Here is a 225,126-nt window from a genome sequence, read left to right as displayed (position 1 = left end):
ATCCGTGGTGCCGGCGCCGATGTCGGGCGGATGCTCGCCACCCTCGTCAATTTCTTCAATCCGAGCCATGTCTTCATCTGTGGCGGCGTCGCCGCCATCGGCCCGGCCTTCCTCGCCTCGATCCGCCAGAGCGTCTATCAGCGCTCGCTGGCGCTTTCGACGCGCCATCTCGCCATCCGGCCGATCCCGCATCCCGATGATGCCGGCATCGTCGGAGCCGGCGTCCTCGGATTTTTGGAGGCGATCTGACGCGACGCAGACGGAGCCGGTCGCAGCCGTCACGTCTTCTCGTCGTCCTTGTTCGTCTTGACGGGTGTGGCGTTCCGGTCGGTCGTCTCGAACAGAGTCGTCTTCGGATAGTGAATCGTGTTGTGGAAGTGCGCGATTTCGGCGCTCATGTTGCGATAGCCGTGCGGCTGGTCGGCGGGGAAGCGGAAAGCGTCCCCGTAGCTGCAGCTCTTCCATTCTCCGGCGATCAAGACCTCCATCGCGCCGCGCGTCACGAAGACATCTTCGACGACGCCCGTATCATGCGGGTTCGACTGGTGAACCTGGCCCGGTTGGAGTGTCATCAAAAACGTCTCGGAGCCGAAGACGGGGTCGAACGGGAAGACGGTGTGAAAGCCGATGCTTCCCCGAAACTGGACGGGGCGCACCTGCGCGGGCGCGAAGGTGCCCGTGGTTTCAATCAGATCCTCGATGAAGGCGGTCAGCGGCAGCTGGAAGCCTTTGGCGAGTTTCCAAAGCGTCGCGATCGTGGGGCTCGATTCCCCGCGCTCGATCTGGCCGAGCATGGCCTTGCTGACGCCGGTGAGCTCGGCCGCCTGCGCCAGGCTGAGGCCCGCACGGCTGCGCGCGGCCTTGAGATTGATGCGGATTTTTTCTTCGGTCATTCACATCGCCTGTTGTGCGCTATAACGCACGGACGTTATAACGTCCGGAACTGGATTGGGCACATTCCTAGCGCGCACGAACTGGAAAGGCGCGGCTACAATGCTGGCGGGACTGAAACTATCGCACATCGTTGCGGGCTGCATTGCCGTCCTTCTCGGCTATACGAGCAGCGTTGCCATCATCTTCCAGGCGATCGACGTCCTGGGCGCCTCGCAGGCGGAGGCCAACAGCTGGATGCTGGCGCTCGGCCTCGGCATGGGGATCAGCGGTCTCATCCTCTCCTTGCGCTACCGGATGCCGATCCTGACCGCCTGGTCCACGCCTGGCGCGGCCCTCCTCGTCATCAGCCTCAACGGCGTGGCGATGAGCGAGGCGATCGGCGCCTTTCTCTTCTGCGGTCTCTTGTTGACCCTGACCGGCATCACCGGCTGGTTTGAAAGATTGTCCCACCTCATTCCCGACACCATCGGCAACGCCCTGCTTGCCGGCATCTTGTTCCAGTTCGGCCTCGGGATCTTTTCCTCCATGGAGGACAATCTGCCCCTCGTGGCGGTGATGTGCGCGACCTATCTCGCCGGCCGACGATGGTTTGGGCGCTTTGCCATTCCCGCCGTGCTCTTCGCGGGGTGCGCCTTCTGTGCCGCGACCGGGGCGTTTCAGGCCGGGGAGGGGATCGATTTTTCTGTCGCTCAGCCGGTCTTCACCATGCCGGCCTTCTCGCTGCCGGTGTTGCTCGGCGTCGGGCTGCCGCTTTTTATCGTCACCATGGCCTCGCAGAACACGCCCGGCATCGTCACGCTGAAAGCCTCGGGATACGAGCCGCCGGTGTCCGCCTGTCTCACCGTCACCGGTCTGACGACGCTCCTTCTGGCACCCTTCGGAGGCTACGCCTTCAATCTCGCCGCCATCACCGCGGCGATCTGCGCCGGGCCGGAGGCCGATGAGAACCCGAAGACCCGCTACAAGGCCGTCGTCGTGACGGGCGTCATCTATTGCGTGGTGGGGCTTCTGGGCGCGGCCGTCATCAGTCTGTTTCTCATCGCCCCAAAAGCCCTGGTGGTGACGGTCGCGGGTCTCGCCTTGCTGAACACGATCGGTGCGAGCCTGAGCGCCGCGCTGGGGCAGCCGGAAAAACGGGAAGCGGCCCTGGTGACGTTTATGACGACCGTCTCGGGCATCACCTTTCTCGGCATCGGCGCGCCGCTCTGGGCGCTGCTTTTCGGGATCGCCACGGGCGTGGTTCTCTCCCCACGCGGCCGGCGGTCCTTTAGGCCGATTTTTGCCCGGCGGTAGGACGCACCGCGCCTGTGTGCACGCGCCCTTCCAGGTCGCGCGGAGGCCGCGCCTGGCGCATCTTACGATCGATGTCGTGAGAGAGAAAACTGGTACGAACGGGTGGATTCGAACCACCGACCTTCGGAGCCACAATCCGACGCTCTAACCAACTGAGCTACGTTCGCATGTCCTGCTGAGGCGGTGCGGACCCTAGTGTTCCGCGCCGGAGATTTCAAGCGCCGGTGGGCCATATCCTGGCGCCCGGGCTTGCGATTCCTCGCCTCTGCGGCACCGCTTAGCCGAGGAGCGGCGCCAAGGGAAGGGGGCGGAGAAGAAACTCCGCCGCGGCGGCGTCGCATGCGGGCTCGGATGGCCTCATCGCGAGGTGTCGCTGCCGCTCTCTCGCGGCTTCCTGCAATGGCATGAATGCCGCCGTTGGAGGCCTCGCCTTGGCAGCCTCCCGGAGCTCGCCGGCGCCTGGTGGGCGTGACCTTCGGCCGATTTTTGGGCCGAGGCGTTATGGTGCGGGCTTTGTCGTGGGGCCGGGCTCGGGCGGCCGCCGGGTCGAACCCGCCTCGCCGCAGCCCCCGGAGATGCGCCCCGGATAGGCGGAGTGCCGGAGACGCGGCCCCTGAAAATGTGCGGGCGCCGGGTAATCCTATTCGGAGCGAAAAATTTGGCGTGAAAAAAAAAGCCCGGCAAAATGCCGGGCTCGTTCATGGTGCGCGCCGCCTCTGCGGGTGGCGTCGCAGATCGTGTCACAGAGGCTTAGTGGCTCGTGACCTTGTCGAGGTTCTTCTTCGCCGCGGTGCGGGCCGGGCGAGACGTGTCCTCGGTGACCTTGGTGAGAAGGTCGCGCATGCCGTTGCCTTGATCCATCAGCGCTTCGAAGCGTGACCGCATGAAGGCGCTCTGAAGCTGGATCGCGTCGGCGAACGAGGTGACGCCGAGCATCTGACGGGCGTGGTCGAACGCCGCATCGGTGTTGGCCTTGGCGTTGTCGAGCGCCTTGAACTGCACCTGCAGGAGACCCTCGCGGGCGTTTTCCACAGTATCTTCCATCACGTCCGTGGACTCTTCTGCAGCGGCTTTGAGGCGGGCGTAATTCTCACGCGCGCTCGCCAAAGAACGCTCCGTCATCGCCCGGAAAGCTTCGGGCATCTGCATCTGCGTCATGCCGAACATTTCCGAGAGCTTCTCGGTGGCGTCCTGAAACGCGCGATCGGCAGTATTGGCCGCATCCTGCGCGGTCGCCGCCGCCTCATCAAAAGCCTTTTCACCAGCCTGATTGAATTCGTGCTCACTGGACATCTAATATCTCCTTCCGCTTCTGCCTGGGTTGCTCCCCCCTCAGGCTTCTGGAGAGTATATAGGGAAAGTTTTGTGCGGCGCAACAAATTATTGCGCTGCAGCATGCGAGGTCCTGCCGGCGGTTGAAGTTTTCAACCGTTAACCATCCTTGAGAAAAACGGACTTTGCGACGCGCTCCAGGCCTGCGATTCTTTTTCAACTCCGGTTACCTATTTTTAACCAAGGCGAGTCGCGGAGATTACGGAAATCATGCAATCGGAGGGCAGGGGCCTGGTGGAGGCGATGGCGGACGAGCGCCTGGCGGTGCTCGTGAGCGACGCGCGTCCTGCCATGTTCTTCCGCCTCGACGACAACCGGCTCGGCTGGCTCAATCCGGCCGCGGCCGAGCGTCTCGGCTGTGGCACTGCCAAAGAAGCGCTCGCCCTTGGCCTCGGATCGGCCGAGCCCTTGAAGCGCGACATTCGCATGCTGGCGAAGACCGCGGGCGAAACGGGCTCCCTCGGGCGGCTGCGTCTCGGGCGTGGCTTCGGCGCCGTTCCGGTCGTCTGCCAGTGCCGGCGCGTGGTGATCGGCGGCGAACGCGGCCTCCTGGCGGTCGCGATCGCAGCAGAGCATGCGCCCAATCCCGCGCAGATGCCGGCTTTCTTCTCCTGCGACAAGGTTGCGGCGCGCCTCCTCGAAGCTTCGGAGCTGCCCTCAGACCGGCGGGGCCGGGCGCTCTCCGGCAAGCCGCAGCTTGTCGCCGCCTGGCCCTATGAGGCGCGGCTCCGCCGGGCGAGCCTCGTCCCGATCGCAAGCGAGACGTGTCTTGCAATCATCGATGTCGAGAGCGATTTCGGACCTGTTCTGGGCGAGGATTCTGCGGGAGCGCTGCCGCAGAGCTCCGATGAGCTCTCGAGGGGCGAGCTCTCAAAGGGCGAGCTCTCAGGGGGAGAAAGCGACGCCAAACCCCTCGAGAAGTCGGAGACGCACGTTCAAGCCACCGAGCTCCCAGCTCCCGACACTCAGGCTTCTGATGTTCAGGCGCCCGATATTCCGGCGCCCGATATTCCAGCGAACGACGACGATCACGACGAGATCGCGGAGATGAGCGACCGCGATGGGCCTGTGTCCGACGATGATGCACCCGATGACGGCGCGCACGCCCATGACGATGAAACGGATCTGACGGAAGCGGTGCGGCGCGCGCTGCCGGCCTGGATTGCCGATCGTCTCACCACCTACGATCCCGAGAAGCATGGTGCCGGCGAGGCGCCCCGGAAAACCTCCGCCTCTGATGAGGACGGGGACGAGGCTGCTGAAGACGCCTCTGCGCCCGACGCTTCGCCCGAAGCGGACGCGGACGACCCGCGGGCGGTTGTCGCTCCCGACCAGGGACCTGACGGGCCGGGTGAAGCTGCCGAAGCCGCTGCAGACCGACTGTCTGAGCAAGAACCCGGCGGCGAAAAGGCGGCCCGGGACGAGACGAGCGAGGAGACCGCGGTCGCGGATGAAGGCGAGGCGCCCGAACCGGAACCCGAGCCAGCGCCGGTTGCCACGCTCACCCGGCCGGTCTCGGTGCGGTTTCTGTGGCAGAGCGATGCCTCGCACCGCATTCTTTTCGTCTCGCAGGGCCTGACCCAGCTCGTCGGCCGCAATTCGGAGGTCGTGGGCGAAACCTGGGACGATGTGGCCGCACGCCTGCGGCTGGATCCGACCGGGCGCGTGGCCAAAGCCTTTCACGCGCGCGATACCTGGAGCGGGCTCACCGCCTGGTGGCCGTCCGAGGCCGGCGACATCCGCATTCCGGCCGAGCTCACCGCACTCCCGGTCTTCGATGCCGACCGGGCGTTTCAGGGGTTCCGCGGTTTTGGCGTTCTGCGCCCGGCCGAGTCCCTGAAGGCGGAAGCCTTCGACTTGCGTTTTCCGGAGGGAGCCGAAATGGATGAGGCGCCAACGGGTCGGCATGAGCGCGAAGGCGAGGCTCCGCCCAACGACAATGTCGTGCCGATCCGCTCAGACGTCGAACGCCTGCCGGAATGGTCGCGCCTGTCGACGCAGGAAAAGCGCGCCTTCGAGACGATCGCCTCCGCGCTCGGCGCCCGTGTGACGGATCTGCAGCCTTCGAGCGGCTCGCCGATCGAAGAGCGCCGCGACGGCCTCAAGGAGCAGCAGCAAGAGGTCCCTGACGAGGCTGAAGCAAGGGCTTCGGAAATCGAGACGTCCGAAGAGGCCGCACCGGCTGAGGGGGCGACCGAGGGGCCGGCCGAGGACGGTGGCGAAGGGCTGGACGACGATTTCGCGCCCCCCGAAGCGAGGCAGGATCCGGAAAGCCTGTCGAACGAAGTGTCCGGGACGGTTCGTGAGGGCGCGGCCGAAGAAACGGTACCCGAAGACACTGCGCCCGAAGACGGGGCGGCCGAAGACACCGGGCCCGTCGAGGCTCCCGTCACGCTGTCCAATGCGGTGCTCTCCTCTAAGGTCGGGGAACTTCAGGCGATCCTCGATACGGCGCTCGATGGCGTCATCGTGCTCGATGCGGAGGGCCGTGTCGAAAGCCTCAACCGCAGCGCCGAAGCGCTTTTCGGCATCGAAGCCGACGCGGTGGTCGGCAATTCCTTCACCGAGCTTTTGGAGGAAGAAAGCCGCGTGGAGGCTGAAGCCTATCTGGAGAGCCTGAGGATGGCGGGCATCAAGAGCCTCCTCAACGAGGGCCGCGAGGTTCTGGGCCGCACCAAGGGCGGGCCGATCCCGCTCTTCATGACGTTTGGCCAGGTGGGGAGCGGCGAGCGCCCCCGCTTCTGCGCGGTTCTGCGCGACATCACGCAGTGGAAGGAGACGGAGACGCGGCTCCAGGAAGCGCGCGCCGAGGCGGAGCGGGCCTCGAGCCAGAAATCCGATTTCCTCGCCCGCATCAGCCATGAGATCCGCACGCCGCTCAACGCCATCATCGGCTTTGCCGAATTGATGGTGGAGGAGCGTTTTGGCCCGATCGAGAACCAGCGCTACCGGGAATATCTGCGCGATATTCGCTCCTCGTCGGAGCATGTCGTCAGCCTCGTCAACGATCTCCTCGACATCGCGCGGGTCGAGGCGGGCAAGCTCGATCTCGATTTCTCCGCCGTCGATCTCAACACGCTGGCGCGTGAGACCGTCTCGCTGATGCAGCCGCAGGCCGGCCGCCATCGGGTGATCATCCGCACGAGCCTGGCGCCCGACCTGCCGTCCGTCGTCGCCGATGCCCGCACGCTGCGCCAGATCCTTTTGAACCTTCTGTCGAATTCGGTGAAATACACGGATGCGGGCGGGCAGGTGATCCTCTCCACCCGGCTGGAGGAGAACGGCGAGGTGGTCTTGCGCATGCGCGACAATGGCGGCGGCATGAGCGAGAGCGAGCTGGCGCGGGCGATGGAGCCGTTCCGCCAGATCATCACCTCGGCGATCGGCACGGGCACTGGCTCCGGTCTCGGTCTGCCGCTGACGAAGGCGCTGGTAGAGGCGAACCGCGCGCAGTTCGTTTTGAAGAGCGCGCGCGGAGAGGGCACGATCGCGGAAGTGGCGTTCCCGGCGACCCGCGTTCTCTTCGAGTAACGCCTCTCTCCCGAAGAGGGCGAGAGGATCGGCTCAAAGCTCAGGCGAGACAGGTCTGTGAGGTCGGCGGCCCGGGCTTGTCGTTTGCGGCGAGCTCGATGCGGTTGCGCCCGGCTTTCTTCGCCAGATAAAGCCCCTGATCGGCGAGAGCCAGAAGCTCTTCCAGGGACTGGCCGTCACGAAGCGCCACGACGCCCCCGCTCATCGTGCTGTTGACGTCGCAGCCGTCGATCTTGCGTCCGACGCGCACCCAGCTTTGCCGGACCCGCTCGGCGAGCGAGAGGGCCGCGGGCGCATCGGCCCCAGGAAAGAGCGCCGCGAATTCCTCGCCGCCCACTCGGCCGAAGAGATCGTTGGCGCGCATGGAGCGCTGCGCTGTCGTGATGAAAGCCTTGAGTGCGTTGTCGCCCATAGCGTGGCCGTAGGTGTCGTTGATCTCTTTGAAGTAGTCGAGATCGAAGAGGGCGACGGCACAGGGCGTGCCGTCTTTCCGACAGCGCTTCAGGGTGCGCTCGGCCCGCTCCAGAAAACCTCGGCGGTTGAGAATGCCGGTGAGCTCGTCCGTCTCCGCCCTCACCCTCTGACAGACCTCGCGCCTTTCCCGCATCGCCGCGGTCACGAAGATCGTACTGCCGAGAATGAAGAGCAGCGCCTCGAATTGCAGCGTCTCGGCGGCCGCGTGAACGGTCGATGGGGCGTCGGAGAGAAACGACAGAACCGGCAACGAAAACACCAGCGCCAAGGCATGCAGGATGCACAATCCGGCAAGCGGCCAGCGGGCCGGTACCGTTGGCTGGGCCGGATGAAAGACCATGCAATATGCGGTTGCGAGAAGATAGGCGCTGCCGACGAAGGCATGGGCGGTGCCGCCCATATGCATGCGGGCCTCGGGGGCGGCGAAGGCCGCAAGAGCGACGAACGCCGGCCCAGCGAAAATGACAAGCGAAGTCACGAGATACGCGCCGTTCATCCGCGTCGAAGCCCAGATCAACGCAGGATGAAACGTCATCATTACAAAGGAGATCGGGTGGAGCAGGCCATGGTCGTAGCAGCGCGCGAGAAGCAGCGAGGCCATGACGAAAGCGACGTTCGCGGCAACCCACCACCAGATGTACTTCGTCTCGGGATAACGGCAGCGCGCGAGAACCAAAAGAATGCCACAGATCGCCGCGCAGAAAGCCGAGACAACGGAGATCGTGGTGAGATCGAGCTGCATGACAGTGGCTTTCGCCTCTATGCCTTTCTTTGGGGCAGGTGCCTGCGTCCTGGATGCTGTTGCCTGCCGATATGGGATAAGCTTCTGAGATAGCCCATGCAGCAAGCCCGAGGGCCCGCGTGGGATGGCCCCCGACGAGGTGCGATTTCGCCCTTCTTGTGTTGAATGATTCCAGACAAACCTTGCCCCTGCCTTGCCTGGTGGCAGGGCGGCAGAAGGCCTATGCCTTAGGTTCTCAACGCGGAGACGAGGTGCAAAGCGCGAGAGCCGCCCATCGCACGAGCGGCGCCCGCCCGCCTCAATAGGCGTATTCGGAGAAGAGCGGCTCGACCGAATTGCCCCAGCGCGTGCGATATTGCGCGAGAAGTTCCTCCGCCGGCGTCCGCTTCAGGGCGAGCGTTTCTTCAAGCGGCGCCAGATATTCCGCCTCGTTGAAGCCGCCGGCGCTCATTTGATTGCGGTGTTTCAGGCCTGTTCGGGAGATGGCGACGGCGCGTTTGGCGATGTCTAGGACGGTCTCGCGACGGAAGGGTGTCGCAAGGCCGGTCTTCGGCACATGGTTGCGCAGCGCTTCTCGTTCGGCCTCGCTCCAGTCGTAAGTGAGAGATTCGGCAGCTGCGAGCGCGTCGTCATCGTAGAGGATGCCCGTCCAGAAGGCCGGCAGGGCGCAGATACGCCGTGTCGGGCCGCCGTCGGCGCCGCGCATTTCAAGAAACGTCTTCAGCCGGACATCGGGGAAAAGCGTCGACAGATGGTTGAGCCAGTCGCCCATCGAGGGGGTGACCTCACCGATGTCGTCGACTTTCGGTTCCTTCAGGAATTGCCGGAAGGTGGTGTGGGTCATGTCGACGTAACGCCCGCCGCGGATGATGAAATACATCGGCACGTCGAGCGCCCAATCGACATAGCGCTCGAAGCCGAAGCCTTTTTCGAACGCGAAAGGCAGGAGACCCGTCCGGTTGCGGTCCGTGTCGCGCCAGATTTCGGCGCGGTAGGAGAGAAAGCCGTTGGGCCGGCCCTCGGTGAACGGAGAATTGGCGAAGAGCGCGGTGGCGATGGGCTGCAGCGCGAGGCCGACGCGCATCTTGCGCACCATGTCGGCTTCCGACGAGAAGTCGAGATTGACCTGGATGGTGGTGGTTCTCAGCATCATGTCGAGACCCTTGCCGCCCACCTTCGGCATGTAATTGGCCATGATCCGGTAGCGCTGCTTGGGCATGATCGGCGTTGCGTCGCGCGACCGTTTCGGGGCCATGCCGATGCCGAGAAAGCCGATGCCGAGGGGTTCCGCCACTTCGCGCACCTGGGCGAGATGTGCGTGCGTTTCCCGGCAGGTGCGATGGATGTTGGGAAGCGGGGCGCCGGAGAGTTCGAACTGGCCACCCGGTTCCAGCGAGATCGCTCCGCCGCCGGTCGGATCGCCAAGCCCGATGATGTTCTCGCCATCGTAGATGGGCTCCCAGCCGAGCAGGGTTTCCATCCCCTTGAGGACCGCCTCGATGCCCTTCTCGCCGTGATAGGGCACCGGCCGGTTGCCGTCGCGGTAGAACGGCACCTTCTCGTGTTCGGTGCCGATCTTCCATTGCTGGCGCGGCTTGACGCCCTTTTCGATCGAGGAGACCAGCTGGTCGCGGTTTTCAATCGGGTTGTCGTTCGCTGTGTCGCGGGCCATCGGATCTTTCTTTGAATGCGGCCGTCAGGCTGTCGGCGGCGCGACCATAGTAAGGCCAAAGGCGCCTTTCAAAGCCTTTTCCGCATGTCGGGCGAGAGCGTGCTTTTGCCAATAGCGAAAGCATTCTAAAGTGAGACGAAGGGGCGCATGACTGCCATGCCAGTCGGGAGTTCGATCATGATCCAGCTGACGTCTCGCTTCATTCTCGGTGCCGCATTGCTCGGCGCGATGCTTGCCGCTCCCGCGGCCGGTGCCGCCGAATCCGATTTCATCGAGCGTTTCGACGGCACCTGGAAAGGTGGCGGCATGGTCATCCGCAACGAACGCTCGGGGCCCACCAACATCAACTGCTCGCTGGCCGGACAAGGCGCGGCCAACAAGATCAGCATAGCCGGCAAGTGCCGCGCCTATGCGATCTTCACCCGCGATGTGCGCGTCAATGTCGCCTACGACCCCGAAAGCGGGCTTTATCGCGGCACCTATCAGGGTTCGAAGGTCGGCACCGCGGTCATGAGCGGCAAGCGCAGCGGCGACACGATCAAGTTCGCGCTCGTCTGGCCGAAGGACGTGATGGGCGACACCGAGGCCGCGATGACCATCACCAACAATGGCGCGGGCGAATTGCGCGTGCTCGTCAACGACAAGGTCGGCGCCGGTGGTCCGGTGCAGCCGGTCACGGATCTCGCCCTCATCGCCAATTGAGCGCTCTCGTCGACAATTCAGTGATGAGGGCGACCGCTTATCGATCTGGTGAGGCCTGGCGCCAGTCGCCGGCCGCGGCCTGAATGAGTGCCAGGGCTGCGACCGCCGCGGTGTCGGCGCGCAGAATGCGCGGTCCGAGCGAGATCGTCAGCGTCTGCGGTCTCGCCGAGATGGCGCTTCGCTCCGCGTCCGAAAACCCGCCTTCCGGCCCGATGAGAAGCGCCAGCCTCTCGCCCTTGAGGGCGGCGAGCGCGGCAAGCGGATCGCCCTCGTGGCGCTCGTCGCAGAAGATCAGCCGGCGGTCGGGTTCCAGCGCTTCGATGGCCTCTGCCAGACCTTTCGCCTCGTCCACCTCCGGCAGATTGAGGATGCCGCATTGTTCGGCGGCTTCCAGCGCGTTGGCGGCGATCCGCGCGGTCTTGACCTGCCGCACCTGGGTGAACTGCGTGATCACCGGCACGAGCCGGCCGACGCCCATCTCCACGGCCTTCTGCGCCAGGTAATCGAGCCGCGCCTGTTTCAGCGGCGCGAAGAGATAGGTGAGATCGCTTTTGGGCGTTTGCGGCCGCGTCTGCTCCTCCACCGTGAGATGGCCCTTTTTCTTGCCGTCCTTGACGACCTTCGAACGCCATTCGCCGTCCTGGCCGTTGAAGAGGAGCACGGGGGCTCCGTTGTCGAGGCGCAGGACGTTCAGGAGATAATTGGCCTGCTCGGGCGAAAGCGAGATCGATCCGCCGGCTTGAAGCGGCTCTTCGACGAAAAGTCGCTTCGTGATGAAATCGTAGGCCATCGTCGCTCTCCCGGCGTTCTTTCTAAAACGCGCTTGAAGCGCGGCTCTCGCTCCGTCAAGACTGCGTCATGCCCGCATCCCCCGTCGAAGTCTCCAACGTCGCCGAATATACGGTCGCCGATCTCGCTTTCGCCCTGAAGCGCACGCTCGAAGAAAATTACGAGCATGTGCGCGTGCGCGGCGAGGTTTCCGGTTACCGTGGCCCGCACGGCTCGGGCCATTGCTATTTCACACTCAAGGATCAAAGCGCCTCTCTCGACGTCGTCGTCTGGCGCACGACCTTCCAGCGGCTGAAGTTCAAGCCGGAGGAAGGCTTGGAGATGGTGGCGACCGGCAAGATCACCACCTATCCGCGCCGCTCCAATTACCAGCTCGTGGTGGAGAGCCTGGAGCCGGCCGGTGCCGGCGCGCTGATGGCGCTCCTCGAGGAGCGCAGGAAGGCGCTCGCCGCCGAAGGGCTTTTCGACGAGGCGAAGAAGCGCCCGCTCCCCTATCTGCCGAAGGTGATCGGCGTCGTCACCTCGCCGACGGGCGCCGTCATCCGCGATATCCTGCATCGTCTCCGCGAGCGCTTTCCGCGCCAGGTCCTCGTCTGGCCGGTGCGCGTTCAAGGCGAGGGCGCGGCCGAGGAAGTGGCGGCGGCCGTGCGCGGCTTCAACCGCATCGAAGACGGAAGTGCGGTTCCGCGCCCGGATCTCTTGATCGTCGCCCGTGGCGGCGGCTCGATCGAGGATCTGTGGGCCTTCAACGAGGAAGTTGCCGTGCGGGCCGTCGCTGAGAGCGGCATTCCGGTGATTTCCGCCGTCGGCCATGAGACAGACTGGACGCTCATCGATCTCGCTTCCGACCGGCGCGCGCCGACGCCGACGGGTGCCGCCGAGATCGCAGTGCCCGTGCGCGCCGAACTCGTCGCCTGCGTCGCCGATTTCACAGCCCGCCAGGAAGGCGCCTGGCAGCGCCTCGCAGCTTCCCTCAGGCGCGATCTGACGGGCGCGGCCCGTGCCATGCCGTCGCTCAACGAGCTCCTCGCTCTGCCGCGCCACCGCCTCGACGAGACAGGCGGGCGTCTGCTGCGCGGGCTCGCCCAGCATCGCCGCTTCAAGGAGCAGGCTTATCTGCGTGTCGGTGCGCGCCTGACCGGCGACAGCCTGCGCGCCGATCTGCGCCGCCGGCGCGAACGGCTTGCCGATCTCGCGGGCCGAATGGATCGCTCGGCGAGCGCCGTGCGCGCTTCGGCGCGGCGCGATCTCGTGCGTGCCGCGCGCCTCCGGCCCGAGACGCTCCAGCGGATGCTGCGGGGGGAGCGGGAGCGGCTCGCGGCGACCGCACGCCACGCGGAGGTGTTTCGCCGCGCAGCCGCGGCGCGACAGGAGAGATACGACAATGCCTGCCGGCTTCTCGAGACGCTCTCCTATAAATCCGTTCTCGGACGCGGCTATGCCGTCATCCATGATGCTTCCGGTCAAACGGTGACGCGGGCCGACGCGATGCGGACGGGCATGTCCTACGAGGTGGAGTTCCAGGATGGGCGCCGCCCGGTCGTCGCCGGCGATGGTGGCACGCCGACGCCTGCGACGGGGAGCCCATCGGAGATCCCGCCGAGCGAGAAGCCGGCGGCAGCGAAGAAACCGGCGAAGGCGAAGCCCGCTCCCAAGGCGCAGGGCAGCCTCTTTTAGGCCGCGATATCGGGGGACACAGGCCGCGTCGCCGGAACCGATCGGCCGCGGCGCCATTTTAGCCGTGAAACGAGCCGCAACGTCCCGCGGCGAACCTCCCGAGACCCATGCGCTTCTTTCTCGTTCTTGTCGTCATCCTTCTCGCCGTCGCCGCCTATTTCATGGTCGACATCCGCCAGACACAGGAAGGCCGGCTGCCTTCCGTGCAGGTCGAAGAAGGCCAGGCGCCAAAGTACGAGTTCAATCTCGGCGGTTTCGAACTCGTCTGGAAACAGGCGACATTCTCTTATCCGACCATTCGCTTCCGCTCTCCGGAAGAGAAGGGGAGCACGCCGGCCTCAGAGCCGGTTTCTGAGCCGACCTCGGAGCCACAGGGCGAGGAGGAGGCACCCGCACAATCTCCTGCGACCTCTCCCGCACCCGCGCCGGAGACGTCCCCGCAGATGAACGCGCCGTCCTCGACCGAGCCGGAGACCGCGCCTCCCGTGCCGGCTCCGTCTGAGACCGCGCCGGAGAATCCTGCGAACGGTTCGGTCGAGCCGCTGCCGGTTCCGGGCGATCTCGATACGGGGCCCGATGCGCGCGCCCCCCGCGACCGCCAGGGCGAACCCGAAAGCTCGGAGTCCGACCGAAATGCCGGCGAGCCGGAGCCCGCCGAAATCATCAATCCCGACGTATCCCGGTAAGACGGAGGCGCTCAGGCGTCTTCGACGATGAGGATGTGGAGGGCGCGCGGCCCGTGGGCGCCGAGAAGCAGGGTCTGTTCGATATCGGCCGAGCGTGAGGGGCCGGTGATGAGATTGACCGTGCGCGGCAGAACGCCGTCGCCGGAGTGTTCCCGCAGGCGGTTCCACAAGGTTTCGTAGTCGCCGACGATGTCGGAAGCGCGCACCACGACGAGATGGTGATCCGGCAGGAAGTTGAGCGTCGTAGGATTGTCGGGCCCCGAGAGCAGGAAGAGCGTCCCGGTCTCCGCCGCCCCGCCGAAAGCGTGGCTGAGACCGACATGATCGCGCCCGTCGGAAGGCCCGTGCTTCACTTCAAGCTGCGGGACCTTGTCCCAGGGAAGATCGGCAAGACGCCGGTCGGCACCCGTCCTGAGATCCGAGGGCAGGTTGCGGCCGCGCAGATATTCCGCGACTGTCTCTGGAAGGTCTGAGGCAGAGGCCACCCGCTCCACAGTGGCGGAGACTTTTTCCGCCATCTTCGCAAAGAGATCGAGGCGCGCCTGCTGGTCGACATGGCCACGGGCCGGCACGGTGTTCGCCGGGTGCTGGCCGAGGCGCTGGGCGACGGTCTCGCGACGCGCTTCTGCCGACTTGCCGGAGGCAAGGCCGCGCCGGATCTTGCCGAGCACGGTTTCGCGCTGGCTCATGATGTCTCTCCCGCCGCCGTCACGAGCGGGCCTTCCACTGATCGATGAAGCTCTTTTTCGCCGGTGCCGGCATGTCGCGATGGCTTGTCCAGCCGCCGGCGAGCGGCAGCGACGAGAAGCGCCCGCGGCGGCGCCCGAAGGGGTGAAGCGCCGTGAGCCCGATGCGGGTGGCGAGCCGGTAGAGTTTCGGGCGTTTGGCGAGAAAGGCCCAGATGCGCAGGCCGTTTCGTTCCGTCGCCGGCTTCAGATGCCGCTCATATTCGCGCTCGCGCCAATGCCGCATCAGTTTCGGCAAGGGGATCTCGACCGGGCAGACGCTCTCGCAGCGCCCGCAGAAGGTCGAGGCATTGGGCAGGTTCGCCGTGTTTTCGAGCCCGAAGAGGCCCGGCGCCAGCACCGCGCCCATCGGGCCCACATAAGTCGCGCCATAAGCGTGGCCGCCGATCGCGTGATAGATCGGGCAATGGTTCATGCAGGCGCCGCAGCGGATGCAGCGCAGCATCTCGCGGAACTCGTTGGCGAGCATTTCGGAGCGGCCATTGTCGAGGAGGATGACATGCGTCTCCTCCGGGCCGTCCTCGTCACCCGGCCGCTTCCGACCGGTGGAGAATGTCGTGTAGACGGAGAGTTCCTGCCCCGTAGCGGAGCGCGCCAGAACGCGCAGCAGCGTCGAGACGTCTTCGAGCGTCGGCACCACCTTCTCGATCGAGGCGAGCACGATATGCACGCGCGGCAGGATCTGGGTGAGGTCGCCATTGCCCTCATTGGTGACGATAATGGAGCTGCCCGTTTCCGCCACCAGGAAATTGGCCCCGGTGATGCCAACATCGGCGGCGAGGAACATGTCGCGCAAGGTGGCGCGCGCCTCCGAGAGCAGCGACACCGGATCGGCGAGATCACGCTTCGGATCGAGATGCGTGTGCACGCGGCGGAAATCGGCTTCCACCTGGTCGCGGTTCACATGCACGGCGGGGGCGATGATGTGGGAAGGCGGCTCGCCGCGCAACTGAATGATGTATTCGCCGAGATCGGTCTCGATCGGCTTGATCTCGCTCTTCTCCAGGAAGGCGTTGAGGCCGATCTCCTCGGAGATCATCGATTTGCCCTTGGTGACGGTCTTGGCGCCGACCCTGCGGCAGATGGAAAGCACCGCCTCGCGGGCGTCCGCCGCCGTCTCCGCCCAATGCACCTCCGCCCCGGCCTGCCGCGCTTTGCCCTCAAACGCCTCCAGATAGAGGTCGAGATGCGCAAGCGTGTGGTCCTTGATGGCGCGCGCTTCATGGCGCAGCGCATCGAATTCCGGCAGGGCGTCGACCGCCTTCTGGCGCTTCTGGATGAAGCCGCGTTCCACATGCCCGAGCGCGCGCTGCAGCTCGACATTGGCGAGCGCGTCGACGGCGTTTTCCTTGAACGCCTGGGAACGAAAAGGTGCGCTCATTCCGCCTCGCCGATCGCCGGGCCGTCGGCCATGCCGGCGAGCACTTCGGCCACATGGCGTGCATGCACATGCTTGCCCTCGCGCTGCAGCTTGCCGGCCATGTTCATGAGGCAGCCGAGATCGCCGGCCACCAGCGTATCGGCTTCGGACCCCGCGATCGCGGCCGTCTTCTTGGTGACGATGGCGTTGGAGATCTCCGGATATTTGACACAGAAGGTGCCGCCGAAGCCGCAGCACACATCGGCGTCCTTGAGCTCGGTAAAGGCGAGGCCGTCGACGGATTTCAACAGCTCACGCGGCTGGTCGCGCACATTGAGTTCGCGCAGGCCCGAGCAGGCGTCGTGATAGGTGACGTTGCCTGCGAATGCCGCCTCGACGTCGCGCAATCCCATGACGTCATAGAGGAAGGCCGTGAGCTCAAAAGTCTTGGCAGAAAGCGCGGTCGCGCGCCGCGCCCAATCGGCGTCGTCGAAGAGCTCGGGATAATGGCGGGCGATCATCGCGGCGCAGGAGCCGGACGGAACGACGACGTAATCGTAATCCTCGAAGGTCGCGATGACCTGTTGGGCGATGGCTGCCGCATCGCCGCGGTCGCCGGAATTGTAGGCGGGCTGGCCGCAGCAGGTCTGGTTCTCCGGGACTTCGACGTGGCAGCCGGATGCCTCGATCAGCTTGATCGCGGCAAACCCGACTTGCGGGCGGAAGAGATCGACGAGGCAGGTGGCGAAGAGACCGACGCGCGGCTTCGAAGCTGTCGTATGTTCGGTGTTTTCTGGCGACAAGCGCTCAATCCTCTGCGGCCGAGCGGTGTGCGTCATGCCCTCGGCTGGCTCCGATGGCTCCAGGTCTGGCGGCAGGGGCCGGTCAGTCGGGAGCCCGAACACGCAACTTAGGTCCGCCGCTGCGGCGAGATCAACAACCTTGTGGCGCAGGCTTCTGGTGTCAGCATGCCGAGCGAACAGGCTTTGCCGAAGTTCCCGCCTGCCAGCCGCTCAAGCCGCCACGAAGAATGGCTGCGGCACGGAAATCTCCGCGAGCGAAAAACGGACCTCGAAAAAAAACCGCCGCCCTTTCGAGCGGCGGGTCGTCATGAAACAGGCGCTTGCGCCCGATTAGCCGTTGGGCGGCGTGTACGTGCTGGCGTCCGGATCCGGCATGCCATCCGTATCGAACGTCTTCAGATAGGCAACCACCGCGTCGATGTCTTCGGGCTTCTTGAGGCCGGCGAAGATCATCTTGGTCTTCGGCACATAAGCGCGCGGGTTCTTCAGGTACTCGTGCAGGGACTTTTCGGTCCAGACGAGGCCGTTCTCGCCGGCGCTCTTCATGGCGTCGGAATAACGGAAGTCAGGCAACGAGCCAGCGACACGTCCGAACAGGTTGTTCTGCTCGGGACCGACGCGGTTTTTGGCGCCTTCACCAACCGAGTGGCAGGCGTGGCACTGCTTGTAGACCTTCTCACCGGCCGCGACGAGGTCGTCCTGAGCATACGCACTGCCCGCGGCAAGGATGGCAGCAACGCCAAGGGCAGCAGCCGAAATCCTAATCATTGGACACTCCTTGTTATGTCAAAGCTTGACTCATTCCAAGGTGGCGGAATGGAGCACAGGGCTTCGCGCCACACAAGGGGGAGGATTTTCTGGTTTGGCAATGCGACATCGCGCTATGGTTGCCTGAGATGAAACGCTGAACGATAATCGGCGGGCCTCGGAAGAAGGCCAAAGACAAAAGAGCAGGGAGGCTCAATGAGTGTGGCGATGCCCGGCCCGAAGGCCGAAATTCTGGCGCGCCGTGAGGAAATCGCCAAGGCGCTTTCGGCCATCGTTCCGGGTGAGGGGGTCATCACGGATCCTGATGGCATGCGGCCGTTTGAGACAGATGGTCTCACCGCCTATCGTCAGCTGCCGATGATTGTCGTCCTGCCGGAGACGGTGGAACAGGTGCAGCGCGTGCTGCGCTATTGTTACGACAATGAGATCCGCGTCGTGCCGCGCGGCTCGGGCACCTCGCTCTCCGGCGGCGCTCTGCCGCTGGCCGACGGCGTCCTTCTCGTTATGTCGAAGTTCAACAAGGTTCTCGACGTCGATTTCGATAACCGCGCGGCGATCGTGCAGCCGGGTGTCACCAATCTCGCCGTCACCCGGGCCGTGGAACATCGCGGCTTCTATTACGCCCCCGACCCGTCCTCACAGATCGCCTGCTCCATCGGGGGCAATGTCGCGGAAAATTCCGGCGGCGTGCATTGCCTGAAATACGGGCTGACCACGAACAATGTGCTCGGGCTGGAGATGGTGCTGATCACCGGCGAGGTCATTCGGCTCGGCGGCAAGCATCTCGACAGCGAAGGCTACGACTTCCTCGGCCTGATGACGGGCTCGGAAGGGCTTCTCGGTGTCGTGACCGAGGTGACGGTTCGAATTCTGCGCTCGCCGGAGACGGCGCGGGCGCTTCTCCTCGGCTTTCCGACGAACGAGGATGCGGGCCGCTGCGTCGGCGACATCATCGGCGCCGGGATCATTCCGGGCGGCATGGAGATGATGGATAGCCTGGCGATCCAGGCGGCGGAAGATTTCGTCCATGCGGGCTATCCCCTCGATGTCGAGGCGCTTCTGATCGTCGAGCTCGACGGCCCGGGCGAGGAGGTGCACGAGCTGATCGAGCGGGTCGAGGCGATCGCGCGCGACAACAATGCCGCCAATATCCGCGTCTCGCAGTCGGAAGAGGAGCGCGCCAATTTCTGGGCGGGACGCAAGGCGGCGTTTCCCGCCGTCGGCCGCATCTCGCCGGATTATTACTGCATGGACGGCACGATCCCGCGCAAAGCCCTGCCGAAGGTTCTGCACCGCATGAAGGAGATGGAGACCGAATTCGGCCTGCGGGTCGCCAATGTCTTCCATGCCGGCGACGGCAATCTCCATCCGCTCATTCTCTATGATGCCAACGATACCGATCAGCTGGAACGGGCCGAGGCGTTCGGCTCGGCGATCCTGAAGCTCTGCGTGGAGGTGGGCGGCGTTCTGACCGGCGAGCACGGCGTCGGCGTGGAAAAGCGCGACCTCATGGGCGAGATGTTCAGCGAGGACGATCTCGCCCAGCAGGAACGGGTGAAATGCGCTTTCGATGCCCGCCAGCTCCTCAATCCCGGCAAGGTGTTCCCGGAACTGCACCAATGCGCCGAGCTCAGCCGCATGCATGTGCATAAGGGCCAGCTTCCTTTCCCCGACATTCCCCGCTTCTGAGATTTTCCCGCCCCATGGCCGAAACGCTTCGCCCCGAGACTGCCGAATCCGTGCTCGATGTCGTCCGCTGGGCGGCCGCCGAACAGGTGCCGCTCGAAATCCTGGGACACGGGTCGAAGCGCGGCATCGGCCGCCCGGTTCAGGCGGAATACACGCTCAATCTCTCAGCTTTGTCCGGCGTCACCCTGTACGAGCCGGACGAGCTCGTCTTTTCCGCCAAGGCCGGCACGCCGCTTGCCGAAATCGAAAAGCTCCTGGCGGATGCCAATCAGGAACTCGCCTTCGAGCCGATGGATTACGGCCCGATTTTCGGGCAGGAGCCCGGGAGGGGAACGCTGGGCGGTGTGCTCGCGGCCAATCTCGCCGGTCCGCGCCGCATCAAGGCGGGCGCCGCGCGCGATCATATTCTCGGGCTGTCGGCCGTCTCGGGCCGCGGTGAGGCCTTCAAGGCGGGCGGGCGCGTGGTCAAGAACGTGACGGGCTATGATCTTTCCAAGGGGCTTGCCGGCTCCTGGGGGACGCTCGCGCTCGTCACCGATCTCACTTTCAAAGTGCTGCCGCGGCCGGAGCGCATCGCCACCGTTCTGGTCCTCGGCCTCTCAGATGAGGCGGCCTGCGCGGCGATGGCCGAAGCCATGGGCTCTTCGCACGAAGTCTCGGGCGCGGCGCATCTGCCGAAAGGGATGGCGCAGGCCTGTGGCCTGTCTTTTGAAAGTTCCGTCACCGCATTCCGGCTGGAGGGCTTTCCCTCCTCCGTCTCTTATCGCAGCGAGGCGCTCAACGGCATGATGCACGACCGCGGCGCGGTGGAGATCCTCGACGTGCCGCAATCGGAAAACTTCTGGCGCGCGATCCGCGACTGCCTGCCCTTTGCCGGCCGCAGCGATCCGCTCTGGCGCGTCAGCGTTGCGCCGCGCGCCGGTGCGGCGCTGATGGCGAGGCTCGCGAACGAGCCGCTCAATTTCTTTTTCGATTGGGCCGGCGGCCGCGTCTGGATCGAGGTCACAAGCGGCGCGGAAGACGCTGCCGAAGGCGCCATCCGGCGGGCCATCAGGGCGGTCGGCGGCGGCCACGCGACGCTGATCCGAGGCTCTGCGGCTTTGCGCACCGGCCTCTCGCCCTTCGAACCGCAGCCGGCCCCGCTCGCCGCCTTGTCGCGGAGGCTGAAAGAGAATTTCGATCCGCAGGGGATATTGAATCCCGGCCGGATGGGGAGCTGACCTTGCAAACCTCCTTCACCCTTCAGCAGCTCGCCGATCCGCGCATCGAGGAAGCCGATGCCATTCTGCGCAAATGCGTGCATTGCGGCTTCTGCCTCGCCACCTGCCCGACCTATGTCGAACTCGGCAACGAGCTCGATAGTCCGCGCGGGCGCATCTATCTCATCAAGGATATGCTGGAGGCGGAGAAGCCGGCGACGGCGGAGGTCGCGCTCCATATCGATCGCTGTCTCTCCTGCTTCTCCTGCATGACGACCTGTCCGTCCGGGGTCGATTACATGCACCTCCTCGATCAGGGGCGGCGGCATATCGAAGAGACCTATCGCAGGCCCTGGCACGACCGGGCGCTGCGGGCGGTTCTGGCGCATGTCATGCCCTATCCGGCGAGGATGCGGGTAGCTCTCGTCACCGCTCGCTATGGCCGGCCCCTGGCGCCGTTGCTCGCCCGCATGGGGCGGCCATTCGACCGGCTTGCCATGATGCTGCGCCTGGCGCCCAAGCGGCTGCCGGCGAAAATCCAGGCATCGGAGACGGGGCATTCCTTTCCGGCCCATGGCGCGAGAAAGGGCCGCGTGGCGCTTTTGACGGGCTGCGCGCAATCGGTGCTCGATCCGGGCATCAACGCCGCCACAATCCGCCTTCTCACCCGCCTCGGCATCGAAGTCGTGCTGCCGAAGGGCGAGGGCTGCTGCGGCGGCCTCGTCCACCATATGGGGCAGGACGAAAAGGCCCTGCCGATGGCGCGTGCCAATATCGACGCCTGGCTGAAAGAGATCGATGGTGAGGGGCTCGATGCCATCCTCGTGACGACCTCGGGCTGCGGCACGACGATTAAGGATTACGCGCATCTCTTGAAGGGGGAGCCCGCCTATCGCGAGAAGGCGGAGCGCGTGTCGGCGCTCGCCCTCGACATCAGCGAATATCTCGCTCGTCTCGATCTGCCCGCACCCCGCCGCCGAACCGGCCTCAAGGTCGCCTACCACGCCGCCTGCTCGCTTCAGCATGGCCAGAAGGTCGTGAAGGAGCCGCGCACGCTCCTGGCGGAGGCGGGATTTGAGGTGCTGGGCATCCCCGAAGGCCATCTCTGCTGCGGCTCGGCCGGCACCTACAACATTCTGGAGCCGGAGATCGCGGCGAGGCTGCGCGACCGCAAGGCGGCGAATATCGAAAGCGTTGCGCCGGAGGTGGTGGCGACCGGCAATATCGGCTGCATCACGCAGATCGGCTCGGCGATGGAGATTCCGGTCCTCCATACCGTCGAACTCCTCGACTGGGCGCATGGTGGCCCGCCGCCGGAAGCCTTTGCCGGGCACGCGCTGGAACCAACGCGGAGCAAAGCCGCTTCGTCTTCTGAAAGGCCGCTTCGCGTCTCCTGAGGACGGTCGCAAGGAGGGCGCAATGACGTTCCACCGAAAAGCCGCGGGCGCCACTCTTGCTCTCGGTCTCGTGCTCGCTATGCCGCTTCTGCCGACAGGGCCGGCCCATGGGCAGAGCGCGCCGACTGAAGCTGAGCCGAGCACGCCGGGCCAGGACATGCCCGCGCCGACGCGTCCCGAACACGCCGTGCCGGAAGCTCTGCCTTCGCCTCACGGCGAGACGAACGATCCCGAGCGGGCGATGAGCCTGCTCATGCGGGTGACCGGCCGCTGGGCGCCGACCGACGAAAGCTGTCAGGCGCAGGACGGCGCCGACGTGCCTTTGCGCATCGAGCGGGGCGGCCTGAAGGATGGAGGCCGCTCCTGCCGGTTCCTCGATCTTAGAAGTCCTTCCGAGGATCGTCTCGACGTGACGGCGGCCTGCGGCGAAGCGGAGAGGGCGGAGAGTTCCGAGGAATTCGGGCTGGAGCTCGATGAGACGGGAGCGCTGACCCTGACGCGTCCCGACGGTGAGACGGCACGCTTTTTCCGCTGTCTCGACGAGGCCTAGCCGCCGCGTCGCCGCGTGTGAGCCCTGCATCCCTCTGCCGGCTGATATGTGCCGCGAAACCAAAGGAAGCCCGGGCCCGTTCCCCGAGTGAATTCCATGAACACTCGACGGAAGGGAGCAAGCATCCTGATGGATCTTCAAATCTCAGATCGTGTCGCGCTGATCACCGGCGCAAGTGGCGGCATCGGCTTTGAAACGGCGCGGCTCCTGGCGGAGGAGGGCGCAAAGCTCGTTCTTTCCGACCTTCGCATCGACGAGCTCGAAGAGGAGGCGAAGCGCCTGCCGACCGACGCCCTGTGCATGGCAGCCGACGTCACCGACCAGGAGGCCGTGGATGCTGTCGCCGCCGCCGGGCGCGAGCGCTTCGGCAGGATCGATATCGTCGTGCATGCCGCAGGCGTGACGGGGGCCAAGGGGGATCCCATCGACATGAGCGATGAGGATTACCGGGAGGCCTGGGACATCGATTTCATGTCGGCGGTGCGCGTGGCGCGGGCGACGTTGCCCGGCATGCGCGAAGCGAAATGGGGGCGCTTCATCTGTGTGACCTCGGAAAACGCCGTGCAGCCCTATTGGGAAGAAGCCACATACAATGCCGCGAAGGCCGCGCTTTCCGCATTCGTCAAGAACATCTCCTATCGGGAAGCGAAGAACGGCATCCTCTGCAACACCGTGGCGCCCGCCTTCATCGAGACGCCGATGACGGATGGGATGATGAAGCAGCGCGCCGAGAAGCTCGGAGTCTCGTTCGAGGAGGCGATCCAGAGCTTCCTCGATGAGGAACGGCCAGGGATCGCTTTGAAACGGCGCGGGCAGGCTTCGGAGGTTGCCGCGGCGATTGCACTTCTTGCCTCCGAGCGCGGCTCCTTCATCAACGGCTCGAACCTGCGCGTCGACGGCGGTTCGGTGCAATCCGTGCAGACGTAAGGGGGCGCTATTCGCTGCGGCTGGCGCTGTCGTGCAGGCGGCCAAGACGCTCTGCGGCCTCCGACAGGCGGCGCGACAGGAGGAGAGCTTCGCTCGAGAGATGCGCAATCTCCGTGCGCAGCATCGCCGCTTCCTGAGCCATCGGATCCTCGTCGGCGGGCGCCACGCCGCGGCCGATCAGAAGCCACATCGGGCTGACGCCGAGGATGCCGGCGAGCATGTTGAGGCGGTTCGCCCGCGGCTCGGCACGATCGTTTTCCCACTGCGACAGCGTCGAGGTTTTGACGCCGAGACGGCGGGCGAGCTGCGCGGTGGAGAGGCCGATGGCGTCACGGGCGCGGACGATGCGGCCGCCGAGCGTGTCGCCGTCATCGGCATCAAAATCGGTCGGGCTGCTTGTCGTTGCGGCTTCCATGCTTAATTCCCCCAGGGACTGGCGCGGTAGAGCATGCCGGGCGGCACACTATTGATCATCTGATCGAACGATCACACGGGGCCTGCGATCGCAACGGGTGCGTAGTCGCAAGGCAGCGCTCGCGTTTTGCCCCGCACTCTCATCGTTTGGAGAAAACATATTGCACGAAGACGGCAAAGAATCCACCGGCCGCATCGTTTCCCGCACCGCGATTTTCCTTGCTGGTGTCGTGGTTCTCTTCGTTTTGTGGAAGGCGACGTCGGCTCTTCTTCTGGTCTTCGCCGGTCTCGTGCTGGCGGCGGCTTTGAGCTTTGCCTCCGACGGCTTGCACCGGCTGACGCGGTTGCCGACGCGCCTTGCGAAGATTTTCATCTATCTGGCGGCGTTCGGGGCGATCTTTGCGGTGATCGGCTGGGGCGGAGCGACGCTCGCGGCACAGGCAAGCGATCTCCTGGCGCGGACCGACAGTTTGATGCGCAATTGGGGCGACCAGCTCTCGCAGCTCGGTTTCAGCTTCATCAAGCCGAACGGCGACGTTCAGCTCTCTGAGATGACGCCGAACCTGAAGGCGATGATGGGCGATGTGGGACGCGTCGTCAGCCTTATGTTCGGCAGCCTCGCCAATGCGCTGATCGTCGTGTTCCTCGGCATTTTCCTGTCCTGGTCGCCGACGACCTATCGCGACGGGGTTTTGCATCTCGTTCCCGTAAAGCGGCGCGAACGTCTTCGCGAGGTGATCGAGGCAGCCGCGGAAAATCTCGGCTGGTGGATGGCTGGCCAGGCGATCAGCATGACGATCATCTTTTCGGCGAGCTGGATCGTGCTGTGGCTGATCGACATGCCCTATGCGTTCCTGCTGGCGTTGCAGGCGGGGCTTCTTGCCTTCATTCCGACGCTCGGTCCAGCGATCGCAGGTGTGGTGATCATCCTGGCCGGCCTGTCGGTTTCGGGGACGATGGCCCTTTGGGGGGTGGGCGCCTACGTCCTGATCCAGGGGCTCGAGAGCAATATCACGCAGCCGCTGGTGCAGCAGCGCACAACGTCGCTGCCGCCGGCGCTGACCCTTTCCACGCAGCTTGTCTTTGCCGCCGTTCTGGGCGGGCTGGGGATGGCGCTCGCCGTGCCTCTCTTGGCCGTCTCCATCGTCTTCGTGCGCGAGCTTTACGTGAAGGACGAGCTCGAAGGCGGAGAACGGCTCGCGGATGATTGACCGGGATCCCGTTTAGTGGCGATCGGGCCGCGCCTGCCTGCGCGCGGTTTGCCGTTCCAAAGCGTGTCTGACGGTGGCAAAAAAAACGCCCCGGTCCGCGGGAAGCGGGCCGGGGCGTTTCGGTGCAGCGTTCGAGGGTAAACGCTTAGCGAACGATAACCTTGGTGCCGACCTTGGCGAGATAGTGCAGCTCGATCACGTCATGGTTCATCATGCGGATGCAGCCGGAGGAGACATTGTGCCCGATCGTCCACGGCTCGTTGGTGCCATGGATGCGGTACATCGTGTCCTTGTTGCCGTCGTAGAGGTAGAGGGCGCGGGCGCCGAGCGGGTTGTCCGGGCCGCCGGGCATGCCGCTGGAATATTCAACGAGCCGCGGCTCGCGCTCGATCATCTCCTTGGGAGGTGTCCAGGTCGGCCAGTCGGCCTTGGCGCCGACATGCACCTCGCCGGTCCAGCCGAAGCCTTCGCGCCCGACGCCGACGCCGTAGCGGATCGCCTCGCCGTTGGGCAGCGTGTAGTAGAGAAACTTGCTCTGGGAATCGATGATGATCGTGCCCGGCGCTTCCGGTCCGTCATAGGCCACAATGTGGCGGCGATACTCAGGCGCCGGCCCACGCTGATGGCTTTGATGCGGCTGAATCGTGACGAGCTGCCGCTGCACGGGATCGAAGTAGCGCAGCGTCTGCGCCTGAGCCGTGACTGGCGCGAGAGTGGCGAGGACCACCGCCAGAGCGGCCGATGAAGCAAGGGTTCGGGCAAGAACGTTGCGCATGAGTGCCTCCGATTTCGCAGCGCGGGGAAGGTGGGGTGCTCCCCGCCGCTGCGTCATTTCGGCACATAAATGCGCGACACATTCGAATCGTTCCATGCGGACGAAAAGTGACGCGAATGCGTCACTTTTGCGCCGATGGACACGTCAAAGGACGATGACTTTCGCCCCCGGCTTTACGCGGTTGTAGAGGTCGATGATGTCGTCGTTGACGAGACGGATGCAGCCTGACGAGACGTTGAGGCCGATCGTCCAGGGCTCGTTGGTGCCGTGGATGCGGTAGAGCGTGTCGCGGCCGCCGTCGAAGAGATAAAGCGCGCGGGCGCCGAGCGGATTGCTCGGACCGCCAGGCATGCCGTTGGCGTATTTCTTCAGGCGCGGCTCGCGGGCGATCATTTCCTGCGGCGGAAACCAGCGTGGCCACTCGCTCTTGCGCGCGACATGCACTTCGCCGTCCCAGCCGAAGCCCTCGCGTCCGACGCCGATGCCGTAGCGCACGGCCCGATTGTGCGACAGGACATAATAGAGAAAGTGCTTGTTGGTATCGATGATGATCGTGCCGGGTGCCTCCCTCGTGGAGAAGCGCACCGTCTGCCGATGATATTTCGCCGGCGGCTTGCGGTTTTTCGAGTAGCGCTGATCGACTTCCACGAAGCCGCCGCTCACGGGATCGAAGAATGTGAGCGCCTGGCCGCTGCCGAAAAGTCCCAAGACGAGAATGGCGATGGCCGGCAGGCCCGCGCGGATCAGTCTACGATGAAACATGCGATCAACCTCTTACTCCTTGCAAACTTTCTAGAAAGCCGGTCACGCGCCCACAAGTCGCGCATGGCGGTGCAACGCACATGCGGTCAGAGGTGTGGCGCATCTGCCATTGTCACACGCCGCTTGCCGCGTGCTCCGAGACAGGCTCGGAGCACCACGGCAGACAGCTCTCTTGTGGGATTTGAGACGAGTGGCCGGGTGCGCTCGGTTAAAGCACGACGACTTCGGTGCCGACGCCGACCTGATTGTAGAGCTCGATCACGTCCTCATTGCGCATGCGGATGCAGCCGGAGGAGACGGCATGGCCGATCGTCCAGGGCTGGTTGGACCCGTGGATGCGGTAAAGCGTCGAGCCGAGATAAAGCGCACGGGCGCCGAGCGGATTGTCCGGGCCACCTTCCATATGGTCGGGCAGACCCGGCTGGCGCGCTTTCATCTCTTCAGGCGGATACCAGGAGGGCCATTCCGCCTTGCGCGTCACCTTGTGGGTGCCGGCCCATTGGAAGCCCGGCCGGCCGACGCCGACGCCATAGCGTTTCGCCTTGCCGCCCGCCTGGACGAGATAGAGGTAGCGATTGTTGGTATCGATGACGATCGTGCCGGGTGCCTGGCTCGTGTCGTAATCGACGATCGTCGGAAGATAGGCGGGGTCGATCGAACGTGCGGCCGGACGGGCCGCAACCTGCGGCGCTGCAGGGGCGACACGTGGTGCATTCACCGGGGTGACGGGGCGCATCTGACGCGGCGCGGGGCGCGCGACGGCGCGCGGCTCCTGGCGCAGATAGACGGGCGTCGGATAGCCTGCGGGATTGGCGCGCGACGGCATCTGCCGTTGCGTCGGGGGCGGCGCGATAAAGCGGGCCGGTTGATTGCGCGAACGATAGACCGCGCGCGGCTGAGGCTGCGGCGCCTGTGGCCCGGCATAGAGGCGGCGCTGCGGCTGCGCATAAAGCTGGCGCTGCGGCTGCGCGTAGTACTGCGCCCGCGGTTGCGGATCGAAGAGAACCTGGAGAAGACCGCGCTTTTCGACGACGACCTGAGGGCGGCGGGAATCGGCGAGCATGATCGGGCGCGCAGCAGCTCCCTGGGCTGGTCCGGCCGCCAATTGCGACAGCCATTCCTGCTGCAATTCGGCTTTGAGCGGCACGGACGGTTTGCCGCCCGACCCGGCCATCGTCGCCTGAGGTGTGAGCGCGCCAAGGCTCAGCACTGCAAGCGTGAGAAGAACCTGCTTCATAGAAACCCTCGTCACCCAGCGTCGCAGTCGGTTGAGATTGCGGCAGTTTTTAAGAGATGCAGACGACGCTAGTGCGAGGCTGACAAATGCGGGTAAACGCCGCCCCGAAACCCGAAATCGCAGTGAATTTCGGGTTGCCGAAGAGGCTTAAGGAAGCGTGAATGGCCTGTGGGGCGCCGACACGACGGCGGAGCGATGATAAGTCATGCGAGACGAGGAGACGAAGGCCTGTGAGCGAAAGTGACGAGACCGGCGAGACGAAGGGCCTGGTGCGCGAGGATGACGGCCAGAGCCGCTGTTTCTGGTGCGCGGGCGATCCTCTCTACCGCGCCTATCACGACCGCGAATGGGGCCGGCCTGTCGAAGACGATATCCGACTTTTCGAAAAGATCTGTCTGGAAGGCTTTCAGGCCGGCCTCTCGTGGCTGACGATCTTGCGGAAGCGCGAGAATTTCCGTGCCGCCTTCGCCGGGTTCGATTTTCGCGAAGTTGCGCGCTTCGGCGAGCCGGAGGTCGAGCGTCTTGTCAAGGATGCCGGCATCATCCGCCATCGCGGCAAGATCGTCTCCACGATCAACAATGCCAAACGGGCGATCGAGATCGTGGAAGAGACGGGCTCTCTCGCGTCGTTCTTCTGGAGTTTCGAACCTCATGAGCACGCAAGGCCCGAACGCCTCGACCATGCGACGCTCGTGAAACTCGCCCACACGGAGGAATCGGCCGCTCTCTCCAAAACGCTGAAGAAGCGCGGCTGGTCGTTTGTCGGGCCGACGACCGTTTATGCGTTCATGCAGGCGATGGGCCTCGTCAACGATCACATCGAAGGCTGTTTCTGCCGCGACGAGGTGGAAGAGGCGCGCCGGGCTTTCACGCGGCCGCTCCCGAAAGGGGCGTAGGACATCCAATCGAAAGGGACGGTGTCTTCCCATTTAGCCGAAAAGCCTAGGCGCCCCGTGTCGAGCCGACGCTGCCCGCCCGGTTGCCGCTCCATCCTGCTTCGGCTAGGAGAAGCCCGGCTCTGATGCCGAAAACCCAAGCGAAACGATCTGAAATGGCCTCCAAGGACAAGAAGAACAGGCTCCCCGCGCGCCTGCCGCGCGGCTTTATCGACCGCGAGGCCGGCGATATCCGCGCGACCGAAGAGATGCTCGCCGCGATCAAGCGCGTCTATGAACGCTATGGCTTCGAGCCGGTCGAGACACCTTTTTTCGAATACACCGAAGCGCTCGGCAAATTCCTGCCCGATCAGGACCGGCCGAACGAAGGTGTGTTCTCGCTGCAGGACGACGACGAGGCCTGGCTGTCGCTGCGCTACGATCTGACGGCGCCGCTCGCCCGCTACGTGGCGGAGAATTACGAGCGGCTGCCGAAACCCTATCGCAGCTATCGCGCCGGCTGGGTGTTCCGCAACGAAAAGCCGGGGCCGGGCCGGTTCCGGCAGTTCATGCAGTTCGACGCCGATACGGTGGGCGCGCCCTCCGTCGCGGCGGATGCGGAAATCTGCATGATGGCCGCCGATGTGATGGAAGCGCTCGGGATCAAACGCGGCGACTATGTCATCAAGGTCAACAACCGCAAAGTTCTCGACGGCGTCATGGAGGCGATCGGCCTCGGCGGCGAGGAGAATGCCGGCCGTCGGCTGACCGTGTTGCGGGCGATCGACAAGCTCGACCGCCTCGGCATCGAAGGCGTGCGCGAGCTTCTAGGCGAAGGCCGCGAGGACGAGAGCGGCGATTTTACGAAGGGCGCTGGTCTCTCGAAGGAGGGGGCCGAAGCGGTCCTGTCGCTGTTTAATCTTATCGGCTCGAACGAGCGCTCAGGAACGAGCAACGCGCCGGTGATCGAGAAGCTGAGAACCTCGACATTTGCCGAAACGCCCGTCTATGCGGAAGGCGTCGGAGAACTCGCCGAAATTGCCGATCTGGTCGAAGCCGCAGGCTATCCGACCGACCGGATCGAAATCGATCCTTCGATCGTCCGCGGCCTGGAATATTACACTGGCCCGGTCTTCGAGGCGCAGCTCACCTTCGAGGTGCCGAATGAAAAAGGCGAAAAGGTCGTCTTCGGCTCCGTCGGTGGTGGCGGACGCTATGACGGGCTCGTCGGCCGCTTCCGCGGCGAGGACGTGCCCTCGACCGGTTTTTCGATCGGTGTGTCGCGCCTCGCCGCGGCCTTGAAGAATCTTGGGAAGCTCGGCTCCGAGGACGAGACCGGACCGGTCGTCGTCACGGTCATGGATAAGTCGCGTCTCGCCGATTATCAGGCGATCACGGCGGAGCTTCGCGCCGGCCTCAACGCCGGTCTCGGCCCTGCCGAGCGGCCGGTCCCGGTCGAAATGTATCTCGGCGGCTCCGGCATGAAGGCGCAGCTCAAATACGCCGACCGCCGCAACGCACCTTGCGCCATCATCGCCGGCTCCGATGAATTCGACAGCGGCCGCCTGCAGGTGAAGGATCTTCTGGAGGGCAAGCGGCAGGCTTCGGCGATCGCAAGCCACGAGGAATACAAGGAAGAGCGGCCGGGCCAGTTCGACGTGGCACGCACCAACCTCGTCGAAGAGGTGAAGGCGCTCCTGAAGCGGCAGCGCGGCGAGGCCTGAGATGGGGGTGACGCCGGCAGGGAAAGGCGCGGGGAGTTTCAGCCGATGAGCCTCTCCTTATGAGTGTCTCCCTATGAGCTTGCGGCCGCTCTTCGAGGGGGCGGGCGGGCGTCTGCTCGACCTGCCGGTGCTGCATGCCGCCGATCCGTTTCTGGAGACGGCGGGCGAGGACATTCGCCGGCGCATGTTCGTGACGGAAGGGCCGAGCGGAGAGCGCCTGGCTCTGCGTCCGGATTTTACCATCCCCGTCTGCCTGCATCATCTGCGCTCCGGCGTTGAGGCGGGGCGCTATTTCTATGAAGGCGTCGTCTTCCGCCGCCACGACCGCGGTTCGGCGGAACGCGCCGAGACCGGGTTCGAGGTGATCGGCGAGGCGGAGCGCGCCAATGTCGACGCCGAGCTCCTGGCCCTTGCCGTCGAAGGGGTCAGGCGCACGGGCCTTGCCGGGATGCGCCTCAGGATTGGCGATATCGGCCTCTTCACCGCACTTCTCGCCGCCCTCGAATTGCCGCAGGCCTGGCGCCAGCGTTTCCGCCGCGCCTTCGGTGCCGACCGCCGCATCGAGGTGCTGATTGCGCGTTTCGAAGAGACGGCTTCGGCGAGTGTGCCTTCAAGGCTCGAACCGGACCTGGAGAAGGCTGCCGGCGATCAGGACCAGGAGGCGTTGACGACGCTTCTTGCCGAGCGCTTCGAGGCGCAGGGCTATCAGGCCTATGCGAGCCGGGCGCCGGAAGAGATCGCCGCGCGCTTTCTGGAACAGCGCGCCCTCTACGAGACGGAGATCGCGCCAGAAAAAGTGGCGGTCCTGAAGGCGTTCCTGGCGATCGAGGCCACGCCGCAGGACTTGCCCGAGCGTCTCGCCGAATTCGGCCGACGTTTCGGCATCGATCTTAAAGAGCCGGGGGCACGTCTCGAACGGCGCATGCAAAAGCTCGAGCGCCGCAGCTCGGGCCTCGAAGTCGTCTTCGAAGCAGGCTTCGGCCGCGCGCTCGATTATTACACCGGCCTCGTCTTCGAGATCCGCGACGCCGCCACGGGACGCACGGCCGCCGGCGGCGGACGCTACGACCGGCTTCTGGAAATGCTCGGCGCCGACCGGCCGATCCCGGCCGCGGGATTTACCATCGATCTCGGCGAGGCGAGAACCTTCGCTGGCGCGCTCGGCAGTGGGCTCGGAGGTGTGTCGTGAGCGAGACCATCACTCTGGCGATCCCCTCCAAGGGCCGGCTGATGGAAGAGACGGAGCGACGTCTGGCGGCGGCCGGCTACAAGGTCGCGCGCATCGGCGGGGCGCGGCGTTACCGTGGCGAGGTCGAAGGCTGTCCGGAAATCGAGATCGCCTTTCTGTCGGCATCGGAGATTTCGCGCGAGCTCGGCCTCGGCCGCGTCCATGTCGGCGTCACCGGGCTCGATCTCATTCAGGAGACGGTGCCGGCCTGGCAGGAGAAGATCGGCCGCATTCTGCCGCTCGGCTTCGGCCATGCTGATGTCGTCATCGCCGTGCCGGAATTGTGGATCGACGTCGCCACGATGGAAGATCTCGACGATGTGGCGGCGGGCTTCCTGCAGCGCCATGGAAGGCGTCTGCGTATCGCCACCAAATACTGGAACCTGACGCAGCGCTTTCTGGAAAGCCACGGCATTGCGCTCTACCGGATCGTTGAAAGCCTCGGGGCCACCGAAGGCGCGCCCGCCGGCGGCATGGCGGATGTCATCGTCGACATCACCTCGACCGGATCGACCTTGAAGGCGAACCACCTGAAGATCTTGGACGACGGCGTCATCCTGCGCTCCGAGGCGTGCCTCGTCATGTCGCGCCGGGCGCCATGGTCGGATGCGACACGCCATGTGGCCGAGAAACTGGTCGATGCCGTTGCGCAAGAGCTTGACCGCAATCCTGCCGCCGAGGTCGACGAGGCCGCCGGAAGCCGGTAACCCTTTGGGAAGGCGTCTTCTTTAGAGTTCGTCCGGTTTCACTCTCAATGACCGGGCGGGCCCGCGATCATGGCTGCCAAGGCCGAAGACGCCGACGACCGGCGCACACGTGCCGTCGCGCTGCAAGGCAAGGTGATGGGCGCGATTGCCATCGCCTGTTCCCTCGGTCTGATCTCCGGCCTCTACGTGCTGTTCAAATCCGACGCTGTGGAAACGTTTCGCAAGATCGATGCGGCGACCGCGAGCTTTCCAGGGGCGTCCGAGAGGCCCCGGCCGAATGGCGACATCTCTGTCTCCGTGCCTCGCGCAGTCGTCACCACGCCTCTCCGCTCGGGCGACGCGGAGGAACGCCGGATTGCGCCAGCGGTCGCGCCGCGTGAGCGGATTCCGGAGCCGGCGGGCAATCCGCTTCCCTCAGACGTGAGCTTGCGCCCGGGGCTTTGAGCCGACGTTTTTGGCGAGCGGCCTTCCGCTGCAAGGCCAAGTGCGAAACGACGGCTTTGTTTCAGGCAAAAAGAAAGGGCGGCCGAAGCCGCCCTTTCCGAAAAGCGAGGGTCGTGGACCTTAGAAGTCCATGCCGCCCATGCCGCCCATACCGCCGCCCGGCATGGCCGGAGCAGCGCCTTCCTTCTTCGGAAGCTCGGCGATCATGGCCTCGGTGGTGACCAGAAGGCCGCCGATCGACGCCGCGTCCTGGAGAGCGGTGCGAACGACCTTGGTCGGGTCGATGATGCCGGCCTGGACGAGGTTCTTGTACTCTTCCATCTGGGCATCGAAGCCCCAATCGGCCTCACCCTTGTCGAGAATGCGGCCAACGACCACGGAAGCATCGACACCGGCGTTCGAGGCAATCTGGCGGATCGGAGCCTCAAGCGCCTTGAGGATGATCTTGATGCCGGCCTGGACGTCCGGATTGTCGGAGCTGAGGCCGGTGACGGCCTGCTTGGCGTGCAGGAGAGCGACGCCGCCGCCCGGAACGATGCCTTCTTCAACCGCCGCACGGGTGGCGTTGAGGGCGTCGTCGACGCGGTCCTTCTTCTCCTTCACCTCGGTCTCGGTCGCACCGCCGACGCGGATGACCGCAACACCGCCGGCGAGCTTCGCCAGGCGTTCCTGCAGCTTCTCGCGGTCGTAATCGGAGGTGGTCTCTTCGATCTGCGCCTTGATCTGGGAAACGCGAGCTTCGATGTTGGCCTTGTCGCCAGCACCGTCGACGATCGTGGTCTCTTCCTTCGTGATCGTCACCTTCTTGGCGGTGCCGAGCTCGTTGAGGGTGATGTTCTCAAGCTTGATGCCGAGATCTTCAGAGATGACCGTGCCGCCCGTGAGCGTCGCGATGTCCTGCAGCATGGCCTTGCGGCGATCGCCGAAGCCAGGCGCCTTGACGGCCGCGACCTTGAGGCCGCCGCGCAGCTTGTTGACGACGAGCGTGGCAAGGGCCTCGCCTTCGACGTCTTCAGCGATGATCAGGAGCGGACGGGAAGACTGAACCACGGCCTCGAGGACCGGCAGCATTGCCTGCAGGTTCGAGAGCTTCTTCTCGTGCAGGAGGATGTACGGATCCTCAAGCTCGGTGACCATCTTCTCGGGGTTGGTGATGAAGTACGGCGAGAGATAGCCGCGGTCGAACTGCATGCCTTCGACGACTTCGAGCTCGGTCTCGAGGCTCTTCGCCTCTTCGACCGTGATGACGCCCTCGTTGCCGACCTTCTGCATCGCCTCGGCGATCATCTGGCCGACTTCCTTGTCGCCATTGGCCGAGATCGTGCCGACCTGCGCGACTTCCGCAGACGTGTCGATCGTCTTGGAGCGGCTCTCGAGATCCTTGATGACCGCGGCGACGGCCATGTCGATGCCGCGCTTCAGGTCCATCGGGTTCATGCCGGCGGCAACCGACTTGGCGCCTTCCTTGACGATGGACTGGGCGAGAACGGTCGCGGTCGTGGTGCCGTCACCGGCGATGTCGTTCGTCTTCGAAGCGACTTCGCGCACCATCTGCGCGCCCATGTTCTCGAACTTGTCGTCAAGCTCGATTTCCTTGGCGACGGTAACGCCGTCCTTGGTGATGCGCGGAGCGCCGAACGACTTCTCGATCACCACATTGCGGCCCTTCGGGCCGAGCGTTACGCGCACGGCGTTGGCGAGAATATCGACGCCACGCAGCATTTTCTCACGCGCATCGGCGGAGAATTTCACGTCCTTGGCTGCCATATTGCGAACCTCTGTTTGTTGAATTGCGGGAAATTAGAAAGCGCGATCGGCGATTAGGCCGCCTGCGCCACACTCTCGCTGTCGATGACGCCCATGATGTCGGACTCCTTCATGATGAGGAGATCTTCGCCATCGATTTTGACTTCCGTGCCGGACCACTTGCCGAACAGGATCCGGTCGCCGACCTTCACGTCGAGGGCCTGCACCTGGCCGTTATCGTCACGCGCGCCAGGGCCGACGGCGATGACTTCGCCTTCCTGCGGCTTCTCCTTGGCGGTGTCCGGAATGATGATGCCACCCTTGGTCTTTTCTTCAGACTCAAGCCGGCGGACCACAACACGGTCATGCAGAGGGCGGAACTTCATGTTTCTTCCTCGCGTCCTTTATGCGGGCGCGCTGCGCCCAATGAGGGGATTTGCTGTTGTTAGCACTCTCTAGGTGTGAGTGCTAAGCGAGCGGGAGATAGGTGCTGGTCTCAGCCTTGTCAACTGGCGAGAACGCATCGAAGCGCGAAAGTTTTCGCCTCAAATCCGGCGGGCATCCGGTGCGGATGTGGGCCAGATCGCGCGTGACGCAGAGGCGCTATGCGGGCCAGAAATCGCGTCTGGCGGAAGGAGCGTCGCCCCCTAGTTAGGGGCCTACCGTGCAATTGCCAAACGGAGATTGAGATATGGCGAAGATTCTCGTGCTTTATTATTCGAGCTGGGGCCACGTGATGCAGATGGCCGAGGCGGTCGCCGAAGGCGCCACGAGCGCCGGCGCCGACGTGACCGTCAAGCGTGTGCCGGAGCTCGTGCCGCAGGAGATCGCGGAAAAGTCCGGTTATCTGCTGGACCAGCCATATCCGGTCGCCGAACCCGGCGAACTCACAGACTACGACGCGGTCATCGTCGGTACGCCGACGCGTTACGGTGTCATGTGCTCGCAGATGAAAAACTTCTGGGACCAGACTGGCGCCTTGTGGGCGTCGGGTGCGCTCGTTGGCAAGGTCGGCGCCGTCTTCACCTCCACCGGCACCCAGCATGGCGGCCAGGAGACGACCATCACCTCCACGCAGGTGATGCTGCTGCACCAGGGCTTCGTCATCGTCGGCCTGCCTTATTCGTTCCAGGGCCTGACGAAGATGGACGAGATCACCGGCGGTTCGCCCTACGGTGCCTCGACCTTGTCCGATGCGGACGGTTCGCGTCAGCCGAGCGCCAACGAGCTGGAAGGTGCGCGCTTCCAGGGCCGTCACGTGGCCGAGATCGCAACCAAGCTTTCCGCGTAATGTCCTGAGTTCAGCTTCTGGACTAACTCTAAACTCACGACTCTTGGCGGGCGGTGAACGGTGCATCGCCTGCCATTTTTCTCGATCAAAACAGAATTGAATAAGATTCTACTTGAATTTGTACGGTTGAACGGATTACGAGCCGGCTCGGGGGAACACCGATGCCGCAAAAAGAGCATCCGATCGTCTTCACGATCTATTCTGGCCTCGTGAGGGTTCGCCTCGGTGATCTGCTGCTGGCGCGCTCGTCCCGGGCAGTTGTCGCGTCTGAGGCGGGCCGACCGGACGCCATCTATATTCCGCGCCACAATGTCCGCATGACCCATATGCAGCGTTCGGAAAGACTCACGACTTGTCCGTATAAGGGTACTGCGAGCTATTACTCGCTCATGACGGAAAAAATGGTCGTGCCGGATATCGCCTGGTCTTACGAGAATGCCTATCCTGCCATCTCACGCATTGCGCATTATCTCGCTTTCGATCCCAAGAAGGTCGAAATCGAGCTGAGCGAATCCTCGGCGGGAGAGCCGGATTCAGAAGCTCTCAAGCCAGGGCCGTAGCTCCACCTCGAAGCTCCATGCGGAGCGTTCCTGGTCGAGGACGCCGAGATAGGCGCGGGCGATCGCATCCGGATCGAGGAGCGATTGCGGTTTGTCCGCAGGTTCGCTGCGGCCCGGCGTGCGGATGGCGCCGTCGATGATGAAATGCGCCACATGAATGTTCTGCGGCTGCAATTCGCGGGCGATGGATTGCGCAAGGCCTCGGAGGGCAAATTTGCCCATGGTGAAGGGCGCCGATTGGGCGAAGCCCTTGACGCTGGCCGAAGCGCCGGTGAAGAAAATGGCGCCGCCACCGGCCTCGATCATCCGCTTCGCCGCCTGCTGCGCGACGAGAAAGGCGCCATAAGCCGTTACCTTGAGAGAGGTCTCGACGTCCTGAGGCCTGAGCTCGACGAGCGGCCCCTTGCTGCGATAGCTCGGATTGAAGAGCACGAAATCGGGCGCCGCGAGATCCCGCTCGACCGCCTGAAAGAGGTCCGCCACCTGGTCTTCCTCGGCGACGTCGCAGCGATAGGCGCGTGCGTCGAGCTCCTTCGCGAGATCCTCATGGCTCGCCATCGAGCGCGAGGCGAGGGCGATCCTGGTGCCGCGTTCGGCAAGACGGCGCGCGACCGCCGCCGACAATCCAGGCCCTGCACCGACGATGAGCGCTGTTTTCGGTGTCATTGCGGGGTCTCCTGGTCGGTTTCGATGATTTCGAGCGGGATAGAAAACCCCGCCGTCTTGGCCTTCTCCGTGTCGTGAAACGTGAACTCGGCCCGATAGTTGCCGGGCTGCAGCGTAGGGACGGGGCAGGACAGAACGACGTTGAAGTCGCGCTTCGGCGCCTTCACGGTAGTTTTGACCGCAAACACCTTCGAGCCTTCGGCGATCACCTGTCCCGTCAGATTGCTGATCGTGAGATCGACATCGAGCGCCACCCGATACGCGCCGTCCTGCGGCACGTAGCTGAAGGCAACCGGTTCGGCATAGACGCGCATCGTCTCGCCGGGCCGGTAGCGGTCGTCGGGACGGGGCACATAATCGCCGAAGCCTTCGGCAGAGCTCACCGCAAGCGCCTTGCGGAAGGCGAGCGGGCCCTCGCGCCAGACGATGTCTGAGGCCTCCTCGAGCAGATCAAGCGCGGCAACCGTCTCGCCCTTTTCAAGCGCTGCGGCGGCTTTCTCGCCGAGAGCGGTGAGGCGCGGATCCTGCGCCAGCGCCGCATTCTGGGCCGAGCCGGTGACAACGGCCGTGACCAGCAGCATCAAGCCCGCACTGTGACGGAGCTCTCTCCAAGACATGACGCCCCCTTTTCTCTGCGAGGCTGAGATTCGCAGAGGGGCTCTGAAGGGGCAAGGGAGGGGAGAGGCGCGGGTGAAAGGCGGAGGAGGAGAGGGCCGGGGCGAAGCCAGATCGCCCCGGCGGAGGTTATGAAAGGAGTATCAGCTCGCTGCCGGCCCGACGGTGATCACCGAAGGAGGCTCGCCATAGACCCGCTTGGCGGCCCGCTGCACGTCCTCGCGCGTCACGGCATTGATGAGCTCGTTGCGCTTGTCGACGTAATCGATGCCGAGATGGTCGAGCTGGATGGCGAGAAGCTGCTTGGCGATCTTGCCGGAGGAATCAAAGCGCAGGGCGTAATTGCCGGTGAGGTAGGACTTCGCATCGGCGAGCTCCTCGTCCGTCGGCCCGTTCTCCGCCATGTCTTTGACTTCCTTCACCATCAAATCGACGGCCTCCTGGGCGGCATCGGCGCGCGTCGCGGCAGCTCCCATCCAGACGCCCGCATGATCGAAGGGCACGAGGCTCGTTCCGACCGAATAGGCCAGTCCGCGCTCCTCGCGGATTTCGCGGTAAAACCTGGAGGAGAAGGTCCCGCCGCCGAGGATGTGGTCGGCGATATAGGCCGGGATGAAATCCGGATCGTCGCGCTTGATGCCGGGTCCGCCGAGGCGGATGGAGGTCTGCGGCACGGGAAGGTCGACATGCGCCGTCTTGCCTGCGGCCGCGGTGAAGTCGGCGATCGGCTTGAGGTCGGCTTTCTCCGGCAGATCGCCGAAGACTTCGTCGAGCCGACCTTTCAGCGTTTCCGCATCGATCGCGCCCACGACGGCGACGACGAGATTGTCGCGCGCGAGGTTCCGCTCGGCGAAGCCTTTGAGGTCGGCGGCCGTCAGCTCTTCCACGCTTTCCTCCGTCCCCTCGCCGTTGCGCGCATAGGGATGGTCGCCGAACAGGGTCTTGGCCCAGGCGCGACGGGCGAGCTCATTCGGATCGGTCTCGTCGCTTCTGAGCTTCGACAGGATCTGCGCCTTGATGCGGGCGACCGGCTCGTCGTCGAAGCGCGGCTCGGTCAAGGCGAGTTTTGTCAGATTGAAAGCCTCGTCGGCATTGGCGGCAAGCGTCTTCATACTCCCGTAAAAAGCGTCGCGGCCGGTGTCGAAGGAGAGCTTGATGTTGAGATTGTCGAGGCGCGTCTGGAACGCCTTGGAATCGAGGTCGCCGGCGCCTTCGTCGAGAAGCCCCGAGGCGAGATTGGCGAGACCGGATTTGTTCTCCGGATCCTGCACCGAGCCGCCGCGGAAGGCGAACTGCATGTTGACGATCGGCACCGTGTCATCTTCGACGAGCCAGGCCGTGATCCCCTTGGGCGAGGTCACTTCCTGGATTTCGATCGCGCGGGCGCGGCTCGGCATGGCAACGGCAAGGCTCATTATGGCTCCGAAGGATAAGGCAAGCGAGAGGGTGCGCAGCATCAGTTCTGCTCCATCGCTGCGGCCGGATCGGCGGTCTCCGGCGCGGGTGGGGCGGCAGGCGTGTTGCCGGGAGCCTCAGACATGTCGGCCTGATGGTCGAGGGCCGGTTTGAGATAGCCGGTCGCGGCTTTCTCGGGATCGAGATAGCGCTGCGCCACCTCCTGCACGTCCTTTGCCGTCACTTTCTGGATGCGCGCCGGCCAGGTCTGAACGTCTTCCAGCGTGCGACCGATCGCGAGCGCCGAGCCGATGATGCGGGCGAGCGATTGCTGGCTGTCCTGCGAATAGACGGCATCGGCGACGACGGAGTTCTTGGCCCGTGTCAGCTCCTCATCGCTCACGCCCTCTTCGGCGAGCTTGCGGATGGAGGCTTCCATATCGGCCTGCAGCGTCTCCAGATCGACACCGTCGCGTGGGATGCCGACGACGATCAGGCGGGAATCGTCGACTGCCGTCGGGCTGTAATAGGCCCCGGCATAGGTCGCGGGTCCGTTGTCGCGCACGAGCTCGTCATAAAAACGGCTCGTCGCGCCGGTGCCGAGAATGTCGGCGAGAACCGAAAGCGCTTCGGCCTCGCCGGGCTTGGCGGTGACAGCCGAGGGAACGGCATAAAACTGCATCAGATTGGGCTCGCGCACCTTCTCGTCGCGCACGGTGATGGTGCGCGGACCGGGCGAGGGCGGCTCGGCCGGACGCGCGGGCCGCGCGCTGTCGGGCTTTGATTCAATCTGACCGTAGGTTTCCTCGGCGAGCTCCTTCACCTCGTCCGGCGTGACGTCGCCGGCGACGACCAGGATCGCATTCGAAGGCGTATAGAACTCATGGTAGAAATCGAGCGCGGTCTTAGCGTTGAGCGCCTTGATCTCGTTCTCCCAGCCGATCGTCGGCCGACCATAGGGATGATTGAGATAGAAGATCCGGTTGAGCGCTTCGTTCATGAGAGAGCCAGGATCGTTGTCGACCCGCATGCGCCGCTCTTCCAGGATGACGTCGCGTTCCGGTGCGACGACCTCGTCGGTGAGGACGAGATTGCTCATCCGGTCCGCTTCGAGCTCCATCACGTCCTTGAGGTGGTCCTTCGAGACGCGCTGGTAATAGGCGGTGTAATCGTTGCTGGTGAAGGCGTTCTCCTCACCGCCGATCTTCGACACATAGGTGGAGAACTCACCCTCCGGGTGCTTCTTCGTTCCTTTGAACATGAGGTGTTCGAGGAAATGCGCGTTACCCGACTGACCGGGCCGCTCGTCGGCGGAACCGACGCGGTACCAGACCATATGCGTGACGACGGGCGCGCGCTTGTCGGGAATGACCACCACGTCCATGCCGTTCTTGAGCGTGAAATGTTCGGCATTGGGGGCGATGCGTGCGACTTGTGGGGTGCTCTGCACCTCGTCGGGTGTCGCATCTTCTGCATAAGCAGGGGCCCGATCGAGGGCAGGGGAAAGGATAAGGCTGACCATGAACGCTCCGACTAGGGTCGGCACTTTGAACGGGAAATGCTTCAAGGTGAAGTCTCCGATTTGGAGTCTCTCGCAACCGGCTGCGGTTTAGGTGCTGGACATAGCCGCACATATAGGGCGGCAGAGATGATGCCCAATGAACATCTCTTCATGTTGGCCACATGTTGGCGGACCGGCCAATTGACGTTCTGCCCGCAAGCCTTTACCCGCGGCTCGTGCCGGTTTTCCGGTCCCAGCATAAATGGGCTCATGCAAGCGGAAGAGATATCAGGTCTGGCTGAGATCGCCGGCGATTACGAGGCGATTTTGTGCGACGTCTGGGGCGTCATCCATAACGGTGTCGCCGCACATCCCGGCGCCGTGGAGGCGCTGTGCCGTTTCCGCGAGAAGGGCGGACGCGTGGCGCTCATCACCAATGCGCCGCGTCCGAACGGTCCGGTCCGCGAGCAGCTTCTGGCGCTCGGCTGCCCCGATGACGCCTATGACGCGATCGTCACCTCCGGCGACGTGACCCGCCAGGCGATCTCCGGTTATGCCAAGAAGGGCGGCATCTGCCATATCGGCCCCGACCGGGATCTGTCGCTCTATGACGGGCTCGACGTGACGTTGGTGGGGCCCGACGAGGCGGTCGCCATCAGCTGCACGGGCCTGTCGGAAGACGACGTCGAAACGCCCGACGATTATCGCCCGCTCCTGGAAAGACTTGCCGGGCGTGGCATTCCGATGGTCTGCGCCAATCCCGACGTCGTTGTTGAACGCGGCGGCACCCTCGTCTGGTGCGCCGGTGCGCTTGCCGAGCTCTATGAAGAACTCGGCTGCGAGGTGATCCTCGTCGGCAAGCCCTTCGCGCCGATGTACGATGCGGCCTTGGCGACCCTCGGCCATCCGTCCCGCGAAAAAGTTCTGGCGATCGGCGACGCCTTCAACACCGATATCCGCGGGGCCAACCAGGCGGGCATCGACTGCTTGATGGTGACGGCCGGCATTCACGCCCATGAATTCGGCCATCCCGAAAAGCCGGATCTCGACAAGGTGCGCAGCCGCCTCATCGAGGAAGAGCGTCATGTCGTGGCGTTCCTGCCGCGCCTCGTCTGGTCCGCCGGCGGTGCAGGCGCGACTTCGTCCGATCCTCTCCGCTGATCTCTCGTCCGATGCCGTCTTCGTCCGTTTCCATTGCGACCTTCGATTGCCTGCCAGACGAATGGCGAAATGCCGTCGTCGCGATCGGCAATTTCGATGGCATGCATCGCGGTCACCAGGCCGTGCTCGCAGCCGCCCAGGCGGAAGCTGAGCATCTCGGCGCGCCCTGCATCCTTCTCACCTTCGAGCCGCATCCGCGCTCCTTCTTCGCGCCCGACAAGCCGCTCTTCCGTCTGACGGAGCCTGTGATGCGGGCAAGTGTCGCCTCCGCCCTCGGCCTCAACGGTGTCGTCGTCGCGCATTTCGATGCGGCCTTCGCCGAAACCTCGGCGGAAGATTTCGTGCGCCGCTTCCTCATCGAGAAGCTTCAGCTGCGCCATGCCGTCACCGGCTATGATTTCCATTTCGGCCATCGTCGCCAGGGCACGCCGGAATTCCTGCAGCGTCAGGGTGTGCTTTCCTCTTTCGGCGTGACCGTCGTCGACAAGCACGGCGATGAAGAAGGGGCCGTCTCATCGAGCCGGATCCGCGCCGCTCTTGAGGAAGGTCGGGTCGAGGAGGCGCGTCAGCTTCTGGGCTGGACCTGGTCAGTGGCGGCGAAAGTTGTCCACGGTGACCGGCGTGGCCGCGATCTGGGCTTTCCGACAGCCAATATGGTCTTGCCGGCTTCCTGCGATCTGCGTCAGGGCATCTATGCGGTGCGCTACACCCGGCCGGATGGTCGGGTGCACGATGGCGTCGCGAGTTTCGGCCGCCGCCCGACCTTCGACGACGGCGCCCCCAAGCTCGAGACGTTCCTGTTCGATTTCGAAGGCGATCTCTATGGCGAGATGGGCCTCGTCTCGCTCGTCGATTGGATCCGCGCCGAGGAGCGCTTCGATTCCATCGAGGCTCTGGTGGCGCAGATGAACGAGGACGCGGCGACCGCGCGCAGGATTTTGGCAAACCACCCCCTCGCAGATTTCGATCGCCGCATCGCCGCGGACTGGCCGCGCATCGAGGGGGAAGCTGAAGCTCTCGGGCTCGCCTGACCCCTATTCGCTGAGCACGTTTCCCTTCAGCGTATCTTCGACGCGTCATAATCCTCGCAATCGGCTGGGCGGTCCTTATGGTGAACCGCTCATATGTCTGCTGCTGCGGAGGTTTGATGATGCGTTTCTGGCATTTGGTCCTCGTGACCGCTTCGCTCCTTCTGGCTCCGCTGGCCGCCGGCGCCGGTCCCGCGGACGCCGGTCCCTCGAGCGATCCGGATCTCTATGAGGCGCAAACGATCGTCACCGGGGAGCGCGAGGAGACGCGGCTTCCGGCGTTCGAGGAGTGCCTTCTGAAGGTTCTCGTCAAAGTCTCCGGCGCGCCCATCGCGCGCGGCGATCCTCGCGTTTCAGAACTCCTCGCGACAGCGCCCTCCTTCGTCCGTGCCTACCGCTATCACGACCGCATGGAAGGAATCCCGCATCACGACGAGCAGGGCTCGCGCGATCGTCCCTATGATCTCACGGTCAGCTTCGATGCGGCGAAGATCGACGCCGCGCTCAACGGCCTTGGCTATGAAGCCTGGCTCGACCGGCCGACGCTTGCTGTTCTGGTCGCGGTTCTCACCGAAGGCCGGCGGTATCTTCTGACGCGCGACGGCAAGCGAGGCATCGATCAGAAGGACGCGCTGGAAGCTGCGGCGCACCAATACGGGCTTGCGATCGTCCTGCCCGCGCAATCCATCCTGGAGGAAAAGGACGCTGTCTCCGTGCCTTCGGGGGAGGGCGAGATGGAAGATCTCCGCCCGTTTGCGAGCGCGCTCGAGACGGAGGTCGCCCTTGGCGGCTCGATCGCCTGGGACGCGACGGCGCTCGGGTGGAAGGCCAAGTGGCATCTCCAAACTGCCGAGGGCGAGACGGCCGACTGGCAGGTCGCTGGCTTGAGCTTCGACGATGCGTTTCGCAATGCCATGGCGGGAGCCGCCGCGATGCTGTCCGGCCATGCCGATGAAGCGGCGGGCCTGGAAAGGAAGTGAACTCCCGCTCCGGCGCAAGCGTCTCCGCCTCTCGTTCTTCCACTGTCGCGCACCGGCTGCGTCAGCGGCTTTTCATCGCCGCGGCTCTCGGTTACAAGCCGCCCCATGCGAGCCGAGATCATAGCCCTTCTGCGAATTAGCCGCCCGGCCTCTGTCTGAGAGGTCGGGAAGCGCATTGCCGGGCCGCGATCGCATTCGATCGACGCGCTTTTTCATAGAATTCTGAGCTCAGGATATGACGATGAGCGACCAAAAAGCCGCCGCGAACGAGGCGGAGCGAGACTATTCGAAGACCCTGTTTCTGCCGAAGACCGACTTCCCCATGCGCGCCGGCCTCCCCAAGAAGGAGCCGGAAATCCTCGCGCGCTGGGAGAAGATGGATCTCTATAAGCGCCAGCGCGAGGAGGCCTCGGGGCGGGAGAAATACGTCCTGCATGACGGCCCTCCCTACGCCAACGGCAACATCCATATCGGCACGGGTCTCAACAAGATCCTGAAGGACGTCATCGTGCGCTCGCGCCAGATGATGGGCTTCGACGCCAATTACGTGCCCGGCTGGGACTGCCACGGCCTGCCGATCGAGTGGAAGGTCGAGGAAAACCTGCGCGCCAAGGGCCAGTCGAAGGATTCCGTCGACAAAGTCGAATTGCGCCGGATGTGCCGCGACTTCGCCACCCACTGGGTCGGCGTCCAGTCCGAGGAGTTTCAGCGGCTCGGCGTCATCGGCGACTTCAAGGATCCGTATCTGACGATGAGCTTCGATGCCGAGGCGGTCATCGCCGAGGAATTGCTGAAGTTCGCCGGCTCCGGTCAGCTTTACCGTGGCTCCAAGCCGGTGATGTGGTCGGTGGTGGAGAAGACGGCGCTCGCCGAGGCCGAGGTCGAGTATCACGATTACGAATCCGACACGATCTGGGTGAAGTTCCCAGTGCTTGGGGACGGGCCGCTTGCCGGCGCTTCCGTCGTCATCTGGACGACGACGCCCTGGACGATGCCCGGCAACCGTGCCGTCGCCTATTCGCCGCGCATCTCTTACGGCCTCTATGAGGTGACGCAGGCGCCGGAAGAGAACTGGGCGAAGGTCGGCGACCGCCTGGTGCTGGCCGACGTTCTGGCGGCCGACGTCTTCAAGAATGCGCGCGTCGAGGCCTATGAGCGCCGCGGCGATGTCGACCCGGCGTCGATCGCGCGCTGCGCCCATCCGTTCCGCGATTCCGGCCTCGGCGGCTATCAGTTCGACGTGCCGATGATGGCCGGCGAGCATGTGACGGAGGATACGGGTACGGGCTTCGTCCACACCGCCCCCGGTCACGGTCGCGAAGACTTTGACGTGTGGATGGAAAAGGCGAGCGAGCTCCGCCGCGAGGGCATCGACACCACGATCCCCTATACGGTCGACGAGAACGGCGCCTTCACACCCGATGCGCCGGGTTTCGAAGGCGTGCGCGTCATCGACGACAAGGGCAAGAAGGGCGACGCCAACAAGGTTGTCATCGAGGCGCTCGTGAAGGCGGGGCGGCTTCTCGCCCGCGGCCGGCTGAAGCACCAGTATCCGCATTCCTGGCGCTCCAAGAAGCCGGTCATCTTCCGCAACACGCCGCAATGGTTCGTCTATATGGATGAGCCGATCGAAGGCAGCGAAACCCTGCGCGCCCGCGCTCTCGAGGCGATCGAGGCGACGCGGTTCTATCCGGCCGCCGGCAAGAACCGCCTCAAGGGCATGATCGAACATCGCCCGGACTGGGTCCTGTCACGTCAGCGCGCCTGGGGCGTGCCGATCGCCGTCTTCGTGAACAAGGAGACGGGTGCCCTGTTGCGCAACGACGAGGTGGATGCCCGCATCGTCTCCGTCTTCCGCGAGGAAGGGGCCGACGCCTGGTTCAAGGACGGCGCAAAAGCACGCTTCCTCGACGGCCTGGTGGAAGATGCCGAGGCCTGGGAGAAGGTCGACGACATTCTCGACGTGTGGTTCGATTCCGGCTCCACCCATGCTTTCGTCCTGCGCAAGCGGGCGGATCTCAAATGGCCGGCGGATGTCTATCTCGAAGGCTCCGACCAGCATCGCGGTTGGTTCCATTCCTCGCTTCTGGAAAGCTGCGGCACCAATGGCCGTGCGCCCTACGACGCCGTGGTGACGCATGGCTTCGTTATGGCCGAGGACGGCCGCAAAATGTCGAAGTCGCTCGGCAATCAGGTGACGCCGCAGCAGGTGATCGAGCAGTCGGGCGCCGACATTCTGCGCCTGTGGGTCGTCTCCTCGGATTATTCGGAGGATCTCAGGATCGGTCCGGAAATCCTGAAGACGAACGCCGATTCCTACCGCAAGCTGCGCAACACCATCCGCTGGATGCTGGGCTCGCTTGCCCATTTCCGCCCGGAGGAGCGGGTTGAACCCGCCGACATGCCGGAGCTGGAGCGGCTCATCCTGTCGGAGCTCGTGCGTCTGGAGAAGACGGTGACGAGCGCCTACGAGGTCTTCGACTTCAAGCGCGCCTTCTTCGCCATCTTCAACTTCATGACCATCGACCTGTCGTCGGAATATTTCGATATCCGCAAGGATGCGCTCTATTGCGATCCGGCGTCGTCGCTGCGCCGCCGCGCGGCGCTGACGGTCATCGACCGGCTCTTCGATGCGCTCGTCAAATGGCTGGCGCCGCTGCTGCCGTTCACGGCGGAGGAGGCCTGGATGGCCCGCTTCGGCGAGGATGCCTGCGTCCATCTCGAACTCTTCCCGCAGATCCCGGCCCAATGGCGCAACGAGGCGCTCGAAGAGCGCTGGGAGCGGATCTGGACGGTGCGTCGCGTCGTCATGGGCGCGCTCGAAGTGGAGCGGCGCGAGAAGCGCATCGGCTCGTCTCTGGAGGCGGCGCCGATCGTCCATATCGCCGACGAGGAGCTGCTTGCGATCTTGAAGGAGATCGATCTCGCCGAGATCGCCATCACCTCGGGTGTCGTCCTTGAACTGGGCGAGGGCCCGGCGGAGGCGTTCCGGCTCGCCGATATTCCAGGCGTCGCCGTCGTCCCGGCGAAGGCGGAAGGGCGCAAATGCGCCCGCTCCTGGAAGATCACGCCCGAGGTCGGCGCCGATCCCGAATATCCCGACATCACGCCGCGCGATGCGGCGGCGATGCGCGAATGGGAAAAGGCACAGGCCGCGTGACGCTGGCACAGCCGATCATTTTGGCGGCGACGGGACTTGGCGTCCCGGCCGCCGCCGAAAACCCGGTTGCCGAAGGCCCGGTTGCTGGAAGGAAGGCCGCATGACGCCCTTCCGTTTCGGCGTTGCCGTTGCCGTGCTCGCGGCCATTCTCGACCAGGCGCACAAGGCCTTCATGCTCGGGCCCTATGCCATTGCCGAGAAGGGGCGCGTGGCGCTGACGCCGTTCCTCGATCTCATCCTCGTCTGGAATCGCGGCGTCAGCTACGGCCTCTTCACGCAGGAAAGCGACATCGGACGTTGGCTGCTCGTCGGTGTCGGATTGATCGGGGCGGCGGTGTTTTTCTACTGGCTGACGAAACTCGACCGGTTTCTGTCCGCGATTTCCGTGGGCCTCATCATCGGTGGGGCGATCGGCAACGTCATCGACCGCCTGCGCTTCGGTGCGGTGGCCGATTTCTTCCTGTTCCATATCGGCAGTTTTCAATGGTACGTCTTCAACCTCGCCGATGTGTGGATCGTCGCGGGGGTGATCGGCATGCTTCTCGCATGGGCGACCGAGCGCCCTGAAAATGCCAAACAAACGTGAAAGGCGGGCTCCTGTCGACGGATAGGGGCCTTATGCTATAAGCCGCGTCCATCTTGGCCGGCAAAGATTCCTGTCGAGCGATGGGGCAAGGGGTAGAGTTGATGGCGAATTCAGCGGCGGAAACCGCAAAGCGGCTCGTGCCGGCATCCATCGCCCTGGCAATGGGCGCGATGCTGCTGGGCGGCTGTCCGGGCAGGACCTACGGCACCGGCGAGGCGCCCGAAATGGCGATCTTTTCCGAAGTGGCTGCCGTCGGCAACCTTGGCGGCAAGGACAAGAAGCCGATCGATTATCGGCCGCGCTCGCCGCTCGTGATGCCGCCGAGCGCCGAGTTGCGGCCACCCGAGCCCGAGGCCGGGGTGCGAACGGCCAATTGGCCGACGGGCCCGCAGCCCAATGCTTCGGCGGTCGCTCTCAACCCGGCTGATCCCGACAACAACATCGCCCGGGACGACATGTCTCCGGAATATGTGTCGAGCCTGAAGCCGCTGAGCGGGATGGCCCGCAAGCGTCAGCCGGGTGAGCGCGAAGACGATGCCGAGATCGGCGTCAAATACGATCTCGTCCGCAACCGTCAGGCCGCCAAGGACGTCAAGGAGAAGATGGCCGAGGCCAAAGGCGTCGGCATCACCGAGCGGCGCTATCTGACGGATCCGCCCGAGGCCTATCGCGAGCCCGCCGAGACCGCTCCGGTCGATCCGGAGGCGACGGGCGGAAAGAAGAAGGGCAACTTCTTCACCCGGATGTTCAAGTAGCGCCATTCCGGCCTCAGCCGCCTTTTCAAACCGGACGGCCTTCGTCAGACTCGCTTTGGATTCGAAAGCGGAAACAGATCTTGGCCGTTCGCGCTCTTCCTGAGCATATCGTCAACCGCATCGCCGCCGGCGAGGTGATCGAGCGTCCTGCGAGCGTCGTCAAAGAGCTCGTGGAGAACGCCATCGACGCCGGTGCGCGGGCCGTCGAGGTGGTAACGAGCGCCGGCGGCAAGAGCCTCATCCGTGTCACCGACGACGGCGAGGGGATGTGCCGCGACGATCTCGTCGCCGCCGTGGATCGTCATTGCACCTCGAAGCTGCCGGACGACGACCTCGCCCACATCACCTCGCTCGGTTTCCGCGGCGAAGCGCTCGCCTCGATCGGCTCTGTCGCAAGGCTCTCGCTCGAAAGCCGGCACAAGAGCGAGGAGCATGGCTGGTCGATCCTCGTCGACGGTGGCCGCAAGGCCGAGCCGGTGCCGGCGGCCCGTGCGGCGGGGACGCAGGTTGAGGTGCGCGAGCTCTTTTTCGCGACACCCGCGCGGCTGAAATTCCTGCGCTCCGACCGCGCGGAGACCTCGGCCGTCACAGATCAGCTGCGCCGTATCGCGCTCGCCCATCCCGACATTCGTTTCACGCTCGCGGGCGGGGACCGCAAGACGCTCGACTGGGCGCCGCGCAAATCGCTGCTGCCGCGCCTTGGCGATATTCTGGGGGAGGAATTCGCCGACAACGCCGTCCCAGTCGCGGCCGAAAAGGAGGGTGTGCGCCTGTCGGGCTTCATTGCCCTTCCGACCTACAACCGCGCCAATTCCCTGTCGCAATTCGTCGTCGTCAACGGCCGCTCTCTGCGCGACCGGCTGCTCGCCGGTGCGATCCGTGCCGCTTATGCCGACGTTCTCGCGCGCGACCGGCATGCGGTTCTGGCGCTCTTCCTGGAGCTGTCTCCGGAAGATCTCGACGTCAACGTGCATCCCGCGAAGGCCGAGGTGCGCTTCCGCGATTCAGGTCTCGTCCGGGGTCTCATCATCCGCGCCGTGCGCGAGGCTCTGGCCGAGCACGGCTTCCGTGCCGCTTCGACCGGCGGGGTGGAGACGCTCGAAGCGCTGCGCCGCTCGTCGGCGCGGCCGCAAGGCTGGTCGGGCGGCGCACAGCGTCCTTTCGGTTATGCGCCGGGCGCCGCACCGGGCTGGCAGGGATGGGCCGCGCCGGATCCGACGGGCGAGTCTGAGGCCGCTTCGCCGATTTTCGCTATGGACGAGGCCGAGCAGCCCGCGACCTTCACCTCGGGCTTTGGCGAAGGGACACAAGCGGCCTTCGTCGATGACCGTCCGAGCGCGGAATTCCGGCAGGTCGAGACAGGCGAGGCCGTGTCCTATCCGCTCGGAGCCGCGCGGGCGCAGATCCACGAGAATTACATCGTCACCCAGACGGAAGACGGTCTCGTCATCGTCGACCAGCACGCCGCCCACGAGCGCATCGTCTATGAGCGTTTGAAAGAGGCACTCGGCGGGCGCCAGGTCCCGCGGCAGATGCTTCTCATCCCTGAAATCGTCGATCTGCCGCATGAGGATGTGGAGCGGCTCGCCGCCCGTGCCGATGAGCTTGCCGAGCTCGGCCTGGTGGTGGAGCCGTTCGGGCCGGGCGCAATCTCCGTCACCGAAACGCCGGCGCTCCTGGGCGAAGTCGATGCGGCATCGCTCGTGCGCGACATCGCCGACGATCTGGCCGAATTCGATGCGTCGACGCGCCTGCGCGAAAAGCTCGACCATGTCGCCGCCACCATGGCCTGTCACGGCTCGGTCAGATCCGGCCGGCGGATGAAGCCCGACGAGATGAACGCGCTTCTCCGCCAGATGGAAAAGACGCCCAATTCCGGCCAGTGCAACCATGGCCGGCCGACCTATGTGGCTCTGAAGCTCTCCGATATCGAGCGGCTGTTCGGCCGGCGCTGAGGGCGCCGTTCAGCCGGACGTCGGAACGCTCTCCGCTGCGTCTGCCGCCTGCAGGAAAATGAGCTGCGTGTCGCTGCTTTCGCGCTTGTCGACGAGCGCAAAACCCTCCGGCAGGGAAATCTCCGCCCGGTCGCTTTCTTCGAGTACGATGAGCGCATCGGGTTTCAGCCAGCCGCCCGCAAGGGCTGCGGCGAGCGCCTGTTCGCCGAGCCCCTTGCCGTAGGGTGGATCGCAGAAGACGAGGTCGAAGGGCGCCATCGTGCCGACGACGCCGAGCCTCGTCGCATCGCGGCGGAAGATGCGGGTCGCACCGGTCAGCGCCAAGGTCTCGATATTCTTGCGAATGAGGCTGCGGCCTTCCACGCCCTGTTCGACGAAAAGCGCGTAGCCGGCGCCGCGGGAAATCGCCTCGAGCCCGAGCGCGCCCGTGCCGGCGAAGAGATCGAGGACGCGGCTGCCCTTGGCCGGCAATCCGTGGCGATGCTCAAGGATGGAGAACAGGCTCTCGCGCAGGCGGTCCGTCGTCGGCCGCACCGCCTGGGTTTTCGGCGCCGCGAGCTGCCGCCCCTTAAGGCTTCCGCCGACGATGCGCATGGCCGCCCCTCTTGTCGCCTGTCTTCGCGTCGGCAGGCCCGGCGCGTCCGGCCCCCCCGTTTCCGGCCCCCATGTTTCCGGGCCCCATGTTTCCGGGCCTTGCGTTGCCAGACTTGGCGGTGTTGGGCCGGCCCTTGCCGAAGGTCTTCTCTGGCGCTCTCTTGTCGTCGCCCTTCCTGTCCCGGCTTTTCTTATCGCTGCGGCCGGTGACGGCGCGCTCGCCGGAGGTGGCCTGCCGCTCGGGATATGGAGTTTTGGCGCCGGAGGAGCGCGGTGACCTCGCCTCGCTCTCGCTCGCGCCTCTGCCGGACTTGGCCGCGCCTCGACGCGGGGCCTGATCAGGGCCCGCTGAAGGCCCGGCGCCGCGTCGGCCGCCTTTGCGGCCCGCGGGCGCGCCGTCCTTGCCGCCCGCCTGCGACTTGTCGCCCGCTGGGTTTGTCGGGCGGGGAGGGGCGGTGAAATCCGCCCCGGAGGCCTCAGCCAGACGCTCGCCGAGCTGGTCGCGCAACGTCCGCCCTGGCACTTCCTTGACGGTGCCGACCGGCAGATCGCCGAGCTGGAACGGACCGTAGGAGACGCGGATGAGGCGGTTCACGACGAGGCCGAGATGTTCGAGCACCCGCTTCACCTCGCGGTTCTTGCCCTCGCGAAGTCCGAGGAGAAGCCAGACATTGTCGCCCTGCTGTCGTTCCAGGACGGCATCGATCGGCCCGTAGAGCATGCCGCCGACGGCGATGCCGCGCTTCAGCCGATCGAGCGTCTCCTGGTCGATGCGGCCATGCGCCCGCACCCGGTAGCGTCTCAGCCAGCCGGTCGACGGGAGCTCCAGCACACGCGCCAGCCCGCCATCGTTGGTGAGAAGGAGAAGACCTTCGGTGTTGATGTCGAGCCGGCCGACGCTCATCACCCGCGGCAGATCGGGCGGCAGGGCGGCGAAGACCGTCGGCCGCCCTTCCGGATCGCGCTGCGTGCACACGAGGCCTTTCGGCTTGTGATAGAGAAAAAGACGGCTTCTTTCGCGCGCCTGCAGCGGCTGGCCGTCGACGACGATCTTGTCGCGCTCGGTGACTGTGATGGCTGGTGTCGTCAAGACCCGGCCGTTGAGGCTGACGCGGCCTGCCGCAATCCAGCTTTCTGCTTCGCGGCGCGAGCATAGCCCGGCGCGCGCCATCACTTTCGCGATGCGCTCGCCCTTGTCCGGCCCGTCTTGCGCTTCTGAGGTTTTCTGCCCACTCATGCGGCAAGCTCTAGCAGAGGCGTCGCGACCAGGCGAGATGAGACGAAGCCCCTTTATGACAGAAGCGCTCGCAGAGGCGGAAGCGGCCGCCGCACGTGGCGAGGTGCCCGTCGGTGCGGTGCTGGTGCGAAACGGCGAAATTATCGCGCGCGCCGGCAATCGCACGCTCGCCGACCGGGATCCGAGTGCGCACGCGGAAATGCTGGTTCTTCGCGCCGGTGCCGCGACGCTGAACTCCGAAAGGCTGACGGGCTGCGACCTCTATGTGACGCTTGAGCCCTGCACCATGTGTGCGGCGGCGATCAGCTTCGCGCGCATTCGACGGCTCTATTATGCCGCGGAGGATGTGAAGGGCGGCGCGGTCGACAACGGTGTGCGCTTCTTCTCTGCGCCGACCTGCCATCATGCGCCCGAGGTCTATTCCGGCATCGCGGAGGGCGCGGCCTCTGAGCTTTTGCGGAGCTTTTTCAAAGACCGGCGCGGGTCTTAGCGCGTTAGTGCGCCAGGCCGATCTCCGCCTGGAGCTTGGAAGCGGCGGGAGCATCGCTGCGCTCGAAGGGCGAATCGATGATGTGTTCGAGGCGCCGCTTCAAATCGTCCTTGAGCGGCTCGTTGAGCGAGATGATCTGCTCGCTCTTCAGGAAGTCGAGGATGAAGAAGCCGTTGATTTCCGGCCTGAACAGGATGTCCGGCCGCCGCCGCTTCAGCTTTTCCGCCTGCACCGACTGCATGGAGATCTGGGCGGCGCCGATGATCGTCTCCAGCAGCCCCGGGACCTTGTCCGGGTCTCCGTTCGGCCCGCCGGCCACGTCGGAGGCGACGATCAGGGATTTGTCGAGACAGAGATCTATGGGCAGCGGATTGACGGCGCCGCCGTCGATCTGGATGCGTCCGTTGATCGACACGGGCTTGAAGACGGAGGGAATTGCGATCGAGGCGGCGATCGCCGGCCGGAGTTCGCCCGTCTCCATCACCGTCTCGCACCAGCCGTAGAAGTCGCAGGAGACGACCTTGAGCGGGATCTTCAGCTCTTCGAAGGTTTCCGGCACCACTTCGATGCCCGGCACGAAGTTCTCCAGCACCCGCAGCGTATCGAACTGCGCCTGCAAGAGGCGGCCCCGGAGGATGTCGCCGAAGCCGATCGGACGCGTCTGCCACAGGCGGGAATAGAGCTCTCGTCTCTGGCCGAAGAATTCGATCGCCCGCTCGCGCATCTCCCGACCGGACAGGCCGCTCGCATAACCCGCGCCAATGATGGCGCCGATCGAGGTGCCTGCGATCAAAGCGGGCTTCAGGCCGAGCTCGTCGAAGACTTCGCAGACGAGAATATGCGCCATGCCGCGGGCGCCGCCCCCGCCGAGCGCCAGACCGATATCGTGATTCAAGCTCATCCTTTAGCTCCCGGGCCTTTTCGCCCGCATCGGCCTCCCGCCTGCCTCTCCTCCCCGGTCTTTTTTCGCTCCAACGGTTCGTGAGGAAGTTATCGTCTTCGTGAACCGTAGAGGCGCTGCATGAAGGTTTTACAACCAACGCGCGACAGCTGTTTTGGTGCCGCTTTTGGTCCTGCGGCCTGCAAAGCCATCATGACGTCTTGTTATTTGGTGCGCCTGAAGAGCACCTGAAAGCGCGTTCAGCCCCGGCGGCTCGCTGCCTCTCCGATGTCGGAACGGCAGAAGCCCTCGGGCCAGTCGATGCGGCCGACGGCTTCATAGGCCCGCTTGCGCGCCTCAGTGAGATCGGCCCCAATTGCGCCGACATTGAGGACGCGCCCGCCGGCGGCAAGAATGTCGTCATCGACGCGACGTGTGCCGGCGTGAAAGACTTTTGCTCCTTCGATCGCCGCGGCTTCCTCCAGCCCCTTGATGATGCTGCCCTTCTCGTAAGGGCCGGGATAGCCCTTGGCGGCCATGACGACGGTGAGCGCCGGCTCCTTGCGCCAGGCGATGGAGGTGCGGTCGAGCGTGCCGGCGACTGCCGCATCGAGAAGCGCCAGGAGATCGCTTTCAAGCCGCATCATCAGAACCTGGCATTCCGGATCACCGAAGCGGACATTGTATTCGATGAGTTTCGGGCCGTCGGCCGTGATCATCAGCCCGGCATAGAGCACGCCGCAGAACGGCATGTCCCGCTTCGCCATCGCGGCAAGCGTCGGCTCGATGATCTCTCGCATCGTTCGCGCCTGGGTGGCGACATCCATCACGGGGGCGGGCGAATAGGCACCCATGCCGCCGGTATTGGGGCCCTCGTCGCCGTCATAGGCGCGCTTGAAATCCTGTGCCGTCGTCAGCGGACGTGCCGTCTTGCCGTCGCACAAGACGAAGAAGCTCGCCTCTTCCCCGACGAGATGCTCTTCGATGACGACCTGGGCGCCGTCCTCCAGAAAGATCGCTTCCACCGCCTTGCGCGCGTCTTCCGGCGTCGTGGCGATGGTAACGCCCTTGCCGGCGGCGAGGCCGTCGGCCTTTACGACGACGGGCAGGGCGTGTTTTTCCACATAGGCGAGCGCGCTTTTGCGGTCGCTGAAGGCCTCGTAGCCAGCGGTCGGGATATTCTCCTGTGCACACAATGCCTTGGTGAAGACCTTCGAGCCTTCGAGCTGTGCTGCCGCCGCACTGGGCCCGAAGGCGCGGATCTTCGCCTCCTTGAGCCGATCGACGAGGCCTGCCACGAGCGGGCCCTCCGGACCGACCACGACGAGGTCGATCGCTTCCTTGCGGCAGAAATCGGCGACGGCGCGGTTGTCTGAAGAATCAAGTGGGACGCATTCCGCGACATTCGCGATGCCGGCATTCCCCGGCGCGGCAAACAATTTGCTCAAGCGCGGCGACGCCGCCAGCGCTCCGGCGAGCGCATGCTCGCGGCCGCCTCCTCCGATCAACAAAACCCGCACGTTTCAAGCCTCCTGAAGCGCTAAACCCCTCGCGCCTTATAGGTCGGGGTGATAAGCCGCAGCAGCCCATTCTTAAAGGGGCTTGACCTTCTCTCCCACTTTCGGTGAGCAAACGTCATGACAGACAATGCCGCACAGGGCGGAGCGCTCCCGGATTCCGTCTCCCGCCATTGGCTCGACCGGTTCGCTCCGGACTGGTTGAAGCCCTACGGACGGCTGGCCCGCTGGGACCGGCCGATCGGCTGGTGGCTGCTTCTGTGGCCGTGCTGGTGGTCGTCCGCGCTCGCATCGATTGCCGATGGCCGCGCGTTCCCCCCGATCTGGCAGCTCATCCTGTTCCTCATCGGCGCCGTCGCCATGCGCGGGGCAGGCTGCACCTACAACGATCTCGTCGACCAGGATATCGATGCCAAGGTAGCGCGCACGCGCGCCCGGCCGATCCCGTCGGGGGCCGTCAGCCTCAAGCGGGCGCTTCTGTTTCTCTTCTTGCAATGCCTGGTTGGGCTTCTCGTCCTCATTCAGTTCAACGCCTTCACCATCGGCCTTGGCTTCGCCTCGCTCGTCTTCGTGGCGGTCTATCCGTTCATGAAGCGGGTCACGAATTGGCCGCAGGTCGTCCTCGGTATCTCGTTTTCCTGGGGTGCGCTCGTCGGCTGGGCGGCGATCTTCGGCTCGCTCGGCTGGGCGCCGGTGCTGCTTTATGCCGCCGCGATTTCCTGGACCGTCGCCTACGACACGATCTACGCGCATCAGGACAAGGAAGACGACGCCTTGATCGGCATCGGCTCGACGGCGCAGTTTTTCGGCGCCCATACGCGCCGGGCTCTCGTCGGCTTCTTTGGGCTCGCTGTGGCGCTGCTTTTAGGCGCGGTGATGCTCGCCGGCGGCGGCTACTTTGCCTATCTCGGGCTCTTGGGCGTTGCTGCGCATTTTGCCTGGCAGGTGGCGACGCTCGACACCGAGGATGCCGACAATTGCCTGCTGCGCTTCCGCTCAAACCGGGATGCCGGGGCCATCATCTTTGCGGGCCTCTGCCTGGACGCGCTGTTCAAGGCTCTTTTCGGCTGACATCAGGGGGCGCCTAACCGGGCCGCCCGGCCGAGGCCGGGCGCAGGTTTTGGAAAGATCTGCCGGTGGCGGGTCAGGTGCGCGCGATCAACTCGTCGCCGTTGATGGGCTCCTGCTCGTCCAACCCGCCGATCCTGCGACGCGCCAGAAAGCGTGGGCGTTTCGTGTTGCGCAGGGGGCGCCGGGTGCGCAGCTTCGAGCGGCCTCCGTCGAGACGCTTCGAGACGTGAACGTCGCCGGCAAAGCTGCTCTTCAAATGCGCGCTCAGGGCGTCACGGAAGGTCTTGGCCTCCTCCAGTGGCAAGGTCTGAGCGAGGGTGAGCGTCAGCCCAGGGTCGTCATGCTCGACGACGATGCAATAGCCCCCGATCTCGCGCACGAGGCGGACGCCGTTGAAGGCGCTGTGGGCGACATCGAGGAGGCAGCGCATGCCAGCGACGGTGCGCTCGACCACGACGCGTTCGCTGGCGAAAAGCGCCACCGCCCGTCCGCCTTCAGCCGTCGTCGCCGCATACCATCCAAAGGTCTCGAAGACGGCGGGCCGCCGCGTTTGGCAACCCGTTGTCTTGTCTTCGACCAGTTTCTGTTCTGTTTGACGCATGTTTTTTTGCCCGGCCTGTTTGGCTCTTTCCTCGGCTTTTGCCGATTTGATAGCCGAGAGGATCGCGCCTCGCATCTGCGGATTGCTTAAAGGGCTTGGTTAAGACTGTGTCTCTGTCTGTGAGGGTAAGCGAACTCTGAACATTGCGCTTTTGCGACGGCGCACGATATGGCAGTGCGATGGATCAATCTGACACTCAAATTCCGGCCGACGAGACGGAGCGCAATCGCGCCGATCGGACGCTTCTGGCAGATGCCGCGCGCCGCGCCGGCACGCTTGCGATGCGCCATTTCCGGCACGATCCGGAGAACTGGAGCAAGGCCGGCGGCTCGCCGGTCTGCGTGGCCGACATGGAGGTCGATGCCTTTCTGCGCGAGGCGCTTCTGGCCGCTCGGCCGGATTATGGTTGGCTTTCCGAAGAGACGGCGGACAATCCGCGCCGGCTCGAATGTCGCAGCGTATTCGTGGTCGATCCGATCGACGGAACCCGAGGTTTCCTAGCCGGCGACCCGCATTGGTGCATTTCGATCGCCGTCGTGCGCGACGGCCGCCCGGGCGCGGCGGTGCTTTTTGCCCCCGCTCTCGATCGCCTGATGACGGCGACGCTGGGCGAGGGGGCGAGCGAAGACGGTGAAAAAATCACGGTGGCGGACCGTCACACTTTGAGCGACTGCGCCATTGCCGGGCCGAATTCTTGGTTCAAAAGCGAGGTCTGGCGCGAGCATTCTGTGAGGCCTTCGCGGTATTTGCCCTCGCTCGCCTGGCGCTTTGCCAACGTGGCTGACGCATCTTTCGATGCGGCCTTCGCGCGCCCTCGGGCACATGACTGGGATCTTGCGGCGTGTGATCTTTTGGTGCACGAAGCCGGTGGCCGGCTGACCGCGTTGGACGGACGGCCGCCCGTCTACAACCGGGCGGAGCTGCGGCATGGAACGCTTGCTGCCGCCAATCCGGGACTGCAGGACAAATTGCTTGCCGTTCTGCGCCGGGTCGAAGAGGAGCGCGCGGCGCGCGCCGGGATCTCTCACTGATCAAGGGCCATATATGACCTCTGAACCTCGCGAAGCGAAAAGCGGACAGCTTCTCCACCTCGTTTTCGGTGGCGAGCTGAGCGATCTACGCGGTCTTCATTTCACCGATCTCGAAGCGCTCGACATCGTCGGCGTCTATCCGAACTACGCCGAGGCCTACAAAGCCTGGAAGGAAAAGGCGCAGATGACGGTGGACAATGCGCATATGCGCTATTTCATCGTGCATCTGCACCGATTGCTCGATCCTGAACATGACCCAAAGCGGTAGTTCCGGCGAAATCAGCCGGGACGGTGGCAGTGATACTCTGACGGTCGAGGACATCTCGGCCTATGCCGTCATGCGGCGGCTTCTGGTCGATATTCTCTGGCCACATCGTCGCGTCCTTTTCGTCGCGCTGATCAGCATGGTTGTCGGCGCAGCGACGTCTGGCGCCGTGCCGTTCCTGATTCAGGTCGTCGCGGACGAGGTGTTCGTCGCCAAGAACGAAATGCTTCTCTATCTGCTGCCGGTGGCGATCATCCTCGTCATGGGCGTGCGCGGCGTTGCCGATTGGACGTCCAAGGTCACCGATGCGTGGCTCGGCAACAAGGTCGTCTCCGAATTGCGCATCCGCATGTTCGAGACGCTGACGAAGGCCGATCTCGCCTGGGTGGAGCGCACGCATTCGGGCCGCTTCGTCTCCGCTTTCGTCAACGACGCCGATATCGTCCAGCGCGCGGCCGCCAAAACCATGACAGCGCTCGTCAAGGATTCGCTGACGGTGCTCTTTCTGACGGCGTCGATGTTCTACATGGACTGGCGACTGGCGCTCCTCGTCTGCGCGGGCATGCCGTTCGCCTATTTGTATCTGACGCGCCAGCGCAAGCGCATTTCCGGCTCCGTGCGGCGCTCGCTCAAGGAAGCGGGCGATCTCGGCAGCATGCTGACGCAGACGCTGCAATCCCTGCGCGTCGTCAAGGCCTATCGCCAGGAGCAGCGCGAGGCCGAGCGCTTCCACGTCATCGTCGACAACATCGTCCGCTATCTGATGAAGACGGCGCGCTCACGTGCTGCCGTTGGCCCGGTCACCGAGACGCTGTCGGGGGTCGGCATCGCCGCCGCGATCTTCTATGGCGGCTGGCAGGGGATTTACGGCAACGTCTCGCTTGGCCACTTCGCCGGCTTTTTGACGGCTGCGATGCTGACCTATCCGCCGATGCGCACTCTGGCCCAGACCCAGGCGCAGCTTTCTGAGGGCGTGACCGCGGCAAGCCGCATCTTTGCCGTGATCGATCATTCCGCGATCGTCGCGGAAAAGCCCGGCGCCAAGCCGCTCAATGTGCGCGAAGCACGCATCCGCTTCGAGCATGTCGACTTTTCCTATGACAACGGCACGCCGGTCCTGCGTGATTTCGACCTGTCGATCGAACCGGGACAGAAAGTCGCTTTGGTCGGACCAAGCGGCGCCGGCAAGAGCACCGTTCTCAATCTCGCCTTGCGCTTTTTCGATCCGAGCGGCGGACGCATTCTCATCGACGGTCAGGATGTTCGCGACGTCACCTTGCCGAGCGTGCGTGGTGCATCTGCGCTCCTGACGCAGGACCCTGTTCTGTTCGACGAGACGATCCGGACCAACATCGCCTATGGATCGGAAGAGGCGTCGCAGGAGCAGATCATCGAAGCCGCCAAAGCTGCGGCGGCGCATGATTTCATTTCCCGTCTTCCGAACGGCTATGAGACGCATGTGGGCGAAGCCGGAGGGCGGTTGTCGGGCGGCGAACGGCAGCGCGTGGCTTTTGCGCGCGCCATGCTGCGCGATGCCCCGATCCTGCTTCTCGACGAGCCGACGAGCGCGCTCGATGCGGAAGCCGAAGCCAAGGTGCAGACCGCTCTCGACGGATTGCTGAAAGGGCGCACGGTTCTGATGATCGCGCATCGCCTGTCGACGGTGAAACGGGCCGATCTCATCTGCGTCATGGTCGAAGGACGCATCGTCGAGCGTGGCAGCCACCACGAGCTGATCGCCAAGAACGGCGCCTATGCGCGCATGTTTCACACGCAGTTCGTTGGCGAGGCACCAGCCTTGGCGGCTGCCGGACGCTGAGCATGCTGAAGACACTTGCGCGGAACCCCAAAGTGTCCCGGTTCGTGGGACGCGCGGCCGGCGCCTATCTGAGATTCGTGCGCCGAACGACGCGTTTTGCGACCGACCCCGCGGAGCCTTATTCCAAGATCGAGGGCAAGCTACCGATCATCGGTGCCTGCTGGCACGGGCAGCATTTCCTGGTGCCGCTGATGCGGCGCGAGGGGCACGACTTCGCCGTGCTCGTCTCCCGCTCTGCCGATGGAGCGATCAACGCCGCCGCGGTCGAGGCGATGGGACTCAAGGTGGTGCGGGGCTCCGGCGGTCGCGACCGTTTGAAGGCCGCCAAGAAGGGCGGCGTCGCAGGATTTCTCGGAATGCTCGATGCTTTGGAGCATGGCCTGTCGGTCGCGCAGACCGCCGATGTGCCGCGGGGCACCCCGAGGCGTTGCGGCGAGGGCGTGGTCAAACTCGCACAGCATTCCGGGCGTCCGATCGTGCCGCTTGGCGTCGCCACGAAGTGGCGCATCGATCTTGGCAGCTGGGACCGGGCCCGCATTCCGCTTCCCTTCGGGCGCGGCGGCTTTGCGCTCGGCGATCCGATCTTCGTTCCCGCAAAGGCGACGCCGGAAGAGTTGGAAGCCCTTCGTCTGTCGGCCGAGGAGGGCTTGAATCAAGTTCTGGCAAAGGCGGAAGAGCTCGCGGGGATCCCCCATGCGTGAAATCGACGGCCCCCCGATGCAGGAAATCGACGGACGTGGTTTCTGGGACCGTGTCGCCTTTGCCGCCTGGCGCAGCGCCGGCCGGCTCGTCGAGCCCGCTGCGGCCCTGCTTCTGCGCGAGCGGGAGCGACGCGGCAAAGAAGAGGGCGAACGGCTGGCGGAGCGCCGCGGCATTCCCGGTCGCAAGCGGCCGGCAGGTCCGCTCGTCTGGGTGCATGCGGCGAGTGTCGGCGAGACGAATGCTGTCCTCGCTCTGATTTCGGCCATTCAGGAGCAGGGGCTCGGCGTCCTTTTGACGACCGGCACGGTGACCTCCGCAAAGATCGCCCGCGCCCGGCTGAAGGGCAACGCCATCCACCAATATGTGCCGCTCGACGTGCCGCGCTATTGCGCCCGCTTCGTCCAGCATTGGCGTCCCGGACTGGCGATCTTCGTGGAATCGGAGCTGTGGCCCGTCGCCATGGACGAGCTGTCGCGGCATGGCGTGCCGCTCGTCGTCGTCAATGGCCGCATGTCTCCGCGCTCTTTCCGCCGGTGGCGGCAGAGCGGCCCGCTCGGACGGTCGATCATGCGGCGCATCTCGCTGTGCCTGGCCCAGACGGGCGATGACGCCGCCCGCTTCAAGGCGCTCGGCATGGACAAGGTCATGGTCAGCGGCAATCTCAAATTCGATGCGCCGGAACCGTCCGCGCCAGCCGCGGAGCTTGCCGCCTTCCGTGAAACCATCAAGGGACGGCCCGTCTTTCTGGGCGCGAGCCTGCATCCGGGAGAGGACGAGCAGGTTCTGGCTGCTGCGGAGAAGCTGCGCGCCGTGCGTCCCGATCTTCTGACGATATTGGCGCCGCGCCACCCGGAACGGGCCCCGGCGCTGGCTGATCTTTGCCGCAATGCGGGACTGACGCCCGCGTTGCGCTCGGCCGGCGATATGCCCGACATGACGAAACCCGTCTTCATCGCCGACACGATCGGCGAGATGGGGCTGTGGTACAGGCTGGCGGACGTGACCTTTCTCGGCGGCACTCTCATCCCGCATGGCGGACAGAACCCGATCGAGCCGGCGAAACTCGCAGTGCCGATCCTGCACGGACCGCATACGGCGAATTTCGCCGAAATCTTCGCGGCGTTGCGCTCGGCCGATGCCGTCGGCGAAGTGAGCGGGGCGGATGATCTCGCCGCCCAGGCCGAAGCGCTGTTCGCCAATCCCGAGCACCGGCGCCAGCGCGTCGATGCGGCCACGCATTGCATCGAAAGCCTGACGGGCGCGCTGGAGCGGAGCCTCGACGCGTTGCGTCCCTATCTGCCGGTAAAACCTGCCGTCGCCCAGGTCGGCGAGGCGCGCTGAGCCATGCATGCGCCGTCCTTTTGGTGGCGGAAGGGCGCAGCTCTCGGCCGGGCGCTCGCCCCGGCAGGCTGGTTATATGGCTGGTTCACGGCCCGGCGGATGCGCCAATCTGGTGAGGCGGCGACATGCCCAGTTCTGTGCGTGGGCAATTTCACCCTCGGCGGTTCCGGCAAGACCCCGCTCTCCCTGGCGCTCGGTCGCCTGGCGATAGAGAAGGGGCATAAGCCCGGATATCTGTCACGCGGTTATGGGGGCTCGACCAAGGGTCCGCTCGCAGTCGATCGCAGCCATCATTCGGCGGACGAGGTGGGCGACGAGCCACTGCTTCTGGCTTCTGTCGCACCGACCGTGGTGGCGCGCGACCGTGTCGCCGGCGCAAGACTTCTCGCAGAAAAAGGTGCGGACCTCGTCATCATGGATGACGGCTTTCAAAATCCGAGCCTTACGAAGACGGTCTCGCTCGTCGTCGTCGATGGGGCGAGGGGAACAGGCAACGGCTTCGTCTTTCCGGCGGGGCCGCTGCGCGCGCCCATGAGGTCGCAGCTTCCGCTCGCCGACTGCGTCTTCATCATGGGCGAAGGCGAGCCGGGCGATGCCATGGCGGCGACGGCCGAAGCGGAAGGCCTGCCGGTCTTCCGCGGCATGCTGCGACCAAGCGGCTGCGGCGCATGGCAGAATGAAAGGTTTCTCGCTTTCGCGGGGATCGGCGCGCCGGAGCGCTTTTTTCGCTCGCTTGAAGACGTGGGGGCCGTGGTTGCGATACGGCAGCCATTTCCCGATCACCACCCCTACAGCGAAGAGGATTGTCGGAGGCTCGTCGCAGACGCCGAGCGCGCCGGCCTGAAGCTCGTGACAACGGAAAAGGACGCCGCGCGTCTCACCGGACAAGGAGGGGCGCGGCAGGCGCTCTATGAGCGGCTCACCGTGTTTCCGGTCGAGGCCGATATTCCCGGAAGGGAAGCTCTGTGGGCCTGGCTCGCCGAGCGCCTCTTCTGAGGCGGCGTGTGTCTGCGGGCTATCCGGCCGCCTTGGCGTCGCGCAGCTCGAGCTCGCGCTTCAAGGACGCCGCCGCATCGGCATAGGGCTCCTGCCGGTCGACGCTCCAATAGCGCAGCTCCGAAAGCGGTATGTGCGTGCCCGTGACGGCACATGTCACGAACGTGCCGGGAACCGTCACCTGGAAATCTCCATCGAGATAGCGGATTTTGGCCTCGCCGCCGGGGCCTATGCCTTCATATCTGTTCATGATCTCTAACTAATGGCTTTTGGACGGGAATTGAAGCCGCATCAGGCCCGCTCGGTTTCACGCGCGGGCGGTGGCGGAACGTGGTCGTCGTCTTCTTCCTCGTCGCGCGCGCGGTGTTTTTCCGGCGGGACGAGAGGTTCGGGCTCGACCTTTTGCGGATGCATCAGGTGACGGCCGGAGGAGAAGTCGCCGCTCCTCTGCCAGGAGAGCCTCTCCGCATCGCGCCGCCGCACATCTTCCAGCGTTGCCTGGACTTCTTCGCGATCGAAGCCGATCGCCATCAGCGCTTCGCCGCCGAAGACGAGACCCGATTCGTAGGTCTCTCGCAGCTCGTAATCGACGCCCTTTTCGATGAGTTCGAGCGTGTGCGCCCGGTCCCAGGCGCGCGCGTAGATCTCCGCCTGGTCGAACTCCGCGACGAGAATGTCGACGATCCGGTTGGTGGTTTCCCGCTGGTCGACGCAGACGCAAATGAGCTTGGCTTCCTCGGCGCCGGCGGCGCGCAACACGTCGATGCGGGTGCCGTCGCCAAAATAGATGCGGAAGCCGAAGCGGGCGGCCTGGCGGATGCGTTCCGCATTCGCCTCGATGATCGTCACATTGACGTTGCGGGCGAGCAGCACCTGACTGACGATCTGTCCGAAGCGGCCGAAGCCGATCACCAGCACCTCGCCGCCGGCTCCCTCGAAATCCTCTTCCATGGCGTCTTCGTCCTCTTCGATGAGGAGGAATTTGCTGAGCCAGAGCGACAGTGGCGTGAGCGCCATGGAGAAGGTGACGATCGCTGCGACGAAGGAGGTCTCGGACGGCCAGAGCGCCCGTGTGGCGGCCGCCGAGGCGAAAAGAACGAAGGCGAATTCACCGGCCTGAGGCAACAGGGTGGCGGTGCGGACCGCATTGTTGTGGCTGGCACCGAAGAGCCGATTGAGACCGTAGAGGATCGCGCCCTTGAGGAGCATGACGATCGGCACGACGAGGAGGATGCGCCACCAGGCCACGAGCACGCTCGACAGATTGATCGACATGCCGACGGCGATGAAGAAAAGGCCGAGAAGGAGCCCGCGAAACGGCTCGATATTGGCCTCCAGCTCGTGGCGAAACGAGGAATCGGCAAGCATCACACCGGCGATGAAGGCGCCCATGGCCATCGACATGCCGGCCATGTCCATGATGGCCGCGGCTGCGAGCACGACCAGAAGTGCCGCGGCGGTCATGATTTCGCGCGCCTTGGTGGCTGCGAGGAGGCGGAACATCGGATTGAGCAGAAAGCGGCCGGCGAGAAGCAGGAGGCCGGTGGCGACAACGAGCTTGATCACCTCCACCAGCCCGCTCGAGGCCGCATTCTCCGTATTGCCCGGCGACATCAGCGGCACCAGAGCCAGAAGCGGCACGATGGCGATGTCCTGAAAGAGCAGGATGGAAAAGCTCTTCTGCCCATAGGGCGTCTTCAGATCGTTCCTTTCCGCCAGATCCTGCATGCCGTAGGCGGTCGACGACATGGCGAGACCGAAGCCGATGATCAACGCCGGCTCCAGGCGCCAGCCGAACAGAAAGAAGCCGAGGCTGAGGACGATGCCGGTGATGCCGACCTGGGCCGCGCCCATGCCGAAAATATCGCGCCGCATCGTCCAGAGCTTCGAGGGCTTGAGCTCGAGGCCGATGATGAACAGAAACATGACGACGCCGAGCTCGGAGACGTGCAGGATCTGTTCCGGCTCGCTGATGAGGCGCGCCAGCGGGCCGATGATGACGCCGGCCGCCAGATAGCCGAGAACGGAGCCGAGGCCGAGACGCTTGGCAAGCGGCACCATCAGCACGGCTGCTCCAAGCAGGATCAGCGGCTCGGCAAAGAGCACAGCATTGGTGGCGCCGGCGGCTTCCGCGACGGCTTCCGCTGTTGAAGCGGCCATTCCAGTCAGCCTCGAAGGATTTGTATGAGACGATACAGTCTTAATGCCGCCGCTTGAAGAGGGCGAAAGTGCAAGAGGGCCAGGACTTGCGGCGGTATCTTAAAAAAAGCCGTGATCGAGGGGCGTCGTTCGCACTGCGGCTTGAGGTGAGCGCACGCATCAACCTCTGTTTCCGCCGCGCGAGGCCGTCGCGCGGCAGGTAGTCGTGTTGCAGGAAGCGCGGCCCGGCATAACGGACCGAGCGAAAGTCCTGGATTAGAGTGCTTCGAGAACTGCAGCTGCCGTCGACTTCTCCGCATCTGACGGCGCGTCTTCGACGTAGATCGATTTCACCACACCATCGTCCACAATGGCGGCAAAGCGTGCGAGCCTTGTCCCGAGGCCCGCGCCCGAGCCGTCGATGGCAAGGCCCGCGGCCTTCGCAAATTCGGCATTCCCATCGGAAAGGAAGGGGATTTTGCCGGTGGCGCCGGTCGTCTCGGACCAGGCCTTGAGCACGAAGGGATCGTTGACGGCGACGAGCGCGATCGTGTCGACGCCGCGCTCCTTGATCGCGTCGTAATGCTCCAAAAAGCCGGGAAGATGCTTGTTCTGGCAGGTCGGCGTGAAGGCGCCGGGCACGCCGAACAGAACGACCTTCTTGCCGGGAAAAATCTCGTCCGTGGTGCGCTTTTCCGGGCCGTTTTCGCCGGAGACGAAGAAGGTGGTCCCTGGGATGCGATCGCCGGCGGAAAGGGTCATGAAGATCTCCTGATGGTAGAAACACGCAAAATCGAGGGGCGCCGCGCTTTTTGCGGGCGGCGTAGCTCCGATTTAGGGCGGCGCCGGGACGTTTGAAGTCGTCAGCGCGAAGAGAGTGTTTCGTTAGGGAAGCTTCATCGACTGCTCGATCGCCTCTCCGCCGGAGACGAGAGTGAAGCGGAGCTCCTTGCCGGACAGGGCCTCAGCCTCCTGCGGGCTCGAAAAGCCCAAGCGGTAGACGAAACTGCCGCCCTCATGCGAGCCAAGCTCAGGAACGGGGAGATAAGCTCCGTCGGGTGCCTCGGCGAAAAGGACGGGCGCTTGCTTTGGCGCGCGTTCAGCCACCACGGGGATCGTCACGTCGCTGCCGTCGCGCTGCGGGCTCTCGATCGCGAGGCCGGCCGCGGGACCCTGCTGCGGCAGTTCGGTGAGAGCCTCTTTGAGGGCGATACGAGAGCGCGGATCGTCCTTTGGCTGCGGATCGATGGTGAGCGTGGCCGCGCCGTCGGCGGGAATGCAGACGTCCTTGCACACGCCGTAGAAGGCCGAGAGTTTGAGGACGACGGGTTTGGCCGGATCGTCCGCCGTCACGAGGACGGGAAGAGCCGCCCGGTCGAAATAGACTGCCGATATGCTGGTGCCGTCGTTATAGCGTTCGGGCGCGGGATAGAGCACCTGGGCGGAGCGCAGGTTCTCGGATCCGGAAAAATCGAAACGCGGGGGAATGCCGACATCGCCGGGGCTGCGCCAATAAGTGTGCCAGCCGGGTTCGAGCTCGATTTCGATCCCCGCCATCACCTCGCCGTCGACGGGCGACGCGATCAGGCGGAGACGAGAGCGCTCCCCCTCCGACCAGTCGGATTGTGCGGCTGTGGCCGGGCCGGCAAAGATGGCGAGGGCCAGGGAGATGATTAGGGGGGTAAGAAGAAAACGTCGCTGCATACGACCACCTTGCATATGACCCAGACGGGCGGCCAATCTCTTCCGCGCTCTTATGGTCATTTCTTGGTGAGGCAAAACCCCGCCGAGCCTGTTCAAGCGCTGCGGCGGTTGCTACCATCCGGGCATGACAACAGCGACGCCGGATAGCGGCTTCTTGGACGGCCAGTTTCTAATCGCGATGCCGACGATGGGCGACAAGCGGTTCGAAAGGACGGTCATCTATCTCTGCGCGCACTCTGATCAGGGCGCGATGGGGATCGTCATCAACAAGCTCGCGCCTGAAATCAATTTCCGCGATCTCCTTGCCCAGCTCGAAATCGGGCATGAAGAGGACGTGGTGGTGGGAGATCCGCGCCATCTCGACGAGATCCGCGTGCATCGCGGCGGTCCCGTCGAAACGGGCCGCGGCTTCGTCCTGCATTCCTGCGATTTTTTCCTCGAAGAAGCGACGCTGCCGATTTCCGACGAAGTCTGCCTGACCGCGACGCTCGATGTGCTGCGGGCAATTGCAGACGGAGAGGGGCCTGCCGAGGCGCTTCTGGCGCTTGGCTATGCAGGCTGGGCGCCGGGACAGCTCGAGCTCGAGATCCAGGCGAATGGCTGGCTGAACGGCCCCGCCGACAGGGCGATCCTCTTCGATGCCGATCTGGAGACGAAATACGATCGCGCTTTGTCGAAGATCGGCGTTGCCCAGGACCGGCTGTCGTCCCTCTCAGGCCACGCCTGATCTCTTTTTAAGCGGAACGCGCCAGCGATTGCTCCGGCTGCTGATTGCGGCGTGCCATCTGGTTTGCCATCTGCGACGACATCGGTCGTCCGTAGAGATATCCCTGCACGTATTCGCAACCGAGCTGCATGAGCTCCAGCGTATCGGATTCCGTCTCCGCCCCCTCCGCCACGACATCCATGCCGAGATCGTGGGCGAGCGTGATGATCGAACGCAGAATGACGGGGCGCGCCGTGGAGCCGTTGTTGGCGACGAAGGACCGGTCGACCTTGATGGTGTCAAAGGGAAAGCGCTGCAGATAGGAGAGCGCCGAATAGCCTGTGCCGAAATCGTCGAGGGCCAGGCTGGCGCCGAGATTGCGGATTTCCTCAAGCATCTTGGCGGCGAATTCGGGGTTCTGCATCACCAGCGATTCGGTGATTTCGAGCTTCAGCGTTTCCGGCGCGACGCCGCTTCGTGCGAGCACCGCCTTGACGTCGTTGATGAGGTCGTAGCGCAGGAGCTGCTGACTTGAGACGTTGACGGAGACGAAAAGCGGCGGACCTTCGCGCAGGACTGTCTGCCAGAGAGCCAGATCGCGCGCTGCGCGCTCCAGCGTGAAGAGACCGAGCTGGACGATGAGACCGCTTTCTTCCGCGACCGGAATGAATTCGCTCGGTGGCACCGAGCCGCGGCGCGGATGCTCCCAGCGCACCAAGGCTTCAAAGCCGGCGATCGTGTTGTCGGAAAGCCGGATGATCGGCTGATAGACGAGCTCGATCTCGCCGCCTTCGAGGGCCGCGGCAAGGTCGGACTGCAGATCGTCGCTGTCGCGCCTCACGATTTCGCCCGGCCGGTAAAGGGAGGTGCGGTCGCCGCCCTGGCGCTTGGCATGGAAGCTTGCCGTCTCGGCATCCTTCAGAGTTTCGGCGGTCGCTGCGCCCTTCGTGGCGATCGCCACGCCGGCCGAGGCGGTGACGCGAATGTCCTGATCGCCGATCGGGATCGCCGCGCGCACGGCGATGCGCAGGGAATCGGCGAATTCCTGCACCACATCCACTTCGCCCGGCGCCCCGAGCAGGATTGCGAAACCGTCGCCGCCGATACGGGCGAGCGTGTCGGCCGGCGACAAAAGCCGGGAGAGGCGGCGGGCGATGGCGAGAAGCACCGAATCGCCGACGGAAATGCCGTTCTCGTCGTTGATGCGCTGGAAGCCGTCGAGGTCGAGATAGATGACCGACGGCATGACTGTTGCCGCGGCTTCCGCGCGCAGGAGCGCCTGTTCGAGCCGGTCGAGGAACAATTGCCGGTTGGGCAGGCCGGTGAGGTTGTCGAAGATCGCGTCGTGCAGGAGACGGTCCTCGGCGGTGCGCGATTCCGTGACGTCCGCCAGCGTGCCGGAACAGCGCATCACCTCGCCGTCGGCACCGACGATCGGGCGTGCCTTGAGATGGAACCACAGGAAACGTCCGTCTGCGGCGCGCATGCGGAAGATCTGGTTGATGCGGCCGCGGCGCTGCACGATCACGGCGTCGAGCACGGCGCGGAAGCGGTCGCGATCGGTCGGATGCAGCGTGCCGAGCCAGTTGCGCGCCGGCCCTTCGAGAGCCCCGCGCTTCAACCCGAGCACGGTTTCGATCTCATGGCCGATCTCGATGCGATCCCGCGCCACGTCCCAGTCCCAGATGGCGTGCCCGGCGCCGACGAGGGCCAACGCCTTCTGCTCCGCATCGCTGACGATGCCCTGGGCAAGGCCGCCGCCGGCAAAGGCGTGCTGCATGATGGTGAAGGCGACCAGCATGACGAGGAGAACAAGGCCGCCGGCAAGGGCGGGCTGGATCGACGGATTGTCGATGCGTCCCGAAACGGCGAGCCAGGCCATGGCAAGCCAGAAGACGAGGATCGTCCAGGACGGCACCAGCATGATGGCGCGGTCGAAGCCTCGGAAGGCCAGATAGACGATGACGGCGAGCCCGAGCATCACAGTGATCGGCAGCGAGATGCGGGCAATGCCGGCGGCCGTCGTCGGATCGATGAGGATGATGCCGAAGAGGGCCGTCAGAACGACGAGCCAGATGCCGGTGAGATGCGCGTAGCGAATGTGCCAGCGGTGCAGGTGCAGATAGGTCGCGAGGAAGACCGTCAGCGCCAAAGACAGGAGCACTTCCGTGGCCGCGCGCCAGGCCTGCAGCGCTTCCGGCCCGAGCCCGAAAACCTTGCCGATGATGCCGAAATCGATGGCGATATAGCCGAAGACGGCCCAGGCCAGGATCGCCGATGCGGGGAACATCGCTGTGCCGCGAACGACGAAGAGGACGGTGAGGAAGAGCGCAAGCAGCGCCGAAATGCCGAGAACGATGCCGCGGTAGAGCGTGAAGGAATTGACGCTCTCCTCATAGGCTTCCGGCTGCCAGAGATGCAGTTCCGTGAGTTTGGGCGAGGAGAGCTGCGCGATGTACGTGACGATGGCGCCTGGATCGAGCGTGATGCGGAAGACATCGGAGCCCGGCTCGTCGAGATGTTCCGGTGCGAAACCTTCCGACGGCGTGACGGCGACGATCCGCACCGAGCCGAGGTCGGGGGTCAGAACACCGGAGCCGACCAGCCGGTAATGCGGGGCGACGAGGAGGCGGTCGATCTGCTCGTCGGAGGTGTTGGCGAGCGCGAAGACGACCCAGTCGGAGCTGCCGCCGTCGTTTTGTGCCCGCACCTCGATGCGGCGGACGATGCCGTCGGCGCCGGCCGCGGTCGAAACCTGCAAGCGGTCCGTATCGCTGGAATAACGTTCGACCGCGTCGGTGAGATCGAGGGTTGCGGCTCCGAGCGGCACCTCGATGGCTTCAAGCGCCGCAGCTGGCCGCACGAGCACGAAAAAGGCCGCCAGGACGAGCAGAATCCTCAGTGGGAAAGGCGATACGCGCAAGCCCTCAAGCCTCATCTTTTCCGGCAAATCGACGTCATCGTCTAACCCTCGTCTGGCTTGCACACAACCTTTGGCCGACAAGGGGTGGTGTTCATCCCCGGCCGGATCAGTCCTCGGCGAGCCGTGCAAAGCGGATATGGTCCTGCCAGCGCCCGGCGATACACACGAGACCGCGGGCAAGACCTTCTCTCTGGAAGCCGCATCTTTCCAGAAGCGTGATCGACGCCCGGTTGTGCGGCAGGCAGGCTGCCTCGAGCCGGTGCAGACGCAGCGGACCGAAAGCGTAGGGAATAATCGCCCGCAAAGCGGCGCTCATATGGCCTTGGCCCGCAAAAGGTTCGCCCATCCAATATCCGATCGTCGCCGACTGGGTCATGCCGCGCGTGACGTTGGACAGGGTGAGGCCGCCGACGAGGACGTTCCCCGACATCCGGAAGATGAAGAAGGGATAGGCCAGATCGTCCCGGATCTCGTTGCGGTATCGCCGGATGCGCCGCCGAAACGACATGCGCGTGAGATCGTCGGAAGGCCAGATCGGCTCCCATGGCGCCAGGAAGGCGCGGCTTTCTTCCCGCAAAGCCGCCCATTCCGCGAAGTCGGCGAATTGTGGCGCACGCAACAACACGCCCTCACCGGTGAGGCTCGGCCCGACTTCGGCGGATGAGACGGAGCGCAGGAACGCCATGGTCGTCGGCCGTTACACCATGCTGCCGCGCAGACGCTTGGTCATGCTCCCGGCATCGGGAAGGTTGCCGACCGGTCCGATCGCAGCGAGCGTCAGCGGCGAGGCCAGCGCATCCTTCGCCATCTCGGCAATGTCGTTCGAGGTGACGCTTTCGAGATCGGCGAGAAGCTCGTCGAGGGCGAGCGGGCGACCGAGGATCATGATCTGGCGGGCGAGCTGCCCGGCACGGGCCGCCGGGCTTTCGAGCGCCATCAGGAGGCCCGCCTTGATCTGGGCGCGACCGCGGGAGATCTCCTCCTCGTTCACGCCGTCGGTGATCCTCAAAAGCTCGTCGAGAATGAGGGCCGAGGCCGCCTTGACGTCCCCCTTCGAGGTGGCGCTGTGAATGCCGAGGACGCCGCTGTCGGCGAAAGCCCAGTGAAAGGCCGAGATCGAATAGCACAAGCCTTCTTCCTCGCGCACACGCTGGAAGAGCCTGGAGGCCATGCCGTCGCCGAGGATGGTGCCGAGCATGCGCGCCGCGAAATAGCGGTCGGAACGCCGCGACGGGGCTTCGAAGCCGAAAATGATCTGCGCTTCCTGCAGACGCCGCTTTTGCCGATGGTCGCCGCCGAGATAGCGCGCCGGCGCAAGCTCGCCGTTGCCGTTCTTTTCGACGTCGCCGAACTTCTCTTTGGCGAGCGCCACCACCTCGTCGTGTTCGATGCCACCGGCGGCCGCAAGAACCAAGGCGTCGCCGCGGTAATGACGGGCGAGATAGGCTTTGAGGTCGTCCGGGGTGATCCGCGTGATCGAGGCTTCCTCACCGAGGATGGTGCGTCCGATTGGTTGATCGGGATAGGCCGCGGCCTGGAAGTAATCGAAGACGAGATCGTCGGGCGTATCCATCACCGCGCCGATCTCCTGCAGGATGACGTGACGCTCGCGCGCCAGTTCCACAGGATCGAAGGTGGAATGGATGACGATGTCGGAGAGGACGTCGATGGCGAGCGGCAGATCCTCGTTGAGCACCCGGGCGTAATAGGCCGTGTGATCGATCGACGTCGCGGCGTTGATCTCCCCGCCGACGGCTTCGATCGCCTCGGCGATGTCGCGTGCGCTCCGCCGCGTCGTCCCCTTGAAGGCCATATGCTCCAGAAGGTGCGAGATGCCGTGCTCGGCCTCGCTTTCCGAGCGTGTGCCGGCATTGACCCAAACGCCGATCGCGGCCGTCTTGAGATGCGGCATGGTTTCGGTGACGACCGTGAGGCCGTTTTCAAGTTTGCTGAGCTGCATGATTATAACGCCTCGACCTGCGCGGCGCGCGAGCGAGATCGTATCTGTCGTTCCACCGCTTCCAATTCTGCCGGCACCACCGTGAAGTGCTCCTTACGCTCCATCAGGCCGGCGAGCCGCTCCGGCAACGCCGGGCGAATGCCGCTGGCCTTTTCCACCGCATCGGGAAATTTCGCCGGATGGGCGGTGGCGAGCGTCACCATCGGTGAGGACGGCCGCAGATGGCGCTCGGCGACGCTGACGGCGACCGCCGTGTGCGGGTCGATGACGAGCCCGGTTTGGGCGTGGACCCGGCGAATGGTGGCCGCCGTTTCCGCTTCGTCGGTCCGTCCTGACGCAAAATCCGTCTTGATGGCGCTCAGACTTTTCTCCTCCAGCGTGAACGAGCCGGATTGCTTCAAGCCATTCATATGCCGCCGTGTTGCCGTGTCGTCGCGCCCTTCGGCGGCGAAGAGAAGACGCTCGAAATTCGAGGAGACCTGAATGTCCATCGACGGGGATGCCGTCGGCACCACGTCGCCCACTTCATAGCGGCCGCTTTCGAGCGTGCGGTGCAGGATGTCGTTGACGTTGGTCGCGATGACAAGCTTGTCGATCGGCAGGCCCATTTGCGCGGCGACGTAGCCTGCAAAAATATTGCCGAAATTGCCGGTCGGCACAGTGAAAGAGACTTTTCGGGCCGGCGCGCCGAGCGCCGTGGCGGCGACGAAATAGTAGACGGTCTGGGCGGCGATGCGGCCCCAGTTGATGGAATTGACGCCCGACAACGACACCTCTTCGCGGAAGCCCTTGTCGGCGAACATGGCTTTGACGAGGGCCTGGGCATCGTCGAAATGGCCCTTGATGGCGATCGCCTGAACGTTGTCCTCCGACAGGGTCGTCATCTGCCGTCGCTGCACCTCAGAAACGCGCCCTTCGGGGAAGAGAACGGCGACATCGACGCGGGCGCGTCCGCGAAAAGCCTCGACTGCCGCGCCGCCGGTATCGCCCGAGGTGGCGCCGACGACGGTCGCGCGCTCACCACGTTCGGCCAGGATATCGTCCATCAGGGCGGCGAGAAACTGCATCGCCACGTCCTTGAAGGCGAGGGTGGGGCCGTGGAAGAGCTCCAGAAGGAAATGGTTGGGCGCGATCTGCACGAGCGGCGTGACCGCCGGGTGCGGAAAACTGCGATAGGCGTCCGCGATGAGAGACTTGAGCTTGGCCTCGCCGATCTCGTCGCCGACGAAACGACGCATGACGGCAAGGGCGATCTCCTGATAGGGGCGCCCCGCGAAGGCTGCGATCTCTGAGGGGGAGAAGGCCGGCCATTCTTCCGGCACGTAGAGGCCGCCATCAGAGGCGAGCCCGGTCAAAACGACGTCACGAAAGCCCAGAGCCGGAGCCTGGCCGCGCGTGGATACATAACGCAAAAGCGTCTCCTCGTTTCCCGACCGAAGTCGGGCACATCATCTCGAACGGCCTTTTTGAGCCATCAAGCCCTTTGCCGCAAGCAGCCGGTGCCCTAAAGCCTCAGGGCATGCTAGTTATATTCGATTGCGACGGCGTCCTGGTCGATTCTGAGATCATCGCCTCGCGCGTCACGGCCCGCCTTCTCGGCGAAGCCGGGATGGAAATCACCCCCGAAGAGGTTTCGCTGCGTTTCGCAGGCCTGACCGCAGATCAGATCTTCGCCGAGGCGGAGGCTGAGCTCGGTAAGAACCTGCCCGACACCATCCGGGCACGTTCGGAAAGTGAACTCGACAACGCCCTGGAGACGGAACTGCAAATGGTCCCGGGGGCGCACGAAATGCTCGACCGGCTCGATGCCGCGCGCTGCATCTGCTCCAATTCGACGTCTGAACGCCTGGAGATGGAGCTTCGCCGCACCGAGCTCTATGACCGCTTTCGCCCGTACATCTATTCGGCGGTCGAGGTGCGCCAGCACCGGCAGAAGCCGGCCCCGGACGTGTTTTTGCACGCAGCCGAGGAGTTCAGCGTCGAACCGGCGGACGTGCTCGTCATCGAGGATTCGGTCCATGGCGTCAGCGGAGCGGTCGCCGCCGGCATGCGCGTGATCGGTTTCACCGGCGCGTCCCACACCTGGCCGGGTCATGCCGAAGCGCTGATGGATGCGGGTGCGACGACGGTCGTCAACCGGCTCCGCGATGTGCCGGCGACGGTTGAAGCGCTCGCAGATTGGAGCCTCGTTTAAGGGCTCTCACATCCGGAGTGTCGTAGTGGCGCAGCCCCTCGTTCTGACGCTGAAACTCGATGATGCCACGTTCGCGCGGCTCGATGCGTTGCGGCGTGCGCATTATCCGCCGGAGCGCAATCAGGTTCCCGCGCATCTGACGCTGTTTCACGCTCTGCCGGGCGAGCGCAAGAGCCTTCTGCGTCCAGTGCTCGAGGAGGCAGCACGGCGACAGCGGAAGATCCCGCTCGCCTTCAAAGGGGTGAAATCCCTCGGCGGCGGCGTTGCGCTTGCCGTCGAAGCGCCGGCCTTGTCGGCGCTGCGGCGCGATCTCGCCGATGAATTTGCGCCCTTCCTGACGGCTCAGGACAGTGCCGGCTTCCGCCCGCATGTCACTCTGCAGAACAAGGTCACGACGGCGGAGGCGGAAACCTTGCGCCGCGAGTTGAACATTGCGCTGCGGCCCTTCGAAGGTCGCGGCGAGGGGCTCATCCTGTGGCGCTATCTCGGCGGGCCGTGGCAGCGCGAGGCCATCTTTCCGTTTCGAGGTTAGGTCGGGCTCCGGCCGGAAACGGGCGATGCGAAAAGCCCCCGGCCAAAGACCGGGGGCAGGATCATTCGTCAGCGTTTGCGGCGATCAGTTGTATGGGCTGTCGCAGCGATGCTTCCGTCCGTCATAGCCCGTATACGTATCCGTCCGCGGATTGTAGGAGCGATAGTGATCGTTGCACCAGGCGACGTGCGAACGCGCATTGGCGTTGCCGCTATTGCCCATCTTGCTGCCGATAATGGCGCCGACAGCGGCAGCAGCCCACCACGGCGTCGAGTAGTAATAGCCGTCATGGTAATGGGTGTAGCCGGGGCGGCGGTGCCGGTAGCGCGGGCCGTGCCGGCGTTTGTCCCAATGGCGCCGGTCGTGGCGCCGATCGACGCGGTGATGCCGCCTGTCGCGCCGGTCCCAACGGTGGTCGCGGCGATCCCACTGCACTTGCTGGATCTGGCTTGAACTCTGATCGGCGATGACGAGGCTCGGAAGCGCCGGCGCCGCGGTCGCGATTGGCGCGGCCGTGAGCGCAAACGTTGCCGCAACGATCGCGCATGTCGCGCGAAGGCTCCTCTTAAACATCCAATTTCTCCTGGCTTATGGGAAAGCCCCCTTCGCGAGCGGAAATCTCGATGTCTGTGAATTTGTTCCTTCGCCGCCGTCATTTTTGCAGGCAAGTCAGGCAGATGCCAGAGTTTGCGCGATTTTGGAAACGAGGCCGGCCCTAAACCTCGCGGCGGGTTCGTTCCGGGTCATGAGCCCGGTGTAGCTCCCAAAGCCGCGCCTATTCTGACGCGATGATCACCTCGGCCTCGGCTTTGGCCTTCTCGCTCGGCTCCACATGAATGGCGATGTGGATGTCGCCGAGCCTGTGCCGGAGCCCATCTTCGATCGCATCGCAGATCTTATGCGCTTCAGCGACCGTCATGGCGCGCGGAACGACGAGATGAAACTCCAGGAACGTCCGCTGGCCGGCGACGCGTGTGCGCAGGTCATGGGCCTGCAGCGAGCCCGCCCCGTGTTCCTGGATGAGCTCCTGGATTTCGGCGCGGATCTCGGCAGGAGCGGCTTCGTCCATGAGGCCGCCGACGGAACCGCGGACGAGATGCCAGCCCGACCACAAGACATTGATCGCGACCAGCGCGGCGAGAAGCGGATCGAGAATGAGATAGCCGGTGAGGCCAGCCGCCAGCACGCCGCCGATGACGCCGACGGAGGTCGCCACATCGGCGAACAGGTGCTTCGCATCCGCGATGAGGGCAGGGGAGCGGAAATGGCGGCCCTGGCGCAAAAGATGCGCCGCCCAGGCGGCGTTGAGGACGCCGGCGAGAGCGTTGACGGCAAGTCCGATCCCGAGATCGTCGAGGACGCGAGGACCGAAAAGAGCCTGCCACGCCTCATTCAGAATGACGAGAGCTGCGCCGATGATGAGGATGCCTTCGGCGACGGCTGAAAAGTACTCCGCCTTATGGTGCCCGAAAGGGTGTCCCGCATCGGGTGGGCGCGCGGCCTGCCGCAGCGCGATGAAGGCTCCGGCGGCTGCGGCGAGGTTTACCAGGCTCTCGAGCGCATCGGAAAAGAGGGCGACGGAGCCCGTCAGCTTCCAGGCGAGAAGCTTCAGCGCAATCCCGGCCAATGCGACGACAATGGAGCCGAGCGCATAGGTCGCCGGTGCAGCCTTCGGCGCAGTCTGCGGCGATGTGTTTGGCACTGCTCGAACCTATTGCCGGCGAAGGCGCTCAAGTAGGGCGCGCGTCGGATAGCCGTCCGCGGGGAGGCCGAAGGCAAGCTGGGCCGCACGCACGCCTGCGCGCGTCTTCTGGCCGAGCCGCCCGTCCGGCGGCCCCGCGTCATAGCCCAGGCGATTGAGACGCGTCTGCACTTCGAGGAGCTCCTTTGAGGACAGCATGGCGGCCGGATTTCCCCGCCGCATCGGCGGTGCTCCGGCGAGGCGCGTGGCGAAATAGGCGGCCGCCAGCGAATAATTCGAGGAATTGTTCCATTCCCAGAAAATGTCGAAGTTGCGATAGGCGAGAAATGCCGGCCCGTCACGCCCCATCGGCAAAACAAGGGCTGCATCCACACGATCTGCGGGCAGGCGATCGCCACCACGGCGCCTCACCCCGTCTCGCGCCCATTCTGAACGGCTGCGGTAACGGCCCCGTCCCGCCTCGTCCCAGGGGACGTTCGGGCCGACCTCCACCTCCTCGAGCCAGGGTGCGTTGGCGCGCCAGCCGAGATGGCGCAGAAACTTCGCCGCCGAGGCGAGCGCGTCGGGCACACTCTTGACGAGATCGCGGCGTCCGTCGCCGTCATAATCGACGCCGAACTTCAGATAGTTCGAGGGCGTGAATTGCACCTGTCCGATCTCGCCCGCCCACGCTCCGCGCATTTCCTCCGGCGTCAGGTCGCCGCGTTCCAGAAGCACGAGGGCTGCGAAGAGTTCTTCACGAAAAAGCTCCGAACGCCGGCAATCATAGGCGAGGGTGGCGAGCGAACGGAGCGAGGAGAACTCCCCCATATAGCCGCCGAAATCCGTCTCAAGGCCCCAGAAGGCTGCAAGCACAGGGCCCTGCACACCGAAATCGCGTTCGATCGCCGCGAAGGTCGAGGCATAGCGGTCGAGCATGGCGCGCCCGCGCGACAGACGGTTCTGCGAGATGAGGCGGTCGGCGAAATCCGTGAAACTCAAAGAAAGGCTCGGCTGACCGCGGTCGCGTGACAGGACTTTGCTGTCGGGGCTCAGCCCCTGGAGCTGCGCAAGGCTTCGCCGCGTCAGCCCCTTCCTGGCGCCTTCCGCGGCGAAGTCCGCGAGCCAGGCGTCAAAACTCTGTCCGTTTCGGCAGGAGGTGTCGGCTGCGCTCTCTTCGGCAGAGAAAACGAGGCAGAGACAGATCAGGAGCGCCAGCGGGAGGACCCGACGCGGTGCGCGGCCGCCGCGGGCGGCTGTGAGGATCGAAAGATTTCGCATGGCGCGATGAGATCATGTCCCTTGTGAAACGGAAACCCCTTCCTGCGGGCAACCGTAAGGCCACCGACGCGTTCCCATTCCACGAACCGTGCGGCAGGCGCTGCCGCTCGCCTGAACAAGGAGAATGCTATGCCGAACGCTCTTTCCCGCAGCTACGCCGAACTCCGCGATACGCTCGGAAAACTCCAGGACAATCTCGAAGAGCGAGGACGTTCGGTCGCCGATACGGGCCATGACGTCACGCGCCGAGCGCGCCGTGCCAATCCGTGGCGACGCCCCGAACCGAATTGGTATGATCGACCCGCGCAATGGTATCATCACGGCACCGATTACGTGCGGGAGCGCCCGGGCGTTGCCGGGCTCGTCGCAGCCGGCGCGGCGCTCGTCCTCGTCGGCGGTGCGATCTACGCCGCGCGCCGCACGAGCCTTTACATCGAAGAGCCCGATTACGACGTCGTCGATCGCAAGAGCGAGTTCGAGGTTCGTGAATACGGCAAGCAGGTGGTAGCGGAGGCCCACGCCACGGGGCGCCGCGACCAGGCCTTGAAGGCCGGCTTCCACAAGCTCGCCGATTACATTTTCGCCCGCCAGCGGCCGGGTAAGAAGATCGCCATGACCGCCCCCGTCGTGCAGGCGCCGGTGGTCGGCGAGAATGGCCGGCGGCGCGGCTGGGCCGTGCGCTTCATCATGCCGGCGAAATGGAATTTGGCGGATCTGCCGAAGCCGGCGCAGGACGATGTGGTCTTGAAGGAGATGTCCCCGCGTCGCGTGGCCGCCGTCAGGTTCTCCGGCCAGATGAACGACCGTCTGGCGCTGGAGAATCTGGAGGCCCTTCGCCTCTTCATCGAAGATCACGGTTTGAAGGCGATCGGCGAGCCGATTTACGCCTATTACAATCCGCCGATGACCCCGGGCTTCATGCGCCGCAACGAGATCATGGTGGAGGTCAGCGAGGCGTGAGGACGGACCTCTCCCGAGGGGCTCGCAGCGAGCCCCCGTCCGTGAAACGAGCGGGGTCCGGCAAGGCCGGGCCCGCTTTGATCTTGGGGGCGGCGCTTTTGGGTCTCGGCCTCGGCGCCTATGCGATCGAGCGCATCATCCCGCGGCGTCCGATGCTGCGCGGGCGCGTGATTTACCGCGACGGCGATTATGAAATTCGCGACTATCCGGCTTTTCACGCCTTGGAGATGTCTCTCTACGGTGGTCGCGAAGACGCGCTTCAGCGAGCCTTCGAACGTCTGAGCGCGGTGGATGGAGACGGGCAGGGGCGGGCCGCGCTTCTCGATCCCGTGATGCAATCCCTGCGTTCAAACGGAGCCGATGGGGACGGTGCCGATTTCGCCCATGGGCGCTGGTCCGTCCGTCTGCCTCTCATTGCGGCACGGGGAGCTGATTGTGGCTTCGAAAGCGCCGATCCGCGCCTGCGGCTCATCTCGGTGCCGGCGCAGCGCGTCGCCGTTCTTCGTTTCTCTTCGACGGAGCCCGCTGCCTTCGGCATCAATCGCGTGATGCTGGAAGATTTTGTGGAGGATGAAGGACTTGAAGCCGAGGGGGCGGTTTTCTACGCCTATTACGGGCTTTCTCATGCCCTTCCTTTCGGCCGTCAGCACGAGGTCATTCTCCCCATTTCCACCTGAGCCGGGGGCACATTGCCCCGAAATCCGGATTCGTGAGCCTTGTCCGAAGCTTAAGCCCGTCCGGAAATCTCCCCATCCGTTCCGCATTGTCGCCCAACTTCTCCGCGAAGCGCGTCTCCGGGAAGAGAGCGGGGCTTTGACCCCGCCCATGCGGCAAAGGGAAAATGATGGGATATATCGGGCGCGCCTTCGAAGGCGCGGCACGGGGTGCGGCTGCGCTTCTGTTTGGTGCAACGCTGCTCGCCGCGGGCCATGCGCATGCGGCGGAGATTTACGAGGGCCAGTTGCCTCAACCGAGGCCGGTTTCGGTGGGCCCTGCGGGCAAGCATGCGGATGCGTCGGAGATGCCGTCAAAGGCGGCGAGCGAATGTCTGGCCAAGGCGCTCTATTTCGAAGCGCGTGGCGAGACCGCCAAGGGACAGCTCGCGGTGGGGCGTGTGATCCTCAACCGGGTCAAGGACCAGCATTATCCCGACACGATCTGTGGCGTGGTCTTTCAGAACGCCGAGAAGCGAAATCGCTGCCAGTTCTCTTTCGCCTGTGACGGCAAGCCCGATCTTGTCGCCGACAAGGAGAGCTGGCGCGAGGTCCGGCGTCGCGCCAAATGGTTGTTGGCGTGCAGGAAGGGCTGCGGCTCCAAGGGCCTCTGGAAAGGGCCTCTCTGGCAGTCCACGCACTATCACGCCGATTACGTGGCGCCCGGCTGGGCGAACCGGCTGAAGCAGACCGGCCAGATCGGCACGCATCTGTTCTATCTGGAGGCGCGTGCCTGAGGCGCGATCAGGGGTAGAGCCGTTGCTTCTGCCAGCCGTTGTCGTGCGGGGTGAACCGAACCCGGTCGTGCAGACGGAAAGCGCCATTATTCCAGAACTCGATCTGGACGGGCACCAGCCGAAAGCCGCTCCAGAAGGGCGGCCGCGGCACCTTGCCGGTGCCGAAGCGGGCGGTCTCGGTCGCCACGGCCTTTTCCAGTGCGAAGCGGCTTTCGAGAGGGCGCGACTGGCGGCTTGCCCAGGCACCGATCCGGCTCATTCGGGGCCGGCTGTCATAATAGGCGTCGGCCTCTTCGTCGGACACGGCCTCGACATTGCCGCGGATGCGGATTTGACGGGCGAGCGACTTCCAGTGGAAACACATCGCCGCCTTGGGATTGGCCGCGAGCTGTTCGCCCTTGCGGCTTTCAAGGTTGGTGTAGAACACGAAACCGCGCTCGTCCCAGCTCTTCAGAAGCACCATGCGCACATCCGGCAGCCCCGTCTCGTCGGCGGTTGCCACGGCGACGGCATTGGGATCGCTCGGCTCCGAAGCGGTCGCCTCGCGCATCCAATCTCCGAAGAGGGAAAAGGGATCACCGTAGGCGGTAAAGTCACCGCTTGTTAACTCTGAGGGGGCATCTTTTCGCGGAAGAGTCATTTTGGTGTCGGTTAATCAGTGTCGCGTATCAGCCCCTACCACGGTGAAGGCCCGCTCCTCCAGAAGCAAACGGTGCTGGCTGCCTTGCTTTCGGTCAGTCTCGCAGGATGCGGCTCCATTACGATACCCTTCGGCGGTCGCGCCGATGAAAGCCCAGCGATCACCACCGGTTCGATCGGACCTGCCGTCGTCGTGCAGGAGCCGCTGCCGGAGGCGTTGTCTTATTCCGATGCCGCACGAATCGGCCAGACGGCCGGGATCGCCGGCATCGACACCCTGCCGAAGGACGGCATCGACTGGATCAACGAGGTCACCGGTTCGGCCGGCAAGGTGCGGCCGCTGTCGCATATCCAGCAAAACGCCACCCGCACCTGTCGCGACATCGAAGCCACGGTGACGAGCGTCGGCGGGGTCCACCGATTCGGCGGCACATTGTGCAAGGACCAGACAAGCGGCGTCGTGCAAATGGAGGCTCTCGCGACCGAGCCGAGTTAGGCGTGCGGGCGACAGTGGCATTTTCAACGTGCCGTTCCCATATTTTGGCCGTACGTTATGCCAAATCGGGAAAGGAGATCCATGCGCGACCCCTATGATGTCTTGGGTCTGTCACGCACGGCGAGCGCCGCCGAGATCAAGCGCGCCTACCGCAAGCTGGCGAAGGCCAACCATCCGGACCACAACGCTGGCGATCCGACGTCGGCCGAGAGGTTCGCCGAGGTCAATGCCGCTTACGAGATCCTAGGGGACCAGGACAAGCGTGAGAAGTTCGACCGCGGCGAGATCGATGCCGAGGGCAAGCCTCGCTTTGCCGGCTTCGAGGGTTTTGCCGGCGGTGGTGCGCAAAATGCTGACTTCGACCCACGCAGTTTTTCCGATATCTTTTCAAGCTTCGGCCGGGGCGGCGGCGGCGGACGTGCGCGCAGCTTCCGGTTTTCCAGCGGAGGCCGCGGGCCTCGCGCCACGCATACGGGCGGGATGGATGAGGAAGACGTGCTGAATTCCATCTTCGGCGCCTTCGGTGGTGCGCAGGGGGCCGGCCCCCAGGCTGGCGCGGGACGGCGGGCAGGCGCTTCGGCGCAGCCGCCGAAAGGCACCGACCTGAAGGCTGAAGTCGCTGTGACGCTGGAAGACCTTGTGGCCGGGAAGAAGCCCACCGTGACGCTGCCCGACGGGCGCGACGTGGCGCTGACCTTGCCGAAAGGCGTGAAGGACGGTCAGGTGATCCGCCTCCGCGGCCAGGGCTATGCCTCTCCGCAGGGCGGGCCTACGGGCGATGCGCGGATCACCGTGCGTTTCGTGCCGCATCCGCGCTTCAAGGTGGACGGCTCAGATCTCAGGACGGACGTCGCCGTTTCGCTGGAGGATGCCGTCCTCGGCGGCAAGGCGACGGTTCCGACTATCGAAGGCAATGTGAGCCTGACTGTGCCGCCGCACACCAGCGGCGGGCGGGTGATGCGGCTCAAAGGCAAAGGCCTTCCGACGTCAACGGGCGGCCGTGGCGATCTTCTCGTCTCCCTCCGCATCACACTGCCGGAGACGCATGATGCGGAGTTGGAAGCGTTGATGAAGAAGTGGCGCGCGACCAAGGCGGAGCGCAAAGCCTCCGCCTGAGTCCTCTTCACGGGATCATCTGAGAGACTCAGCCGACCGGCTTCAGAGAGGCCGGCGGCTGGCTGTCAGCCGGCAGGAAGAAATCCGGCTGCAGAGCCACCGTCGGATCGACCCGGTATTGATCGAAGTCGCTGACGCCTTCTCCGGCCAGAAACGTGTCGTCGATCAGGAAATTCCCGGTGAAGTCACGTGACGGCTTCTGGAAGATGCGCCAGGCCGCGTCCGCCAGGATGTCCGGCTTGCGGGAGGCGCGCATCATCGCGTCTCCTCCGACGACGTTCTTGATAGCCGCCGTGGCGATGGTGGTGCGCGGCCACAGCGCGTTGACCGCGATCCCCTTCGGACGGAATTCGCCGGCAAAGCCCAGAACGCAAAGGCTCATGCCGTATTTCGCCAGCGAATAGGCGACATGCGGTGCGAACCATTTCTCGGTGATGTCGAGCGGCGGCGACAGCATGAGAACGTGCGGGTTCTCCGACTTTTCAAGGTAGGGCAGCGCCGTCTTGGTGACGAGGAAGCTGCCGCGCGTATTGACCTGATGCATCAGGTCGAAGCGGCGCATCTCGGTGTCGGGCGTCTTCGTCAGCTGGATGGCGGAGGCGTTGTTGACGACGATGTCGATGCCGCCGAAGGTCTCGGCCGTCTTCGCCACCGCCTCCTTGACGGCCGCCTCCTCGCGGATGTCGACTTCGAGCGGCAGCGCCTTCCCGCCGGCCTTTTCGATGGCCTCGGCGGCCGTGAAGATCGTGCCTTCGAGTTTCGGATGCGGGCGTGCCGTTTTGGCGGCGACGGCCACATTGGCACCATCGGCCGCGGCCTTGAGGGCGATGGCGAGGCCGATGCCGCGCGAGGCCCCGGTGATGAACAGCGTCTTGCCGGAAAGGCTCATGAGCAGCCGCCTTCGGTCGAAAAAATCCTGGGCATTCGTTTCTCCCTGAAGCTCTTATGAATTGAGAAAAGCGGCGAAGGCGGCCTGCGCCTCCGCGCTTTGCAGCCGCTCCGAAAAGAGAGCGGCCTCCTTGTCGATGCGCGCCATGACGTCCTCGCCATTGCCGCGCAGAAGCCGCCTGGAGGCGAGCATCGCCTGCCGGGGCTTGGCGGCGAGACGGGCTGCTGCCGCAAGAGCCGCCTCTTCGGCGGCACCGTCCGGCACCGTGCGGTTGACGAGACCGGCGATCGCCGCGTCCTCGGCGCTGAAAGATGCCCCCATGACCAGGAGCTCGAAAGCCTTCTGATGACCCATGACGCGCGGTGCGAGCAGGCTCGACGCGGCCTCCGGCACCAGTGCGAGATCAACGAAGGGCGTGCGAAACGTGCTCGGCTCCGACGCGACGACGTAGTCGCAATGCATGAGGAGCGTCGTGCCGATGCCGACGGCGAGGCCGTCGACGCCGGCAATCAGCGGCCGGTCGCTGACGGCAAGCTCTTTCAGAAAATTGAGGATGTCTTCCGCGATCCCCTGACCGCCCGACACGCGCACGAGATCGGCGATGTCGTTGCCGGCGCAGAACGTGCCCGGCTGGCCGAGAAACACGCAGGCCGCGATCTCCTCGTTTTCGGCCGCACCGCGCAGCGCCTTTACCATCTCGTGGTACATGGCGGTCGTCAGCGCGTTCTTCTTCTGCGGCCGGTTGAGCCGAATGATGCGGATGAGACCGTCGCCCTCCGTCGGGCGGTCTTCGATGACGATGTCGCTCATAAATCCTTCCTGCTTCGCCCTGCCGGGCCGGATGTCATTGAGGGGGCTCGTTTCACTGGAAGCTCGCAAGCGTTTCCGCCGGCACCTGGAGAACCGACTGGCCGCCTTCCTTGATCTCCGCCAGCAGCGCCTCGGTCTGCGGACAGAGCCGTTCGCAGAAGCTGCGCGCCGTGGCGATCCTGAGCCGGTCCGCCTCGCTTTCGGTCGGATCGGAGGAGATCGCACCCTGCGCGAGATAGGCGCCGCCGGCCGTCAGGCCGAAGAGCCTGAGATAGGGAGTGGCACCGCACAAGGCGCCTTCCATCCGGCCTTCGGCCATCTCCTGGAGGAGATATTCGCCCGCCGCGCGGCAATGCGCGATCGAGGCGGCCACCCGCTCGCCGATCTTTCCCATCTCGTCGCGGTTTGACGCACGCGCGGCCTCGGCGATCGCGGAGAGTTCCTCAAGATAGGCACGCACGCAGGCGCCGTCCGATTGCGGCAGCTTGCGCGTCAGGAGATCGATCGCCTGGATGCCGTTGGTGCCCTCGTAGATCGGGAAGATGCGAGCATCGCGCAGATGCTGGGCCGCTCCCGTCTCCTCGATATAGCCCATGCCGCCATAGACCTGGATGCCCATGGAGGCGACGTCGACGCCGCAATCGGTGGAAAACGCCTTTGCAATTGGCGTGAGGAGAGACGCGCGCTCGTTCCAGAAGCGCCTGCCATCGCCGTTCGTCTCCGGCCCGGGTGCACCGGCTTCCGCCAGATCGATCGCATGTGCACAGGCATAGCAGATCGCGCGGCTCGCCTGGGTGAGCCCGCGCATGGCGAGGAGCGTGCGGCGGATGTCCGGGTGCTCGACGATGGGGCTCATCTCGCCGTCTTTCGGCGCGTGGGGGGCGCGCCCCTGACGGCGCTCCAACGCATAGGCGGTCGCCTCCTGAAGTGCGCGTTCAGCGACGCCCACGCCCTGGATGCCGACCATGAGACGGGCGTTGTTCATCATCGTGAACATGCAGGCGAGGCCGCGGTTCTCCTCGCCGATGAGATAGCCGACGGCTCCCGGCTCGTCGCCGTAATGGCCGTCGCCGTAGAGCATCGTGCAGGTCGGAGAAGCATTGATGCCGAGCTTGTGCTCGATCCCGGCGCAGAAGACGTCGTTGCGCGCGCCGAGCGAGCCGTCCTCGTTGACGAGATATTTCGGCACCAGGAAGAGAGAGATGCCCTTGGTGCCTGCGGGTGCGTCCGGAAGGCGGGCCAGCACGGTGTGGACGATATTGCCGGCCATATCGTGCTCGCCATAGGTGATGAAGATCTTCTGCCCGAAGAGGCGGTAGGTGCCGTCGTCGCGCCGTTCCGCGCGGCAGCGGAGCGCTCCGAGATCGGAGCCGGCCTGGGGCTCCGTCAGGTTCATCGTGCCGGTCCACTCGCCGGAGACGAGCTTTGCGAGATAGCGCTTTTTGATCTCTTCGGTGGCGTGCAGCTTGAGGGCTTCGACCGCGCCGACGGTCAAAGTCGGGCCGAGCGCGAAGGCCGCACAGGCGGAGTTCCAGATGTCGAAGGCGGCGACCGCGAGCGACACCGGCAGATCCTGCCCGCCGAATTCCTCCGGTCCCGACAGCGCGTTCCAGCCGGCCTCGCACCAGGCGGAATAGGTCTTCGCCCAGCCTTCCGGCAATGTCACGCCGCCGTCGTCGTAGGTCGACGCACGCTGATCGCCGATCTTATTGAGGGGCGCGATCTCGTCGGAAGCGAAACGGCCCGCCTCCTCCAGAATGGCGTCCAGAAGGTCGCCGCTCAGCTCGCCCAGATGGCCGGCCTCGATGGCCGGCGACAGGCCGATGACATGCTTGAGCGTAAAGGCGATCTCGGCAACGGGTGCGCGATACATCAGGCTCCTCCCTGGGGCATTTGTCGGTTTCCCCCTGAACTCGTCTCGTTTGGCTCGACCAATTTTAAAGCTTCGACACGGCGCTGACTTGACGGAGCAGGCAGCGCGCGCGATCCAAATCGGCAGCACCGCCTTATGTGCCGTTGACGTAAGCTGCAATCAAGCGATGGAGTGGAATGTACGCCAAAAGACTGCTCTGGCAGGAAACCGGCAACGACGAGCTTCTTGCCGAGGCAGCGGACATTCTGCGGGCTGGCGGTCTCGTCGCGATTCCGACGGAAACCGTCTACGGGCTGGCGGCGGACGCCACCAATGGCGAGGCAGTGGCGCGGATCTTCGAAGCCAAGGGCAGGCCGCGCTTCAACCCGTTGATCGCGCATGTGGCCGATACCGCGATGGCGGGCCGCTGCGGCGAACTGAAGGGCGATGCGCTCCGTCTGGCGGCGCATTTCTGGCCGGGGCCGCTGACGCTGGTTGTGCCGCTGGCCGTTCCGTCTGGCGGGCCGCTTGCGGGCGAGCCCGTCGTGCATCCGCTGGTGACGGCGGGGCAGAAGAATATTGCTTTGCGGCGCCCGATAGGGCCGACGGCCGAACTCATTGCCCACTTCGGGCGGCCGCTCGCGGCGCCGAGCGCCAATCGCTCTGGGCAATTGAGCCCGACGAGTGCCGACCATGTTCTGGAACAGCTTGGCGATCGAATCGATGCCGTCATCGATGCCGGACCGTGCACGGTAGGGTTGGAATCGACCATCGTTGCAATCAGCGACGAAGGGCCGCGGCTTCTGCGTCCCGGCGGTTTGGCTGCGGAGGCGATCGAAGAGCTTCTCGATCGCAGATTGCGGCGTCTCGCACCCGGCGCGCATGTGGAAGCGCCTGGAATGCTGGCGAGCCATTATGCCCCGCGGGCCGCTCTGCGGTTGAATGCGACGCGCGTCGAAGCCGGCGAGGCGCTGCTCGCTTTCGGGGAAAAGCCCCCGGAAAACGCCGCTGTGGCCGTCGTGAGCCGGAATTTGAGCGTCACCGGCGACCTCGTCGAAGCGGCTTCCAGGCTTTTCTCCGACCTTCATGCGCTCGATGAAAGCGGGGCCGCGGTGATCGCTGTCGCGCCGATCCCCTCGCACGGTCTCGGCGAGGCGATCGCCGACCGTCTGCGCCGCGCGGCGGCGCCACGGCCTGGTCCCGCCTCTTCCGGTTGAGCGGGCGTCATCCAAAATGCTCGTTGCGTCCGATGCAACCTTGGCGGAAATGTTACGCCCCCATGACTTGGCCGCACGGCCCTGCTAGAGCTTGCTGGTGACGACACTTCTCCTTCATCACGCCGACTTCCTCGACCATCTGACCGCGCCGGGACATCCGGAGCGGCCGGATCGCCTCAAAGCGCTGCATGCGGCGCTCGATCACGAGGCGTTTTCCTCGCTCCTGCGCGAAGAGGCTCCGCTCGGGGACAAGGATGTCGCCGCTCTCGCGCATCCGCAGGAATATGTCGACCGCGTGCACCGCGCCATTCCCGAGGTGGGGCTTGCCAGCATCGATGCCGACACCGTCGTGTCGCCCGGCTCGTGGAATGCCTGTCTGCGGGGCATCGGCGCCATCTGCCGCGCCGTCGATGCGGTGGTGTCTCGCGAGGTGAACAATGCCTTCGCCGCGATCCGTCCGCCCGGGCACCATGCGGAAAACGACACTGCCATGGGCTTTTGCGTCTTCAACAACGCCGCCGTGATAGCGCGCTACGCGCAGAAACAGCATGGGCTGGAGCGCGTGGCCATCGTCGATTGGGACGTCCACCACGGCAACGGCACGCAGGACATTTTCTGGTCCGACGCCAGCGTGCTTTATGCCTCCACGCACCAGATGCCGCTTTATCCCGGCACGGGCGCCCGCTCCGAAACCGGCGTCGGCAATATCGTCAACGCCCCCCTTGCCGCGGGAGACGGCAGCGACCATTTTCGCGAGGCCTTCAACGAACGCATCCTGCCTTCGGTGAAGAATTTCGCCCCGGACCTGATCATCATCTCGGCCGGTTTCGACGCCCATCACCGCGATCCTCTGGCTGAGCTCAATCTCGAGCACGAGGATTTCGCCTGGGCGACCGGCAAGCTGATGGATCTGGCCGATGACCATGCCGGCGGCCGGCTCGTCTCGGTGCTGGAGGGCGGATACGATCTGCGCGGTCTGGCGGTCTCCGCCGCCGCCCATATCCGCATGTTGATGAGCGCATGAGGCAGCTTGATGAATGACGACAAGAGCGACGCGATCGAAACGATGTCTTTCGAGACCGCGCTTGCCGAACTCGAGAAGATCGTGACGGACCTGGAGCGCGGCGAGGTGCCGCTGGAGCGCTCGGTGGCGCTTTATGAGCGCGGCGAGAAGCTGAAGAAACGGTGCGAGACGTTGTTGTCGCAGGCGGAAGAGCGGGTGGAGAAGATCCGGGCCGGCAGCGACGGCAATGCGGCCGGCACCGTTCCCCTCGATGCCGAGTAATTGCTGACGCCGCCATTGCTTTTTGCCGCGTCCAGGCGTCGCTTGCGGCGTCTTCCGGTTTGCGCCAAACAGCCCGAATGGCTAAGGTCTGAACTCGTTTTTCCTGCATTCGTAGGATGTCATGTCTGACACTACTCCTCACACGCCGCTTCTGGACCAGGTCAAATCTCCGGAAGATCTTCGCCGCCTGAGCGATCGCGATCTGCGGCAGCTCGCCGATGAATTGCGTCTTGAAATGATCGACGCCGTCTCTGTGACCGGCGGCCATCTCGGGGCGGGCCTCGGCGTCGTAGAGCTCACCGTGGCCATCCACCGCGTCTTCAATACGCCGAGCGACAAGCTGATCTGGGACGTGGGGCATCAATGCTACCCGCATAAGATCCTGACGGGGCGGCGCGACCGTATCCGCACTCTTCGCCAGGGCGGCGGTCTCTCCGGTTTCACCAAGCGGGCGGAATCCGCCTACGATCCGTTCGGCGCCGGGCATTCCTCGACCTCGATCTCCGCCGGCCTCGGCATGGCCGTGGCGCGCGATCTTCAGGATGAGGATTTCAATGTCATCTGCGTGATCGGCGACGGGGCGATGTCGGCCGGCATGGCCTACGAGGCGATGAACCAGGCGGGGCATCTCGGCTCCCGGCTCATCGTCATCCTCAACGACAACGACATGTCGATCGCTCCGCCGAGCGGCGCGATGAGCGCTTATCTCGCGCGTCTCGTCTCCGGTCAGGCCTATCTGTCTCTGCGCGACGCCGCCAAGCAGCTTGCGAAGCGGCTTCCGCTTGCCGATTTGCTGCACGAAAAAGGCCGGCGCGCGGAAGAATATGCGCGTGGTTTCTGGACGGGCGGCACGCTCTTCGAAGAGCTCGGCTTCTATTATGTCGGCCCGATCGACGGTCACAATCTGAACCATCTCCTTCCGGTCCTGCGCAACGTGCGCGACGGGCATAAGGGGCCGGTGCTGGTCCATGTCGTGACCCGCAAGGGCAAGGGATACGGCCCGGCGGAGGCATCCGCCGACAAATATCACGGTGTCTCGCGCTTCAACGTCATCACCGGCGAACAGGCCAAAGGGCTCTCCAACGCCCCGTCCTATACGAAGGTCTTTGCGACGAGTCTCGTGCAGGAGGCCAAGGAAGACGACAAGGTCGTGGCGGTGACGGCGGCGATGCCGGCCGGCACGGGTCTTGATATCTTCCAGTCGGAGTTCCCCGAGCGCACCTTCGATGTCGGCATCGCCGAGCAGCATGCCGTGACGTTCGCGGCCGGGCTCGCAGCCGACGGCATGAAGCCTTTTGCGGCGATCTATTCCACCTTCATGCAGCGCGCCTACGATCAGGTCGTCCACGACGTGGCGATCCAGAACCTGCCCGTGCGTCTCGCCATGGACCGCGCCGGCCTCGTCGGCGCAGACGGGCCGACACATGCCGGCGCTTATGACGTCGCCTATATGTCGTGTCTTCCGAACATGGTGGTGATGGCAGCCGGCGATGAGGCCGAGCTCCGCAACATGGTTCGCACCGCCGTCGCCTATGACGAAGGCCCAATGGCCTTCCGTTATCCGCGCGGCGAGGGACGTGGCGTGGAAATGCCGGAGCGCGGCGAGATCCTCGAGATCGGTCGCGGCCGTATCCTCAAGGAAGGCACCAAGGTTGCGATCTTGTCGCTCGGCGGACGGCTGGTGGAGGCTCTCTCGGCGGCCGAAACGCTGGAGCGCAGCGGTCTTTCGACGACGGTGGCCGATGCCCGCTTCGTCAAGCCGCTCGACACCGATCTCGTGCTGCGGCTGCACCGCGAGCATGAGGTCGTGGTGACGATCGAAGAGGGATCGGATGGCGGCTTCGGCAGCCGTGTGCTCTCCTTCCTCGCCAATGCCGGCAAGCTGGAGGAGGGCGCGCGGATCCGCACCATGACGCTCCCCGACCGCTTCATCGACCACGACAAGCCCGAAGTGATGTACGCGGCCTGCGAGCTCGACGCGAAGGCGATCGTGGCGCGTGTTTTCCACGCGCTTGGCCGCGACGTGCCGGAGGCGGCCCGCGCCTGACGAAAAAGGCCCGGCGCAATGGCCGGGCCGCGATTCTATCCAGAATAGGCGAAACAGGCGCGGCAGAGAGATCGCCGCGCTTTTTTTCGTGCGCCTTACTGCTGGGCCTGCTCGTCGTCGATCACCATGCAGCCGACGCGGCTGCCGGCATCGCCGGATGGCTGGCTGGTGTAATCGTCGGCGCCGGCATGGATCATCAGCGCTGAGCCGTCGTCATCCATCAGCGGCGCGTCACCTTCGTTGAAGCGTACGCGGGTGTTGAAGACGTCGATATTGGTCGCCTGTCCGTCGACGACCTCGAAGTTCGGCATATCGCCGGCATGCATGCCGCCTTCGGTCATGATGCCGTGCTTGGCGTCGGTCGGATTGTAATGGCCGCCGGACTTCTTGAAGTCGGGCGCATCCGAACAATCGCCGGTTTCGTGAAAATGCAGGGCATGCACGCCGGGCTTAAGCGCACCCTCGTTGATGACGACCTGCACGAGCACACCGTTGGGAGTATCCGTCAGATGCGCCTCGCCGATCGTCCCGTCCTTGCCGGTAATCGGTCCGGAGAAGGCGCTGTCTTTTGAGACATCCTGTGCCAGCGCGGGGCTTGCCATGAGTGCGCAGGCGGCGATGGCGAGAAGTCGCATATCGGGTCTCCCTTGAGTTGCTGCTTGCCTGTCCAACACGAGCTTCGACATGAAGTTCCGTAAGGCGTCCGTGCGTGCGGAAAAGACCGAAGCTCCTGGCCGATGTGCCGGCTCCTACGCGCTCCCACCCAGGCTGAACTCGGCGCCGGAGACTTGTGCGGCGACGGCCGCTTTGTCGATGACGGACCAGACGTTCCGGATCCGTCCATTCTCGACTTCGTAGAAGACATTCTCGCTGAACTGCACGCGCTTGCCGTTCACCGGCAGGTCAAACAGTGTTCCGGCCGGCGTGCAGTCGAACCAAAGCCGGCTTGCGATCATCGGTGGTTCGCAAACGAGACGCTCGATTTTGAAATGGAGATCAGGGATCGATCTGTGGTCTTCCATGAGCATGGCCTCGTACCCATGCAGACCGAGCGACCTGCCGTTATGGTGGACATCGCGGCTGACGTAGAGGTGAAGATCCTCCCAATCCTGTCGGTTCAGGCAGTCGATATAGGCGCGGTAAAAGGCGGCAATTTCCTGCAGATCCATGCGCATCCCTCGCGAAACTGGCGCTTTCGCATCTATCTTTGCGCGGTCGGCCGGCAACATATGTCGCTTTCGTCCCGCGGTGAGAGGCGCTCTCGACACAACGCTCCACGCATCGTTGCGAGGCTACGACTTCGCGGTTTTGTGCGTCGCGACCATCGCTTGGCCGAGATGAAGGGGACGATGCGATCTCATATTATGATTTGAATATACATTTATGGGTTGCATTTTAGTTTGCTTCCCTACAGCCAGAAATGAGGGTGCAAGAGCCCGATCTCGCTCCAGACGGCGGCTTTGTGTCCGATAGGCAGCCGCTTCGGAATTTGAGAAGATTCCCGTAATGGGCGAGGTTTCGGATGCGGCTCTGGGTTTCACTGCTGATTGCGTGCATTCTGACTGCGCTTGCAGCGCTTTTCATGATATTCGGCGGCCATCCCGACGAACCCTATACGCTGCTCGCTCATGAGCTTGTGCTCGCTGATATCGTTTTGCATTGAACTCCTCTCGTTTGTCGCCACGCTGGGCTTCGCCAAAGCAGGCGCCAGCTGGCCAGCCGTCATGAGGGCGGCCGGATGAGCGCGCGTCTTCGCCTGGATGAAGCGGTCGTCGCGGCCGGACTTTTGCCGAGCCGCGCCCGTGCCCGCGACGCGATCCGCCGGGGGACGGTGACCGTGAACGGCGAGACGGCGCTGAAGCCCGCAACTCCGGTGACGGCCGATGCGGCCCTGGCGATCGGCGATCCCGCTGCCGCCTATGTGTCGCGAGCGGCCATGAAGCTGAAGGCCGGGCTCGATGCTTTCGTCTTCGAGCCCGAAGGCCTGACGGTCCTCGATCTTGGCGCGTCGACCGGCGGCTTCACGCAGGTTCTTCTGGAAAGAGGCGCAAAGCATGTCGTCGCCATCGATGTCGGCCATGGCCAGATGCATGAAAGCCTTGCGGGCGACCCGCGCGTGCAGCTCGTCGAAGGGGTCAACGCCCGCAATCTCTCAGAGGCGCATCTCGATGGACATTCCGTGCAGGCGATAACCGCCGATCTCTCTTTCATCTCGCTCCGGCTCGCTCTGCCGCCGGCGTTGGAACTCGCCGCGCCCGGGAGCTGGGGCGTCTTTCTGGTCAAGCCGCAATTCGAGCTTGGCCGCGAGGCACTCGGGCGCGGGGGCATCGTCCGCGACCGAAAGGCCGCAGAAGGCGCCGCCGAGGCGCTGAAAGACTGGCTCGAGGGACGGCTCGGCTGGCGCGCGGTGGGGCTTTGTCCGGCGCCCTTCACCGGAGGCGACGGCAACCAGGAATTCTGCCTTGGGGCCTGGCGTGAGTGACATCGTCGACATCGACCGCATCGGCCATCGCGGAGATGGCGTCGCGGAGACGCCGGAAGGACCGCTTTTTGTCCCCTACACGCTCGCGGGCGAGCGCGTGCGCGTCGAGCGCCGCGGCCGGCGGGCCGAAGCCGTCGAGATTGTGGAAGCCGCGCCGGGCCGGGTCACGGCGCCCTGTCCGCATTTCGGCCCGCGTCTCGGCGCGCACCAGGGAGGATGCGGCGGCTGTGCGCTGCAGATGCTGCCGATCGAGGAGACGCGCCTCCTGAAGCGTCGCTTCGTCGTCGACGCGCTCGCCAAGAGCGGCCTTGAGACGGAAATCCGCCCGACCTTCGGCGCGCCGTTTGGCGCCAGGCGTCGTGCCGTCTTCTCGGCGACGCTCGCAGGGCGGAAAATCCTCTTCGGCTTTCATGAACGCGGCTCGCGGCGCATCGTCGATCTGACGACATGCCTCGTCGTCCGTCCGACGATCGTCTCCGCCTTGCCGCTTCTGCGTCGCCTGGCGCAGATCCTCGCCCGCCCCAAACGCGAGCTTCGTCTCACCGTTCTGGAGACGCGGTCCGGGCTCGATATCGCAGGCGAGGGGGCCGGCGCCGTGCCGGCCGCCTCGGCGGCGCGCATCGCCGAGCTTCTGGCGGGACAGGGCGTCGCCCGCCTCGTCGTCGACGGCGATATTTTGTTCCAGCTCGAAGAGCCGCAGCTCGAGGTCGGGGGCGTCAACGTTTCACCTCCGCCCGGTGCCTTCCTTCAGGCCTGCCGCGAGAGCGAAGCGGCGATGGGAAGGCTCGTTGCGGAACATTGCGCGGGCGCAAAGCGTGTCGCCGATCTCTTCTCCGGGCTCGGGACGTTTTCCTTCATCGCCGGCCGCACGGCACGGGTGACGGCCGTCGAGGCCGAAGGAGCGGCGCTTGCCGCACTCGCCAATGCCGTGCGCGGAGCCGAGGGGTTGAAGCCGGTGGAGACGCTCGCCCGCGATCTCTTGCGCTTTCCCTTGGCGCCCAACGAGCTGTCCCGTTTCGACGCCGTCATTCTCGATCCGCCCTGGGATGGGGCTCGGGCGCAGGCGGAAAGCCTTGCCGCTTCGAAGGTCGCACGCATTGCCTTCGTGTCCTGCAATCCGGCCAGCCTCGCGCGCGATCTGCGCATTCTGGTGGATGGCGGTTATCGATTAAAATCAGTGACTCCGATCGACCAATTCGTCTATTCAGCGGAGACGGAAGCAGTCGCTCTCCTGGAACGCGAATAGCGCTCGACTTCCGCGCTCGCGCACCCCATTTCTGTCTCAGGAGAGGTTCATGGCGTCTGTGTCGATAGAGGATTGGACAAGCGGAATGCGCTATGCGGCGACGCAGGGTGCGCGCGTCGCCTGGTACACCGGCCATGGCCTCGTGATGCGCCGCATGGTGCGCCGGATTGCAGCGCGCCATCCCGAGGCGACGCCGCGTGTCGAGCCTCCTTCCACGCCCGTTCCTTCGATGGGAAAGCTGTTGCGGGACGTGGCGGCCCTTCTGGCGCGCGATTATGCCAATGCGCGGGCCGGCCTTTACCCTCTGCCGGGCGGTGAAGAGGCGGATTTCCGCCAGCTCGTCGCGACCTCGCGCGCGTTTTTCGCCGATGTGCCGGAGGTCGCGCGCCGCCGCCGCGAGGGCGCTCACCAGGAGATTGGCGCCACCTTCGAAGGTCGCCGGCCGCGCTATTACATGCAGAACTTCCATTTCCAGAGCGGCGGCTGGATGACCGAGGAATCCGCCCGTCTCTACGATATGCAGGTGGAAGTTCTCTTCTCGGGCGCTGCCGGTGCGATGCGCCGTCAGGCGCTCGTGCCGGTCGCCAACGCTCTGAAGGGCCGCGATCAACGCGCCTGTCTGGCCGCCGACATCGCCTGCGGCACCGGCCGGTTCACGGCGGAGCTGCGTGGGGCCTATCCGCGGTTGCCGCTTTTTGCGACCGATCTGTCGGAATCCTACCTGAACGAGACGCGCCGCCATATCGGCCGCGTGGCGACGCTGAGACCGTCCGTCGCGAAGGCCGAAGCGCTGCCGCTCGCCGATGCGAGCCTCGACGTCGCGACGGCCATCTATCTCTTCCACGAACTGCCGCCGAAGGTGCGCCGCCAGGTGGCGGAAGAGATCGCCCGCGTGATGAAGCCGGGCGGCACCTTCGTTCTGGTCGATTCGCTGCAGACGGGCGACGCGCCGGATTATGACGGGATTCTGGAAGTCTTCCCGCAGCTCTTCCACGAGCCCTATTACCAGGGCTATCTCAAGGAAGATCTGGCGCGCATTTTCGCGCCGCACGGGCTCGTCCTCAAGGAAAGCCGCAACGCCTTCTTTTCCAAGGTCATGGAGTTTCGTAAGGAACGGCCCAGCTGATGCGGCGAGTTTCGATCCTGTTCCTGGCGTTTCTCTGTTTCATCGTCGGCGTCGCCTTCATCGCGACACCGATCCCCCTCGGTGCGCCGCTTTTTGCGCTGTCGCTCGTTTTGATCGTGGCCTCGAGCCGCTCGGCCACCCGTCTCGTCACGGGCGTGCGCATCCGGGCACCGCTTTTCGATCGCTGCGTCGGTTTTCTGGAACGGCGGGCAGGACGGCTGGGGCGCACCCTCAGGAAAACGAGCCCGCGGCGCTATCCCCGCAGGCCCGTCGTCTAAGGCTCAAAACGCCGGCCGATACCTCAGCCGTCGAGAATTTCCGTATCTTCGATTTCGATGCCGAAGCCTTTGAGGCCGACATAATGGCGCTCGCGCGTGGCGAGCAGCCGGATCGAGTGCACGCCGAGATCGCGCAGGATCTGTGCGCCGAGGCCGACTTCCCGCCAGGCTTCCTTGCGGCCTTCCGCCGAAGCGTGGGCCTCGCCGCCCTCGATGTCGCGCATGCGCCGTGACTGCCGTGCGACGCCGACGGAACCGTCGCGCAGATAGACGATGACGCCGCGGCCGCGCCTGGCGAAATCCTGCATCACGTCGTCGAGCATCTTTTTGGTGCCGAAGACGTCGTCGAGGACGGATTCCAGATGCAGGCGCACCGGAATTTCCTTCCCGTCGCGGATATCGCCGAAGACGATCGCGAGATGATCCATGGGATCGAGCGGAGTGACGAAGCTGTAGGCCGTGGCAGGTCCGGCAGGCGTGGAGATCTTTTGTTCGGTGACGCGCTCGATGAGCTTCTCGTTGCGCTGCCGCCAGGCGATGAGGTCGGCAACGGAGACGCGCACGAGATTGTGCTTTTCGGCAAAAGCCCGAACTTCCTCGCCGCGCGCCACGGTGCCATCGTCATTGACGAGCTCGGAGAGGACGCCGACGGGCGGCAGGCCTGCGAGCTTGCAGAGATCGACACAGGCTTCGGTGTGGCCGGAGCGGACGAGAACGCCGCCGTCGCGTGCAAGAAGCGGGAACACATGGCCCGGACGGACGAAATCGGCGGCACCGGTATTGGCATTGGCGAGCGCCCGCACGGTCGCCGTGCGCTCTTCGGCCGAAATGCCGGTGGTGAGGCCGTGACGGAAATCGACGGAAACGGTGAAGGCGGTGTTGAGCGGCGCGTCGTTGGCGCTCACCATCGGATCGAGGCGCAGCCGTTCCGCCATGTCGCGCGGCAGCGGCGCGCAGACGATGCCGCTCGTATGGCGGATGATGAAGGCCATCTTCTCCGCCGTGCAATGAACCGCGGCGACGAAGAGATCGCCTTCGTTCTCGCGGTCGTCGTCATCGGTGACGACGACGATTTCGCCGCGTTCGAAGGCGCGTATCGCCTCCGCGACTTTTCCAACCTGTTCGCTCATATCTATATCTGACTGCCGCTTTGGGCTCTTTGCCTGAGATAATGGTCGGCAAGGACGAGCGCCATCATGGCCTCGCCCACCGGCACAGCACGGATGCCGACACAGGGATCGTGCCGGCCTTTGGTGAAGACGTCGACCTCTTCGCCCGTCGCCGTCACGCTCGGCACCGGCGTCAGGATGGAAGAGGTGGGTTTGACGGCGAAGCGCACGACCACCGGCTGTCCGGTGGAAATGCCGCCCAGAACACCGCCGGCATTGTTGGACAGAAAACGCGGCCGCCCGTCATTGCCGGCGCGCATCGGATCGGCGTTTTCCTCGCCGCGAATGCGCGCCGCTTCGAAACCATTGCCGATTTCGACGCCCTTCACCGCGTTGATCGACATCATCGCCGAAGCAAGATCCTGGTCGAGCTTGCCGTAGATCGGGGCGCCGATGCCCGCCGGCACGCCTTCAGCCACGACCTCCACGATCGCCCCGACCGAGGACCCGGACTTGCGGATCTCGTCGAGATGGGCGGCCCATTTTTCGGCCGCTTCCGCATCGGGCGAGAAGAAGGGATTGTTGGCGGTCTCCGCCCAGTCGAAGCGGTCGCGGTCGATCGCGATGCCGCCGAGCTCGACGAGCGCGCCGCGGATCGACACGTTCGGCAGGATTTTTCGGGCGATCGCTCCGGCTGCGACCCGCATCGCCGTTTCGCGGGCCGAGGACCGGCCCCCGCCGCGATAATCGCGCACACCGTATTTGACGTCGTAGGTGTAATCGGCGTGGCCCGGCCGGTAGCGGTCGCGAATTTCGGAATAATCGCGTGAGCGCTGATCGACGTTTTCGATGAGGAGCGAAATCGGCGTGCCGGTGGTGACGGGCCCACCGGTGCGATCGTCCTCGAAGATGCCGGAGAGGATCTTGACCTGATCCGGTTCCTGGCGCTGCGTCGTGAACCGCGATTGTCCCGGCCGCCGGCGGTCGAGCTCGGCCTGGATTTCCGCTTCCGTGATCGGAATTCCCGGCGGGCAGCCATCGACGACGCAGCCGATCGCTTTGCCGTGGCTTTCGCCCCAGGTGGTGATGCGGAAAAGCTGACCGAAGGAATTGTGAGACATCTGCGCTTCTTGGCGCCCCGGCTGGACAGGGCCGTTTCTAGAAGGTTTTGGCGGCCGATAGAAGGGTCTGCGACCTCAGATTACAAGCGCTTTGCCGTCGAAGATGGCGATGATCCGGTCGTGCGGAATGAAGAATTGCGGCACGGATGAAGATGGCATGCCCGAAAGGAGATGGAGCGCCACCCGTGTGATGCCGCCATGCGCCACGATCACGTGGCGGCCCTGGCGCGTCTTGAACCATTCGCCGAAACGCTCGGCGAGCATGGCGTAGCTCTCGCCCTCCGGAGGCACGTAATTCCATTTGTCACGCTTGCGGGCCGCGACGGCTTCTGGATCGGCCTCGCGAAGCTCTTTGAGCGTGCGCGCCTCCCATGCCCCAAAGCAGACTTCCTTTAGAGGATCGTGCGTGACGAAGGGCTGGTCGGGCCTGCCGGCATTTTCCAGAATGATGCGCATCGTTTCCTGCGCGCGTCCGAGCGGCGAGGCGACGAACTGCCAGTCATGCTCGCCGAGAAGCGAGGGCAGCACCCGGCCGTTGCGCCGTGCCTGTTCGCGGCCGACGGCATTGATCGGAACTTCCCGCGCGCCCTGAAAGCGGCCTTCCAGGTTCCAGTCCGTCTGACCGTGGCGAATGAGCAGAAGGACATCTCTCATAGCCGAGCTCGCAGTCGCAATCCGCCCATGGCACCCTCTTTCATGATATCTCGCCTGAACCGGAAAAGGGCGGCCGGTCGGCCCCCTGTTGAGATGCTGGTTTCGCCGGTTTGTTCCACGACTCGTGTCTGTTCCACAAGCCGCCTAAAGTTCTGTTTGTGCAGATGTCGTCCGGAAATCGCTTCCACAACCTTTTGCAATTCGGTGAGAGTGAAGGAATCGGCAATGAGCTCGAAAATGAGCGGCCGGTATTTCAGCTTGCCGCGCAGGCGCCCGATGGCCGTGGCGAGGATGCGACGGTGGTCGAAGCGCATGGGCCGCCCGAGACGCGGCAGATCTTCCCATAAGGCGGCGCTCTGGCGCCCGTCGCGCCCGGCCTCCGGCACCAGCCCAGCCTCATAGAGCAGTTCGTAGCGCTCCAACACACGCTCCTCGTCCCAGGGGAGGCCATCCCAGCCGAAAGCGATTTTCACCCGCTCCTGGCGCGCAAGCGGCCGATCCGGCCGTTCCGCCGCGGGCGCCATCGCGCACCACCGCTTCAGCAAGGGTTCGATCGCGGCATCGAGAATGGCAGGCCGGCCCTGGCGCCAATCCTCCCAGGGAAAATAGGCGTACCAGGGGTGCCACTGGGCTCCGGATTCCCGCAACGCCGTTTCATCGTCTTCGAGGCGGCGGGTGAGCGCGAGATAGCCGATGGTCATCACATGTGGGCCGATATCGCCGCGCCTTGCATGGCGCCCGCGATCGCCGAATGTGTAAAGCTGCTCCACATAGCCGAGCTTGAGGCGCGTCTGCTCCTCCACCCAGGCGCGGAGCCCGATCTCCATGGTGCGATGCTCGATCGGGTCGAAAGGTCCGAAGGGCAGTCCGTCCTCGCCCTCCGTTTCCCCTGGCCGCACGACGAGGATGAGCGGCGTCAGCCGGTCGACCGCCACGATGGCGGCGTTGAGGCCGACTTCGATGCGCGCGCCGCCCTCGGCCCCCGCTTCGGAGGCGGGAGCGAGCGAATGCTCATTCGTCGATGGCAAGGGAGAAGACATTGCCTTCAAACGCGTTGGCGCCGCGGCCGATCGCTTCGATCGCCGCAATCATGCGTCCGTCCCGCTTCAGATAGGCGTCGGCGAGCGCGACGAGACGGCGGTTGGGGGTCGCCTGCGGCGAACGCTGGCGCAGGCGTCTCGCGACGAGATCTTCGCTCACATCCGGACGCAGGGCGCAAAAGGCGATGAAGGCGCCGGCGGTGGAGCGGCTGATACCCGCCCAGCAATGCACGACGAGCGGCGTCGTCCGATCCCAGGCTTCCACAAAATCGAGAAAGCGCCGGATATGTTCCTGGGCCGGCAGGGTCATGCCCTGCATGGCTTCGGAAATGTCGTTGAAGCCGAGAAAGAGGTGGTTGTCCTGCGGCACGCTTTCCGGGCGCGGCACCTCGGTACCGGCATTGATCAAGGTGGCGATGTGGCGGGCGCCACTTTGTTCGACGGTCGCCGCAAGCTTCGACAGCGGGCAGACGTAGATTTCCGGCATTTTTTCAGGCGGTCCTTGCGCGCGGCAGCGTCTCGGTCAGGGCCTCGATCTCGGCAAAACGGGCCAGGAAGCGGCGCTCTGCTTCGGTGGCGGGCCAGGGATCGAGGAGGTTCTCGTCCGGATTGAGAGACGGATCGCCAAAAAAGCGCCGCGCCTCTTTCTCCTGGAACCCAGCAAGGCGCGTCGCCTCCCAATAGGCAGCCGTTTGATCGGCTTTCTTGATCATGCGGTGAAGCTTCGGCTCGACATCGGCGGCAAGAGCGAAGCGCAGATGGATGGCATGCTGCAGACGCCGCTCCACGCCTTTGTAGTCTTCACCAAGCACAGCCTTGAAGGGCGAGATCATGTCGCCGATGACATATTCCGGCGCGTCGTGGAGGAGAGCGAAAAGACGCTCCTCCGCGGTGATGTCCGCTTTCAACTCGGCCAGCAGAGCCTCCACCAGAAGCGAGTGCTGCGCCACCGAATAGGCATGGTCGCCCCGCGTCTGGCCGTTCCAGCGCGCGACGCGCGCAAGCCCATGCGCGATGTCGCCGAGTTCCACGTCGAGCGGCGATGGGTCGAGAAGATCGAGCCGGCGGCCCGACAGCATCCGCTGCCAGGCGCGCGCAGGCGCGTTTGCCCGGTCAGCCATCGTTCGAAGTCCCGCCGGTCTCTGTTCCAGTCCCCGTGGACGGCCAGGAATAGGTCGCCCATTCGGGCAGTTTCGCCGTCACGGTGATGCGGCCGGCCGAGACGGGGAGATCCTGCTCCAGGGCCTCGGCGAGCCGGTCGAGGCGGACAAGGCCAATGCCTCTGCCATTGGCAGACGAGCCGAAGCGACCGATCGCCCGTTCGCCGGCCATGATCTCAGCGCCGGTTTCCGGCAGGGGACTGTCGTCTTCGACCGCCTCGATCGCAATGATGCGCCGCCGGGCCGTGCCGCGATGCTGCATGCGCGAGACGACCTCTTGCCCGACATAGCAGCCCTTCTGGAAGGACACGCCGTGAAGGCTGTCCATCGCCGCATCGTGGGGAAATGTATCGCCGAAGACGAAATCGATGCCGCCTTCGGGGATGCCGCAGGCGATGCGGTGGGCATGATAGGCGGCAAGATCGGCATCGGCGGAGACACTGTCTGGCGCGGCGACGAAGCGGCGTCCAAGCGCGGCCAGCCTTGGATCCGCCGGCGCCTCGGATGCTGCATCGCCGTCATCCCACGCGGCAAAGACGGCGAGGTCGTCTGCGCGAGACAACTCGACCTTGGCGCGTAGACGGTAAAGCGTCATCCGCTTGACGAAATTTTCCGCCTCTTCGGATCGGAGATCGATCGCGAAACCTTCGTCCCGGCGATGGATGAGAAAGTCGAAGAGAATTTTGCCCTGCGGTGACAGGAGCGCGCCATAGGCGATGCCCGCACTCTCCACCTCGTCCATCGAAGAGGTGACGAGATTGTGCAGGAGGTTGTGCGCGTCCGGCCCTCTCACCAGGACCACGGCTCTGTCGGTCAAACGTGCAAGCGGCATGATCAAATCCTCGACACTCAGCTAAGGCGTATGCGGTGCGGGGGCAATCCTGCTTGCGTTCAAAGCTGGCAATTGGCAAGCAGCGAGCATGGCTCAGAACTTCGATCTTCTCGTCCGTGGCGCGATCCTCATCAACCACGACGGCATTGGCCCGCGCGACATCGGCGTGAAGGGCGGTCGCATCGCCGCTCTCGGCGACCTTTCCGGCGCTGACGCCGGCGAAGTCATCGACGCAACCGGTCTGCACATTCTGCCGGGCGTCATCGATACGCAGGTGCATTTCCGCGAACCGGGCGCCGAACACAAGGAGGATCTGGAAACAGGTTCTCGCGCGGCTGTGCTCGGCGGTGTCACCGCCGTCTTCGAAATGCCCAACACCAAGCCTTTGACGACCTCCGCGGAAATGCTGGCCGACAAGCTTGCCCGGGCGCACGGGCGCATGCATTGCGACCACGCCTTCTGGGTCGGCGGCACCCATGCCAATGCGAAGGATGTGGCCGAGTTGGAGCGTCTGCCGGGCGCGGCCGGCATCAAGGTCTTCATGGGCTCCTCGACCGGCGATCTTCTCGTGGCCGACGACGAGGGCGTCGAAGCGATCTTGAGGAACACACGCCGCCGTGCCGCTTTCCACAGCGAAGACGAGATGCGGCTGAAGGCGCGGCTCGACGAGCGGCGCGAGAACGACCCGTCGAGCCATCCCGTCTGGCGCGATGTCGAGGCGGCGCTTTCGTCCACCCGCAGGCTCGTTGCGATCGCCCGGCGCACCGGCGCGGCGATCCATATCCTGCATGTCTCCACGGCCGAGGAGATGGCCTTTCTCGCCGCGCATAAGGATGTCGCCTCGATCGAGGTGACGCCGCACCATCTGACGCTTTCGGCGGAGGAATATGGCCGTCTCGGCACGCTCTTGCAGATGAACCCGCCGGTGCGCGGGGCGGAACATCGCGCGGCGCTGTGGACCGGTGTGGAAAACGGCACCGCCGATATTCTGGGCTCCGACCATGCCCCGCACACCTTGGAGGAGAAGGCCGCCGTCTATCCGGCCTCGCCCTCGGGTATGCCGGGCGTGCAGACACTTCTGCCGGTTATGCTCGACAATGCGGCGAAGGGACGGCTTTCGCTTCTGCGCTTGATGGACATGACGAGTGCCGGTCCGGCGCGGCTCTTCGGCATTCGCGGCAAGGGCCGCGTCGCGGTGGGCTACGACGCCGATTTGACCCTCGTCGATCTGAAGCGGGAGACGACGATCACCAACGCGTCGATGGGCTCGCGGTCCAACTGGACGCCCTATGACGGCAAGACGATCACGGGTGCCCCGGTCGGAACGATCATCCGCGGCAGGCGGGTGATGTGGGAGGGCGAGATCACCACGGCCTCGATCGGCGAGCCGGTGCGGTTCTGGGCTTCGGCCTGAAGCGTCAGACGAAGCGGGATTGTTTCAAGGCGTTCTTAACTCCGTTGCGTGAGCTTTCTCTGCAAATGCAACGGATCTGCTAAGGAGTGGATAACCACCAGCGGGAGCTCTCGCATTGATTCCTGATCAGGAGATGCCGGCAGGCCGTGTGCGCGGCTTCCTGGCGCTTGCCCGCAATGCCCTTGCCGACAGCGACGAGCGCGCCCGCGCGCGCCGCGCCTCTCTGATCGCCCTTGCCCTGCGCGTTGGGAATGCAGTTCTCGCTTATGGAACTCAGGTCGTTCTGGCGCGCCTGATGGGGCAGTTCGAATACGGTATTTTCGCGTTCACCTGGGTCTGGCTTCTCGTCTTCGGATCCATCAGCACGCTCGGCCTTGGCGATTCGCCGGTGCGCTTTGTCCCGGCGCTGCGCGAGACGGGCAGGCACGATGAACTTCGCGGTTTTCTGCGTTTTGCCGCCATCACCTCGATCGTCACTCCGGTAGTCTTGGCTACGATCTTCCTGCTCGGGATCTCTTTTGCCGGGCCGTGGATCGAAAGCGCCTACGTTTATCCGCTTTTATTGATGGCGGTGGCGATGCCCTTCGGCTGCTTTCAGGCCTATATGGAAAATGTTGGCCGCGCCTATTTCTGGACGATGCCGGCCTTGTTTCCGGTCTACATCCTGCGCCATTCGCTCATTCTTGTTTACATGGTCGCAGCCGTGGCGCTCGGGTTTGAGGCCACAGCCGTCACGGCCTTCGGCTGCACCATTCTCGCGATGGTCACGGCGACCATCTGGCAGACCTACCAGATCTTCGGCCGTCTCAGAAAAACCGTGCCGCCCGGACCGCGCGTCTATCGCCTGAAAGAATGGTTGGTCGGCTCCGCACCTTTTGCCGTCCTGGAAGGCATGTTCCATCTCTTCGCCTATATGGCGGTGCTCGTGCTTTCCTTCTTCGTGAGTCCGGCACAGATCGGCATCTATTTCGCGGCGACGCGCATCGTGCAGGTGGTGGCATTCATCCCCTATGCGGCCTCGGTCGGGTCTGCACATCTTTTCTCTGCGAGCCATGCGGCCGGTGATCAGGCGCGGCTGACGACACTGACGCGCGAAGTGAGTCTCGTGAGCTTCGTGGCCTCGGCGGGTGTCACGATCCTGGTTGTCACCACAGGCGTTTGGCTTCTTCAATTATTCGGTGAGGGGTTCCAGGCGGGTTACGACGTCCTCCTCATCCTCGCGGTTGGCATGGTGGCGCGGGCGATCTTCGGGCCGGCCGAAGATATCCTCAACATGACTGGCTTCAGCCACCTCTCGGCAACGACCTATGTGGTGATGGTGGTGATCAACGGCGTGCTCAACGTCGCCCTGATCATTCCTTTCGGGATCACCGGCGCCGCGATCGCGACGACGCTTGCGCTCACCATCCGCTCCATCTGGCTCGCATGGGCCGTGCGCCAGCGGCTCGGCCTCGATACCAGCATCGTCGGCGCCTGGGCGCTCCTTGCCGAGACGGTCGGGCGTTGGCGCAAAGGCAAAGCGGCGACGCCCGCGCAATAGGGCCGGTGAGGCCCGGTGAGCCCGCTCAGTCGCCCGCCAGGAAGAAATGCCAGCGCCCGTCCGGGCTGATGCCGAGACGGAAGAAGATGTAGGCGCCGTAGGACTGGATATCCTGCCAGTCGCCGGCCGTGATCAGCGTGAAGAGCTGCACCATCTGCTGCGGCGAGAGCCGGTCGAGCGGGTAGCGCGCGAAATACGGCCAGAGATACATCGCATTTGGGCTGTCGCGATCGACATAGAGGAAATCGCTCTCCAGGATTTCCAGCATGATGGCGAGCATTTCCCGGCCTTCCGGATCGCCGGACAGAGATTTCAGATATTCGATCGGGTCGCCGACATTGTCGAAGCCGAAGGCCGGCGCCGGATCCTGCGCCTCGATCAGGGGCCTGAGCCGTTCGATATCGCCGGAGAGCGCCGCCTCGTGCAGCGCTTCCCAGGTCTTGCGCACGGGCTCCGGCATCGCCTGCTCGCCCTTCAGGACATCGAGATATTCCGGCACGGCCTTGCCGGGCTCGGCCGCCGCCTGCGGATCTCGAGGCGCGACCTCTCTCGGCGCTTGGCTCGTCTGACCGTTTTCCGGATCCGGCTCGCCTTCCTCTTCCGATTGGCCCTCGGCCGGTGTGGCGGGTGCCGGTGTCGCCTGATCGTCAGAGGCTGGGGGCGGAGCGTTCTCCGGGGCGGCGCCGTCCTGCGCAAAGGCGGCTGCGCCGAGCCCAAGGCAGAATGCCGTCGCGATCGCGGCAACGCCGCCGAACCGCCGAGCTTTCCGGGCCACGGATCGCTCCGATCGATGGTTTCTCTGTGTCGATGCGGCCAAGGCCCTGACGGCGCCCGCTGCGGCTGTGTCGGTCATCTCGACCAATCCCCCTTTTTGCCCATCGTGAATATCTGCCGGATTCGATGGCGAGAGCGAGGCAGCTCGCAAATTCCGGCAGGACGCCCCGCTGGTTTCCGTCTCCCGGCTGCGGCCTTTACTGCCCGTAGCGGGTGCGGATATCGGAGGCGATCTCCGCGCTTTCCTTCAGATAGCGGGCGATGCTCGCCTCGGCCGCCGGCGTGCAGGTCTCATAGACGGCGTTGTAGGTTTCAAAGCCGTGGTTGAAGCGTCCGACGAGGCGCGCCTTGCGCTCCGGGCCCGGCGCCTCGGCGGCGAGCATCGCCTCCATATCGGCCTTCCAGGCGGGCCCGTCTTCCGCCCCGCAGAGATTGCGCAGGAAATAGAGGGCGCCCAGAAGCTCCGACAGGCGCAGAAGCTTCGGTTCGTAGATCGGAGGCGGCGGTTCGGAGGATTGCTGCGAAACCGCGGCGTCGCCACCTTCCTGCGCAACGGCTTCCCCGACGAAGCCGATGCAAGGCTGGCCGACCCCGAGAGAGGTCAAAATCACGAGGATCAGAAGAAAAGAAAGACGCCGCATCCTTGAGATCATGCGCCGGGGTCTTTCTCGCTTCAAGACGATGCCAGGGCACATGCCCCGTCCTCCTTATGTGCGGCGCCTGCGGCGATGGCGTGTGCGATGAATGCGATCGCGCCGGGCGTGAGAGGCAGCCCTCCGACCTCCTCGAAGGGCACGAAGAGCGCGCGGTCGACGTCGTCACCAGCCGCGGGTTCGCCGCCGCAATGATGGCCGGTGAAGACTTCGAGGCGTTTCGATGGGGTGCCGCCCGTCTCATGGCGTCCGAGCGAGACGAGGGGGCCGGCCGGAAGTCCCGTCTCCTCCATCAGCTCGCGGCGTGCCGCTGCTTCTGCTGTTTCGCCGGGCTCCACATGGCCGCCGGGGAAGCTCCAGATGGCGCTGAAGGGCGGTTTGCTGCGGCGGACCAGGAGGACGGCCGTGCGCTTGAGAAGCACGATGCTCGCGCCATCGACAGGATCGGTGGCCGGTCGTTCTGAACTCGTGCCCGGCTTTGTCATCCGCTCTCCCTTTTGCCGCATGGCGCTGATACACAGAGCCTATGTGCGGACGCTTCGTTCTGGCCATGCCGGCCGACGTCATCAAGGAGCTTTTCAACCTCGCCGTCTTCGACGAGCGTCTCCTGCCGCCCCGCTACAACATCGCCCCGACGCAGCCGATCGTCGTCATCCGCCAGGGCTTCGACGGCGTCGAAGGCGTCCCGATGCGCTGGGGTTTCCTGCCGTCCTGGGTCAAGGACACGACGCGCTTTCCGCTCCTCATCAATGCGCGGGCGGAGGATATCCGCGAAAAGCCGGCATTTCGCAACGCCATTCGCAGGCGCCGCTGCCTCGTCCCGGCCTCTGGGTTCTACGAATGGCAGGCGCGCGGCAAAGGCCCGAAGCAACCCTATTGGATCGCGCCCAAGGCGGCCGGGCCGGTCGCCTTCGCCGGGATCTGGGAAACCTGGATCGGCACGGACGGAAGCGAGATCGACACCGCCGCCATCATCACGGTCGCGGCCGAAGCGCCGCTCGACGAGGTGCATCATCGGCGCCCGGCGATGATCGCGCCGGAGAATTTTGCGCTTTGGCTTTCGGGCGAGGAGACGACCGATGCGGCTTTGTCGATCCTCACCGATCTCGGGGCGGAGGCATTGCACGCGACGCCTGTGTCACGGCGCGTCAACCGTGTCGCTGACGACGATGCGGGCCTGATCGAGCCTGTTTCGGAGGAAGAGGAGGCGCCACCGGCCAAGCCGGTGCAGCAGCGGTTGCTTTAATCGGCTTGTGGCTTTTCCGCCGATGGGATTTCTTTCTGCATGCAGATGCGGTCCTGGGCGTGGAAGCCGAGCGCTTCGTAAAAGCCTTTGGCGACTTCGTTATCGCCGCGGATGAGCAGGTTGAGCTTCCAGATGCCTTTTGCCGCAAGCCATGCCTCGGCCGCCGCCATCATCTCCCGGCCGAAACCCTGGCCACGCCAATCGGGGTCGGTCGCGACGTAATAGACGGCGCCACGATGCCCGTCATGGCCGACCATCACTGAGGCGACGAGGTGCTCGTCCTCAGGCCGGCGTCCGACGAGGATCGTGCTCGCCGGTGCGGCAAGGGCGAAGCGGATATCCTGGCGCGGGTCGTTCCAGGGGCGGGTCAGGCCGGCGCGCTCGAAAAGGGCGACAAGCGCGTCTTCGTCTTTGCCCCCAATATCGCCGCTGTCGAACTCAGCGATCGAAAGCGACGTCACAGCATGCGTCCCGGGTTCAGGATGCCGTTTGGATCGAAGGCCGTCTTGATCCGGCGCATGAGGTCGAGCTCGATCCCGCTTTTGACCTCCGCGAGGAGTTTGCGTTTCAGCCGTCCGATACCGTGCTCGGCGGAGATTGAGCCGGACAGCTCTCCGACGATGCCGTGGACGATCGTATTCACCTCGTCCCAGCGGGCGAGGAATTCTTCACGGTCGGCGCCGACGGGCTGGCTCACATTGTAATGGATGTTGCCGTCGCCGAGATGGCCGAAGGGCAGGGGGCGCGCGCCGGGCACGGCCTCTATGACGGCCGCCGATGCGCGCTTCAAGAATTCGGGGATCTTGGCGACCGGCACGGAGACGTCGTGCTTGATGGAGCCGCCTTCCTTCTTCTGCACTTCGCTCATCGTGTGGCGGATGTGCCAGAATTCGGCCGCCTGCGCGAGGGAGGCTGCCGGGGCGCCATCGAGCACTTCCTCCGCCTCGAACGCGGCTTCGAGCGTCGTCTCCATCAGCTCGCTCGCCTCCGCCTCGCTGCGACCGGAGGAAATCTCGACGAGGCAGTACCATGGATAGGGGGCCTGAAGCGGATCGCGCGTGCCTTCCTGGTGCCGGAGCACGAAGTCGATCCCGAGGCGCGGCATCAGCTCAAAGCCGGTCAGAGCCGAGCCAGCTGTCTGCGAAAACCGGCGAAACAGTGTGAGGGCGGTCTCAGGATCTTCGACCGCGAGAAAGGCGACGGCGCGGCCTTTGGGGGCCGGAAAGAGCCTGAGGGACGCCGCCGTGATGACGCCGAGCGTGCCTTCCGATCCGATGAAAAGCTGTTTCAGATCGTAGCCGGTATTGTCTTTCCTGAGGCGGCGCAGGCCGTTCCAGATGGTGCCGTCGGCCATGACCACCTCAAGGCCGAGAACGAGATCGCGGGTGTTGCCGTAGGCGAGTACGCCCGTGCCGCCGGCATTGGTGGCGATGTTGCCGCCGATGCGACAGGAGCCCTGTGCGCCGAGCGACAGAGGAAAGAACAGACCCGCTTCGCTCGCGGCCTTCTGGATCTCTTCCAAGACGACACCCGCCTCGGCGACGAGGGTTGCTCCGTCCCGGTCGACGTCGCGAATCGCTTTCAGTCTTTCCAGCGTCAGAACGACTTCGCGACCGCTTTCGTCCGGAACCTGAGCCCCTACGAGCCCGGTATTGCCGCCTTGCGGCACGATCGGCACGCCGGTCTCGTTGGCAAAGCGCAGGATGCCTGCGACTTCATCGGGCGACGCCGGCCGGACGACAGCCGCCGGCACGCCGAAATAGAGATCGCGCCATTCCACACAATAAGGCCGTGTTTCCTCAGGCCTGGTGAGGACATGCGTCTCGCCGACGATGGCAGATAGGGCCGAGACGACGGCCTGTTGGGTCGGGGTGTCGTTCATCGCAGCGACATTAGCAGCTGGCGTCAGGAGGTGAAGCCCTGCTTGCGGCACTCAGAATCCCGTGCCATTACGGCACCCTTCATGGGACGCCGGGCGTCGCGAAGGGCAAAGCAAACGGAAGAAATATGACCGCAGCAAACGGCATCATGGCGGGTAAACGCGGACTGATCCTCGGAATCGCCAACAATCGATCCATTGCATGGGGCATCGCCAAGGCAGCGCGCGACGCCGGGGCGCAGCTTGCGCTCACCTATCAGGGCGACGCTCTGAAGAAGCGTGTGGAACCGCTTGCCAAAGAGCTCGACGCGCTGGTGGTCGGCCATTGCGACGTGACGGACGGCGCGACGATGGACGCCGTTTTCGAGACGATCCGCGAAGAATGGGGCGGCCTCGATTTTCTCGTCCATGCGGTTGCCTATTCCGACAAGGATGAACTCGACGGGCGCTACATCGACACGACCGAGGCGAACTTCAACAAGTCGCTCTACGTCTCATGCTATTCGCTGACGGCGCTCGCACAGCGCGCCGAAAAGCTGATGCCGAATGGCGGCTCGATCCTGACGCTCACCTATTACGGCGCCGAAAAGGTGATGCCGCACTACAACGTCATGGGCGTGGCCAAGGCGGCGCTCGAGGCGAGCGTGCGCTATCTGGCCGTCGATCTCGGCCCGTCCGGCATCCGCGTCAACGCGATCTCCGCCGGCCCGATCAAGACGCTGGCTGCCTCCGCCATCGGCGATTTCCGCTACATCTTGAAGTGGAACGAGTACAACGCCCCGCTCCGCCGCACCGTCACACCGGACGATGTCGGCCAGTCGGCGCTTTATCTCCTCTCCGATATGGGACGTGCGGTCACCGGCGAAGTGCATCATGTCGACGCCGGCTATCACGTCGTCGGCATGAAAGCGGTCGACGCGCCGGACATCACGACGGTCCTGAAGGAATAGCCGAAATCGCAATCGCGGCAGGCGTCACGGGCGGATGAGCGCATCCACCCGGTAATGCGCCCGGGCTTTGTGCCAGACAGGCACAAGCTGCCGCTCGAGATTTTTCCGCAAGAATCCGTGCGCGAGAGCCGGATGTACCGCCGCGTCCGAAAAAGGTCGCACATGGTGCACGAGGACGATGCGCCCGCCGCGTGCAAGGCGGGTCGGAAGCTCCGCGGCCAGCCGGCGAAGCGCGGCGTCACTGAGATAATAGGCGACCTCCGAGGCGACGATGAGGTCGAATTCGCCCCTCGGCAGATCGCGCGGCAAAACCGCCTCGCGGAAGCGGACGGAGGCGAGGTCAGCACATTCCCGTCTCGCTTCGGCAAGCGCCGTTGGCGAGGCATCGAGCGCGAGAAGTCGGAGCGTGAGAGGGGCGAGCGCCCGGCTCGTCACACCGATGGCGCAGCCGAGCTCCAGCCCGCGCGCATAAGGCCCGCTGCCGGCCGCAGCGACGAGATCGCGGCGCTTCATTTCTTCAAAGGAGGAGCTTCGATAGCGCCAGGGGTCGATGTCGTGGCGAAATTTCGCTTCAAACCCGTCCGGATCGATTGCGGCGCGCGGCGTCATCGGGACCTCAGTCGCACCGGATGTCGTGGGGAGGTCTCCCCAGGACGAAGCGTTCTTCGGCAAGCGCCTCGCCCACGGCCGTGAGCGCGCCATCGGGATTGGGCTGGCGGAGATAGGTTCTGAGGTCGCGGTCGAGCCGCTCCAGTGGATGCGGCTGCATCAGCCCCGCCGCGCCCACCGCCCGTTCTGCCGTTGAGAGAACGTCCATGGCGAGCTTCTCGATGGCAAGGCGCATGGCATTGGCGGTGGCGATCGCCTGCTCCTGTTCGGCTTCCGCGGGCGTCCCGAGGCAACCACGGCACCAGGCCGCCGCCGCGCGGGCGAACCAGCCGTAGCCGCCCTCGATCGCAAGCGCCATCTCGCCGAGCCGGTGCGCCTGATGAGGGTTATCCGCGCGTCCCGTCCGTATCAGGTGCGCGCGGGCGGCATCGAGAACGGCATGCGCTCCGCCGAGCTGAACGGCAGCAAAGCGGATGGCGCCGGCGGAAAACCAGGGCTGGCGCACATAATCGCCTGGCCGGCCGAGAAACCATTCCGGCGCGACCTCGACACCCGAGAAATCGACGACATGGCTGCCGGAAGCCTTCATGCCGAGCGGCCGCCACCAGCTGCGATCGACAGGCCTCTCATCGACCGGCACGATCAGCATTTGCCGGCCTTCCGGTTCTTCCACCGTGACGATGGCGTGCGAGAGACCATCGACGCCCGAGGCGAAGTTCTTGGCGCCGACCAACGCACCGTCTTCGAGCATGAGCGGCTTGCCCGGCGCGTCCGTGTTCCAGACGCCGAAGATGCGACCGAGCCTCGCCTCTGCCTGGTAATGGCTCTCTTGCGCCTTGGAGCCGAACAGCGCGATGAGCTGCAGGGCGTTCACATGGCCTTCGAAGATGCGCCCGACATTGAGATCGCCGCGCCCGACGGCGGCAAGCAGGTAGAGGAGATCCTCCATCCGCTCCGCCGACAGAAGCGGCCCGGAGAGGAGACCCGCCTCGGCGAGGATGGCGAAACCCTCCGCCGGAAAAGAGCCTGACGCGTCGTGGCGGGCCGCTTCGGCGCCGATTTTGGCTGCGAGTATGCCAAGATCGAGCGGTTCAGACTGATCGGGCGCGCGTTCAGGCCGCGAAGCTGTTTGCAGCATGGTTCAGTCGCTCCTCAAGGTAAGACAGCGCTTCTTCGACCGGCATGGTGCGCGGCGCGTCCGGCTCGTCGCCGGCCAGCCTTTCGATCAGCGCAAGAGGCGGTTCGGCCGCCGAAACCGGCAGGTTGGAAAGCGTCTGCTCCGTCAAAGCGTTCCGCCAGGTGCCGTCGGCAGCTGCGAGATCCCGCAGGCGGCGACGAAGCCGGAAGCGCGCCTCGGCACGTTCCGGCGCTTCCACAAGCAGAGGCCGGTGGGCTTCTTCCTCCTCAAGCCAGGCGGCAATGCAATCGGCCATGCCTCCCTTCGCGCGGCCTTCAAGACGCGCCGAGACGATGACTTCCACGTCCGGCGCATGCCTGAGCCGAGCGCCCTGCGCTCGGGCGCGGCTGACGAGCGCGAGGTCTTCGCGGTGGGGCACAGCGGGGAGACCTCCGAGGTCGCGATAGAGCTCCGTCCGCAGTGCGAGACTGGCGCCCGTATGGTCCGAGTGGCGTGGCCAGGGATCGTAGGGCAGGGGATCGATCAGGGCTGCGAGACGGTCGAGAAGTTCCTGGTAACGGGCGACGAGCCGGGCGCGCCGCATGAAGCCTGGGCCGAGCCTTCGTTCCTCCTCCTCGTCGCCGACGAGGTGGCCGGCGACGATATCGGCACCCTTGCGCAGGGCGATCAGATTGGCGAGCACCCAATCGGGGGCGGGCCTCGCGTCGGCATCGGTCGTCAGGATGACGGTGGCACCGCTGGCTGCGGCCTCTTCCATCGCCATGCGGCGGGCGACGCCGACATGGTTGTCGCTGCCCGTGAGCGTCACTTCGATGAGCCTGAGCGCGATGTGCGGGGCGCTCGCCGCGGCCGCGCGTGCGACGGCGGCCGAGGCGTCCGTACAATTGTTGCAGACGATGACGACGGGCAGACGGTGCCCGCCGGCAAGCCAGGTCTGCCGGGCGAGAGCCCCGATCAGCTGTGGCAGGCGTTCTTCTTCATTGCGGGCGGGAACCGCCACAACCGGGTGGAACGAGGGCAATTTTGGGCCTCACGGAAGACACGACGCCTCCCACAACACATGAGGCCCAATTTGGTTACCGCTCGTTAGCTGGCTAGGCGGCGATATTGATCACAAGCCGGCCGCGCACCTTTCCGGCAAGGAGATCGGACGTTGCCTGCTCGATGTCGGAAAATGCGATTTCGCGTGTGATCGAGGTGAGCTTCTCGCGGTCGAGATCGCTCGCAATCCGCTGCCAGGCGAGTTCGCGGATCGCTTTCGGAGCCATCACCGAATCGATGCCGAGAAGCGACACGCCGCGCAGGATGAAGGGTGCGACAGAAGCCGGGAGATCCATGCCGCCTGCAAGGCCGCAGCAGGCGACGGCCCCGCCGTACTTTGTCTGGGCGAGCACATTGGCGAGCGTCACGGAGCCGACAGCATCGACGCCGCCTACCCAGCGCTCCTTGCCGAGAGGTTTTCCGGGTTCAGAGAGTTCCTTGCGGTCGATGATCTCGGAGGCGCCGAGGCTCTTGAGGTAATCGGCTTCTTCGCTGCGTCCGGTCGAGGCGATCACGTGATAGCCGAGTTTGCCGAGAAGGGCTGTCGCAACGGAGCCGACCCCGCCGGTGGCACCGGTGACGACCACCGGACCGCGATCCGGCGTGATCTGATGGCGTTCAAGGGCAATGACGCACAGCATCGCCGTATAGCCGGCCGTGCCGACCGACATCGCCTCTGCTGCCGAGAGCGTCTCGGGCTGGCGGACGAGCCAGTCGGCCTTCACCCGGGCCATGCCGGCATAGGCGCCGTAATGCGTTTCGCCGAGGCCGAAACCGTTCAGGATCACACGCTCGCCGGGCTTGAAGGCGCCGGTATCGCAGGAGACGACCTCGCCTGCCAGATCGATGCCCGGGATCATCGGCCAGCGCCGGATGACCGGACCCTTGCCGGTGACGGCGAGCGCATCCTTGTAGTTCACAGTCGAATGCGTGACGCGGACGAGCGTGTCGCCTTCCATGAGGTCGTCGGTCGTCAGATCGACATGCGATAGAGACTGCTTCTTGTCTTCGTCCCGATCGATCAGGATGGCTTTGAAGGTTTCGGCCATGGGGGGATCTCCCTTTTGTCGCGGTCACGTTGCGCAGATGAGGCCGCCGCGCAAGGGGACAAGAGGGAGGCAGGTTTTCGCTGTCCGATCAGCTTGCCGTCACGAGGCAAAACGCGGCTCGACCGCCTGCTCGCGGATCGGCCAGTGCACGATGGCCGCAAACAGCCCGAGCGCCACGCCGAGCCACCAGACTTCGTCGTAGGAGCCGGTCTTGTCGTAGAGATAGCCTCCGAGCCAGACGCCGAGGAAGGAACCGATCTGGTGGGACAGGAAGACGATCCCGCCCAAAAGACCGAGATGGCGCGTGCCGAACATGATGGCGACGAGCGCATTGGTGGGCGGCACCGTCGACAGCCACAAGAGTCCGATCACCACGGAGAAGATCACCACCGAAGCGGGGCTGGGCGGCGCCAAGAGGAAGATCGTTATGGCGACTGAGCGCGCGAGATAGATCAGCGCGAGGAAGATCGGCTTCGAGTGGCGCTCGCCGATGGCGCCGGAGGCGATCGAGCCGATGATGTTGAAGAAGCCGATCAGGCTGATCGCGATCACCGCCCAGCGCGGCGACAGGCCGAGATCGGCGATATAGGCCGGAAAATGCGCGGTGATGAAGGCGACCTGGAAGCCGCAGACAAAGAAGCCGCAGAACAAAAGCACGAAGCTGCGGTGGCGCAGCGCCTGGGTGAGGGCTTCGGCGACGCTCTGTTCGGTCTCTCCCGGCTTGAGCTGATGGCGCGGCTGGCCGCGCAGGGGGATCGCGGCAAGTGGAATGAGCGCCATCAAGATGGCGAGGCCGATCAGGGCGTCCGACCAGCCGAGCGTGTCGATCATCGCCTGCGAAATCGGCGCGAAGGCGAACATGCCGAAAGAGCCGGCGGCGGTCGCCAAGCCAAAGACGAAGGAACGCCGTTCCGGCGGCACGCGGCGGGCAAGGGCTGCCATGACGACGCCGAAGGAGCCGGCTGCAACCGCAAGACCGACGAGCACGCCGCCGCCGATATGAAGCCAGAAGGGCGCCGGCGAATAGGCCATGACGACGAGGCCTGCAGCGTAAAGGAGAGCGCTTGCGACGAGCACCCGCGCCGTGCCGAAGCGGTCCGCCATCGCCCCGAAGAAAGGCTGGCCGAGGCCCCAGGCAATGTTCTGGATCGCCATCGCGAGCCCGAAGGTGGTGCGGTCCCAACCCCGGTCCGTGAGGAGCGGGATCTGGAAGAAGCCCATGGCCGAGCGCGGCCCGAAGGTGAGAAGCGCCACCGTGCAACCGCCTACGATGATCGCCCATGGCAGGGCGGCATGTCCGGTGCCGGACACCAGATTGCCTGAGCCGGCAGATTGACCGCGCATCGTCATGAGGCCTATCCCGCAAAGAAAGCGAGGATAGCCTGAGACTTTCCGAGGCGGAAAACGAAAAGACCTTATCTTGCTTTTGAGAGATTCTGAATTGGAGCTGGGATGAACAAAGAGGATATCGCCAAGTCGCTGGCTGCGGCGCGGGTGTCGGGAGAATATGCAGCCGTTGATATTACGGCCATCGATCAGGCCGAGGCTGCGGAAGATATCCTGGCTGCCGCCGGTGTGTTCTATGGCGGGCGCCGGATCGGCTACAAGGTCGGGTCGACGAGCGAGGCGGCGCAGAAGGCGACCGGTGCGCCAGGCCCGTGGTTTGCGCCCATGGTCGAGAGCGATCTCAGCCGCGACGGCACCACGCTCGTTTGGAAGAAGCACTACCGCGGCGTCGAATGCGAATTCGCCTTCCGCATTGGCGAGACCTATCCGGTGTTTGATACCAAGCCCAATCCGGCGAGCCTGCGTCAGGCGGTGGCGGCCTGTCATCTCGCTCTGGAAGTTGCGGGCCGCCGCACCGAAGGCAAAGGCCTCACGCGCTATCCGGCGGTTCTTGCCGATTTCGGCGCCCATTGTGCCTTCGTGTTGGGTCCGCAGGTCAAGGACTGGGAAAACCACGATCTCGCCGAGGTGGCCGTCTCGGGGCTTCGCGACGGCGTCGTCACGAACAAAGGCTCAGGAGCGGCCGTTATGGGTGGGCCGCTCAATTCGCTTCTCTGGCTGACCGAAAGGCTCGCTGAGCGGGGCCTGCAGCTTCAGGAAGGCGATTGGGTGCTGACCGGAACGACCATGGGCATCGTGGTGCCGGAACCCGGCTCCACGGTGACCGGCGATTTCGGTGAACTCGGCAAAGTGAGCGTCAATTTCGCCCGCGAGAGCTGAGCGGAAGAACGCACACGCAAAGAGACCGTTTAGAATCGGGGCTGGCTCTGTCGTCTGTCGGCAGAGCTGCCCAAACGGCTCCCAGAAATCGGGCTCTTAAAAAAATCGGTGGGGCCGGAACGAAGCCGGCGGCACGACGTTGATAGGTTGGATCAGCTCCAGCCGCCGCCATAGGTTCGATAGAAGATGTGGCGGCCGATGCGGTCGGTGCGCTTCATGCTGCTCGCCCACCGGGGCCGGACATAGGTGGCGTGGTAGTGGGTGGAATCGCCCACTTCCTCAAGCCAGGCTTTTCCCTCGGTCACGTCGAGCGCGACCTGTTTGGCGCGCTCATAGGCCGAGGGCGATCGGATTCGGTCGCGAATCCCGTCGCAGGCAAATGAGAATTGGCAGCGATTGCGCCAGTTCTTGTTCTGATAGACGACGCCACAGATCGTGTTCGGATAGGCGGGGTTCTTCACCCGATTGAGAATCACCTGAGCGACGGCGATCTGGCCGAGCTTGCTCTCACCGCGGGCCTCGAAATAGACGCCGCGCGACAGGCACGCTTGCTCTTTTTCGCTTTTGACACTTTCCGGCAGCGTATTGAGCATCCACGCATGCTCAGGCTTGGTGCGGTGGCGACCGCGCATCCAATCCCAAAGAGAGGGCGTCTCCTCCGGTTTCACGCGTGGCGTGCCGAGATCGCCAAGCTGGCCCGTCGCAGGGGCCGAGCCGATGACGGCGTCGAACGGTGCATCGAGACCGTCGCCGGTGGGAGCATAAGCCACGAGCGCTGCGTCAGCGGGGATGCTGTCCCTGCGCGCGAGCATGATGCCGTTGTCCTGCGTGGTCGTCTCGTGCTTCTGCATGAAATGGGAGTAGGCGACCATCAGTCCCGCCATATCCTGATCGGACGCATTGGCGAACGCGACCTTCGGCAGATCCTGGCCGTCGCGCGAAGAGAAGATGTCGTCCATGTTCCAAAGCTGGCCGGCGGCCGGCAGCTTGTCGGATTTGCGCGCAACCGGCGAGCGCGTCATCAAGAGATCGCCCTTGCGGTCGCGATTGACGGTTTCGGTGGTGAGCGGCCCTTCCGGGCTCGGAACGGCGACTTCCGCACCCTTTCCGAGCGCCGGCACCGGGATGGTGCGGGCGTCGCCCATGCCTGATCCCGGAGTGAGGGATGCGTTCTGGATATTGCCGACGGACATCGCTTCAAGACGGGTCTGCCAGCGCTGGTCGGGCAGATCGCCCGAAATCATGGCCGCAGCATCCTGATAGGCAATTGGCGACGTCGCGGCGACCAGGGCGCCCAGACCGAGCAGTCCCGCTGTCGATGCGGAACGCCAAGTCCTTCTTACGCCGCGCCATACTGCCATGAAGAAACCTCTTTGTCGGGCACAAGCGTTTTCGCCGCGCGAATCGCTCGCGTTCCGCTCCCGCCCTCACGAACGAGAAAAACAAATCGCGGTTTACAACCGGTTAATCGGGTCGCTCCACTTGGCGTCCGACCCGTCTGCCCGACGATCCCCCCTTTGCCCAGAGGTCCATCCGACCAGGGCTGCCGTATCGCGGCGGAATGGGGCAAGAAGTTGACAATTCCTTGCCCCAGCCTTGCATGCGGAAAGAAGATTCAGCTTGTTGCTTTTTTGCCAAGGGCCGCCTGGGCGGCGGCGAGCCGTGCAACCGGGACGCGATACGGAGAGCATGAGACGTAGTCGAGACCGGCTTCTTCGCAGAAGCGGATCGAGGCGGGATCGCCGCCATGCTCGCCACAAATGCCGAGTTTGAGATCCGGCTTCGTCACGCGCCCTTCCTTGACGGCGAGCGCAATCAGCGCCCCCACGCCCTCGGTGTCGAGAGTGATGAACGGATCCTTCTCGATCAGCCCGATCTCCTGATAATGGCCGAGGAAGGAGGCCGCATCGTCACGCGAAATGCCGTAGGTCGTCTGCGTCAGATCGTTGGTGCCGAAGGAGAAGAACTGAGCGCTCTGGGCGATCTCCCGCGCCCGAAGGGCGGCGCGCGGCAGCTCGATCATGGTGCCCACCGTATAGGTGATCTTGATCTCGCTTGAGGTGTTCACCTCTTCGGCTGTGCGGTCGATGACCTCTTTCACCTTGTCGAGTTCCGGCAGCATGCCGACGAGCGGCACCATGATCTCCGGGATCACAGGTTCGCCGGTCTGATGGGCGGCATCACGAGCCGCCTCCAGAATGGCGCGGGTCTGCATTTCCGTGATCTCCGGATGCAGGAGCAGGAGCCGGCAGCCGCGGCTGCCGAGCATCGGATTGGCTTCCGTCAATTCGATGATGCGCTCGCGCAGGCGAGACGGTTCCGTGCCGATTGCCGCTGCAACCTCTTCGATCTCCTTTTCGCCCTTCGGCAGGAATTCGTGCAGGGGCGGATCGAGGAGGCGAATGGTCACCGGCAGGCCGCGCATCGTCTTGAAGAGCTCGAAGAAATCGTGGCGCTGCAGCGGCAGAAGCTTGGCGAGCGCGGCCCGCCGCGCCTCCCGGTCTTCCGCGACGATCATCTCGCGCATGGCGACGATGCGGTCGTCCTGGAAGAAGGTATGCTCGGTGCGGCACAGGCCGATGCCTTCGGCCCCGAAATCGCGCGCTGCACGCGCATCTTCCGGCGTTTCGGCATTCGCCCGGACGCCGAGACGGCGGGCCTGATCGGCCCATTTCATCAAGGTGGCGAAGTCGCCGGAGACTTCCGGCTGCAGCATCGCGACGGCACCCTCCATCACCTCGCCGGTGGAGCCGTCGATGGTGATGACGTCGCCTTCCTTATAGACCTTGCCGAGCACCATCATGGTGCCGGCCTTGTGGTCGATCTTGAGCGAGCCGGCGCCGCAGACGCAGGGTTTGCCCATGCCGCGGGCGACGACGGCCGCATGGCTCGTCATGCCGCCGCGCGAGGTCAGGATGCCGCGCGAGGACACCATGCCCTGAATGTCTTCCGGGCTCGTTTCCATGCGCACCAGGATGACCTGATGGCCTTCCTTGGTGAGAAGGTCGGCCTTGTCCGGCGTGAACACGATCTCGCCGCTGGCAGCCCCCGGCGAGGCGGGCAGGCCGCGCGCGATGACGTTGCGTTCAGCCTTGGGATCGAGCGTGGGATGCAAGAGCTGGTCGAGCGATGTCGGCTCGATGCGCATCACCGCCTCTTCCTCGGTGATCAGGCCTTCCTCGGCCATGCCAGTGGCGATCTTGAGGGCGGCATGGGTGGTGCGCTTGCCGTTGCGGGTCTGCAGCATCCACAACGTCCCGCGTTCGATCGTGAACTCCATGTCCTGCATATCGCGGTAATGGCGTTCCAAGCGATCCGCATGCGCGCAGAACTCCTTGAAGGATTCCGGCATCAGCGTTTCGAGCGACGGGGCATCGCTGCCGGCCTGAACACGGGCTTTCTCCGTCAGATATTGGGGGGTGCGGATGCCGGCGACGACATCTTCGCCCTGCGCATTGACGAGGAACTCGCCATAGAGCGCTTTCTCACCCGTCGACGGATCGCGTGTGAACGCCACGCCTGTCGCCGAGGTGTCGCCCATATTGCCGAACACCATGGCCTGCACGTTGACGGCGGTGCCCCAGCTCTCCGGGATGTCGTGCAGTTTGCGATAGGTGATGGCGCGGTTGTTCATCCAGGAGGAGAAAACGGCGCTGATCGCGCCCCAAAGCTGGTCCTGCGGATCCTGCGGGAACGGGCCTTCGTTGACCTCGATGACGAGAGCCTTGAAGCGCTCGATCACCACCTGCCAGTCTTCCGCGGAAAGCTGCGTGTCGCTCTCATAGCCGCGCGCTTCGCGCTCCTGCTCGAGGATTGCCTCGAAATCATGATGTTCGACGCCGAGCACGACGTCGGAATACATCTGAATGAAGCGGCGATAGGAATCGTACGCGAAACGCGGATCGGCACTTTCGGCGAGCGCCTGGACGCTCTCGTCGTTGAGGCCGAGATTGAGGACCGTGTCCATCATGCCCGGCATGGAGCTGCGCGCACCTGAACGCACCGACAGAAGCAGTGGCATCGGAGCGCCGCCGAGCGTCTTGCCCTGCAGCTTTTCAAGCTTCGCCAGCGCTTCGGCGACCTGTTCGTGCAGGCCTTCCGGCATCTGCCGGCCATTGGCGTAGAACCAGTTGCAGGCTTCGGTGGAGATTGTGAAGCCCGGCGGCACCGGCAGGCCGAGATTGGCCATCTCTGCAAGATTGGCGCCTTTGCCACCGAGAAGATTGCGCATGTCGCGCGAGCCCTCGGCGCTTCCGCCGCCGAAGGAATATACCCACTTCGTCATCGTGCCTCCGGAAACCTGGTCGATTTACACGTTGTCCCACACCGGCTGTAAAACGTTCAGCCGGTCCGCACAACGCAGGCTTCAGGGCATCTGTTGCGCAAAGAACGCTTCATTCCCTTAGGGAAGTAGCCCCGCCAAACGACGATTTCTTCAGGCCAACAAGTGCTTTAGAGCGCAATATCGAGGCCAAGATCCAGTATCGGAGCCGAATGCGTTATAAAACCGGTGGAGATATAGTCGACGCCGGTTTCCGCGATCGCCCCAACCGTGGCGAGCGTGATGCCGCCGGAGGCTTCCAAGGTGGCGCGACCGCGCGTTATCGCCACTGCTTCGCGAAGTGTCGGCGGACCCATATTGTCGAGGAGGATGACGTCGGGCCCTTCTTCCAGGGCCTCTTCAAGCTGTTCGAGCGTGTCGACCTCGACCTCGATCCGGACCAGATGTCCGGCGAATTCCTGAGCGCTGCGAATGGCTTCTCTGACCCCTCCAGCAACTGCGATGTGGTTGTCCTTGATGAGGATTGCGTCGTCGAGACCGTAGCGGTGGTTTGAGCCGCCGCCGCAGCGAACCGCGTATTTCTGGAAAGACCGCAGGCCCGGATGGGTTTTGCGGGTGCAGGTGATCCGTGCCTTGGTGTGGGCGATGGCGGCTGCAAATTCGGCGGTCGCGGTCGCAACGCCAGAGAGGTGGCAGAGGAAATTGAGCGCCGTGCGCTCGGAAGAGAGGAGCGCGCGGGCATCCGCCGAGATCTCTGCGATGACGGCACCGGCTTCAAGCCTGTCGCCGTCGGCCGCACGCGGCCGAAACTCTGCATCCGGGTCCATCAAAAGGACGGCCTTGCGGGCAAGCGCGAGGCCGGCGAGCGTGCCGGCGGCCCGCGCCCCGATGGTGGCCGTCGCCCGGCGGCCGGTGGGAATCGTTGCCTGCGACGTAATGTCACCCGCGCGCCCGAGATCTTCTTCAAGCGCCGCACGCACGGCTTTCTCGACGATCAGGTCCGGCAGCTCAGGCGAGGTTGGCATGACGGGATGTCTCCTGGAAAGCGGCGATGGCGCCCTTGGCGATCGCATCGGCCTTGGCGAGCGTGAGAAAGCGCCGATGCGCCTCTTCGGGTTGCGGATGCGGAAAGTCGGAGCGGAAATGCGCGCCGCGGCTCTCCTCGCGGCGAAGGGCGGCCACGGCGATGAGTTTGGCGGCGGTCAATGAGTTGAGGAGACTCGGCTGCCGGGCGGTCGCCCGGATCGCGTCCATTTCGGCGAGTGCGGCTTCAAGTCCCTGGCGGCTGCGCACCACGCCGACCGCGGCATCCATGAGCCGGCGCAACCGTTCAAGCAGCGCGTCTTCGTTCGGAAGCCCGGCGGCCGTATCGGCCGTCGATTCATCCGACCAGCGCACCATACGGTGATTGGGCAAAAGCCCCTGCACGTCTTCGGCGATGCGGGCGGCAAAGACGACGGCTTCCAAAAGCGAGTTGGAGGCGAGCCGGTTGGCGCCGTGCGCGCCGGTTGAGGAGACCTCGCCACAGGCCCACAAACCATCAAGGGAGCTGCGGCCGAGCCCGTCCACATGGATGCCGCCCATATGGTAGTGGGCGGCCGGCGCGATCGGGATCGGCGTCACGCGTGGATCGATCCCCGCCTCCATGCAGGCGGCAAAGACGGTCGGGAAGCGTTCGGGAAATTCCGCTCCCACGGCCTCGCGGCAATCGAGGAAGGCGCCCCGGCCGGAATGGCGCGCCTGATGCACACCACGGGCCACGATATCGCGCGGCGCAAGCTCGCCCGCCTCGTGGATATCGAACATGAAGCGATGACCGTTGCGGTCGACGATGGCCGCACCTTCGCCGCGAAGCGCTTCCGTGGCGAGCGGGGCCGGATCGCGACCGACATCGACGGCGGTCGGGTGGAACTGCACGAATTCCGCATCCGCCACGAGCGCGCCTGCGCGCGCGGCCATGCCGAGGCCTTCGCCGCGCGCCTCCTGGGGGTTGGTGGTGACGGAGTAGAGATGGCCGATGCCGCCGGAGGCGAGCACGATGGCACGCGTCGGCAACAGCATGCGCGCCGAAAGCCCTCCGCGCCGGTCGCGGGCAATGAGCCCGGTGACGTAGGAGCCTTCCGCCTTCAGGCTTTCGGCGACGAAACCTTCCAGGACGCGGATCGAGGAGGTCTCGCGCACCGCTCTGATGAGCGCCTGCATGATGGCGGCGCCGGCGCTGTCGCCGCCGACCCTGACCACCCGGCGATGCGAATGCGCGGCCTCGCGGGAGAGCGTGAGTTTGCCCTCGAGGTCGCGGTCGAAGGGCACACCATAAGACAGAAGGTCGTGGATGCGGGCGGCCGCCTCTTCCGCCATGCCGCGGGCGATGGCGCCCTCGACGAGGCCGGCACCGGCCGCGATCGTGTCCGCCACGTGGTTTTCGACCGTGTCGCCCGGGTCCATGGCGGCTGCGATGCCGCCCTGCGCCCAGCCGGAGGACGAGCCTTCACCGATCGGGGCGGCCGTGATGATGGTGACGGGCCGCGGCGCGAGTTTCAGGGCGCAGAAAAGACCGGCGAGGCCGCCGCCGACGATGACGACGTCGTCGATGCCGGCCCAGGATTGCGGCGGGAAGGGGTGCGGGGAAAGGCTCACCTCAGGAAAGCCGCTTCGACATCGGCTGCGCCTTGGCGAAGTCGATCGCCTTTCCTTGTTCGCCCTCATCCGTCCAGCCGGCCGAGCGATAGAAACGGTGCGCCGTCGCCGTACTCGTCAGCCGCGCCTCAACGATACCTTGTTTGCGCATTTCCCCCTCCATATGGGCAAGCATGGCTTTGCTCGCGCCGGAAAAGCGTGCCGCGGGTCTCACATAGTTGAGAAGGATCTCGGCACCTCTGAAGGCGCCGACGCAGACGATCTCGCCATCCTCCTCGGCCACGAGGAAGGTCGATGCGGGATCTTTGATCCATCCCGCCACGATGCCGGGCGCCTTGTTGGCCGTCCATCGTTTGATATTGGCAGGGTTGCCGCCGTGATCGGCTTCGCAGAGGCCGGTGATGGATGCGATCAAAACGTCGCTCACTGCCTCTGCATCGCCGGGCTTTGCCCTTCTGATGCGCATGCCGAAGCCCCCACGGCAGAACTCAGCTCTTCAGATTGACCATGCGCTCCACCGAGCGGCGCGCCTTTGCCGCCATCATCGGGTCGAGGACGACCTCCTCGCTCATATAGACGAGGGTATCGAGGATCTTCGGCAGCTGGATGCGCTTCATGTGCGGGCAGAGATTGCATGGGCGCACGAATTCCACCCCCGGCGCCTCGCTCGCGACATTGTCGGCCATGGAGCATTCGGTCACCATCAGCACCTTGCCGGGGTTTTCCTTCTGCACCCAGCCGATCATCTTGGCCGTCGAGCCGGTGAAATCGGCTTCGGCGAGAACGTCGGGCGGACATTCCGGATGCGCGATGATGCGGATCGACGGATCGGCCTCGCGGTAGGCGCGCAGCTCGTCGCCGGTGAAGCGCTCATGCACCTCGCAGGCCCCGTTCCAGGTGATGATCTTCACATCCGTCTGTGAGGCGACCCAAGCGGCGAGATACTGGTCGGGCAGCATGATCACCTCTTTGGCGCCGAGGCTTTCCACCACTTCCAGCGCGTTGGAGGAGGTGCAGCAGATGTCGACCTCCGCCTTCACGTCGGCGGTCGTGTTCACATAGGCGACGACTGGCACGCCCGGATGCGCTTCGCGCAGAAGCCGCACATCTTCGCCCGTGATGGAGGCGGCGAGCGAACAGCCGGCACGGCTGTCGGGAATGAGCACCGTCTTTTCCGGGCAGAGGATCTTCGAAGTTTCCGCCATGAAGTGCACACCGCACTGGACGATGATCTCCGCCTCGGATTTCGCTGCCTCCTGCGCGAGCTGCAGGGAATCGCCGACGATATCCGCAACGCCGTGATAGATCTCCGGCGTCTGGTAATTGTGGGCGAGGATGATGGCCCCGCGCTCCGCCTTCAGGCGGTTGATGTGGTAGACGTAAGGCGCATGCACCGGCCATTCGATCGCCGGGATGACATGGCGAACCTTCTCGTAAATCGGCGCCGTCGCTTCCGCGATCTCCGGCGTATAGGCGAGATCCGGGTAAGGCTTCACGTCGTAACGATCGGCCGCCGTGTCGAGGGAAACATTCCCGCCCGTGCCGATTGCGGCCGCTGCGCTGGAACCCTGAACCATACTCGCCCCTCCCGTTTATATGTTTATGCTCAGTTTGAGCATAAGATGGGCCAAACAAAAACCGGCAGTGCCGGAAGCGACTCAGATAGGGGCGAAATCAACGCCGTGCAAGACGGTTGACGCAACGTCGTCATGCACAAAGTGCGCGGCTCGGCGGCCGCGATCCCCGAAAGGCGCGAGAAACCGCCGTTTCCTGCCTATTGAGACGCGGCCATTTCCAAGGCCGCCATTCTTATCCCCGCCTCTCAAACCTCCCGCACACTTCCCGCCGTCGATGAAGTGCGGTGAGGGATTATGCTTCAGGTTGAGCGAGCGCTGCCTGAATTCAAGGCGAACCACTACGCAGCCCGGCTGCAGCTCCAGGCGCTCAAGACTGTGCACTCCGTCCGTCGGGAGAATCTCACCAAGAGCTTTGCCGAACCGGCTGCCGCACGGCAGCGCTTTGCGGCGCGCCTCAATGCCGAGATTCACCGCAATGCCGCCATGCTGCGGGCCGCCTTCGTGCGTGCCTACGCCGAGACGCGGCCCGGCGCCCGTCGCACGCCAGGCCGCATCGACCTGCCGGATGTCAGCTGGCTCAAGGACGAGACGCTCGCCGAATGGGATCGCCGTCAGAAGGCCGCCGAGCGCCGGCTGGGCAGCGAGCCAGAGCGGCGTCAGGCCGTTCTTGCGCGCGTCGAAGACACGTTGTTTCGCCGCTTTGCCGGCCGCCTCAACGAGGTGCAGCAGCATGGCCTGGGCATCGATCGCTATGTCTGGCGCTCGCGCGACGATGCCCGCGTCCGGCCCGCACATGCCGAGAACGACGACAAGGTCTTCTTCTGGGAGGAGCCGCCGGAGGAGGGTCATCCGGGCGAGGCCTGCAATTGCCGCTGCTGGGCCGAACCGGTCATCGAGCCGATTGCCGATGATGCCGCTCCGCCCGACACCGGCCTGCGCTACCGCCTCAGCCTTGCCGCCGCTGCGGTCGCCGGAGTCGTCGAAGCCGTCCGCGATGCCGTCCTCGACAGCGTTCGCTCGGTCGGCGAAGCCGTCGAAGAGGTGCCGGCGGCGCGCCGGTTGGTCTTTCTGCTACGCCGTGAGGCACGGGGCGAGCTTTCCGATGCTGAGCGTGCCGAGCTCGAAGGCGTGCGCGACGCCGCCCGTGCCAGGGCAGAGACCTTCTTTCGTGACGCTCCGGAGCTCGCAAAGGCGCTCGGCGCCTATCTGCTTGCCCTGCAGAAGCGCCCGGGTCTTCTCGAGGACGCCTACCGCCAGGGTCTCGCCACCCGCGAGGAGGTCGAGGCGGCCTATCGCGAGCGCGCCTATGTCGACACGCTCGTCCTTCTCAACGTGCCGCCGCCGTTCCTCGCGCTGCGTGCCGGCAAGCTCCTGGGCCTGCGCAATCTGGCTGGCGATGCGAAGGCGCTGGCTGAGGCAATCACGCGGGAAGCCGCTCGCCTTCGCCGCCGCGCTGGCCATGTCGGTCACAACGTCATTGACAATCCGGGCATCGTCTGGGGCCGCGGCATCAAGGGGCAGGGAATTCCCTGGGAGGACGCGCTGGAAGCGACCGGCCAGTTCGGCCATAGGCTGCCCAAGAATTACAAGACGATCGATTTTTACGATCCAGTGAAGCGGACAGCGACAAGCGCAAAAACGCTTTATACGCGGGCAGCTGGCTACGTCGAAGATCCTGAGAAGATATACCGCGCACTGCAGCGTTATGTCGATCGTCTGGAATCATTCGATGGCGATCGAAAGAAGGGACTAAGTGTGAAATCTTCAGAAATCGAAGTAAAAAGGATCGAGCTGGCTGTGCCGATGAATACGTCAAGACAGCAAATTGTTCAGATCAGGCGCGCTGTGAGATATGCTGAGCAACATGGCGTGCAACTCAGGGTGACTTTTATCAATGAGCCATGAACGAGCCGTCGCGCAGCTTCGAGCCCGCTTCTCCCGCGATAGGGAGCCTGAGCCTCCGCCACCGAAGCCTCGTAAGCAGGCAACCGTGGAAGCATATCGGGCTTTCACGAGAATCTACTCCCATGCGGTCTATGGTGCAGCCTACCCTGACCCGGCCGGCTACGACCAGATTCATACGGCACGAATGCCCGATAGCGATCTTGGTTACGAAGCGCGGTCTGCCCTGCGTGCAAGTCGTTTCGTTGCGCCAGAGCACCCCGACTGGGACAGTGTAATCCGCATCCCCACAGACGATGAGCTCAGAGAAGAAGAAGAGCGCGACAAAAAACGCGCCGGAGTCCGGAGCCTTCGTGCCCTTTATGCGGGCGCCGGGTCGGTTAGCTTGCGGCTGCGAGACGGCGAGATCACGATCGACGCTGAACGATATCGTGGACACGGCCATTGGGAAGGCATCCCCGGCGTCGAGCCGACCATCCTCCCCGAAAGTGTCTCCGACGAGGAACTCGGCGCCGCGATTAATGCGGCGCTGGAGGTGAGCCGGAATGCGTGAGGGGGCCGGGGGCGGCCTGAGCGGCCGCTCGCAGTGGTGTTGAAGCTTTCCTGCGGCGGGCGAGGGCGCTTCTGGTGATGTACCGAGCGGTTCGCAGCGGCGCTGCGGCCGCCGCCGTTTCCCTCGTCCTGCCTTGCGCCCTCAGCCGCCGATCTTGGAAAAATCGGCGACGCCGTGCATCGCTTCGCGGATGCGGTTGAGGAGTTTCAGCCGGTTTTCGCGCAGGTTCGTATCTTCGGCATTGACGGTCACATGATCGAAGAAGGCATCGACGGCCGGGCGGAGCTCGGCGAGGGACGCCATCGCGCATGAGAAATCCTCAAGCTTGAGATGCTTTTCGACATGCGCCTCCACATTCTCGATGACGGCGAGAAGCTCACGCTCGGCCGCCTCGCCCTTCTCGTGAATGAGGGCGTGGTCTGGCTCGCCCGTGTAGCTCTTGCCGTCCTTCTTCTCCTCCGCGCGCAGAATGTTGGCTGCGCGGCGATAGGAGGTGAGGAGGTTCTGGCCGTCGTCGGAGGCAAGAAGCCCGGCAAGCGCCTCTACCCGGCGCACGACCATGAGGAGATCGTCCTGCCCAGGCAGTGCGAAGACGGCATCGATCAGATCATGGCGGGCGCCCTGGTCGCGCAGATGCACTTTGAGGCGGTCCGCGAAGAAGGCGAGGAGATCAGCAGATGTCGTCTCGTCCAGGCGCTTGGAGAAGAGCGGCAGAAGCGGCAGCCTGAGCCCGTTTTCAAGCACGATGCGGATGACGCCGAGGGCGGCACGACGGAGCGCGAACGGGTCCTTCGAGCCGGTCGGCTTTTCGTCGATCGCCCAGAAGCCGGTCAGCGTGTCGAGCTTGTCGGCGAGCGCCACCGCCATGGCGACAGGTTCAGTGGGAACGGCATCGCCTGGGCCCTGCGGCTTGTAATGGTCGCGGATCGCATCGGCGACATTGGCAGCTTCGCCCTGCGCCTTGGCGTAATAGCGGCCCATGACGCCTTGAAGCTCCGGGAATTCGCCGACCATGCCGGTCGGCAGATCCGCTTTGGCGAGCTTTGCAGCGCGTTCGGCTTCCTCGGCCTTGGCGTCGACCACCGGGGCGAGCGCGCCGGCGAGCGTCGCGATCCGGGCGACGCGCTCCGCCTGCGTGCCGAGCTTGTCGTGGAAGGTGACGGCCTCGAGTTTTGCCCCCCATTCGCCGAGCGGCGTGGCGAGATCCTGCTCGTAGAAGAAGCGGGCATCGGACAGACGGGCCGCGATGACGCGCTCGTTGCCGGCGATGATCTCCTTGCCGCCGTCGCGGGCCTCGATGTTGGAGACGAGCAGGAAGCGGTTGGTGAGCGCGCCGTCCGCTCCGCGCAGCACGAAACATTTCTGGTTCTGGCGGATGGTGAGGCGGATGACCTCTTCGGGGATCTCCAGAAAGGCCTCGTCGAAGCGACCCATCAAAACGACGGGCCATTCGACAAGCCCCGCCGTCTCGTCGATGAGCCCGGCATCCTCCACCACCTCGAAGCCTTGCGCGAAGGCAAGGTTCTTGGCTTCCGTGGCGATGATGTTGCGGCGCCGTTCCGGGTCGAGGACGACTTTGGCGGCCTCAAGCTTCGGAACGTAATCGTCGAAGCGACGCACGCGGATGGCATCCGGCGCCATGAAGCGGTGGCCGTAGGTGACGTTGCCGGATTCGATGTCGCCGACCTTGAAGGGGACGATTTCGGGGTCTTCCGTCTCCGGGCCGAACATGCACAGGATCGAGCGCAGGGGCCTCACCCAGCGCAGCGAGCCGGTGCCGAGCGCGTCGGCCGCGGCAAAAGCGGAATCCTTCGGCGCGGAGGCTGCTCCCCAGCGCATCGATTTCGGCCAGGGGAAGTTGCGGATCACCTGCGGCAGAAGCTCCGCCACGATCTCTTCGGCGGCCCGGCCGGGCTTTTCGATGACGGCGACATAGAAATCGCCCTTCTTGGGATCGCTTTCGATCTTCGCGTCGTCGATCGAGGCGAGACCGGCAGAGCGCAGGAAGCCTTCGAGCGCCTTTTCCGGTGCGCCGACGCGCGGACCTTTGCGCTCTTCCTTCACGTCGGCAGAACGCGCCGTGACACCGTGAACGGTGAGCGCCAGGCGGCGCGGCGTGGCGAAACCCTTGGCGCCCTCATAGGTGAGGCCGGCCTCGACGAGACCGTCGGTCACGAGGCGTTTCAGATCTTCGGCGGCACGCGCCTGCATGCGCGCGGGAATTTCTTCAGAAAAGAGTTCGATGAGAAGGTCGGGCATGGGATCGGATCAATGGTCATCGCCCGCCGCCGGGGTCGCCGGGGCGGGCTCAGCGGCGTCGTGCGGCCGCGAGGAGAAACTGAAATCGACGGCTTCCAGATATTGCGGCAGATCCGTGTCGGTCGCCTGGAAGACGACACGCATGATCATTTTGTAGCCGCTGACATATTCCTTCATCCGCTCCAGCATGCGCTGCATGGCGAAATCGTCGAGCGGCACAACGAGACGGCTCATCTTGTCGCGCAGCCGCAGCTCCAGACGCTGGTTCGCGTCGCGCTTGACGATGGCGAGACGCGCCGATCGCTTGACGAGCGGTTCGTCGCCGATGCGGTAGGCGATCTCGCCCAGCGCGTAAGCCGCCTCGCTCTCCATGCGACCGGAGCGGTTGAATCGAAAGGTCGCCGTCCAGCTATCGCAGGAGAAGATCATCGGCACGCGTGTCGGCGAGGTCACTCCCGCCTCTTGCGGCTCGGTCTCGGTTTCAGCCATCTCAGGCGCCTCCGGCCTCGGTCATCAGCCAGGCCTCGCCGCAGGCGATGGCGAGGGAGCGGACCCTCAGGATGTAGTTCTGCCGCTCCGTCGGCGAGATCACGCCGCGGGCATCGAGAAGATTGAAGACGTGGCTCGCCTTGATGCACTGGTCATAGGCGGGAAGCACCATCCGGTGCGGACCGCCGTTGCGCGCCGCCTCGTCCCGCCCGGCCGCAAGCAGCGCTTCGCATTCGCCCTCGGCGTCCTGGAAATGACGCAGAAGCTTGCCGGTGTCGGCATGCTCGAAATTGTGCCGCGAATATTCCTGCTCCGCCTGCAGAAAGACGTCGCCATAGGAGACCCGCTCCGCGCCTTCGCGGCCGTTGAAGTTGAGGTCGTAGACGTTGTCGACGCCCTGCACATACATGGCGAGACGCTCAAGCCCGTAGGTGAGTTCGCCGGAGACGGGGGCGCAATCGACGCCGCACACCTGCTGAAAATAGGTGAACTGCGACACTTCCATGCCGTCGCACCAGCATTCCCAGCCGAGCCCCCAGGCGCCGAGCGTCGGGCTTTCCCAATCGTCTTCCACGAAACGGATGTCGTGCACGGAGGCGTCGATGCCGATCGCCTCGAGTGAGCCGAGGTAAAGCGCCTGCAGATCGGGCGGCGACGGCTTCAGGATCACCTGGTACTGGTAATAATGCTGCAGCCGGTTCGGGTTTTTGCCGTAGCGTCCATCGGTGGGGCGCCGAGAGGGCTGCACATAGGCAGCCTTCCACGGCCGCGGACCGAGCGATCGCAGGGTCGTGGCCGGGTGGAAGGTGCCTGCCCCAACCTCCATGTCGTATGGCTGCAGAATGACACAGCCTTTGTCGGCCCAGTAACGCTGCAAGGTCAGGATCAAGCCCTGAAAGGAGCGCGTCGGGCTCATATGCGCGGGAACCGCTTCGTTCATCACCGGTAGCTCTTGGAAATAGTGGCCGTTGCCTGCCACGCGGAGGGCGAGGGGTCAAGCTAACCAAACGCCCGGGTGCACTCGAGCGCATCCTTTCGGCGAGGGAGGGTGTTGGTGCTGCTCTCAGCGAGCGAGGGTTGCGCGGACCCACCATTGCGGATGCGCGCGGGCAAGTGTCTCGGCCGCGGTGCCGGCCGCATCGAGCGTCTCGTAAATCGCAAAGCAGGCCGAACCGGAGCCCGACATGCGGGCAAGGTGGCAATGCGTTTTCGACAAAACCTCTAGAACCTCTCCGATCGCCGGCTCGAGCGCAATCGCCGGGGCTTCGAGGTCGTTTGTCGTGGTCTTCAGGAAATCTGCGACCGCGCGCGCATCGTCCAGGTTGGCCGGCACTTCTGGGAGAGTGTGTCCGGGCGGCTGACCGAGCGTCTGAAACACCTTGCCGGTCGAAACCACCCGCGCCGGCCAGACGAGCACGAGCGGCAGAGCGGGCAGGGAAGGCAGAAGCGTAATTTCTTCGCCGATTCCGCGCGCCCGCAGAGCTCTGCCGAAAAGCCCCATCGGGACATCGGCACCAAGCGTCGCCCCGAGCGCCAAGAGTTCGTCCATCGACATCCCGACACCCCAAAGCTCCGCGAGAGCCAGAAGCGTGGTCGAGGCATCGGAGGAACCGCCACCGAGCCCGGCGCCGGCGGGGATCTCTTTGGTGACGGCAATCTGCGCGCCCGCCCTGGCGCCTGAGGCCTGCCTCAGCGCTTCGGCGGCGCGCAAGATGAGATTGTCCGCTCCATCCGGGACGATCTCCGCAAACCTGCCGCTCACCTCGAGCGTGAAGTCTTCGGCCGGGGCGAAGCTCAACGCGTCGCCAAGATCGGCAAAGACGGCGAGCGTATCGAGGAGATGATAGCCGTCGTCCCGCTTTCCGGTCACATGGAGAGCAAGATTGATCTTGGCAGGTGCCGTGCGCACGAGGGCGGGAGGGAGGTTTTCGTTCAAAGCTTCTCAGATGTAGCAGCCGATTGGGGACTGCTCCAGCACCGCTCGTGAGGCAGAAGAGCGCGACCCTTCACCGTCCGAACCGATGAAAGAGGCAGGGCTCTCGCCTTACGGCAAAGCGTCGGCAAGAGACCCCTCCGGTCCAGACGAAACTCTCAGCGCGCTCCCGACGCCTGATCGGCAGGACCGCTGAAGGAGATCGGCTTCGCTGCTTTTGTCCGGCTCGAATCCTGTTCCGCCTCGGGTGTCGGCGTGATGCGCGGGGCGCTTTCCACCAGGCGCTCGGCAGCGATCTTGCGGTTGATCACCTCAAGCTCGGGGAGTTTGGCGCCAAGGTCGCGCGCATGGCGCCACTGAAACTGCGCTTCGAGCTTGCGACCGACTTTCCAGTAGGCGTCGCCCAGATGGTCGTTGATCACGGGATCCGCGGTCTCCAGGGAAACGGCGCGTTCCAATTCCTCGACGGCGTCTTCGTAGCGCCCGAGCCTGTAATAGGCCCAGCCGAGACTATCGACGATGAAACCATCATTGGGCCGGAGATCGACGGCCTTCTGGATCATGCCGAGGGCTTCGTCGAGATGCACGCCCTGATCGACCCAGGAATAGCCGAGGTAATTGAGAACAAGCGGCTGGTCCGGAAACAGTTCGAGGGCTTCCTTGAAGTCCGCTTCCGCCTTCGCCCATTGCTTCGCCCGCTCATAGGCGACGCCCCGGAAATAAAACAGGGTCCAGTTGCCCCGAGCCGGCTCGTCCAGATGCTCGATCGCGCGGCTGTAGATGTCGGCGGCTTCTTCGTATTTTTCTTTCGCGCGCTGCATGTTGCCGTAGGCGATGTAGGCGGCGAGATCGTCCGGATTTTTCCGGATCGCTTCCTCAAACGCCTTCTTCGCTTCGTCGATCCGATCCTGCTGCGCGAGAACGACTGCGGCTCGCAGAATGCCGACCGGGCGGAAAGGCGATTGCGCCGGGATCTGCTCCAGCACTTGGATTGCCTGATCGCCGAGACCGTTGCTGTCCAGGATATCGCCGAGAGACAGGGCTGCGAGACCGCCGCCGCTGTCGGGATCGATGTAGAGGGCGAGACGCAGATAGACGGCTGAAAGTTCGAAGCCGCCCTCCTGGCCGAGAGCGGTCCCAAGGCCGGAGAAAGCTTCAGCCGCACCCTCGACGGGCGTGTTCACCGCCTGCGTGACGGGCTTGCCGGATTCGATGTCGGCCATCGTGTCGATGGCGAGCGGGTTGCGCGGGGCGCGGTCGAGATACTCTTGCAGGATCTCTTTGGCTTTGTCCTTATCGCCGGCGCGCGCCAGTTCGCGTGCATAGGCTTCCACGACGCGAACGGAATTGCCGTCCTGCTCGTAGGCCTTCGCAAAACGGGCAAGGGCATCTTCGGTGTTGCCGGCGACGTCGGCCATCAGGCCGGCATGGATGAGCTTGAACGGCTCGTACCAGCTTTCGCCTTCCAGACTGTCGACGAGGGCGATCGCCTCATCCGTTTTGCCTTGGCCCGTCAATGCCCAGGCTTTCAGGAGTGTCGCCGTCAATGCAGCGAGCGCGCCCTGATCGTTGCCCTGAAGCGTCTTGATCGAGGCTGCGAACTTTTTCTGCTTGAGAAGATCCGCGGTGACGATGAAGCTCGCGATCTGACTGTCGGGCGCTTTCTTGACGAGGATTTTCGCCATAGGCAGTGCCGTCTTCAGATCGCCCCCCGCGGTGGTCAGGACGACGGCGCGCTCCAGCCAGGCCGCGTTGTTCGGATCCGCTTCATAGGCCTGCTGGTAGAACTCCGCGCCATGCGTGACGTCCTTGGTTTCGTCAGCCACCCGCGCGGCGAGAAATATCCCGGCAAGGCTCGTGAGCTCGACCGGATCGTCGTCGCTCTTGGCCGCTGCCATGGCGGGGGTCGCGAAGGCCGCGGCCAGCAGACAGGCCGCAACGAAAGGCCGCAAAGCTGGCACGGTCCGGAAAGATGTCATGCGGGATCTCCAGTTGGGGTCCACGGTCAAACAATTGGCTATCGCCGGCCCCATTAAATAGGCACCGGCAGGCTTGCCGGTACCCTGCCTTGCCCCCGCACTCGCAGAATTCCCAGTCCAGGACTCAATGAACGCGCGCCACGCAAAATTCAACTGCTTCCAGGAGAGCCGCCTTTTCCGGGCTCTCTGGGGCCGGGGCGAGAGCGTCGCGGGCCATGGCGCCGTAATGTTTGGCGCGATCGACCGTGTCGGCGAGCGCCGAGGTCTCGGCGAGACGCGACATGGCGCCTGCCAAAGCTTCGTCGTCGGTCTGGCCTTCCACGAGGGTGCGGCGCCAGAATTCGCGATCCTCCGGCGAGCCACGGCGATAGGCGAGCACGACCGGGAGAGTGAGCTTACCCTCACGGAAATCGTCGCCGACATTTTTGCCGAGCGCCGGTGTGGCGCCGCCGTAATCGAGCGCGTCGTCGATGAGCTGGAAGGCGATGCCGAGATTGGCGCCGAACGAACGGAAGGCAGCGCGGGTGGCGCGGTCGGCGCCGGCGACGATCGGCCCGACTTCGGCCGCAGCCTGGAAGAGGGCCGCCGTCTTGCCGCGGATCACCTCAAGATACTCGTCTTCCGTCGTTTCCGTGTTCTTGGCCGTGCCGAGCTGCATCACTTCGCCTTCGGCGATCGTGGCGGAAGCCTCCGAGAGGACGCGCAACGCGTCTAGCGATCCAACGTCGACCATCATCTTGAAGGCCTGGCCGAGCAAGAAATCGCCGACGAGAACGGTTTCCTTGTTGCCCCACAGAAGACGCGCCGTGCGCTTGCCGCGGCGGGTGTTGCTTTCGTCGACGACGTCGTCGTGGAAAAGCGTCGCCGTGTGCATGAATTCGACGGCGGCGGCGAGGCGGACATGGCCCTCGCCCTCATAGCCGAGCGCCCGCGCGCAGGCGACGGTCAGCATCGGCCGCATGCGCTTGCCGCCCGAATCGACCAGATAGCGCGCCACCTCCGGTATCAGCGTGACTTGCGATCCGGTCCGCTCTAGGATCAGGCGATTGACCGCATCCATGCCGTCTTGCGTGCATTCCACAAGCGGTTCAAGCGAAGCCGTGCCTGCTTTCCGCTCTCCGAGCGAGAGGATAACGCCCAATTGACAACTCCTTGCTGTTTCAAAGGGTAGAACGGATAAGCCGCCGCGCAAAGGGACAGATTGCACGCGCCCTACAAGGCTGACGGAATCCAGGCAACTGCCCCCTTTTACACATGCCCCCTGATGACCCGCCCCTATATGACCGGAGCGTGACTGGATGGAAGAGCTTATCCGCACCAACGACCTCGCGCTGATCTCTTTTGTGGAGGCGCTTTTGCGAGATGCCGACATACGTTACTCCGTCGTCGACGCCAATATGAGCATCATGGAAGGCTCGCTCGGCATATTGCCGCGACGCGTTCTGGTCGATGCCTCGCGTCGCGACGAAGCGAAGGCGATCCTGCGCGATGCCGGGCTCGACAAGGAGTTTTCCCTGGGCCTCGGCAGCGATTGAGCGATGAGCGCAGACGAGAGGACGGTCGAGACGCACGGCTTTCTGGGGGCGCGGATCGCGCTCGTGAAACCGGCGAGCGGCCACCGGCCGGGATTGGACGCAGCCTTGTTGCAGGCGGCGGTTTCGCCGCAGCGAAAAGGCCTCTGCGTCGAGTTCGGCTGTGGCACCGGCGCCGTGGCGCTCTCGGTTGCAGCCCGCGCTGCGGAGCTTGAGGTCGTCGGCGTCGATAGCGACGAGGTCGCGGCCCACCAGGCCGAGGAGGCGCGTCAGCTTCTGCAGAATCGGGGCTTCGCCGAGCGTGTGAAGTTTGTGGCGGCCGATGTGACGGAGCCGCAACTGGGTGAGCGACTCCGTCCGGCCCGTGTCGATCTCGTCCTCATGAACCCGCCGTTTTATGCTGCTTGCGAAGTCAGCGCCTCGCCCGACCAGCGCCGCCGGGTGGCGCATCAGGCCGAGGTGGATCCTCTGCCGCGCTGGATTGCCGCGGCTTCGTCTCTGCTCGTCCGGAAGGGCGATATCGCCATCGTCCATCGGGCCGACCGGCTTGCCGCTATCTTGAAGGAACTCGCGGCTCATCGCTTCGGCAGCATGAAAATCCTGCCGTTTCATGCCCATGCAGGCGAGGCGGCGGGACGTGTGCTGGTTTCGGCCCGTCTCGAGGGGAAGGCACCGCTGGTGCTCGGCGCCGGCATCGTCCTCCATGAAGCCGATGGGGCGTGGACGCAGGTGGCCGGTGCGATCCTGCGCGGGGAGGCGGATTTCGGTCTTCTTTAAAGCGCCGAAGCGTCACGGCATCTGGCAAATTCTCGCGGCATGACCATCTTGCCGAGACGATCTTTGATGAATTTGAGAGTTTGGAAGACAGATGGCGAATTGGTTGCACAGTCTCCTGCCGGGCGTGTTCAAGGCTGAGCCCGTGGTTCCGGTCATCAGAATGTCGGGCACGATCGGCCGGGGCAGCCGCTTCCGGCCGGGTCTCACGCTCGCCTCGGTGGCGGGGCCGTTGAAAAAGGCCTTCGACAACAAGAAGGCTGAGGCCGTTGCGATCATCATCGATTCGCCAGGCGGCTCGCCGGTTCAGTCGCACATGATCTACAAGCGCATCCGCGCCCTCGCCGAGGAAAAGCAGAAGCGGGTGTTCATCTTCGTGGAGGATGTGTGCGCCTCCGGCGGCTACATGATCGCCTGTGCCGGCGACGAGATCATCGTCGACCCGGCCTCGATCGTCGGCTCGATCGGCGTGGTCTCGGCCGGGTTCGGCTTTGTCGATGCGATCCACAAGCTCGGCGTCGAGCGGCGCGTCTACACGTCGGGGGAATCGAAGGTGATCCTCGATCCGTTCCAGCCGGAAAAGCCGGAAGACGTGCGCCGCCTCAAAGTCATTCAGGAAGAGGTGCACGAGCTCTTCATCGATCTCGTCAAGAAGCGTCGCGGCAGCGTGCTCGCCGACGATCCCGAGATCTTTTCGGGGCTTTTCTGGTCCGGCAAGACGGCCGTCTCGCTGGGGCTTGCGGATCGTCTCGGTGATATGCGCCACGTGCTGCGCGAGAAGTACGGAGACAAGGTACGCCTGAAACTCATCGGCGCGGAGAAGAGTTTCTTCGGCATGCGCCCCGGCCGCGTCGGTGCAGGTCTGGCCGCTGCGGCGGGCGAGGGCTTCCTCGATACGCTCGAAGAGCGTAGTCTCAGGCAGCGTTTCGGAGGTTAGAACGATGCCCCAGTTCATCGCTCTCGGATTGATCGCCGCCGGCGGCTATTACGCGTTCAAGGTTCTGAAGCGGGAGATGGCGCGTGTCGATCGTGAGGTGCGCGCCGCCGAGAAGGTGCGGGCCGACGACCGTGGCGAGCTTCTCGTGCGCGATCCGGAGACCGGCCATTATCGTCCGCGCGAGGAGCGGTGAGGGCGTCATGAACGCGCCGGCGAAGGCGGCGGAGCGGATCGGCTCGGGCCTCTGGACAGCCGATCAGTTCCTGGAATTCTACATGACGCGGCCGGACGAAGAGCGCTGGCAGCTCGTGGATGGCCTCGCCATGATGATGGTTCCCCCTGATGTCGAGCATCATAAGATCGGCAAACGCCTGACGCGGCTTCTGGATGATGCCCTGGCCATGAGCCATCCCGAGTGGGAAGCCTTCGAGGAAATGGGAGTGCGGATTGCCGGCGTTGCCGATTTCAATCCTGAGCCCGATGTCGTGGTCGTGCCCACAGCCGAAGTTTCGGGACGTTATGCGACAATCTTCTTCCTGGCCGCGGAAGTGATTTCCCCGTCCAACACTGCGGAGATGATCGCCCGCAAGATCGAGCTCTATCAGCGCCATCCCGACAATCTCTATTGCCTCACCGTCGCGCAGGACGAGGTGAGGGTGCGGCTGTGGTCACGCGAAACGGAATGGGAGATGACGGAGTTCACCTCCCTGGACGAGAGGCTCCGCCTGCCGGCTTTCGGCTTCGATGTGACACTCGCCGAGATCTACCGTGGTACGAAGCTGGTCGGCTGAGGCTCAAAGGCGTTTCACGAGGAGGACCCAGTTCGTACCTGCATTCTCCCAGTCCTCCTTCACCATCTGCCGGGATGCCGTTTCGAGATAGCCGCAGCTTTCATAGAGTTTGCGTGCGCGGACGTTGGCATCTGAGACGATGATCGACAGGCCTTTCGTTCCGGCTTCCGCCGCGAGACGATCTGCGACCTGGAGGAGTTCGCGGGCGAAACCTTTGCCGCGATGCTCTGGATAGGTCGCAAGCACGTTCACGTACCAGGTTCCCGGGGCGAGGTTTTCGAGTTCTTGCAGAGGCACGAACATCGCTGGCATGTCAGCGGGATCGAATGCTTCCGGTGTGTCGGGGAGAGGATAGCCGATGAGCGCAGCCGCCACTTTCCCGTCGGCCTCGCGCACGATCGTGTTGCGATAGGAAAAGCTGCCTTCCTCACGCCGCGCGCGCTGGCGCCCGATCTCCCAGACATCCTCGCCCGCCTTTGCCATGCGGCGCCAGAGATAGACGGGCAGTCCCTCTCCGGCCATGTTGACGAGCTCGGCCATTGCCGTGGCATCGTCCTTGGTCGCCGCCCTGATCGCGGATACTTCGTGATGAGGCTCCATCCGTATTGCCCCTCCGCTCTTACGCCGTCCAACCCACCCCACAGCGCATCTTTAAGGACATGATGCGCCAACCGGGATGGGCTCTTCGCTCAGAATGCCCCCTTACATGCCGACATAGATGGGGCCTTCGCCCCCCTGCGGCGGGACCCAGGTGATGTTGCGGTTCGGATCTTTGATGTCGCAGGTTTTGCAGTGGACGCAGTTCTGCGCGTTGATGACGAAGCGCGGTTCAGCCCCGTCTTCCTGCACCCATTCGTAGACCCCGGCCGGGCAGTAGCGGGCCGAAGGGCCGGCGAAGACGGCCCATTCGCTTTCCTTCTGCATCATCGGATCGGCGAGCCGCAGATGTACCGGCTGGTCCTCTTCATGGTTGGTGTTCGACAAAAACACCGACGAGGGCTTGTCGAAGGTGATGACGCCGTCGGGTTTCGGATAGTCGATCTTTGGGCATTCGGAGGCAGGCTTCAGGCAGGCATAATCGGGCTTCTCATGGCCCATCGTGCCGAAGAAAGAGAAGCCGAAGAGCGAGTTGGTCCACATATCGAGGCCGCCGAGCATCACACCAAGGCGCGTGCCGAACCGTGACCAGAGCGGCTTCACATTGCGCACCTTTTTGAGGTCGTGACCGATTTCAGATTCGCGCCAGCTCGCCTCGAAGCTCTCCACCGTGTCGTGACTGCGCCCTTCACCCAGAGCGCCGGCCACATGTTCCGCCGCCAGCATGCCCGATAGCATGGCGTTGTGCGTGCCCTTGATGCGCGGCACGTTGACGAAGCCCGCCGAGCATCCGATCAGTGCGCCGCCCGGGAAGACGAGCTTCGGCACGGATTGGATGCCGCCCTCGGTGATCGCGCGCGCGCCGTAGCTGACGCGCTGTCCGCCCTCCAGGAGGCTCTTGATCGCCGGATGCGTCTTGAAGCGCTGGAACTCCTGAAAAGGCTCCAGATGCGGGTTCTCGTAGTTCAGATGCACGACGAAGCCGATCGCCACCTGGTTTTCCCCGAAATGGTACAGGAAAGAGCCGCCGCCCGTTTTGTTGTCGAGCGGCCAGCCGAAGGAATGCTGGATGAGGCCCGGCTTGTGCTTGTCCGGTTCGACTTCCCAGAGCTCCTTGAGTCCGATGCCGAATTTCGCCGGCTCGCGCCCCTCGTCGAGCGCGAAGCGGGCAATGAGCTCCTTGGCAAGGGAGCCGCGGGCGCCTTCGCCGATCAGCGTGTAGCGGCCGAGAAGCGCCATGCCAGGCTGATAGGCGGGGCCCGGCTTGCCGTCGCGCCCGATGCCCATGTCGCCGGTCGCGACGCCAATGACGGCGCCCTTGTCGTCGGTCAGAATTTCGGCGGCGGCAAATCCAGGATAAATCTCCACGCCGAGCCCTTCGGCGCGTGCTGCGAGCCATTGGGTCAGCCGTCCGAGTGAGCCGATGTAGCTGCCATGGTTGTTCATGAGCTTCGGCATCAAAATGTTCGGCAGCTTCGTGGCGCCTTTCTCCGTCAGATAGAGAAAGCGGTCCTCGGTGACATGCGTCGTCAGCGGGCGGTCCGGATCGTCGCGCCAGTCGGGGATGAGTTTGTCGAGGCCGATCGGGTCGATGACCGCGCCGGAAAGAATATGGGCGCCCACCTCGGAGCCCTTTTCCAAGACCACGACGGAGATTTTCTCGTCGAGTTCCTTCAGGCGGATGGCCGCTGCAAGTCCTGCCGGTCCAGCTCCGACGATGACAACGTCGTATTCCATGCTCTCACGTTCGGGCGTCTCGGCGGCTTCCATTCTTTTCTCCAGATGAGAGTGGGGGCCTAAGGGATAAAACGTCGTCCCGCTCAAATTCAATGCAAACCCGCTTCGTCTCGTCTGTCCATGGCGCAAGCGGCACTTCTGCGAGCTTTGAGCGTGGCGGGTTGACGCGTTGCGGGCAAGCCTCCTCTTCCGCCCCGGCGCGCATGATGGCAGAAAGGTCTGGTGAGCCCGCTTTCGCCAGATATCCCTCTCGCCCCCCTCAAGGAGCTTTTGCGCTTCTATCTTGAGAACGGCGTCGATTGTGCCGTGGAAGAGGCGGGCGTCGATCGTTTCGAGAAGACGCGCGAGAGGATGGCCGCCCGCGAGATGGCGGCCCGCCAGGCGCCCGCGCAGCAACAGGGCAGACCCGCCGGGGCGCAACACCGTGATGACGGGGCGCGGGCCCCTGCCGAGAGGCCGCGCCGGAGCGAAGCGCGCTCGCAGCCGCCGGCAGCGCCGCCGCCCGTCGCCCCAGCGGCCCTTCCTTCGGAAGAGGCGGTGATGGCCGCCCGTGAAGCCGCCCGCAGTGCGGCATCACTCGAGGAACTGCGCGAAATTCTGGCGGGCTTCGATGGGTGCAATCTGAAGCGGACGGCAACGCAGCTCGTATTCGCCGATGGCAACCCTGAAGGTCGGGTGATGCTGGTCGGCGAAGCGCCTGGCCGCGACGAGGATCTGCAGGGCCTGCCCTTCGTCGGGCGTTCAGGGCGCCTCCTCGACCGAATGCTGGCGGCAATCGGGCTCGATCGCAGCGGCGTCTATATCGCCAACACGATTCCGTGGCGGCCGCCCGGCAACCGCGATCCCTCGCCGATGGAGAGGGCGATCTGCCGGCCCTTCATTCAGCAGCAGATCCGTCTCGCCGATCCCGATTTCTTGATCCTTCTCGGCAATGCCGCCGCCAAGGAAATGCTCGACACCACGACGGGCATCACGCGACTGCGCGGTCGTTGGATCGATTTCGACACGGGGGCCCGCCAAGTCCGTGCCATGGCGACGTTTCACCCGGCCTATCTCTTGCGCAATCCGCTGCAGAAAAAGCTCGTCTGGCGCGATTTGTTGACTTTGAAAGCCGCCCTCGAAGAGTCTCAAAACTGATCCGCTGACAAGCTGTCGCAAAGCGTGAACACGGGAGGGCTTGACCGTTGGCGACGCACAGGGTTACCGGCGGCTCGCGGCAATTCGGCGTCCATCATGGCCAGGCAACTTCTTCCTATCGCTGCGCTCTTATTGAGCGTGGCCTTCTTGCTCACTGCGAACGGTTTGCACTCCATCCTGCTGCCGATCCGCGGCGGCTTGGAGCATTTTTCGACATTCTCGCTGGGCCTCGTCGGGACGGGCTGGGCAGTCGGCTTCGTCGCCAGCTGTTTCATGGCGCCGCGCATCGTCCATCAGGTTGGCCATATCCGCGCGTTTGCCGCCTCTGCCGCGGCCGCGGCCGTCATCATCCTGTTGAACGCGATGATCGTGACGCCGCTGTCGTGGATTCTTCTGCGCGTCTTTTCCGGTTTCGTGCTCGCGGCCTGCTTCATGATCATCGAAAGCTGGCTGAACGAGCGCGCCACCAACGAGAACCGTGGTACGATTTTCGGCATCTATATGACGATCACTTATGTGGCGATTGTCGTCGGGCAGATGCTTGTCGCGGCTGGAGAGCCGGCCGATGACACCTCTTTCATGGTTGGGGCAATCTTCTTCTGCCTGGCGCTCTTGCCTTTGTCTCTTTCGCGCGCGGCCGTTCCCCAGCCTCTGGCTGGCGTCACGCTCGATCTGAAGCGGCTTTTCCAGAATTCGCCGGTCGGCTTCGTGGCGACGCTCCTCGTGGGCGTGGCGAACGGTGCTTTCGGTACGCTCGGGCCTTTGTTCGGTTTTCAGATCGGCCTTGGCACGGCGCACATCGCCACCTTGATGAGCATCGCCATCATTGCCGGCGCACTGATCCAGATGCCGGCGGGGCGGCTCTCCGACCGCATCGACCGGCGTTACATGATCGGCGGCGCAGCGCTGCTCTCCGGTTTGGTCGGAATGGGGCTGGCGGTCTTCGCGCCACATAATCCAATCGTGCTCAGCGTCGCTTTCGCGCTCTATGGCGGCACGTCCTACGCGCTTTATTCGCTTGCCGTCGCCCATGCGAACGATTTTGCGAGCGACCTCTCCTTCGTGCAGGTGTCCTCGGGCCTCCTGCTTCTTTACGGCATCGGCACGATGGTCGGGCCGCTCGTCGCCTCCGGCACGATGGAAAGCTTCGGGCCGCAAGGGCTCTTCGTCACCACGGCGGTCGCTCATTTCGCGATGGCGGTCTTCTCGGTCTACCGCACGACGCGCCGTGCCCCGCCGCCGCAACATGAGCGCGAGACCTTCTCCGCCGTGCCGAGCCCGCGCATGCTGACGCCGCAGACGGCCGTCCTGCAGCCCGATCCCGAAGAGCTGCCGCCGGCGCCCGAACCTGAGGAGGCGTCCGAAGCGGACGTGGCGCAGGGAGATGGCTCCGACGACGCGCCCGGGGAGACGACGAGCGAGGCGAGCGGGGAAAAGACGAAAGAGACGGACGCGACCTCCTAACGAGGCCGCGCCTCGGGCTCGGGGCGTGAGGCGTGCCCGCAGGATTTCAAAGCTCCGCCCCCTCTTGACGGGGGAGGCGTTGCGCCTTCTCTGGACTCACTCTGTGTTTCGAGCCCGGGAGATGGAATGACGCAAAGCGGCGACGAGCGGGCCTTCATTCCCGTCAAAATCGCGGTGCTGACGGTGTCGGATACGCGCACCCTTGGCGATGATCGTTCCGGTAACACGCTCGAGGAGCGTATTCGCGACGCCGGACATGTTCTCGGCGGGCGCGACATCGTTCGCGACGATATTGAGGACATCCGCAAGCGTGTTCAGGGCTGGATCGCCGATGATGCGATCGATGTGATCATCACCACGGGCGGCACCGGCTTTACGGGCCGCGACGTCACGCCGGAGGCGCTGGAGCCCCTGTTTGAGAAGCGCATGGACGGCTTTTCAGCGGTCTTCCACCGCATTTCCTATGACAAGATCGGCGTCTCGACCATCCAGTCGCGTGCCACTGCAGGCGTGGCGAATGCGACCTACATCTTCGTTCTTCCGGGCTCGCCCGGGGCGTGCCGCGATGCCTGGGAGGGCATCTTGAAGAGCCAGTTCGATTACCGTCACAGGCCGTGCAATTTCGTCGAGATCATGCCCCGGCTCGACGAGCATCTGAAACGCGGCTGACGCCTCTCAGGCCGGCGGCGCCATCCGCGCGGAAAGGCGTTTGGTGGACTGGCCGCGGGCAAGAGCTTTGAGGTCGTCCGCGCCGGCCGCCGCCATGTCGGCCTTGCGCATGAGCACGCCGCGGCGAAGCGGTTCCTCCCGCTCCAGAAAACCGAAGAGCGTCTTGCGCTTGCCGGCGAGGGTGAAGCTTGCGGGCCCGCGTCCTGGCTCTTCCATCCACTCGCGAACCGCCGTCATCCAGCCGTCGAGCGGGCGGGCGCCCCCTTCCATCAGGAGAAGCCACTCGCCACGCGACGCGGTGATCGCCTCTGTGAGGGCTTCGCGGCCTATGAGTTCCGCGCCGGCAGCATCCGCCACCGCTTCGATCTCTTCATCGTTGCGCGCGCCGACGACATAGGCGTCGCGCACCAGACCCTCAACCGCCGCCGGGACGAGGGCGGTGAGGCTGCGCGCCAGATGCTGCGCATCGTTGGGCGCGGAAAGGAGCACGGTGATCATGCTGGTTTGCTAGCGAAATCCGGCTCTTAACCCAACAGAAAGGTAACTGTTTCGTTAAGGCGGATCGTCCAATCCCCGGCTTCCTCGTTTCGCCTAGGAATAAAGTCACCTTTGTTCTTGTAATGTTCCTTTGTTCGCGCTATATCCTCACCATGCCTGAGCCGAGCGCCACCTTCACCCCGCCCACACCCCACACCCCAAGGGGCGGTTCCGCAGCAGCCGCAAAGCGGAACGCCGCGTCCTCTGCGTCGTCACGGTTTCGCGCAGAACGCGATGCGACCTGGGTGGCGCTCGGCCAGGCAAACTCGGCCTCCAAAGATGGGTGGGAAGGCGGGGGGACCGAACAGATCTCTACTGCGCTGCGGCCGCTTGTGCGGCGCGGCCGCGGGGCCGTCTCCAACGAGACGGGCCGTTACGAAAAACAGACGCGGCAGATCGTCGATGATGGCTGGGACAGCCTCGACGAGCTGCCCCGTCTGCGCACGGAGGTGACGATCGAGCGGCCGCGCAAGATCATCACGCGCAATGCCTCACCCGACATTTCCTTCGACCGGTCCATCAATCCCTATCGCGGCTGCGAGCACGGCTGCGCCTATTGTTTCGCCCGGCCGACGCACGCGTATATGGGCCTGTCGCCGGGGCTCGACTTCGAGACGCGGCTCTTCGCCAAACCGGATGCGGCGAAGCTTCTGGAGAAAGAACTCGCCGCGCCGGGCTACGAGGTGCGTCCGATTGCGATCGGCACCAACACCGACCCTTACCAGCCGGTCGAGCGCCAGTACCGGATCATGCGCGATGTGCTCGAAGTGCTTTCGGCCGCCAATCATCCGGTCGGCATCGTCACCAAATCGGCGCTCGTTCTGCGCGATCTCGATATCCTCGCGCCGATGGCGGGGAAGGGGCTCGTCAAAGTCGGCCTCTCCGTGACGAGCCTTGACCATAAGCTGTCGCGCTTGATGGAGCCGCGGGCTTCGACGCCGGCGAAACGCCTTGAAGCAATTTCAGGCCTGAGCGAAGCTGGCATTCCTGTCTCGATCATGACGGCGCCGATCGTGCCGGCCATCAACGACAATGAGATCGAGCGCCTTCTCGAAGCAGGCGCGGCGGCAGGCGCCACCTCAGCCGGATATGTGTTGTTGCGGCTGCCGCTCGAAGTGGCGCCGATCTTCAAGGAATGGCTCAAAGAGAATTTCCCGGACCGAGCCGAGCATGTTCTGTCGCTGATGCGCTCCATGCGGGGCGGCAAGGACTATGATTCGGCCTGGCATGAGCGCCAGCGGGGCAGGGGGCCTTACGCCTGGCAGATCGGTCGCCGCTTCGAACTGGCGGCAAAGCGCCTGCGGTTGAACGAGCGGCGCTACGATATGCGCACGGATCTGTTCTCTCCGCCGGTGCCGGTCGGCGGTCAGTTGAAGCTCTTCTAGGCGTCACCGCTGCCGAGGGCTCAAAGAAGCCTGTGTCCGAAGGTGGAAAGCGCGGCCTCGTGGGCAAGCGCCCGGCTTGCATCGGGAGTAGCCGCGGCCTATCGGCGGTCCATGCCGGCGACAAAGACGATTCGTAAACCGAAAGCTCCGAAGCAGGGCACTGCAAAATCAGCCAAGGCATCCGGGGCTGCCGGCCCGCATCTCCAGGCCGAGACGCGGCTGCTGCTTGCTGGCTACCGTCGCATCGCGGGCGTCGATGAGGTGGGCCGGGGGCCGCTCGCCGGCCCGGTCGTGGCCGCTGCCGTGATTCTCGATCAGGAAAACATCCCGGTCGGCATCGATGATTCCAAGGCGCTCACCGCATTGCGCCGCCAGGAACTCTATGAAGAGATCCTCGGCTGTGCCGATGTCGCCGTCGCCTATTGCTCGACGGCCACCGTCGACCGCATCAACATCCGCAATGCGGCGCTTCTTGCGATGGCGCGTGCCCTCAGAAGTCTGCCGCAACCCGCCGACGCGGTTCTCGTCGACGGTCGCGACAAGGTGCCGAACATCGATCTGCCGTGCGAGGCGCTGATCGGTGGAGACGCCTCCTCGCTGTCGATTGCTGCAGCCTCGATCGTGGCCAAGGTGTCACGCGATCGGATGATGGCGCATTGCGACGGGGTGTTTGCTGGCTACGAGCTCGCCTCCCATAAGGGGTACGCGACGCCGGCCCACAGAGCGGCCCTGACGAGGCTCGGGCCGTGCCGCCTCCACCGGACGAGCTTTGCGCCCATCGCGGCGCTCCTCGCCGGCAAATAGGCCCGGCAATATTGTAGAGAGCAGAACCGCGAAGAGGGCGGGCCGCCGCGCTCAACCACGCGCTGCCCGGCGAGGTCCCGCCTGTCTGTCGGATAAACTGTCTGCCGAAAAAGAAAAAGGCGGGCCGAGGCCCGCCTTTTGTCGTCTCTTTGGCGAAGCTGCTCAGTGCCGCTTCAAGCCCTCGATGGAGCTGTTGATCAGCCGCTGACCGACCGCGCCCTCGTTCTGTTCAGCGAGGATCTTTGCGGAGGCTGCGACGGCCACATCGACCGCCCGTGCCTTCACGTCGCTGACCGCCTGGGCCTCGGCCTGAGCGATGCGCTGTTCCACACCGCGCGTGCGCCGCTCGATATATTCCTCGAGCCGCTGTTTGGCTTCGGCGGCGTGGGCAGCCGCTTCGTTTTCGGCAAGCGCCACGATTCCGGCCGCCTCTTCCTCGGCCTCCTGGCGGCGGCGCTGATATTCGGCCAGAAGCGCCTGCGCCTCTTCCCGCAGGCGCCGAGCCTCGTCGAGCTCGTGCTGGATCTTCTCCGAGCGCTTGTCGAGCGCGGCCGTCATCATCTTCGGCACGCCGAGATAGATCATGATGCCGAGGAAGGTGAGAAGGCCGATGAAGACCCACAGCGAAGCTAGGCTGGTTGCGTCCATCGTTATCTCCGCTCGTTCATGGCTGCGGAGACGGCTGACCCGACCTCCGCATCTGCCGGAGCTTCTCCGGACAGGGTCTCAACGAGCGCCTCGGTCGTCTCCTTGGCGATCGCATCGACTTCGGCGAGAGCCTTGTCGCGCACCTCGCCGATACGTGCTTCGGCGGCCTGCAGCTTCTCTTCGAGCTCCGCCTCGGCCTTGGCCCGTTCGTCCTCGACCTCGGCTTTCGCCTTGTCTCGGGCGTCCTGGGCAATGCCGTGAGCGCGCTGCCGGGCTTCGGCGAGCGCCTGCTCGTAGGCCGCGATCGCCTCGTCGCTCTCCCGCTTCAGCTTTTCGGCCTCTGCGAGATCGTCGGCGATGCGGTCGTGCCGCTCCTCAAGGATGGTGGCAATGCGTGGCAGCACCATCTTGCTGAGCAGGTAATAGAGCAGGCCAAAGAAGACCGCGAGCCAGATGAGCTGCGAGAGATACGTCGACGGATCGAAAGGCGGAAACGCGCCATGGGCCGAATCCGCGATTTCGGTATGTTCCGCCGCCGTTTCCGCGGCCGTCTGAGCGAGTGCCGTTGTTACCACGTGCTCTTCTCCTCAAGCCGTTCGGCCGCCGGTGGCGTGTGCCTCCGGCGCGCCGTCTTCGCTGTCTGGCTTAGACGGCGAAGATGAGGAGAAGGGCGATCAGGAGCGAAAAGATGCCCAGCGCTTCCGTGACCGCGAAGCCGAAGATGAGGCGGCCGAACTGGCCGTCCGCAGCCGCGGGATTGCGCAATGCGCCTTCGAGGAAGTGGCCGAAGAGCGAACCCAGGCCAACGCCGGCCCCGCCCATGCCGATGCAGGCGATGCCCGCGCCAATCAGCTTTGCAGCATCTGCTTCCATGTTCATGCTCCTTGCGTGTTGGAAGAGGATGGAGAAAAAACCGCGCCGTCAGTGCGAAGGATGCAGCGCGTCGTTGAGGTACATGCAGGTCAGAATTGCGAAGACATAGGCCTGCAGGACAGCCACAAGAATTTCAAGGGCCGTGAGCGCCACCACCATCAGGAAAGGCAGGACCGCACCGGCCCAGCCGATCACGCCGAACGTCGACAGCGAGATGATGAAGCCGGCAAACACCTTGAGGGTGATGTGACCTGCCAGCATGTTGGCGAAAAGACGAATGGAGAGGCTGACGGGGCGCGAGATGAACGAGAGGATCTCGATCGCCACAATCATCGGCAGGATGACGCCAGGCACCTCGTCGGGCACGAAGAGCTTCAGAAAGCCGAAGCCGTGCTTGGAAAAGCCGTAGCCGATCACGATCGCCATGACGAGAAGGGCAAGCGCCCCCGTGATCACGATATGCGCCGTCACGGTGAAGAAATACGGCACCATGCCGATCAGGTTCGCCACCAGGATGAACGCAAACAGCGTGAAGACGAAGGGGAAGAAGCGCATGCCTTCCGATCCGGCGGCTTCGCGCAGCATGTTGGCCGTGAACTCGTAGAACATCTCAGTGACGTTCTGCATGCGGCCCGGCACGAGGCCACGGCCGCGCGTCGACAGCATCATAAAGCCGACGATCAGGATCACCGTAATGGCCATGAACAGCGCCGAATTGGTGAAAGCGAACGTGCTGTGGCCGATCTGGCCGAAATCGACCAGATTGTTGATGTGAAACTGGTGGATCGGATCCACGGTGTCGGAATGCGTCGCCGCTTCGCTCGCCACAGCCTACCCCTTGCTTCCCCGGGCCTTAATCGGCCTCGCCTCAATCGTGACGGGCAGGCCCGCCGTCCTTGTCCTTGTCGAGCCTGTCGTAAGGCCCGGCTATTTTACCCGCGGCGCGCATCACATTGAGCACGCCGGCGGCAAATCCCAGCATCAGAAAGCCGATAAGCCCCCAGGGGGAGGTCCCTGCGACCTCGTCCAATCCCCATCCCAGGGCCGCTCCGACCAGAACACCTGCGATAAACTCGCTGGCGATGCGTAACGCAAGCGCATATCCCGACGAATCGGTGCGCTCAGGCGCTTCTGCGGCCTGCCTGACCCGTCTCCCCTTGTCCAGGGTGCGCGAAAGGTCGGCAAAGCGACGTTCCAGGTCGGTATCGGCCATAGGACCCTGTCCGCCGTCCGCCTTCTCCCGGCGCTCCTCGCCGGAGCGTTTGTCAGCCATTCACCGGCTCCTTCCTGGAAGCCTTGATGCGGCGCCATCGTGAAGACGGGGCGGGTCCGGGCCCCTGCGAAACCGGGCGCACCATAATTTTGCCGTCAGGCCAAGTCAAGAACATCAAAATTAGGGATATGCCGTTGAAAAGAAAAGAGAAATAGATCGTGGCAGGTTTTCTTGGCCCGTCCTTGCCCGCCCTTTAACCGGCTTCGCGAAAACGTTCAGCCGTTTCGAGGTCTACAGAGACGAGTTGTGACACGCCGCGTTCGGCCATGGTGATGCCGAAGAGCCGGTCCATTCGGGCCATGGTGAGCGGATTGTGGGTGACGACGAGAAAGCGGGTTTCCGTCTTTTGACGCATATCGCCGAGAAGATCGCAGAAACGCTCCGTATTGGCGTCGTCGAGCGGCGCATCGACCTCGTCGAGAACGCAAATCGGCGAGGGATTGGTGAGAAAGACGGCGAAGATCAGGGCCATCGTCGTGAGTGCCTGTTCGCCGCCCGAGAGGAGCGTCATGATCTGCGGCTTCTTGCCGGGCGGCCGTGCCATGATCTCTAGCCCGGCATCGAGGGGATCGTCGGATTCGGTCAGCATGAGCTCCGCCGATCCTCCACCGAAAAGGGTGTGGAAAAGCTCCTGAAAATGCCGGTTGACGGTGTCGAAGGCGCCGAGCAGCCGTTCGCGGCCTTCCCGGTTGAGGGAATGCACGGCCTGACGCAGGCGCTTGATGGCGGCCGTGAGATCGTCGCGTTCGGCCGTCAGCGTGGTGAGACGCTCTTCGACCTCCTTGGCTTCTTCCTCCGCCCGGAGATTGACGCCACCGAGGCGCTCGCGCTCGCGCAACAGCCGCTCCAGCCTCTGGTCGACGGCGGCGAGCTCCGGCAGCGGGGCGCCCGGCTTCAGTTCGGCGGTTTCCCGCAGCGCCTCGGGAGGGGTGCGGAAATGCGCGGTGATTTCAGCGACGAGATCTTCCCGTTTCTGGCGAATGGCGGAGGTGCGCTCGTCCTCTCGCGCTTTTGCCTCGCGGGCCTTGGATAGCCCATCGAGAGCGCGCCTCGCGGCATCGGCGAAGCTGCGATGCGCCGTTTCCGCTTCGGCCAGGCGGTCGGCTTCTGCCTTCGAATGGGTGTCCGCCTTGTCGATCTCGAAGGCGAATTCGCGCTGGCGCACGGCATAGGTTTCCGGCTCTTCGGCGAGCTTTTCGATTTCTGCGTCGAGCTCGGCCTGTCGGGCCTGCAATTCTTCGATGCGCCGCGCCGCACGTTCGATCCGGCCCTGCCAGGCCGTGATCTCCCGGCCAAGCGCCGAAAGACGCTCGTCGCGCGCCGCGCTTGCATGGCGCAAGGAATCCGCGGCCGCGCGCGCATCGGAGGCTTCGCGGCGAGCGGCCTCCACGTGCTTGGCAAGTTGTTGTGCCTTCGCTTCGGCCTCTTCGTTCGCCTTTGTCTGGCCAAGCGCGGCGCGTGCTTCTTCAAGCCGTGTCGCCTGCGCCTCGGCATCGCTTTCCACGCGGGCGAGGTTCGTTGCGATCGAAGCGAGGCGCTCCGACTGGCGCGCAAGAACCCGCTCGGCTTCGGACAGAGCGGACGCCTGACGGTCGCGCTGACTGCGCGCCTCCTTGAGCGCCTGGCGCGCCTGACGTTCAGCCTCTTCGCCGTGCCGACGCTTCTCGGTCGCCTTCTCGAGCGCCGCCGTCGCCTTCTCGGCGTCTTTTTCCGCCTTCGCGACCTCACCCGAAAGGGCTTCCAGCCGGTTCTTCTGTTCCAGGCGAACGGCCGCCGCCGTCTTGGCGCCGCCCTTGATCGTCAGGCCGTCCCATCGCCAGAGAGCGCCGTTGCGGCTGACGAGGCGCTGTCCGACGGCGAGTTTTTGAAAGAGTGCGTGGCCATCCTCTTCCTCAACGACACCGATCTGCGATAGCCGCGGCACGAGACGCGGCTCTCCGGAGACGAATTGCGCCAGGGGAGGGACCTTTGAAGGAAGTTCTGGTGCCCGCTCGATCTTCCCCCGCTCCTGCCAGGAGAACGGCGCTTGCGGATCGGCCGATGCGTCGAGATCTTCGCCGAGCGCTGCTGCAAGTGCCGCTTCGTAGCCGGGCTCGACCTTCAGCCCCTCGACGACCGGGACGAAATGGCTGTCGGTTGCGGGCCGCAGGAGCTGGGCAAGCGTCTTTTCTTCGGCCTGCAGAGCGGTGAGGGCGCGCAATCCTTCCGCTCTCTTTTCGCGGGCTTTCGCCTCGCCCTCACGGGCGCGCTGGATCTCCTGCTCTTTCTTCTGGGCGGTCTCTTCGGCCGTTTTCAGCGCCTTTTCCGCAGCTTCGAGCGCGGATCTGGCGGCCTCGACGGTGCCTTCGGACCCGGCTTTCTGGGCAAGCTCGGCCTGTTCCGCCTTCAACTTCCGGGCCTCGCCGAGAAGGCGTTCGCGCGCTGCCTCCGCTTCGCGCACCCGCATCTCCTGCTGGCGGCGTTCGGCGGCTTGCGCCGCAAGCTCGGCCCGGGCTTCTGACAGTTCCGCCTCGGCCTTGGCAAGCGCCTCGGCCCGCTCCTTCGCTGTCGCCGTCGCTTCGGCGAGCCGCTTGACCGCGCCCTCCTTGTCGCGGGTGAGCGTCTTCGCCTCGGCGGAGAACGTGGCGAGCGCGGAGCGCGCTTCGCGGCCATGCTCCTCCTCGCGGGCGACGTCCTCGGCCGTTTCCTTGCGCCGGCTCTCAAGCTCGCGCTGCCGGGTTTCCCGCCGTGCGGCTTCGCGTTTCAGCTCTTCGGATTTGAGCCGCAAATGCTGCACGGCTGCCGAGGCTGCGGCAGCCTTCTCACGCAGCTTGGGCAAGGATGAGCTTGATACCGCTTCTTCTCTGGCGGCCTTCGACTGCTCTTCCGCAGCTTTGGCGAGGGCAAGTCCCGCCTGGTTGAGGGCCGTTTCCGCCTTGGCGAGGCGTTCATCGGTTTCGCTCAGCCGGATCAGCGCCTGCTGCGCCTCCATCTTGCGGATGTCGAAAGAGAGGTTGCGGTAGCGGGCGGCCTGCCGCGCCTGCCGCTTCAATGTTTCGAGCTGGCCCGTGATCTCGCCGAGGACGTCTTCCAGGCGCTCGAGGTTTTGCTCCGCGCCCTTGAGCTTCAGCTCCGCCTCGTGACGGCGCGAATGCAGTCCCGAAATGCCGGCGGCATCTTCAAGGATCGAGCGCCGGTCTTTGGGTTTGGCGGCAATCAGCTCGCCGATCTGGCCCTGGCGCACGAGAGCCGAAGAGCGCGCGCCGGTCGCCGCATCGGCAAATAGGATATTCACGTCGCGGGCGCGCACCTCGCGCCCGTTGACGCGGTAGGTGGAGCCCGCCTCCCGCTCGATCCTGCGGCTGATCTCAAGTTCGGCGCTGGTCGCCGGTGTCTGGCCGGGCTTCATGACGTGAGCCGCCGCCGCACCGTCGACGATCGCCTGAAGGCTCACCTCGGCGGCGTTGCGCGCCGGCCGGTTGGTTGAACCGGCAAAGATCACATCGTCCATGCCCGAGCCGCGCATGGCCTTGAACGAGCTCTCGCCCATGACGAAGCGCAGGGCTTCGACGAGGTTCGACTTGCCGCAACCGTTCGGGCCGACGACGCCGGAAAGCCCGGGCTCGATGGCCACATCCGTGGTGTCGACGAATGATTTGAAGCCGGCGATCCGCAGCCGCGTGATTTTCATCCGCGGCCGCCGTTAATGTCACAAGACCTGGTGAGGCCGGAATCGGACGCAGCCCTCTCGCAGGAGGGCTTAAAGCGCCGCCTCGATCTTGGCCTTGATCTCATCAAATGATCGCGCTCCGACCAGCTTCTCGCCGTTGATGAAGAAAGTCGGGGTACCGTGAACGCCGAATTCCTTCGAAGCCTTGTCTCGTCTGGCGCTTAGTCCATCGAACAATTCCTGTTTTTGCAAGCATGCCTCGAAGCTTTCCTCAGAAAAGCCTGCCTGCTTGGCGAGATCGAGAATGGCTCCGTAATGATCCTCGGCGCGGATCCAGTCGAGCTGATGCTCGAAGAACAGGTCGATGATATCGAAATAGCGGTCTTCCGGTGCGCAGCGCGCCGTCATGGCGATGGCGAAGGCCGCGGCATCGATCGGGAATTCGCGGAAGACGAAGCGAACCTTTCCGGTGTCGATATACTGCTCTTTCAGCTTCGGATAGGTCTCGTTGTGGAAGTCCGCGCAATGCGAACAGGACATGGACGCGTATTCGACGATCGTGACGGGTGCGTCCTCTGAGCCGAGAGCGCGGTCGGGGATCGGTCCCGATGCCATCAACTGGTCCATCGGCACTTCTGACGGGCCTTCGTCCTGCGCAAAGGCCGGGGCTGCGGCGAAAAGCCCGGCAATGAGGGCGGTGGCGGCGAATTGTCGGCGGGTGAACAACGGCAAAGGGAAACCTCCTGAGGGAGCCGCCATTCTCCCGGAAGGGCATGAAGGCGGCATGAACAATTTAACAGCGCTCAGGCGCGTGTTTAGGGCGGATGAATGTGGCCGCAAAGAGCCGCCTCTGTCTCACGGGGTCACGAGCCCGCGAGAATGAGGGTCATGAGCGTGCCAGGATGGCACGTCCGAGCGCCCGCAGAGAATCGCGAAGTGGTCCGTCGACGGTCGCGAGTTTCGTCTCAAGACGTTCGTTGGTCTGCGGCCCCGCGGGCCGCGGTACGGCCTTGGGTTCGCTCGCAAAAGGGCGTTGCACCAGTTTCACCACGCCGACGGCGCGAAAGCCGAGAAAGGCGTTGAGCCGGTCACGTACGCCCTCGAGCTCATAAGATAATGGCAGCGCCACGCTCGGATCGGCATGGACGATCAAGGTCGCGGCCCGTTCGCCGTCATTGCGCGGCCAGCGGATCCGTTCAGGCGCCGTCAGCCCCGCATAGCGGCTGCCGACGATCTCGGGCCACCAGCGCAGAATGTCCGCCTTGGCGAGACCGCGCTTGCGCATCAACGGGTCGAGCGTGCCGCCAATGAGTTCGGCGATCGGTTTTGCTTTCGTCGGAACGGGTCCCGCCAACTTTTGCCTCCTCGACTACGACCTGTCGCGACAGAAAATCTCACCGGGCCACTTGCAATAGCCATTTTCTCAAGCTCCATGGCCGGAATGACTCAGTCTAGACCTGTCGGCTTCCCCTCGGAAGAGGGGCTTTCCTTGGAAAATGGGGAAGACGCGTCCATGAAGGACGTGCTCGCCCAGCCTTTGCTGGCCTGGTACGAGCGCCATGCGCGCACCTTGCCCTGGCGCATCGGCCCGAAATGGCGCCGTGCCGGGGTCAGGCCGGACCCTTATCGCGTCTGGCTCTCCGAAGTCATGCTGCAGCAAACCACCGTGAAGGCCGTCGGCGAGTACTTTGCCGCCTTCACGGCCCGCTGGCCGGACATGATGGCGTTCGCCGCCGCCCCGGAAGAGGAGGTGATGGCCGCCTGGGCGGGGCTCGGCTATTATTCGCGGGCTCGCAACCTGGTCGCCTGCGCTCGCCGCGTCGCCGAGGATTACGGAGGCATGATGCCCCGCAAGGCGGACGAACTCGCCAAATTGCCGGGCATCGGCCCCTATACCTCCGCCTCTATCGCCGCGATCGCCTTCGACGAGCCGGTGCCGGTCGTCGACGGCAATGTCGAGCGTGTCGTGTCCCGGCTTTTCGCCATCGACCGGCCGCTGCCGCAGGCAAAGTCGGAGATCCGAGAGACGCTGCGCCCGCTCGTGCCGCAGGACCGTCCGGGCGAGTTCGCCGAAGCCATGATGGATCTCGGCGCCACGATCTGCTCGCCGAAACGTCCCGCCTGCGCACTCTGCCCGCTCAATATGATGTGCCGTGCGCATGGCGAGCAGCGCGAGGAGGCCTATCCCGTCAAGGCGCCGAAGCGGGCGAAGGCAAAGAAGTTCGCCGGTGCCTTCGTGGCTTTGCGCGATGACGGCAAGATCCTGCTGTCGCGGCGCCCTCCGAAGGGCCTCCTCGGGGGGATGAGCGAAGTGCCGACGGGGCCGTGGCAGGAATCGCCCGTAACGCGGATGCCGACCCCGCCGCTTTCCGCGCCCTGGCGCAAGATCGCGCCGCAGGTCTCGCATATCTTCACGCATATCGATTTGAAGGTGACGATCTGGCAGGCCGCTTTGCCCCCCGAGACGCCGGCGCCCGAAGGCTTCTGGTGGCACGACCTTGAAAACCTGAAGGATGCCGGCCTGCCGACCGTCATGGCGAAAATCGTCGAGGTGGCGATCCCGGGGGCAACTAAGGCGCGGGCGACAAGGTGAGGGCGTGCGATCGTGCCGGCGCACCTGCCGGCGGCGTCTCGCGCATTCGCCGCATCGAACTCCGCGTCATGGATTTGCGATCATGCGCCGGCTATGGGGAAGGCCATGCAACCGATCCGTCACATCGTCTTCGACATCGGCAAGGTGCTTCTGCATTACGATCCGCACCTTGCCTATCAAGAGCTCATTCCCGCCGAGGCCGAGCGCCGCGTCTTCCTGGAGGAGGTGTGCTCCAACGCCTGGAACCTGGAACAGGACCGCGGCCGGTCCTGGGGCGACGCGGAAGCGGAAGCGATCGCCCGTCATCCCGACAAGGCGGAGCTGATCCGAGCGTTTCGCCGGCGCTGGTCGATGATGGTGCCTTACGCTTATGAGGACAGCGTCGCCGTGTTTCAGGATACTCTGGCGGCCGGCTACGACGTCACGCTCTTGACGAACTTCGCCCCGGACACGTTCGTGGAGGCTCGAGAGCGGTTCCCGTTTTTGAACGCAACCCGCGGCGTGACGGTGTCGGGCGAGCTCGGCCTGGTGAAGCCGGACCTGGCGATCTATCGCCACCACGCGGCGGCTTTCGATCTCGATCCGGCCGCGGCCCTCTTCATCGACGACAGCGAGCCGAACGTCGAAGGCGCACGCCAGGCCGGCTGGCGAGCGCTGCATTTCACCGGTGCGGATAAGCTTCGCGCCGATCTCGCTTCAGAGGGCGTGAAGCTCGATCGCGCGAAGCAGCGGCTTGCAAGGGCCTGAGATCCCTCAGGCAGCCAGAGCGCCGCGAACCGTATCGCGCAGGCAATCGATGGGCTTCAGCCCCTCTTTGGTGCGCATGTGCCAGAAGACCCAGCCATTGCAGGCTTCGAGGCCCTGAACCGCGGCGCCGACGCGGTGGATCGAGCCTTCGTGGCGCCGGCCGTCTTTTTCGTAGATGAGCGAGGCGTCGGCACGCACGAGCGCGCTCAAGCGGCCCTTGGGATCGTAAAGGCGCTCGCCCGGCTTCACGAGACCGGCTTCAAGCAGCGTGCCGAAGGGAATGCGCGGCTGGGCGCGTTTGCCCTGGACGACGCTGAGCGCCGGAGCATCTGAGGGACGCACCGCCTCGATGCGAGCTTCCGCAGCATCGATATAGGATTGTTCGCGCTCAATGCCGATGAAATGGCGGCCGAGCTTTTTGGCGACCGCACCCGTCGTCCCCGTTCCAAAGAAGGGATCGAGAACCGTCTCGCCCGGCTTCGTCGTGGACAGGAGAACGCGGTAGAGAAGCGATTCCGGCTTCTGTGTCGGGTGCACCTTGCGCCCGGTCTCGTCCTTGAGCCGCTCCTCGCCGGTGCAGATCGGCAAGGTCCAGTCGGACCGCATCTGCAGGTCGTCGTTGAAGGCTTTGAGCGCGTCGTAATTGAAGGTGTAGCGCTTGGCCTTCGGCGAGGGCGCCGCCCAGATCAGCGTCTCATGCGCATTGGCGAAACGCCGGCCGCGGAAATTCGGCATCGGGTTGGTCTTGCGCCAGACGATGTCGTTCAGGATCCAGAAGCCCAGATCCTGCAGGATCGTGCCGAGGCGGAAGATATTGTGATAGGAGCCGATCACCCACAGCCCGCCATCGGGTTTCAGAACGCGGCGCGCCGACAAAAGCCAGGCACGCGTGAACGCATCATAGGCGGCGAAATCGGAAAACTGGTCCCAGGCATCGTCGACCGCATCGACCCGCGATTGGTCCGGGCGATGCAGGTCGCCCTGGAGCTGCAGGTTGTAAGGCGGATCGGCGAAGATGAGATCGACGCTTTTGGCCGGCAATTTTTCCATCATCGGGATGCAATCGCCCTTCAAAATCACGTCCTGCGGCAGGCTCGGCAGAACGCTTGCGAAGCCGGCACCTGGCCGCTTGGAAGCAGTACGCATCGACAAAACTCTCCCCTTCCGGTCGTTAACTACGCTCGCAGAACAGGGTGAATGTCGGGTTGACAAACAGGGTTAACGTTTCCTAAAGCCTTAATTTCTGACGCGGGGACTGCTATAGAGCCGGCCGCTCTTGAGCCAATTCATAGGTTTGCCGTGCGTCCCTCCTTTCCGATCCCTGCCGTCTCGCTCCTTGCCGCACTCTCCCTGTCGTTCCTGCTTGCCGGCTGTCTCGGCGGGCTGGGCTTCGGTGGCGGAGCCGAGGAAACCGTGCCTGTCGAGCCCGGTACCGCCCAGAAAGGCTCCAACGAGATCGACATCCGCCGCTATCTCGGGCCGAGCTATTGTCCGGATCTGCGCATTAAGGCCGATACGCAGACCCTGCGGCGCTACAAGCGGGGTGCCGAAGAAAGCGACGAAAACCTCGTCTGGCAGGGCAGTCTCGGAGAGACCGCGCGCGAATGCCTTTACGATGCGTCCGGCAATCTGACCCTCAGGATCGGTGTGTCCGGGCGGGTTCTCGCGGGCCCGCAGGGTGGGCAGGCGACGGTCGATCTGCCGATTCGCATCGTGGTCGTGAAACACGACGAGGCGGTGCTCACCTCCGAGCTGAAGAAGGTCTCCGTCACCATTGGACCGGAGCTTTCGAGCGTGTTTTCACAGGTTTACGAGGTGACCGTGCCGTCGCCCGGCAACGACCGCGATTACATCATCTATGTCGGCTTCGACGAGGACTCCAAGCGCTGAGCCAAGCGCATTTTGTTGCGTGTGGCGGCAAAAGGGTGCTGACAAACGGGTTCGACGCGCGTTGTGCGTTGACTCCGTCGCAGCGATGCCGATGATAAGCGGGGCAGGTCCAGTCGCGGCCTGCCCTGACGATACGCCGCTCGGGAGAGTTTCATTGCAGGTTTGAAGCCTGTTTTGAAACGCCGAAGGAGCAACCGCCCCGGAAACTCTCAGGCCACGGGACCGTGACGGCGAGCGACACTCTGGAAAGCAGCACCGGCTCTCTATTTGTAGCGAGAGTCGGCGGCTCACCGACGGAGTAACCGGCGGAGGCGTATGGCCTCAGGCCGGGAATCTCTCAGGTCCTGCGACAGAGGGGGCGTGGAAGGGTCGAAGGTCCGACTGCGTTCGAAATCTGTTGCGGGAGGTCGTGTGGCGACTGATATCAGTGATTTGAAGCGCACCCCTTTGTTCGAGCTCCATCAGGAGCTGGGCGGGCGTATGGTGCCTTTCGCCGGCTATGCCATGCCGGTTCAGTATGATGGCATCATCGGCGAGCACCATTGGACGCGCGACCGTGCGGGGCTCTTCGATGTCTCCCATATGGGCCAGCGAATTCTCTCGGCTCCGGATCACGAGACGGTCGCCAAAGCGCTGGAGCGTCTGGCGCCCGGCGACTTCCAGGGGCTGAAACCCGGCCGGCAGCGCTACACGTTTCTTCTTCTCGACAACGGCGGCATCGTCGACGATTTCATGGTCGCGCGCCTTGCCGGCGAGGAGGACGAGGGCCGTCTCTTCATGGTCTTCAATGCCGCGCGCAAGGAGATCGACGACGATTATGTGCGCGAGCGTCTGCCGGACGGGGTCACGCTCGAGGCGGTCGAAGATCGCGCGCTTCTGGCCCTTCAGGGGCCTGCCGCCGCAGAGGTCCTGAGTGGCCTCTGTCCCGAGGTGGCGGATCTCACCTTCATGCAGGCCGCGCGTGCCGAAATCCGGCTCGGTGATGGCCATTCCGCAAAAGTGCATCTCTCGCGCTCCGGTTATACCGGCGAGGACGGGTTTGAGATTTCTGTCTCCGCGGATGAAGCCGAGGCTTTAGCGAGAGTGCTTCTCGCGCATGAAGAAGTGAAGCCCATTGGTCTTGGCGCGCGCGATTCGCTCCGGCTCGAGGCCGGGCTGCCGCTCTACGGTCATGATATCGACGAAACCACGTCTCCGGTCGAGGCGGGGCTGCGCTTTGCCATCGCCAAGGCGCGCCGCGAGCGTGGCGACTTTCCGGGTGCCGGCCGCATCCTGGCCGAACTTTCCGATGGTCCCTCGCGCCGTCTCGTGGGCCTGAAGCCTTCCGGTCGCGCCCCGGTGCGCGAAGGCGCTCAGATCCTGGGTGCAAGCGATTCCGTCATCGGCGAAGTGACCTCGGGAGGCTTCGGTCCGACCGTCGGGGGCCCTGTCGCGATGGGTTATGTCGACCGCGCCTATGCCGATCCCGGCACCGAATTGCATCTCGCCGGCCGGCGTGGCGCGGAGCCCGCCGAGGTCGCGCCTCTTCCCTTTGTCCCGCACTGCTACCACCGCCCGAAATCAGGAGCCAAACAATGACGACCCGTTACAGCAAGGAGCACGAATGGGTGCGCCTGGATGGCGACACGGCCACAATCGGCATCACTCCCTTTGCCGCCGAGCAATTGGGAGACGTCGTTTTCGTGGAGCTTCCTGAGAAGGGCAAGGCGATCGCCAAGGGTGACGAGGTGGCGGTCGTGGAATCGGTGAAGGCCGCGAGCGAGGTCTATGCGCCGGTTTCCGGCGAGGTGACGGACTCCAATGCCGCATTGGAGGACGCGCCGCAGACGGTCAATGAGGCGCCGGAGGGTGATGGCTGGTTCTTCCGCGTCAAGCTCTCCGACAAAAGCGAACTCGACGGTCTCATGGACGAGGCCGCCTACAAGGCTTTCTGCGAGGAATTATGAGCAGCTACTACGCAACGATCGAATGGAAGGGCGACGCCGAGGCGGTGCGCGCCAACAAGCATAGCCGCGTTCATGAATGGCATCTCGATGCGGGCCTCGTCGTTCCGGCCTCGCCGGGACCTGCCGTGTTGCCGGCGGCCGTGATCAAGGAAGATGCCGTGGATCCGGAAGAGGGGCTCGTCGCCTCTCTGTCGAGCTGCCACATGCTCTTCTTCATCGACCTGATCCGCAAGCACGGCTTCACGCCGGTCGCCTACGAGGACAAGGCCGAAGGTATCCTCGGCGTTTTCGAGCCGCGCAAGAAGGGGCTGACGAAGATCATCCTGCGTCCGAAGGTGACCTTCGATGGCGACCAGCCGGATCACGCAATGCTCGAAAAAGTGCACGAGCAGGCACACGAGCTCTGCTTCATCGGCAATTCTTTGAAGTCGGAAATCGTTGTCGATTTCCGCGAGTGAGGCGTCCTTGACGCCGCGCTTTCACGCCTCGCCCCGCCCCATCAGGGGCGGGCTCTCTGGCTCTCCCCGCCACTAAGTTTCGGGTTCCATATGCGCTATCTCCCCCATACCGATCAGGACCGCGCCGATATGCTGCGCGTGATCGGCGTCGAAACCATCGACGAATTGTTTCGCGACGTTCCGGCCGACAAGCTTCTGAAAGAGGCGGTCGATCTGCCGCGACACAAGAGCGAGATGGAAGTCGCCCGGCTGATGCGCCGGCTTGCCGCCAAAAATCGCGCGGCCGGTGACGGGCCGTTCTTCCTGGGCGCAGGCGCCTATCACCATCACGTGCCGGCGAGCGTCGATCACATCATCCAGCGCTCGGAGTATCTGACCTCCTACACGCCCTATCAGCCGGAGATCAGCCAGGGCACGCTGCAGACCCTGTTCGAATTCCAGACCCAGGTTGCCGAATTGACCGGCACCGAGGTCGCCAACGCCTCCATGTATGACGGCTCCACGGCGACGGCCGAGGCCGTGCTGATGGCCTGCCGCGTGACGAAGCGCTCCAAGGCGGTTCTCTCCGGCGGCTTGCATCCGCAATATCGCGAGGTCGTCGAGACGCTCGCCAATATGGAAGACGACGAATGCATCTCGCTGCCGCCTGATCCGAAGGGTGGCGAGGATCTCCTTGCCGAGATCAGCGAAGACGTTGCCTGCGTCGTCGTCCAGTCGCCGTCTTTCTACGGCCAGCTCATCGACCTGAAGCCGCTTGCTGCGCGCTGCCGGGAAAAGGGCGTGCTTCTCGTCGCCGTCTTCACCGAGGTCGTGTCTCTCGGTCTCATCGAGCCGCCGGGCGCCCAGGGCGCCGATATTGTCGTCGGCGAGGGCCAGTCGATCGGCAATGCGCTCTCCTTCGGCGGGCCTTATGTCGGTCTCTTCGCGACGAAGCAGAAATACATCCGCCAGATGCCGGGCCGTCTTTGCGGCGAGACCCGCGACCGGGAAGGCAAGCGCGGTTATGTGCTGACGCTCAACACCCGTGAGCAGCATATCCGCCGCGACAAGGCGACCTCCAACATCTGCACCAATTCCGGCCTCTGCGCGCTCGCCTTCACGGCGCATATGGCGCTGCTCGGCGGCGATGGCTTGAAGAAGCTCGCTCTTCGCAACCATGAGCGCGCCTGCCGTCTCGCCGATGCGCTCGGCGCGATTTCGGGCGTCGAGGTCGTCAACGACAGCTTCTTCAACGAATTTACCATCCGCGTGCCGGCCGATGCGGCGGGTCTCGTGGAAAAGCTCGCCGACGCCGGCATCGTCGCGGGCCTGCCCGTGTCGCGGCTCGAACCCGATTGCGGTCTCGACGATCTCATCGTCGTCGCCGCAACCGAGACAGCCACGGACGACGATATCGCCGCCTACGCCTCGGCCATCAAGGCGGCGCTTTGAATCCCATGCGCTGCCCGCTCAGCCGTTGTTTTTCATCGCCGCGCGCGATTTTGGAGACACCTTCATGGTGAATGACGAACATCTTGCCCCGAGCCTCGCCACTCTGAAGCCGAAGCGGCCGACCTTTTCCGGCAACAAGGCGCTCGATATTTCCGAGCCGCTCTTGTTCGAGCTCGGCCGCGACGGCGTCTCAGGCGTCGATATCGAAGAGCCCGCGGCCTTCACGCCGCGTCTAGGTGGCCAGAAGCGGCAGGCGGCGCTCGATCTGCCGGCCCTCTCGGAGCCGGAAGCGATGCGCCATTACGTGCGCCTGTCGCAGAAGAATTACGCCATCGATATGGGGATCTACCCCCTCGGCTCGTGCACGATGAAGCACAATCCGCGCCTCAACGAGCAGATGGCGCGGCTGCCGGGCTTTGCCGACCTTCATCCGCTGCAGCCGGTCGACACCGTGCAGGGAGCGCTCGAGCTCATCCACGAATGCGGCCGCTATCTCTGCACATTGACCGGCATGGCCTCCGTCGCCATGAGCCCGAAAGCGGGCGCCCATGGCGAGCTTTGCGGCATGATGTCGGTGAAGGCAGCGCTTGCCGCCCGCGGCGAGGATCGTCGCACCGTCCTGGTGCCGGCCTCCGCGCACGGTACCAATCCGGCGACGGCCGCGCTCCTCGGCTTCAAGGTCGTCACCGTTCCGGCCGACGAGGACGGCACGGTGGCAGCCGAGATGGTGCGCGAGATTTGCGCCAAGCATGAAGGCGATGTCGCTGCCTTGATGCTGACCAACCCCAACACCTGCGGGCTGTTCGAGCCGCAGATCGTGGCGATCGCCGAAGCGATCCATGAGGCGGGTGGCTATTTCTACTGCGACGGCGCCAATCTGAACGCGATTTTGGGCAAGGTGCGGCCGGGCGATCTCGGCGTCGACGCCATGCATATCAATCTGCACAAGACCTTCTCCACCCCGCATGGCGGTGGTGGCCCCGGCGCCGGTCCCACGGTTTTGTCGGAGGCGCTTGCGCCCTTCGCGCCGCTGCCGCTGATTGCGAAGACCGAGGCAGGCTATCGTCTCATCGAGACGGCGGAAGACTGCGAGGAGAAGCCGTTCGGGCGCATGACCGCCTTCCACGGCCAGATGGGTATGTTCGTACGGGCGTTCGCCTGGATGCTGTCGCACGGCGCCGACGGCATGCGGCAGGTGGCCGAGGACGCGGTGTTGAACGCCAATTACGTGCGTGCCCGCCTGCAGGATCTGATGTCTCTGCCTTTCCCGGATCATCCCTCCATGCACGAAGTTCTCTTCGATGAGAGCTTCCTGGAGGAGACGGAGGTCACGACGCTCGATTTCGCCAAGGCGATGATCGACGAGGGCTTCCACCCGATGACCATGTATTTCCCGCTAGTCGTCAAAGGCGCGATGCTGATCGAGCCGACGGAATCGGAAAGCCGCGCTTCGCTCGATGTCTTCACGGCGACTTTGCGCGATCTCGTGATGTCCGCGAAAGCGGGGGATACGGCCCGCTTCGTCGACGCGCCGCGCTTCGCACCGCGCCGCCGGCTCGACGAGACCGGTGCGGCCCGCAAGCCGGTGCTGCGCTGGACGCCGCCTGCAAGCGAGGCAGAGGCCGAAGCGGCCGAATAAGGCCGCCTTCAGGCGAGGAGGAGCACGACGCCGCGGCGCAGAAGATCTAGCGCCAGAAGCGAAACGACCAGGCGAAAGCCCAGGCGGAAGTTCTCCTCCTTGAGCCCCTTGAGGATGCGCGTGCCGAGCGCCGTGCCGATGAAGCCCGCCACGACCATGGCGACGAGGAACGGCAGCCATTCGGCAAAGGCGAAGCCGACGGCGACAAACGCCACCACCTTGAAGAGGTGCTGGGCGGTCATCATCACGGCATGCGTGCCAATCACCTGCATGCGGTTTGAAAGAGCCGGACCGACGAAGGCGGCGACGAAGGGCCCTGTCGCGCCGAAGAACATGGTGAGGAACGTCGAAAAGAGCCCGACGAAGCCGAACAGCAGCCGCTGCGCCCCGAGCTTCATCGCCGGCAGCTTCGTCCAGATCATCACCAGGATGAAAAGCCCAAGCCCCGTCTTCAAAAGCGCTTCCGGCAGGGCGACGACGAAACGCGCGCCGAGAGTCGCGCCGATGACGCTGCCCACCAGGAACGGCCAGATCAGGCGCCATTCGGCGTGCCGCCTTTGCAACAACGCCCGCCCGGCATTGGAGCCGAGCTGGACAACGCCGTGAACAGGGATAAGTGCAGGCACCGGCAGAGCAAGCCCGAGGGCAGCAAGCATGGCTATGCCGCCGCCGAGCCCGAGGGCTGCTGTCAAAGCCGAGGTGACGACGCTCGCTGCGATGAGCAGGAGAGCGGCAAGAATGCCGAGGCTGTCAGGAAGAAGGACGGAGAGAAAGGTTTGCATTCGGCGGGTGATCGATATCCTGTCAGCCTGCTCTCATCTGGATGGCCGATGATGGCAAGACGAGCCGGTGGGCAAATATGCGGCATCGTCCGGCGCAAAGCGAGGCGGGCCGGATGCCAGCCTCTTTCGGGCTCCCGGTTCCGCCGCCTCCTCCTTGGCGCCGAATTTGCATGGCGGCGACACAGCTGCTTCAAGGTTGCGTGATAAGGCGGCTCGCCGAATCGCGCGCTCTCATGTTGGGGAATTCATGCCTTCAATCGTTACGCTAACCGTCAACCCGACCATCGATGACACGAGCGAAGCCGAGCTGGTTCGCCCGGTGCACAAAATCCGCACGCACCGCGGACGGATCGACCCGGGCGGTGGCGGTGTCAATGTGGCGCGTGTCGTCCATCGCCTGGGCGGCGATGTCGAAGCGATCGTCTGTCTCGGCGGCGCGACGGGTGCTCTTCTCGATGAGCTTTTGGAGCGCGAGGGCGTCAAGCGGTCCGTGGTCTCCATCGCCGGGGCGACGCGCATGGCTCATGTGGTTTTCGAGACCGCGACCGGACAGGAATATCGCTTCGTGCCGGAGGGTCCGACCCTGTCGGAAGAGGAGCAGAACGCTTGCTTCAAGCGGGTCGAAGAGACCGAATGCGACTATTTCGTTGCAAGCGGCAGCCTCGCGCCCGGCGTCTCTGAGGATTTCTACCCGCGTATCGCCGAGATGGTGACGAAGAAGGGCGCGAAATTCGTGCTCGACACGTCCGGCCTGCATCTCAGTCGCACGCTCGCCGGCAACAACGTGCTTCTCGCCAAGCCAAGCATTGGGGAGCTCGGCAGCATCGTCGGCCAGGATCTGCATGGACCGAAGGCGGCGGCCGTTGCCGCCCGCGATTATGTTCAGCACGACGGGGTCGGCATGCTCGCCGTCACGCTCGGGCGCCATGGCGCTCTTCTCGTGACACCCGAAGAGACGCATTTCTGTCGGCCTCCAGAGGTGAAGACGCGCTCCGCTTCCGGCGCCGGGGACAGCTTCCTGGCCGCGATGGTGCTTGCCATTTCCCAGGGCAGAACGCCGGACGACGCCTTGCGTCTGGCAACCGCATCCGGTGCGGCGACCGCTCTGACGCCAGGCACGGCACTCTGCTACCCGGAGGATGTGGAGGGTCTCTATGAAGAAATCTCGACCCAGCGCATCTGGCCGGCCGACGCCCAGAAAGCCGGGCGTCGGCGTTCCATCGCCTGATTAAAGGCCCGAAAGCGAACACAAAAAGGAACCAATTGCCTCTTTCCGGACTTGTGCTGAGGAATGCGGCGCTGCGCCTGTCGATCGGGCAGATCGCCGCGCCCCGAGGTCCAAGTTCATCTGAGGAGAGAGGTACATGTCGCAGGATAGGCTCGTTTCGAAGGCGTTTGTTTCGGCAGCCTGCATTGGGCTCGCCGCTTTCATGACGATCGCTTATTCTACGATGGGTGAGGCGACCATGGGCGAGGCAGCCGTTGACCGGACGTCGGCGGCATCCGTCGCGGAATTGTCGCCGAAGACGCGCGTCGCTCGCGCTCTGGACACGGCCTGCGCCCACGATACCTGGCCCAACATCACGCCTGGCTGCGAAGCCGGCGCAACGCGCATCAAGGCCGACCGGACGGTTCCCCTCACGCATCCGAGCGATGTGCAGCTCGCCACCTCGTTGCAGTGAGGCCTTGTGGCGAGTGTCGAACTGAGACCATGCCGTGGGAAAGCCCGCGGCATTCTCGTTTTCATGCTGCGAATTTCCCGGCAAAAATCGAGATCCTAAGGCTTTATTTACCGCTTTCTGGACAATGCGGCCCTTGAGGCGGCTCGTCGCCGCCCACCGGGTCGCGAATGTTTGTATCTCGTCGTCTTCGCCTGATTTCCTCGTTTCTGTCCCTCGGCGCCGTGCTGGCCCTGGCCGGCTGCGGTCACTCGCCGCAACGCATGAGCGATTTCGAATGCATGCAGCGTGTCATGTATTTCGAATCCAATCGCTCCAGCCCTGACGGCATGCTGGCCGTCGGCACGGTCGTGATGAACCGGGTGAAATCGAAGGATTTTCCGAATTCGGTCTGTGCCGTCGTCGGTCAGAAGAAGCAGTTCGCGCCGGGCGTTCTGTCGAAGCCCATGACCGACAGCGGCAAGCCGCTCGCGGCCAAGATGGCGAAGAAGGTCCTGCGCGGCGCGCGTCATTCCGGCGTCGGCAAGGCGCGCTTTTTCCATACCGCAGGCTACAATTTTCCCTACACCAACATGAACTATGTCGTGCTGGCGGGGGGCAACTCTTTCTACGAGAAACGCAAGGCTCTGCCCGGCCGGCCGAACCGTCCGCAGTCGGAAATCATTCTGGCGGCAAAGTTCAACAAGCCGGTTCGTCCGGTCCGCGAAGAGGCCCCCACGCTGCCGGAGGTGCGGCCTGAGCGCCCGATTATGGTCGCTTCCGCGCAATCGGTTGTGGCGCCGCGTATGCCGGTGCCGAGCCAGTCGACGCTGTTTGCTCCCGCTGGTGGCCCGACCATGGCGCCGGGTGCCCCAGCACCGCGCGCACCGGCGTCGATCGAAGAATTGATCGCCTTCAACTGACGGCGCCTGATGACAGGGACGCGAGTCCCACCCCGCGCGAGACCTTTCCTTAATGATGCCGACTCGCGCGAGGTCTTAAGCTTTCCGGTGATGCGGGTTGCCAGTTGGGTCTTAGCAGTCCCGCGGCGGCTCGGACCGGAGGCCAACTGAGATCGGTTCGCGGCTCGCGCCACCGCCTGTGGCTGTTTCTGAGCCGGCGGCAAGCGCGCTCCGTGCGAGGAATGGGTCGCCTGGCTCAGGCGTTCGGCATCTCGGACAGCATCTGCCGATGCTCCTTCAGCGTCGGCAGGGTCTTGGACGCGAACTCCTTCACCGGCCCGTCTTCGCCATTTTCAGAATAGTATTGGAAGAGCTGGACTGCCTGCTCATGCGCCTGCACCTGCATTTGACGGTAGGTCTGGTCGAAGCTGTTGCCTGAGGCACCCTGCAGCTTCTGCATCATCTGCTGGTGTTTCTGGTCGAGTTCGGTCGGCACCTGGACGTCGCCGTCGACATTTTGAAGCGCTTCCTTCAACTGGTTGCCGGCTTTCGTGTGGTCGGCCACCATGCGCGTGGCAAACTGTTGAATATCCTCGTTGTCGGACTGCTTCATGGCAAGCTGGCTCGACTGGATCTCGAACATGTTGGAGACGACAGCCATCTTCACGAAGCCCTGAACGTCTTTCGGCATCTGCTGTTGAGCCGTCTGGCTTTGCCCCTGGGCCTGAGTCTGATTGGCGGTGTTGGATTGGGTCTGCGCGATGGCACAGGGTGCACTCATCGCTGCGACCGTCGCCAAGAGAATTAGTCGTTTCATGTAGGATGAACCTCTGCATTTTCGGCTCGGCCGGAAAGTGCCGACCTCATGCCGCTGAACACCCGTTCGTAAAACAATGTTCCCCGAAAAATACTTTGCCGACGCCGCACTTTAACGGTTTTATGTCTTCAAATAATAAGATGAGAAAACGAAGCGAATACATGGACGGGATCTCTCATGGTTGTGGCCGGCTCGGTCAAACGCTTTGTTCCGTCCGGGATGTGCGCCCTGTGAGGTTCTGTCTGAGAGACCGCAAATGGACGGAAAGCCTGCCTTACCGTCTGGCCTATCTGTGTTTGAAGGTTGTTGATTAGAACGGATGCAAGCTTCACGCGAGCCTCTTTTCCTAGCCGATGGCCCAGACCTCAGGCAGGAGCCTTTCGTGAACATCCACTCCGTCAAGTTCAGAATCACCGCGTTATCCGCTGCATGCGTCATCGTTTTGACGGCCGTGCTTCTGGGCTTCGGGATTTACGCCGCGCGCGACACGTCGCGGTACGTCAATGAAAACGTGGATGAGCTCCTGGATCGGACAAGCAAGCAGTCGCTGCAGCGGCTGGCGAATGCCCAGGCCGGAACCATCCGCGCGGAAGTCGAAACGGCCTTCGATGCAGCCCGTAACATGGCTCGTACCTTCGAGGTGATGGCGAGCAGTGGCGGGACCGCAACCCCGATCTATCAGCGTCGCGATCAGTTGAATGCGGTTCTTCTGAGCGTGTTGAAGGACAATCCTCGCTTCAACGGCACGTACAGCGCCTGGTTGCCGAATGCACTCGATGGCCGGGATGAGATGTACGGCGATCGCAAGGACATGGGATCGGATGCCACCGGACGCGTCCTGCCGTACTGGACGCGCGATGCGGACGGAAATATCGCGCTTCAGCCGCTGGTCGAATACGACAGCGAGGCCCTGCACCCGAACGGCGTCATGAAGGGCGGCTGGTTCCTTGGCCCCCAGAAGACGGGCAAGGAGAGCATTCTCGCCCCGCTTCCCTACATCGTTCAGGGCAAGTCGGTTTATCTCGCCACCATGTCGGTTCCGATCATGGTCGACGGCAAATTTGCTGGTGTGGCCGGTGCCGATTTCGATCTCGCCTTCCTCCAGGAATTGGCGGAGCAGGTGAATGCCGACACGTACGAGGGGAAGGGCGCTGTCACGATCGTCTCTGGCGCCGGCCTCGTCGTTGCGGCGAGTGACGATCCTCAGGCGATCGGCGGCTCGTACGAGGCGATTGCTGCCAATGCTTCCGATGATTTGGAGACCCTGAAAGAGGGGCGCGCGGCGGTGAAGACCGACGAGGCGAGCGATACCCTCAAGGTCTTCGCGCCTGTGGAGCTTGGTCGTACGGACCAGGTCTGGTCCGTCGTCATCACCGTGCCGCGCCAGGTCGTTCTCGCCGAGGCCGACAAACTCGCCGATTCGCTCGCAGAACGGGGTCGTGACGATCTCATGTCACAGGTGCTCGTCGGCCTTGCCGTGGTTTTTGCTGCGCTCGTTGCCATGGCCGTCGTCGCATCCGGCATATCCCGCCCGATCACGCAGCTCACGGGTGCTCTTCGCCGCCTGGCCTCTGGCGAGGCAGTGGATGAAATCGCGGGCGCTGAGCGTCGCGACGAGATCGGCGATATCTCCCGTGCCGTCGATCAGATCCGCGTGCGTATTGAAGAAGAGGCGCGCCAGAAGGCGGCCGAAGACGAACAGAACCGCATCAAGCAGGAAGAAGAACGTCGCCGCACCATGCACGCACTGGCCGACGAGTTCGAAGAGGCGATGGGCGGTGTCGTTCGCGGCGTCGTCGCGGCAACCGGGCAGTTGCAGGACGCGTCCGCGACGATGAGTTCGGCGACCGAAAAGGTCGCGCGGCAGTCGCAGACGGCGGCCGGCGCGTCGGCCGATGCGTCCTCCAATGTCCAGACGGTGGCCTCCGCCGCCGAAGAGCTTGCCTCCTCGATTGCCGAGATCAAGCGCCAGGTCGACGAATCGGCCCGGATCGCAGACGCGGCCGTCGGTGATGCGAATGGCACGGCCGGCAAGGTGCGCGAGCTTTCAGCTTCCGCAAGCCGCATCGGACAGGTGGTCGACCTCATCAAGGACATCGCCGAGCAGACCAACCTTCTCGCCCTCAACGCCACCATCGAAGCGGCGCGTGCGGGCGAGGCGGGCAAAGGCTTCGCCGTCGTGGCGGCGGAGGTCAAGCAACTCGCCGATCAGACATCTCGGGCCACTTCGGAGATCGCGGCTCAGATCTCGGAGATCCAGAATTCCACCTCCGACTCGGCCACGGCGATCGTCGGCATCACCGAGGTCATCGAGCAGATCAACCAGATCGCGACGGCCATCGCCACGTCGGTCGACGAGCAGGGGGAAGCGACCCGCGAGATCGCCGGCAGCGTCTCTCAGGCGTCCATGGGCGCTAAGACGGTCGCCGACAACATCGAGGGCATCAACGAGGCGGCCGCCGACACGACGGCAGTCGCTGGCCAGGTGGAAGGTGCTGCAACGACGCTCGGACAGCAATCGGAGACGCTGAAGGCGGTCATGGATCGCTTCCTCAGCACGGTGCGGGCCGCATGACCTGCCGGACTTTGTCTCTCTCCGGCGCCGCCTCCGAGCGCCATCTTCGCCGCGCCCACGCCTTTCGCCCGTCTTCGTCCGCGCGGACGGGCAGGCCGTCTTGCCCAGGCTTCCCGAGCCACGAGCATCTCGTCCGTTCGGGATTCACCTCGCATTTCAGAGACAATCGCCTCGGATGTTGCCGAGGGATGTACAACTTTTAGTAGTGCTTCGCATGCCGTTCGCGTAAGCTTTCCCGTGCACAATTGGGGAGGCCATTATGCGCACAGCATCGATCACATTGTTTGCATGCGGCCTGGTTTTCGCCGCAAGTGAAGCCGGGGCGGCCTGCGGCTGCACCGGCATGAGTGTCGCCCGCACAACAGGCAGCACGCAGATCATCTGCAGTTCACGCGACTTCGGTGACTTCAAAGAATGCACCAAACGGTCCGGCGGAACGCGCACCGTTTGCACGAGCACTTACGAATATGCATGCCCGGTCGGGGTCAACAGTAAGAAATGGGGCGCAAGCAAGCCCGAGCAGAAAACCGGTTTCGGCGTTACGGCGACGCTGACGGGCACCTCCTCGCAATGCACGTCCGGGCAGCTCTTGGCGCTGACGATCACGGGTGATGGGAAGACCGAGCAGAATCCACCTATCAATCCGACGAACTCGACCGGCGGGACGGGCGCGCTCGTCGCGGGCGTGACCTTCGATGTCGATAACGACCCGACGCACGCCTTTCCCGCTTATCCGAACGGCGGCGGCACGGCGACGAATCCAAAGTTTGGCGGTGACAATTACCGTTGGGCCGACAACGCGAAGGTTCTGATCGAGCGTGAGGACGGTCTCTTCCGCTGGTGGGACAATACCGATCAGGGCAAAGCCAAGAAATCCGAAGACGCCTCCTGGCGCTACAAATTCGTTTCTTGGGTGAAGGGGAGTAGCGGTCAGCCGAGCTGCGCTTGCAGTTTCGATATTTCGGTGGATTGGGGACCGGGTGCCAATCCCAACACGACTTACACGCAGGAGGCCGCCTACAGCTCGAACTGCAATTGGTAAAACTAAACGCCTGATAACAGCGCGCGCCGTCTTCGGGCGGCTGCGCATACCGTGAGAGGCGAACAGGTCCAGATGGCTTGTCTCATACGCCACGGGAGGCGCTGTGTCCGATTTGCCTCTCGGTGCAGCAAGTGCGATCGGCCGCATTGCACTTTCGCGGAGCTTATGGCAGAGGCCATGTCATGATCTGCTCTGCCCGACCACAGACTTTTGGTTACTGGCGCTTCCGTTAGGAAGCGGCAGGGCGCAATCATTGTGTGACCATGCCGCCGTGTCTGGGCGGAAAGGTCATTTCAAGCGACACCAATCCCTGTCACGGCGGCCCTTCGAAGGGGAAGGCCCGTGAATGTGATCAACAAGGTCGATTGGACGATCCGTGCCGAGCGATCGGCGCTTCTAATCCACGACATGCAGCCGCATTACTGCGAGGCTCTCGACGAGACGGTACGCACCGACCTCGCCGATCAGATCTCGCGGCTTGCCAGGCTCTGTGCGGCGCGTGCGATGCCGATCTTCGTCTCGCAGGTGCCGCCGGCCCGGCTTGATTGCGAGCGCGGCCTGATGCGGGACATGTGGGGCAGGGGACCGGCTGATGGCGTCTCTGCGGGGAATGCGGGGCGGATGACGAATGCGCCCGCCCTCGACCCCGCGCTCGATCTTGATGGCCTGTCGCTGATCCCGGTGACGAAGCGCAGCTATTCGGCCTTCTACGGCAACGATTTCGAGGTCATGCTTCGCCGGCTCGGCCGCGACAACGTGATTATCACCGGCCTCTATACGTCGATCGGCTGTCTTTCGACGGCGATGGACGCCTTCATGCGCGATATCCGCCCGTTCATGATGGCCGATGCGCTCGCCGACTTCTCCAAATCCGAACATGAGGCCGGCCTCAAGAAGGCGGCTCAGACTTGCGCGCGTATCGTGGAGACGACGGAAGCGGTCGAACATCTGCAGGCACGTCGCCCGCAGCGGCCTTCCACTTGGGCGTTTGATGTTTGCTGAAGGGAGGGCGCGTCTTGATGCCGATGGACGCATCGCTGCAAGACGCGCCGCCGTCCCGAGGGCTTACGGCGAGCCGAGACGCTCCGCGAGCGCGTCGATCTCATGATCGGCAAAAACCTCGATGCCGTTTGCCCGCAACAATGCGCTCGTCACGCCCATGGCGGCGTGTTTTCGGCCGCCGAAGCTGCCGTCGTAGATGAGGTGGCTGCCGCAGGAGGGGCTGCCGTCGATGAGGAGCGCGAAGGAGCAGTTTTGCGCGCGCGCGATCTGAAGCGCGGCTCTTGCGCCGGCGAGAAATCCTTCCGTGACGTCGGCTCCGAAGGTGTCGACGACCCGGCCGCGCCCGGCAAGAACGTCGTCGCCGCTCCGCCCCTCTGCGATCTCGGCCGGCCTTCTCGGTACGGAAAAACCGCCGATGACTTCGGGGCAGATGCCGACGACACGGCCTTCGGCGTGCCACCTGGCAAGCACCGGATGGTGAAGGGGTCGCGTGCCGCCGTCATAGCGCACGGTTTGGCCCAGAAGGCAGGCACTGACGAGAATCCGCGACGGCATGGATAGGGACGGCTCACTCGCCGCGCGGAAAGCGCTGCGCGTCTTCCAGAATGTTCAAATCCATATGGTTGCGCATATAGCGCTCCGAGGCCCGCTGCAGCGGCTGATAATCCCACGGGAAATAGGCGCCGTTCCTGAGCGCTTCGTAGACCACCCAGCGCCGCGCCTGGCTCTCGCGTACCTCGGCGTCAAAGGCCTTGAGGTTCCACTTCTCGCGCACAAGCGCCATGAAGCGGTCGATCTCGTCCTGGCAGGCCTGATCTTCCGCGAGGTTCGTCATCTCGTCCGGGTCGCTCTCAAGATTGAAGAGAAGCGGCGGGTCGACCTCGCAAAAGACGAACTTCCATTTGCCCTCGCGGATGGCGACGAGCGGGGCGATCGACCCCTCGGCTGCGTATTCCATGAGGATCGGACCATGCTGGGCTCCGCTTGCGGCGAGCGGCAACAAGCTGCGCCCGTCCGTCCAGGGCATGATTTCCGACAGATCGATGCCGGCAAGATCGGCGAGCGTCGGCACGACATCGAGTGTGGAGACGGGCGTCTCGATGAGGCCCGGTGCGAGGTCGGGCGCCGCGACCATCAAGGGGACCCGGGCCGAGCCTTCGAAGAAGCTCATTTTGAACCAGAGGCCGCGCTCGCCCAGCATGTCGCCATGGTCGGAGAGGAAGAGGATGATGGTGTTTTCCGCCATGCGACAGCGCTCGAGCGTGTCGAGGATCTCGCCGATCTTGTCGTCGAGATAGGAGATGTTGGCGAAATAGGCGCGCCTCGAGCGGCGGATATCCTCATGGCTGATGTCGAAGTTGAGATAGTCGCACGCCTCCAGGAGGCGTTTGGAATGCGCATCCTGCGCGCCGAAGGGGATCTCTCCGATTCTTGGCGAAAGCTCTTCGCAATCCGCATACCGATCCCAGTATTTCCGCCGCGCCACATAGGGGTCGTGCGGATGGGTGAAGGAAACGGTGAGGCACCAGGGCTTTGAGACATGCCCGCGCGCCAGATCGTAGAGCTTGCGGTTGGCGTGGTAGGCGACCTCGTCGTCATATTCGAGCTGATTGGTGATCTCCGCCACACCCGCGCCGGTGACGGAGCCGAGATTGTGGTACCACCAGTCGATGCGCTCGCCGGGTTTGCGATAATCCGGTGTCCAGCCGAAATCCGCCGGATAGACGTCGGTCGTCAGCCGCTCTTCGAAGCCGTGCAGCTGGTCTGGTCCGACGAAATGCATTTTTCCGGAAAGCGCCGTCTGGTAGCCGGACCGGCGCAGATGATGGGCGTAGGTCGGGATCGAGGAGACGAATTCGGCTGCGTTGTCGTAGACGCCGGTGCGCCGCGGCAATTGCCCGCTCATGAAGGAGGCGCGCGCCGGCGCGCACAGCGGGCTCGCCGTATAGCAGTTCTGAAAACGCAGCGATCGCTCGGCGAGTTTGCTCAGTGCCGGCGTCTTCAGGAAGCCCGCCGGTCCGTCCGGAAACAGCGTCCCGTTGAGCTGGTCGACCATGAAGATCAGGATGTTGGGACGGCTCATGCGGGCAATTCCTCAAGGGTCGGCGTGACGAGACGGAGGGCGGAAACGGGGTGCACTCCGCGCAGACACTGCGTCAGCCGGCAGCCGCAACACAAGAGCTCGTCGGACGAGGGCCTCGGACGTCGTGCGTGGCCGCAGTGCCACACGGCGCGCCCGCAATTGTCCGAAACACCGTCGACGGCTTGTCAAATCGGCGGAAGAGGAGCATAAGCCGCGCCGTTATGACCAGATTCGCTCTCTATCTCAGCATGATCCCGGTCCGTTCGTAACGGATCGCGTCCGTCAGACGGACGCTTGAAGGGGCTGATAGCCCCGGGGTTAATGCCGGTCCCGCCGCTGCGGGACGATCGGTTCACCGATTTTCTTGAGAGCTTTCCATGTCCACCGCAGGCGCTTTGAGGCGCGGGCTTCGTGCCCTTCATTTCCGCAATTTTGTTCCGCTTCGGCATGCCGGCCGCACGCGGCCCGTGTGGCGCGCAGCCAACGGGCGGGTGGGGTTGGCCGGCATCGGGCGGGTTAAGTTCAATCTTCGTGGCGATGTGTTCTCCGCGGTTCTGGGCTTTGCCTTTGCGCGCTGGCGCGAGCAGCCGGGGCGTGTCGCGCTGATTGCCGGTATGGTGATCCTCGCCACCTTGGCGGAAGTTTTCACGCCGCTTTTCGCCGGCCGCATCGTCGATGCGATCGCCGCGGGCGCGGCCGATCCGGACGCCAGGCATTCGGCGATCGTGGCGTTTCTCACGGTGACCGGCCTCGGCCTTGCCGCGGTCGGGCTCCGCCAGCTCGTCTTCTTCCAGATCATCACGCTGACCTTGAAGATGATCCGAGAGGTGGCCGAGGACGCCTTCCATCGCATTCAGCGCTTTTCGACCGACTGGCATGCCAACGCCTTCGCCGGTTCCACCGTGCGCAAGATCACGCGCGGCATGTGGGCGCTCGATCTGTTGAACGACACGCTTCTGGTCGCGCTTCTGCCGTCCTTTGTGGTGCTTGTCGGCGCAACCGCGCTTCTGGGCGCCTTCTGGCCGGTGATGGGGCTCGTCATCGGGCTGGGCGCGCTCGCCTATATCGCCGTCACCGTCACCCTGTCGGTGGGCTGGGTCGCACCCGCGGCGACGCTCGCCAATGCCTGGGACACGCGGCTCGGCGGCGCGCTCGCCGATGCGGTGAGCTGCAATGCCGTCGTCAAGGCGTTCGGGGCCGAGGATCGCGAGGAGGCGGGTCTCACGCGCATCCTGGCGAAATGGCAGCACCGCACGCGGCGCACCTGGCGGCGCGGCACGGTCGGCGCGGGCGCGCAGGGGCTGATGATGGTCGTCATCCAGGCGGGCATTCTCGGCGTCGCACTCGTTCTGTGGCAGCGGGGCGCGGCAAGCGCCGGCGATGTCGCCTTCGTCCTCACCATGTTCTTCGTGGTGCAGGGGCATCTGCGCGATATCGGCATGCACATCCGCAACCTGCAGCGGTCCGTCAACGATCTCGAAGAGCTCGTCGCGCTGAACCGCGTGCCGATCGCGATTGCGGACCGGCCGGGCGCGGGTGAGGCGAAGATCGCCGCGGGCGAAATCGTCTTCGACCATGTCGATTTCCACTACGGCAATCACGCGACGCCGCTTTACCGCGATTTCTCGGTGAAGATTGCTGCGGGTGAGCGGGTCGGTCTCGTCGGCCATTCCGGGTCGGGCAAGACGACCTTCGTCAAGCTGATCCAGCGGCTCTACGACGTGACCGGCGGTCAGATCCTGATCGACGGCGAGGATATCGCCGCCGTGAGGCAGGCCTCGCTGCGCCGGAAGATCGCCATAGTGCAGCAGGAGCCGGTGCTTTTTCACCGCTCGCTGGCCGACAACATCGCCTATGGGCGCCCCGGCGCGTCGCAGGCGGAGATCGAGCAGGCGGCGCAGCTCGCTCATGCCGACGAGTTCATCTCACGGCTGCCGGAGGGCTACCGCACCATGGTGGGCGAGCGCGGCATCAAGCTGTCGGGCGGCGAACGCCAGAGGGTGGCGCTGGCACGCGCCTTCCTGGTCGATGCGCCGATCCTGATCCTGGACGAGGCGACCTCGGCGCTCGATTCCGAGAGCGAAGTGCTGATCCAGGACGCGATGGAGCATCTGATGGTTGGCCGCACGACGCTCGTCATCGCCCATCGTCTGTCGACGGTGCGCGCACTCGATCGCATCCTGGTCTTCGACCGAGGGCAGATCGTGGAGGAGGGCGACCATGCCGCCCTCATTGGCCGCGAGGGCGGCATCTATCGCCGCCTTTTCGAACGCCAGGCGCTGGAGCTGACGAAGGGTCTCGTCATGTAATCAGCGAGGGGGCGCCGCCGCCCCCTTGCGCCGCCGCTTTTCATTCTCCTGGCGCTTTTCCCCCGGGCCGGCATGACCGCAACGTCTTCCCTCCGCGGCCGGTTTATGTTCGATGGGGCAATGAGTGCTCTTTTCGCGGAACTCGACTACCGCCCGACACCAATCGGCCCCGTCAGCCTGCGCCGGCGGCGCGAGTTGCGGCTGGGCGTCGACATCTTCGAAATCAAGCTCGGCGAGGAATTCCTCATGTCGAGCCTTTTCACAGCTTCCGAGATTGCGCTTGCGCGTCTCGGCATTGCGGCGCTTGCCGGCAATGACCACGACATCCTCGTGGGCGGGCTCGGCCTTGGCTACACCGCCTGCGAAGTGCTGCGCCACGATGCTGTCGGCTCGCTCCTCGTCGTCGAATTCCTGGATCCCGTCATCGAATGGCATCGCACGGGGCTCCTGCCGAACGGAGCGATGATGGAAGCGGATCCGCGCTGTCGGATCGTCAACGGCGATTTCTTCGCCGGCGCTGCCAGCGCGGCGGGGTTCGACCCTGAGACGGAGGCCCGCCGCTTCGATGCCATCCTCCTCGATATCGACCATTCGCCGGAAGCGCTGCTCGATGCGCGTAGCACGAGCTTTTACCGTCCGGAGGGTCTTGCCGCGCTCGCGGCCCATGTGAAGCCCGGCGGCATTTTCGCGCTCTGGTCCGACGCCTTGCCGGATGACACGTTCACCGAGCGCCTCAGAGCCGTCTTCGACGAGGCCTGGGTGGAACCGGTCACGTTTCACAATCCCCTTCAGGATCGCCCTTTCACGCAGAGCGTCTATCTGGCGCGCAAAGAAGCCGGCTCTTCGGCCGGCGCGTGAGGACGGCGATGGCGGAGACGCGCGGGCGATCCTGTCCGGTCTGTCGGGGAGGCGATGTCGAGCTCTTTCTCACCGTTGACGGCAAAAACTACTGGCGTTGCGCGACCTGCGCCGCCCGCTATCTCAATCCTGCTCAGCGCCCGTCGCCGGCCGAAGAGCGCGCGCATTATCTGACGCATGAGAACGAGCCGGACGATCAGGGCTACCGCCGCTGGCTGTCGCGGCTGACGCGCCCGCTCCTGGAACGCCTTTCCCCCGGCGCGAACGGCCTCGATTACGGCTGCGGTCCCGGGCCTGCGCTCGCGAAGATCTTTGCCGAGGCCGGGCATCATATGGCGGTCTACGACCCGATCTTCGCGCCCGATCCCGCCCCGCTTGATGCACGCTACGATGTCGTCACCTGCACGGAGACGGCCGAGCATTTTCACGATCCGGCGGCCGAGTTCGATCGTCTCGCTGGCCTCTTGAAGCCCGGCGGTCTTCTCGGTGTGATGACCATCTTTCAGACCGACGATGCCCGCTTTTCGAACTGGCGCTATCGCCGCGACCCGACCCATGTCGTCTTCTACCGCGCCGAGACCTTTCACCTGATCGCCACCCGCCGCGGCCTCACCTGCGAGATTGTCGAAAAAGACGTCGTGCTGATGCAAAAGGGCGGGTGAGGCGCCGTCTTCACCGACAGCTTCGCAAGGGCTTTGCGTCAGATCTCCGCGAACACGCTCTCGTCGATCTCGACCTCTTCAACCAGCTTGGTTGTCACCCCGATTTTCAGGTCTTTCAGCAGCTCGCATAGATCCTCTCCGTCGACGAGATCGATCACCGGGGCGCCGTCGCGTGTCGCCTCGCGTCGCGCATCGGGGGTGAAGGTCGACGTGGTGATGATGAGCCCCTTGTCTGCGCGGCCGACCATGGCGCCTCGGAAATCGCGCACGACGGAGGCTCCGACCGAGCCTTGCCAGCGCTTGCACTGGAAGAGGATCTGAAAGGAGACGAGATTGACGCGCAGCACGCCGATCCCGTCGATGCCGCCATCGCCACTCTTGCCCGTCACCTCGACCTTTTTGAAGCCTGCCTCGCGCAGCATCCGCCGTGCGAGACGCTCGAATGCATCCGGGGGCATAATCCTCAAGAGCGCGAGCAAGCGCTCGTTCCATGAGATCTCCTGTTCGCCTCCGTCCGGATTATCTTCTTGCGGGGTCACCGACTTTGCCCTGCGCCGTGCCTCGTTCTCCTCGTTGCGCACACGCCGCTCGACGTCGGCGATCTCCGGTTCGCTCATGGCGCGACCCTGCGGGGTCAGCGTCCACACGCCCCGCTGCGGATTGTCGATTGCTCCGACCTTTTTCAGATAGCTGCGCGCCCAGTGCAGCCGATAGGCGAGCGCACTCTTGCTGCCGTCCTTGTGCGGCACGGCGGCAACGTCGTCAGGTACGGCCAGAATCCTCGTGACTTCGTCGTTGATCTCGTCGTTCGAAGCGGAATTGCCAAGCTCTTTGAGGGCCTGAACGGTCGCCGTGATGCAGGGCTGGAGTTTCGGAACGTCTCTGCGTGTTGCCATGATCGAAATGCCTTCACCCGCGCGGTGCGAAATAGCGGGTCGTGCCGTCGGCGCCCTCGCCGGTGCGGGCGAGGCCGAGATCGGCGAGGTTCTTCAAAATGTCGTCGACGGTGGAAATCTTCTTTGCGGTGGTGCGCCCGGCAAAGGATTTGGCGAGCGTCTCCGCCCGGATCGGCTCCGGTGCCCGGGCGAGAAGATCGCGGACCAGCCGGATCTGGTCGAAGGCGTCCTTAGGCAACGTCGGCAGTTTTTCTCCCGCGGCGGCGAGCGGAATTTCGGCCTCGATCTGCTCTTCGGCGGCAGGTGTCTTCACTTTGTGGCCGAGCTTCGGGATCTGATAATCGGGCCTCAGCCAGCGCACGAGCCCGTTCGCCTCCTCCTTCGCCCGCTCCTGGTTGAGCGCGACGAGGCGGGACAGAAGCTCCTCTTCGGCCGCCTCCTGGTCCGCGCTTTTGTGCGGCGAGGGAGCCGTGGCGCCGGGCTTGCCGACGAGCCGGTCCGCCAGATCCTCCCAGTGATAGGCGGCGAAGACGGCGCGGTCGATCTCGTCGTGGATGTCTTTCAGAATGCCGACGCAGCCGCGCTCGTAGATCGATCGTTCCTTCTCCGACAGGGCAGGCACCTCGGCGCCGCAATCGAGCTCGCGCAGGCGTTCGAGCACGTTGTAGAGCCCGGTCATGGTCAGGTCCTCGTGCTCTTCCAGCCGCTCTTTTCGGAAGGCATCGAGCCGTTCGCCGAGTTCGGAGAGTTCTTTGACGAGAGCCGGTGGAAGCTCGGAAAAGGCGGGGAAGGGGAAAGGGTCGAAGGTGCGGGTTTTCGAGTAGCGCGGATCGTTTCCGACGCCGAGCCAGCCCCCGGCAGCCAATGCGTAGACGACATGCTGACGCGAGGACAGAACAGACAGTGTCTTCGACTCGTCCAGTCCGATCGCGACGAGCATGTTGTCAGGTCGGACGGCCTGATCGAGGAACTGAAAGGTGCGGTGCTTTGTGGTCTCCACAGTCGCGATGTATCGAATGAGTTGGTCCATAAACGACCGCATCTCCGTTCGCACTTTCCCAAAAAGCCACCACTGACGCGCATACTCCGTCATGTCCTTTGAGGCCCCGACCTTCGCCTCGCGTTCTGGGCGAACGGTTTCAGCGAGATGCTGATACACCCCGGGAAAGCTCTCTCTCACCTGCTCTACCGTGAGGCCGTAGAGGTCGATCACCATCACATTACGAGCTCGCTGTGCGAGATCGCGGCCATGACGATAGTCGAGGATATATCTCTCCAGCCCTGGAATGGTGCCCAGTCCGAGCGTCTTTGCCTTCTGCTTTGTCACAATGAAGCCGGAACCGTGCAACTTTACGCCAGGGCTGGAAACAGCCTCATTGGCCAGAAGCGGTTGCATCACAGCGAGATCCGCTCCGACCGTCAAATTAGCTCGAATTTTTCCTGTTCGCTCTTCGAGCGTCACCAGCGGCGTGTCGGTGTTGAGCCCTTCCTCGCGGATGACTTCGGCGAGCACGCCCTCATGCTCGCCCTTTTGCGCGACCGTCATGGCGATCCGCACCGCCGCCTTGTCGGAGGCCTTCAGCCAGGGGTGGTTTGGAATCGCATAGACGAGGCTGAGCGGGGTTTTGGCGGCAAGATGCCGCTCGATGACCCGGCGCGAAAAGGTCTGGGTGATGGAATTGGTGGTGATGAAGCCGAAGCGGCGCGGGAAATGCGGTTTGGCACCCTTCCGGGCCCAGCCCTCGCGCAGATAGGTCGCCGCCTGGTCCCAGAAATGCATGACGAAGTCGGCCCCGCCCGGCATGTGCGGGCGCGCGGTCCAGGCCGCCTCCGCATAGCCGTCGCCGAGCTCTGAGCGCATGTCCTTGCCGCCGATGAAGGGCGGGTTGCCGACGATGAAATCGGCCTCCGGCCATTCCGCCGGACGCGGATTTGTATAGACAAATGTCTCGCGCCGCGCGCTCTCGTCGGGGATTTCGAGCCCGGTGATGGGTGATGTCTTCGTCGTCACCCCGTCCCAGACGGTGATCGGCTTGCCCGCTTCGTCGCGTGCGAGCTCTTTCTTGTCATAGGCGAGGATCGCGTCCTGCAGGCGGATCGTGCCATAGGCATGAAGCACCGGCTCGGTGATCGATTCCGGCCCGCCGGTGCGGATCTGCCATTTGAGATAGCCGATCCACAAAACGAGATCGGCGATCGGCACAGCGCGCGGATTGAGTTCGAGCCCGTAGAACTGCCGCGGGCTCACCGTCTCGCCCTCCATGGCGAGCCGTGACTGCGCCTCGCCGAACCCTTCGAGCGCGCTCAACACCTCGCCTTCGAGCCGCTTCATCAATTCCAGCGACACATAGAGGAAATTGCCGGTGCCGCAGGCGGGATCGAGGATGCGGATCGTGCACAGACGGTGATGGAAATCCTGGATGCGCCTGAGAGCGCCCGCCTGGCGCCCCGCCTCGCGGTCCTGTTCGGCCGCCGCCTGCACGTTCTTCCATTCATCGCGCAGGGGCTCGATGACCGTCGGCTCGACCAGCCGCTCCACATAGGCGCGCGGCGTATAATGCGCGCCGAGCTTGGAGCGCTCGCGCCTGTCGAGCGCGCGTTCCAGAAGCGTGCCGAAGATCGCCGGCTCCACGTCGCGCCAGTCGCGCTTGGCCGCCACCCACATTTCGTGGATCGCGTCTCGGTCGAGCGGCAGCGCCTTGCGCGTCTTGAAGAGCGCGCCGTTGAAGCGCTTCACCGTGGCGTTGAGGTGTGGCGCATAACCGCCCGTATCCATGACGGCCCAGAGCGATTCCAGCGCCGGCACGAAGTTTTCCGGCGTCTCGCGGATCTCCTCGAGGAATTTGACGAAGCGCTCCTTCGGCAGGAGCTCGACATCCTCGGCAAACATGGTGAAGAGGCAGCGCATCAGGAATTCCGCCACCTCTTTCGGGTCGTGCTTCACCTCCAGGCTCTTGGCGATGCGGGCGAGGCGTTCGGCGATGTCGCGCGTCACCTCCGCCGATCGTTTTGCCGGGTCGAGCGCCTGCGGCTCCGTCCAGATGGTCGCAAGCCGGGCGCGGATCTCCGGATCGCGCAGATCCTCCAGAAAAATCTGAAAGCTCTTGCGGTCCGGGAACTGCGTGTAATTGCGCCCCTGGCCGGAGAAATTGGCGTAGAGCTCGATGACGTAGCCGACATCGACGAGGATGACGAAGGGTGGCGGGCGATGCCCGGCCGGCAGATCTCCGACATAGGAGACCGCCTGGTTGTAGGCGGAGCGCATCGCCTTGTCCCAGGCGGCCGTGCCGCGCTTCGCCGTGCCACCGCGGATCGGCGAGGCGGCCTCCGGCAAAAGCTCGCTCTGGTTCGGATCGGCGGCGCCGCGACGCGATTGCGAAGAGGATTGCTTGGCTTCCAGGATGAAGCAGTCGCGCTTGTAGCAATCGATGCGGTGGGCGGTCGTCAGGCCGCGGATGCGGTGGTCGACGCGCTTTTCGAAGACGTAATTGTTGAGCGCCTCGTTTTCCTGCGTCGCATCGGGCCGCGCCACGCCGAGGAGGTCGCAGAGATCGCGGATGAAACCCTGCGCATTGGCGTTTTCCGCCCCGCCGGAGGCCGACCACACCTCGATGAAGTGCTCGACTCCTGCCTCCGATGCCGCGTTCGGCTCCGCCTGCTCCGTTTTATCCGCCATGAATCAGCTTCTCCCCCGATTAGAAAGGGAAGCAAACCAGGAAGTGTGCGGCAAGGTCATTCGTGCCGCGGCACGAAAAGTGCGATGGAGACAGATTCGGGCCTCGAAGCGGTGCGGGCGCGCGGTATGTTGCGGTGCGGGGGCGTTTCGGCTGCACCCGCCGGCGTCTTCCGCATCACCGAAAGGACAGTGAGTGACACAACGAGGCCATGGCAGCCTGGCGGTCTATTTCGGCGCCGTCTTCGCCTTTGCCGTCACCATGGTGGGCACCACCATGCCGACGCCGCTTTATCCTCTCTATCGCGGCCTTTTCGGGTTTTCCGAGCTGACGATCACGGTGATCTTTGCCGTCTATGCGCTCGGCGTCATGGCGGCCCTCATCATCACCGGGCGCTGGTCCGACCAGCTCGGCCGCCGGCCGCTGCTGTTTGCCGGCCTCGCCGCCTCGGCGCTGAGCGATCTCGTCTTCTGGAATGCCGGCGGGCTCGGCATGATCCTTTTCGGGCGCGTTCTCTCAGGGATTTCGGCCGGCATCTTCACCGGCACCGCGACCGTGGCGCTCATCGAACTCGCGCCGGAGCGTATCAAGCGCTGGGGCACGTTTTTTGCGACCTCCGCCAATATGGGCGGTCTCGGGCTCGGGCCGATGTTTGCCGGCGCGCTGGCGGAGTATCTGCCGGCACCCCTCGTTTTGCCCTATGCGCTGCATTTTCTGCTGGCGCTTCTTGCCGTCCTCTGCGTCTGGCGCGCGCCCGAAACCGTTGTGCGGCCGGACAAGGTGCGGCTGAAGCTTCAGCGCCTTGCCGTCCCGCGCGAGGTGCGGGCCGCCTTTGTGCCGGCCGGCATCGCTGCTTTCGCGGGCTTCATGGTTTGCGGCTTCTTTACCGCCGTGGCGCCGGCTTTTCTGGGTGAAGAGCTCGGCTACGACAACCATCTCGTCATCGGCTTCGTCTCGGGCATCTTGTTCATCGCCTCGACCGTCGGCCAGCTTCTGCAAAGCAATTTTCCGAGCGGAAGGCGGCTGCCGATCGGTTGCGCCATTCTCCTGACGGGCGTCGTCATCATCGCTCTCGGCCTCGGCAGCGAGATGCTGTCGGCCATCATTGCGGGCGTTTTGATCGCCGGCTTCGGTCACGGCGTCGCGTTTCGGGCGGGGCTCGGCGCCGTGGCGGATGCGAGCCCACCCGACGAGCGGGCGAGCGTCGTGTCGACCTTCTTCATCGTCGCCTATGTGGCGATCTCGTTTCCCGTCATCGGCATCGGGGTCGCCGGGGCCTCGCTCGGCCTCAAGACGGCAAGCCTCGCATTCTCCGCCATCGCAGCGATGCTGTGCTGCCTCGCCCTCATTCTCCTGTTGCGGGGCGGCGGTGCGCGACCTCAGAACGCCTTCCCAGCCCGCGAATGAGCGGGGAGGGGCGCCGACAAGATTGCACGGGTTGCTTTGAAAAAGACGCCCGGCGGTGCGGCAGATGCCGGCCGGGTGTGGCTCAGCTTTCCGCCTCTCCCGAGGCTGAGGCGAGGCCGTATTCCTGCAGCTTGTAGAGGAGCGTGCGCCGGCTGATGCCGAGCTCGACGGCGGTATGGCTGCGATTGCCCGAGTTGCGCGTCAGCGCGTTGCGGATCACCTGGCTTTCGAACTCGTTGACGAGCTCGCGCAGGGAGCCTTTGCGCATCGTCGCATCGAGGTTGCCGGTGTCGGCAAGTCCCTCGCTCGCCCCGGTGATGGAGGCGGGAAGGTCCTCGACCGTGATGACATTGGTCGTGCACATGACGACGGCATGTTCGATGGCATTGGCGAGCTCGCGCACATTGCCGGGCCACGGCCAGGCGAGCAGGCAGTCCATCGCCGACGTATCGAAGCCGCGGATGACAAAATTGTTTTCCGCGCAGAAGCGCTCCAGAAAATGCTCCGAGAGCAGCCGCACATCTTCCGGCCGGTCGCGCAGCGGGATGGTCTCGAGCGTGACGACGTTGAGGCGGAAATAGAGATCCTGCCGGAATGTCCCCTCCCGCACCATCTCCTGAAGGTTGCGGTTGGTCGCCGCCACGATGCGCACATCGGCCTTGATCGGCGCGCCGCCGCCGACGCGCTCGAATTCGTGCTCCTGCAGAACCCGCAACAGCTTCGCCTGCAGGCCCGGAGAAATCTCGCCGATCTCATCGAGGAAGAGGGTGCCGTGTTCGGCCTGCTCGAAGCGGCCGCGATGCCGGCTTGCGGCGCCGGTAAAGGAGCCCTTTTCGTGGCCGAAGAACTCGCTTTCGTGCAGCCCTTCCGGGATCGCGGCGCAATTCACCTTGACGAAGGGATGTGCCGCGCGGGCGCTGCCGTAATGGATGGCGGCGGCGACGAGCTCCTTGCCGGTGCCGCTCTCGCCCTGGATGAGCACGGTCGCATTGCTGCGTGCGACCTTGGCGATCGTCTGCCGCTGCTCGATCATGCGCGGATTGTTGGTCAAAATGCCTTCCGCGCCGTAGCGTTCGGACAATTCGCGGCGCAGCGAGACGATGTCGCGACGCATCGCCCGGATCTCCAGGATCCGACGCACCAGCATGCGGATCTCGTCGAGATCGAAGGGTTTCAGGACGTAATCGAAGGCGCCGTCCTTCATCGCCTGCACGGCGGTGCCGACTTCGGCGAAGGCCGTCATCAGCACGATCTGCGCGGTGCGGTCGATCTCCACGATGGCTTTGAGCGCATCGAGGCCGTTCATGCGCGGCATGCGGATGTCGAGCAGCACCACATCCGCATGCTGGCGCCGAAAGGTCTCGACACCCTCCAGCCCATCCTTGGCCACGACGACCTCAAGCCCCTCCTTCTGGAGGACGGCCTTGAGCATGTGGCAGATGGCCTGGTCGTCGTCGACGACGAGAGCAACGGGTGTGGAATTGGTCATTCTGTTTTTTCTGATACAGGAGCGACAATCGGAATGCGAATCCGAACAACGGTCCCGTGCCCGGCTCGGCTGTCGAAACTGATGACGCCGTGATGCGCATCGATGATGCGGTGGACCATGGCGAGGCCGAGCCCCGTCCCGCTGGGCTTGGTGGAGAAGAAGGGGTCGAAGACTTTGCCGACGTGATGTGGCTCCACGCCGACGCCGTCGTCGCGCACTTCGATGGCAATGTCGTCCGGACCTTCGCGGGCCGCGGTGACGACCACGCGGCCATCGTTGGTGACTGCCTGCAGCGCGTTGATGAGGAGATTGAGGAGCGCCTGTTTCAGCGCTTCGGCATCGGCGTCGATGTCCGGCAGATCCTTCTCGAACTGGAGGTCGATCTGCACGTTCCCCTGGCCCTTGGCGAGGAAGCTCACGTCTTCGATGAGATTGGCGACGTCGATCCTGCTGATCTTCGGCGGCCTCAGCCGACCGAAGGCGAGAAGCTTGCCGATGGTGTCGTTGAGGACGTCGACCTCATGGATGATGATCGCCGAATAACGCCGCCATTCATCCGGATCGTCGCAATCGGCGAGATATTGCACGAAGCCGCGGATCGAGGTGAGGGGGTTGCGGATCTCATGCGCGATGCTGGCTGTCAGCTCGCCGAGAGCGGCCAGACGGTCGGCGCGCATCACCTGCACCATGAGCCGGTCGCGTTCGCTGACGTCCTTGAGGACGACCACGGCCCCGATGCGTCGGTTCTCCGCATCGTGCAGGACGCTCGACGTGGCCGTTAGGCGCCAGACGGACTCCTTGCGCGGGATTTCGAGCGTCACCCCGATATGCGGGCGACCTGTGTCGAGCGTGTCGAGAAGGGCGCTCGCCACATGCATGTGATCGGCAAAGAGCGACCGGTAGGACTGGCCGATGACCTCCGTCGCCGGCACGTCGTACATCTGTTCCGCGGCGGGGTTGAAGGCGGTGATCCGGCCGTCGACGTCGACCGCTACGACCCCGTCGGCGATGCTGGTGAGAATGTTTTCCGTGAGCGTGCGCGCGTCGAGAAGCGCCATCGCCATGTTGTTGACGGCATCGACGATCTCGCCGAGCTCGCCGCGCAAGGGGGCGATCGGTCGTCTGAGATCATCCTTGAGGCTTGCGAGACCGCCGACGATCATGTCGACTTCGCGCGACAACCGCTTCGACATCAAATGAATGACGATGCCGGCGACCAGGATGCCGCCGAGGGTGATGGCGAGGACGGTGCGATCGACCGTCTGTTCCTGGCGTTCGATCGCGTCAGTGAATTCGTTGGCCCAGATATAGCCGATCACGTCGCCGTTGCGGCGGATCGGCCACATCGCGTTCATCACCGAGCCGCGCACGAGCGAGCCGAACTCCACATCGGGTTTGCCCGCGCGCATCACCGCGCGGCCGGGATGGTCGGGGGCGATCGCCTTGCCGACCGTGTGCCCATAGCTGGCGCTCGGCCCGTACGTGATGATGGCGTCGAGCCGGCGCGAGTAATAGCCGACGCCGACGCCGGGGTCTGACGCGGCGATCTTGTCCGTGATGGGGGCGAGCCTGGCATTGAGATGCTGGATCGCGGCCTGGCGGTCCTGCCAGCCGGACGGCAGATCGGCGAGAAGGGCATCGAAGCCCGTCCCGAGTTCGGCATCGAGGATGCGCGCCAATGAGAACAGCTTGTCCTGCTTTTCCTGGAGGAGCGCCTCACGGCCTTCATATTGCAGGATGACGCCGAGGATGACGATCGGCAGCACGACCATGACGAAGGATGTCAGCATCAGCCGCTGACGCATCTTTTCCGGCAGGACCCGCCGGCTCAGCCATCTCAGTCCCATCGGACGCTCCGTGAGATCGTGCTGGCGAGCGGATCTGCCCGCATCAGGCGGTCGTCTGCTGTGAAGCCCGGACTCGAACATGATTGGCGCCTTCGGCCGTCGGGGGAGGCGAAAGCTCTCCGCGCTGTCTGCTGGAAAGCTCCTGCGACGCCGGCTTTATCTGCGCAGATGGAAGTAAAGTCTATGTGAAAAATTTTGCGCATTGCGCAAATACCTGCACAAAATTGAGGGTGCTATTTTGTCGCAGAACTACATCTAAGCCCGCAAGAAATAAGGGATCATGAAAACTGGCACGGTCTGTGCATTACATCTCCCGCAAGCCATCGCGTCGATGGGAAACGACGTAGATGAGGGAGAATAAATGTCAAAGCTATGCAGTTGTTCATGTGCTGTCGAAAGTATCGCTGACGGGTCGTCGGTGATGATCGGCGGTTTCATGGGTGGCGGGTCTCCACATCGACTGATCGATGAACTGGTCCGTCAGGGCAAGAAGGATCTCACGATCATCGCCAACGACACGGCACGCCCGGGGATCGGGATCGGCAAATTGATCGATGCCGGCGCGGTGAAACGTTTGGTCGCCTCGCACATCGGGCTCAACCCCGAAACGCAAAAGCGGATGATCGCCAACGAAATAGAAGTTGAATTGGTCCCGCAGGGCACGCTCGCGGAGCGTATCCGCGCCGGCGGCACGGGTCTCGGCGGCGTCTTGACGGCGACGGGTGTGGGCACGGTCGTCGCAGAGGGCAAGCAGACGGTCGAGATCGAAGGTGAGGATTATCTGGTCGAAACGCCTCTGAAGGCGGATTTCGCCCTCATCCACGCTCTGCGCTCCGACATGTTCGGCAACCTTCAGTACCTTTTGACCTCGCGGAACTTCAATCCGGCCATGGCGCTCGCGGGCGAGACGGTCATTGCCGAGGCGAGTGAGGTCGTGCCGGTCGGGATGATCCCTCCTGACCACGTCGAAACCGTCGGCGTCCTTGTCGATCACCTCGTTTCCTGGGAGGCATAAATGGAAGCCAAAACGCTCATCGCCAAACGTGTCGCTCAGGAAATGGTCGACGGCGATCTCGTCAATCTCGGCATCGGCCTGCCGACCTTGATCACGAATTATCTGCCTGAGGGCGTGCGCGTCTTCTTCCAGTCCGAGAATGGTCTGATCGGCATGCAGGCCCTGCCGGAGAAGGCGGCTGCCTTTGAGGATCTGACCGATGCCGGAGGCACCCCGGCGAGCTTTATCCCCGGGGCTGCGGCCTTCGACAGCGTCGCCTCCTTCGGCTTTATCCGCGGCGGGCATCTCGACGTCACGGTGCTCGGCGGCCTCCAGGTCGACGAGGGTGGTCAGCTCGCCAACTGGATGGTGCCCGGCAAGATGGTCCCCGGAATGGGCGGTGCGATGGATCTCGTGACCGGCGCCAAGAAGGTGATCGTGGCCATGACCCATACCGCCAAAGGTTCGCCGAAGATCATCAAGAAGTGCAATCTGCCGCTGACCTCGGTGCGTCGGGTCGATCTCATCGTCACGGAAATGGCGGTCATCGAGCCGAGCGATGCCGGTCTGGTGCTCAAGGAACTCGCCCCTGGTGTCTCCCTTGACGAGGTCAAGGCGGCAACCGAGGCCGAGCTGCTCGTGCCTGACGATCTCAAAGAGATGGCGCTCGCGGCCTGACGGCCGCCTCACGCCCTTACCCTCGACCGGCCTCCCTTCCTCGCGTCCAACCCCTTTGCAACCGCTCCTCTGGAGCGGCTGAGAGCGGCCGCGCGCGGGGACGGGTAGGGCCTCCAATCCTCAGAGAGGAAAGTTCATGTCAAGCACCTACGCCAGCGCTCCGGCGCCCGTAGAAGGCGACGCGCCCGGCGGCCGTGGCCTTGCTCGTCTCGCCTACCGCTTCACCGCCATTTCGGAGAAGTGGTTCCCGGACGCCTTCGTCTTCGTGGCGCTGGCTCTTGTCGTCGTCGTCGTCGCCAATCTCGCCACGGGCGCACAGCCGCTCGAGATCGCCGACGCTTTCGGTAAGGGCTTCTGGACGCTCATCCCCTTCACCATGCAGATGGCCCTTGTCGCCATCACCGGTTACGTGGTTGCGACCTCCGGCCCGTGCACGCGTCTCATCGCGCGTCTTGCCTCGGTGCCGACTTCAAGCCGCGGAGCGGTCGCCTGGGTCGCCTTCATCACCATGTCGGCATCCTATCTCAACTGGGCGCTGAGCCTGGTTCTGGGCGGCCTCCTGGTTCGGGCGATCGCGCGCCGCACCGACATCAAAGTGGATTATCGCGCAGCCGGCGCTGCCGCCTATCTCGGCCTTGGCGCCACCTGGGCACTCGGTTTGTCGTCGTCGGCGGCCATGCTGCAGGCGAACCCGGCCTCGCTGCCGAAGTCGATCTCCGACATCAGTGGCGTCATCCCGCTCAGCCAGACGATCTTTCTCTGGCAGTCGATCGTCATGCTTCTGATCATCGCCGCCATGGCCATCACCATCGCCTATTTCTCCGCTCCCCAGGGCGCGCAGATCAAGACGGCGGAGGACATGGGTTGCGACGTCACGGAAGCCAACACCAAGGAGCAGAAGCAAACGCGCCCGGGTGAGTGGCTGGAGTTCAACTTCATCCTGCCGGCGCTCGTCGTGCTCCTCGCAGCTGGCTACGCCTATGTCGAGTTCAGCACCAACGGCGTGCTGGCGACGATCTCCAACCTCAACAACTACAACTTCTTCTTCCTGATGATCGGCCTTTTGCTGCATGGCAACATCCGCAGCTTCCTGACCGCCGTCACGAAGGCCGTGCCGACGACGGCCGGCGTCATCATCCAGTTCCCGTTCTATGCGGCGATCGCCGCCCTGCTCACCCAGGTTCCGGGCTCCGACGGCGTCACCATCTCGCACCACATCTCGCATCTCTTCGTCTCGATCGCCAACACCAGCATCTTCCCGGTGGTGATCGGCGTCTATTCCTCGATCCTCGGCTTCCTCGTCCCCTCGGGCGGCGGCAAGTGGATCATCGAAGCGCCTTATGTGTTGCAGACGGCGGCCGATCTGAACGCCCATATGGGCTGGGCGATCGAGGTCTATAACGCGGCCGAAGCTCTGCCGAACCTCATCAACCCCTTCTGGATGCTGCCTCTTCTGGGCGTCCTCGGGCTCCGCGCCAAGGATCTGGTCGGCTTCTGCTTCACCCAGCTGATCTTCGCCTTCCCACTCGTGATGTTCCTCCTGTGGGTCCTGGCTCCTGCGGCCAATCCGTGATCCCAGCCTGCCGGCCGCGCCCATCCTGGTGCGGCCGGCCCCCAGATCCTTCGCGAATACGGCGATCGCCTGAATGCCTCACCGGCGCTCCGTCCCGAATTCGCGCAACGCTCAAGTTCAATTAGGAGATTAAAATGATCGACGAGATCGTCATCGCAGGCGCAGCACGCACCCCGGTCGGCACCTTCAACGGCTCCCTGTCGAAGCTTCCCGCCCACGAGCTCGGCGCCGCCGCCATCACCGAAAGCCTCGCACGCGCCAAGGTGAAGCCGGAAGAAGTCGATGAAGTCATTCTCGGCCAGATCCTGACCGCTGCCGGCGGCCAGAACCCCGCCCGACAGGCCGCTCTTGCCGCCGGTCTGCGTGTCGAATCCACCGCCTATGGCATCAACCAGCTTTGCGGTTCCGGGCTGCGCGCCGTCGCGATGGGCTACCGGGCCCTGCAGAACGAAGATGCGAAGATCATCGTTGCGGGCGGCCAGGAGAGCATGAGCCAGGCTCCGCATGCAGCGCGGCTTCGCACCGGCGTCAAAATGGGCTCGGCCGAAATGGTCGACACCATGATCAAGGACGGCCTGTGGGATGCCTTCAACGATTATCATATGGGCGTCACGGCGGAAAACGTCGCCGAAAAGTACGGGATTTCCCGCGAAGAGCAGGATGCCTTCGCTCTCGCCTCGCAAAAGAAGGCGGGCGCTGCCCAGGAGGCAGGCCGTTTCGCCGACGAAATCGTTCCGGTGACGGTCAAGGACCGCAAGGGTGAGGTCGTCGTCGATACCGACGAGCATCCGAAACCTTCGACGACGGCTGAAGCTCTCGCCAAGCTGCGTCCGGCCTTCAAGCGCGACGGCGGCACGGTCACGGCCGGCAACGCCTCGGGTATCAATGACGGCGCGGCCGCCGTGGTTCTGATGAGCGGCGCGGAAGCCAAAAAGCGTGGCGTCACCCCGCTGGCGCGCATCGTCTCCTGGGCGACCGCCGGCGTCGATCCGGCGGTGATGGGCACGGGCCCGATCGCAGCCTCCCAGAAGGCACTCGAACGCGCCGGCTGGTCGGTCGCCGATCTCGATCTGATCGAAGCCAACGAGGCCTTTGCCGCGCAGGCGATCGCCGTCAACAAAGAGCTCGGCTTCGATACGGACAAGGTCAACGTCAATGGCGGCGCGATTGCGCTCGGCCATCCGATCGGCGCCTCAGGCGCGCGCATTCTGGTGACGCTTCTCTACGAGATGCAGCGCCGCGACGCCAAGAAAGGCCTCGCCACTTTGTGCATCGGTGGCGGCATGGGCATGGCGCTCTGCGTTGCCCGCGACTGACCTTCCAGTCTGAGCTCTCGCTCCCCCTCTCCAGCCTGACCGCTCACTCCCAATCACGATCAGGTCGGAGCCACGCCTCCCGCCCGTCCACACTTCCGGGCGGGGGGCGCGCGGGGATCTTCTTTTCATTTTAGACGCAGGATCATCCCCCAATGACCGTGTTTTCGCAGATTTCCGAAGCGGGCTCGCAGCTTGCCCATCTGAAAGAGCTGTGCGCGCATCTGCCGCCGCTGCCGACCTCCGTCATCTTCCCGTGCGACGAGACCTCGTTGCGCAGCGCCACCGATGGCGCCCGCGAAGGTCTGATCGACCCCGTGCTGGTCGGCCCGAGCGAGATGATCCAAAAGCTCGCGCACACCCATGAGATCGATATCGCCGGCCTGCGCATCGTCGATGCGGCCAATGCCAAAGCCTCCGCCGCCAAGGGTATCGAGCTTGCCCATCTGGGCGAGGTTGGCGCGGTGATGAAGGGGGCGCTCCATTCCGACGAATTGATGGGCGCCGTCGTCAAACGCGATGTCGGTCTGCGCACCTCAAAGCGCATCAGCCACGTCTTCATGATGCGTGCGCCGACCTATCCGAAATCGCTTCTGATCACGGATGCCGTGGTCAACATCGCGCCGGCGCTCGAAGACAAGCTGCACATTGCGCAAAACGCGATCGATCTCGCCCGTGCGCTCGGCATCGATCTGCCGCGCCTTGCGGTACTCTCAGCCGTGGAGACGGTGAACCCCAAGATCCCCTCGACCGTCGATGCCGCGGCACTTTGCAAGATGGCCGACCGCGGCCAGATCCGTGGCGGCATCATCGACGGGCCGCTCGCCTTCGACAATGCGATCTCGGCCGAGGCTGCGCGCACCAAGGGCATCGTCTCGGAGGTGGCCGGCCGTCCCGACATTCTCCTCGTCCCGGATCTCGCGGCCGGCAACATGCTGGTCAAGGAGCTGACCTTCCTCGGCCGGGCGGAGGTTGCGGGCATCGTTCTCGGCACCTCGGTCCCGGTCATTTTGACGAGCCGCGCCGACAGCCTGGACTCGCGCATCTCCTCCTGCGCCCTGGCGGCCCTCCTTGCCAACCAGACGGCGGCCCGCGCCTGAGCCGCGCCGCTGACCTCTCGCGCGTGCCCTTCCACGCGATCGGCGCGCACGCTCTCGCCCCCTCATAATCGACAAGGATCTTCCACATGGACCCACGCTTGTCGCACGATGGAGCGCTGCTGGTTCTCAACAGCGGCTCCTCCAGCATCAAATTCACCGTCTTTCAGGTCGCAGACGCCGGGAAAGACATTTCTCCCCTTTTCTCCGGTCAGGTGACCGGTATCGGCACGGCGGCGGAATTCTCCGTCAAGGATGTGTCAGGTGTTTCGCTTGCCCGCGAATCCTGGGCGGAGCGGGATACGGGCGGCGTCGCACCGCTGTTGCGCGATCTCATCGCCTGGATCCGCACTCGCCTGCCGGATCTGCCGCTTCTCGCGGCCGGGCACCGCGTCGTCCACGGAGGTGCGGGTTTCCATCATCCGGTCCGCGTGACCAACCGCGTGCTCGATGAGTTGGAATCCCTCATCCCGCTTGCGCCCTTGCATCAGCCGCAGAACGTTTCGGCGATCCGAGTGCTTGCCGAAAGCTTCGACGGCCTGCCTCAGATCGTCTGTTTCGACACGGCGTTTCACCATTCGCAGCCGTTTGTGGCCAAGACCTATGGCCTGCCGCGTCAACTGAGCGAGAAGGGTGTGCAGCGCTACGGCTTTCACGGCCTCTCCTACGAGTTCATTGCGCAAAGACTGCGCGAAACCGTGCCGGAGGTGGCCGAGGGCAGGGTGGTGGTCGCCCATCTCGGCAACGGCTCGAGCCTCTGCGGTCTCAAGGACGGGCGCAGCATCGACACGACGATGGGCTTTTCGGCTTTGGAAGGCGTGCCGATGGGAACGCGTTCGGGCAGTCTCGATCCCGGCATTCTGATTTATCTCATGCGTGAGATGGGCATGGACGCCGATGCGCTTGAGCACCTTCTCTATCAGGAATCCGGGCTTCTCGGCGTCTCCGGCATCTCCAACGACATGCGGGCGCTTCTGGAGAGTGACCGGCCGGAGGCGAAAGAGGCGGTCGATCTCTTCTGCTACCATGTCGCCAAGGAGATTGGTGGCTTGAGTTGCGCTCTGGGCGGGCTCGATGCGCTCGTCTTTACCGCAGGTATCGGCGAGCATTCCGCGCCGGTGCGCAGCCGAGTTTGCAGCTATCTCCGCTTTCTCGGCATCACCCTCGACGAGGAGGCGAACGACCGCGGCGACACGGCCATTGCCGCGGACGGCTCACTGCCGGTCTACATCATCCCGACGAACGAGGAGTTCATGATCGCGCGCCATGCCGTCGATCTCATGAACCTCAGAAACGCCGCGTAGACGGCCGTGAGACAGGCGCAGGCGTGCCCGCTCCCGCCCGCCTGCGCCGCAACTTTTTTGAGGGATGGGATCGCGCTCGTACGCTTGCCCGCATGCGCGGGATGCCGCGTCATGTCTGAGGATAGCCTGAAGGGGCGCGAACCGAAGCGACCGCTCAGGCGGCCTTGCCGCGTGGACGCGTCTGGTCGCTGCGCCCGGCGAGAAGCCCTTCGACGGAAATGTCTTCGTCGAGTGCGTCCCAGTGGAGGCCAAAGGGCGAGATCTCGACCTCCTGCCGCTCTTCGTCAGAGGCATTCAGAAGCCGCGGGAACCAGGCAAGCGGTACGCCGATCGTGCGGCCATCGGAAAGGCTAACCCAAATTTGCGCGTCGTCAAACCGGACGTCAGTCGCCGAAATGGTCATACCAAGCTTCCCGGATATCTTCCTGACGGGCAATCGCGATCTTCAGGATAGCACCCAGCTCCCGAGGACTGAAGCCATGGCTGTTCGCAATGGCGGCTTCCGGCTCCAGCCAGATCTTTGCTTCCTTGCCCCGTGCCCGGACGTGGATGTGCAGCGGTTCAAGGGGCAAGCCCTCGTTTGAGTAGAAGAAGAAGCGGAAGGCGCCATCGCGAAAAACCGTTGGCACCTTCCATTCTCCTCAGATCAAGAACACCCGCTCGTCGATCCGCACGTGTCGCATTTCAGGCACGTGCCGTTGCGGACCATGGTGAAGTTGCCGCATTCGGTGCAGGCTTCGCCCTCGTAGCCCTTCATGCGGGCCATCGCGACTTGTGTCGCTTTGTCCGGGCTTGCGGCCGTTTCCGCCTGCGGCTCTTCGAGGTCTAGCGGCGCCACATGGGCGTGCTGTTCCGCCTCCGGGGCGAGATCGCGCTTGAAGGCGAGGTTGCCCTTGGCCATCGGCTGGCCTGAGGATATCGCCGTCACGTTGGAGCTTGCGGGCTTTGCCGGAGCCGTGTCGGCGGAGCCTTTCGGCTCGTTGCTGGCGAACACCCGGAAGCGGCTCGTCTGGCCGCGCACCAGCCCGTGCGAGACGGGGGCAGGCGCCGGCCGATCACCTTCCACGCCACGTCCGATGGAGGTGGAGCGGATATCTTCGGGCGCGACATGTGCGAGATCGTGGCGGCCGAGATAGGAGATGGCGAGCTCGCGGAAGACGTAATCGAGGATCGAGGTGGCGTTCTTGATCGCCTCGTTGCCGGTCACCATGCCCGCGGGTTCGAAGCGGGTGAAGGTGAAGGCGTCGACATATTCCTCAAGCGGCACGCCGTATTGCAGGCCGAGCGAAATGGCGATGGCGAAATTGTTCATCATGGCGCGGAAGGCGGCGCCTTCCTTGTGCATGTCGATGAAGATTTCGCCGATGCGCCCGTCGTCGAACTCGCCGGTCCTGAGATAGACCTTGTGACCGCCGATGATCGCCTTCTGGGTATAGCCCTTGCGGCGGTTCGGCAGTTTTTCGCGCTCGCGCACATGCACTTCGCGCTCCACGATCCGCTCGACGATCTTTTCCGCCGCGATCGCCGCCTTCTGCGGCGTGTTGGCGGCGGCGATCTCTTCCACGAGATCCTCCGCCTCCTCCTCGTCGTCGGAGAGAAGCTGGGAGTTGAGAGGCTGCGAGAGCTTTGAGCCGTCGCGGTAGAGCGCATTGGCTTTGAGGCCGAGCTTCCAAGACAGCATATAGGCGTTCTTGCAATCCTCGACGGTCGCCTCGTTCGGCATGTTGATCGTCTTGGAGATGGCGCCGGAGATGAAGGGCTGGGCCGCCGCCATCATGCGGATATGGCTGTCCACCGACAGATAGCGCTTGCCGAGCCGTCCGCAGGCATTGGCGCAGTCGAAGACCGGCAGGTGCTCGTCCTTCAAATGCGGCGCGCCTTCAAGCGTCATCGCCCCGCAGCAGAAGGTGTTGGCGGCCTCGATCTCGCTCTTGGAAAAGCCGAGATGGGCGAGAACGTCGAAAGCGGGATCGGCCATCGCTTCGGCGGAGACGCCGAGAGACGCCATCTCTTCGTCGCCGAGCGTCCAGCGGTTGAAGACGAATTTGATGTCGAAGGCGGAGGCAAGAGCTGCCTTCACCTTGGCGATCGCCGCCTCCGACATGCCCTTCTCCTGAAGGGCCGCAATATTCACGCCCGGGGCATCGTCGAGCGAGCCGTGACCGACGGCATAATCGGCGATGTCGGACATCTGTTCGGCCGTATAGCCGAGCCGCTTCAAGGCTTCCGGCACCGCCCGGTTGATGATCTTGAAATAGCCGCCGCCGGCGAGCTTCTTGAATTTCACCAGGGCGAAATCGGGCTCGATGCCGGTCGTGTCGCAATCCATGACGAGGCCGATCGTGCCGGTCGGGGCGAGCACCGTCGCCTGGGCGTTGCGATAGCCGTGCTTCTCGCCGAGATCGAGCGCCCGGTCCCAGGCCGCCTTTGCGTGATCCGACAAGGCCTTGCCGTCGTCGCCGAGGCGAACGCAGACGTCGTGATCGAGCGGCACCGGATTGGTGTTGAGCCCGTCATAACCCGCGACCTCGCCATGCGCGGCCTGCCGGTGGTTGCGGATGACGCGCAGCATATGCGCCCGGTTCGGCGGAAAGCCCTGGAAGGCACCGAGTTCGGCGGCCATTTCCGCCGAGGTGGCATAGGCGGTGCCGGTCATGATGGCGCTGATCGCCCCGCAGATGGCGCGGCCTTCCTCGCTGTCATAGGGGATGCCCGAACTCATCAGGAGCCCGCCGATATTGGCGAAGCCGAGGCCGAGCGTGCGGAACTTGTAGGAAAGCTGCGCGATCTCTTTCGACGGGAACTGCGCCATCAGGACGGAGATCTCGAGCACGATCGTCCACAGCCGGACGGCATGCTCGAAGGCTTCCACGTCGAAGGCGCGGTGGCCGCTCTCGTCGGCCTCCTTCAGGAACTGCAGAAGGTTGAGCGAGGCGAGATTGCAGGCCGTGTCGTCGAGGAACATGTACTCCGAGCACGGATTGGAGGCGTTGATGCGCCCCGAGGCCGGGCAGGTGTGCCAGTCGTTCATCGTCGAGTTGAAGTGGAGGCCAGGATCCGCCGAGGCCCAGGCGGCAAAGCCGATCTGGTCCCACAATTCGCGGGCCCGCACACGCTTGGCGACCTTGCCGTCGATGCGGTTGATGAGGTCCCAGGTGCCGTCGGATTCAACGGCGCGCAGGAAGTCGTCGCGGATCGAGACGGAATTGTTGGAGTTCTGACCCGAAACCGTCAGGTAGGCCTCCGAATCCCAATCGGTGTTGTAGGTCGGGAATTCGATGTCGGTGTAGCCCTGGCGCGCGAACTGGATGACGCGGCGGATATAGGCCTCCGGCACTTGCGCCTTCTTGGCGGCGCGCACTTCGCGCTTCAGGGCCGGGTTCTTGGCGGGCTCGAAGCAATCGCCGCCCGGACCTTCGCAGTTCACGCAGGCGCGCATCACGGCTTTGAGATGCTGTGAGACGATTTTCGAGCCGGTGACGAGGGCGGCCACCTTCTGCTCTTCGCGCACCTTCCAGTCGATGTACTGCTCGATATCGGGATGGTCGATGTCGACGATCACCATCTTCGCCGCGCGCCGCGTCGTGCCGCCCGACTTGATGGCGCCCGCTGCACGGTCGCCGATCTTGAGGAAACTCATCAGGCCCGACGATTTGCCGCCACCCGACAGCTTTTCGCCTTCGCCGCGCAAGTTCGAAAAGTTCGAACCGGTGCCCGAACCGTATTTGAACAGCCGCGCCTCGCGCACCCACAGATCCATGATGCCGCCCTCATTGACGAGGTCGTCGGCGACCGACTGGATGAAGCAGGCATGCGGCTGCGGATGCTCGTAGGAGCTCTTCGACTTGACGAGTTTTCCGGTCTGGAAATCGACGTAATAATGGCCCTGGCTCGGCCCATCGATGCCATAGGCCCAAAAGAGGCCCGTATTGAACCATTGCGGAGAGTTTGGCGCCGCCTTCTGGGTGGCGAGCATGTAGCGCATCTCGTCGAAGAAGACTTCCGCATCCTCTTCGCCGTCGAAATAGCCGCCCTTCCAGCCCCAATAGGCCCAGGCGCCGGCGAGCCGGTCGAAGACCTGGCGTGCGTCGCTCTCAGAACCGATGCGCTCTTCCTCGGGCAGGTCGGCAAGCGCCTCCGAATCGGCGACCGAGCGCCACAGGAAGGAGGGGACAGAATTTTCTTCGACGCGGGTCAGGCGCGCCGGCACGCCCGCTTTGCGGAAATATTTCTGCGCCAGGATATCGGCCGCCACCTGGCTGAACTGCGCCGGCACCTCGAAATTCTCCAGCCGGAAGACGACGGACCCGTCCGGATTGCGGATCTCGCTGGTGGCTGTGCGAAATTCGATGGACGCGTAGGGCGACTGCCCCGCCTGCGTGTAATGGCGCGAAATCCGCATAATCTCTCCTCATCCCAAGGGCCGGCCATGCTGACCGCCCTTTGCCTGGAGTCCGTTTGAAAGGACTGCCGCATTTGTCCCAGAGAATGGCTCGCCCCGATGTTGGCGGGGTCGCAAACCGATCCTCCATATATAGTGTAAACAAACCCCTAAATCCACCACATATTGCGGTTTTGTGACGGCGGGGTTCGTTTGCTCAAGGCACAGCTAAGGGCCGAGCGCGGGGCCCGGACTCTCACTCGAAAACTGTGATTTTACGCTGACTTATGACGGCGACGCCGTGGGCGCCTGTCGTTGTCCGGAAGCTATGTGCTTCGGCGCCGCTTCGTCAATCCCTTGTGGGCATCACAAGCGATGAATCGAGATGTTGTGGAGGAAGCGCAGATATGTGGGGAAAAGAGTACACGCAGTCTCCCTGGCCGACGGCGCGCAGAAAGGCGATTCGCTCAAGGCACCAAAGGCTTTGCGGGCAGTTTCTAGGGCTTTCTAGGGGTGCTGCCGAGCCGGCCAGCCAAGCACACGGCCGTGCAGTTCGAGAAGCGGCATCGCCATGCCGAAGAGGCGTCCCTGGCCTTCAGGACAGCCATGCGTTTTGAGCCATTGCGCCTGTTCTGAGGTTTCCACGCCTTCAGCCGTTACCCCGAGGCCGAGGCTCTTGGCGAGCGACAAGATCGCCTCGGCGATCGTCGCATGGGTATCATCAATGCAGACCGAGGTGATGAAGCTCTGCTCGATCTTGAGACGCGTCACCGGATAGCGGGTCAGCATGGAGAGGGAGGCATAGCCGGTGCCGTAATCATCGAAGGCGAGGGAGCAGCCGAGATCGGTGATTCGGTCGAGCCTGGCGAGGGTCGCCTCATCGTTGGACAAAATCACGTGCTCGGTGATCTCGATCTCGAGGAGATGCGCCGGCAGATTGCTTTCCGCGAGACAGCGCTCGATCGTGCGGTCAAGCGCGCCGCTCTGCAACTGGGCTGAAAACAAATTGACGGCGACGCGCAAAGGCTCGCCCTGGGCCGCCAGTTTTGCCGCGTCGAGACAGGCCCGTCGCAGCACCCAGTCTCCCGTCGGTCGCGCCCAGCGACTTTGGGCGAGAATCGGCAGAAAGTCCTTCGGTTCGAGAAGGCCTCGCTCCGGATGACGCCAGCGCAAGAGCGCCTCGGCGCCGATGATGTTTCCATCCTGCAGCGCGACCTGCGGCTGATAGAAGAGATCGAACTCGTCCTCTTTGAGCGCCCGCTCGAATTCATCGCAAAGCTGCTGCCGCCGGTGCAGGCGCTCACGCAATGCAGGCGCGAAGAAGGCCGTTTCACTATGGCCAGCCCGTTTTGCCTCTGTGACGGCAAGATCGGCTTCGACGAGAAGCGTGCCCATGCCTTCGCTGCGCTCTTTGGCAAAAGCGATGCCGATGCCGGCGGAAAGATGCACGCTGCGTTCGGGGGCCGGGAAGGGGAAGGCGAATGCCTCGTGGATCTGTTGCGCCATGGCGAGTGCCTGGCCGTTGTGATCCAATCCGGGGAGGAGCACGCCGAATTCGTCGCTACCAAGGCGGGCGATGGGCGCCTCGTCCGGGATCACATCCCGCAGCCGCCGTGCCACGGCGCGCAGAACCTCGTCGCCGATCGCATGGCCGAATCGGTCGTTGGTATCTTTGAAATTGTCGATGTCGACGATCAGAAAGCCCATGCGCGTCACATGCGCCCCATGCTCTGCGAAGAGCTGAGCGAGCCGCCGCCTGTTCGGAAGACCCGTGAGGTGGTCGTAATGCGCCAGTCGGAAGAGCGTCTCCTGCTGCCAGCGCCGCTCGGTGATGTCGCCAAGCGTGCCGATGATGCGCGAGAGTGCGCCGTTCGCACGGAAGACGAGGCGGGCGGAACATGCGGCCCAGATTGTTTCGGCGGGATCCCCGCGGCGGATGCGGAACTCCGCCTCGAAGCGCTCTTCGCTGCGCCGTGCGACCGCGTCACGGAAGAGAGCCATCAACGCTGGGCGGTCATCGGGATGGAGAACGGCATGGCGTTCCCTCGGGGTGAGGCGAAGGCCCGGACGCTGCAGGAGTTGAGCCGCGGTTTCCGACAGCCAGGTGACGCCTGTCGCAACGTCATATTCCCAGATGCCGAGGCCGGTGCTCTCCAGGGCGAGCCGCAAGCGTTCCTCGCTCAGACTGAGAGCGGCTTCCATCGTGACGTGGTCATGGATGTCGCCGACCGTGCCGACCCATTCCTGTACGCCTCCCTCGTTCGTCATCAGCGGGATGCCGCGCCCGCGTGTCCAGCGATACGAGCCGTCTGACTGACGGAGGCGATAACGCATGTCGAATGGCGACACCTCGGCAAGGCAGCGATGCCACTTTGCGCGCATCGGCTCCTGGTCTTCGGGATGGACCAGCGCGATGCAGGCGAACGGCAAACCCGCCGGAACCTCAATCTGGCGCGTATCCGCGAGTGCTGCCAAAGGCGTTCCGTCCGGCGCTGCGCGCCAGATCAAAAGCGCGCCGGTCTCGGCGATGGCGCGAGCGCTCTCTTCCAGCGAATAGCGCTGCATCTCGCTTCTCGTTGCGGACACCGTGCCTGCCTGCCTTTCCCGTGCTTTGTTCAGCTTGTTTTTGGCAAGATTGACGAGGAGATGGACCGGCGAAGGCCTTTGCTGCGATGCACCCATACGGCCCTTATTCGCCGTGGGGTAGAAATCGGTCGGGCCGTTCGCCTGGACGAATCACTTACCCGGAGATTATCGCTTTTTTATGCGGTGTCTGGAATGAGGCGAAACGTACAAACTGTCGAAAAGCTATGTCTTTTTCGCACTTTGTGTGAAGCCTTCACATCGTCGGAACGGCTTCTCGAACAGGCTCCGGCGAGGGCGTTGGCGGTTGCGAATACGCCTCGATGAAGTCGCCCAAATCGGCGAGGAGAGGCGCTCTGCGCTGCAGCAATGGCAGCAAAGTCCCGATCAGCTCCGCATGGCCGATTTTCGGATAGACGACATGCGTGACGTTCTCGTTGCCGAAGCTGCGTAGCTTTCTGGCGAGGCGTTCCGAATTGGCCGGATCGACGGTCCGGTCCGCGGTGCCGGTGGCGAGAAAGACCGGCGGCGTCGGGCCCTCCACGAAGGCGATCGGTTGGCTTGCCGCGCGCGTCTCCAAGGGAAAGACGCGCTTGTAGCGTTCCTCTTCGAGCGGCAGGAAGTCGTAAGGACCGGCGAGACCGATCGCGCCTTGCACAGCGGTCTCCACCGCGCTGCCGGCTTTTGCGAGATAGCGGCCGTCGAGCGTCAGAAGGAAAGCGATCTGGGCTCCGGCCGAATGTCCGGCGAGAAAGACGGGACGGCGAAGCCCGTCAGCCTTGCCTGAGGCGAGGAAGGCGACGGCCTTCGCCCCGTCTTCGACGAACTGCGGAAAGTGCACGTCCGGATAGAGGCGGTAATCGGGGATTGCGACGTCGCAGCCGAGCGTGGTGAACGCCTGGGCGATGAATCGGTAATCCGCCTTCCTGCCGCTGTCCCATCCGCCGCCATAGAAAAACACCACCAGCGGTGTGTTCTCACGTGGTGATTCGCTCTTGTAGAGATCGAGCTTGTGGCGCGGTCCCACGCCGTACGCGATGTCGGATATCCGCTGATAGCCCCGCTTCGGGGAGGTGAGGTCGGCAAACCGCAAGGCGGCGTCCTGCCAGAGATAGGAAAGTGACAACATGGTGAAGAAGTTGGTGGGAACCTGGCCTCTATTATGGCTGCCGCGGCGAAATGGTTGCGGGAAACCCGCCGCGTTCGTTTGACCCGCTCGTCAAAACGTCTAAAACACGCCCAATTGCCCACCTCCTTAATGGCTGCATGGCGCCCGTCCTCCATATCCTCAACGGTCCAAATCTCAACCGTCTCGGTGTCCGGGAACCGTCGATCTATGGGATGGCTACGCTTGCCGATATCGAAGCGATGTTGCGTGACCGCCTTCAGGAGCGGGGGTACGATTTGATTTTTCGTCAGACCAACCATGAAGGCGAACTCGTCGAGTTCGTCCATGCGGCGGATGGCGCGAAGGGTGTGGTGCTCAATGCGGGCGCCTACACCCATACTTCTGTGGCGCTCGCCGATGCGGTTCGTTCCATCGCTGCGCCCGTCATTGAAGTGCATTTGTCGAACGTCTTCGCTCGCGAAGCGTTCAGACACCATTCTTATATCGCGCCGGTGGCGCAGGGTGTGGTCTGTGGCTTCGGCGCGCAGTCCTACTGGCTGGCAGCCGAAGCGCTGATCGAGATGAACGAGGCCGGGAGGCTTGAGACTTAGGCATGGCTGAAAAGAAGCGTGCGATCGACAAGGAGCTGGTGCGTGAGCTGGCCGAGCTCCTGAAGGAAACCGAGCTTTCCGAGATCGAAATCGAAAACGAAGATTTGCGCATCCGCGTGGCGCGCAATCTGGGGCCGGCGCCGGCGGCGAATTATGCCGTCTCCGTGCCGGCGGAAGCTGCACCCTCCGCACGCGACGCGGCGGATGCATCGGAAGCGATGGACGATCCGAGCCGGCATCCGGGCTGTGTTCCTTCGCCCATGGTGGGCACGGTCTACCGTGCGCCCGCGCCAGGCGCGCGGCCTTTCGTCGAAATCGGCGATACGGTGCGCGAAGGCCAGACGGTCCTCATCGTGGAAGCGATGAAGCACATGAACGAAGTCGCGGCTCCGCATTCCGGACGCGTCAGCGCCGTCCTCGTCGAGGATGGCCAGCCGGTGGAATACGGCGAGCCCCTGTTGATCATCGAATGAGACGAACAGGCGGGCCGATGTTTTCCAAGGTTCTGATCGCCAATCGCGGGGAAATCGCACTCAGGATCCTGCGTGCCTGCAAGGAGCTGGGCGTGCAGACCGTGGCTGTACACTCGACCGCCGATGCGGACGCCATGCATGTGCGTCTCGCCGACGAGAGCGTGTGTATCGGTCCGCCCTCGGCTTCCCAGAGTTATCTCAACATTCCGACGATCGTCTCCGCCTGCGAGATCACTGGCGCAGACGCCGTGCATCCAGGCTACGGCTTTCTGTCGGAAAACGCGCGCTTTGCCGATATTCTCGCCGCCCACGGCATCACCTTCATCGGCCCGACGGCCGAACACATCCGCCTGATGGGCGACAAGGTGCAGGCCAAGGAAACGGCGATGGCGCTCGGCATCCCCGTCGTCCCAGGCTCCAAGGGCGCGATCACCGATGCCGCCGAAGCCTCGCGGATCGCCGCCGAAGTCGGCTACCCCGTCCTCTTGAAGGCCGCAGCCGGTGGCGGTGGCCGCGGCATGAAGGTGGCCAACGGGCCCGATGAAGTGGCGTCGGCGCTCGCAACCGCCAAAGCCGAAGCGATGGCCGCCTTCGGCGACGATTCCATGTATGTGGAAAAATACCTCGCCAATCCGCGCCACATCGAGGTGCAGGTGATGGGCGACGGCGAGGGGACCGCGATCCATCTCGGCGAGCGTGATTGTTCGTTGCAGCGTCGCCACCAGAAGGTCTGGGAAGAGGCGCCGTCTCCCGCCCTCAACGAGGAAGAGCGCAGCCGCATCGGCGAGACCGTCGCCAATGCCATGGCCAATCTCGGCTACCGAGGCGCCGGCACCGTCGAATTCCTCTACGAGAACGGCGAGTTCTATTTCATCGAAATGAACACCCGTCTGCAGGTGGAGCATCCGGTGACGGAAGCGGTGACGGGCATCGATCTCGTCGTCGAACAGCTTCGGGTCGCCGCCGGTTCGCCTCTCTCCGTGCGCCAGGAAGACGTGGTCATAAGGGGCCACGCCATCGAATGCCGCATCAACGCGGAGAACCCGGAGACGTTTTCGCCTTCTCCGGGCCGCATCAGCTATTATCACCCGCCGGGCGGCCTCGGCGTGCGCGTCGATTCGGCCGTCTATCAGGGCTATCGGGTGCCGCCGCATTACGACAGCCTGATCGGCAAGCTGATCGTCTATGGGCGCACGCGAGTGGAATGCATGATGCGCCTGCGCCGCGCCCTCGACGAGTTCGTTGTCGATGGCATCGAGACGACGCTGCCGCTCTTCCGTGATCTTGTGGCGAATGCCGATATCGCCAATGGCGCGTATGATATCCGCTGGCTCGAGAAGTTTCTGGCGGAAACGAGCTCGCGCGACAAGCTGATCGCCTGAGCCGATGCGCGGCGAAGACGCATTCGCCATTACGCCCGATATTCTGCTCAAGGCCTATGCCTGCGGCATCTTTCCGATGGCCGATTCGGCCGACGATCCGAATCTGTTTTGGGTCGAGCCGCACGAGCGGGGCATCATCCCGCTCGAGACTTTTCATGTGCCGCGCAGGCTCAGGCGGACCATGCGCTCAGGGCTTTTCGAGATCCGCGTCGACACCGATTTCAACGCGGTGATCGGCGGATGCGCCAGGCGGCGTCCGGGGCGCCGCTCGACATGGATCAACGGCGAGATCCGCCGTCTCTTCGGCGCGCTCTTCCGGCGCGGCTATGTGCATACGGTTGAGACCTGGCAGAAGGGTCAGCTGGTCGGCGGCCTCTATGGCCTGTCGCTGGGCGGTGCCTTTTTCGGCGAGAGCATGTTCTCCGACGCCCGCGATGCGTCGAAGGTGGCGCTCGTCGCCCTCGTCGAACGTTTGCGCGCGGGCGGCTACGCGCTCCTCGACACGCAATTCACGACCTCGCATCTCGAAACCTTCGGCGCCGTGTCCGTGTCGCGTGCGCGCTATCAGGAGATGCTGGAAGAGGCGCTTCAGGTGGAGGCCGACTTCTTCCGTCTCGACAAAATGGATCAGAGTTCGGCCGAAGAGACGGAAGGCGGGGGCGGCCCTGGGGGCCGCGCTTAGTCTTCCGGTGGGGCTTCTTCCTCGGTCCCCTCACTGCTGTCCGGCGCGAGCTCAGGCAAAGCATCGGGCCCGCGCGGCTCTTCGCTCATTTCGTCGACGCTGGCCTTACAATTGACGAGCCACACGTCGTAGACCGGATGCTCGACGGCGTGCAGGCCGGGGCTCGAGGCGAACATCCAGCCGGTGAAGATGCGCTGCACTTCGTTGGACAGCGTGATCTCGTCGATCTCGACGAACGCCGTCGTCTGCTCCGGCTCCGTCGGCGGGCGCGTATTGCACACCCGCGGCGTCACCTGCAGCGCACCGAATTGCACGGTTTCGTCGATCCGCACATCGAAGGTGATGATCCGGCCGGTGATCTTGTCGAGGCCGCGAAACACGGCCACGGGATTCTTGATGGGCTCTGCCGCTGCAGCCTGAATCGACATGGCGATCGCAAGAGCGGCGAGAAAAATCCGCGTCATAAAAGATATCCGTTCAAAGGGAACGCGATCCGAAGAGTTCCGCTTGGCGCCTAGGGCGCTGTGCAAAGACACCCTTTGTGAGGCAGGATCAGGGCGTCCACGGCTCGTAATCGCCGGTGACGTTGGGGCGCGTTTCCGGCGTCGTGAGGGAGCCCGGCGGATGATAGGCGCCGGCGGTGCCGGTCATGTTCGGCCGATGCGGTTTCTCCCAGGCTGGCGCAGTGTAGCTCTCGTCCGTCGGCGGGATGTCCGTGCGATAATGCAGCCAGCCGTACCATCCCGGCGGCACGCGTGATGCTTCCGGATCGCCGTTGTAAAGCACCCAGCGAGAATTGGTCTTCCGGTGCCGGTAATAGCGGTTCCCGGCATCGTCCTCGCCGACGAAGATGCCTTTGCGCCAAGTGAAGAAGCGCGTGTTGAGGGTCGCGTCGTGCCACCAGGTGAAAAGATGCAGGAAAAACTTCTTCATACGGCCGCTACCCTTTGTTCAAACTCGCGCTCTGACATCAACGCCTCGTCCCCGTCAGTGCCTCCTGCCCAGCAACTCTCTCAGCAACTGAGCGTGTTGCCACCGCATTTGCGCGCAGCGGAAACCTTCTGCTGCAATTGGTCGAAGCCGACCGCGCCCGGAACGGCCTCGTCGGCGATGATGTAGGACGGCGTGCCCGAAATATCGAGAGCGCGCGCCAGAGACTGCACCTCGGTCAGGTTTTCGTCGACGGAGCTCTCGCCGGCCTTGGCCTCGATCGCCGCGACATCGAGATTGAGATCGCGGACCACATCGAGCGCCTTGGCACGGTCCGCCTGGCCACCGCGCGTCATCATTTCCCGATGAAAATCGCTATAGCTGTCCGGAGCGACGACGTCGACGGCAACGGCGATCCTGGCGGCCTGCACCGAGCCTTCGGAGAGGATCGGGAACTCCTTCAACACCATCTTGAGGTCGGGATTGTTGTCGATGAGCGCCATCATGTCGGGATAGGCGCGGCGGCAATAGCCGCAATTGTAATCGAAGAACTCCACGAGCGTGACCGCACCGTCCGGATTGCCGAGCACGACCTGGTTCTTGGAATTGAACAGCTGGTCCTGCATGCGCGTGATCGTCTCGCTCTGCTGGCTCCGGGCTTCTTCGACGCGCTTGTTCTGCAGCGCCATGAGCGCCTCTTCGATGACCTCCGGATTGGAGACCAGATAATCGCGCACCAGTTGTTGTGTCGCGCCGGTGCTGTCCTCGGAGACGGCACCCTGCTCGGTCGCTGCGGGCGATGTCTCAGATCCGCTCGTCTGGCTGATCACATAACCGACCGAAACGGCAAGGATCAAAGCTGCAGCGACGATCGAGGCGTAGAAGATACGAAGCGCGTTCATACGGAATACCTGGCTGTGTTCTGTTCCATCAGGACTTAGCGTTGGGTGTCAGGCGGCTTATAGGTGAGAATGTCATCGGCCTGCAGCCATTCCGGCGAGCCGCGCTTCACCTTCGCTTGAACCCGTTTGGCGTAGCTCTGCGCTGTCCTGACGTCGCCGTCAATGAGAAGGCCGTTGGCCGTGGCAAGTTCAGCCTGTGGGATATGGCCCTGACGGGCATAGGCCATCGCGAGATAGCGATATCCGAGAGAGGAAAGCGGCTCGCTGGTGACGCCCGCCCGCAAATGACCGATCGCCTCGCCAAGAAGATTGTCACGGCCCGTCTCCAGGATCGCGTGACCGAGCAGGATGCGGATGAGGCCGGCATCCGGCACCAGCGAATACGCTTGCCGCAACGGCGCGACGGCGGCATCGGCCTTGCCGGATTCCAGGAGCGCCTGCCCCTTCAATTCGTAGAAATAGGGATTTTTCGGATCGCTCCTGATGAGGGCGTCGATCTGGCCAAGCGCATTGCGCACGCCTCCCGTGCGGTAGGCGAGGATCGCATGGGCATAGGCGGACGGCAGCGTCTTCTGTGAGCGCGGAAAGCGCTGCTCCACCCGCGCAGGCGATTCCGTATAGCCGGAGAGTTTTGCTCGCATCATATCGTGGCGAAGCTGCAGCGAAGGGGGATCCTTGGCATCCCAATACTGGCTCTTGGCTGCAATCGTCTCCAGCTGCGCGATGCGTTCGGCCGGCATCGGGTGCGATTGCACGTAGGGATCGACATATTGCGCCGAAAACAGCGACTGGTCGGCGAATCGGCGGAAGGTCTTGATCATGCCTTTTGCCGATTGATGGGTGGCATTGAGATAGGTGAGCGCCGCACGGTCGGCCGAGATTTCCTGAGCTCGCCGATAGCTGAGGACGGAGCGCATGGCCATGCCCGGTCCCGCCGTCATGGCCGCCGCGCCCCCGCGCCCGACGGCACTGGAGCCGGCGGCGGCTCCGGCCACCATCGCACCGGCGCTCAGGATCGAGGCGATGGCGCCGATCGCCTGGGCGCGGGCCATTTCGTTGCGAAGGTTCTGAAGGTGTCCGCCCGCGAGATGTCCCGTCTCGTGGGCAATGACGCCGATGATCTCGTTGGGTGTCTCCGCCTCCAAGAGCGCGCCCGAATTGATGTACATGCGCCGCCCGCTCGCCACGAAGGCGTTGAAGTCGCGGTCGTCGATGATGACGATCTGCGCGCCTGACGACCCGATGCCGGCTGCCCGAAAAATCGGTCGGGCATAATCCATCAAAAGGGCCTCGATCTCGGCATCGCGGATGATCTTCATCTTCCGCTGCTGCGCCGAAGCCGTCTCGGGCTGTGCGGCAAAGGCGAGGCTTGCGGCTAGGCCGAGACTGAAGACGGCCTTTGCGGTGTGGCGGAAGCGGCGCAGGAGGATCGAGGTCATGGCGCGGAAAGGGGACGCAGATGGCCGGTGATGCTGTTCACGGATGCAACTTCACGCTAGGAATTGCGGAACGGCCGGTCAATCGTTCTCAGGCTTGGTCCAAGATTAGCATCGACAAAGGGCAAACAATGTGGCGTGCAGATGACGCAGGAGGACACGTGTTCCCACGCAAGCCGTCCCTGCGCAGCGCGGTGGAACCGTTCATCGCAATGGATGTGCTCTCCGCCGCCGCGAAACTTGAGAGCGAAGGCCGCGACATCGTTCACATGGAAGTCGGCCAGCCCGGCGCGCCGGCGCCCGCAGGGGTTCTGGAAGCTGCACGCGCCGCCCTCCAGGATGGCCGCCTCGGCTACACCGAAGCGCTCGGCATTCGTTCCCTGCGACAGAGGATCGCCCGCCATTATGGCGAAACCTACGGCATCGACCTCGATCCGGAACGGGTGGCGGTGACGACGGGCTCTTCGGCCGGCTTCATGCTCGCCTTCCTGGGGGCTTTCGATGCCGGAGCGCGTATCGCCATGGCGGCGCCCGGCTATCCGGCCTACCGCAACATTCTCTCCGTGCTCGGGCTCGAGGCCGTCGAAATCCCGGTCGGTCCCGATACGCACTGGATCCTGACGCCCGACCATTTGCGGCGCGCACATCGCGAAACGCCGCTGTCAGGTCTTTTGATCGCAAGTCCGGCCAACCCGACCGGCACCATGACCCCGCCTGAGGAACTCGAGGCGCTGGTCGCCACCTGCAACGAACTCGGTATCCGGTTCATTTCCGACGAGATTTATCACGGTCTCGATTTTGCCGGCCGCGCGGAAACGGCGCTGAGGTTTTCCGACGAAGCGATTGTGATCAATTCGTTCTCGAAATATTACTGCATGACCGGCTGGCGCATTGGCTGGATGGTGCTGCCCGAATATCTCGTGCGGCCGATGGAGTGTCTGGCGCAGTCGCTCTACATTTCCGTGCCGGATCTGTCACAGCGCGCGGCGATCGCCGCCTTCGACTGCACGCCGGAGCTGGAAGCGATCAAGGCCGGTTACGCGCGCAATCGCACGCTTCTTCTGGAGCGTATGCCGAAACTCGGCTTCGAGGCGATACCGCCGGCCGACGGTGCCTTCTACGTCTACGCGTCTGTCGCCCGCTTCACCAACGATTCGACGAGCTTTGCCCGTCGCATGCTTGAGGAGGCAGGCATCGCTGCCACGCCCGGCGCCGATTTCGATCCGGCGCGCGGCCACCTGACCATGCGCTTCTCCTTCGCAGGCGCGGAGGAGGCGATGCAGGAAGGGCTGAGCCGCCTGGAGCGGTGGCTGGCCTGATGAGCGCTTCAGATCAGCGCTTCTGAGCCGCCTTGGCCTGAGCGCTTTTCATCGTGGCAGCGGCCCGGACAGCCGGAATGCCGATCTGCTGATAGCGCTGGCGCAGCCGCTCTGCGACTTGTTGATCGTGATGTTGCGACTGGAAAGCCGTCTCTTTTCGGTCGTGCATCTTGAAGGTCCATTCCGCAGTGGCGGTGTTGAAATTGTGGGCCTCGTAGACTTAAAGCGCTCTTAACGGCAATCCGAAATCGACACCTGCGGCGCTTCGCGCAACACTTTGTTTTAGTTCTCGGTTTCGGCGAGAGGCGTCACGATCTGAGCATCGGATTGCATACGCCGCAAAACGTCAATCGAGGCGTGCGCGAAATCCTTCAATTCCTCGTCGATCGCCGCCTCGGCCTCATAATGGAAGCCGTCATCATCGTGGCTGACGGCGATGAGAACATCCTCCTCCCCATCGGGCAGACGCACCATCGCCTTCTCCGTGGCCTCGCCGTCGCCGGAAAAACTCGGCAGGACGAAAAGCAGGTCTCCGCCTGAGGTCTCGGCCGCGTGGCGCACCAGGTCGATCCAGGAGGCGGTGTCGCCGTCGGCCATGTCGAGAGCCATCTCGAAATCCAACTGCGGCAGAGAGAAACTGTCTTCGCGTTTGTCTTTGCCGTTGCCGGCTTCGATGCCGGCGAGAGTTTCTTGAGCCATACGAAGCGCCTAACGCCTGTCTTGGGAAAGAGTTCGACACGATTGCGGCTTTTTGCGAGCCGAGAGACAATGCGCTCACGCTGCAGCGCTCAATTGTGCTGGGCGATGACATAACGCCGAAAGGCGAGAGGGAGGAACAACATGCACGGTCTCATGCAAGACTGGCCCTTGAACTGCCATCGCATCCTCGATCATGCCGCGACCTATCATGGCGACCGCGAGGTGGTGTCGCGGCTCGTGGAAGGGGAGATTCATCGCACAACTTACCGTGAGATCAGGCGACGGGCCCTGAAGCTGTCGCAGCAGCTGACGGCGCATGGGATCCGGCTCGGCGACCGGGTGGCGACGCTCGGCTGGAACACGATGCGCCATCTCGAAGTCTGGTACGGCGTGATGGGCATCGGCGCGATCTGCCACACCGTCAATCCGCGCCTCTTTGCCGAGCAGATCACCTACATCATCAACCACGCGGAAGACCGGCTTCTCTTCACGGACCTCACTTTCGTGCCGCTCGTTGAGAAGCTGAAGGATGCTCTGCCCACCCTGGAGAAGGTGATCGTGATGAGCGATCGGGCGCATCTGCCGTCTTCTTCGCTCGATCTCGTCCCGTATGACGAATGGCTCGACGAAGTGGACGGGGATTTTGCCTGGGAGAGCTTCGACGAAAACACCGCTGCCGGCATGTGCTACACCTCCGGCACGACGGGCGTTCCGAAGGGCGTCATCTATTCGCATCGCTCCAACGTCCTGCATGCGATGGTCGCGAGCCTTCCCGACATGATCGATTTGTCGAGCAGTGACCGGATCATGCCGGTCGTGCCGATGTTTCATGCCAATTGCTGGGCGATCTGTTTTGCCGCCCCCATGGTGGGCGCCGGAATGGTGATGCCCGGGCCGAAAATGGATGGCGCGTCCATTTACCAGCTTCTCGACGAGGAGAAGGTGACGGTGACCGCCGCCGTGCCGACGGTATGGATGATGCTTCTGTCTTACCTGGAGGAGACAGGCAGCAAGCTTCCGCATCTCGAGCGGGTGGTCATCGGCGGATCGGCTTGTCCGCGTGCGGTCATCGAGAAGTTCCAGAACAATTACGATGTGGAGGTCATCCACGCCTGGGGCATGACGGAGACGAGCCCGCTCGGAACGGTGTGCACGCTGACCCCGGAATATCAGGGTCTCAAGGGCGAAGCGCGTCTCGACGTGCTGCAGAAACAGGGGCATCCGCCCTTCACGGTCGAGATGAAGGTCACCGACGATGCCGGTGAGCCGCTGCCCTGGGACGGCAAGACTTTCGGGCGCCTGAAGGTCCGCGGACCCGCCGTCGCGAAAGCCTATTTCAAAGGCGAGGGCGGTCCGCTTCTTGACGAGCAAGGCTTCTTCGATACGGGCGACGTCGCGCATATCGACCCTTACGGCTATATGCAGATCACCGACCGCTCCAAGGACGTGATCAAATCGGGCGGCGAATGGATCTCGTCGATCGAACTCGAAAATGCGGCGGTCGCTCATCCCGATGTCGCCGAAGCCGCTGTGATTGGCGTCGCCAACGAGAAATGGGGCGAGCGCCCGCTCCTCATCATCGTGCCGAAGAAGGATGTGCGGCCCGAAAGGGAAGACATTCTTGACTTCGTTCGCCAGAGAGTGGCCAAGTGGGCCGCTCCCGACGATGTTGCCTTCGTTGAGGAAATCCCACACACGGCGACCGGCAAGATCCAGAAGATGGCGCTGCGCGATCAGTTCCGCGATTACCGCCCGGCCGTCGAAGCCTAGGATAAGACGATAAGTGGCTGCGCGTCCGCCGATCCGACATTCCCGATCCGCAAGGTGGGCGCGCAGGCTCGCTGTCCTGTCGTTGCCGGTCCTGGTCCTGACGGGGCTTGGCAATCGCTTCGGCTTGATGCCGACGGAAGCCGTCGCGCCGACCGTTGCGCTCGGCTATGGCCTGGCACTCGTCGCCTTCGCGCTGGCGGTGTTTGCGCTGGTGCGCATCTGGAATGCCAGCGACGAAGGTGCCGGGCAGGCCTTTTCGGCACTCTTCTTCGCCGCCCCCGCCCTCGTCCTTTTCGGCCTCGCGATGGGGGCGCTGGTCATTTACCCGCCGCTCAACGACATCACCACGGATGTGGACGATCCGCCCCGCTTCTGGACGCATCCCCATGAGGCGATCTCGCTCGCCGATGCGCAGAGCCAGGCTTCAGCCTATCCGCGGCTCACAGCGCGCTTTTATCCGCTAACGGTCGAGCGCGTGTTTGCCGCCGCGCAGGCCGTCGTGAAAGATCGGGGCTGGAAAGTCGAAGAAAGCCTGGATCCGGTCGAGGGCGAAGGCATCGCGACGATCGAGACAGTCGCCCGCACGATCCTCTTTGCCTTTCCCGATGATGTGGTGATCCGCATCGCGCCCACGACCGACGGCGACATTGATGGCGCGATTGTCGATATGCGGTCGGCCTCACGCTTCGGACGCCACGATCTCGGCAAGAACGCGCGCCGCATCAAGGATTTTCTGCGTGATCTCGACGGCGTGTTGCAGGGGACGATTGAGGTCGAACCGGCTCCCGAAGACGAGGAAGAGGAGCGCTTCGGTCCGCTTCCGAGGCCGGAGCCGCCGAGTTCGTGAGAGAACTGAACGTCGCCTTACGGGTTTTCGGGTGAATGCACCGGGGGACGTTCCCAGATGTGTTTGGATCGAAAGCTTGCCGCGGTGGCGGCTGCAAGGGCCGCGCTTCCCAAAAACATGGACATCGGACCGTACGCGTCAGAGGCGATTCCGGCGATCGCCGGCCCGACGATACTGCCCGTAGCCACGGCAAGCAGCACGGCGGTGAAGCTTTGCGAGGGCAGGGACGGGAAGAGCCGGTCCGACCAAAAGGACAACGCCGCACTCATCATCATGACGTAGAGGCCTTGAAGCGCGGCCGAGAGGATGATGCCGGCGAAGGTCGTTGGCCATAAGGCGATGAGGGCGAAAGACAGGGCGCACGCCAGCATAAGGAGGCGGAGCAGCCACGCCAGGCCCATCATCGCCTTGACGTTCGCCGTGCAGAGGCCGAGCAGGCCGGCGATGCCGTAGCAGACGAAAACGAGGCCGCCCGAGGCGTTTCTCGGAAGACCCGCCACCCCGCCGGCCTGTGCGATCCGATCTGCCGCAAACGAGATATAGATGGCCGAGGTGATCCCGTAGCACAGGCCGATGCCGAAAAGCGGCATGGCCGAGCGGCGAAACAGCACGCGCCATCGTTCCGCGACCCCTGGGCCCGGCGTTCCGGCGACCTCCCGCAACGCCGCCCAATTGCCGGCAAGCGCAAGCGCACTGGCGATGGCGAACATCGCCCAGCACAAACGCCACGAAATCCCGCTGGTGCTGATGATCAGTGCGGCGGTTCCCGCGGCGGCGACGCCGAGGCTGGTGCCTGTGCTGACGGAGGAAAGCGCAGTCGGCCGAGACCAATCGTCCACTGTCCGGTGGACCGCGTTGTTGAACGGCGTCCACGCGAAGCCGGCGCTCGACATGGCGAGAAGAACACCGAATGACAGCACGGTGAAGTTCGAAGCCGCCGCGACGATCCCGGTGCCGATGGTCGCTGCGAGCAGACCGGAAATCACGGGCAGTCGCGGGCCTTTGCGGGTCGTCATCGCTTGCGAGATCAAAAGTCCCGCGAAGAAGCCGAAGAAGCCCAGGCTCGATATGAGACCCGCCGTCTGGGTTGAAATCCCGAATGCCGACCTGAACTCCGGCAGGAACAGGCCAAACCCCATGCGGGCCGGCCCATAGGCGATGGCCGTTGCTGCGAAACCGGCGGCGGACAACTTCCAAAACGGCGTCATGCCGAGGCGAACGACGAGATATGGAAAAGGTTCGCCTCGACGTGCAGCCGTTGTCGACGTGCTGTCTTGCAGGCCCGCAGAATATTCTGTGATCGCTGCGGCCAATATCCTCGTGACTTAGAGCGGGCCGCCCGTCTCTGGAGATTTGACCGCGCTTTCCTCCCGTTCCGCAGGCTCGGTTCCGGCGTGGTCCGGCATCGGAGCTTTGCCGCCTCCCGGCGGGACGGCGGTGTAGTCGATCCAGCCGTCGTCGATGCCGTGGCAAGCGACCTTCGTCGGCCCGTGCAGCGTCAATTCCGGCCTGACCTCAACGCATTTCTCACGCGCGTAGCGGCAACGCGGATGGAAGGGGCAACCGGAAGGCGGATTGAACGGAGAGGGGAGTTCGCCTTCGAGCTTGATGTTCTGGCGCGGGCGTCTCGGATCGGCGACAGGCGTCGCCGACAGAAGCGCCACCGTGTAAGGGTGCAGCGGTTGCTCGAACACCGTTTCCACGGGCGCAATCTCCACCGGCCGGCCGAGATACATCACCATCACCTCGTCGGCGACGAAACGCACGACGGAGAGGTCGTGGCTGATGAAGATGTAGGTGAGGCCGAGCTCTTCCTGCAGATCCGCGAGGATGTTGAGAACCTGTGCCTGGATGGAGACGTCGAGCGCCGAGACCGGCTCGTCGAGGACGAGGATCTTCGGGTCGAGCATGAGGGCTCGCGCAATCGCGATCCGCTGGCGCTGCCCGCCGGAGAACATGTGCGGGTATCGGCTGTAATGCTCCGGCCGCAGACCGACGCGTTCCAGCATATCGAGCGCCTTTTCGCGGCGCGCCTTGCCGGGCATGTCGGTGTTGATGAGAAGCGGCTCTTCCAGAATGGAGCCAATCTTCTGCCGCGGATTGAGAGAGCCGTAGGGGTTCTGGAAGACGATCTGCACCGTCTTGCGCAGGGCGGCGAGATCGCTGTGGCCGGACTTGCCGACATCATGCCCGTCAATGACGAGTTCGCCATCCGACGGCGGCTCGATCATGGTGAGAAGCCGTGCGAGCGTCGACTTCCCGCAGCCGGATTCGCCGACCACGGCGAGCGTCGTGCCGGCCGTGACCGAGAAACTCGCCTCCGTCAGCGCCCGCACCTTGCCGGGCTCCGCAAACAGACCGCGCCGAACTTCGTAGACGCGCGACAGGTTTGCCGCTTCGATGATCGTCGTCATGCCGCCTGCTCCGCACGGTTGAGAGGATAGTGGCACAAGGCCTCGCCGAGGGCCGGCGGCTGCCGCGGCGGCACGACGGTGCGGCAGGTGTCGTCGGCATAGGGGCAGCGGGGATTGAAGAGGCAGCCGTTCGGCCGGTCGCCCTGGCCCGGCACGACCCCGCGGATCGCCGGCAACCGGTCGCCCGTCGCCCGGTCGGGAAGCGCGTCGAGGAGCGCTGAGGTATAGGGATGATGCGGCGCGTCGAAGAGGCCGATGACGTCCTGGCGCTCCACTTGCTGGCCGGCATATTGCACGACGACACGCTGAGCCGTCTCCGCCACCACGCCCATATCGTGCGTGATGAGGATGAGCGCCATGCCGTGCTCTTTTTGCAGATCGACGAGGAGGTCGAGGATCTGTGCCTGGATGGTCACGTCGAGAGCCGTTGTCGGTTCGTCGGCGATGAGAAGCCGCGGCTGGCAGGCGGTCGCCATGGCGATCATCACGCGCTGGCTCATGCCGCCGGACAGCTGGTGCGGGAAGGCCGAGAGGCGCCGTTCCGGCTCCGGTATGCCGACGGAGCGCAGGAGTTCCACCGACCGCTCACGCCTTTGGGAACGGGTGAGGTCGGTGTGAGCCGAAAGCGCTTCGTTGATCTGAAAGCCGACCGTGAAGCACGGATTGAGGCTCGACATCGGTTCCTGGAAGATCATGGCGATATCGCCGCCGATCACCCGACGCCGGGCGCGCCGCGACAGGTGCCGCAGATCCTGCCCGTCGAAGGCCATACGATCCGCCGTGACCGTCGCCGTCGGCGGCAGAAGGCCCATGACGGCGAGCATGGCGACGGATTTGCCCGAGCCCGATTCCCCGACGATCGCGAGACGCTCGCCCGCATCCACGCTGAAATCGACGCTGTCGACGGCAAGGAACGGACCGGATGCGGTCTGGAACGTGACGGAGAGGTTTTCGATGTGAAGAAGGGGCATCGCGGTTCAAGCTTGGCGTTGGGACGTGGACCGCCCGGTTTTGTCAGTGGCGCAATCTCTCACGGCGCTTCATCAGCTCCGCTTCAGCTTCGGGTCGAGCGCGTCGCGCAGCCCGTCGCCGACGAGGTTGATCGCAAGCACCGTCACGAGGATCGCAAGGCCCGGGAAGGTCACCACCCACCAGGCGCGCAGGATGAACTCGCGTGCTTCGGCGAGCATGGTACCCCATTCCGGCGTCGGCGGCTGCGCGCCCATGCCGAGGAAGCCGAGTGCTGCAGCATCGAGAATGGCATTGGAGAAAGACAGGGCCGCCTGCACGATGAGGGGAGACAGCGAATTGGGCAGGATGGTCACGACCATCAGCCGGAGCGGGCTTGCGCCCACGACACGCGCAGCCGTGACGTAATCGCGCTGCTTTTCCGCCATCACCGCCGCGCGGGTGAGGCGGACGTAATGCGGCTGCTGCACGATCGCGATGGCGATCATCGCATTCGTCAGGCTGGGACCGAGGATCGCCACCAGCGCCAGGGCGAGAAGCAGGCTCGGAAAAGCGAGGATGATGTCCATCACCCGCATGACGAGGGTATCGAACCAGCCACCGAAATAGCCGGCGAGGAGGCCGACGACGATGCCGACCGCAAGCGCTCCAGCGACCACGACGCAGCCGACGAACAAGGAAAAGCGGCTGCCATAGATAAGACGCGAAAGAATGTCGCGCCCGACGGGGTCGGTCCCGAGGATGAAGTCCCACGAGCCGCCCTCCTGCCAGGCGGGCGGGACGAGGAGCGAATCGCGAAACTGCGCGCTCGCCGAATGAGGGGCGATCACGTCGGCGAAAATCGCGACGAGGCAGATCACGACGAAGACGACGAGGCCGATGACGGCGCCGCGGTTCTCGCTGAAATAGGCCCAGAACTCTCGCAGCATCGCCATACGGGGCGATTCCGCTGCGATCTCCTCAGCTTCGGCTTCCATACGGCTCATAGCGTCACCTCGTATGCCGGATGCGGGGATTGATGAGCCCGTAGAGCAGGTCCACGATCAGATTCACGAACATGATGATCACTGCGATCATCAAAAGACCGCCCTGCACGGCCGGATAGTCGCGCCTGAAAATGGAATCGACCATCCATTTGCCGACGCCCGGCCATGAGAAGATGGTTTCGGTCAAAATGGCGCCCGCCATCATCACGCCGACCTGCAGGCCGATCGTCGTCACCACCGGGATCAAGGCATTGCGCAGCGCATGCAGGCCCACGACCCGGGCCTGCGACAGGCCTTTGGCGCGCGCGGTGCGCACATAATCCTCGCCGAGCACTTCGAGCATCGCCGAACGCGTCTGGCGCGCAATCACCGCAAGCGGGATCGTGGCAAGCACGACCGCCGGCAGGATGAGATGCGAGACGGCCGAAACGAAGGCGCCCTTCTGCCCCGAGAGCAGGCTGTCGATCAGCATGAAGCCGGTATGGGCGGGAAAATAGTAGAGCAGCGAGATGCGCCCGGAGACCGGGGTCCAATGCAGCACGCCGGAGAAGAAGATGATGAGCAGGAGGCCCCACCAGAAGATCGGCATGGAATAGCCGACGAGCGCGGCGCCCATCACCGACTGATCGACCCATGTGCCGCGCTTCATCGCAGCGATCACGCCGATCGGAATGCCGACGACGGTGGCGATGATGATGGCGCAGACGGAGAGTTCCAGAGTGGCCGGAAAAAGTGTGGAAAATTCAGCCAGGACAGGCCGATGAGTGACAAGCGATCGGCCGAGATCGCCTTGCAGCACCGACCATAGAAAGTCGAAATACTGCACCCAGATCGGCCGGTCGAAGCCAAGTTGATGCATGAGCTCTGCATGCCGTTCGGGGCTGACGCCATGCTCGCCGGCCAAAAGCAGGACCGGATCGCCGGGCAAAAGGCGGACAAAACCGAAAGCGGCAATCGTGATGCCGATGAAAGTCGGCACCAGCAGGCCGATGCGCACGAAGAGGAAGCGCAGCATATCTCAGAGAGTTGGCTCGATGATTTGAAGCCCCGCCGATAGACGGCGGGGCTCCTTGATAAAGCGGTTGGACTGATTACTCCGCGATGTCAACGCCGTCAAAGCGATGCGAGCCGAGCGGGTCCATCTTGTAGTTCTGAACGGAGTTGCGCATCGGCATGTAAACGACCGAATGCGCGAGCGTCGCCCAGGGCGCGTCTTCCTTGAAGACTTCCTGCGCCTTTTTGTAGAGCTCGGCGCGTTCCTCCTGGCTCGAAAGCGTCTTCGCCTTCTGGATCAGGCTCTCGAAATCGTCGTCGCAATATTCCGCGACGTTGTTCGAGGTGCCGACGCCGTCGCAGCCGAGAAGCACCGCGAGGAAGTTGTCGGGGTCACCATTGTCGCCGGTCCAGCCGAGGATGATGGCACCTTCGTGGTCCTTCTCCGCGGCGCGCTTCAGATACTCGCCCCATTCAAAGGAGACGATCTCTGCATCGACGCCGACTTCGGCATAGTCCGACTGGATGAGCTCCGCGGCGCGGCGGGCATTCGGCATATAAGGCCGCTGCACGGGCATCGCCCAGATCTTCATCTTGAGGTCGGTCACGCCAGCGTCTTCGAGCATCTTCTTGGCGGCTTCGGGATCGTACGGATCGTCCTCGATGGCGTCGTTGTAGCCCCACATCGTCGGCGGGATCGGGTTCTTGGCCACCGAGCCAGAGCCCTGGAAGACGGCGTCGATGATCGCCTTCTTGTTGATCGCCATATTGAGCGCTTTGCGCACTTCCGGCTTGTCGAACGGCTCCTGCAGCGTGTTGTACGCGAGATAGGCGACGTTGAGGCCGTTCTGCTCCATGACGTTGATGTCGTCGTTCGACTTCATCGCCTCGATGTCGGCCGGTGCCGGATATGGCATGATCTGGCACTCGTTGGCGAGAAGCTTCTGGTAGCGAACCGCTGCGTCCGGGGTGATGGCGAAGACGAGGTCGTCGATCGCTTCTTTCCCGCCCCAGTAATCGGGATTGGCCTTGTAGCGGATCACCGCGTCCTTCTGATAGGCGACGAACTGGAACGGTCCGGTGCCCAGCGGCTGCTGGTTGAGCATCGGCATGTTGTCGTCAGCCTGCAGCTGGTCGGCGTATTCCTTCGACATGATCGAAGCGAAATCCATCGCCATATTGGCGATGAAGGGCGCCTCCGGCCGAGTGAGCACGAACTTGACCGTGTGGTCGTCGACCTTTTCGATGTCCTTCAGGAGGTCCGGCATCGACATGGCGTCGAAATACTGCCACTGGCCGCCCGCGTAATTGTACCACGGGCTTTCCTTGTCGAGCATACGGGTGAAGCTGAACACCACGTCGTCGGCATTGAACTCGCGCGTCGGCGTGAAGAAGTCCGTGGTCTGGAACTTGACGCCTTCGCGCAGATGGAAGGTGTATTCCATGCCGTCGTCGGACACGTCCCAGCTTTCGGCGAGAGCCGGGACGACTTCCGTCGTGCCGCTCTTGAACTCGACCAGGCGGTTGTAGACCGTCTTGGAGGAGGCGTCGAAATCGGTGCCTGCGGTGTAGAGGCCTGGATCGAATCCGGCGGGCGAGCCTTCAGAGCAGTAGACAAGCGTCTTGGCCGAAGCCGCGCCAGCTACCATGGCGGCCATGCTGACGCCCAATGCGAGCGCCCGGATGGTGGTTTTGAGGATCATATACGCTCCTTACGAGGGAACTTGAGCAGCGCGGGCCCCACGCCCTCGCCTGCTTGCGACAGGTAACGACGGAATCTAAGCGGAAATCAACAGCAACCTCACGCGGGGTTGGACGTTGAAAGGCCGCGTATCCAGCCGCTGACCCGCGATCTTTTGGCCCTTATGAAAGACCCATGGCATTTCCCGAACAGCTGTTAAGCATGACCCGGCGCACCATTCACCACGTGCGCCATCACTGGGCCCGGCAGGAATTTCTGCTTCTCCTCCTGATCGGTCTCGGGGCCGGTTCGGTCTGGGGCTTCATCGCACTCGCCGACGAAGTGGTGGAAGGCGAGACCCACGCCTTCGACATGTTCATCATGCTGGCGATGCGCAATCCCGCCGACCACGCCGACCCTCTGGGGCCGTTATGGTTCGAGGAGACGATGCGCGACATCACGAGCTTCGGCTCGACTTTTGGTCTCGTCTTCGTCTCGTTGACGGTGATCTTCTGGCTCGTTCTGACGAAGCGCCCGCATGCAGGCCTTCTCGTCTTCGCCTCGCTTGCCGGCGGTGCGATTGTCGTCAACGCGCTGAAATACGGCTTTTCCCGACCGCGCCCCGATCTGGTGGCCCATTCGGCCGAGGTTTTCACGACGAGTTTTCCGAGCGCCCATGCCGCCATGTCGGCGACGGTCTATTTGACACTCGGTGCGCTCGTCATGCGGTTCAGCAAGGGCAGGGCCCTCAAGCTCTACGCACTTTTCGTCGCCGTTCTCCTGACGATCCTCGTGGGCCTGTCTCGTGTTTATCTCGGCGTGCACTGGCCGACGGATGTCCTCGCCGGCTGGGCGATCGGGGCAGCGTGGGCGACCTTTGTTTGGGTGGTGGCGCTTTGGCTGCAGCGGCGGGGCCGCATCGAGCCGAGCGGCGTCCAGAGCGAGGAGGCCGTCGCGCCGGCCGCCAAGGAGTGAACGTGCCGGCGTGCTCTCGGCGGACATTTCTGGCCTTGAGTGCCGCGCTTCTGGCCCGTCCGATCCGTGCGGCCGAAGGAGGTCCCGACCTCACGGGCCTTGCCGTCACGGACGGCGACGGGAACCTCCTCTCGTTCGGGGATATGTTGGGGAAGGGGCCGGCGGTCGTACATTTCTGGGCGACCTGGTGTGGTCCCTGTCGCGATGAACTGCCGGAAGTCGCGCAATTTGCGGCCTTCCTGGTCGAGCGGAACCGGAGAGACCGGTTCTTCGTCGTCTCCGTCGATGATCTTCCCTTCGAGCGGGTCCGAGATTTCTATGTCGATGACCTCGGCCTTCCGAGCCTGCAGAGCTGGCAGCTCGTCCGCGGCAATGCAGGCATGACCTTTCGTCTGCGCGGCTATCCGGCAACGGTTGTTCTCGGCGATGATCGCTCGCTCAAGCGGACGCTCCGCGGTCCTGCCGACTGGGACGATCCGGCATTTCGCGAAGAGCTCCTGCAAGATCTGGCCGCGGGTCGGTAATCCATGGCGCGCTTCTGCTGCGTTCAGTGCGTATGCCCGACATGGCTGTGGTGCATGGCGCCTTCCGCCTCGACCTGTACGAACATGTCGACATGGCCAGTGTCGAAACGAAATTCCATCTGAAATTCGTCGCCCTGGTGCAGTTGTCGCGTGAGGCCGTCGAGACGAAGCGCCAAACCGTCGGGTGAAAGTTTGACCTCGCCGCCCGCCGTCATGGGCATCTTGGGAAGCGCGACATACTTCGGCTCGCCGTCTTTGAGCTGGAAGCCGACCAGCTCGACCGTTTTGGCGATATCGGCCTCTCCGCCCTCGAGAACGACGTTCTCCTCGGATTTGTTCTGGATGTCGACGAAGACGAGCGCCGTCTTGGCATCCGTCGCACGCGTCCAGGCATGGAGGAGACGCACGCCATGGAGCTCGGCCTCATGGTGGCTGTGGTCGTCATGGCTTTCTGTGTGCCCGCTTTCCTCCGCATGCTCGTGCTTCTCTTGTGCGGTGGCGGGAGAAGCTGCGAGGCCGATGGCTGCAAAGGCTGCCGCAAGGGACACGAGACTTAACTTGTGCATTTTCCGCACTCCCTCATGAGATGTCTTCACCCTCGTAGGTCGCGCACCACCGGCCGTGCGAGGGTGATAAAGGCCGGGACGAGAGCGAGCAGAACCGTCAGGCTGACGAAACCGGCGACGAGATGAAATTCCGGCCAGCCGAGGCTGGCACGGATCAGGATATCGGTCTGGGCGGTCAGGATCCGCGAGATGATGGCGGTGGCAGCGATGCCGATGGCGACGCCGAGGACGGCGCCAGCGCCGATCAGGAATGCCGCATAGGACCAAACCACGGCGAAGACGAAGCGTCGCGGCGCGCCCAGGGCCCGCAGCAAGGCGAGACGGCGCGCGAACAGCCGCATCAAGATGATGAGACCGGAGAGAACGCCGGCCGTGACGAGGACCTGTGTCACGATCGCCATCACCGACAGGATCTGCCGGACATCGCCCAAGAGCGCATGCAGGCTGGCGAGGACCGCGCCCGGAAAGAATGCCATCGTCTCCGCTGTCGTGAATTCGGAGCGCAGCGCATAATTCGCCCAGAGCTGATCGGCGCGCACCAGAATGGCAGGCGTGCCCGGAAAATAATCCGCATCGAAAGGCGGCCCGATCTGTTCGGCGCGTGACGGGCGATGTCCGACGGGGAGATTGTGGACCTCCCAGACCGCTTCCACCGGGACCAGAACGGCTTTGTCCCATGGGCTCCCGGATGGGGGCATCCGCCCGACGACGGTATAGGAATGGCCCTCATGCGCGTGCTCTTCGGCGGATGGGCCGACGCCATGTGCAGGTGTGAAATGATCACCGAGGCGAAGCGCGACCCGTGCGCCGACGACCGCCTCCTCGTGTGCCGCAAAGAGCCGGCCTTCGGCGAGCGTGCCGGAGGAAAGGTGGGATACGAAATCTGGCGTCGTCCCGACGACCGGCGCACCCTCAAAACTGTCGCCGAAGGCGATCGGCGCGGCGAGGCTGACATTGGCGTGGTCTGCGATGCGATTGTAGACCTCGCCGGAAAGAAGCGGCACGTCGGAGGGCTGGAGATAGACGGCGGCAAGCATCATCGTCACTTCGCTGCCGGGGGCCGTGACGACGAGATCGAATTTGTCGGCCGCGCGTGCCGTTCCCTGCCGCAGGCCGCGTTCCTGGGCGATGAGGCCGACGCCGATCCCCACCGAAACCCCGATCAGAACGACGAAGAGAAGGCTCGTCCAGCGGAAGCGCCACAGCATTGCGCGCACCAGAGCAAACGGCCGATAGCCCGTGACGACGAGAAAGCCCGTGAGGATCGCGGGCGACAGCAAGAGGAGGAAGAGAAGCCCGTCCTGGATGCCGGGCGCGAGCCCGTTCCACCAATCGCTCGCGATCTCAAGCATCGCGCCGGACCTCGCCGATGAGGCGCCCGTCGGCAACGTCGATCACGCGGTCGACGGCCTCGTGCACTTTGAGATCATGGCTTGCGACGATGAGGGTGCGTCCGCTCTCTCGCGTCAGTTGAATGAGGTCGTCGACGAGCGCGTTGGCCGCTGCCCGGTCGAGGCTCGCTGTCGGTTCGTCGGCGAGGATGATGGAAGGTTCGGTGGCGAGCGCACGTGCCACGGCGACACGCTGACGTTCGCCGCCGGAGAAGGTCGCAACGGTGCGCGCATCGTCTCCCTTGAGGCCCAGCCTTTCGAGCGCTCTCCGCGCGCCTTCGCCGATCTTATGGCGCCGCTTGCGGACATAGGCGCCCGCAAGGCTCGCATTCGCCTCGGCGCTCAACTCCTCAAAGAGAAGGAAATCCTGAAAAACCATGCCGATATGGGCACGGCGGAAGGCGGCGCGTCCGTCCTCCTTCAAAGAAGAGATCTCCGTCTCGCCCCAGCGCACGGAGCCTTGTGCGATCGGCACCAATCCGACGAGCGCGAAGAGAAGCGTAGACTTGCCCGCCCCGGACGGGCCGCGGATGGCGATTGCCGTACCTGCTGCAACCTCGAAGGCATCTGCCTCGAGAATGGTTCGACCGGCATCACCTTCGACCCTGAGGCCGGAAACGGAGAGGGGAAGTGTCATCGTCGTCAATCGCGGGCGTAGTGCGATTCGACCGTGCGCACGCGGCTGACGAAGCCCGTCTCGGGGTCCTCATAGGTGCCGAGCTGGAGCCTGCCTGCCACGGTGATCGGAACGTTGTAGGGCACCACGTCGATGATGCGTTTGGTATAGACGGCGAGGATATCGTCCGGCCATTCGGCTTCCGTTTCGCAGAACGGACAGACGGCCATCGGCCGCTTGGTGAGCACGAAAAAGCGCGATTCCGCCTTGAGCGGCGGCGCCATATAGCCCCGCACTTCGATGCGCTCGTTCTCCATCGTCTGCGCGAGATCGGAGAAGGAGAGGTCCTTGTTGTAGAGGTCGCGCATGCGCAACGTCTCTGCGCGGGCGTGGGAAGGACCGAGGGCAAGCGCTGCCGCCAGAGCGGCAAGCAGAGTGCGGCGGTCGATGAGGGTCTCGTCTGGCATGACGGCACCCTAGCCGGGCTTTGTGACAGCTGAGAAAACCTAGAGCGCCTGCGACATCGTTTTTCGCAGGACGCACTTTTTCTGCCGCCTTTGACGCAAGAGGCTCCGGCGCTTGCCGGAGCCTCCCAGAAAGCGAGATGCCGTCGCGCGGCATCCGTGACTGACGCCTATTCGGCGTTCGCCGCGTGGTTCATCACGTGGAAGATATAGTTCTGCTCGATGACGCCATCGAAGAGATGCGCAAAGGGGCCGCGCGCCCACACCGCCACGTCCTCGCCGGAATGGCTTTCCGACGACATCGGGATCAGGGCCTGCTGCACATATTCGGAATCTTCCGC

General features: G+C 64.2%; 212 protein-coding genes, 1 tRNA gene, 1 pseudogene and 1 riboswitch (2 of these 215 only partly in view). Of the genes and pseudogenes, 100 read left to right on the top strand and 114 right to left on the bottom strand.

Features of this window, described 5'->3' with window-relative positions:
• Positions 1–249, top strand: the 3' portion of a protein-coding gene (locus NYQ83_RS07460; RefSeq protein WP_261213677.1) for an ROK family transcriptional regulator. It extends 933 nt beyond the left edge of the window; the window shows 249 of its 1,182 coding nt (coding positions 934–1,182); its start codon lies off the left edge, out of view; the stop codon is at positions 247–249.
• Positions 250–278: 29 nt separating this feature from the next.
• Here NYQ83_RS07460 and NYQ83_RS07455 read toward each other — a convergent pair whose 3' ends face one another.
• A complete protein-coding gene (locus NYQ83_RS07455) occupies positions 279–893 on the bottom strand; it encodes a helix-turn-helix domain-containing protein (RefSeq protein WP_261213675.1) in 615 nt (204 codons plus the stop codon).
• A 55-nt stretch (positions 894–948) separates the two neighbouring features.
• On the opposite strand from NYQ83_RS07455, the gene NYQ83_RS07450 reads away from it, so the two are divergent.
• Positions 949–2,187 carry a benzoate/H(+) symporter BenE family transporter gene (locus NYQ83_RS07450; RefSeq protein ID WP_261213673.1) on the top strand — a complete coding sequence of 413 codons (1,239 nt, stop codon included), beginning with the start codon at positions 949–951 and terminating at the stop codon, positions 2,185–2,187.
• Between the two features lie 90 nt (positions 2,188–2,277).
• Here the strand turns inward: NYQ83_RS07450 and NYQ83_RS07445 are convergent.
• A tRNA-His gene (locus tag NYQ83_RS07445) sits at positions 2,278–2,354 on the bottom strand.
• 583 nt (positions 2,355–2,937) lie between these two features.
• Positions 2,938–3,480, bottom strand: a complete 543-nt coding sequence (locus tag NYQ83_RS07440; protein WP_128292299.1) for a phasin family protein — start codon at positions 3,478–3,480, stop codon at positions 2,938–2,940.
• 249 nt (positions 3,481–3,729) lie between these two features.
• Here NYQ83_RS07440 and NYQ83_RS07435 point away from each other — a divergent pair, with 249 nt between their 5' ends.
• Complete coding sequence (locus NYQ83_RS07435) at positions 3,730–7,050, top strand: histidine kinase dimerization/phospho-acceptor domain-containing protein (RefSeq protein ID WP_261213671.1); 3,321 nt, start codon at positions 3,730–3,732, stop codon at positions 7,048–7,050.
• Positions 7,051–7,090: 40 nt separating this feature from the next.
• Here NYQ83_RS07435 and NYQ83_RS07430 read toward each other — a convergent pair whose 3' ends face one another.
• Positions 7,091–8,266 carry a GGDEF domain-containing protein gene (locus NYQ83_RS07430; RefSeq protein ID WP_261213669.1) on the bottom strand — a complete coding sequence of 392 codons (1,176 nt, stop codon included), beginning with the start codon at positions 8,264–8,266 and terminating at the stop codon, positions 7,091–7,093.
• Between the two features lie 298 nt (positions 8,267–8,564).
• Entirely contained in the window at positions 8,565–9,938 is a 1,374-nt protein-coding gene (locus tag NYQ83_RS07425) for a glutamate--cysteine ligase (RefSeq protein WP_261213668.1), read from the bottom strand.
• Positions 9,939–10,085: 147 nt separating this feature from the next.
• Between NYQ83_RS07425 and NYQ83_RS07420 the strand changes: the two genes are divergently transcribed.
• Entirely contained in the window at positions 10,086–10,640 is a 555-nt protein-coding gene (locus tag NYQ83_RS07420) for a hypothetical protein (RefSeq protein WP_261213667.1), read from the top strand.
• A 37-nt stretch (positions 10,641–10,677) separates the two neighbouring features.
• On the opposite strand, the gene NYQ83_RS07415 is transcribed toward NYQ83_RS07420, so the two are convergent.
• On the bottom strand, positions 10,678–11,430 hold the full coding sequence (locus NYQ83_RS07415; RefSeq protein WP_261213665.1) for a 16S rRNA (uracil(1498)-N(3))-methyltransferase: 753 nt from the start codon (positions 11,428–11,430) through the stop codon (positions 10,678–10,680).
• Between the two features lie 68 nt (positions 11,431–11,498).
• Here NYQ83_RS07415 and xseA point away from each other — a divergent pair, with 68 nt between their 5' ends.
• Entirely contained in the window at positions 11,499–13,106 is a 1,608-nt protein-coding gene (xseA, locus tag NYQ83_RS07410; protein ID WP_261213663.1) for an exodeoxyribonuclease VII large subunit, read from the top strand.
• A gap of 107 nt (positions 13,107–13,213) precedes the next feature.
• Positions 13,214–13,792: a hypothetical protein gene (locus NYQ83_RS07405; RefSeq protein ID WP_261213661.1), complete on the top strand. Its 579-nt coding sequence runs from the start codon at positions 13,214–13,216 to the stop codon at positions 13,790–13,792.
• Between the two features lie 11 nt (positions 13,793–13,803).
• Here the strand turns inward: NYQ83_RS07405 and NYQ83_RS07400 are convergent, their stop codons facing one another.
• The 4 genes from NYQ83_RS07400 to NYQ83_RS07385 all read right to left on the bottom strand — a co-directional run bounded on the left by NYQ83_RS07400 (position 13,804) and on the right by NYQ83_RS07385 (position 17,469).
• A complete protein-coding gene (locus NYQ83_RS07400) occupies positions 13,804–14,481 on the bottom strand; it encodes a lactate utilization protein C (protein WP_261213659.1) in 678 nt (225 codons plus the stop codon).
• Between the two features lie 19 nt (positions 14,482–14,500).
• Positions 14,501–15,919 carry a LutB/LldF family L-lactate oxidation iron-sulfur protein gene (locus NYQ83_RS07395; RefSeq protein WP_261213658.1) on the bottom strand — a complete coding sequence of 473 codons (1,419 nt, stop codon included), beginning with the start codon at positions 15,917–15,919 and terminating at the stop codon, positions 14,501–14,503.
• Positions 15,916–16,701 (bottom strand): (Fe-S)-binding protein, encoded by a 786-nt coding sequence (locus tag NYQ83_RS07390; RefSeq protein WP_261213657.1) that lies wholly within the window; start codon positions 16,699–16,701, stop codon positions 15,916–15,918. Before NYQ83_RS07390 ends, NYQ83_RS07395 begins: the two co-directional genes overlap by 4 nt.
• A 330-nt stretch (positions 16,702–17,031) precedes the next feature.
• Positions 17,032–17,469: a c-type cytochrome gene (locus NYQ83_RS07385; protein ID WP_234629558.1), complete on the bottom strand. Its 438-nt coding sequence runs from the start codon at positions 17,467–17,469 to the stop codon at positions 17,032–17,034.
• Positions 17,470–17,664: 195 nt separating this feature from the next.
• On the opposite strand from NYQ83_RS07385, the gene NYQ83_RS07380 reads away from it, so the two are divergent.
• From NYQ83_RS07380 to NYQ83_RS07360, 5 genes are all read left to right on the top strand, one after another.
• Complete coding sequence (locus NYQ83_RS07380; protein ID WP_261213654.1) at positions 17,665–19,158, top strand: FAD-linked oxidase C-terminal domain-containing protein; 1,494 nt, start codon at positions 17,665–17,667, stop codon at positions 19,156–19,158.
• A 14-nt stretch (positions 19,159–19,172) separates the two neighbouring features.
• Entirely contained in the window at positions 19,173–20,378 is a 1,206-nt protein-coding gene (gene glcE / locus NYQ83_RS07375; RefSeq protein WP_261213652.1) for a glycolate oxidase subunit GlcE, read from the top strand.
• A 2-nt stretch (positions 20,379–20,380) separates the two neighbouring features.
• Positions 20,381–21,754: a heterodisulfide reductase-related iron-sulfur binding cluster gene (locus NYQ83_RS07370; RefSeq protein WP_261213649.1), complete on the top strand. Its 1,374-nt coding sequence runs from the start codon at positions 20,381–20,383 to the stop codon at positions 21,752–21,754.
• Positions 21,755–21,776: 22 nt separating this feature from the next.
• On the top strand, positions 21,777–22,304 hold the full coding sequence (locus NYQ83_RS07365; protein ID WP_261213647.1) for a hypothetical protein: 528 nt from the start codon (positions 21,777–21,779) through the stop codon (positions 22,302–22,304).
• A 129-nt stretch (positions 22,305–22,433) separates the two neighbouring features.
• On the top strand, positions 22,434–23,231 hold the full coding sequence (locus NYQ83_RS07360; RefSeq protein ID WP_261213646.1) for an SDR family NAD(P)-dependent oxidoreductase: 798 nt from the start codon (positions 22,434–22,436) through the stop codon (positions 23,229–23,231).
• Positions 23,232–23,238: 7 nt separating this feature from the next.
• Here the strand turns inward: NYQ83_RS07360 and NYQ83_RS07355 are convergent, their stop codons facing one another.
• Entirely contained in the window at positions 23,239–23,646 is a 408-nt protein-coding gene (locus NYQ83_RS07355) for a helix-turn-helix domain-containing protein (RefSeq protein ID WP_128292317.1), read from the bottom strand.
• Between the two features lie 160 nt (positions 23,647–23,806).
• Between NYQ83_RS07355 and NYQ83_RS07350 the strand changes: the two genes are divergently transcribed.
• Positions 23,807–24,856 carry an AI-2E family transporter gene (locus NYQ83_RS07350; RefSeq protein ID WP_261213643.1) on the top strand — a complete coding sequence of 350 codons (1,050 nt, stop codon included), beginning with the start codon at positions 23,807–23,809 and terminating at the stop codon, positions 24,854–24,856.
• A 145-nt stretch (positions 24,857–25,001) separates the two neighbouring features.
• Here the strand turns inward: NYQ83_RS07350 and NYQ83_RS07345 are convergent, their stop codons facing one another.
• From NYQ83_RS07345 to NYQ83_RS07335, 3 genes are all read right to left on the bottom strand, one after another.
• Positions 25,002–25,631, bottom strand: a complete 630-nt coding sequence (locus NYQ83_RS07345; protein ID WP_128292319.1) for a L,D-transpeptidase — start codon at positions 25,629–25,631, stop codon at positions 25,002–25,004.
• 144 nt (positions 25,632–25,775) lie between these two features.
• Entirely contained in the window at positions 25,776–26,393 is a 618-nt protein-coding gene (locus tag NYQ83_RS07340) for a L,D-transpeptidase (RefSeq protein ID WP_261213640.1), read from the bottom strand.
• 208 nt (positions 26,394–26,601) lie between these two features.
• Positions 26,602–27,630: a L,D-transpeptidase gene (locus NYQ83_RS07335; RefSeq protein ID WP_261213637.1), complete on the bottom strand. Its 1,029-nt coding sequence runs from the start codon at positions 27,628–27,630 to the stop codon at positions 26,602–26,604.
• A 230-nt stretch (positions 27,631–27,860) separates the two neighbouring features.
• Here NYQ83_RS07335 and NYQ83_RS07330 point away from each other — a divergent pair, with 230 nt between their 5' ends.
• The 5 genes from NYQ83_RS07330 to NYQ83_RS07310 all read left to right on the top strand — a co-directional run bounded on the left by NYQ83_RS07330 (position 27,861) and on the right by NYQ83_RS07310 (position 32,608).
• Positions 27,861–28,526 carry a DNA-3-methyladenine glycosylase I gene (locus NYQ83_RS07330; RefSeq protein ID WP_261213635.1) on the top strand — a complete coding sequence of 222 codons (666 nt, stop codon included), beginning with the start codon at positions 27,861–27,863 and terminating at the stop codon, positions 28,524–28,526.
• 155 nt (positions 28,527–28,681) lie between these two features.
• On the top strand, positions 28,682–30,229 hold the full coding sequence (hisS, locus tag NYQ83_RS07325; protein WP_261213983.1) for a histidine--tRNA ligase: 1,548 nt from the start codon (positions 28,682–28,684) through the stop codon (positions 30,227–30,229).
• Between the two features lie 73 nt (positions 30,230–30,302).
• Complete coding sequence (locus tag NYQ83_RS07320) at positions 30,303–31,418, top strand: ATP phosphoribosyltransferase regulatory subunit (RefSeq protein ID WP_261213633.1); 1,116 nt, start codon at positions 30,303–30,305, stop codon at positions 31,416–31,418.
• Positions 31,415–32,164 carry an ATP phosphoribosyltransferase gene (gene hisG / locus NYQ83_RS07315; protein ID WP_261213632.1) on the top strand — a complete coding sequence of 250 codons (750 nt, stop codon included), beginning with the start codon at positions 31,415–31,417 and terminating at the stop codon, positions 32,162–32,164. Before NYQ83_RS07320 ends, hisG begins: the two co-directional genes overlap by 4 nt.
• 69 nt (positions 32,165–32,233) lie before the next feature.
• The gene (locus NYQ83_RS07310) at positions 32,234–32,608 is read left to right on the top strand and encodes a hypothetical protein (protein WP_261213631.1); all 375 of its coding nucleotides are present in this window, start codon (positions 32,234–32,236) and stop codon (positions 32,606–32,608) included.
• Between the two features lie 120 nt (positions 32,609–32,728).
• Here the strand turns inward: NYQ83_RS07310 and groL are convergent, their stop codons facing one another.
• Both groL and groES read right to left on the bottom strand, forming a co-directional pair.
• Positions 32,729–34,375, bottom strand: a complete 1,647-nt coding sequence (groL, locus tag NYQ83_RS07305; protein ID WP_261213630.1) for a chaperonin GroEL — start codon at positions 34,373–34,375, stop codon at positions 32,729–32,731.
• Between the two features lie 53 nt (positions 34,376–34,428).
• Entirely contained in the window at positions 34,429–34,740 is a 312-nt protein-coding gene (gene groES / locus NYQ83_RS07300; RefSeq protein WP_092809112.1) for a co-chaperone GroES, read from the bottom strand.
• A gap of 305 nt (positions 34,741–35,045) precedes the next feature.
• On the opposite strand from groES, the gene wrbA reads away from it, so the two are divergent.
• A complete protein-coding gene (gene wrbA / locus NYQ83_RS07295) occupies positions 35,046–35,645 on the top strand; it encodes an NAD(P)H:quinone oxidoreductase (RefSeq protein ID WP_261213629.1) in 600 nt (199 codons plus the stop codon).
• 161 nt (positions 35,646–35,806) lie between these two features.
• The gene (locus NYQ83_RS07290) at positions 35,807–36,205 is read left to right on the top strand and encodes a DUF427 domain-containing protein (RefSeq protein WP_261213628.1); all 399 of its coding nucleotides are present in this window, start codon (positions 35,807–35,809) and stop codon (positions 36,203–36,205) included.
• On the opposite strand, the gene NYQ83_RS07285 is transcribed toward NYQ83_RS07290, so the two are convergent.
• The 4 genes from NYQ83_RS07285 to NYQ83_RS07270 all read right to left on the bottom strand — a co-directional run bounded on the left by NYQ83_RS07285 (position 36,179) and on the right by NYQ83_RS07270 (position 40,403).
• Complete coding sequence (locus NYQ83_RS07285) at positions 36,179–36,871, bottom strand: SDR family oxidoreductase (RefSeq protein ID WP_261213625.1); 693 nt, start codon at positions 36,869–36,871, stop codon at positions 36,179–36,181. The two genes, NYQ83_RS07290 and NYQ83_RS07285, sit on opposite strands and share 27 nt — an antisense overlap.
• Complete coding sequence (locus NYQ83_RS07280) at positions 36,868–37,488, bottom strand: hypothetical protein (protein WP_261213624.1); 621 nt, start codon at positions 37,486–37,488, stop codon at positions 36,868–36,870. Before NYQ83_RS07280 ends, NYQ83_RS07285 begins: the two co-directional genes overlap by 4 nt.
• A gap of 141 nt (positions 37,489–37,629) precedes the next feature.
• Positions 37,630–38,901 carry a M16 family metallopeptidase gene (locus NYQ83_RS07275; RefSeq protein WP_261213623.1) on the bottom strand — a complete coding sequence of 424 codons (1,272 nt, stop codon included), beginning with the start codon at positions 38,899–38,901 and terminating at the stop codon, positions 37,630–37,632.
• A 41-nt stretch (positions 38,902–38,942) separates the two neighbouring features.
• Positions 38,943–40,403, bottom strand: a complete 1,461-nt coding sequence (locus NYQ83_RS07270) for a M16 family metallopeptidase (RefSeq protein ID WP_261213622.1) — start codon at positions 40,401–40,403, stop codon at positions 38,943–38,945.
• Positions 40,404–40,652: 249 nt separating this feature from the next.
• Here NYQ83_RS07270 and NYQ83_RS07265 point away from each other — a divergent pair, with 249 nt between their 5' ends.
• From NYQ83_RS07265 to mutL, 7 genes are all read left to right on the top strand, one after another.
• On the top strand, positions 40,653–41,543 hold the full coding sequence (locus tag NYQ83_RS07265) for a TIGR01459 family HAD-type hydrolase (RefSeq protein WP_128292332.1): 891 nt from the start codon (positions 40,653–40,655) through the stop codon (positions 41,541–41,543).
• A gap of 11 nt (positions 41,544–41,554) precedes the next feature.
• Positions 41,555–42,574, top strand: coding sequence for a bifunctional riboflavin kinase/FAD synthetase (locus NYQ83_RS07260; protein WP_261213619.1), 1,020 nt, complete (start codon positions 41,555–41,557; stop codon positions 42,572–42,574).
• 116 nt (positions 42,575–42,690) lie between these two features.
• Positions 42,691–43,551 (top strand): DUF2066 domain-containing protein, encoded by an 861-nt coding sequence (locus tag NYQ83_RS07255; RefSeq protein WP_261213618.1) that lies wholly within the window; start codon positions 42,691–42,693, stop codon positions 43,549–43,551.
• A 241-nt stretch (positions 43,552–43,792) separates the two neighbouring features.
• Positions 43,793–46,711, top strand: a complete 2,919-nt coding sequence (gene ileS, locus NYQ83_RS07250; RefSeq protein WP_261213617.1) for an isoleucine--tRNA ligase — start codon at positions 43,793–43,795, stop codon at positions 46,709–46,711.
• A 100-nt stretch (positions 46,712–46,811) separates the two neighbouring features.
• The gene (lspA, locus tag NYQ83_RS07245; RefSeq protein ID WP_261213616.1) at positions 46,812–47,297 is read left to right on the top strand and encodes a signal peptidase II; all 486 of its coding nucleotides are present in this window, start codon (positions 46,812–46,814) and stop codon (positions 47,295–47,297) included.
• A gap of 101 nt (positions 47,298–47,398) precedes the next feature.
• Positions 47,399–48,052, top strand: a complete 654-nt coding sequence (locus NYQ83_RS07240; protein WP_128292337.1) for a hypothetical protein — start codon at positions 47,399–47,401, stop codon at positions 48,050–48,052.
• Positions 48,053–48,132: 80 nt separating this feature from the next.
• Entirely contained in the window at positions 48,133–50,007 is a 1,875-nt protein-coding gene (gene mutL / locus NYQ83_RS07235; RefSeq protein ID WP_261213614.1) for a DNA mismatch repair endonuclease MutL, read from the top strand.
• 9 nt (positions 50,008–50,016) lie between these two features.
• On the opposite strand, the gene rsmD is transcribed toward mutL, so the two are convergent.
• Positions 50,017–50,601, bottom strand: coding sequence for a 16S rRNA (guanine(966)-N(2))-methyltransferase RsmD (gene rsmD / locus NYQ83_RS07230; protein WP_261213612.1), 585 nt, complete (start codon positions 50,599–50,601; stop codon positions 50,017–50,019).
• Positions 50,576–51,838, bottom strand: coding sequence for a pseudouridine synthase (locus NYQ83_RS17830; protein ID WP_409976959.1), 1,263 nt, complete (start codon positions 51,836–51,838; stop codon positions 50,576–50,578). Before NYQ83_RS17830 ends, rsmD begins: the two co-directional genes overlap by 26 nt.
• A gap of 37 nt (positions 51,839–51,875) precedes the next feature.
• On the opposite strand from NYQ83_RS17830, the gene NYQ83_RS07220 reads away from it, so the two are divergent.
• A complete protein-coding gene (locus tag NYQ83_RS07220) occupies positions 51,876–52,328 on the top strand; it encodes a nucleoside deaminase (protein ID WP_128292341.1) in 453 nt (150 codons plus the stop codon).
• A gap of 4 nt (positions 52,329–52,332) precedes the next feature.
• Here the strand turns inward: NYQ83_RS07220 and NYQ83_RS07215 are convergent, their stop codons facing one another.
• Both NYQ83_RS07215 and purD read right to left on the bottom strand, forming a co-directional pair.
• Entirely contained in the window at positions 52,333–53,229 is an 897-nt protein-coding gene (locus tag NYQ83_RS07215) for a patatin-like phospholipase family protein (RefSeq protein ID WP_261213610.1), read from the bottom strand.
• Positions 53,230–53,468: 239 nt separating this feature from the next.
• Positions 53,469–54,728 carry a phosphoribosylamine--glycine ligase gene (purD, locus tag NYQ83_RS07210; RefSeq protein WP_261213609.1) on the bottom strand — a complete coding sequence of 420 codons (1,260 nt, stop codon included), beginning with the start codon at positions 54,726–54,728 and terminating at the stop codon, positions 53,469–53,471.
• Between the two features lie 117 nt (positions 54,729–54,845).
• Here purD and ubiA point away from each other — a divergent pair, with 117 nt between their 5' ends.
• On the top strand, positions 54,846–55,796 hold the full coding sequence (gene ubiA, locus NYQ83_RS07205; protein ID WP_261213607.1) for a 4-hydroxybenzoate octaprenyltransferase: 951 nt from the start codon (positions 54,846–54,848) through the stop codon (positions 55,794–55,796).
• A 73-nt stretch (positions 55,797–55,869) separates the two neighbouring features.
• On the opposite strand, the gene NYQ83_RS07200 is transcribed toward ubiA, so the two are convergent.
• The gene (locus NYQ83_RS07200; protein ID WP_128292345.1) at positions 55,870–56,397 is read right to left on the bottom strand and encodes a hypothetical protein; all 528 of its coding nucleotides are present in this window, start codon (positions 56,395–56,397) and stop codon (positions 55,870–55,872) included.
• A gap of 179 nt (positions 56,398–56,576) precedes the next feature.
• On the opposite strand from NYQ83_RS07200, the gene NYQ83_RS07195 reads away from it, so the two are divergent.
• Genes NYQ83_RS07195 through lpxK form a run of 6 tightly spaced genes read left to right on the top strand, consistent with a single transcriptional unit; the run spans position 56,577 to position 62,551 of the window.
• The gene (locus NYQ83_RS07195; RefSeq protein ID WP_234629527.1) at positions 56,577–57,428 is read left to right on the top strand and encodes a 3'(2'),5'-bisphosphate nucleotidase CysQ; all 852 of its coding nucleotides are present in this window, start codon (positions 56,577–56,579) and stop codon (positions 57,426–57,428) included.
• Between the two features lie 13 nt (positions 57,429–57,441).
• Entirely contained in the window at positions 57,442–57,696 is a 255-nt protein-coding gene (locus NYQ83_RS07190) for a DUF4170 domain-containing protein (protein WP_092810027.1), read from the top strand.
• The gene (locus tag NYQ83_RS07185) at positions 57,680–59,512 is read left to right on the top strand and encodes an ABC transporter ATP-binding protein (RefSeq protein WP_164879632.1); all 1,833 of its coding nucleotides are present in this window, start codon (positions 57,680–57,682) and stop codon (positions 59,510–59,512) included. The genes NYQ83_RS07190 and NYQ83_RS07185 overlap by 17 nt, the downstream gene beginning before the upstream one ends.
• A 32-nt stretch (positions 59,513–59,544) precedes the next feature.
• A complete protein-coding gene (locus NYQ83_RS07180) occupies positions 59,545–60,213 on the top strand; it encodes a lysophospholipid acyltransferase family protein (RefSeq protein ID WP_261213602.1) in 669 nt (222 codons plus the stop codon).
• Positions 60,206–61,555, top strand: coding sequence for a 3-deoxy-D-manno-octulosonic acid transferase (locus NYQ83_RS07175; RefSeq protein ID WP_261213600.1), 1,350 nt, complete (start codon positions 60,206–60,208; stop codon positions 61,553–61,555). The genes NYQ83_RS07180 and NYQ83_RS07175 overlap by 8 nt, the downstream gene beginning before the upstream one ends.
• A gap of 3 nt (positions 61,556–61,558) precedes the next feature.
• The gene (gene lpxK / locus NYQ83_RS07170; protein WP_261213599.1) at positions 61,559–62,551 is read left to right on the top strand and encodes a tetraacyldisaccharide 4'-kinase; all 993 of its coding nucleotides are present in this window, start codon (positions 61,559–61,561) and stop codon (positions 62,549–62,551) included.
• 19 nt (positions 62,552–62,570) lie between these two features.
• Here the strand turns inward: lpxK and NYQ83_RS07165 are convergent, their stop codons facing one another.
• The 4 genes from NYQ83_RS07165 to NYQ83_RS07150 form a co-directional block, all read right to left on the bottom strand.
• Entirely contained in the window at positions 62,571–62,804 is a 234-nt protein-coding gene (locus NYQ83_RS07165) for a DUF2093 domain-containing protein (protein WP_164879668.1), read from the bottom strand.
• A gap of 38 nt (positions 62,805–62,842) precedes the next feature.
• Complete coding sequence (locus NYQ83_RS07160; protein ID WP_128292352.1) at positions 62,843–64,711, bottom strand: monovalent cation:proton antiporter-2 (CPA2) family protein; 1,869 nt, start codon at positions 64,709–64,711, stop codon at positions 62,843–62,845.
• 255 nt (positions 64,712–64,966) lie between these two features.
• Positions 64,967–65,452, bottom strand: a complete 486-nt coding sequence (locus NYQ83_RS07155) for a peroxiredoxin (RefSeq protein WP_261213595.1) — start codon at positions 65,450–65,452, stop codon at positions 64,967–64,969.
• A gap of 123 nt (positions 65,453–65,575) precedes the next feature.
• The gene (locus tag NYQ83_RS07150; protein ID WP_261213593.1) at positions 65,576–66,394 is read right to left on the bottom strand and encodes a protein-disulfide reductase DsbD domain-containing protein; all 819 of its coding nucleotides are present in this window, start codon (positions 66,392–66,394) and stop codon (positions 65,576–65,578) included.
• Positions 66,395–66,518: 124 nt separating this feature from the next.
• Between NYQ83_RS07150 and NYQ83_RS07145 the strand changes: the two genes are divergently transcribed.
• Entirely contained in the window at positions 66,519–67,121 is a 603-nt protein-coding gene (locus NYQ83_RS07145; RefSeq protein WP_128292355.1) for a YqgE/AlgH family protein, read from the top strand.
• Between the two features lie 7 nt (positions 67,122–67,128).
• On the opposite strand, the gene NYQ83_RS07140 is transcribed toward NYQ83_RS07145, so the two are convergent.
• From NYQ83_RS07140 to thrC, 4 genes are all read right to left on the bottom strand, one after another.
• The gene (locus NYQ83_RS07140; protein WP_261213584.1) at positions 67,129–70,023 is read right to left on the bottom strand and encodes an EAL domain-containing protein; all 2,895 of its coding nucleotides are present in this window, start codon (positions 70,021–70,023) and stop codon (positions 67,129–67,131) included.
• A 106-nt stretch (positions 70,024–70,129) separates the two neighbouring features.
• Positions 70,130–70,708 carry a GNAT family N-acetyltransferase gene (locus NYQ83_RS07135; RefSeq protein WP_128292357.1) on the bottom strand — a complete coding sequence of 193 codons (579 nt, stop codon included), beginning with the start codon at positions 70,706–70,708 and terminating at the stop codon, positions 70,130–70,132.
• Positions 70,709–70,720: 12 nt separating this feature from the next.
• Positions 70,721–71,983: a M16 family metallopeptidase gene (locus NYQ83_RS07130; protein ID WP_246008469.1), complete on the bottom strand. Its 1,263-nt coding sequence runs from the start codon at positions 71,981–71,983 to the stop codon at positions 70,721–70,723.
• A gap of 2 nt (positions 71,984–71,985) precedes the next feature.
• Positions 71,986–73,395, bottom strand: a complete 1,410-nt coding sequence (gene thrC, locus NYQ83_RS07125) for a threonine synthase (protein WP_261213583.1) — start codon at positions 73,393–73,395, stop codon at positions 71,986–71,988.
• 107 nt (positions 73,396–73,502) lie between these two features.
• Between thrC and NYQ83_RS07120 the strand changes: the two genes are divergently transcribed.
• Together NYQ83_RS07120 and NYQ83_RS07115 are read left to right on the top strand one after the other, a co-directional pair.
• Positions 73,503–74,177, top strand: a complete 675-nt coding sequence (locus NYQ83_RS07120) for an HAD family hydrolase (RefSeq protein ID WP_128292360.1) — start codon at positions 73,503–73,505, stop codon at positions 74,175–74,177.
• A gap of 25 nt (positions 74,178–74,202) precedes the next feature.
• On the top strand, positions 74,203–74,709 hold the full coding sequence (locus NYQ83_RS07115) for a 2'-5' RNA ligase family protein (RefSeq protein WP_246008470.1): 507 nt from the start codon (positions 74,203–74,205) through the stop codon (positions 74,707–74,709).
• A gap of 84 nt (positions 74,710–74,793) precedes the next feature.
• Here the strand turns inward: NYQ83_RS07115 and NYQ83_RS07110 are convergent, their stop codons facing one another.
• The 3 genes from NYQ83_RS07110 to NYQ83_RS07100 all read right to left on the bottom strand — a co-directional run bounded on the left by NYQ83_RS07110 (position 74,794) and on the right by NYQ83_RS07100 (position 77,671).
• Complete coding sequence (locus NYQ83_RS07110; RefSeq protein WP_261213582.1) at positions 74,794–75,282, bottom strand: BA14K family protein; 489 nt, start codon at positions 75,280–75,282, stop codon at positions 74,794–74,796.
• Between the two features lie 202 nt (positions 75,283–75,484).
• Positions 75,485–76,411 carry a cation diffusion facilitator family transporter gene (locus NYQ83_RS07105; protein ID WP_128292363.1) on the bottom strand — a complete coding sequence of 309 codons (927 nt, stop codon included), beginning with the start codon at positions 76,409–76,411 and terminating at the stop codon, positions 75,485–75,487.
• Between the two features lie 9 nt (positions 76,412–76,420).
• Positions 76,421–77,671 (bottom strand): lytic murein transglycosylase, encoded by a 1,251-nt coding sequence (locus NYQ83_RS07100; protein WP_261213580.1) that lies wholly within the window; start codon positions 77,669–77,671, stop codon positions 76,421–76,423.
• A gap of 129 nt (positions 77,672–77,800) precedes the next feature.
• Between NYQ83_RS07100 and NYQ83_RS07095 the strand changes: the two genes are divergently transcribed.
• The 3 genes from NYQ83_RS07095 to NYQ83_RS07085 all read left to right on the top strand — a co-directional run bounded on the left by NYQ83_RS07095 (position 77,801) and on the right by NYQ83_RS07085 (position 80,081).
• Positions 77,801–78,631, top strand: coding sequence for an SOUL family heme-binding protein (locus NYQ83_RS07095; RefSeq protein ID WP_261213579.1), 831 nt, complete (start codon positions 77,801–77,803; stop codon positions 78,629–78,631).
• Positions 78,632–78,672: 41 nt separating this feature from the next.
• Positions 78,673–79,308 carry a heme-binding protein gene (locus tag NYQ83_RS07090; RefSeq protein ID WP_261213578.1) on the top strand — a complete coding sequence of 212 codons (636 nt, stop codon included), beginning with the start codon at positions 78,673–78,675 and terminating at the stop codon, positions 79,306–79,308.
• A 164-nt stretch (positions 79,309–79,472) separates the two neighbouring features.
• Positions 79,473–80,081 carry a cell wall hydrolase gene (locus NYQ83_RS07085; protein WP_261213577.1) on the top strand — a complete coding sequence of 203 codons (609 nt, stop codon included), beginning with the start codon at positions 79,473–79,475 and terminating at the stop codon, positions 80,079–80,081.
• 7 nt (positions 80,082–80,088) lie between these two features.
• On the opposite strand, the gene pdxH is transcribed toward NYQ83_RS07085, so the two are convergent.
• Entirely contained in the window at positions 80,089–80,721 is a 633-nt protein-coding gene (gene pdxH / locus NYQ83_RS07080) for a pyridoxamine 5'-phosphate oxidase (protein WP_261213576.1), read from the bottom strand.
• Between the two features lie 72 nt (positions 80,722–80,793).
• Here pdxH and NYQ83_RS07075 point away from each other — a divergent pair, with 72 nt between their 5' ends.
• Both NYQ83_RS07075 and NYQ83_RS07070 read left to right on the top strand, forming a co-directional pair.
• Positions 80,794–81,216: an RT0821/Lpp0805 family surface protein gene (locus tag NYQ83_RS07075; RefSeq protein ID WP_164879635.1), complete on the top strand. Its 423-nt coding sequence runs from the start codon at positions 80,794–80,796 to the stop codon at positions 81,214–81,216.
• A gap of 81 nt (positions 81,217–81,297) precedes the next feature.
• Positions 81,298–82,332: a DnaJ C-terminal domain-containing protein gene (locus tag NYQ83_RS07070; RefSeq protein ID WP_261213574.1), complete on the top strand. Its 1,035-nt coding sequence runs from the start codon at positions 81,298–81,300 to the stop codon at positions 82,330–82,332.
• A 28-nt stretch (positions 82,333–82,360) separates the two neighbouring features.
• Here the strand turns inward: NYQ83_RS07070 and NYQ83_RS07065 are convergent, their stop codons facing one another.
• Genes NYQ83_RS07065 through NYQ83_RS07055 form a run of 3 tightly spaced genes read right to left on the bottom strand, consistent with a single transcriptional unit; the run spans position 82,361 to position 85,904 of the window.
• The gene (locus NYQ83_RS07065) at positions 82,361–83,221 is read right to left on the bottom strand and encodes an SDR family oxidoreductase (RefSeq protein WP_128292371.1); all 861 of its coding nucleotides are present in this window, start codon (positions 83,219–83,221) and stop codon (positions 82,361–82,363) included.
• A 54-nt stretch (positions 83,222–83,275) separates the two neighbouring features.
• A complete protein-coding gene (locus NYQ83_RS07060) occupies positions 83,276–84,031 on the bottom strand; it encodes a crotonase/enoyl-CoA hydratase family protein (RefSeq protein ID WP_261213572.1) in 756 nt (251 codons plus the stop codon).
• 52 nt (positions 84,032–84,083) lie between these two features.
• Positions 84,084–85,904, bottom strand: coding sequence for an acyl-CoA dehydrogenase (locus NYQ83_RS07055; RefSeq protein ID WP_261213571.1), 1,821 nt, complete (start codon positions 85,902–85,904; stop codon positions 84,084–84,086).
• A 176-nt stretch (positions 85,905–86,080) separates the two neighbouring features.
• Between NYQ83_RS07055 and NYQ83_RS07050 the strand changes: the two genes are divergently transcribed.
• From NYQ83_RS07050 to dxs, 4 genes are all read left to right on the top strand, one after another.
• The gene (locus NYQ83_RS07050) at positions 86,081–87,100 is read left to right on the top strand and encodes an L-threonylcarbamoyladenylate synthase (RefSeq protein WP_261213569.1); all 1,020 of its coding nucleotides are present in this window, start codon (positions 86,081–86,083) and stop codon (positions 87,098–87,100) included.
• 97 nt (positions 87,101–87,197) lie between these two features.
• On the top strand, positions 87,198–88,124 hold the full coding sequence (locus NYQ83_RS07045; RefSeq protein ID WP_128292375.1) for a histone deacetylase family protein: 927 nt from the start codon (positions 87,198–87,200) through the stop codon (positions 88,122–88,124).
• 9 nt (positions 88,125–88,133) lie between these two features.
• Positions 88,134–88,385 carry an exodeoxyribonuclease VII small subunit gene (locus NYQ83_RS07040; protein ID WP_234629498.1) on the top strand — a complete coding sequence of 84 codons (252 nt, stop codon included), beginning with the start codon at positions 88,134–88,136 and terminating at the stop codon, positions 88,383–88,385.
• A 121-nt stretch (positions 88,386–88,506) separates the two neighbouring features.
• Positions 88,507–90,432 (top strand): 1-deoxy-D-xylulose-5-phosphate synthase, encoded by a 1,926-nt coding sequence (gene dxs / locus NYQ83_RS07035; protein WP_128292377.1) that lies wholly within the window; start codon positions 88,507–88,509, stop codon positions 90,430–90,432.
• 95 nt (positions 90,433–90,527) lie between these two features.
• Here the strand turns inward: dxs and NYQ83_RS07030 are convergent, their stop codons facing one another.
• The 3 genes from NYQ83_RS07030 to NYQ83_RS07020 form a co-directional block, all read right to left on the bottom strand.
• On the bottom strand, positions 90,528–91,067 hold the full coding sequence (locus NYQ83_RS07030; RefSeq protein WP_128292378.1) for a superoxide dismutase family protein: 540 nt from the start codon (positions 91,065–91,067) through the stop codon (positions 90,528–90,530).
• 114 nt (positions 91,068–91,181) lie between these two features.
• Positions 91,182–91,601 (bottom strand): ester cyclase, encoded by a 420-nt coding sequence (locus NYQ83_RS07025; RefSeq protein WP_261213565.1) that lies wholly within the window; start codon positions 91,599–91,601, stop codon positions 91,182–91,184.
• A gap of 368 nt (positions 91,602–91,969) precedes the next feature.
• The gene (locus tag NYQ83_RS07020) at positions 91,970–92,092 is read right to left on the bottom strand and encodes a hypothetical protein (protein ID WP_261213563.1); all 123 of its coding nucleotides are present in this window, start codon (positions 92,090–92,092) and stop codon (positions 91,970–91,972) included.
• Between the two features lie 78 nt (positions 92,093–92,170).
• Between NYQ83_RS07020 and NYQ83_RS07015 the strand changes: the two genes are divergently transcribed.
• The 4 genes from NYQ83_RS07015 to NYQ83_RS07000 are packed head-to-tail and all read left to right on the top strand — an operon-like array spanning position 92,171 to position 95,564.
• Positions 92,171–92,914, top strand: a complete 744-nt coding sequence (locus NYQ83_RS07015) for a TlyA family RNA methyltransferase (protein ID WP_128292380.1) — start codon at positions 92,171–92,173, stop codon at positions 92,912–92,914.
• Entirely contained in the window at positions 92,907–94,160 is a 1,254-nt protein-coding gene (locus tag NYQ83_RS07010; RefSeq protein ID WP_261213561.1) for a class I SAM-dependent RNA methyltransferase, read from the top strand. Before NYQ83_RS07015 ends, NYQ83_RS07010 begins: the two co-directional genes overlap by 8 nt.
• Positions 94,161–94,209: 49 nt before the next feature.
• Entirely contained in the window at positions 94,210–95,286 is a 1,077-nt protein-coding gene (locus NYQ83_RS07005; protein ID WP_261213559.1) for a class I SAM-dependent methyltransferase, read from the top strand.
• Positions 95,286–95,564 (top strand): hypothetical protein, encoded by a 279-nt coding sequence (locus NYQ83_RS07000; protein ID WP_128292383.1) that lies wholly within the window; start codon positions 95,286–95,288, stop codon positions 95,562–95,564. The genes NYQ83_RS07005 and NYQ83_RS07000 overlap by 1 nt, the downstream gene beginning before the upstream one ends.
• 23 nt (positions 95,565–95,587) lie before the next feature.
• Here NYQ83_RS07000 and ribB read toward each other — a convergent pair whose 3' ends face one another.
• From ribB to NYQ83_RS06965, 7 genes are all read right to left on the bottom strand, one after another.
• Entirely contained in the window at positions 95,588–96,694 is a 1,107-nt protein-coding gene (ribB, locus tag NYQ83_RS06995; protein ID WP_128292384.1) for a 3,4-dihydroxy-2-butanone-4-phosphate synthase, read from the bottom strand.
• A gap of 2 nt (positions 96,695–96,696) precedes the next feature.
• Complete coding sequence (gene aroC, locus NYQ83_RS06990) at positions 96,697–97,794, bottom strand: chorismate synthase (RefSeq protein ID WP_261213556.1); 1,098 nt, start codon at positions 97,792–97,794, stop codon at positions 96,697–96,699.
• A gap of 75 nt (positions 97,795–97,869) precedes the next feature.
• Entirely contained in the window at positions 97,870–98,448 is a 579-nt protein-coding gene (locus NYQ83_RS06985; RefSeq protein WP_261213554.1) for a histidine phosphatase family protein, read from the bottom strand.
• Positions 98,445–99,488 (bottom strand): NUDIX hydrolase, encoded by a 1,044-nt coding sequence (locus NYQ83_RS06980; protein WP_261213552.1) that lies wholly within the window; start codon positions 99,486–99,488, stop codon positions 98,445–98,447. The genes NYQ83_RS06985 and NYQ83_RS06980 overlap by 4 nt, the downstream gene beginning before the upstream one ends.
• Positions 99,460–99,975: a tyrosine phosphatase family protein gene (locus NYQ83_RS06975; RefSeq protein ID WP_234629485.1), complete on the bottom strand. Its 516-nt coding sequence runs from the start codon at positions 99,973–99,975 to the stop codon at positions 99,460–99,462. The genes NYQ83_RS06980 and NYQ83_RS06975 overlap by 29 nt, the downstream gene beginning before the upstream one ends.
• A gap of 4 nt (positions 99,976–99,979) precedes the next feature.
• The gene (locus NYQ83_RS06970; protein WP_128292388.1) at positions 99,980–100,609 is read right to left on the bottom strand and encodes a YfbR-like 5'-deoxynucleotidase; all 630 of its coding nucleotides are present in this window, start codon (positions 100,607–100,609) and stop codon (positions 99,980–99,982) included.
• On the bottom strand, positions 100,602–101,480 hold the full coding sequence (locus NYQ83_RS06965) for a YgfZ/GcvT domain-containing protein (RefSeq protein WP_261213547.1): 879 nt from the start codon (positions 101,478–101,480) through the stop codon (positions 100,602–100,604). The genes NYQ83_RS06970 and NYQ83_RS06965 overlap by 8 nt, the downstream gene beginning before the upstream one ends.
• An 88-nt stretch (positions 101,481–101,568) precedes the next feature.
• On the opposite strand from NYQ83_RS06965, the gene NYQ83_RS06960 reads away from it, so the two are divergent.
• On the top strand, positions 101,569–102,894 hold the full coding sequence (locus NYQ83_RS06960; protein WP_261213546.1) for a dihydroorotase: 1,326 nt from the start codon (positions 101,569–101,571) through the stop codon (positions 102,892–102,894).
• A 115-nt stretch (positions 102,895–103,009) separates the two neighbouring features.
• Entirely contained in the window at positions 103,010–104,434 is a 1,425-nt protein-coding gene (locus tag NYQ83_RS06955) for a polysaccharide biosynthesis C-terminal domain-containing protein (RefSeq protein ID WP_128292391.1), read from the top strand.
• A gap of 25 nt (positions 104,435–104,459) precedes the next feature.
• Here NYQ83_RS06955 and NYQ83_RS06950 read toward each other — a convergent pair whose 3' ends face one another.
• The 3 genes from NYQ83_RS06950 to NYQ83_RS06940 all read right to left on the bottom strand — a co-directional run bounded on the left by NYQ83_RS06950 (position 104,460) and on the right by NYQ83_RS06940 (position 106,346).
• The gene (locus NYQ83_RS06950) at positions 104,460–105,209 is read right to left on the bottom strand and encodes a hypothetical protein (protein ID WP_128292392.1); all 750 of its coding nucleotides are present in this window, start codon (positions 105,207–105,209) and stop codon (positions 104,460–104,462) included.
• A 196-nt stretch (positions 105,210–105,405) separates the two neighbouring features.
• Complete coding sequence (locus tag NYQ83_RS06945; protein ID WP_164879636.1) at positions 105,406–105,849, bottom strand: TIGR02301 family protein; 444 nt, start codon at positions 105,847–105,849, stop codon at positions 105,406–105,408.
• 32 nt (positions 105,850–105,881) lie between these two features.
• Positions 105,882–106,346: an NUDIX hydrolase gene (locus NYQ83_RS06940; protein ID WP_128292394.1), complete on the bottom strand. Its 465-nt coding sequence runs from the start codon at positions 106,344–106,346 to the stop codon at positions 105,882–105,884.
• Positions 106,347–106,387: 41 nt separating this feature from the next.
• Here NYQ83_RS06940 and NYQ83_RS06935 point away from each other — a divergent pair, with 41 nt between their 5' ends.
• Positions 106,388–107,107 (top strand): SOS response-associated peptidase, encoded by a 720-nt coding sequence (locus tag NYQ83_RS06935; RefSeq protein ID WP_128292395.1) that lies wholly within the window; start codon positions 106,388–106,390, stop codon positions 107,105–107,107.
• On the opposite strand, the gene NYQ83_RS06930 is transcribed toward NYQ83_RS06935, so the two are convergent.
• Together NYQ83_RS06930 and NYQ83_RS06925 are read right to left on the bottom strand one after the other, a co-directional pair.
• Positions 107,104–107,568 (bottom strand): GNAT family acetyltransferase, encoded by a 465-nt coding sequence (locus tag NYQ83_RS06930; RefSeq protein WP_246008472.1) that lies wholly within the window; start codon positions 107,566–107,568, stop codon positions 107,104–107,106. The genes NYQ83_RS06935 and NYQ83_RS06930 overlap by 4 nt on opposite strands.
• A complete protein-coding gene (locus tag NYQ83_RS06925; RefSeq protein ID WP_128292396.1) occupies positions 107,565–108,989 on the bottom strand; it encodes an FAD-binding oxidoreductase in 1,425 nt (474 codons plus the stop codon). The genes NYQ83_RS06930 and NYQ83_RS06925 overlap by 4 nt, the downstream gene beginning before the upstream one ends.
• A 125-nt stretch (positions 108,990–109,114) precedes the next feature.
• Here NYQ83_RS06925 and fabI point away from each other — a divergent pair, with 125 nt between their 5' ends.
• Positions 109,115–109,936, top strand: a complete 822-nt coding sequence (fabI, locus tag NYQ83_RS06920; protein WP_128292397.1) for an enoyl-ACP reductase FabI — start codon at positions 109,115–109,117, stop codon at positions 109,934–109,936.
• A 24-nt stretch (positions 109,937–109,960) separates the two neighbouring features.
• Here fabI and NYQ83_RS06915 read toward each other — a convergent pair whose 3' ends face one another.
• The 5 genes from NYQ83_RS06915 to NYQ83_RS06895 form a co-directional block, all read right to left on the bottom strand.
• Entirely contained in the window at positions 109,961–110,545 is a 585-nt protein-coding gene (locus NYQ83_RS06915; RefSeq protein WP_164879637.1) for a class I SAM-dependent DNA methyltransferase, read from the bottom strand.
• A gap of 7 nt (positions 110,546–110,552) precedes the next feature.
• A complete protein-coding gene (locus tag NYQ83_RS06910; RefSeq protein WP_261213541.1) occupies positions 110,553–111,683 on the bottom strand; it encodes an acyl-CoA dehydrogenase family protein in 1,131 nt (376 codons plus the stop codon).
• Positions 111,658–112,704: a glycosyltransferase gene (locus NYQ83_RS06905; RefSeq protein ID WP_261213539.1), complete on the bottom strand. Its 1,047-nt coding sequence runs from the start codon at positions 112,702–112,704 to the stop codon at positions 111,658–111,660. Before NYQ83_RS06905 ends, NYQ83_RS06910 begins: the two co-directional genes overlap by 26 nt.
• A 73-nt stretch (positions 112,705–112,777) precedes the next feature.
• On the bottom strand, positions 112,778–113,773 hold the full coding sequence (locus tag NYQ83_RS06900) for an MDR family oxidoreductase (RefSeq protein ID WP_128292401.1): 996 nt from the start codon (positions 113,771–113,773) through the stop codon (positions 112,778–112,780).
• 99 nt (positions 113,774–113,872) lie between these two features.
• On the bottom strand, positions 113,873–115,117 hold the full coding sequence (locus tag NYQ83_RS06895; RefSeq protein ID WP_261213981.1) for an MFS transporter: 1,245 nt from the start codon (positions 115,115–115,117) through the stop codon (positions 113,873–113,875).
• 108 nt (positions 115,118–115,225) lie between these two features.
• Between NYQ83_RS06895 and NYQ83_RS06890 the strand changes: the two genes are divergently transcribed.
• A complete protein-coding gene (locus tag NYQ83_RS06890; protein WP_261213535.1) occupies positions 115,226–115,999 on the top strand; it encodes a 2-keto-4-pentenoate hydratase in 774 nt (257 codons plus the stop codon).
• Between the two features lie 152 nt (positions 116,000–116,151).
• Here NYQ83_RS06890 and NYQ83_RS06885 read toward each other — a convergent pair whose 3' ends face one another.
• From NYQ83_RS06885 to nadA, 6 genes are all read right to left on the bottom strand, one after another.
• Positions 116,152–117,360 carry a cell wall hydrolase gene (locus NYQ83_RS06885; RefSeq protein ID WP_246008473.1) on the bottom strand — a complete coding sequence of 403 codons (1,209 nt, stop codon included), beginning with the start codon at positions 117,358–117,360 and terminating at the stop codon, positions 116,152–116,154.
• A 254-nt stretch (positions 117,361–117,614) separates the two neighbouring features.
• Positions 117,615–120,284 (bottom strand): pyruvate, phosphate dikinase, encoded by a 2,670-nt coding sequence (ppdK, locus tag NYQ83_RS06880; RefSeq protein WP_261213532.1) that lies wholly within the window; start codon positions 120,282–120,284, stop codon positions 117,615–117,617.
• A gap of 167 nt (positions 120,285–120,451) precedes the next feature.
• Complete coding sequence (nadC, locus tag NYQ83_RS06875) at positions 120,452–121,306, bottom strand: carboxylating nicotinate-nucleotide diphosphorylase (RefSeq protein ID WP_128292405.1); 855 nt, start codon at positions 121,304–121,306, stop codon at positions 120,452–120,454.
• Positions 121,290–122,918, bottom strand: coding sequence for an L-aspartate oxidase (locus NYQ83_RS06870; RefSeq protein ID WP_246008474.1), 1,629 nt, complete (start codon positions 122,916–122,918; stop codon positions 121,290–121,292). Before NYQ83_RS06870 ends, nadC begins: the two co-directional genes overlap by 17 nt.
• Position 122,919: 1 nt before the next feature.
• Positions 122,920–123,345 carry a GNAT family N-acetyltransferase gene (locus NYQ83_RS06865; protein ID WP_261213529.1) on the bottom strand — a complete coding sequence of 142 codons (426 nt, stop codon included), beginning with the start codon at positions 123,343–123,345 and terminating at the stop codon, positions 122,920–122,922.
• A gap of 61 nt (positions 123,346–123,406) precedes the next feature.
• Positions 123,407–124,495, bottom strand: coding sequence for a quinolinate synthase NadA (nadA, locus tag NYQ83_RS06860; protein ID WP_261213527.1), 1,089 nt, complete (start codon positions 124,493–124,495; stop codon positions 123,407–123,409).
• Between the two features lie 294 nt (positions 124,496–124,789).
• Here nadA and NYQ83_RS06855 point away from each other — a divergent pair, with 294 nt between their 5' ends.
• Together NYQ83_RS06855 and NYQ83_RS06850 are read left to right on the top strand one after the other, a co-directional pair.
• Positions 124,790–126,400 carry a phage minor head protein gene (locus NYQ83_RS06855; protein WP_261213526.1) on the top strand — a complete coding sequence of 537 codons (1,611 nt, stop codon included), beginning with the start codon at positions 124,790–124,792 and terminating at the stop codon, positions 126,398–126,400.
• An 85-nt stretch (positions 126,401–126,485) separates the two neighbouring features.
• Positions 126,486–126,950, top strand: coding sequence for a contact-dependent growth inhibition system immunity protein (locus NYQ83_RS06850; protein WP_261213525.1), 465 nt, complete (start codon positions 126,486–126,488; stop codon positions 126,948–126,950).
• 141 nt (positions 126,951–127,091) lie between these two features.
• Here the strand turns inward: NYQ83_RS06850 and glyS are convergent, their stop codons facing one another.
• The 6 genes from glyS to NYQ83_RS06820 all read right to left on the bottom strand — a co-directional run bounded on the left by glyS (position 127,092) and on the right by NYQ83_RS06820 (position 134,751).
• Complete coding sequence (gene glyS, locus NYQ83_RS06845) at positions 127,092–129,209, bottom strand: glycine--tRNA ligase subunit beta (protein ID WP_261213523.1); 2,118 nt, start codon at positions 129,207–129,209, stop codon at positions 127,092–127,094.
• Positions 129,210–129,218: 9 nt separating this feature from the next.
• Positions 129,219–129,698, bottom strand: coding sequence for a hypothetical protein (locus tag NYQ83_RS06840; protein ID WP_261213521.1), 480 nt, complete (start codon positions 129,696–129,698; stop codon positions 129,219–129,221).
• Between the two features lies 1 nt (position 129,699).
• A complete protein-coding gene (locus tag NYQ83_RS06835) occupies positions 129,700–130,638 on the bottom strand; it encodes a glycine--tRNA ligase subunit alpha (protein ID WP_092809197.1) in 939 nt (312 codons plus the stop codon).
• 123 nt (positions 130,639–130,761) lie between these two features.
• On the bottom strand, positions 130,762–131,634 hold the full coding sequence (locus NYQ83_RS06830) for a 4-(cytidine 5'-diphospho)-2-C-methyl-D-erythritol kinase (RefSeq protein WP_261213518.1): 873 nt from the start codon (positions 131,632–131,634) through the stop codon (positions 130,762–130,764).
• Positions 131,635–131,789: 155 nt separating this feature from the next.
• Positions 131,790–133,610, bottom strand: coding sequence for a tetratricopeptide repeat protein (locus tag NYQ83_RS06825; protein WP_164879638.1), 1,821 nt, complete (start codon positions 133,608–133,610; stop codon positions 131,790–131,792).
• Between the two features lie 124 nt (positions 133,611–133,734).
• Positions 133,735–134,751 (bottom strand): polyprenyl synthetase family protein, encoded by a 1,017-nt coding sequence (locus NYQ83_RS06820; RefSeq protein ID WP_128292415.1) that lies wholly within the window; start codon positions 134,749–134,751, stop codon positions 133,735–133,737.
• Positions 134,752–134,908: 157 nt separating this feature from the next.
• On the opposite strand from NYQ83_RS06820, the gene NYQ83_RS06815 reads away from it, so the two are divergent.
• The 5 genes from NYQ83_RS06815 to NYQ83_RS06795 all read left to right on the top strand — a co-directional run bounded on the left by NYQ83_RS06815 (position 134,909) and on the right by NYQ83_RS06795 (position 137,644).
• Positions 134,909–135,145, top strand: a complete 237-nt coding sequence (locus NYQ83_RS06815) for a DUF2007 domain-containing protein (RefSeq protein ID WP_128292416.1) — start codon at positions 134,909–134,911, stop codon at positions 135,143–135,145.
• A gap of 3 nt (positions 135,146–135,148) precedes the next feature.
• Entirely contained in the window at positions 135,149–135,919 is a 771-nt protein-coding gene (locus NYQ83_RS06810) for a tRNA1(Val) (adenine(37)-N6)-methyltransferase (RefSeq protein ID WP_261213510.1), read from the top strand.
• 91 nt (positions 135,920–136,010) lie between these two features.
• Positions 136,011–136,853: a S49 family peptidase gene (locus NYQ83_RS06805; protein WP_128292418.1), complete on the top strand. Its 843-nt coding sequence runs from the start codon at positions 136,011–136,013 to the stop codon at positions 136,851–136,853.
• 4 nt (positions 136,854–136,857) lie between these two features.
• The gene (locus NYQ83_RS06800; RefSeq protein WP_092809203.1) at positions 136,858–137,046 is read left to right on the top strand and encodes a hypothetical protein; all 189 of its coding nucleotides are present in this window, start codon (positions 136,858–136,860) and stop codon (positions 137,044–137,046) included.
• A gap of 7 nt (positions 137,047–137,053) precedes the next feature.
• Positions 137,054–137,644 (top strand): Uma2 family endonuclease, encoded by a 591-nt coding sequence (locus NYQ83_RS06795; RefSeq protein WP_261213507.1) that lies wholly within the window; start codon positions 137,054–137,056, stop codon positions 137,642–137,644.
• A 3-nt stretch (positions 137,645–137,647) separates the two neighbouring features.
• Here NYQ83_RS06795 and NYQ83_RS06790 read toward each other — a convergent pair whose 3' ends face one another.
• Both NYQ83_RS06790 and NYQ83_RS06785 read right to left on the bottom strand, forming a co-directional pair.
• Complete coding sequence (locus NYQ83_RS06790; protein ID WP_261213506.1) at positions 137,648–138,244, bottom strand: GNAT family N-acetyltransferase; 597 nt, start codon at positions 138,242–138,244, stop codon at positions 137,648–137,650.
• A 102-nt stretch (positions 138,245–138,346) separates the two neighbouring features.
• A complete protein-coding gene (locus tag NYQ83_RS06785) occupies positions 138,347–140,011 on the bottom strand; it encodes an electron transfer flavoprotein-ubiquinone oxidoreductase (protein ID WP_261213504.1) in 1,665 nt (554 codons plus the stop codon).
• A 189-nt stretch (positions 140,012–140,200) separates the two neighbouring features.
• On the opposite strand from NYQ83_RS06785, the gene NYQ83_RS06780 reads away from it, so the two are divergent.
• The 3 genes from NYQ83_RS06780 (at position 140,201) to moaB (ending at position 143,248) form a co-directional block, all read left to right on the top strand.
• The gene (locus tag NYQ83_RS06780) at positions 140,201–141,115 is read left to right on the top strand and encodes a uracil-DNA glycosylase family protein (protein ID WP_261213502.1); all 915 of its coding nucleotides are present in this window, start codon (positions 140,201–140,203) and stop codon (positions 141,113–141,115) included.
• A 96-nt stretch (positions 141,116–141,211) separates the two neighbouring features.
• Positions 141,212–142,579: an MFS transporter gene (locus tag NYQ83_RS06775; RefSeq protein ID WP_261213501.1), complete on the top strand. Its 1,368-nt coding sequence runs from the start codon at positions 141,212–141,214 to the stop codon at positions 142,577–142,579.
• A gap of 126 nt (positions 142,580–142,705) precedes the next feature.
• On the top strand, positions 142,706–143,248 hold the full coding sequence (moaB, locus tag NYQ83_RS06770; protein WP_261213500.1) for a molybdenum cofactor biosynthesis protein B: 543 nt from the start codon (positions 142,706–142,708) through the stop codon (positions 143,246–143,248).
• 6 nt (positions 143,249–143,254) lie between these two features.
• Here the strand turns inward: moaB and NYQ83_RS06765 are convergent, their stop codons facing one another.
• Positions 143,255–143,746, bottom strand: coding sequence for a glycosyl transferase (locus tag NYQ83_RS06765; RefSeq protein ID WP_261213499.1), 492 nt, complete (start codon positions 143,744–143,746; stop codon positions 143,255–143,257).
• 122 nt (positions 143,747–143,868) lie between these two features.
• Here NYQ83_RS06765 and NYQ83_RS06760 point away from each other — a divergent pair, with 122 nt between their 5' ends.
• Together NYQ83_RS06760 and NYQ83_RS06755 are read left to right on the top strand one after the other, a co-directional pair.
• A complete protein-coding gene (locus NYQ83_RS06760; RefSeq protein WP_261213498.1) occupies positions 143,869–145,170 on the top strand; it encodes a PA0069 family radical SAM protein in 1,302 nt (433 codons plus the stop codon).
• Between the two features lie 111 nt (positions 145,171–145,281).
• Positions 145,282–145,974, top strand: a complete 693-nt coding sequence (locus NYQ83_RS06755; RefSeq protein WP_261213497.1) for a ribonuclease HII — start codon at positions 145,282–145,284, stop codon at positions 145,972–145,974.
• Positions 145,975–146,136: 162 nt separating this feature from the next.
• On the opposite strand, the gene NYQ83_RS06750 is transcribed toward NYQ83_RS06755, so the two are convergent.
• The 8 genes from NYQ83_RS06750 to NYQ83_RS06715 all read right to left on the bottom strand — a co-directional run bounded on the left by NYQ83_RS06750 (position 146,137) and on the right by NYQ83_RS06715 (position 153,771).
• Positions 146,137–146,622, bottom strand: coding sequence for an ATP F0F1 synthase subunit B (locus NYQ83_RS06750; protein WP_128292428.1), 486 nt, complete (start codon positions 146,620–146,622; stop codon positions 146,137–146,139).
• A gap of 2 nt (positions 146,623–146,624) precedes the next feature.
• Positions 146,625–147,197 carry a F0F1 ATP synthase subunit B gene (locus NYQ83_RS06745; RefSeq protein ID WP_234629447.1) on the bottom strand — a complete coding sequence of 191 codons (573 nt, stop codon included), beginning with the start codon at positions 147,195–147,197 and terminating at the stop codon, positions 146,625–146,627.
• A gap of 70 nt (positions 147,198–147,267) precedes the next feature.
• Positions 147,268–147,495 carry a F0F1 ATP synthase subunit C gene (locus NYQ83_RS06740; protein WP_092810041.1) on the bottom strand — a complete coding sequence of 76 codons (228 nt, stop codon included), beginning with the start codon at positions 147,493–147,495 and terminating at the stop codon, positions 147,268–147,270.
• A gap of 48 nt (positions 147,496–147,543) precedes the next feature.
• Positions 147,544–148,323 (bottom strand): F0F1 ATP synthase subunit A, encoded by a 780-nt coding sequence (locus NYQ83_RS06735; protein ID WP_261213494.1) that lies wholly within the window; start codon positions 148,321–148,323, stop codon positions 147,544–147,546.
• Between the two features lie 40 nt (positions 148,324–148,363).
• Complete coding sequence (locus NYQ83_RS06730; RefSeq protein ID WP_314733290.1) at positions 148,364–148,768, bottom strand: AtpZ/AtpI family protein; 405 nt, start codon at positions 148,766–148,768, stop codon at positions 148,364–148,366.
• 193 nt (positions 148,769–148,961) lie between these two features.
• On the bottom strand, positions 148,962–152,438 hold the full coding sequence (smc, locus tag NYQ83_RS06725; protein WP_261213492.1) for a chromosome segregation protein SMC: 3,477 nt from the start codon (positions 152,436–152,438) through the stop codon (positions 148,962–148,964).
• 69 nt (positions 152,439–152,507) lie between these two features.
• On the bottom strand, positions 152,508–153,176 hold the full coding sequence (locus NYQ83_RS06720; protein WP_164879639.1) for a DsbA family protein: 669 nt from the start codon (positions 153,174–153,176) through the stop codon (positions 152,508–152,510).
• Positions 153,177–153,303: 127 nt separating this feature from the next.
• Complete coding sequence (locus NYQ83_RS06715) at positions 153,304–153,771, bottom strand: DUF721 domain-containing protein (protein ID WP_261213489.1); 468 nt, start codon at positions 153,769–153,771, stop codon at positions 153,304–153,306.
• Positions 153,772–153,930: 159 nt separating this feature from the next.
• Here NYQ83_RS06715 and mutY point away from each other — a divergent pair, with 159 nt between their 5' ends.
• Complete coding sequence (mutY, locus tag NYQ83_RS06710) at positions 153,931–155,010, top strand: A/G-specific adenine glycosylase (RefSeq protein WP_261213486.1); 1,080 nt, start codon at positions 153,931–153,933, stop codon at positions 155,008–155,010.
• Positions 155,011–155,115: 105 nt separating this feature from the next.
• Positions 155,116–155,757: an HAD family hydrolase gene (locus NYQ83_RS06705; RefSeq protein ID WP_261213485.1), complete on the top strand. Its 642-nt coding sequence runs from the start codon at positions 155,116–155,118 to the stop codon at positions 155,755–155,757.
• A 6-nt stretch (positions 155,758–155,763) separates the two neighbouring features.
• On the opposite strand, the gene NYQ83_RS06700 is transcribed toward NYQ83_RS06705, so the two are convergent.
• On the bottom strand, positions 155,764–156,903 hold the full coding sequence (locus NYQ83_RS06700; RefSeq protein WP_128292435.1) for a site-specific DNA-methyltransferase: 1,140 nt from the start codon (positions 156,901–156,903) through the stop codon (positions 155,764–155,766).
• 153 nt (positions 156,904–157,056) lie between these two features.
• Between NYQ83_RS06700 and NYQ83_RS06695 the strand changes: the two genes are divergently transcribed.
• The 6 genes from NYQ83_RS06695 (at position 157,057) to gcvPB (ending at position 163,121) form a co-directional block, all read left to right on the top strand.
• A complete protein-coding gene (locus NYQ83_RS06695) occupies positions 157,057–157,647 on the top strand; it encodes a hypothetical protein (protein WP_128292436.1) in 591 nt (196 codons plus the stop codon).
• Between the two features lie 131 nt (positions 157,648–157,778).
• A riboswitch (glycine riboswitch) is annotated at positions 157,779–157,882 on the top strand.
• A 176-nt stretch (positions 157,883–158,058) separates the two neighbouring features.
• Entirely contained in the window at positions 158,059–159,225 is a 1,167-nt protein-coding gene (gcvT, locus tag NYQ83_RS06690) for a glycine cleavage system aminomethyltransferase GcvT (RefSeq protein ID WP_246008478.1), read from the top strand.
• Complete coding sequence (gene gcvH, locus NYQ83_RS06685; RefSeq protein WP_128292438.1) at positions 159,222–159,593, top strand: glycine cleavage system protein GcvH; 372 nt, start codon at positions 159,222–159,224, stop codon at positions 159,591–159,593. Before gcvT ends, gcvH begins: the two co-directional genes overlap by 4 nt.
• On the top strand, positions 159,590–160,051 hold the full coding sequence (locus tag NYQ83_RS06680) for an OsmC family protein (RefSeq protein WP_092809223.1): 462 nt from the start codon (positions 159,590–159,592) through the stop codon (positions 160,049–160,051). Before gcvH ends, NYQ83_RS06680 begins: the two co-directional genes overlap by 4 nt.
• A gap of 90 nt (positions 160,052–160,141) precedes the next feature.
• Positions 160,142–161,482 carry an aminomethyl-transferring glycine dehydrogenase subunit GcvPA gene (gene gcvPA, locus NYQ83_RS06675; RefSeq protein ID WP_261213481.1) on the top strand — a complete coding sequence of 447 codons (1,341 nt, stop codon included), beginning with the start codon at positions 160,142–160,144 and terminating at the stop codon, positions 161,480–161,482.
• A 64-nt stretch (positions 161,483–161,546) separates the two neighbouring features.
• Positions 161,547–163,121: an aminomethyl-transferring glycine dehydrogenase subunit GcvPB gene (gene gcvPB / locus NYQ83_RS06670; RefSeq protein WP_261213480.1), complete on the top strand. Its 1,575-nt coding sequence runs from the start codon at positions 161,547–161,549 to the stop codon at positions 163,119–163,121.
• 8 nt (positions 163,122–163,129) lie between these two features.
• On the opposite strand, the gene NYQ83_RS06665 is transcribed toward gcvPB, so the two are convergent.
• Positions 163,130–163,903 carry a sulfite exporter TauE/SafE family protein gene (locus NYQ83_RS06665; RefSeq protein ID WP_128292441.1) on the bottom strand — a complete coding sequence of 258 codons (774 nt, stop codon included), beginning with the start codon at positions 163,901–163,903 and terminating at the stop codon, positions 163,130–163,132.
• Between the two features lie 247 nt (positions 163,904–164,150).
• Between NYQ83_RS06665 and NYQ83_RS06660 the strand changes: the two genes are divergently transcribed.
• From NYQ83_RS06660 to NYQ83_RS06650, 3 genes are all read left to right on the top strand, one after another.
• Positions 164,151–165,131: a 1-phosphofructokinase family hexose kinase gene (locus NYQ83_RS06660; protein WP_128292442.1), complete on the top strand. Its 981-nt coding sequence runs from the start codon at positions 164,151–164,153 to the stop codon at positions 165,129–165,131.
• Positions 165,132–165,267: 136 nt separating this feature from the next.
• Positions 165,268–165,585 (top strand): hypothetical protein, encoded by a 318-nt coding sequence (locus tag NYQ83_RS06655; protein ID WP_261213478.1) that lies wholly within the window; start codon positions 165,268–165,270, stop codon positions 165,583–165,585.
• Between the two features lie 260 nt (positions 165,586–165,845).
• Entirely contained in the window at positions 165,846–166,484 is a 639-nt protein-coding gene (locus NYQ83_RS06650; protein ID WP_261213476.1) for a cell wall hydrolase, read from the top strand.
• 235 nt (positions 166,485–166,719) lie between these two features.
• Here the strand turns inward: NYQ83_RS06650 and NYQ83_RS06645 are convergent, their stop codons facing one another.
• On the bottom strand, positions 166,720–167,280 hold the full coding sequence (locus tag NYQ83_RS06645; protein WP_261213474.1) for a DUF4142 domain-containing protein: 561 nt from the start codon (positions 167,278–167,280) through the stop codon (positions 166,720–166,722).
• Positions 167,281–167,662: 382 nt separating this feature from the next.
• Here NYQ83_RS06645 and NYQ83_RS06640 point away from each other — a divergent pair, with 382 nt between their 5' ends.
• The 3 genes from NYQ83_RS06640 to NYQ83_RS06630 all read left to right on the top strand — a co-directional run bounded on the left by NYQ83_RS06640 (position 167,663) and on the right by NYQ83_RS06630 (position 171,899).
• The gene (locus NYQ83_RS06640) at positions 167,663–169,855 is read left to right on the top strand and encodes a methyl-accepting chemotaxis protein (protein ID WP_261213473.1); all 2,193 of its coding nucleotides are present in this window, start codon (positions 167,663–167,665) and stop codon (positions 169,853–169,855) included.
• 259 nt (positions 169,856–170,114) lie between these two features.
• Positions 170,115–170,897, top strand: coding sequence for a hypothetical protein (locus NYQ83_RS06635; protein ID WP_261213472.1), 783 nt, complete (start codon positions 170,115–170,117; stop codon positions 170,895–170,897).
• A gap of 342 nt (positions 170,898–171,239) precedes the next feature.
• Entirely contained in the window at positions 171,240–171,899 is a 660-nt protein-coding gene (locus tag NYQ83_RS06630) for an isochorismatase family protein (protein ID WP_314733289.1), read from the top strand.
• Between the two features lie 63 nt (positions 171,900–171,962).
• On the opposite strand, the gene NYQ83_RS06625 is transcribed toward NYQ83_RS06630, so the two are convergent.
• Positions 171,963–172,454, bottom strand: coding sequence for a DUF523 domain-containing protein (locus NYQ83_RS06625; RefSeq protein ID WP_261213471.1), 492 nt, complete (start codon positions 172,452–172,454; stop codon positions 171,963–171,965).
• A 13-nt stretch (positions 172,455–172,467) separates the two neighbouring features.
• Positions 172,468–173,982, bottom strand: a complete 1,515-nt coding sequence (gene betC, locus NYQ83_RS06620; RefSeq protein ID WP_261213470.1) for a choline-sulfatase — start codon at positions 173,980–173,982, stop codon at positions 172,468–172,470.
• A 506-nt stretch (positions 173,983–174,488) separates the two neighbouring features.
• Between betC and NYQ83_RS06615 the strand changes: the two genes are divergently transcribed.
• The 3 genes from NYQ83_RS06615 to NYQ83_RS06605 all read left to right on the top strand — a co-directional run bounded on the left by NYQ83_RS06615 (position 174,489) and on the right by NYQ83_RS06605 (position 177,811).
• Positions 174,489–176,291, top strand: coding sequence for an ABC transporter ATP-binding protein (locus NYQ83_RS06615; RefSeq protein WP_261213977.1), 1,803 nt, complete (start codon positions 174,489–174,491; stop codon positions 176,289–176,291).
• Between the two features lie 120 nt (positions 176,292–176,411).
• Entirely contained in the window at positions 176,412–177,149 is a 738-nt protein-coding gene (locus NYQ83_RS06610) for a spermidine synthase (RefSeq protein WP_261213469.1), read from the top strand.
• 8 nt (positions 177,150–177,157) lie between these two features.
• Positions 177,158–177,811, top strand: a complete 654-nt coding sequence (locus NYQ83_RS06605) for a class I SAM-dependent methyltransferase (RefSeq protein WP_261213467.1) — start codon at positions 177,158–177,160, stop codon at positions 177,809–177,811.
• A 38-nt stretch (positions 177,812–177,849) separates the two neighbouring features.
• On the opposite strand, the gene NYQ83_RS06600 is transcribed toward NYQ83_RS06605, so the two are convergent.
• Both NYQ83_RS06600 and NYQ83_RS06595 read right to left on the bottom strand, forming a co-directional pair.
• A complete protein-coding gene (locus NYQ83_RS06600; protein ID WP_261213466.1) occupies positions 177,850–178,707 on the bottom strand; it encodes a restriction endonuclease in 858 nt (285 codons plus the stop codon).
• A 13-nt stretch (positions 178,708–178,720) separates the two neighbouring features.
• A complete protein-coding gene (locus NYQ83_RS06595) occupies positions 178,721–182,383 on the bottom strand; it encodes a class I SAM-dependent DNA methyltransferase (RefSeq protein ID WP_261213464.1) in 3,663 nt (1,220 codons plus the stop codon).
• A 193-nt stretch (positions 182,384–182,576) separates the two neighbouring features.
• On the opposite strand from NYQ83_RS06595, the gene NYQ83_RS06590 reads away from it, so the two are divergent.
• A complete protein-coding gene (locus tag NYQ83_RS06590; protein WP_261213462.1) occupies positions 182,577–183,788 on the top strand; it encodes an MFS transporter in 1,212 nt (403 codons plus the stop codon).
• Positions 183,789–183,870: 82 nt separating this feature from the next.
• Here the strand turns inward: NYQ83_RS06590 and NYQ83_RS06585 are convergent, their stop codons facing one another.
• Complete coding sequence (locus NYQ83_RS06585; protein ID WP_261213460.1) at positions 183,871–185,277, bottom strand: sigma 54-interacting transcriptional regulator; 1,407 nt, start codon at positions 185,275–185,277, stop codon at positions 183,871–183,873.
• A complete protein-coding gene (gene atoS / locus NYQ83_RS06580) occupies positions 185,274–187,124 on the bottom strand; it encodes a two-component system sensor histidine kinase AtoS (protein ID WP_261213458.1) in 1,851 nt (616 codons plus the stop codon). Before atoS ends, NYQ83_RS06585 begins: the two co-directional genes overlap by 4 nt.
• Before the next feature lie 361 nt (positions 187,125–187,485).
• On the opposite strand from atoS, the gene NYQ83_RS06575 reads away from it, so the two are divergent.
• The 6 genes from NYQ83_RS06575 (at position 187,486) to NYQ83_RS06550 (ending at position 194,083) form a co-directional block, all read left to right on the top strand.
• Entirely contained in the window at positions 187,486–188,139 is a 654-nt protein-coding gene (locus NYQ83_RS06575) for a CoA transferase subunit A (RefSeq protein WP_128292456.1), read from the top strand.
• Positions 188,140–188,796: a 3-oxoacid CoA-transferase subunit B gene (locus tag NYQ83_RS06570; protein ID WP_261213456.1), complete on the top strand. Its 657-nt coding sequence runs from the start codon at positions 188,140–188,142 to the stop codon at positions 188,794–188,796.
• Positions 188,797–188,932: 136 nt separating this feature from the next.
• Positions 188,933–190,369, top strand: coding sequence for a short-chain fatty acid transporter (locus NYQ83_RS06565; protein WP_092809242.1), 1,437 nt, complete (start codon positions 188,933–188,935; stop codon positions 190,367–190,369).
• 134 nt (positions 190,370–190,503) lie between these two features.
• Entirely contained in the window at positions 190,504–191,685 is a 1,182-nt protein-coding gene (locus NYQ83_RS06560) for an acetyl-CoA C-acetyltransferase (RefSeq protein ID WP_261213451.1), read from the top strand.
• A 152-nt stretch (positions 191,686–191,837) separates the two neighbouring features.
• A complete protein-coding gene (locus NYQ83_RS06555; protein ID WP_261213449.1) occupies positions 191,838–192,782 on the top strand; it encodes a bifunctional enoyl-CoA hydratase/phosphate acetyltransferase in 945 nt (314 codons plus the stop codon).
• Between the two features lie 86 nt (positions 192,783–192,868).
• Complete coding sequence (locus NYQ83_RS06550; RefSeq protein ID WP_261213447.1) at positions 192,869–194,083, top strand: acetate/propionate family kinase; 1,215 nt, start codon at positions 192,869–192,871, stop codon at positions 194,081–194,083.
• A gap of 154 nt (positions 194,084–194,237) precedes the next feature.
• On the opposite strand, the gene NYQ83_RS06545 is transcribed toward NYQ83_RS06550, so the two are convergent.
• From NYQ83_RS06545 to NYQ83_RS06525, 5 genes are all read right to left on the bottom strand, one after another.
• Positions 194,238–194,486 carry a DUF2442 domain-containing protein gene (locus NYQ83_RS06545; protein ID WP_261213445.1) on the bottom strand — a complete coding sequence of 83 codons (249 nt, stop codon included), beginning with the start codon at positions 194,484–194,486 and terminating at the stop codon, positions 194,238–194,240.
• Positions 194,467–194,712 (bottom strand): DUF4160 domain-containing protein, encoded by a 246-nt coding sequence (locus tag NYQ83_RS06540; RefSeq protein WP_261213443.1) that lies wholly within the window; start codon positions 194,710–194,712, stop codon positions 194,467–194,469. Before NYQ83_RS06540 ends, NYQ83_RS06545 begins: the two co-directional genes overlap by 20 nt.
• A gap of 17 nt (positions 194,713–194,729) precedes the next feature.
• A complete protein-coding gene (locus tag NYQ83_RS06535) occupies positions 194,730–198,485 on the bottom strand; it encodes a vitamin B12-dependent ribonucleotide reductase (protein WP_261213442.1) in 3,756 nt (1,251 codons plus the stop codon).
• Between the two features lie 486 nt (positions 198,486–198,971).
• On the bottom strand, positions 198,972–201,029 hold the full coding sequence (locus tag NYQ83_RS06530) for a putative bifunctional diguanylate cyclase/phosphodiesterase (protein ID WP_261213440.1): 2,058 nt from the start codon (positions 201,027–201,029) through the stop codon (positions 198,972–198,974).
• 274 nt (positions 201,030–201,303) lie between these two features.
• Entirely contained in the window at positions 201,304–202,176 is an 873-nt protein-coding gene (locus tag NYQ83_RS06525; protein ID WP_261213438.1) for an alpha/beta hydrolase, read from the bottom strand.
• A gap of 137 nt (positions 202,177–202,313) precedes the next feature.
• Here NYQ83_RS06525 and aroQ point away from each other — a divergent pair, with 137 nt between their 5' ends.
• The 4 genes from aroQ to aat are packed head-to-tail and all read left to right on the top strand — an operon-like array spanning position 202,314 to position 205,303.
• Positions 202,314–202,766, top strand: a complete 453-nt coding sequence (gene aroQ, locus NYQ83_RS06520; protein WP_128292463.1) for a type II 3-dehydroquinate dehydratase — start codon at positions 202,314–202,316, stop codon at positions 202,764–202,766.
• Positions 202,767–202,768: 2 nt separating this feature from the next.
• The gene (accB, locus tag NYQ83_RS06515) at positions 202,769–203,239 is read left to right on the top strand and encodes an acetyl-CoA carboxylase biotin carboxyl carrier protein (RefSeq protein WP_234630401.1); all 471 of its coding nucleotides are present in this window, start codon (positions 202,769–202,771) and stop codon (positions 203,237–203,239) included.
• 17 nt (positions 203,240–203,256) lie between these two features.
• Positions 203,257–204,621 (top strand): acetyl-CoA carboxylase biotin carboxylase subunit, encoded by a 1,365-nt coding sequence (gene accC / locus NYQ83_RS06510; RefSeq protein WP_128292465.1) that lies wholly within the window; start codon positions 203,257–203,259, stop codon positions 204,619–204,621.
• 4 nt (positions 204,622–204,625) lie between these two features.
• Complete coding sequence (gene aat, locus NYQ83_RS06505) at positions 204,626–205,303, top strand: leucyl/phenylalanyl-tRNA--protein transferase (RefSeq protein WP_261213435.1); 678 nt, start codon at positions 204,626–204,628, stop codon at positions 205,301–205,303.
• Here the strand turns inward: aat and NYQ83_RS06500 are convergent.
• The 4 genes from NYQ83_RS06500 to NYQ83_RS06485 form a co-directional block, all read right to left on the bottom strand.
• Positions 205,300–205,767, bottom strand: coding sequence for a DUF2155 domain-containing protein (locus NYQ83_RS06500; protein ID WP_261213433.1), 468 nt, complete (start codon positions 205,765–205,767; stop codon positions 205,300–205,302). The genes aat and NYQ83_RS06500 overlap by 4 nt on opposite strands.
• Before the next feature lie 88 nt (positions 205,768–205,855).
• Positions 205,856–206,236 (bottom strand): NADH:ubiquinone oxidoreductase subunit NDUFA12, encoded by a 381-nt coding sequence (locus tag NYQ83_RS06495; RefSeq protein ID WP_128292468.1) that lies wholly within the window; start codon positions 206,234–206,236, stop codon positions 205,856–205,858.
• Positions 206,237–206,316: 80 nt separating this feature from the next.
• On the bottom strand, positions 206,317–207,135 hold the full coding sequence (locus NYQ83_RS06490; protein WP_261213430.1) for a DsbA family protein: 819 nt from the start codon (positions 207,133–207,135) through the stop codon (positions 206,317–206,319).
• A 35-nt stretch (positions 207,136–207,170) separates the two neighbouring features.
• A complete protein-coding gene (locus tag NYQ83_RS06485) occupies positions 207,171–208,574 on the bottom strand; it encodes a M48 family metalloprotease (RefSeq protein WP_261213429.1) in 1,404 nt (467 codons plus the stop codon).
• A 128-nt stretch (positions 208,575–208,702) separates the two neighbouring features.
• Here NYQ83_RS06485 and NYQ83_RS06480 point away from each other — a divergent pair, with 128 nt between their 5' ends.
• The gene (locus tag NYQ83_RS06480; protein WP_409976958.1) at positions 208,703–209,890 is read left to right on the top strand and encodes a pyridoxal phosphate-dependent aminotransferase; all 1,188 of its coding nucleotides are present in this window, start codon (positions 208,703–208,705) and stop codon (positions 209,888–209,890) included.
• Positions 209,891–209,903: 13 nt separating this feature from the next.
• Here the strand turns inward: NYQ83_RS06480 and NYQ83_RS06475 are convergent, their stop codons facing one another.
• A complete protein-coding gene (locus tag NYQ83_RS06475; protein WP_261213427.1) occupies positions 209,904–210,059 on the bottom strand; it encodes a hypothetical protein in 156 nt (51 codons plus the stop codon).
• Positions 210,060–210,172: 113 nt separating this feature from the next.
• Positions 210,173–210,589, bottom strand: coding sequence for a hypothetical protein (locus tag NYQ83_RS06470; protein ID WP_261213426.1), 417 nt, complete (start codon positions 210,587–210,589; stop codon positions 210,173–210,175).
• A gap of 141 nt (positions 210,590–210,730) precedes the next feature.
• On the opposite strand from NYQ83_RS06470, the gene NYQ83_RS06465 reads away from it, so the two are divergent.
• Both NYQ83_RS06465 and NYQ83_RS06460 read left to right on the top strand, forming a co-directional pair.
• Positions 210,731–212,359 carry a long-chain-fatty-acid--CoA ligase gene (locus NYQ83_RS06465; RefSeq protein WP_261213424.1) on the top strand — a complete coding sequence of 543 codons (1,629 nt, stop codon included), beginning with the start codon at positions 210,731–210,733 and terminating at the stop codon, positions 212,357–212,359.
• A 13-nt stretch (positions 212,360–212,372) separates the two neighbouring features.
• Positions 212,373–213,206, top strand: coding sequence for a DUF1499 domain-containing protein (locus NYQ83_RS06460; protein ID WP_261213422.1), 834 nt, complete (start codon positions 212,373–212,375; stop codon positions 213,204–213,206).
• Positions 213,207–213,223: 17 nt separating this feature from the next.
• Here the strand turns inward: NYQ83_RS06460 and NYQ83_RS06455 are convergent, their stop codons facing one another.
• The 6 genes and pseudogenes from NYQ83_RS06455 to NYQ83_RS06430 form a co-directional block, all read right to left on the bottom strand.
• Positions 213,224–214,414, bottom strand: coding sequence for an MFS transporter (locus tag NYQ83_RS06455; protein WP_261213420.1), 1,191 nt, complete (start codon positions 214,412–214,414; stop codon positions 213,224–213,226).
• 258 nt (positions 214,415–214,672) lie between these two features.
• A pseudogene (locus NYQ83_RS06450) lies at positions 214,673–215,620 on the bottom strand (dipeptide ABC transporter ATP-binding protein); the annotation flags it as partial.
• Positions 215,617–216,591, bottom strand: coding sequence for an ABC transporter ATP-binding protein (locus tag NYQ83_RS06445; protein ID WP_261213418.1), 975 nt, complete (start codon positions 216,589–216,591; stop codon positions 215,617–215,619). The pseudogene NYQ83_RS06450 and the gene NYQ83_RS06445, both read right to left, overlap by 4 nt.
• Positions 216,592–216,663: 72 nt before the next feature.
• Complete coding sequence (locus NYQ83_RS06440; RefSeq protein ID WP_128292477.1) at positions 216,664–217,575, bottom strand: ABC transporter permease subunit; 912 nt, start codon at positions 217,573–217,575, stop codon at positions 216,664–216,666.
• A gap of 4 nt (positions 217,576–217,579) precedes the next feature.
• Positions 217,580–218,590, bottom strand: coding sequence for an ABC transporter permease subunit (locus tag NYQ83_RS06435; RefSeq protein ID WP_128292478.1), 1,011 nt, complete (start codon positions 218,588–218,590; stop codon positions 217,580–217,582).
• Positions 218,591–218,666: 76 nt separating this feature from the next.
• Entirely contained in the window at positions 218,667–220,271 is a 1,605-nt protein-coding gene (locus NYQ83_RS06430) for an ABC transporter substrate-binding protein (RefSeq protein ID WP_261213414.1), read from the bottom strand.
• Between the two features lie 173 nt (positions 220,272–220,444).
• On the opposite strand from NYQ83_RS06430, the gene NYQ83_RS06425 reads away from it, so the two are divergent.
• Together NYQ83_RS06425 and NYQ83_RS06420 are read left to right on the top strand one after the other, a co-directional pair.
• A complete protein-coding gene (locus NYQ83_RS06425; RefSeq protein WP_261213412.1) occupies positions 220,445–221,224 on the top strand; it encodes a phosphatase PAP2 family protein in 780 nt (259 codons plus the stop codon).
• Between the two features lie 2 nt (positions 221,225–221,226).
• Complete coding sequence (locus NYQ83_RS06420; RefSeq protein ID WP_261213409.1) at positions 221,227–221,748, top strand: TlpA family protein disulfide reductase; 522 nt, start codon at positions 221,227–221,229, stop codon at positions 221,746–221,748.
• 23 nt (positions 221,749–221,771) lie between these two features.
• Here NYQ83_RS06420 and NYQ83_RS06415 read toward each other — a convergent pair whose 3' ends face one another.
• The 5 genes from NYQ83_RS06415 to NYQ83_RS06395 form a co-directional block, all read right to left on the bottom strand.
• Complete coding sequence (locus NYQ83_RS06415; protein WP_261213408.1) at positions 221,772–222,314, bottom strand: copper chaperone PCu(A)C; 543 nt, start codon at positions 222,312–222,314, stop codon at positions 221,772–221,774.
• Between the two features lie 26 nt (positions 222,315–222,340).
• A complete protein-coding gene (locus NYQ83_RS06410) occupies positions 222,341–223,666 on the bottom strand; it encodes an ABC transporter permease (protein WP_261213407.1) in 1,326 nt (441 codons plus the stop codon).
• Positions 223,659–224,342, bottom strand: coding sequence for an ABC transporter ATP-binding protein (locus NYQ83_RS06405; protein WP_261213405.1), 684 nt, complete (start codon positions 224,340–224,342; stop codon positions 223,659–223,661). Before NYQ83_RS06405 ends, NYQ83_RS06410 begins: the two co-directional genes overlap by 8 nt.
• 5 nt (positions 224,343–224,347) lie before the next feature.
• Complete coding sequence (locus tag NYQ83_RS06400) at positions 224,348–224,788, bottom strand: hypothetical protein (protein WP_261213403.1); 441 nt, start codon at positions 224,786–224,788, stop codon at positions 224,348–224,350.
• A 167-nt stretch (positions 224,789–224,955) separates the two neighbouring features.
• A protein-coding gene (locus tag NYQ83_RS06395; protein WP_261213401.1) for an alkaline phosphatase crosses the window boundary here: on the bottom strand, positions 224,956–225,126 show its end. The gene runs 1,329 nt beyond the window's last position; only the last 171 of its 1,500 coding nucleotides appear in the window; its start codon lies beyond the right edge, outside the window; its stop codon occupies positions 224,956–224,958.

Origin of the sequence: Afifella sp. JA880 (assembly GCF_025379905.1) — a bacterium.
In the GTDB taxonomy this organism is placed as follows: domain Bacteria; phylum Pseudomonadota; class Alphaproteobacteria; order Rhizobiales; family Afifellaceae; genus Afifella; species Afifella aestuarii.
The sequence above is the reverse complement of the archived record's forward strand: the minus strand, read 5'-3'. Positions and strand labels throughout refer to the sequence as shown.

Bases quoted from the DNA above. Each gene is read 5' to 3' on its own strand.
- NYQ83_RS07270 (WP_261213622.1), bottom strand. From the start codon at position 40,403: ATGGTCAGCCTTATCCTTTCCCCTGCCCTCGATCGGGCCCCTGCTTAT.
- NYQ83_RS07040 (WP_234629498.1), top strand. From the start codon at position 88,134: ATGAATGACGACAAGAGCGACGCGATCGAAACGATGTCTTTCGAGACC.
- NYQ83_RS06720 (WP_164879639.1), bottom strand. From the start codon at position 153,176: ATGGCGGCTCCCTCAGGAGGTTTCCCTTTGCCGTTGTTCACCCGCCGA.
- glyS (WP_261213523.1), bottom strand. From the start codon at position 129,209: ATGCCCGACCTTCTCATCGAACTCTTTTCTGAAGAAATTCCCGCGCGC.
- NYQ83_RS07055 (WP_261213571.1), bottom strand. From the start codon at position 85,904: ATGTATCGCGCACCCGTTGCCGAGATCGCCTTTACGCTCAAGCATGTC.
- NYQ83_RS06805 (WP_128292418.1), top strand. From the start codon at position 136,011: ATGGCGAATTGGTTGCACAGTCTCCTGCCGGGCGTGTTCAAGGCTGAG.
- NYQ83_RS06555 (WP_261213449.1), top strand. From the start codon at position 191,838: ATGACCGTGTTTTCGCAGATTTCCGAAGCGGGCTCGCAGCTTGCCCAT.
- NYQ83_RS06575 (WP_128292456.1), top strand. From the start codon at position 187,486: ATGTCAAAGCTATGCAGTTGTTCATGTGCTGTCGAAAGTATCGCTGAC.
- NYQ83_RS06435 (WP_128292478.1), bottom strand. From the start codon at position 218,590: ATGCTGCGCTTCCTCTTCGTGCGCATCGGCCTGCTGGTGCCGACTTTC.
- NYQ83_RS06560 (WP_261213451.1), top strand. From the start codon at position 190,504: ATGATCGACGAGATCGTCATCGCAGGCGCAGCACGCACCCCGGTCGGC.
- NYQ83_RS07120 (WP_128292360.1), top strand. From the start codon at position 73,503: ATGCTAGTTATATTCGATTGCGACGGCGTCCTGGTCGATTCTGAGATC.
- dxs (WP_128292377.1), top strand. From the start codon at position 88,507: ATGTCTGACACTACTCCTCACACGCCGCTTCTGGACCAGGTCAAATCT.
- NYQ83_RS07085 (WP_261213577.1), top strand. From the start codon at position 79,473: ATGATGGGATATATCGGGCGCGCCTTCGAAGGCGCGGCACGGGGTGCG.
- aroC (WP_261213556.1), bottom strand. From the start codon at position 97,794: ATGTCTCACAATTCCTTCGGTCAGCTTTTCCGCATCACCACCTGGGGC.
- NYQ83_RS07275 (WP_261213623.1), bottom strand. From the start codon at position 38,901: ATGAGCCTTGCCGTTGCCATGCCGAGCCGCGCCCGCGCGATCGAAATC.
- NYQ83_RS06935 (WP_128292395.1), top strand. From the start codon at position 106,388: ATGTGCGGACGCTTCGTTCTGGCCATGCCGGCCGACGTCATCAAGGAG.
- NYQ83_RS06915 (WP_164879637.1), bottom strand. From the start codon at position 110,545: ATGACGCCGCGCGCCGCAATCGATCCGGACGGGTTTGAAGCGAAATTT.
- glcE (WP_261213652.1), top strand. From the start codon at position 19,173: ATGGCCGAAACGCTTCGCCCCGAGACTGCCGAATCCGTGCTCGATGTC.
- NYQ83_RS07190 (WP_092810027.1), top strand. From the start codon at position 57,442: ATGACCTCTGAACCTCGCGAAGCGAAAAGCGGACAGCTTCTCCACCTC.
- NYQ83_RS06985 (WP_261213554.1), bottom strand. From the start codon at position 98,448: ATGAGAGATGTCCTTCTGCTCATTCGCCACGGTCAGACGGACTGGAAC.
- NYQ83_RS07185 (WP_164879632.1), top strand. From the start codon at position 57,680: ATGACCCAAAGCGGTAGTTCCGGCGAAATCAGCCGGGACGGTGGCAGT.
- NYQ83_RS06400 (WP_261213403.1), bottom strand. From the start codon at position 224,788: ATGCCAGACGAGACCCTCATCGACCGCCGCACTCTGCTTGCCGCTCTG.
- NYQ83_RS07345 (WP_128292319.1), bottom strand. From the start codon at position 25,631: ATGCGCAACGTTCTTGCCCGAACCCTTGCTTCATCGGCCGCTCTGGCG.
- NYQ83_RS06485 (WP_261213429.1), bottom strand. From the start codon at position 208,574: ATGACCTCGATCCTCCTGCGCCGCTTCCGCCACACCGCAAAGGCCGTC.
- NYQ83_RS07400 (WP_261213659.1), bottom strand. From the start codon at position 14,481: ATGAGCCAGCGCGAAACCGTGCTCGGCAAGATCCGGCGCGGCCTTGCC.
- NYQ83_RS06480 (WP_409976958.1), top strand. From the start codon at position 208,703: ATGTGGCGTGCAGATGACGCAGGAGGACACGTGTTCCCACGCAAGCCG.
- NYQ83_RS07020 (WP_261213563.1), bottom strand. From the start codon at position 92,092: ATGCAAAACGATATCAGCGAGCACAAGCTCATGAGCGAGCAGCGTATA.
- NYQ83_RS06925 (WP_128292396.1), bottom strand. From the start codon at position 108,989: ATGAACGACACCCCGACCCAACAGGCCGTCGTCTCGGCCCTATCTGCC.
- NYQ83_RS07100 (WP_261213580.1), bottom strand. From the start codon at position 77,671: ATGCGAAATCTTTCGATCCTCACAGCCGCCCGCGGCGGCCGCGCACCG.
- groL (WP_261213630.1), bottom strand. From the start codon at position 34,375: ATGGCAGCCAAGGACGTGAAATTCTCCGCCGATGCGCGTGAGAAAATG.
- NYQ83_RS07320 (WP_261213633.1), top strand. From the start codon at position 30,303: ATGAGCTTGCGGCCGCTCTTCGAGGGGGCGGGCGGGCGTCTGCTCGAC.
- ileS (WP_261213617.1), top strand. From the start codon at position 43,793: ATGAGCGACCAAAAAGCCGCCGCGAACGAGGCGGAGCGAGACTATTCG.
- NYQ83_RS07310 (WP_261213631.1), top strand. From the start codon at position 32,234: ATGGCTGCCAAGGCCGAAGACGCCGACGACCGGCGCACACGTGCCGTC.
- nadC (WP_128292405.1), bottom strand. From the start codon at position 121,306: ATGCCAACCTCGCCTGAGCTGCCGGACCTGATCGTCGAGAAAGCCGTG.
- NYQ83_RS06425 (WP_261213412.1), top strand. From the start codon at position 220,445: ATGGCATTTCCCGAACAGCTGTTAAGCATGACCCGGCGCACCATTCAC.
- NYQ83_RS06415 (WP_261213408.1), bottom strand. From the start codon at position 222,314: ATGCACAAGTTAAGTCTCGTGTCCCTTGCGGCAGCCTTTGCAGCCATC.
- NYQ83_RS06585 (WP_261213460.1), bottom strand. From the start codon at position 185,277: ATGACCAATTCCACACCCGTTGCTCTCGTCGTCGACGACGACCAGGCC.
- NYQ83_RS07025 (WP_261213565.1), bottom strand. From the start codon at position 91,601: ATGGATCTGCAGGAAATTGCCGCCTTTTACCGCGCCTATATCGACTGC.
- gcvPA (WP_261213481.1), top strand. From the start codon at position 160,142: ATGCGCTATCTCCCCCATACCGATCAGGACCGCGCCGATATGCTGCGC.
- NYQ83_RS06775 (WP_261213501.1), top strand. From the start codon at position 141,212: ATGGCCAGGCAACTTCTTCCTATCGCTGCGCTCTTATTGAGCGTGGCC.
- NYQ83_RS06810 (WP_261213510.1), top strand. From the start codon at position 135,149: ATGAGCGCAGACGAGAGGACGGTCGAGACGCACGGCTTTCTGGGGGCG.
- groES (WP_092809112.1), bottom strand. From the start codon at position 34,740: ATGAAGTTCCGCCCTCTGCATGACCGTGTTGTGGTCCGCCGGCTTGAG.
- NYQ83_RS07155 (WP_261213595.1), bottom strand. From the start codon at position 65,452: ATGACCCTTTCCGCCGGCGATCGCATCCCAGGGACCACCTTCTTCGTC.
- mutY (WP_261213486.1), top strand. From the start codon at position 153,931: ATGAAGGACGTGCTCGCCCAGCCTTTGCTGGCCTGGTACGAGCGCCAT.
- NYQ83_RS06610 (WP_261213469.1), top strand. From the start codon at position 176,412: ATGAGTGCTCTTTTCGCGGAACTCGACTACCGCCCGACACCAATCGGC.
- NYQ83_RS06785 (WP_261213504.1), bottom strand. From the start codon at position 140,011: ATGGAAGCCGCCGAGACGCCCGAACGTGAGAGCATGGAATACGACGTT.
- accB (WP_234630401.1), top strand. From the start codon at position 202,769: ATGGCTGAAAAGAAGCGTGCGATCGACAAGGAGCTGGTGCGTGAGCTG.
- NYQ83_RS07440 (WP_128292299.1), bottom strand. From the start codon at position 3,480: ATGTCCAGTGAGCACGAATTCAATCAGGCTGGTGAAAAGGCTTTTGAT.
- NYQ83_RS06855 (WP_261213526.1), top strand. From the start codon at position 124,790: ATGCTTCAGGTTGAGCGAGCGCTGCCTGAATTCAAGGCGAACCACTAC.
- NYQ83_RS06890 (WP_261213535.1), top strand. From the start codon at position 115,226: ATGAACAAAGAGGATATCGCCAAGTCGCTGGCTGCGGCGCGGGTGTCG.
- NYQ83_RS07015 (WP_128292380.1), top strand. From the start codon at position 92,171: ATGAGCGCGCGTCTTCGCCTGGATGAAGCGGTCGTCGCGGCCGGACTT.
- lspA (WP_261213616.1), top strand. From the start codon at position 46,812: ATGACGCCCTTCCGTTTCGGCGTTGCCGTTGCCGTGCTCGCGGCCATT.
- NYQ83_RS06430 (WP_261213414.1), bottom strand. From the start codon at position 220,271: ATGATCCTCAAAACCACCATCCGGGCGCTCGCATTGGGCGTCAGCATG.
- NYQ83_RS06655 (WP_261213478.1), top strand. From the start codon at position 165,268: ATGTCGCAGGATAGGCTCGTTTCGAAGGCGTTTGTTTCGGCAGCCTGC.
- NYQ83_RS07240 (WP_128292337.1), top strand. From the start codon at position 47,399: ATGGCGAATTCAGCGGCGGAAACCGCAAAGCGGCTCGTGCCGGCATCC.
- NYQ83_RS07135 (WP_128292357.1), bottom strand. From the start codon at position 70,708: ATGGCGTTCCTGCGCTCCGTCTCATCCGCCGAAGTCGGGCCGAGCCTC.
- NYQ83_RS07360 (WP_261213646.1), top strand. From the start codon at position 22,434: ATGGATCTTCAAATCTCAGATCGTGTCGCGCTGATCACCGGCGCAAGT.
- NYQ83_RS06455 (WP_261213420.1), bottom strand. From the start codon at position 214,414: ATGACGCCGTTTTGGAAGTTGTCCGCCGCCGGTTTCGCAGCAACGGCC.
- NYQ83_RS06765 (WP_261213499.1), bottom strand. From the start codon at position 143,746: ATGATCACCGTGCTCCTTTCCGCGCCCAACGATGCGCAGCATCTGGCG.
- fabI (WP_128292397.1), top strand. From the start codon at position 109,115: ATGACCGCAGCAAACGGCATCATGGCGGGTAAACGCGGACTGATCCTC.
- NYQ83_RS07395 (WP_261213658.1), bottom strand. From the start codon at position 15,919: ATGAGCGCACCTTTTCGTTCCCAGGCGTTCAAGGAAAACGCCGTCGAC.
- NYQ83_RS06965 (WP_261213547.1), bottom strand. From the start codon at position 101,480: ATGCCGCTTGCACGTTTGACCGACAGAGCCGTGGTCCTGGTGAGAGGG.
- NYQ83_RS07050 (WP_261213569.1), top strand. From the start codon at position 86,081: ATGTACGCCAAAAGACTGCTCTGGCAGGAAACCGGCAACGACGAGCTT.
- nadA (WP_261213527.1), bottom strand. From the start codon at position 124,495: ATGGTTCAGGGTTCCAGCGCAGCGGCCGCAATCGGCACGGGCGGGAAT.
- NYQ83_RS06570 (WP_261213456.1), top strand. From the start codon at position 188,140: ATGGAAGCCAAAACGCTCATCGCCAAACGTGTCGCTCAGGAAATGGTC.
- NYQ83_RS06940 (WP_128292394.1), bottom strand. From the start codon at position 106,346: ATGACAAAGCCGGGCACGAGTTCAGAACGACCGGCCACCGATCCTGTC.
- NYQ83_RS06795 (WP_261213507.1), top strand. From the start codon at position 137,054: ATGAACGCGCCGGCGAAGGCGGCGGAGCGGATCGGCTCGGGCCTCTGG.
- NYQ83_RS06605 (WP_261213467.1), top strand. From the start codon at position 177,158: ATGGCGGAGACGCGCGGGCGATCCTGTCCGGTCTGTCGGGGAGGCGAT.
- NYQ83_RS06440 (WP_128292477.1), bottom strand. From the start codon at position 217,575: ATGAGCCGTATGGAAGCCGAAGCTGAGGAGATCGCAGCGGAATCGCCC.
- NYQ83_RS06530 (WP_261213440.1), bottom strand. From the start codon at position 201,029: ATGCAGCGCTATTCGCTGGAAGAGAGCGCTCGCGCCATCGCCGAGACC.
- NYQ83_RS07365 (WP_261213647.1), top strand. From the start codon at position 21,777: ATGACGTTCCACCGAAAAGCCGCGGGCGCCACTCTTGCTCTCGGTCTC.
- NYQ83_RS07335 (WP_261213637.1), bottom strand. From the start codon at position 27,630: ATGAAGCAGGTTCTTCTCACGCTTGCAGTGCTGAGCCTTGGCGCGCTC.
- NYQ83_RS06625 (WP_261213471.1), bottom strand. From the start codon at position 172,454: ATGCCGTCGCGGATTCTCGTCAGTGCCTGCCTTCTGGGCCAAACCGTG.
- ubiA (WP_261213607.1), top strand. From the start codon at position 54,846: ATGACAGACAATGCCGCACAGGGCGGAGCGCTCCCGGATTCCGTCTCC.
- NYQ83_RS07455 (WP_261213675.1), bottom strand. From the start codon at position 893: ATGACCGAAGAAAAAATCCGCATCAATCTCAAGGCCGCGCGCAGCCGT.
- NYQ83_RS07260 (WP_261213619.1), top strand. From the start codon at position 41,555: ATGCCGTCTTCGTCCGTTTCCATTGCGACCTTCGATTGCCTGCCAGAC.
- NYQ83_RS07265 (WP_128292332.1), top strand. From the start codon at position 40,653: ATGCAAGCGGAAGAGATATCAGGTCTGGCTGAGATCGCCGGCGATTAC.
- NYQ83_RS07175 (WP_261213600.1), top strand. From the start codon at position 60,206: ATGCGTGAAATCGACGGCCCCCCGATGCAGGAAATCGACGGACGTGGT.
- moaB (WP_261213500.1), top strand. From the start codon at position 142,706: ATGACGCAAAGCGGCGACGAGCGGGCCTTCATTCCCGTCAAAATCGCG.
- NYQ83_RS06660 (WP_128292442.1), top strand. From the start codon at position 164,151: ATGCCTTCAATCGTTACGCTAACCGTCAACCCGACCATCGATGACACG.
- NYQ83_RS07195 (WP_234629527.1), top strand. From the start codon at position 56,577: ATGGATCAATCTGACACTCAAATTCCGGCCGACGAGACGGAGCGCAAT.
- NYQ83_RS06550 (WP_261213447.1), top strand. From the start codon at position 192,869: ATGGACCCACGCTTGTCGCACGATGGAGCGCTGCTGGTTCTCAACAGC.
- NYQ83_RS07000 (WP_128292383.1), top strand. From the start codon at position 95,286: ATGCGGCGAGTTTCGATCCTGTTCCTGGCGTTTCTCTGTTTCATCGTC.
- NYQ83_RS07150 (WP_261213593.1), bottom strand. From the start codon at position 66,394: ATGCAGCGACGTTTTCTTCTTACCCCCCTAATCATCTCCCTGGCCCTC.
- aat (WP_261213435.1), top strand. From the start codon at position 204,626: ATGCGCGGCGAAGACGCATTCGCCATTACGCCCGATATTCTGCTCAAG.
- NYQ83_RS06565 (WP_092809242.1), top strand. From the start codon at position 188,933: ATGTCAAGCACCTACGCCAGCGCTCCGGCGCCCGTAGAAGGCGACGCG.
- NYQ83_RS07290 (WP_261213628.1), top strand. From the start codon at position 35,807: ATGCCGCAAAAAGAGCATCCGATCGTCTTCACGATCTATTCTGGCCTC.
- NYQ83_RS06445 (WP_261213418.1), bottom strand. From the start codon at position 216,591: ATGCCCCTTCTTCACATCGAAAACCTCTCCGTCACGTTCCAGACCGCA.
- NYQ83_RS06980 (WP_261213552.1), bottom strand. From the start codon at position 99,488: ATGTCTTCTCCCTTGCCATCGACGAATGAGCATTCGCTCGCTCCCGCC.
- NYQ83_RS07285 (WP_261213625.1), bottom strand. From the start codon at position 36,871: ATGACACCGAAAACAGCGCTCATCGTCGGTGCAGGGCCTGGATTGTCG.
- NYQ83_RS06665 (WP_128292441.1), bottom strand. From the start codon at position 163,903: ATGCAAACCTTTCTCTCCGTCCTTCTTCCTGACAGCCTCGGCATTCTT.
- gcvPB (WP_261213480.1), top strand. From the start codon at position 161,547: ATGGTGAATGACGAACATCTTGCCCCGAGCCTCGCCACTCTGAAGCCG.
- NYQ83_RS06495 (WP_128292468.1), bottom strand. From the start codon at position 206,236: ATGAAGAAGTTTTTCCTGCATCTTTTCACCTGGTGGCACGACGCGACC.
- NYQ83_RS06750 (WP_128292428.1), bottom strand. From the start codon at position 146,622: ATGGACGCAACCAGCCTAGCTTCGCTGTGGGTCTTCATCGGCCTTCTC.
- NYQ83_RS07070 (WP_261213574.1), top strand. From the start codon at position 81,298: ATGCGCGACCCCTATGATGTCTTGGGTCTGTCACGCACGGCGAGCGCC.
- NYQ83_RS06960 (WP_261213546.1), top strand. From the start codon at position 101,569: ATGGCTCAGAACTTCGATCTTCTCGTCCGTGGCGCGATCCTCATCAAC.
- NYQ83_RS07200 (WP_128292345.1), bottom strand. From the start codon at position 56,397: ATGCGTCAAACAGAACAGAAACTGGTCGAAGACAAGACAACGGGTTGC.
- wrbA (WP_261213629.1), top strand. From the start codon at position 35,046: ATGGCGAAGATTCTCGTGCTTTATTATTCGAGCTGGGGCCACGTGATG.
- NYQ83_RS06975 (WP_234629485.1), bottom strand. From the start codon at position 99,975: ATGCCGGAAATCTACGTCTGCCCGCTGTCGAAGCTTGCGGCGACCGTC.
- NYQ83_RS07430 (WP_261213669.1), bottom strand. From the start codon at position 8,266: ATGCAGCTCGATCTCACCACGATCTCCGTTGTCTCGGCTTTCTGCGCG.
- NYQ83_RS06470 (WP_261213426.1), bottom strand. From the start codon at position 210,589: ATGGCTCAAGAAACTCTCGCCGGCATCGAAGCCGGCAACGGCAAAGAC.
- NYQ83_RS06840 (WP_261213521.1), bottom strand. From the start codon at position 129,698: ATGGCTGAAACCGAGACCGAGCCGCAAGAGGCGGGAGTGACCTCGCCG.
- rsmD (WP_261213612.1), bottom strand. From the start codon at position 50,601: ATGCGCATCGTCGGCGGAAGCCTTAAGGGGCGGCAGCTCGCGGCGCCG.
- NYQ83_RS07255 (WP_261213618.1), top strand. From the start codon at position 42,691: ATGATGCGTTTCTGGCATTTGGTCCTCGTGACCGCTTCGCTCCTTCTG.
- NYQ83_RS17830 (WP_409976959.1), bottom strand. From the start codon at position 51,838: ATGAGTGGGCAGAAAACCTCAGAAGCGCAAGACGGGCCGGACAAGGGC.
- NYQ83_RS06970 (WP_128292388.1), bottom strand. From the start codon at position 100,609: ATGGCTGACCGGGCAAACGCGCCTGCGCGCGCCTGGCAGCGGATGCTG.
- NYQ83_RS07405 (WP_261213661.1), top strand. From the start codon at position 13,214: ATGCGCTTCTTTCTCGTTCTTGTCGTCATCCTTCTCGCCGTCGCCGCC.
- NYQ83_RS07380 (WP_261213654.1), top strand. From the start codon at position 17,665: ATGAGTGTGGCGATGCCCGGCCCGAAGGCCGAAATTCTGGCGCGCCGT.
- xseA (WP_261213663.1), top strand. From the start codon at position 11,499: ATGCCCGCATCCCCCGTCGAAGTCTCCAACGTCGCCGAATATACGGTC.
- NYQ83_RS06755 (WP_261213497.1), top strand. From the start codon at position 145,282: ATGCCGGCGACAAAGACGATTCGTAAACCGAAAGCTCCGAAGCAGGGC.
- NYQ83_RS06465 (WP_261213424.1), top strand. From the start codon at position 210,731: ATGCACGGTCTCATGCAAGACTGGCCCTTGAACTGCCATCGCATCCTC.
- NYQ83_RS07220 (WP_128292341.1), top strand. From the start codon at position 51,876: ATGAGACGAAGCCCCTTTATGACAGAAGCGCTCGCAGAGGCGGAAGCG.
- NYQ83_RS06405 (WP_261213405.1), bottom strand. From the start codon at position 224,342: ATGACACTTCCCCTCTCCGTTTCCGGCCTCAGGGTCGAAGGTGATGCC.
- NYQ83_RS07065 (WP_128292371.1), bottom strand. From the start codon at position 83,221: ATGAGCCTTTCCGGCAAGACGCTGTTCATCACCGGGGCCTCGCGCGGC.
- NYQ83_RS07355 (WP_128292317.1), bottom strand. From the start codon at position 23,646: ATGGAAGCCGCAACGACAAGCAGCCCGACCGATTTTGATGCCGATGAC.
- NYQ83_RS07435 (WP_261213671.1), top strand. From the start codon at position 3,730: ATGCAATCGGAGGGCAGGGGCCTGGTGGAGGCGATGGCGGACGAGCGC.
- NYQ83_RS07385 (WP_234629558.1), bottom strand. From the start codon at position 17,469: ATGATTAGGATTTCGGCTGCTGCCCTTGGCGTTGCTGCCATCCTTGCC.
- atoS (WP_261213458.1), bottom strand. From the start codon at position 187,124: ATGGGACTGAGATGGCTGAGCCGGCGGGTCCTGCCGGAAAAGATGCGT.
- NYQ83_RS06790 (WP_261213506.1), bottom strand. From the start codon at position 138,244: ATGGAGCCTCATCACGAAGTATCCGCGATCAGGGCGGCGACCAAGGAC.
- NYQ83_RS06650 (WP_261213476.1), top strand. From the start codon at position 165,846: ATGAGCGATTTCGAATGCATGCAGCGTGTCATGTATTTCGAATCCAAT.
- NYQ83_RS06800 (WP_092809203.1), top strand. From the start codon at position 136,858: ATGCCCCAGTTCATCGCTCTCGGATTGATCGCCGCCGGCGGCTATTAC.
- NYQ83_RS06945 (WP_164879636.1), bottom strand. From the start codon at position 105,849: ATGCGGCGTCTTTCTTTTCTTCTGATCCTCGTGATTTTGACCTCTCTC.
- NYQ83_RS06700 (WP_128292435.1), bottom strand. From the start codon at position 156,903: ATGCGTACTGCTTCCAAGCGGCCAGGTGCCGGCTTCGCAAGCGTTCTG.
- ribB (WP_128292384.1), bottom strand. From the start codon at position 96,694: ATGAGCGAACAGGTTGGAAAAGTCGCGGAGGCGATACGCGCCTTCGAA.
- NYQ83_RS06600 (WP_261213466.1), bottom strand. From the start codon at position 178,707: ATGGCAACACGCAGAGACGTTCCGAAACTCCAGCCCTGCATCACGGCG.
- NYQ83_RS06740 (WP_092810041.1), bottom strand. From the start codon at position 147,495: ATGGAAGCAGATGCTGCAAAGCTGATTGGCGCGGGCATCGCCTGCATC.
- NYQ83_RS06815 (WP_128292416.1), top strand. From the start codon at position 134,909: ATGGAAGAGCTTATCCGCACCAACGACCTCGCGCTGATCTCTTTTGTG.
- NYQ83_RS06825 (WP_164879638.1), bottom strand. From the start codon at position 133,610: ATGACATCTTTCCGGACCGTGCCAGCTTTGCGGCCTTTCGTTGCGGCC.
- NYQ83_RS06545 (WP_261213445.1), bottom strand. From the start codon at position 194,486: ATGACCATTTCGGCGACTGACGTCCGGTTTGACGACGCGCAAATTTGG.
- NYQ83_RS07130 (WP_246008469.1), bottom strand. From the start codon at position 71,983: ATGCAGCTCAGCAAACTTGAAAACGGCCTCACGGTCGTCACCGAAACC.
- NYQ83_RS06910 (WP_261213541.1), bottom strand. From the start codon at position 111,683: ATGCTGCAAACAGCTTCGCGGCCTGAACGCGCGCCCGATCAGTCTGAA.
- hisS (WP_261213983.1), top strand. From the start codon at position 28,682: ATGGCCTCCAAGGACAAGAAGAACAGGCTCCCCGCGCGCCTGCCGCGC.
- NYQ83_RS06705 (WP_261213485.1), top strand. From the start codon at position 155,116: ATGCAACCGATCCGTCACATCGTCTTCGACATCGGCAAGGTGCTTCTG.
- NYQ83_RS06645 (WP_261213474.1), bottom strand. From the start codon at position 167,280: ATGAAACGACTAATTCTCTTGGCGACGGTCGCAGCGATGAGTGCACCC.
- NYQ83_RS06900 (WP_128292401.1), bottom strand. From the start codon at position 113,773: ATGGCCGAAACCTTCAAAGCCATCCTGATCGATCGGGACGAAGACAAG.
- NYQ83_RS06595 (WP_261213464.1), bottom strand. From the start codon at position 182,383: ATGGCGGATAAAACGGAGCAGGCGGAGCCGAACGCGGCATCGGAGGCA.
- NYQ83_RS07060 (WP_261213572.1), bottom strand. From the start codon at position 84,031: ATGAGCGACATCGTCATCGAAGACCGCCCGACGGAGGGCGACGGTCTC.
- NYQ83_RS07160 (WP_128292352.1), bottom strand. From the start codon at position 64,711: ATGGCCGCTTCAACAGCGGAAGCCGTCGCGGAAGCCGCCGGCGCCACC.
- ppdK (WP_261213532.1), bottom strand. From the start codon at position 120,284: ATGACGAAGTGGGTATATTCCTTCGGCGGCGGAAGCGCCGAGGGCTCG.
- NYQ83_RS07030 (WP_128292378.1), bottom strand. From the start codon at position 91,067: ATGCGACTTCTCGCCATCGCCGCCTGCGCACTCATGGCAAGCCCCGCG.
- gcvH (WP_128292438.1), top strand. From the start codon at position 159,222: ATGACGACCCGTTACAGCAAGGAGCACGAATGGGTGCGCCTGGATGGC.
- NYQ83_RS06535 (WP_261213442.1), bottom strand. From the start codon at position 198,485: ATGCGGATTTCGCGCCATTACACGCAGGCGGGGCAGTCGCCCTACGCG.
- NYQ83_RS07095 (WP_261213579.1), top strand. From the start codon at position 77,801: ATGCCGAACGCTCTTTCCCGCAGCTACGCCGAACTCCGCGATACGCTC.
- smc (WP_261213492.1), bottom strand. From the start codon at position 152,438: ATGAAAATCACGCGGCTGCGGATCGCCGGCTTCAAATCATTCGTCGAC.
- NYQ83_RS07415 (WP_261213665.1), bottom strand. From the start codon at position 11,430: ATGGCCTACGATTTCATCACGAAGCGACTTTTCGTCGAAGAGCCGCTT.
- NYQ83_RS06490 (WP_261213430.1), bottom strand. From the start codon at position 207,135: ATGAACGCGCTTCGTATCTTCTACGCCTCGATCGTCGCTGCAGCTTTG.
- NYQ83_RS06835 (WP_092809197.1), bottom strand. From the start codon at position 130,638: ATGAACGAAGCGGTTCCCGCGCATATGAGCCCGACGCGCTCCTTTCAG.
- aroQ (WP_128292463.1), top strand. From the start codon at position 202,314: ATGGCGCCCGTCCTCCATATCCTCAACGGTCCAAATCTCAACCGTCTC.
- NYQ83_RS06475 (WP_261213427.1), bottom strand. From the start codon at position 210,059: ATGCACGACCGAAAAGAGACGGCTTTCCAGTCGCAACATCACGATCAA.
- NYQ83_RS06895 (WP_261213981.1), bottom strand. From the start codon at position 115,117: ATGCGCGGTCAATCTGCCGGCTCAGGCAATCTGGTGTCCGGCACCGGA.
- NYQ83_RS07340 (WP_261213640.1), bottom strand. From the start codon at position 26,393: ATGTTTCATCGTAGACTGATCCGCGCGGGCCTGCCGGCCATCGCCATT.
- NYQ83_RS06410 (WP_261213407.1), bottom strand. From the start codon at position 223,666: ATGCTTGAGATCGCGAGCGATTGGTGGAACGGGCTCGCGCCCGGCATC.
- NYQ83_RS06525 (WP_261213438.1), bottom strand. From the start codon at position 202,176: ATGTTGTCACTTTCCTATCTCTGGCAGGACGCCGCCTTGCGGTTTGCC.
- NYQ83_RS07215 (WP_261213610.1), bottom strand. From the start codon at position 53,229: ATGAGCTTGAATCACGATATCGGTCTGGCGCTCGGCGGGGGCGGCGCC.
- NYQ83_RS06885 (WP_246008473.1), bottom strand. From the start codon at position 117,360: ATGGCAGTATGGCGCGGCGTAAGAAGGACTTGGCGTTCCGCATCGACA.
- accC (WP_128292465.1), top strand. From the start codon at position 203,257: ATGTTTTCCAAGGTTCTGATCGCCAATCGCGGGGAAATCGCACTCAGG.
- lpxK (WP_261213599.1), top strand. From the start codon at position 61,559: ATGCATGCGCCGTCCTTTTGGTGGCGGAAGGGCGCAGCTCTCGGCCGG.
- NYQ83_RS07110 (WP_261213582.1), bottom strand. From the start codon at position 75,282: ATGTTTAAGAGGAGCCTTCGCGCGACATGCGCGATCGTTGCGGCAACG.
- NYQ83_RS07420 (WP_261213667.1), top strand. From the start codon at position 10,086: ATGACTGCCATGCCAGTCGGGAGTTCGATCATGATCCAGCTGACGTCT.
- NYQ83_RS06680 (WP_092809223.1), top strand. From the start codon at position 159,590: ATGAGCAGCTACTACGCAACGATCGAATGGAAGGGCGACGCCGAGGCG.
- NYQ83_RS06500 (WP_261213433.1), bottom strand. From the start codon at position 205,767: ATGACGCGGATTTTTCTCGCCGCTCTTGCGATCGCCATGTCGATTCAG.
- NYQ83_RS07280 (WP_261213624.1), bottom strand. From the start codon at position 37,488: ATGTCTTGGAGAGAGCTCCGTCACAGTGCGGGCTTGATGCTGCTGGTC.
- NYQ83_RS07145 (WP_128292355.1), top strand. From the start codon at position 66,519: ATGACAACAGCGACGCCGGATAGCGGCTTCTTGGACGGCCAGTTTCTA.
- NYQ83_RS06760 (WP_261213498.1), top strand. From the start codon at position 143,869: ATGTTCCTTTGTTCGCGCTATATCCTCACCATGCCTGAGCCGAGCGCC.
- betC (WP_261213470.1), bottom strand. From the start codon at position 173,982: ATGAGCCGTCCCAACATCCTGATCTTCATGGTCGACCAGCTCAACGGG.
- pdxH (WP_261213576.1), bottom strand. From the start codon at position 80,721: ATGACTCTTCCGCGAAAAGATGCCCCCTCAGAGTTAACAAGCGGTGAC.
- NYQ83_RS06730 (WP_314733290.1), bottom strand. From the start codon at position 148,768: ATGGCTGACAAACGCTCCGGCGAGGAGCGCCGGGAGAAGGCGGACGGC.
- NYQ83_RS07005 (WP_261213559.1), top strand. From the start codon at position 94,210: ATGGCGTCTGTGTCGATAGAGGATTGGACAAGCGGAATGCGCTATGCG.
- NYQ83_RS07425 (WP_261213668.1), bottom strand. From the start codon at position 9,938: ATGGCCCGCGACACAGCGAACGACAACCCGATTGAAAACCGCGACCAG.
- NYQ83_RS06635 (WP_261213472.1), top strand. From the start codon at position 170,115: ATGCGCACAGCATCGATCACATTGTTTGCATGCGGCCTGGTTTTCGCC.